Source organism: Nocardia sp. CC227C, from assembly GCF_030767025.1.
In the GTDB taxonomy this organism is placed as follows: Bacteria; Actinomycetota; Actinomycetes; order Mycobacteriales; family Mycobacteriaceae; genus Nocardia.
In genome coordinates, this window is record NZ_JASITE010000015.1 from 1 (window position 1) to 178,278 (window position 178,278).

Below are 178,278 nucleotides of genomic sequence, written 5' to 3' on the forward strand. Positions count from 1 at the left end.
CTAGGCCGCCAATAGGTCCGCGATGGTGACCGCTTCGGCCAGTGTCCACGTCGCGGCTTCCGCGGCGAGCAGCTGTTCCCATGATGGTGCTCCTGCCTGTGCACGGGCTGCGGCATCGGAGCGGACTCTCAGTGCGAGCATGCCGATTCGCATGAGGACAGGGATATTGAGATGTCGTGCGGCGACAGCGGTTTCACCGGCGATCGTTGCCGCGGCTGTCTTCGACAAGCTGATCGCTCCGGCCGCGGCGTGTGCGGCGAGCAGCATTTCTGTGTGGTTGGCCGCCACTGAGGTCGTCAGCCGCGCAGTGCCTGTCGAGCGGTAGGCGCGCAGCTGCGTGTGGGTTCGGATCACGACTTCGGTCGCGAGCATCCCCAGGCCAGGTGTCAACATCCCGGAGCGGAGATTGAGCCCGTCGCCGGAATTCGTGCCGGCGTAGGCGTCATTGGCGAACTTCCGCACCTCGTGGCTCGGCATCTCGCAGAGAAGTGTCCAGCCCGGCAGCGGAAGGTTCATCGGGGTGATGAAGTCGGCGGCCCAGTGTTTCAACAACAGCGCGATTGCGAGATGCTGCTCGGGCGCTTGCGCGAACGGCAGACCGGAACGCGTCGACGTGACGCGTTCGACCATCCGCTGTCCGTCGTCCCACCAGGTGCCTTCGAAGGTTCCGGTGCGGATTTGGTTGAGAGCGGTGAAGAATCGGCCGATGTCATGGCCGGCGGACCGGACGCGGTGTGCGGGACCGCCGAATTTCGGTCCGGTGTAATCGATGGGAAGTCGGGCGGTCTCCTTCTCCCACCGGCGCAGCAGATCGCTCTGCTTCAGCCACGACAGGCCACCGAGAACGGCAGCGTCCACATGGTTGTCGTAGAGGTTGCCGAGTGCGCCGATGAGCCCGGAGAGGCCGACGACCACCAGGTCGCCTCGATCCCACGGAATCCGTTGGGTTGCCCGCCATGCATCGAGCTGTTCCGACGCGATCGGGTCGAGGATGTCGGCCCATTCGGGCTCGCCCCATCCTTCGGCCACACGACGTTCCTGATTGCGGGCGGTGAGTTCGGAATAGGTGAGGTCGGTCGGAGCGCTCCGGATCCGCTCTCTCGTCGCAAGGTCGATCGGCGTGTCCGAAAGCGCTGACGCTGCGATCATTTCGATATCGTCGAGATCACGCGTGAGGGCGTCCAGATTACCGATGTAGTCGTCGTCGATCGGCGAGGTTCGGTCGCTGAAGTTGTCGTCGGCGGTGCTCACGCCGCATCCTCGAGGTCGTCTGCGAGGTTGGAGACCCCCTCCGCAAGGCTCTCGACGGTCTTCTTCTCACCTTCGAGATCCTCTAGTTCGGCGAGCAAGGTCCGGAGCTCATCGTTCTCGGGCCCGGTGACACGTTCCTTGAGCCGGTCGGCGACAGTTCGGAAGCGGGCGACGTGAGCTTCGGCCGCCATGCGTTGATCCCGCTCCGCATCCAACTCCGCCTGCTTGGTCTCGAGCTGCGCACGGAGGGTGTCGATTCGCTCGGCGAGAGTCGCGATGTTCTTTCCGAGGCTTGTGACTCGCTCGCGCAGGCTGACGATGACGGCCTTGGCCGCCTCTTCGTTGCCGTCGATATCGCGAAGTACGAGCTGGGTCACGACGTGAAGTCGGATGGCGTCGGCCGCGATACGAGCTGCCGTGAACCCGGAGGCCTTACCCGCGAGCGTGACGGCCCCGGCGCCTACTGCGCCGCTCACGCCGGAGATGATGGCGGCGCCACCCGCCATGCCGAGACCTCCGGCGGCGATGGAGCCGCCGCCGATGGCGGCCATACCCGCGGAAGTTGCCACCGCGCCCGAATAGCCGAGTACGAGCGTGCCGTACGCGCCCGCGATGGCGGGTGCGGCGAGACCGCCGGTCAGGACACCGAGTCCGAGGCCGGCCCCGGCGAGGAGCACGTATTTGCTCCAGTTGCTTGCCTTCGACAGTTTCTTGATCGCATCCTTGTACGCCGTTTCGACAGCGTGGAGGTCTTCGAGATGTAACTGATCCATCGATCGATGGGCGGCGCTGAGAGCCTCGGCGCGTACGTTTTTCTCCCACTTGCCTGCTACCCACGGTTCGAAGCCGTACAGGTCGATGAGCAGAAGCAGAGCCCGTGACCTTCTCGTTACGACCGATAAGAGCTGCGGCCCAGCAGATTCGAGCGCCTCGAGGTTCGGCGGTCCACCCTCCACCAGGATCTGGTTCACGGCTTGGGCCACGGCCGGAGACCAGTCGTGCTGGTTACGCGCCTTGAGGGCCTCAATCGCTTTGGTGCGGAAGGAATTACGGATCTCGCGCTTGGATGTCAGGTGCTTGCCCTTCGATGCGGCGATATCGCGCTGCATCATCCGGTACTGCCACGCCGTGAGGACGAAGTCCTCATCGGGGGAGAGTTCGAGCTTCTTCTGCACCTGCACCGTGTCCATGCGCTCGACAGTAGCGAGATGGCCCGACAGGAAGGAGCAGATCCGGGCGAAGCGGGGATGCGGTAGGGGGAGATGGCAACCTGTTTCATGCTGTTGTACGAAGCGACATTTTATGCCCCTTGAAGCAGACAAATACGGTCGAATTCATGGAATGGAATTGTCGTTCGGCCGAGGATCTTTCCGCCGCCCTGCACACCGGTGAGGTGTCCTCGGTGGAGCTCACCGAGGAGGCGATCGCCCGCATCGAGCGGGACGACGAGGTGATCAACGCGATCTGTGTGCCGGATTTCGATCGTGCGCGGGCCGCCGCACGGCGTGCCGACGAGGCGCGTGCACGCGGCGAGGACCGGCCGCTGCTCGGTATTCCGGTGACGGTCAAGGAGTCCTACGACATGGCCGGGCTGCCCACGATGTGGGGTATACCGATGTACTGGGACTATGTGCCGACCGAGGACGCGGTGCAGGTGTCGTGATGGCCGGACCGGATTCACTGACCCACGGCATCGCCTACGACCTCGCCCTGCCGCCCGCGCGCCACGAGCGGCTGTCGGACTTCCGTGTCCTGATCATCGAGGACCATCCGCTCATCCCGACCGGATCGGCTGTGCGGATGGGTGTGAACCGGGTCGCCGCGGCCCTCGCCGACGAGGGCGCTCGCGTCGAACACCACAGTGCGCTGCTGCCCGATCTGAGCGAAGCGGCGACGCTCTACATGCTGCTGATGCTGTCGAATGCCGCCGCGAGCCTTCCCGTCGACGTGTACGAACAGCTGCGAACCCACGCCGCCACCCTGAGTCCGGACGACCGCGGTCTCGATGCGGCGCGGCTCCGCGGCATGGTGCTCAGCCACCGCGACTGGGTCGAGGCGAACAACCGTCGCGAACGCCACCGCCACGCCTGGCGACAGCTCTTCACCGAGTTCGATGCGGTGGTGTGCCCCATCACGCCCACTCCCGCCTTCCCGCGCAACCACAAGGGAGGTCTGGAGGACCGCCACATCGACATCGACGGCGTCGAATACCCGTACTTCGATCAGTTGGTCTGGGCGGGCATGGCCACCATGCCCGGCCTGCCCGCCACCGCCATACCTGCCAGTCGGTCCGCCGAGGGATTGCCGATAGGTGTGCAGCTCATCGGTCCGATGTTCGAGGATCGCACTCCACTACGGTTGGCCGAACTGTTGGAGCGGAAGATCGGTGGCTTCCGGGCACCGGAGTAGCGCACCGTTCACTCCACCCGGCCTCCTATGACTGCATGGAGGCTTGCACAAGCCGCCTTCTGTCGATCTTGCCGACCGCCGTTGTCGGCAGGCTCTCCAGGGTCTCGACTCGGTCCAGCACCTTGAATTCGGCGAGGCCGCGTGCGCGAAGGAATCTGTTCAGGTCCGCAGCGGTGGGCGGATCGGTATCAGGATGTGTGGCGACGAATGCGCAGATGCGCTCGCCGAGGTACCGATCGGGGACACCGACGACTGCCACGTCACGGACAGCGGGGTGGGCGCGGACATGGCGTTCCATTTCGGCTGGGGCGATCTTCTCTCCCGCTCTGTTGATCATGTCCGTGGCGCGGCCTTCGACGACGACATCGCCGTCTGCGGTGATGCGGGCAAGGTCTCCGGTGCGGTAGAAGCCGTTGCGGGTGAACGCCATTCGGTTCCGCTCGCCGCCGTTCCAATATGCCCTGATCGTCGACGGCCCCCTGGCCAGCAGGTGACCGGTGGCGCCCGGCGGTACATCGCGGTCATGGTTGTCGACGATGCGTATTTCGTCGGCCGGTGACATCGGCTTGCCCTGTGTCGTCGTGATGACCTCGTCCGAATCGTCGAGTCGCGTATAGCAGACGAGTCCTTCGGACATCCCGTACGACTGCTGTAGTACGCAGCCGAACGCCGGGCCCAATCGACGTGCGACGTCAGGCGAGAGTTTGGCGCCGCCGACTTGCAGGATTCGCAGGCTGGCGACGTCTATCGCCATCGCGGCCGCGACCTCCAACCAGATCAGAGCCAGCGATGGCACGAGAGCGGTGATCGTCACCCGTTCGCGCTGGATGAGTCCGAATACGAGGTCCGGGTCCGGACGGTCGGCGAGGACGACTTTGCCCCCGGAGTGCAGTGTGCCGAGGACTCCCGGCGATGCGAGTGGAAAGTTGTGTGCCACCGGAAGTACGCACAGGTAGACGCTGTCGGAATCGAGGCCGCAGATCTGTGCGCCGGCGCGAACGCCGTACAGGTAGTCGTCGTGGGTGCGTGGGATCAATTTCGGTGTGCCGGTGCTGCCGCCCGACAACAGCAGCAGCGCGGTATCGCACGGCGCCGGCCCCCGCGGGAGCGCTCGGACGGTCGTGTAGAGATCGGACAGCGCCCGGTTCTCCCCGGGGTCGCCCACCACGATGACGAGAACCGGAGGGACGGCGCGGGCCGACATCCGCCCCTCGAAGCCGTCCGGGACGTTCGTCGTTATGTAGGCGACCGCCGCCGTCGCTTCGCAGAGGTTCTCGATCTCGGTTGCTCGATAGGCGGGTAGCGCGAGGACCGGTACGGCACCGAGACGGGTGAGGGCGAATATCGCATCGAAGAACTCCACGATATTCGGCAGTTGGACAACCACTCGGTCGCGGGGGCGGACTCCGCATTCGAGCAACCCTGCGGCCAGGCGGTCGGCTCGGTGGTCGAGTTCGGCGTAACTGATGCGCGCGGTGCCGCTGACGACGGCTGTGCGATCTCCGTGCCGCTCGGCCAGCCGAGCGAGAAGCTCACCAAATGTTTCTCCTTGCCAGTAACCTTCGGCTCGGTAAGACTGTGCGAACTCGGTCGGCCACATCGGGACTCCTCGGCTATTGAGAATGCGAACGGCGACTGTTGCTGCTCTCTGAGCGCAGCGACGCAATCGTGCGTTCGGCGTCGTCGGCGATCAATTCGATGTAGTAGCGGAAACGTTCGCAGAGACCGTCGACAAACGATCGGCTGAAAACGTTCGGATGATAGGACAATTCGAAGGTGAGGTGATCACCCGGGTAGCCGTATAGCACCAGCGCGTAGTGGGTCGATTCGATGATCCCATAGCCGTCGATGCGCAGGCCCGAATCTTGACGCACGTACACGTCGGGCCGCATGAGATTCTGGAAGACGACCAGCGTATCGAACAGTGGGACAAATCCTGCGGCACCCTGGATGCTGTCCGAGTCCAGGAACTCATACCGGATCATTTCGCAATGCTGATCCCGGATCTGTGCGAGCAAGCTTGCCGCCGTATCTGTTTCGGAGATCCGCATACGGATCGCAACATCGTTTATCAGCAATCCGACCGCCCGGTCGATCGCAGGAACGGAAGCCGGGCGACCACAGGTCGTATATCCGAAGGCGATGTCGTCGCTACCGACGATTTCCGCGATGGTCAGGCCCCAGGCGCATTGGACGGCCGTACTGAGCGTGGTTCCCAGGCTGCGCGCACGGATCTCGAGATCGGTACCGACGGATTCCGATAGCGCCAGCTCGATTGTGGCGGTCGAGCCGATGGATTCCGGAGGTGCTGCGCTTGCGAGAACTGTGGGTCGTTCGATTCCGGCCAGGACCTTCCGCCATGCATGGAGTGCGCTCCGGCGATCCTGTCGAGAGAGCCAGCGTAGGTAGTCGTCATACGGATCGGTGCCGGTATCGACAGCCGTCGTCGGCTGCTCGGGAGCGTCGTACAGCATTGCCAATTCCGCTGCGAGGATTCCGGTGGACCACCCGTCCCAGAGAATGTTGCTGTGCGTGACAACCAGGCGGAATCGAGCACGCCCACGTTTGATGAGCATGATCCGGAACAGTGGCGGCCGAGTCAGGTCGAAACGTGACGTCAGTTCGTCACGTAGTAAGGCAGCTTCATCGATTTCCTGTTCGCCGAGGTCGCAGTAGCGCCATGCCAGCGGCACCGCGGTGTCGACCTCGCGTACCCACCGGCCGTCCCCCGATGCGATGCGAAATCCGGAGTGGCAGTTCGGGTGCCGCTCGATAAGTTGTTTCGCGGCCGCCTGGAGTCGTGGCACGTCCAGGTCGCCCGAGATGTCGACGTAGAGCATCACGGCCTCCGTCTCCGCGCCGTACGTGCCCGCGACGTCGAGCATGTGCGGCTGCAGAGGTGACAGTGTCCGTGGCGGACCCGGGTCTGCCGCCGGCGGGGCCGTCCCGGCCATGGGTTCTGTGGAGGGCAACGAGGATCGGCGCGCCGCCAAGGCGGCGAGGCGTTCGGGGGTGCCGTCGGCTAGCAGGTCCTCTGTCCAGATCGGTAGGCCCGAAGCCCTGGCTCGTACCGTGAGCGCTATGGCTCGGACACTGTCTCCTCCGAGTTCGGTGAAGGTCACGAACGGACTGACACGCGGGATGTCGAGTATCTCGGAGAACAACTCGCACAGTGCGATTGCCGCCTCCCCGTGGACCGGATCCCGTCGGGAGTCGTCGCCATACTCCGTACTGTGAGCCATCGGCGGCACCTCTCTCACGGCGGCAGACATTGCCGCACACGGCATGGAGTCGACAGTCCCGGCGTCGGAACCGACCGGTTTCGACCAGCGGCGCGGGCGCGCGTCGACACCTTCTCACGGCGGTCATATGTCATATGGTGGAACACCGTGACTCCGATCGGATCCACGGCGCCCGTGTCGCCCTGTCTCGTCATCGATCTCGAACGGATACACCGAAACTACCGCGCACTCCGGTCTGCATTGCCGACGACACGGATTCGTTTCGCGGTCAAGGCTGCCCCGGTGTCGGAGGTGATAGGGCTACTCGCCGATGAGGGCGCGGAGTTCGATGTGGCCAGCGTGGGCGAGATCGAGCAGTGTCTGAGTCTGGGCGCCGACCCGGCCGTCATGTGCTACGGCAATCCAATGAAAAAGGCGACCCAGATCGCCACCGCTTACGCGGCAGGTGTGCGCCGGTTCGTCTTCGACACCGAGGACGAGCTGGATCGGATCGCCGCCCACGCCCCGGGCGCCGAGGTCGAGTGTCGGTTCCTGGCCGCAGCGCCGCGGTCGCGACTGTCGTTCGGTGCCAAATTCGGCTGCGCGCCCGGGGAAGCGGTGCGGCTGCTGGTGCGGGCGCGCGATCTCGGGCTCCGGGTACTCGGACCGTGCTTTCACGTGGGCTCGCAGCAACTGGATCCGGCCGCCTGGCGGATCGGGATCGAACAGGCCGGCGGTATCGCGGAAGCGCTGGCCACCAAGGATGTATCCGTCGAATCCGTGAATATCGGTGGCGGCATGCCGATTTCGTATGCCGAACCCGTGCCGGACCTGACCGAGCTGGGTTCGGTGATCACCGCCGCGGCGGCGCGGCACCTCCCGGAGCACGCCGATCTGGTGGTCGAACCCGGCCGTGCCCTGGTGAGCAGCGCCGGTGTGATTCATGCCGAGGTCGTGAACGTGCGCACAGCGCCGGACGGGCGGCGCTGGGTGTACCTGGATATCGGCCGCCACGGCGGACTGATCGACACCGATTACATTGCCTACCGAATCGAGACGAGCCGGGACGGCGATCCGACGGAGCAGGTGGTCGTCGCCGGGCCGACCTGTGCTGACGGCGATGTGCTCTATCAGCGCACCGGTGTTCTCCTGCCGTCCACGCTGCGAGCCGGTGATTCCGTGCGGATCCTCGATACCGGCGCCTATACGTCGAGCTTTGCGTCGGTGTTCTGCAACGGTCTTCCGCCCTTGGCGGTCTATGTTGTCGGGGTGAGGTGAGACAGCCTGTCACCCCGGCCGACGCCACGGTCGGCCTTAGGAGTCGCATGGGAAGCCCACAGATGTCGACGCAGCTCGAGCGAACCGATCGGGCACTGCTCGACGATGCGCTGTCGTTCGTGCGTAGTGCTTCGGTCGATGCAACTCTCGCTGTCGTGGTGCCCGGTCTGACCGGAACACAACGGGCCGAGGTCGCGGCACATACCGTCCTGGCGCACGTCGCCGCTCTGGTCTTCCCGGCATCGACCGAGGGATTGCTAGCCGAGTTGCGCGCCCTCGGCATGGTCGTCGGCGAGCCGTTGCCGAGCGTGGTCGTGCGCGGCCGACTCGCCCGCCGCTACGGTCTGGACGCCGACGCCCTGGATGTCGCGATAGTCCACGTGCGCGATGCCGCACACGACGCCGACTCTCCGATGGTCGAGCTGTTCGCCCTGCCCATGCCCACGGGTGGCGGACTGTCCCGGATCGCCACCCACGAGCGGTCGGAATGCAACGAGTCGCATATCGCACTGCAACTCGACACGACCGACGGCGTGATAGTCGCACGGTTGGGTGCACTGCTGATCGAGCGCGGCGGACTGCTGCCGGACGGCGGCGGATACAACTCGTTCGAGAATTGCACGGCACTGTATTTCCGTACTTCACACACCGATATCCCGAAGCCCTATCGGCGGATTGAATTGCGTGTCAGCGGCAAGGTGTGCCGACGATGGCGTCAGGACTCGGGGAACATTGTCAAGGTGCCGGTGAACGTTCCCGCGGCCACGCCCGGACACACGCCTTCGGAGAACGTCAGCGTCGTCTTGTCAACGAATTTGTAACCCGTGTAATTACCGGAATCGATGGTGACCGCGAACTCTCCCTCGCCGGAATCGCCCGACATGGTCGCATTGATCTGTTCTTCCCGGACGGTGCTTGTCGTGCCGTCCGACCACGTCAACACGCCGGTGCCCTGGTGGTCGGTAGTCGGTCCCTCGCATTGCACCGTCTCGGTTCCGTTCAGGACCATCTGCACCGGGTGCGGTTTGCCCGCTTCGATTGCGGAGCCGGAGCAGTCACTGTACAAAACAGTGGCGTTCCAGGCTGCGGGTGTCGCCGTGCCCAGGACTCCAGGTCCCAGCCACGTTACGCTCCCGGTCTCCTCGCAGGTCATTATCGGTGCGGCTGCATGGGCCGGAGCCGGATTCATCCCACCTTGCGCGAAAAGCGCACCTATTCCGATAACGACGAGGGCTACGGCACCATGTTGACGGCGTACAGCCAATTTTCCGACCTCTCTTGCGGTTCGGACATTTGTCACAACGGCGCCAGAGCTGTGCCGACTGGCAAATGATACATGGGTCGCCAGCTGATATTCGGTATTTGTGCCGTACCGTCCGGGTCCCAAGGGCTGCCATGACGGCAACGAACTACAACCGGGAAAGCCGACCTTGCCGTCGCTCGCGAGCGGGTTTCCGCCGATCCATCAGGCGCTGGCCGGTCCGTCCAGCAGGCGGCGGATTTCCTGGTCCGGGTACGGGGTGTTGCGGCTCTCTCGCTGGAACGCGCGTATGAAGTCGGACATCGTCGCGGCGACGGGAGCGTGCCGAGTGAGGACTGCGGTGGCGTCCTCATCGGTGTCGCTCTCCGGCGGTTTGCCCTCGGCGAGGGCGCGGACTGTCGCGGCGCGTGCGTCTCCTCGGAGCCGGTACACGGCGGTGACCAGCCAGTTGACCAGGTAGGTGGAGGTGTATCCGCGGTCGTAGCTCTGGTGCTGGTGGAAGAACGTGTCCTCCTGCGGCGAGAGGTCGAACCCGGAAGAGAGTGCGAGGCCGTAGTCGCCGAAGTAGAGGCGTCGACCGTCGGTCAGGATGTTTCCGAAGTGCGCGTCGAGGTGCAGCAGCCCGCGGCTGTTCATGAATCCGGTGCCGACGGCCAGCTCCCGCTCCACCATGGCGTAGGCCCGACCGGCATCCTGCTCGCCCGCGTCGATCTGGGTGCTGAGCCACTGGTGCAGGTTGTGCGGGATGTACTCCAGGAACAACGCGATGCTCGCGGTGGAGTCCCGGAGGGCCTCGATCCGGTGGCGTACCTGCGGTCGCCCCTCCCAGTACGCGACGGCGCGATCGATGTCGCCGAGTTCCTCCGGCAGTGGCGTCGTATCCGGCAGCACCCGCCAGTGGTGCATCAGCGGGAACCGCTCGTACTCGGCCGCGAGCACCCAGTTCGTCGTCATGGTGTGCACGGCGAGCTCACGCCAGGCCCCGAAACCCGGCCCGCCGATGAGGCCGACGCCGTACTGGCAGCAGAGCGGCAGATCGAACAGGTTGGCCGTGGACCGGACGTGCTCCGGCTGCCGTTCCAGGTCGGTGAGGGGAATCCGCTTCACGAAGACCTGGGTTCCGGCGATCTCCAATAGCGCCGACTTTCCGCCGATACCGGCACCGATCGGCGCGGCCCGCGTCGAGGAGTTCGAGTAACCCGTGATCGCTGTGCAGCGCCAGGGCCGTGGATACGGCGCTGTGGGCGAGCAGGCGCGCCGGGCGCGACATATCAGGGGTGGGAGCAGCGTGCGGCGGATCGGACGTCACCGCATCGAACGTAGTCCAACCCAGCCCTGGTCCACCGTCCGCGCCGCCTCGTGATCTTGTAGGTTCGGTTGATGTCCGACAGCGTGTGGGATATCAAAGCACTGTTCGATTCCCTGCTGGCATGCCCCGACGGATGGGGAGTCAGCGAATTCGCGCCGTGGTTCGAGCAGCGACCACAGCTGCGCGCCGCACTGCACGAGTGTGGCGCTCCGGACGCGCACCGCTCGCCGATTCCCCCGGAACGACGGTGGCAGCTGTACGGCGTGAGTCGACTCGTGGACGTCCTGCTCGTGCCGCATCAGCCGCACTACATGGAAAGCGCCTATCTGGGCGCGGCACCCGCCGCATGGTCGGAATTCACCGCGATGATCGGCGCAGTCCCCATCTCCGAGAACGAGTTCCATCCGTTCTTCCACGAGATCGTCGACGTTATCGTTGCCGACGACCCCCGAGAACCGGTCACGATCGCCGAGCAGCACTGGCCTGGAGCGTTCCTGGGCAATCTGCTACTGGTCCGGTCGGGAGTCACCGTCCGCGCCGGTTCGTCGATCCTCGACCCGCACGCGGCCGCACGATCCAGCATGTACTGGACATTCTGGCGCTGCTATCGAAAGGTGCAGGACCTGTCCAACGGCTGGGGTTCGAATTCGCAGTGGCGCACGAGCTTTCGCCGCGACTACTGCATCGACGGTGGATTGCACTACAACATCGATGCCCGGTGGGAGGACGATCCCGCGCCTGCCGACGACGATCTCACCCCCCGAGAACGGCTGGACCTGTTGCGCTTTCGGCACGGCGTCCTTCGAGACCTCGGAACCGAACGCTGGCCCTACGACGATCACCACGTCGAGCGCTGGCGACCGTGACGGCCATACGGGGAGAGTGCCCTGCGCGGGCTGACCGTGCGGAAAGAACCGGTCGGTCCCGTGGTCGAACGCATCATGATCTACATTGCCGCCAACGGGTCGCTTCCGACCGGCCGGGCAGGGCGGACAGAACGCACTGATTCGATGGTCACGACGGTTTTGGGTGACACCCAGGATTCCCCGCCCGCTTCGCCAGCGTCCACCCGTTCTTCTGCTCCGGGTCAGTGGCCAGACCCGATACATTCTCACGTGCCCTGGCGCGCGGGTCAGGCCGACAGAATCTGGTCGCGGCCCCGTGTCATCAACGAGTCCAGTTCGGCCACCAGCCGATCCAATATCACCGGACAGGTCTACCAGCACTGATTCCAGTGCGTGCCGTTGCAGGATCAGCCCAGATCAGGGCGACGAGTACAAGCGTTTCTCCATGTAGCCGAAACCGGTCACGGGATCCTCATCCATTTAGAGGCATCCAGCAGATCCAGCAGCTCATCGTGGCCCGACGGGGTGCCGGGGCTGTCGAGCGACAAACTGAAGTAGGTTCTAGGACAGGGCAACCGGCGCGAGATCTGCGGGCTCGCGCCGGTTTCTGCTCACGACATCCATCGGGGACTGCACTTGTTGGAAGGGGTGCGTGAACTGGTTTTCTCATTCTGCCGCAACCCTTTTCCCGATAGAATTGCGGCATGAATACGAGCCGGGCAGGTGAGGTATTCGCGGTCGTGGAGGAATTGACGACCGCGACCACCGCCCTGCTCGACGAAGACCTCACCCGCTACACCGACACCGACTTCGTGGAACTGATGCGACGCGTCGAAGCCGTGCGCGCCCGACTGGGCGCGGTGTCGCATCGCCTGGTCATCGAGACCAGCGACCGGCACCTGCCCGAACGCGCCGGGTGCAAGAGCCTCGCGAAGTATTTGAGCGAAACCCTGCGGATATCGATGGCCGAGGCCGGAACACGACGCCGCGCAGCGGAGAAACTCGGCGTATTCCATTTCGTGCACGGCGAAGACCGGGCACCGGAATTACCGACCACCGCCGCCCACCAAACCGCCGGGCTGCTGTCGATCGAACACGCGCGGCGCATCATGGCGGTGATGGACCGGATCCCAGCCGCGGTACCGATCGACGTACGGGACGAGGCCGAACGACTGCTGGCCGAACACGCCTGCACGATGACCCCCGAAGCAGTGGTCACGGTCGGGGAATCGATCCTGGCCCACCTCGACCCCGACGGCACCCTGACCGACGACCGCGACCGCGCCCGCGTCCGGGGGATCACGGTGGGACGTCAACGCATCGACGGCATGACCGAGATCAGCGGACTGCTCACCCCACACCTGCGGGCGCTGCTGGACGCGGTACTCGCCAAGGGCGCCCGGCCGGGCATGTGCAACCCCACCGACCCCGACAGCCCCACCCTCGGTGCCCGCGCGATCGACCCCAAGACCCTCGAAGCCGCCGCCGAACGCGACACCCGCACCATCGCCCAACGCAACCATGATGCTGTGGCGGCGTTCCTGACCGCCACCGGAGGATCGAAAACCCTCGGCAGCCACCGCGGCATGCCCGTCTCGGTCGTGCTCACCATGCGCCTCGAGGACCTCGAACGCGGCACCGGGCACGCGGTCACCGCCGCGGGCACGACCCTGTCGATCCCGGCCGCGTTGCGGCTGGCCGAAGGCCGCTACCCGTGGCTGTTGCTCTTCGGCCGCGACGGCGTCCCGCTCTACCTCGGGCGCGGGCAACGCCTCGCCTCCCGCTGGCAGCGGCTGGCGTGTGTCGCCCGTGACCGCGGCTGCACCTTCCCCGGCTGCGACGCGCCCGCGACGATGTGCGCGGTGCACCACCTCATCCCGTGGGCACACCACGGCGGCACCGATATCGACAACCTCACCCTGGTCTGCGACCGGCACCACGCCCAGGTCGCCGAGGACGCCGACGACCCCACCGGATGGGCCACCGAACGCCTCGACACGCACACCCGGTATCCGGGTCGTACCGGGTGGCGGCCCCCGACCCACCACGACCCGGCACGGGGGCGGCGGGTCAACCACCGCCACCACGGCGACGAACTCCTCGGCCCCGCCATCCATCGACTGCGCATCAAACAAGACGCTGGGCTACCACCGCCGCCCCTGCGGCAATAACCCCTGGCACGGCGACAAGCCCCACCATTACGGTCGTAAGCCCCAGTCGCCTGACCCCGACCCGGCCCGCCGCAGCCGGTATCACGACCAGAGCGAGGGGCACGGTCGACCTCACGGTTAGGGCGAGAGGACCGCCGATGTCGCGGGACCGGAGCAGACCGACAATGTGATAGGGGCCCGCGCGGAAACCCATTCCGTGCGGGGTATATCCACGCCTACAGATCAAAGCCCGCTGCGAGACGGAGACATCACGGCTGACGGTCGGCTTCGGTGTGTCGCCGCAATTGATCGAGGTTTGCGCTCGCAGCGGAATCCTGTGTCTGGGAGCGGGTTGCGAACCACGAATCGGAATGCGGCAGGTCGCGGATTCGTCCGCGCCGCCGTGGCCCTGCCCACTGGACGCACGGATATGCTGCTTGCAGGGTGGCCTGGGCACGACTTTTGCGTCGCGACGGGGGGGCGAATCGCGGACCGGGCGCAGTGGAATGCTGGACAGATGAGGTTGATCGGCAGCGACGGGTACGGGGTGGAACTGGGCGTGGTGGGTTACCAATTCCCGGATGCGGTCGAACCGCAACAGCGGAGGAGCTGGCTGGCCGTCACCGTGACTGCGTACTGCCCTCAGGGAACAGGGTCCTTTCCGGTGCCAGGCGTTGACCCCGGAGGACGGCGTCGCGTTGGCGCAGTGGCTTCACCATGCGGGGGAGTTGTCTGCTGACAACGAGCACTCGAGTGTGCGACTGAGTTTCACTGCACCGCACTTGACCTTCTCCTACGTCACGGCCGAGACGAGTTCGATCAATCCGAGTATCGGTCTGGATCTGGAGCTCTCGCCGCCGTGGCGACGGCATACCCGTGCGGGCGATCCATTTGTTATTTCGTGCCGGGTCGACGCGGTGTCCGTGTCGGCGGCGGCGGACGATTGGACTGCCGAGATCGATTCGTACCCACCCTGAGGGTGCGTGGTGGTTGACGGCGAAACACGTTCTGTTGCCTGACCCGCGCGGACCGCACCGGCAGCCGCGGCGGGGCCGAAGACCAACCGCCGAGCCGACTTGAAGCCGACAGAACCTCTGCAACTGCCGATCACACGACATACGTGCTCTGGGACCAGTGGTAAACCCGCACGTCTACCGTCTTCATTTCGCCGAGGGGCGAAGCAGCGCACGAGCTTTGGGGGCGAGGCGACTGACGGAAATGCGAGAATACTTCATGTGGTCTACACCTGACAGTGTTATCTCGGCCGACGGCACTCGTATCGTCTTCCAGGCTCTCGGTGACGGGCCGCCGCTGGTAGTCATGCACGGTGCGCCGGTCACGGTGGAGACCTACTATCCGATGGCCGAGCTGCTGGCCACCGACTATCGAGTCGTAGTCGTCTGTCGACGGGGCTACACACCGAGCGGAAGCGGTACACAACCACGCATCTTCGCCCGGCAGGTCGAGGATCTCGCCGCTGTGCTCGAACGCCAGGACGATGTGAGCTTCGTCTTCGGACATTCAGCCGGTGGCCTGGTTGTATTGGAGCCGCTGGTGGCTGCGGGCGTTTCGAGCATTCGGCGCTTCGCGCTGTACGAGGCGCCCCTGGCATTGGCGGGTGGTCCGCTCCGGCCGACACTGGAGCGAGCCCGCGAGTTCGTCGCCGACCATCCCGCCGACTCGGTGGTCGAATTCTTCCGGGCCGTACTCGATTCACCAGTTCCCGAGGGCATCCTGCGTTCGATGGGAGCGGCCATGGCCGACCGAGCGCCTGGACTGATCGCTGACCTGGAATGCCTCAGCGCGATGGATCCGGACCTGAACCGCTGGTCCGCGACGGGCATTCCCGCCCTGCTGTTGGCAGCGCCGCCAGCGATCGGTATGGGCCGGAAAGCATGGAGAAACTCGATGCGGCGGATTCACGATTCAGGTCGTTGGCCGGGCAGACCCACAATCCCGACGACTTCACGTCGGTTGCGGCTGTCCTGCGTGAATTCTTTCACTGAGCGCAGTCGCTCACCCGCTTCACGGCAGGTTGGCCGGAGGGGTACGGTGCGTATTGGTTTGGGAGAGAACAGCTGTGAGTAAGTCTCGAGAAGTCTCGGAAGTGATCGAGCAAGCCCGGCAGGGGCTTTCGCAGTGGAGTTCGGACTGTCTGGCCAATGCAGCGGAGATGAGTGACATCTTGGGTGCGGACGCTGATGATTATGTTCGTGATCCCGTGACGGCGTTTGGCGCGTGGCAAACGTACGTAGACGATTTGCCGTTCGAAGAGTTCGAGCGCAGTGATTGGGTCACACTGCGCACGGATCTGGTTTCCTATCTCGCCGACATCCTTGTCCGGAAGTTCGGTGCCGAATGGGACCTCATTGCGGATGACCTCGCGCCGCGCGGGCAGCGGCACCTGTCGGATCGATGACATTACGGTTGGGATCGATCACTGCCCGCGAACCGGTACATGCAGGCCGGGGGTGTTGCTGAGAATTTGCCGTGACATACTCGGTGCGTATGAGTGAACCCACGGACTGCTCCTCGGCCACTGTGCGCGGACGAGTGTTCTCCCTGCTGACCAGGGCCACTCGGCTGCGCGGCTTCACGCTGTATCTCCTGCTGGTCACCGTGGGCGGCGCGATTTCGCTGACCGTCGACCTGGTCTCCGGCCGGTACTCGTGGTCGATGCCGGGTGGTGTCGCATTTGTGGCGATCATGTGGTTTCTCGCCTGGCCCGGCGTGGTGCGGGCATGGCGGCGCACCGACATCGTGGCTCGGGAGCCGCGGTGATGGGAGTGAAGACGGTGCGAGGCGGCCGTGAGCGGCTGTGGGAACTGCGATTCGCCCCGCTGTGGGTGGTCGTTCCGGTGTGTGTGCGGTGCTGTTGGGATTCGCGGCACTGACCGGATTCAACGAGTTCGGCGCTGCTCTGGCGGTGGGTGGTCTACCGGGTGCCGTATTGGGCATCGTGTTGGAGCGCGGACGCTATGGTGGTCGCGCGCGGATGCGACAGTTCTACGGCGCCTTGCGCGCTCGGCAACTGCCCACTCTGGCCACCGCGGATGAGGCCGTCCACTGGCACCGTCTGATCGTCGGCGAACGTACCCGTCGGCGCGCCGGACTCGCGATGTCCTGGTTTCTTCCTGCCATCAGCGCTTTCTGCGTGATCTACGACATCATCGTTGTCCCCGAGGGGCCGTCCAGCAGTGGCCGCACTTTGCCCGTCCTGGCAGTGCTTCTGCTCGCCGTTTTCGCCTGGACCAGGTACGTCACTCCTCGAATCCTCGTCGCCCTCGATGTGTTGGCCCAGCAGGGGGCAGAACGCGGTTACGGCTACTGGCTCACCACCACCTGGCCCGCCGCGCATTGACCGGTGGCTGGAGTGCAGTGCGGGGTCGGTCAACGGTTGATGCGGGCTGCGGCTGCTCGCCGGTTGTCGTCGTTTTCGGTCGGGTCATGGCCGATATGGGCGAGACGGTCGCGGACTTCGGGCAGGAACAGGTCGGCGTGCGCGATGCCGATCGCTCGGGTCCGGGATTCGCAGTCGTAGAGGCACTCGGTGGCTCGGCTGACGGGGAATTCTCGTGTGAGATGGCTCAGTTCCGTGGCGCATCGGGTTCGGAGATAGGAGTAGACGGTGTTGTCGAAGAGCTCCTCGATGGTCGGCGCGGCGGGGGAGTGGTGCAGGCGGCCGAGGGCGGTGACGAGGTCGTGCTGGGTGTAGATGTGGGTGTCGGGGGAGGCGGCGGTTGTCAGGAGGTCGAGGAGGTGGGGTGCGTCGGCTGGTTCGGCGCGTTCGGCGAAGAGGCTCAGGGCGGCGCGCTGGACGGGGGTGTGGAGGCCCGCATGCGTGCGCGCCCAGGTCAAGGTGCGTGGGGAGCGCAGGGTGCGTAGGGATCTGCGCAGGGCGATGCGGTCGGCGACGGGGGTGTCCGTGCTGTCGAGTAGATCCGCTGAGAGGGTCAGAAGTGTGGTCTCCCAACGCTCCTCGGTGAGATCGCGGGCTGCGGTCGGGTCGATGAGTTTCCGGTCGACGGCGGCCGTGAGCAGGCGTTGCCGGTCGCGGGCTTCGCGGGCGGCGTGGTCGGGTGCGGGGGTTCGGTGTGCTGTCCGTGTGCGTTCGGCCAGCGCAATGACCTCCGCTACACGGGTATTCGCACGACACCAGTCCGGCCAGGGCGGTGCGGACAGGTCGTCGAATGGCCCGAACGGGGCGAGGGCGGCGGCGAGTTGCTCGTCGTCGGCGACCGCTAGGACGTCATCGAGCAGCCCGTCGGCCTCGGGGTGCTCGGCGAACGGGAGCAACGCCGCCAGCGCCTGATCGAGATCGCGGCCGGTGCGTAGGTAGTGGCGTAACTCGGTGACGGCTCCGTCGACGCCACGCCGGGCAAGCAGTGCCAGGACGTCGGTGGCGAGCCAGGCATCGGAGTCGCCGTGCGGGTCCGATGGACGGGTATAGGCCGCGCGGCATCGGGTGAGATCGATTCCGAGGTCCGCGATGAGGGCCGCATAGAGCCACGCACGCTCCTCCACCTGGCGATCCCAGCGAGGGTCGCGAACGATGCAGGCGATTACATACTCGCTGGCCCGGGCACGGTTCGCGAGTGCTTCGGGGCGGCACGCACCGCGGCCCCGTTGGATCATGCCGAGCAGGGTGTCGGGCTCGGCCCAAGGGAGTTCGGTGGACGGTGGTTTGCTCGGATCGTCGGGTGGCGGCACGGCGCGACTGTAGGGGCGCGCCGTCGTGGCGGCTACTCGATTTCGGCCGGTTGCGACGAATCCAATCCCAATGCGGTGCGCGCCGCGGCGCGGGCTTCGCCCGGGTCGCTGGTGGCGAGGACGGCTTCGGCGGCACGGCGGCAGGTTTCGAGGGGGACGGCGGCGAGGGTGGCGCCGACGGGGGCCACGGCGGACGCGGCGGCGGAGAGGGAGGTGATGCCGAGGCCGGTGAGGACGCAGGCGAGCAGGGGGTCGGCGGCTGCTTCGCCGCAGACGCCGATGGGTTTGGTGAGGGTGTGGCCGACGGCGGCGGTGCGGGCGACCAGGTGCAGGACGGCGGGTTGCCAGGGGTCGGTGAGGGTGGCGAGGTGGGGGGACATGCGGTCGGCGGCCATGGTGTACTGGGCCAGGTCGTTGGTGCCGATGGAGGCGAAATCGACGTGGGCCAAAAGAGTTTCGGCGAGCAGGGCGGCGGCGGGGACCTCGATCATGACGCCGGGGACGAGTGAGCGGGCGCGGGCCTTGGCTGCGAAGGATTCGGCTTCGGCGGCGGTGGCGACCATGGGGGCCATGACCCAGGGGGCGGTGTCGCGGTCGGCGGCGGCCAGGGCGATGGCGTCGAGTTGGCGGTCGAGCAGGCCGTCGTCCAGGAGAGCGGTGCGGATGCCGCGCACGCCGAGGGCGGGATTGGCCTCGTCCGGATGCGGGGCGAAGCGCAAGGGCTTGTCGGAACCGGCGTCGAGGGTGCGGATCACCACCTTCGCGCCCGGATAGGCGTCGAGGACTTCGCCGTAGGCGGCGGCCTGCTCCTCGATACTCGGCTCGGATTCGCGGTCCAGGAAACACAATTCGGTGCGGAAGAGGCCGACGCCCGCGGCGGGGGTGTGGCGGGCGGCGCGGGCGCTCGCACCGTCCTGCACATTGGCGAGGATGTCGACGCGGTGGCCGTCGGCGGTGGCGCCGGGGCCCGACCAGGCGGCGGCGCGGGCCGACGCGGCACGGTGGTCGGCGGCCGCGGTCGCGGCGGCGGCCGGGTCCGGGTTGACCGTGACCCGCCCGGTGGTGCCGTCGAGCAGCACCTGCGCCCCGACCGGAACGTCATCGAGTCCGGTGACCGCGACCAGGCACGGGATGCCGAGCTGGCGGGCGATGATCGCGGTGTGACTCGTCGGGCCACCAAGTGAAGTGGCAAGGCCAACAATGAGATTCGGGTCGAGTCCGGCGGTGTCTGCGGGTGCGAGATCGGTGGCGAGCAGAATCGACGGCCGATCGGGGAGTGTGATGCCGGGTTCGGGCGCGCCGGTCAGTTCGGCCACCACGCGATCGCGGAGGTCGTAGAGGTCGGTCACGCGTTCGGCCATGCGGCCGCCGAGCCGGGTGAACATCTCGGCGAACTGTTCGATGGCGGCCGTCGTCGCCGCGGGGGCCGGCATGCCCGTGGCGATGGATTGTTCGGCGACGCCGAGCCAGCCGCGATCGACGGCCATGGCCGCGTTCGCGGAGAGGACTTCCGCCGCCGCGCCGTCGGCGCGGGCGGCACGGTCGCGCAAACGCTGCGCGACGGTCGCCGCCGCACCGCGCAGCCGCTCCGCCTCCGGTGCCCGATCGGACTCGGCGATGCTGCCCGATGCGGTTTCTATACGTACCCGTTCCACGGGCCGGACCACCGGGGCCACGACCACTCCGGCCACCGCCGGTATGCCCGTGAGCACCACAGATCCGGCACGTTCCGGCAGTGATACAGACATGAGATCCTCCTCCACGCTGTGATCCAGACTACGGCATAGACTTGACAAAACAACACATACAGGCATAAAACAACAGAAAGCAACATCGAGTCTGGAGGTCGGATGTACGCCGAGGAGCGGCAGCAGGCCATTGCCACGCTGGTCGGGCAACGCGGGCGCGTCTCGGTCACGGAACTGGCCGAGCAGTACGGCGTCACCACCGAAACCGTGCGCCGCGACCTCGCGGTACTCGACCGCATGGGACTGCTGCGCCGGGTGCACGGCGGCGCGGTCCCGGCGGCGGCGCTCACCGCCATCGAACTGGGCACCGGCGAGCGCGAGCACAGCCGCGCCGCCGAGAAGGATCGAATCGCCAAGGCGGCCTTGGACTTCCTGCCCCGCTCCGGCGGCAGTGTGCTCTTCGACGCGGGCACCACCACCGCGCGCGTGGCCGCGCTGCTGCCCGCCGATCGCGACCTCGTCGCGGTGACCAATTCGGTGCCGATCGCCGCCCGCCTCTCCGGTTACACCGCGGTGCGCCTGCAACTGCTGGGCGGTCGGGTCCGCGGCCTCACTCAGGCGGCGGTCGGTCCGGAGACCCTGCGCATGCTCGGCGATCTGCGCGTGGATGTGGCGTACATCGGCACCAATGCGCTCACCGGCGGGCACGGCCTGTCCACCCCGGATCCGGACGAGGCCGCGATCAAACGCGCCATGGTCGCCGCCGCGCACCGCGTGGTGGTCGTCGCCGATTCCAGCAAGATCGGGCGGGAGGATTTCGTGCGCTTCGCGGCGATCGAGGAGATCGACGCCCTGGTGACCGATGACGAGCTGCTGCCCTCGGTGCGCAACGAGTTGTCCGAGTACGGCATCGAGGTGGTGACGGCATGATCGTGACCCTCACCGCCAATCCGAGCGTGGACCGCACCGTCACCCTGGCCGAACCGCTGCGGCGCGGGGGAGTGCAGCGGGCTCTGGCCGCGACCGTGCAGGCGGGCGGCAAGGGCGTCAACGTCTCCCGGGTGATCGCCATGGCGGGTGCGGCGACCGTCGCCGTGCTGCCCGGCAGTGAAGGCGATCCGGTATCGCGCGCCCTGGCGGCGGCGGATATCGACCATCGCGTGGTACCCGGCGGCGGACCGATCCGCACCAATGTCGCCATCACCGAAATCGACGGCACCACAACGAAGATCAACGAGCCGGGCGCGCCCCTGGACGAACAGCGCCGTCGCGCGCTGACCGATCTGCTGGTCGAACTCTCCGCCACCGCGAGCTGGATCGTCCTGTCGGGCTCCCTGCCGCCGGGCGCTCCCGCCGACTGGTACGTGGAGCTGGTGCGGCGGCTGCGCGGTCCGAAGATCGCGGTCGACACCTCGGACGGGCCGCTGGTCGCCCTGGCTCGCCGCTTCGATACCGCCGCACCGGCCTTGATCAAACCCAACAGCGAGGAGCTGGCGCAGCTCACCGGCGCCGATCCGGAGCAGCTGCACGACCCGGCCGAGGCCGTCCGCGCGGCCGCACGACTCGTCGACCGCGGCGTCGGCGCGGTGCTTGCCACGCTCGGGGCGGCCGGTGCCGTGCTGGTGACAGGCGACGGCGCCTGGCACGCCACCGCCCCGGACGTCACTCCGTGCAGCACCGTCGGCGCGGGCGATTCCGCCCTCGCCGGATATCTGCTGGCCGATCTGGACGGCGCTGCCCCCGGCGACCGGCTGCGCCGCGCGGTCGCCTACGGGACCGCCGCCGTCACCCTCCCCGGCACCGGTCTACCCGGTCCGGACCACGTCCACGTCGATGCCGTAGCCGTGACGGCCCTGGACTCCTTGCCCCATCCCTGAAGGACACCGCGATGGCCGAACAGATCATCACCGCCGAGCTGATCACCCTGGACGCCGACCTCGGCGCGACCAAGGAGGACGTGATCGCAGCCCTGGCGCAGCGCCTCGCCGCCGCGGGCCGCGCGCCCGACGCGACCGCCCTGCGGGATGCGGCGCTGGAGCGCGAAAACCAGTCCGCCACCGGACTTCCCGGCGGCATCGCGATCCCGCACTGCAAGTCCGCGGCCGTGCGGCGCGCCTCGCTCGGATTCGCCCGACTGCGGCCCGCCGTCGATTTCGGCGCCCCGGACGGACCCGCGGACCTGGTGTTCCTCATTGCCGCCCCGGCGGACGGGGGAGCCGAGCACATGAAGGTGCTCTCCACGCTCGCGCGGGCGCTGGTGCGGCCCGACTTCGTCGCCGAGTTGCGTACTGCCGCCACGGCCGACGACGTGCTCGGACTCGTCGCCGCTGTGCTCGCGCCGGCCGATACGCCAGCGAAAGCCGGTGCGCCTGCGGGTGCTGGTGCGCCTGCGGGTGCTGGTGCGTCAGCGGGTGCTGGTGCGTCATCGAAAGCCAGCGCGCCCGCTGCGTCCAGCGCGCCCGTGGGGTCCGATGCACCGGCGGAAGCCGGGGCCGGTGCCTCAGCGGAGGCCGGTGCGCCCACACAGGCCGGTGCTTCTGCTGAGCCCGGTGCCCGTACGGCTACCGGTGCCTCGGCACCGCACGACGCGCCGATGCCGGAGAACCCGGCAGCTCCGGAGCGCGCGACATCGATATCCGCCGGGAAAGCGCCCGAGCGCGAGCCTGATTCGCCAGCACCGGCAGCCGCCCGGAATGCGGACGTCGCCGCCGCACCCGCGGTACGCAGCATCGTGGCCGTCACCGCCTGCCCGACCGGCATCGCCCACACCTACATGGCCGCCGACTCGCTGGTCGCGGCCGGGGAACGCGCGGGAATCACCGTGCACGTGGAAACGCAGGGCTCCTCGGGCAGCACACCGCTGGACGCCGCGACCATCGCCGCCGCGGACGCGGTCATCTTCGCCACCGATGTCGGCGTGCGCGGGCGTGAACGTTTCGCGGGCAAGCCGCTCGTCGCCTCCGGCGTGAAACGGGCCATCAACGAACCCGACGCCATGGTGACCGAAGCCCAGCGGGCCGCGCTCGACCCCGCCGCGCCCCGGGTTTCCGGGTCGGACACCGAATCCGAGCCCGCCGCAGCGGATTCCGCTGGTCTCGGCTGGGGCACCCGGCTGCGGCAGATCCTGCTCACCGGGGTCAGCTACATGATCCCGTTCGTCGCGGCGGGCGGGCTGCTCATCGCGCTCGGCTTCCTGTTCGGCGGGTACGAGATCTCCGACAACGCCCAGACGATCGTGCTGGACAACTCGCTGACCGCGTTGCCCGAGGGCGGCCTGGCGACCTATATCGGCGCGGTGCTGTTCCAGTTGGGCGCGTTGGCCTTCGGCTTCCTGGTACCCGCCCTCGCGGGATACATCGCCTTCGCCATCGCCGACCGTCCCGGGCTCGCACCGGGTTTCACCGCGGGCGCGGTGGCGGTCTTCGTCGGGGCGGGTTTTCTCGGCGGTCTGGTCGGCGGTCTGATCGCCGGATTCGCGGCGCTGTGGATCTCGAAACTCGCGGTGCCGCAATGGGCGCGGGGCCTGATGCCGGTGGTGGTCATCCCGCTGTTCGCCTCACTCATCGTGGGCGCGCTCATGTTCGTGGTACTGGGCAAACCCCTCGCCGCGGTCACCAGCGGGCTCACCGACTGGCTCAACGGGCTGTCCGGCACCTCGGTCATCGTGCTCGGCGTGATCCTGGGTCTGATGATGTGCTTCGACCTCGGTGGGCCGGTGAACAAGGCGGCCTACGCCTTCGCCGTCGCGGGCCTGAGCGTCGATGACCCGGCGTCGCTGCGGATCATGGCCGCCGTGATGGCCGCCGGTATGGTGCCGCCGCTGGCCATGGCCCTGGCCACCGTGTTGCGGCCCCGGCTGTTCACCCCCGCCGAACGCGAGAACGGGCGGGCCGCCTGGCTGCTCGGCGCGTCGTTCATCTCCGAGGGCGCCATTCCGTTCGCCGCCGCCGACCCGTTGCGCGTGATCCCGTCCATGATGGTGGGCGGCGCGCTGACCGGTGCGCTCATCATGGCCGCGGGCGCCACCCTGAGCGCACCGCACGGCGGTGTCTTCGTCTTCTTCGCCATCGGCCATCTCGCGTGGTTCCTGATCGCGCTGGCCGCGGGCATGCTCGCCGCCGCGGTCTGCGTCATCGCGGCCAAGACCTTCGGCCGCACCCCCGCGACCGCCGGACCGTCCGTCCCCGCCACCGTGTAACCACTTCACCCCCAGGGAGATTCACCATGCCTCAGGTCACCGTCACCGTCGGTTCCGCCGAGGGTCTGCACGCCCGCCCGGCCGCGCTCATCGTGGAGGCCGTCCAGGCCGCGGGCGTTCCCGTCACCATCTCCGTTCCCGGCGGCGCGCCCGTCGACGCCGGATCGGCCCTCATGCTCATGACCCTCGGCGCCGCCGCGGGCACCGAGGTCATCGTCGCCTGTGAGGACGAGGCGACGCTCGACAAGATCGCCGGAATGGTCGCCGCCGATCTGGACGCCTGAGCGTTCGCCCTCGAACTCGTCCTCGATGTCGTCGAGGTATCGAGCCAGCGCCGGATCGCCGCGGTCTCGGTCCATGGCGTGGTAGCGGAACAGCCCCTTGCCACCATGGTTTTCGTTCCGCTCCGCCACACGTCGGGAAGTGAGACGCCGCTGCCGAAAGCCACAGCGCTCCGGAACCGCTTCCGGTGACATCGCGCACGTCCGGTCGGGACCTTGGGCCCTGTCTGTGCCCGTGGTCGAGCGAGATGCTCTGAGCACAACCACACTCAGGAGGCGTCATGGCCGACAACAGCGTATCCGCGACCGATCCGTCCACCGCGGCGATCATCGTCGCGGTGGACGGATCGGAGATCTCGTACCAGGCGGTGGAATGGGCCGCGGTGGAAGCCGACCTGCGCCGGACCGCGTTGCACATCATCACCTCGTACGCCGTCCCGACGGGGCGGGGGTCCCGCGCCGGCATCGGCGCGGCGGAGACCGCGTGGCTGCGCAGCGACGGCGCTCGCGTGCTCGGCGAGGCGAGCGCGGTGGCGCACGCGACCGTACCGGGCGAATCCATCGCCGTCACCACCGAATTCACTTTCGAACCGATCGTCCCGACCCTGATACGGCTGTCCGCCGACGCGCACATGATCGTGGTCGGCAACCGCGGCCGCGGCGCGGTGCGGCGAGCCCTGCTGGGTTCGGTCAGTACCGCCATCAGCCGTCGGGCGCACTGCCCGGTCGCGGTCGTGCACGGGGCGCCGGAGACCGACGCGGACGCCTCGCGGCTCCCGGTGGTGGTGGGCGTGGACGGCACCGAGAACAGTCAGCCCGCCATCGAGCTGGCCTGTGCGGAGGCATCGCGCCGCAAGGTGGGCCTGGTCGCCGTGCACGCCTGGGGTGATACCAACGGCTACGACCTGCCGGTGGTCGGTTGGACGGCCATTCACGAAACCGAGGCGGTGCTGCTGGGCCAGGGCATGGCCGGTTTCGCGGAGCGATACCCCGAGGTGCCCATGGAGCGTGTCGTCGTCTGCGACACCCCGGTGCGCGCGCTGCTGCACCACGCCGACACGGCGCAGCTGCTGGTGGTCGGCACCCATGGTCGCGGCGGCTTCCCGGGCATGCTCATCGGATCGACCAGCACGGCGCTGCTGCAGCACGCGCGATGCCCGGTGATCGTGGTGCGGCACGACGCCACGATGCCCGATGACCCGGCTCTTCGGTGACCTTCGGCCCGTGAGCGCAGCGGCGTGGCGCGGGATGACCCGTCCATCGGACGAGATCTGGAATAACACCCCGATTCGGATCGACACTGGAATCGGACGACCTGGCATACGGCGACCTGCCGCCGGACGACCCACATAGGAGAAGCTCATGACCGACAACTCCGGAACCCCGGGTGGGGAACTCAACCTGCCCGTCATCGCGGCCGTGGACGGTTCGGCGGTGTCGTATCACGCCGCCGCCTGGGCGGCGGTGGACGCCGCCCTGCACGGCTGCCCACTGCACCTGGTCACCTCCGTGTCGGTGCCGACCGCGTTCGGTCCGGGCGCGCAGCTGACCGAATCGGATACCCGCTGGCTGCACGAGGACGGCGAGCGGGTGGTGACCGAGGCCAAGCGCGTCGCGCGCAATGCCGCACCGGGGGAGGCGCTCGAGATCACCACCGAGGTGACCCTGCACCCCGTCATCCCCGATCTCATCGACCGCTCGCAGCGGGCGCGCACCCTGGTGGTGGGCACCCGCGGTCTGGGCGCGTTCCGGCGCGGTCTGCTCGGTTCGGTGAGCACCGCCGTGACCCGGCACGCGCACTGCCCCGTCGCGGTGATCCCCGGCCCCGCCGTGGACCCGATCTCGGCGGAGAAGCCCGTGCTGGTCGGCGTGGACGGGACGCCGGTCGGCGATCCCGCGCTGGCCTTCGCCTTCGAGGAGGCGTCGCGGCGCAAGGTCGGCCTCACCGCCCTGCACGCGTGGAGCGACTACACCGGTCCGTACCTGCCGGCCCCGGGCTGGGACATGGTGCGTGCTCAGGAGGAGGCACTGCTGGCCGAACGCCTGGCCGGATACGGTGAGCGCTATCCGGATGTGCCCGTGCGCCGAATTCTGGTCATGGACCGCCCGGTGCGCGCACTGCTGGAGGAATCGGAGAACGCGCAGCTGGTCGTGGTCGGCAGCCACGGGCGCGGCGGATTCACCGGAATGCTGCTGGGCTCCACCAGTTCCGCGCTGCTGCACAGCGTGGGTTGCCCCGCCGTGGTGGTGCGGTCGCGCTGATCGGCCGCGGGCCACGGTCGCGCCGATGTCTCGGCCGTGCCGGATCATCTCGGCCGTGCCGGATCGCTTCGGCCGTGCCGGATCGCTTCGGCCGTGCCGGATTGCCTCGGCCGTGCCGGATCGTCTCGGCCGTGCCCGATCGTCTCGCGCGCGTCGGATCTTTCCGCCGCGCCGGATCAGAGCGGCACCGACCAGCGCAGCCGCGTACCGCCGCCGTCCTCGCCCGTGCCGATCTCGAAGCCACCACCCGCCTGTTCGGCACGGTGTGCCATATTGCGCAGACCGCTCGGGGTGATGTGCTCGGGTATACCGCGGCCGTCGTCGGTGACGGTGATGGTGAGGTCGTCGTCGACCTCGATGGCGACGGTGAGCATATCGGCCTCGGCGTGGCGCACCACATTGCTGACCGCCTCGCGCACCACGGCCTCGGCGTGGTCGGCGAGCGCGGCGTCCACCACCGACAGCGGTCCGGATATCCGAACCGAGGTGCGGATATCCATATCGGTGGTGTGCTTGGCGACGACCTGTTCGATGCGCTGCCGCAGCCGATGCGCCGGACCCGTGCCGCCGCTGTGCAGATCGAAGATGGAGGTGCGGATCTCCTGGACGACGTCCTGGAGATCGTCGATGACGTCGGCGAGCCGTTTGCGCACCTCCGGCGCGCGGGCGCGGGCCACGGTGCCCTGCAAGCTCAATCCGGCCGCGAACAGGCGCTGGATGACATGGTCGTGCAGATCGCGGGCGATGCGGTCGCGATCGGTGAGCACGTCCAGGGCCCGCATCCGCTGCTGTGCCTCGGCCAGCTGAATGGCCAGTGCGGCCTGATCGGTGAACGCCGCCGCCAGCGACAGCTGTTCCTCCGTGAACGGGGCCGCGCCGCGCGCACGCACCACGACGAGGACGCCGAAGGCCGAATCGTGTGCGCGCAGCGGCAGAATCATCGCCGGACCGCGATTCGCGATCGATTTGCCGAACTCACTGTGCGCCTGCGAGTCCGGGGTGTCGTCGTCGGGAGCCTGGAAACGCTGCGGGGCGCGCTCGACGAACACCCGGCCGATGGTGGTGCCGCCGGTGCGGACATACGGGTCGGCGGGACTGTCACCGCTGCCGGACCAGTGCGCGATCCGCAGTTCGGTGATCTCCTCCGGTGGTGTCTCCGGATCCTCCGACAGGGCGAGGAACCCGCAGTCGGACAGGGTCAGGGCGCGCGCCTGATCGACCACCTGGGGGAGTACTTCGCTGGCGTCGGTGCCCGCCAGGAACTCGGTGGCGATATCGCGGGTCGCCTCGATCCACGCCTGCCGGGTCCGCGCGGATTCGTAGAGGCGGGCATTGTCGATGGCGGTGCCCGCCGCGGCGGCCAGGGCGCGCACGATCACCTCGTCGTCCTCGGTGAACAGCTGCCCGCCCGCCTTCTCGGTCAGGTAGAGGTTGCCGTAGATCTCGTCGCGAATGCGTACCGGTACACCGAGGAAGGTGCGCATGGGCGGGTGGTTGGGCGGGAAGCCGACCGATGACGGATGGTGGGCCAGATTCTCCAGCCGAATGGGTTTGGGCTGGCTGAACAGCATGCCGAGGACACCGCGACCCTCGGGCAGGTCACCGATGAGGGCGCGGGTCTCCTCGTCGATGCCCTCGTAGATGAACTGCTCCAGGTGCTGGTCGTGCCCGCGCACACCGAGCGCGCCGTAGCGCGCGTCGACGAGGCTGATGGCGGTGTGCACGATGGTGCGCAGGGTCTGGTCCAGGTCCAGCCCCGAGGTGACCACGAGCATGGCCTCGACCAGGCCGTCCATCCGGTCGCGGGCATCGAGTATCTGTTCGACGCGGTCCTTGACCTCGGTGAGCAGTTCTCGCAACCGCAGCTGCGACAGGGTCTCGCGAACCGAGTAGGAGCCGCTCTGCGGATCGACGGTCATATATCGGCTGTCCTGTGTCTCGGTTCGACCGCGCGCGGTGACGCGATTTCCAGGGCCACAGTCTAGTACCGGACCGCCGGACAACCGTGTGAAACACGGGTGGGCCAGAGCTGTCGGCCGATTCGACTCAATCGCGCGGGCGCGGGGCACCACCCGGTGCGGGCCGCCGACGATGTCCTCCGCACAGGACACCCGCATCGAGGAGGACGACTACCCGCGACCGGTGTCCATTCGCTGCTGCGTGGACTTCGTCACCGAGCGGTAGGCGCGGCGACCGGGGATCGGCCGCCGTCCTCCTCGGGCGACCGCGGTGCGCGGGGAGGTTGCGCCGGAACGAGATAGGGCGCGACGCTGCCCAGCTTCTCGCGCGTCTCCTCGTGCTCGCGCTCCGGTGTGGACGCCGCGACGATCCCCGCGCCCGCGCGCAACCATGCCCGCCCCGCGCGCTGGTAGACCGCGCGCAGGACGAGGGCGGCGTCGAGCGCGCCGGTGCTGTCGGCGAGCAGCACCGCACCGCTGTAGAGCCCGCGCGGCTCGGGCTCGAGCGCGTCGATGACCGCGCACGCCGCCGCCTTCGGGATACCCGAGGCGGTGATCGCCGGAAAGACCATGGTGAGCGCGTCCCAGGCCGTACGCGAGTGTGCGAGTGAGGTTTCCACCCGCGACCCCAGGTGCTGGACGCTGCCGCGACTCTTGACACTGAGGAACTCGCTCACCCGGGTCGCGCCGGGCCGCCCGACCCCGGCCATCTCCTCGAACGCCAGCTTCACCGAAATGGCGTGTTCGAACACCTCTTTCGGGTCGCTGAGCAGTTCCGTGCGCAGCGCCTCGTCGGACCGGTGCGCGCCGGTGCGGGCCCGGGTGCCCGCGAGCGGTTGGGTGGCCGCGCGGCCGGAGGCATCCGCCTCCAGCACGGTCTCGGGACTGAATCCGGCGGCCTGCCAGCCGCCGAGGTCCAGCAGGAAGGAGCGGGCTGGGGTATTGGCCCGCCGACCCGAGACATAGGTCGCGGGCATATCCAGCGGGAAGGGCACATCGACGGTGCGCGACAGGATCACCTTCTCCAGTTCGCCGCCGCGGATGCGCGCCACGGCCCGCTCGACCCGGTGCAGATAGTCCCGGTCGAGCGCATCGACGGCGATCGGCGTCGTCGGGCCGTCGGGCAGGTCCGCGAGCAGGTCCGTGAGCGCCGGTTCCGGTGACCCGTCATGGGTGTGGACGCGCACCGCGTCCGCGGTCACCTCGATCTCGATACCGGGCACCATCACATGCGCCAGCACCTCGGCGGTGTCGGCCGAATTCGGATGCGCCAGCTCGAAACTGGCCCAGCCGAGCGCCCGCCAGTTCGGGCGCGGACAGCGGCGCAGGGCGGCGTGGGCCCGTGGCCACGGCGAGCCGGTCCAACTCTCGGTGAACTCGCCGCCCACCGTCGAGTACAGCCAGCCGGGGCCGACCGTGACCGCGCCGGTCGGATTGCCGCCGATGAGCCAGCGTCCCGCGCGTTCGTAGACCACATAGTCGTGCAGCAGCCCGGATCCGGCGACGGCCGCCGCGACCGCCACCGGATCGAAGCGGCCCCGGATATGGGTGTGTGCACTGCCGGTGCGCGTCATCAGGCGAACGTCTCTCTGATCCGCTGCGGCGATTCGGTGCGTGACCAGTGCATTACCCGCATCGCCCGATCCCGGCTCATATCGAAGAATTTGATCTCGGGTTTGCCGTGCGGCATGTAGTCGGGCCAGAACCGTTCGGCATTGAGGTGGTCGATGAGTTTGCCCGCGGCGACGCCCGCGTCGAGTTCGCCGCGATCGACCGCCGCGCAGATCGTCCGCGCCGTCACCAGCAGCTCCCGCAGGCCCCGGGCGAGGGCGGAGTCGCCGCCTTCGCGACCGCGGAACAGGCTGTCGTCCCGGCTGATCACGTATTTGCCGAGGGTGTGCTCCAGGCTGGCGGCCGCGTAGAAGCTGTAGGTGTCCCACACTCGGATCATGGTGTTCCACAGCTCGTAGTCGCGGAAGGCCACGTACGAGGCGTAGACGAGATCGTCGTGGGCATCGAACAAACGCTGCTGCACGGCGTCGATGTCGGCGAATCGCGATGTCGACCAGTCGTCCTCGCGTGCCGCGTCGATGATCCGCCGGGCCAGTGCGTTCACGATCTCGAACGAGTTGGCGAGCCCGCGGGAGAACAGGGCGTCGACGGTGCCGGCGGCGGTCGCGGTGAGGCAGTAGCGGTCGCCCACGGTGCGTGACACCGAATTCTGCAAGCGCCCGGTGCTCACCCACGGCCGGACGGTCCGGGCGTCGCGGAACTGGCGCGCCACGGCGGGGAAGCGCCGCAGGAAGTCCTCGAACTCCCGCTCGGGCGCGGCGCGCAGTTCGGGGTCGGTGCGGTCGAGCAGCGTCAGTCCCACGCTGCACAGCGGATTCAGGGACCGCTCGTGGTTGTCGAACGGGATGACCCACAGCCAGCCGCCCTCGAAAACGTGGTGCAGGGTGCCGTTGTGCCACGGATCGGGCTGGCCGTAGCGGAGTTCGGAGACCTCGTCGAACGGGGCGACGCCGACCATATGGGTGAACAGGGTGCGGGAGTGGGTGCGCGCCCGCGTGGGCTGCTCGCGCAGTCCGAAGCGCTCGGCGACCAGGGAGTTGAATCCGCTGGCATCGACCAGGTATTTCGCCCGGAACCGCTGTCCGGTGGTGGATTCCAGGGTGACACCGTCGGCGGTGTCGATCTGGATGTCGGCCACCCGGGTGTTCAGCCGATGGGTGGCCCCGTACCGGACGGCGGCGGTGAACAGGTAGGCGTCGATATCCTGCCGGAACCAGTGGGATTCGTTGCGGAACCAGGTGGGCAGCAGGATCTGATTGGCCAGTTCCGGATCCGGTCGCCGGTCCTGCCGGTGGTAGATGAATCCGAAGTTCCGCTTCTGCCCGCACATGGGGCTGACCCGCTCGGTGGTGTCGCGGAAGTTCGACAGGGGCGCCAGTTCGGGCACGTCGTAGCGTTCGGCCAGCACCTTCATCATGACCGAGGCGTAGGGGATGACCGATTCGCCGAGGACGAAGCGGGGGTGCGTGCCCGCGTCGAGGATCAGTACCTCGAGGCCGTGGCGGGCCAGGATCGCGCCGAGCGTGCTGCCCGCGATCCCCGCGCCCACAATGGCGACGTCGTAGCGTGAATCGTCCTGTGATGACATGGTTTACGACTCCTGTTCCACCAGTGCGGCACCGGTGTCCGATGGGGTGGTGAGTGCCGGGGCCAGACGCCAGCCCTGCGCACGATCGCGGTCTCGCCAGAACCGCGCGTACCGGCCGCCCGCCGCGAGCAGCTCCCGGTGGGTGCCGGACTCGGTGACGGTGCCGCCGTACAGGAACAGCACCTGGTCGGCGCTGGCGAGGGTGGCGGGACGATGCGCGATGACCAGCACGGTGCGATTCCGGGCCAGGGCGAGCAGGCCGTCGCGGATCGCCACCTCGTTCTCCGGGTCGAGCGCGGAGGTCGGCTCGTCGGCGAGCACGATCGGCGCGTCCTTGAGCACCGCGCGGGCGATCGAAACCCGCTGCCGCTCACCGCCGGAGAGGATCGCGCCGCCCTCGCCGACGCGGGTGTCCCAGCCCTGCGGCAGCCGGTCGACGATCTCGTCCACCCGCGCCACCGCCGCCGCGCGGCGCACTTCGTCATCGGTGGCGTCGGGGCGGGCGAGTCGGATGTTGTCGGCGATGGTGCCGTCGAAGAGGTAGACGTCCTGGAACACCAGCGACAACATGGACATCAGGGTTTCGGTGGGGATGTCGCGCACATCGTGCCCGCCGATCCGCACCGTGCCCGCGTCGGTGTCGAAGAAGCGGGCGATGAGCCGGGTGACGGTGGTCTTGCCCGCGCCGGAAGGGCCGGCCAGCGCGGTCAGCTTTCCGGCCGGGATGGTGAACGAGACATCGTCGAGCACGGGTGGATTCGCGCCCGGCCCGCCGTATCCGAAGGTGACGCCGTCGAAGTCGACATCGGTGCGCTGCGGGCGCACCGATGTGGCCGGTTCGGGCAGCGGCGGCGTGTCGAGCACCTCGCGCAGCCGCAGCAGATGGTTGCGGGCCACCTTCAGCGCACCGCCCAGTTCGGCGGCCGCGATCATCGGTTCCACGAAGCGGACCGCGAGCACCAGCATGGCGAGCAGCGTCGGAGTGTCCAGGGTGCCGCCGACGGCCAGATAGGTTCCGTACCACAGGACCACCGTGAACACCGCCTGCACCACGAAGGTGAAGGTGACCAGGCCGGGGACGGCGGCGGTGATCAACCGGCGGCCCGCGTCGCGCTGTGCCGTGAGGGCGTCGTCGAGGGCCGAGAAACCGCGCACGGTCTGTCCGCACGCCCGCAGCACCCGTTGGGACTGCGCGTATTCCACCACGCGGGTGCCCGCGGCGGCGGTGGCGGCGTGCGCTCCGTTCTCGGCACGTTCCACCAGTCGGCCGGCGAGCCGGAACGCCAGCAGGATCAGCGGTGTCATGGCGACGACGGCGAGCGCGATACGCCAGTCGAAGACGAACATGAGCAGCACGACCGTGGCGGGGGTGACGACCGCGGCCACGATCGGCCGGACCAGATTGGCGGTGGCGTTGGCGACCTGGAGCACGTCCTCACTGGCGAGGCTGCCCAATTCGCCGATCCGCCGCGCCTCGAACCAGCCCAGCGGCAGCGTGGCGATATGGTCGCCGAGCCGGTGGTGCACGGTCCGCAGTACCGATCCGCCCAGGTCGTAGCCGGACCGGGCGGCCCGGAGAAACAGCACGCCGTATCCGGCGGCGGCGACCGCGAAGGCAGCCAGCCAGGGCCACGCGTCCGCGGGGTCCGGCCCGAGCAGCGCCCGCAGCACCGGCACCAGCAGGGCGAAGGCGATGCCCTGGGCCACGGCGGTCAGCACCGTGGTGATCAGGGTGGCGCGCAGTGACTTCAGGCTCACCGCGGACGCGCTGTCCGCGCCGCCTTCGGACATGGTCTGCACCAGCAAGCGGATCACGCGTCGGCTCCCTTCCACGTCGCCCACATGGCCGCGTACCGACCGTTTCGTCGCAGCAGTTCGGTATGGGTCCCGCGTTCGGCGATCCGGCCCCGGTCGAGCACGACGATCTGGTCCGCCTCGGTGACGGTGCCCAGCCGGTGCGCCACGACCAGCACGGTGCGCCCGGCGGCCAGCCGGGACAGTCCCTGCTGGATCGCCGTCTCCGATTCGGGGTCGACCGCCGCCGTGGCCTCGTCGAGCACCAGGACGGGCGCGTCGGCCAGCAGCGCGCGGGCGATCGAGACGCGCTGTGCCTCACCGCCGGAGAAGGCGGCGTCCTGGGTGTCGTAGCCGTCGGGCAGGGCGCGGATGCGCTCGTCGACGGCGGCGGCGCTCGCGGCCGCGCCGACCTCGGCCATCGTGGCGGTCGGCCGGGGCAGGGCGATATTGTCGCGCACGCTCATCCGCAGCAGGCGCACCTCCTGGAAGACGAAACCAACGGTGCGATAGAGCGTTTCCTCGGAGAGTTCGCGAATATCGATGCCGTCGAGGGTGATCCGGCCGGTGTCCGGGTCGTGGAAGCGCGGGATCAACGCGGCGAGGGTGCTCTTGCCCGACCCCGACGCACCCACGACCGCGGTCATGGTGCCGGGGCGGAGTTCGAGGTCGATACCGGACAGGGCGGGGGTCTCGCCGTCGTAGCTGAAGCCGACGTTCTCGAATCTGACCACGCGGCCGGTGCCGTCGCGGTGCCCGGTGGCCGGTTCCGGCGGTGTCGCGTTGCCGTAGCTCAGCGTGGGCGTCGCCAGCAGCGCTCGGATATCGGCGGCGGCCCGCATACCCGTCTGCACGGCCTGGCCGCTCTGTGTGAGGGTCTGCACCGGGGCCGACAGCGCCAGCCCGAGCAGTGCGAACGGCAGCAGGTCGACCGCGTCCAGTCGCCCGGTGGTCACCAGTGCCGCGCCGCCCAGCAGGATGACAGCGAGCATGCTCACCGGTGACAGCGCCAGTTGGGCCGCGGCCGATACCGTACTCACCCGCCCCATCCAGGCGGTGAAGAAGTCGCAGAAGTCGTCGGCGGCCTGCCGGTAGCGCCGATGCGCGCGTCCGGTCTGGCCGAATGCCTTGACCACCGCGATGCCCTGGACGAATTCGACCGCGCTCTTGCTGATGGCCGCCATGGCGTCGTTGTACTCGCGCATGCCCGCACCGAATCCGGCCATGGCGCGGCGATACAGCTCGATACCGATGACGAGCGGGATCAGCGTGATCAACGCCATGCGCCAGTCGACCCAGAACAGGTAGACCAGGCAGACGAGCGGGACCACCAGGGCGTTGACGATCTCGAGTCCGGTGTGTGCGACCAGATGGTGCAGGGCGGTCACGTCGTCGCCCACGGCCTTGCGCACATCGCCCGCCCCGCGACCGTCGAACCAGCCCAGCGGCACCCGGCCGAGATGCCGGGCGATCGCACGTCGGATCGAGAGCTGGATGTCATTGTCCGCGTAGTGCGTGAGAGAGGCCGCGAGCAGGGACAGGCCGAGCCGCGCGGCCAGGGCGACGGCGGCCGCGATCACCGGTGGCCAGGGCGATTCCGCGGCCAGCAGCCTGCGCCCCAGTTCCGCGACCGCCACGAAGGGCACCACGCCCGCGACCGCGGCCAGTATCTGGCAGCCGATCGCCACCGGCAGCCGGACCCGGCCGGGCCGTATCAGTTCACGCATCGTCTGTCTCCCACCCGCTGGGCCTCCTGGTCCGTCTCGCCGATTCGACGGTGGGCCGAGTGCGTTGGTTCGGCCCGCCGAACTCTGATACTACTGGTAATGAAAATCATTGCCGTTTAGGCTAGCCTGTGCGCGCACCACTTTCCAGTGAGGAGGGCCGCCGATGTCGTTATCGGCCTCCGATGTAATCGCTGCCGTTGCAACGGTTCTCGATGTACCACCGACCACGCTCGATCCCGACGAGGATCTGCTGCAGCGTGGCCTCGACTCGATCAGCGCCATGGCGTTGGCCGGCCGGTGGCGGCGCGCCGGATCGGGGGTGCGCTTCGTCGACCTGCTCGAACGGCCGCGCCTCTCGGCCTGGGTGGAGATGGTCGGCGAGCGCGGATCCGCCTCGGGTGACGAAGCTCTCGAGCCGTCCGGTGTCGAGGAACCGGACCGGGTGCGCGCGGGCGAGCGTGACGATCGCGCCGCGATCGCGTCGCCCGAGCCCGCGGCGAGCGAACCGTTCGATCTGGCGACCATGCAGCACGCCTACTGGGTCGGTCGGCAGCCCGGACAACGCCTCGGTGGGGTCGCGGCCCACTTCTACAACGAATTCGACGGCCGCACCGTGGATCCGGGTCGCTTGGAGACCGCGGTGACGGCGCTGCTGGCGCGCCACGACATGCTGCGCGCCGGATTCGATGCCGACGGCCGCCAGCGCGTACTGGCGCGCAGTCCGTGGAACGGCCTGCGGGTGAACGACTTCCGATCCGATCCGGCCGGACTGGAGAGGTTGCGCGCGGAGCTGTCACATCGGCAGCTGGATGTCGCGCGCGGCGAGGTATTCGACATTCAGCTCTCGCTGACCCCCGATGGGACGCGCGTGCACGTCAATCTGGATATGCTCGCCGCCGACGCGCAGAGCCTGCGCATCCTGTTCGCCGACCTGGCCGCGCTGTACCGCGACCCGCGGGCACCCCTGCCCGAACTGCGCTACAGCTATCGCCGCTACCTCGCCGAGCACCGCGAACGGGTGCGGAACCGGCCGGAATACCGTGCGGCGCGCGAGTACTGGCGTGGACGGCTGCCCGACCTGCCGGGCGCGCCCAACCTTCCGGCCGCTCTCGCCTCGGCACCGGTAGCTTCGGGACCGGTCGCTACAGGATCGGCAGAGGTGGCACCGGTCGATCCGGAATCCGCTGGTCCGGCAGCGGTTGCTACACCACTGGCGGGTCCGGCACCGGCCGCTACGGTGTCGGCCGCTTCGGCACCGGTCGATCCGGCGTCGGGGGCTTCGATGTCAGCTGGTTCGGCATCGGCGGGGTCGATGTCGGCGGGTTCGGCATCGGCGGGGTCGATGTCGGCGGGTTCGGCATCGGCGGGGTCGATGTCGGCGGGTTCGGTGTCGGCCTCCACGGCAGTGACCGCCGATCATGTGTTGGCGGTGTCGGGTCCGGCCGCTTCGGTTTCGGGCCGGGCGGGTGCTCGGGTGGTTCGCAAGCACCATCGGTTGTCTCCCGATGCGCGCGGGCGGCTCGAACAGGGCGCGCGGCGGCGGGGGCTCACCCCGGCCGTTGCTATTGCGGCCGTATTCGCCGAGGTGGTCGCGGCGTGGAGTGCGCAGCCGTCCTTCCTGCTCAATGTGCCGCTGTTCGACCGTGAGCCACTGCACCCGGATGTCGCCGCGCTGGTAGGCGATTTCACCTCGTCGGTGCTGGTGGCGGTGGACGCGGGGGTGCCGGGCACCTTCGCCGAGCGCGCCTCGGCGCTGCAACGGCGGTTCCGTGCCGACGCCGCCCACGCCGACTATCCCGGCGTCGACGTGCTCCGCGACCTGAGCCGCCACCACGGGGACGCGCAGCTCGCGCCGGTCGTCTACACCAGCGCCCTCGGATTGGGCGAACTGTTCGCGCCACAGGTGCGCGAATGCTTCGGCGAACCGGTCTGGATCATCTCGCAGGGCCCGCAGGTCACCCTGGACGCCCAGGTCACCGAATTCGACGGCGGCCTGCTCGTCAATTGGGACGCCCGCCGCGACGCCTTCGCCCCCGGCGTCCTGGACGCCATGTTCACCGCCTACACCGACCTGCTCGACCTGCTGGTCGCCGACGCCACCGCCTGGGACCGCCCGGTCCCGAGCCTGCTCCCCGCCGAACAGCGCGCCGTCCGCGACGCTGTGAACGCCACCGGCGTCTCCCGCCCCGCGCACGCGCCGGAGCAATGGAGGGAGTCGGTGCGCGGTTCCGGCATGCGGGTGGACCGGATCGCCGATGACAGGGCGGAACCGGGTAGCCAGCGCGCCGGGCTCCGTACGACGAATGCCCCCGCACCCACCGAGTCGCCCGAGGCCAGCGTCACGGAGGCCGCTGGGATTTCGGGCGTCGCGGGGACTGTCGGAGTTTCGGTCGGCACGGGAGCTGTCGGGGCTTCAGCTGTCACCGGAGCTGCCGAGAACTCGGCCGTCACGAAATCCGCCCCGTCCCCGGCGGCTGTCCCCGGCTCCGCCGACTCGACTGCGACGAGCCTCCCGGGATCGGGCCGCACCGCCGCTGCCAGAGCACATGTCGGTATGGCTGGCCGCTCCGAACCAGCGGTACCCCGGGAACGGCGCACGTCTGCCCCCACTGGCTCGGACAGGGTCGGCGGGCTGCCGGTTTCGGGTTCTGTCCCGAACGGCGTAGGCAGGCCTACGGTTCCGGATGCGGGCGTTGGCCTGAACGGTATTGTCGGACAATCGGTTTCGGGTGCGCTCGGATTGCACGAGCCCTTCTTCGCCTGGGCCGACGGTACGCCCGACGCGCCCGCCGTGCTGTGGGGCGAGGACGGCTGTCTCACCTACGGTGAGCTGGCCCGGCGCGCGCGGGCGATTGCCGCGGACCTCCCGGCGGGGCATCTGCTGCCGGTGCGGCTGCCGAAGGGGCCGGATCAGATCGCCACGGTGCTGGGCATTCTCGCGGCCGGTTCTGCCTACGTTCCGGTGGGCGTCGACCAGCCTCCGCACCGGCGCGAGCGGATCCTGCGCCACACCGGTCCGCTGCCCGCGGACGAGCCGGACGGGTTGGCCTACGTCATCTTCACCTCCGGGTCCACCGGAGATCCCAAGGGCGTTCGGATTCCGCACACCGCCGCCGTCAACACCATCGACGACCTCACCGGGCGGTTCGCGCTGACCAGCCGGGACCGCACGCTGGCGGTGTCGGCACTGGACTTCGACCTGTCGGTCTTCGACATCTTCGCCCCGCTGCGCACGGGCGGCGCGGTGGTGCTGGTGGGGGAGGAGCAGCGGCGCGATCCGGCGGCGTGGGCCGACCTCATCACCCGGCACGGCGTGACGGTCCTCAACTGCGTCCCGGCCGTTCTCGACATGCTGGTGTCGACCACCCGGGACCTGCCGCTGCGGACGGTGCTGGTCGGCGGTGACCGCGTGAGCGTCGACCTGCCCGCCCGGCTGCACGCGGCCGCGCCCGGCTGTGTCTTCGCCGCCCTCGGCGGCACCACCGAGACGGCCATCCACTCCACCATCCAGCTCGTGAAACCCGATGCGGTGCAGGAGTTCTCCGGTCCGGCCGCGGGCTGGAACTCGATTCCCTACGGCACGCCGCTGCGCGATGTGGCCTGCCGGGTGGTCGACGCGCTCGGGCGCGACCGGCCGGACTGGGTGCCCGGTGAGCTGCTGATCGGCGGAGCCGGGGTGGCGCGCGGCTACCTCGGCGACCCCGACCGCACCCGGGAGCGCTTCGTCGACGGCTGGTATCGCACCGGCGATCTGGCCCGCTACCGGCCCGACGGCACCCTGGAATTCCTCGGCCGCATGGATCATCAGGTCAAGGTGCGCGGCCACCGCATCGAGCCCGGTGAGATCGACGCCGCACTGCTCGCGCACCCCGCGGTGGGCCGCGCGGTCACGGTGGCCGCCGGTTCCCGGCTGGCCGCGGCCGTCACCCCGGTGCACGAACCGGTCGAGGTGACCGCCTTCGACCCACCCTGCGCGGCGGCCGTGGATCAGGTGCCGCTGGTGCACGCCACGCTCACGCGGCTGCTCGAGGAAACGACCCACATCGCCGAGCGCTTCGAACCGCTCGTGGCACGGTGGCGGGAGTGGCTGCTCGACAACGAGGCACAAGTCTCGACCGACACCACGCGCACCGGGCGGACGCGGCCGAACCGGGCTAACGGGCCGGTCGAACCGCTTCCGGTGGACCCGCTTCCGGTGGATCTGCTTCCGGTGGAACCGCTCCCGGTCGAACCGCTTCCAGCGGAACCACTTCCGGTCGAACCGCTTTCGGCGGATCTGCTTCCGGCGGACCCGCTTCCGGCGGACCCGCTTCCGGCGGACCCGCTTCCGGCGGAACCACTCCCGGCGGAACCACTCCCGGTGGAACCACTCCCGGTGGAACCACTGGCGCGCGTGCTGTCGGGAGAACGTGATCCGCTCACGCTGCTCGGCCACCCCGTGCTCGCGCCCGCGGCACTGCTGTGGGCGCTGCCGGAGACCGCGACGGCACTCGGCGCGATTCTCGATGCGGTGCGCGACCTGGCGGGCCGGACCGCCCGCCCGATCCGCATCGCCGAACTGGGCGACAATCTCGGCGACCGACTGCTGGCCGCGATCGACCGCGACCCCGCACTGTCGTCCGACGCCGTCGAGTACACGTGCGTCCCGCGCACCGGGCAGGTGCCCGAATCCCTGCACGGACAGTGCGATCTCGTGCTCGCCTTCGCCACCCTGCACACCTATCCGGATCCGGCCGCCGGGCTGTCGGTCGCGGCATACCTGCTGCGCCCCAAGGGTGTGCTGGTACTGGTCGAACAGCCCGAACTGCCGCCGCTGGGGCTGCTCTCGGCGGCGCTGCTGGAGGGCGGCTTCACCGGCGGCGATCCGATGTCCCCACCCCGGCGCTGGCAGGAACTGCTGGCGGTCGGTGGATTCGCCGTCGAGCGGGCCGCCGCCCACGGCACCCTGTTCAGCCTGACGGCCGCCTGGACCGGCACCCCGGTCGATACCGCCGACCTGGCGGCCTTCCTGTCCGAGCGGCTGCCCGAGCCGATGCGGCCCGACGTCATCCGGGTGCTGCCCCGGCTGCCGCTGTCGCCCAACGGGAAGATCGACCGGGCCGCGCTCACCGCGCTGCTCGCCGAATCCGAACCGGCCACCGCGGTGACGCCCCCGGCCACGGCGGCGGAACGCCGGGTCGCGGCGGTGTGGTCGGAAGTGCTGGGCGTCAACGGTATCGGCCGCGAGCACGACTTCTTCGCCCTCGGCGGCGACTCCCTGCTCGCCACCCGAATGGTGGGGCGCTTCGCCGGAACGAAGCTCGCCGACCTCTACGCCCACCGGACCGTCGCGAGCTTCGCCGCGCGGCTGCGTGCCGACGACGAGACCGGAATCCGCACCGTGACCGCCGATCCCGACGCCCGCCACGAGCCGTTCCCGGCTTCCGACATCCAGCGCGCGTACTGGATCGGCCGGGGCAGCGGTGCGGCCCTCGGCGGCGTCGGCACCCACTACTACAGCGAATTCGACTGCCCCGATCTGGATCCGGAACGCTTCGAACGGGCGTGGCGGACATTGATCGCCCGCCACGAGATGCTGCGGGCGGTCTTCGACGCCGACGGCAATCAGCGGATTCTGCGGGTCGCCGACCTGCCGCCGTGGCGGATGCAGCGGGTGGACGGCGATATTCGCGCACTGATGTCGCACCAGGTGCTCGATCCGCACACCTGGCCGCTGTTCGACGTGCGGCTGGGCTCCGACGGTCGTGTCGGCATCAGCCTGGACAATATCGTGCTGGACGGGCTGAGCATGATGATCCTGTTCTCCGAACTGGATCTGCTCTACCGGAATCCGGACGCCGAGCTCGCGCCGATCGACGTCTCCTTCCGCGACTACATGACCCAGGTCCGGCCCGCGGCGGAGGACGAGTCCCGGCGGTACTGGCTGGACCGGATTCCGCAGCTGCCGCCCGCGCCGAGCCCGCCGCTGCGGGTGGATCCGGCCACCGTGGGCGTGCCGCGTTTCGTCCGCCGCTCCGGGCGGCTGTCGGCCGCCTCGTGGGAGGGACTGCGGCGCACGGCCCGCGCCGAGGGCCTCACTCCGACGACGCTGCTGCTCGCCTGCTACGGGGAGGTCCTGGCCAGATGGTCCGGCCGCCCCGACATCACCGTCAATGTCACGCTGTTCGACCGCGTCGCGGCGCACCCGCACATCAATCGGGTGCTCGGCGACTTCACCTCCCTGCTGTTCACCGAATTCCGCAGCGCGGCGAGCATTCTCGACTCCGCTCGGCGGCTGCACGAGCGCATGTGGTCCGATCTCGACCACCGCGACGCCTCGCCCATGTGGGTGCTGCGTGAACTGGCCCGCCATCACGGTGAACAGGTCGGTTTCCCGATCGTGTTCACCAGTGCGCTCGGGGTCGCCGAGGACGGGCTGTCACTGGACCCCTCCGGCTTCGGTGAGAAGGTGTGGGCGATCTCGCAGACGCCGCAGGTGTGGATGGACCTCCAGGTGCACGAGGCGGACGGCGGCCTGGCGTACGCACTCGACACCGTGGACGAACTGTTCTGCGAGGGAACGGTTCCCGCGCTGTTCGAGGCATTCGAAGAGCTGGTGCGGGAGCTGGGGGACCGGCGCGCGACCACGGTCTCGACACCGCGCGCCGCACTCGGACGCGGCGTCGGGCCCGGAACGGCGCGGCACGGACTGCTGCACGAACGCTGCTTCGCGCAGCGGCCGGACGCGGTGGCGCTCATCCACGACGGCGGCGAGGTCACCTACGGCGAACTGACCGATCGCGCCCTGCGAATCGCGGCGTCGCTGCCGCCGAACCGGGTGATCGCGGTATCGCTGCCGAAGGGCCCCGATCAGATCGCCGCGGTACTCGGTGTGCTCGCGGCCGGTTCGGCCTATCTGCCGATCGGCGTCGACCAGCCCGAGGCGCGCCGGCAGCGGGTACTGGCCGCCGCCGGAGCGGAGATCGTGATCGACGACATCGAGCGGTTCGTCGCGGCAGCCCCCGCGGCGGCCCCGGTGCCGACCGCGCCCGATGCCCTGGCCTACGTCATCTACACCTCCGGTTCGACAGGCGATCCGAAGGGCGTCGAGATCACCCACGCCGCCGCGTACAACACCGTCACCGATATCAACGAACGCTACGACGTCGACTCCCGCGACCGCGTACTCGCCGTCTCCGCACTGGATTTCGACCTGTCGGTGTACGACATCTTCGGTCTGCTGTCGGTCGGCGGCACGGTGGTGCTGATCGAGGAGGACGCGCGACGCGACGCACGGGCCTGGTCGCGACTGGTGACCGAATATGGCGTCACCGTGTGGAACACCGTCCCGACCCTGCTGGACATGCTGTTGGCCGCCACCGACACGGCGACGCTGCCGCTGCGTCTGGTGCTGGTCTCCGGCGATTGGGTGAACCTGGACTCGCCCGCTCGGCTGCACGCCGTCGCACCCGACTGCCGCTTCGTCGCGCTCGGCGGTGCCACCGAGGCCGCCATCTGGTCGAATGCCTGTGAGGTGCGCGAGGTTCCGGAGCAGTGGACCTCGATTCCCTACGGCCACGCGCTGCGCGGACAGCGCTACCGCGTCGTGGACGATCTCGGCCGCGACTGCCCGGACTGGGTCGCGGGCGAACTGTGGATCGGCGGGGCGGGCGTGGCGCGCGGCTATCGGGGTGACCCGGAACTGACCGCCGCGAAGTTCGTCTCGCACGACGGCGTGCGCTGGTACCGGACGGGGGACCGAGGTCGCTTCTGGGCCGACGGCACCCTCGAATTCCTCGGCCGCACCGACCATCAGGTCAAGATCCGCGGGCACCGCATCGAACTCGGCGAGATCGAATCGGCCCTGGCGTCGTATCCGGGCGTCGCCGACGGTGTCGCCGTGGCGACGGGGGAACGGACGCGGCGACGGCTGGCCGGATTCGTGGTACCGCACCCCGACGGCCCGGTGCCGGAAACCGATGCCCTGCGCGAACACCTGCGCGGCCTGCTGCCGTCGTATGCGGTCCCGCATGCGCTGGTGGTGCTGGACGCACTGCCGCTGACCGCGAACGGCAAGGTCGACCGGCGGGCGCTCGCGGAATTCGATCACGAGATCACCGTGGACCCGCCGACCGGCCCTACCGAGACACTGCTGGCCGCACTGCTCGGCGAATTGCTGCGGGTGACACCGGGCCGCGACGACAACTTCTTCGCACTCGGCTGCGACAGCCTGATCGTCACCCGCCTCACCGAACGCCTGCGCCGAGAGCACGGCATTCGACTGACCCTGCGCGAAGTGTTCTCCGCGCCGACCATTGCCGACCTCGCGGGGTTCATCGACACCCGGCGAATCGAGGAAGGGGAGCTGTGAACAGCCCATCCGACACCCGTCCCGCCACTGTCCCGGCCGAAGCCGATCCGGCCGAACTGATCGCGCGCCTGCGCCGCCTCGGCATCGAGTTGTGGACCGAGGAGGGCGCACTGCGCTACCGCGCCCCGGCCGGAGTCTTCACCGACGAGCTCAAGCAGACGCTGAAGCGGCACCGCGACGACGTCATCGCCCTGCTGTCCGCGCAGCGCACCCTGACACCCGCGCCGGAGCAGCGCTTCGAACCGTTCCCGCTCACCGATGTGCAATCGGCCTACCTGCTCGGCCAGACGGACGCCTTCGACTACGGCGGCGTCTCCTGCCACGGCTATCTCGAGGTCTGGCTCGGCGAGGTGGACCCGGACGCGGTGCAGACGGCCTGGGCCGACCTCGTCCGCCGCCACGACATGCTGCGCGCGGTCGTCGATCCGGCCACCGGAACCCAGCGGATACTGCCCGACGTGCCGCCGGTGCGGGTGCGGCGCGACGACTCCGCGGAACGGGTGCGCGCCGAGCTGAGCCACGCCCGCTACGACGCCGCCCGCTGGCCGCTGCACTCGCTGTGCCTGACACCGGGCTGGCTGCTGCACCTCTCGGTCGATCTGCTCATCGCCGATTTCGCCAGTGTGCAACTGCTGGTGGGCGAACTGCTGGCCCTGCTGCGCGGTGAGACACTGCCGCCGATCGACATCTCCTTCCGCGACTACGTGCTCGCCCAGCGCGCCCTGCGGGACGGTCCCGACTACGCCGAGCACCGCGACTACTGGCAGGACCGGCTCGACGAACTCCCGCCCGGCCCGGACCTGCCGCTGGCGGCCGCCGGTGCGGCACCCGGCGAATCCGGTGCGGCGCGACCGTCGTCCACCGCGCGATCGGCGGCCGCGACCCCGGGGCCTGCCACGACGGAGACCGCGACCGACACCCCGACCGACAACGACAGCGGATCGACGTCGGCCGTCCGCTTCCACCGGCTCCAGCGGCGGATACCCACGGTCCGCGACAGCGCGGCCGCACACGGCGTCACCACTTCGGCGCTGGTGCTCGCCGCGTACGCCGAGGCGATCGGACGGTGGAGCCGCACCCCGCGGTTCACCGTCAATATGCCGTTGCAGAACCGGCTCGCCCTGCACGAGCAGGTCTGTGCCCTGGTCGGCGATTTCACCTCGGTCAACCTGCTGGAGGTCGATCTCACCGAGCCGGTGCCGCTGGTCGAACGGGCGCGCCGACTGGGTGCGCGGCTGCTGTCCGACATCGACCACCGGCTCTACTCCGGGGTCGAGGTGCTGCGCGAACTCGGCCGCCGGGCCGCGAACGACGCCACCGACAGCGGGCGGACGCTCATGCCGGTGGTCTTCACCGGGGTGCTGGGCGGCGGTACCGAGGTGCGCTACGGCATCAGCCAGACCCCGCAGGTGTGGATCGACTGCCAGGCCGTGGAGCAGGACGACACCATGCTCGTCAGCTGGGATGTGCGCGAGGGCGTGTTTCCGGAGGGGCTCGCCGAGGCTGCCTTCGACATGTTCGTGACGCTGCTGACCGGACCCGCCGACATCGGCCCGCCGCATCCGCTGCCCACGGATCAGCAGCGAATCCGCAAGGCGGTCAACGACACTCATACGGAACTGCCCACCGGCCTGCTGCACGAACCCTGGCTCGCGGCGGCGCACCGCCACGGCGACCGCCCGGCCCTCATCGCGGGCGGACGGGTGCTCAGCCACGCCGAACTGCTGGCGCGCGCACAGCGCGTCGCGGCGGCGCTGCGCGCCGAGGTGCGCCCGGGCGACCTGGTCGCCGTCACCATGGACAAGGGCCTCGATCAGATCGCCGCCGTGCTGGGCGTGCTGCTTGCCGGGGCCGCCTACGTTCCGGTCGACACCAACCAGCCCGCCCCGCGCCGCGCCGCCATGCTGGACGGAATCGACCACGTACTCACCGAGATCCCGGACACCGGCGCGGACGTCCCGGAGCTGCCGCCACCGGGAATCGACCCGGACGCGCTCGCGTACGTGATCTACACCTCCGGGTCCACCGGCACCCCGAAGGGCGTGATGATCTCGCACGCCGCCGCGCGCAACACCATCGAGGACATCAACTCCCGGTTCGAGATCACCGAGCACGACCGGGTGCTGGGGCTGGCCCAGCTCGGTTTCGACCTGTCCGTGTACGACATCTTCGGGGTACTGGGTGCGGGCGGCTGCCTCATCCTGCCCGACCCGGACCGGCGCGGCGATCCGTCGCACTGGGCCGAACTCATCATCGGCCACGGCGTGACGATCTGGAATTCCGTTCCGGCCCAGGCGCAGATGCTCGCCGACTATCTGCCCGGTGACGCGCCCTCGGTGCGAGTGGCACTGCTGTCCGGCGACTGGATCCCGGTGACGCTGCCCGCGCAGCTGCGGGAGCGGCTGCCGAAAGCGCGGCTGATCAGCCTCGGCGGAGCGACGGAGGCGTCGATCTGGTCCATCAGCCACGAGATCGAGGACCTGGCACCGGGGGCGACCAGTGTGCCCTACGGAAAACCCCTGGCCAATCAGCGATTCCGCATCGTCGACGCGCTCGGGCAGGACTGCCCGGACTGGGTGCCCGGTGAGCTGTGGATCGGCGGCGTGGGCGTGGCGCGCGGGTACCGCGGCGACGACGCGCTGACCGATCGGAAATTCGGCGACGGCTGGTACCGCACCGGTGATCTCGGACGCTACCTGCCCGACGGGAACATCGAGTTCCTCGGCCGCGCCGACAATCAGGTGAAGGTGCGCGGGCATCGCATCGAACTGGCCGAGATCGAGGCCGCCCTGGCGGCGCACCCCGAGGTCGCGGCGGCAGCGGTGGTGGTCCAGGGCGAGGGCACCGCGCGGCGGCTGGTGGCCTTCACCGAGTCCGCGCTGCACCAGGCCGGTGCGGAGGTCCTGCGGAAGCCCACCGCCGGTGCGGCGTCGGGCGAAGTCGAGGCCGAGCGGGTCGCCGAATTCGCGCACGCGCTGGACGCGGCCGTCCTGGCCGACGCCCGCGCCGCCGTCGACGCGGTGGCCGAGCACGAGGTCGCCCCGCGCCATCGCGACCTGCTGCGCCGCTGGCGGAACGTGTTGCGGGACAACCCGGCCCCCGAACCTCCCGACACCGACGCCCGCGCCGCCGAGTCCCCGGCCGCGGCCACCGACGGTGCCGAGCCGATGGCTGGCACTACCCGAGGTGTCGAGCCCCAGCCTGCCGGTGTGAGTGCTGTCGGGTCCGCGCCCGGCGGTGATGTGAGCGCTGTCGGGTCCGCGCCCGGCGGCGGTGCGGGCGCTGGCGGGTCCGAGCCTGCCCGTGCCCGTGCTGGCGGGTCCGCGCCTGTCGCTGCCCGCGCTGCGGACACGGCCGGGGTCGCCGCCGCAGCGGGCCGCACCGCCGCCGCGACCGCCGCGGCTGCCGAGGGCCGCACCGCCGCCACTGCCGCGACCGCCGATCCCGGCGCGAGCGATGCCTGGGGCCGGGTGCGGGAATTGGCCGTGCCGGACCTGTGCGATGAGCGGCTGATCGACTACCTGCACACCTGCGCGCAGTCCATGCCCGCGGTGCTGCGCGGCGAGCTGGACCCGATGGCGCTCATGTTCCCCAACGGGGGCATGGCCGTGGCCGAGGCCGCCTACCGGACCAACATCATGACCCGGTATCTCAATGCCGTCGTGGCCGAGGCGGTGCGGCGGCGCGCGCCGCGCCGGGTGCTCGAGGTCGGTGCGGGCGTGGGCGCGACGACGGCGGAGGTGCTCGCCGCCGGATACGTCCCGACCCGCGACTACGTCTACACCGATGTGTCGCCGTACCTGCTCGACCACGGGCGCTCCCGCTTCCCGGGACTGACCTTCGCGCGCTACGACATCGACGTCCCGCCCCGCGAACAGGGGTTCGCGCCGGAATCCTTCGATCTCATCCTGTGCGCGGGCGTACTCAACAATGCGCGGCACACCGGTCGCACCCTGGGCTGGCTGCGCGAACTCCTCGCTCCCGGCGGCACCCTGGTGGTCACCGAGCCCACCCGGGAGCACTACGAGGTGCTGGCCTCGCAGTCGTTCATGATGACCGCGCCGGAGGATCAGCGCGCCGACACCGGGCACACCTTCCTGACCCGGGAGGAATGGCTGGCCGAACTCGAACCGTTCGGCGAGGTCACCTGCCTGCCGGAACCGGGGCACCCCCTGGAACCGCTCGGACAGCACGTCTTCGTCGCCGGGCCCTCGATCGAGGACCAGCTGCGGGCGACCCTGCCCGACTACATGGTTCCCGCCGTGATCGAGACCCTGCCCGCGCTGCCGCTCACCGACAACGGCAAAGTGGACCGGCGCGCCCTGGCGGCACTGGCCGATTCACTCGCCACCGCCTCCGACCGGGCGAGCGGTGCCGACGACGAACCCCGCGACGACCTCGAACGCCAGCTCGCGGGCATCATCGCGGATGTGGTGCGCCGCCGCCACATTCCCCGCACGGCCAACCTGTTCGGCCTCGGCGCGGATTCGGTGATGCTGAGCCAGATCGCGGGCCGGGTGCAGCAGGAGGTGGCGCTCGCGCACCCGCTGTACTTCGACAGCATCCTGCGCCAACTTCTGCATCAGCCCGCGCTCGCCGATCTGGCCGATCACTTGCGCGCGGCCGGTGACCCCGAATCCGCGGCTCCCACAACGCCACTGGTGGATCTGGGCGGTCCGCCGAGTGATCCGAACCCGGTCATCGTTCTGGTGCACGAGGGGCTGGGGACCATGGCCCCGTATCAGCGGCTGGCGGCACGCCTGTCGGCGACCCGGCGGGTGATCGGGCTGGCGGTGCCGGATGCGCGGGCCTTCGCCGCGATCGCCCCGGAGGTCCTCGTCGACCGCCTCGCCGCGGACTACGCCGACGCGCTGCTCGCGGCCGGGCACACCACCATCCGGCTGGTCGGCTACTGCCTGGGCGGACTGCTCGCCACCGAGGTGGCGCGGACCTTCACCGAACGCGGCGGGCGCGTGGACCGGCTCACCGTGATCAGCAGCTATCCGCCGGAATTCGAGGTGGGGGAGCCCATGGTGCTCGAGGGCACCTTCGCGCAGGCGCTCGGAGCCGACCCGGCGACGCTGGGATATCCGGGCGACACCGAGGAATTGGGGCGCGCCCTCGCCGACATCCTCGCCGCCACCCCGGGCCGGATACCCGCCGGGTCACTCGACTTCGGCGCGCTCGCCGAGCTGTCACCGGAGGAACGTATCGCCCGGATCACCACCGATCCGGACCAGTTCGCGGTGTTCCGCAACAGCTTCCAGGCCGCCAGCAGGTACGCGCCACCGCTGTACGCCGGTGACATCACCCTGCTGCGACCGCGCGAGGGGATGCGGCTGGTCTCGGGCATGTCGGGTGATCTCGCCGACTACTGGTCGAAGGTGTGCCTGGGGCGGCTCGATGTCGTCGAGATTCCCGGCAACCACTTCACCTGCCTGGCGCACGATCTCACGGCGCGGCTGTGACCGAGGGCCCCGTCATCGGAGTGCTGGGCGCGACCGGAGCCGTCGGCTCGGCCGTGCTCGGCATGCTGTCCGGTCGCGCCGTGCGGCCGGGCACCCGCGCGGATTTCACCGACCTGCGGCACTGGGCCACCGGCTGCGCCGTGGTCGTGAACTGCACCGGCGTGCCGGTCGCGGACCGGATACACGGCGCCGGAGCCGATTACGTGGATCCGGCGGCGCGGCCCGAACAGCCGACGGCCGTGCCCGCCGGTGACCGGATCGCCGTCTACGACGCCGGTGCCATGCCCGGCGCGGCCGGACTGCTGCCCCGCTATCTGGCCGCCGACCGCGGCGTGCGACCGGCACGGCTGTCCGTGACCGCGGGCGGGCTGTACCGGTTCACCCCGGCGGCGGCCCGGGAATTCCTCGCGACCACGGACGGGTGGCGGGAACAGGCGGCCCGGGTCGACCGGGCGTTGGGACTCACCGGCTCGGACTGGACCACCCGTTTCGACGGCGACTGCGTGCGGCGGCTGCTGCGCGGCGGACCGCCCACGGTCGCACAACTCCTGGCCGCCGCGGCCGCGGATACCGCGGGCCGCGCCGAATATCTCGTCATCACGGCGGAACTGACCGATGCGGACGGCACGGTCCACCGCGCGCGACTGCGCGCCCGACCCGACCTCACCGCCACGGTCGCGGCCGCCGCCGCCCTCGCCGTCCTGCACGGCGAGATTCCGCCCGGCATCCACTCCGCCGACGATGTGCTCGACCCGCTCCGGGTGATTCCGCCATTGCTCGGCGAGGAAGGAACACTGTGAAAGTCCTCGTCTGCGGTACCGGCTTCGGCCGTGTCTACCTGCGCGCCCTGGAACGAGAACCGTTCCAGCTCATCGGCATTCTCGCCCGGGGCGGTGAACGGTCCCGGGCGTGCGCGCGGGACTACGGGGTGCCGTTCTACACCGCGCCCGACCAGGTGCCCGACGGTGTGGACCTGGCCTGCGTGGTGGTGCCCAGCGGCGTCGGGGGCGGCCCGGGAGCCGAACTGGCCCAGGCATTCCTGGCCCGCGACATCCCCGTGCTGCTCGAACATCCGGTGCGCGCCGACGAACTCGCCGACTGCCTGCGGGCAGCCGCACAGCGACGAGTCATGTTCGGCGTCAACACCTTCTACGTGCATCTGGAGCCGGTGCGCCGGTTCCTGGACGCGGCGCACCGCCTGCTGCGCACCCATCCGGCGACCTTCGTGGACGCCAGCTGCGCGGTCCAGGTCTCCTATGACCTGCTCGACATCATCGGGCAGACCCTGGGCGGACTGAGCCCGTGGGCGCTGGAACCGTCGGAGATCTCCGCACGACTCCACGACCTGGCCCGCTCGGCGTTCACCGACCGCTGCGTCAATGCGGTCATCGCCGGGGTGCCGGTCACCCTGCGGGTGAACAACCAGGTCGTACCCGATGATCTCGACCATCCCACCCATCTGCGGCACCAGGTCACCCTGGGCACCGAGGCGGGCACCCTGGTGCTGGCCAGCACCCACGGACCGGTGCTGTGGTGTCCCGCCGTCCACGTGCCCAAGAACGACGGCACCTTCTCCCTCGACGGAGTGGCCCTCGACGGAGTCGACGCCACCCCGACGGTGGCGTGCCTGGGGCCGTCGACCGCGCCCGGCGTGCGGGACGTCTTCGACCACGTCTGGCCCGATGGGGTGCGGCACTCGCTGCTGACCATGCGGCAGGCCATCGCCGACGGCGTCGACCCGCTCGCGGCGGGGCAGTACCACCTGACACTGTCGCGGCTGTGGTCGGAACTGACCCGCGGACTCGGCTACCCGCTGCCGGTGAGCCGGGCTCCCGCGCCCGCCGTGCGGATCGACGAGCTGCTGCCGGAAGGGAGCTGAGATGTCCACCGGCACAACCGACGCGTTCACCGGCGACACCGTCTTCAATCCGCTCGATTCCCGGCATATCCGCGATCCGTATCCACTGCTGCGCGACCACCCGCCGGTGGCGTGCCCGTTCGCCGGATTCCGGGTCGTCGTCTCGGACGCGGTGTCGCGCACCGTACTGCGGGACGCGACGAGCTTCTCCAGTCAGGCCAACAACACCGTGGCGGCGCATGCGACCGCGCCGGAGAAGGTGCCGGCGCTGTCACAGCTGGACGCCCCCGAACACACCCGGCTGCGCGCGCTGGTGCGCGGACAGTTCACCGCCAAGGCGCTGGCGGATCTGGAACCGGTCCTGGCGGCACACGCTCGCGCGCACGCCGCGACCGCCGAGGATCTGGTGGCCGACTTCGCCGAGCCGCTGCCCGCCCTCGCCCTCGCCGAATTCCTGGAACTGCCGGGCGATCTGGTGCGGCGCTGGGTCTCGGAGTTCACCACGCTGGTCGGCTACGAGAGCGCGCCCGGCTGGCCGGAGTTCCGCGACCGCGTCGACGGGCTGCGGCTGCGGCGTTTTCCCGGCCTCACGCCGCCGGAGCGGCGGATGCTGGTGCACTTCCTCGTCGTCGCCGGCGTCCGAAATGTCACGCACCTGATCGGCAATCTGCTGCACCGCCTGCTGATCTCGCGGATGTGGCCGCTGCCCGCCGAACACATCGGCGCGGCCGTCGAGGAGTCGCTGCGGCACGAGCCGCCCGCCCTGTGGAGTATGCGCACGGCGACGCGACCCTGCCCGGTCGGCGATACGCCGGTCGCGGCCGGGGAGCGGATCTTCGTCGTCACCGCCGGAGCCAACCGCGATCCCCGGCGCTGGCCCGATCCCGACGAGTTCCGGCTGCACCGGCCGGGCGCGGCCGGCCACCTCGGCTTCGGCACCGGACCGCATGCCTGCCTCGGCGCGACGTTCACCCGCCTGCAAGCCCAGATCTATCTGCGAGTACTCGCCGAGACCGCGCCGAGCCTACGGCTCGCGGACGGATTCACCTATCGATCGACCGGCGACCTGATGAGCCGCGGTCCCGCCACGCTACCGGTACGGAGGTTGCCTTGTCCCTGATGGACCAATCGGATCTGGTCACGCCCTGGGCGATTCGGGTCGCGGCGACCCTGCGCATCGCCGACCTGATCGCCGACGGTGTCGACACCGTGCCGGAGCTGGCCGGCAAGTCCGGCGCGGACACCGACGCGCTGCACCGCCTGCTGCGCTATCTCGCCTGCCGCGGGGTGTTCGCCGAAACCGGGCCCGGCCGCTTCGGACTCACCGATTCCGCGCGGCTGCTGTGTTCCGATCATCCTCTCGCCATGCGGGATTGGTTCGATCTGGACGGGGCCGGCGGTCGCATGGACCGCGCGTTCGGCGCACTGCTCGACGTGGTGCGCACCGGGCAGCCCGGCTATCCGATCGTGCACGGGCGGACGCTGTGGGACGACACCGACGCCTCCTACAACGAGCTCATGAGCAAGCACACCCGCTTCACCGTGCCCACGCTCACCGACGCGTACCCCTGGGACCGGGTGCGGTCGGTGGTCGACGTCGGCGGCGGCTCCGGGGCGGTGCTCAGCGCGCTCGCCACCGCGCATCCCGGGCTGACCGGCACCCTGGTGGATCTGCCCGATGCCGCCGACGCCGCCGCCCGCGCCTTCGAACAGGCCGGACTGGGGGCCCGGTGCACCGCCCGGGCGGGCGACTTCTTCCAACCGCTGCCCGCGGGCGCGGACGCCTACCTGCTGACCTGGGTGCTGCACGACTGGCCCGACGCCGACGCCGAACGCATTCTGCGGCGGTGCGCCGAGGCCGCGGGGGCGCACGGACGCGTCATCGTGGTGGAGAACCTGGACAGCGGGGTGCGACCGGAGGTCACCACCGCCATGGACCTGCGCCTGCTGGTCCTGTTCGGGGGGCGCGAACGCACCACCGAACAGCTCGACGAGCTGGCGTCGGCGGCCGGGCTGCGGCGGCTGTCCGCCCGGACCCTGCCGGGACCGACCCCGGTCTGGCTGCTGGAGTACGCGCGGTGATCGACCCCTACGCCGCCACCGCCGAGTTCTACGATCTGGTCGCGGCGCCGCTGTGGGCGCGGAAGGGGCCGGTGCTGGCGGACGCGCTGCGACAGGCCCGGCCCGACCGGGGCCCCATCCTGGATATCGGCGCGGGCACCGGGCTGTCCACCGAGGTGATCGCCGACGCGCTGCCGGACGCGAGAATCATTGCGGTGGAGCCCTCGTCGGCCATGCGGATCGCGTTGGCCACCAGGATCGCGGTGCGCGGGCTGACCGGCCGGATCACCATCGTGGCCGATCCGGTGGACGGTCTGAGCTTTCCGGACCGGCTGGGCGGGGCCGTCGCCTACGGCGTACTCGGCCACCTGCCCGCCGCCGATCGGACCCGGCTGCTGACCACGCTCGGGCAACGGCTGGCCCCCGGTGCTCCCGCCGTCGTCGAACTGCTGGACGAGACCGCGCCGCCCACCCCCGCCCTGTCGCGGATCGCGCGAGTTCCGGTGGGGGAGCACCACATCGAGGTCTGGAGCCGCGGCGGCGGGGACGACTCGCAGCGGCCGCCGGACGGGCCGGTGCGATGGACGCTGACCTACCGGCTGCTGCGCGGCAACACGGTGCTGCGGACGGTGGAGACCCCCATGCCGTGGACGGACTACGACCTGACGGCCCTGCGTACCGAGGCGCGGCGGGCGGGGTTGAGCTGCACGCGCGTCGCCCCCGATGTCGCGGTGCTCACCCGCGGCGACACCGCCGAATCCGAGTGAAGGACATTCCCGACATGCCCTCCCTCCTCGAGCTGTCCATGCACTTCTTCGTGCAGATGGCCGTCATCCTCGTGGCCTACCGGCTGGTGTGGCTGATGTTCCGACCGCTGGGGCAGGTGCAGGTGGTCGCCATCATGGCCGCCGGATTCCTGCTCGGCCCCTCGGTACTCGGCGCGATCTGGCCCGCCGCGCAGCGGTGGCTGTTTCCCACCACCATCGACATCGGCGGCGAGACCGTGACGCATCCGTCGCTCGGCGCGATCTACGTCGTCGGGCAGCTCGGGCTGGTGCTGTACATGTTCCTGGTCGGCTCCGCCTTCCAGACCGGCATCCTCACCGCGCACATCCGGGTGGCGGGGGCCACCGCCACCGCCGGGGTGGCGGTGCCCATGCTGCTGGGCGGGGCGACGGGACTCGTGCTGGCGGCCCAGGGCGGCTACTTCACCGACGAGATCGCCCCCTGGCAGGCGGCGCTGTTCCTGGCCGCCGCCGTCGCCATCACCGCCTTCCCGATGCTGGCGTGGATCATTCACGATTCCGGGCTGCACCGCACGCGCATCGGCACCATGGCGCTGGCCTGCGCCGCCTCCGACGACGCCTGCGCGTGGGTGCTGCTGGCCGCGGTCGTCGCCAGCACCCAGGGCAATGCGGCGGGTGCGCTGATCGCGGTGGGCGGCGGCATCGGGTTCGTGGTGTTCATGCTCACCGTCGGCACTCGCGCGCTGGCGCCGCTGAACGACTGGGCGGAACGTGATCCGCGCGGCGACGCCCTGCCGACCGCGCCGCTGATCGTCATGCTCACGGTGGTGCTGCTGTGCGCGTGGTTCACCGACCTGGTCGGCGTGTATTCGGTGTTCGGGGCCTTCGTCGCCGGTATCGCCATGCCGCGCGGCCGCCTGCTCGACCAGGTGCGCGCCCGCACCGAGCCGCTGGTGTCGTACCTGCTGCTGCCCGCGTTCTTCATCTTCTCCGGACTCAACACCGAACTGAGCCTCATCCTCGAGCCATCGGTCCTGCTGACGGCCCTCGCCGTACTCGCGGTCTCCTTCGGCGGCAAGTTCGGCGCGGTCACCCTGGCCGCCCGCTACCAGGGCATGAGCTGGCGCGAAGCCGGTTCGATGGGCGCTCTCGCCAACGCCCGCGGCCTGATGGAACTCATCCTGCTGAACATCGGCCTCACCGCCGGCCTGATCACCCCCGCCCTGTACACCATTCTCGCCATCATGGCCCTCGTCACCACCTTCGCCACCACCCCTCTCTTCCGCCTCTTCGAACGCAACGCCCACAAACACGGCCTCACCTTCGCCGCCGACGGCGAGGTCGCCCTACGAGCGGAGGGGATGCCGACAGCCCGCTGAAGTCACTCGCGGCGGTGCCGTTCGGCCCTGCTGTCGGCGGGTGGGGTGGCGCATCGTGAACGGTAGGCGGCCAACGGGATTCGCCGGATGCGACTACCTCCATCGAAAGGAGTGAGACAATGGACTGGCCCACCGCGGCGGTGCTCATCGCACTGCTCATCGCCATTACCGCGATCGTGACCACCATGATCGCGGCGCGCAATGGCAAGTCGTGATCTCGTGAAGTGACCATGGACCCACCGCTGGGGGCGGAAGGGCGGTACCGACCGCTCCCGGAGGCGACCAGACTCACCAGTATGAGCAGCAGCGATTCACCTACGATGGCAACCGTTCCCGATCAGTCGACGGTGACAGCGGCGCTGGAGCTCGCCGCTCGTGCTCCGTCCGTGCACAACACCCAGCCGTGGCGCTGGGTCTTCGACGGGCACAATCTGCACCTGTACGGCGATCTCGATCGCCGACTGCCCGCCACCGATCCGCACCACCGCCAGTGGGCGATCAGCTGCGGTGCCGAGTTGCATCACGCCCGGCTCGCCTTCGCCGCCCGCGGCTGGCACACCGATGTGGTCCGGCTCCCCGAGACCGAACGCAAGGAGCGGTTGGCCACCCTGCGCTTCCACGCCTGGCCGGATCCGCCCGCGGCGGTGCGGGCGCGGGCCGAGGCCATCGCCCGCCGCTACACCGACCGGCTACCCCTGGCCGTGCCACGGGGGTGGGCCGCCCTGGCACCCACCCTGCGCGGCCTGGCCTCCCCGCACGATCTCGCCCTCGACGTACTGGACGACAACGCCCGCTCGCGGCTGATCGAGCTGTCCCGACATGCCACCGCCGCCCGACGCTACGACATGCAGTACCGGTCGGAATTGGATTGGTGGGCGGGGCATTCCGGCATGTCGTCGGGTGTTCCGCCGGAGGCGCTGCCCTCCGTGGGCGAAGAGGCCCGGGTCGGCGTCGCGCGGTCGTTCCGGCATCCCGAGCACGGGCCCCGACGCACCGCCACCGATCACGCGCGCCTGGTGGTGCTGAGTTCCCACGACGACACCCTGCTGCGCTGGCTGCACACCGGGGAGGCGCTCTCGGCCGTACTGCTGGAGTGCACGGCGCACGAGCTGGCGACCTGTGCGCTCACCCACGTGACCGAATTGCCCGCAGCGCGCCGCGCCATCGCCGACCTGCTCCCGCATGCGGCCACGCCGCAGGTGGTGATGCGGGTGGGCAGCGTCGCCGAGGGTGAACGTCCGGCCATGACCGCGCGGCGACCGCTGACCGAAACCCTCACCTTCCGCTGACGGGCACGCTCCGCGCCGACGTTCCCGCCGCGCCGACGTTTCCGGCTCCGCTGACGTTTCCGGCTCCGCTGACGGGCACGGTCCCCGCTGGCGGACCTCGTGACGGTTGAAAGACCCTCCGCTGAGAGGTCTTTCGCTACCCGCCCCCGCTGCCAACCTCCAACTGCCTGGATCAATGTCCCGAATGCCGTCCCCGACCGGCTCGGATCCCGTTCGCACGGCCGTTCGTCGTCTACTTCGACCGCGGCTGCGTGGGCGACCACCGCTACGACGGCCATTGCGGCGTGATCGCGCCGTCACGGCGGACGCGGCGGGTGGCGGGCGCGGGCGTGCCCGCTACGCGGGGTAGGGGGTGCGGGCCGGGATTTCGGTCCCGCGCGGCAATCGTCCACCGAAACCGAGTGTGGAACTACTCTGTCGGATCCGCTGGATTTGTCGAATCCTGGATTACAGGAGTGTTTTTCGATATCAGGGGTGTGCCATGAACAGCGCCGCTACGAATCGACGGTATGCGCCCGCGGGGGAGGAGCGGCCCATGAGGGCCTATGTCGCCGACGTCTCGGTCGACGGCGGCCCGGCCACTCCCATGCTGTGTCTGCTGACGAGGTCGGGCGAGGTGGTCATTCCCACCATGCCCGACGATGCCCCGGTACCGGACGGCGCGACGCATGTGGTGCGGGTCGAGCCGCGCCGTCCGTGGGCGAATCTCACGCCGGGGCAGGCGGTCTCGGCTCCCGACGATTACCGGCTGTGGCATCTCGGGGTCGGCGACGCGGGCGCGAGCCCCGTGCATGACACGGCCCCGCCGCGCCTCACCGTCGGCACCACTGCGGTGCCCCCGTCGCTGACCCGGGTGCGGTCCGCGCCGAGCGCGCCGGGCGCTGACCGCGTCTGCCTCGCACTCGCGGCGGCCGTCGCGCTGTCCGGTGCCGTGTTCGTCCTGCTGATCGTCCGCGTGCTACGCGCGCGACGCGGCAAGGACCGCCTCTGGCCGCCGCCTGGGTACTGCGCATCGTCGTGCAGATCGCGGTCATCCGGACGTTCAGCATCCTGCAACCGGTCTGCGTTCTCTTCGGCATCGCCATCGTGATCCTGGGGCTGACCTGGCGTCCGAACCCGGAGGACGATCGTTGAAGGGTTGATGTGATCGACCGCACAGGATTTTCGGCTAATTTATAGCAACATTTCTCGAAAGGCTGCCGATACCCTCCTCGAGCACCTGGTGCTCGCTTCCGTTCCGGTGCGGGGACCGGTTGTGTGCCTTGTGGTCTCGCGACCGCACGAGGGAAAGGGTCGGCATCGATGCGATTGACTCGCACTGCGTCGAATTCGGTGAGATGGTTCGGTATCGGCTGTCGGAGTGTGGCATTGGCGCTGGTAGCGCTGCTGTCCGCGGGTATCGCCCTGGTGGGCTCGGCGGCCACGGCCACGGCGGCGTTCACGCCCGCGGCCTTCGACTTCTGGGTGGAATCACCGACCATGGGCCCGATCAAGACTCGGGTGCTGCGCGCGGCCGACGGCAATACCAACCGCGTCGTCTACGCCCTGGACGGGATGCGGGCGCGGGAGGATCTCAACGGCTGGGAGATCGAGACCAATGTCGCCGAGGTGCTGGCCAGCTGGAATATCAATGTGGTCATGCCGGTCGGCGGCCAGTCCAGCTTCTACGCCGACTGGAACGCCCCGAGCGAATTCTTCGGCATCCCGGCGGGCACCGGCTCCGGCAATACCGGCTCCGGCGTGACCGACACCCTCTCGGGTGGCCCGGGCAAGAGTTACCGCTACGAATGGGAAACCTTCATCAACCGCGACCTGCGCTGGGCGCTGCGCGACCGGCTGGGCTTCAATCCGTACCGCAACGGCGTGTTCGGTCTGTCCATGGGCGGCAGTGCCGCGCTCACCCTGGCGGCCTACCACCCCGACCAGTTCAGCTTCGCCGGAGCCTATTCCGGCTACCTCAATATCTCCGCGCCCGGTATGCGGGAAGCCATCCGCCTGGCCATGCTGGACGCGGGCGGCTACAACGTCGACTCCATGGCCCCGCCGTGGGGACCGCAGTGGCTGCGCATGGACCCGTTCGTCTTCGCGCCCAATCTGATCGCCAACAACACCCGCCTGTGGATCGCCGCGGCGAGCGGTCTCCCCACCGCCGGTGACCCGCCGAGCATCGCCACCGCCAACGGTATGGCGCTGGAGGCGCTGGCGCTGGCCAATACGCGCTCCTTCCAGGTGCGCATGGCGACCCTGGGTGGCGGCAATGTCGCCTATTCGTTCCCGGCGTACGGCATTCACGCGTGGAATACCTGGCAGGACGAGGCGTACCGGATGATTCCGGACCTCTCCGCCAATATCGGCTGACGGTACGAGCGGTGCTGGTTATCGGTGAGGTCTGCACGGGCAGAAGGCGGGATGACGATGCTGGTAGCGGAAATCGACGCGGTGCTTGCGGTGGATTGGCTGTTGCGGGACCTGCCCGCCGCCGCGCTGCGCGGAGTCGCGCGGACGGCGGAGGCCGAGCGCATCCACCGGCAGGGACCGATCACCGCGCGCCGCCTGGCCGGTCGTGACGGGTTCGTCCGCTACGAACGTCGCCTGCGGCGAGCCGTGGACGAACTGGCCGCGATCGTGGCGGTGGTGGAACCCGTGGGCCCGGCCGGGCGGCCCGCGTGGGAGCAGGAGGCGCGGGCCTATGCCGAAATCGGTTCGGCCTGTATGGATCTGGCCTATCAGATCGAGCGTCGGCTGCTCTACACCGGTGCGCGCGCGGGCGGGTGGGCGGTGCGACTCGTGCACACCGCCCACCAGCTCGACGCGTATCTGCGTCCCGGATCGGTGGCCCGGCTGGCACGGGACAGCTATCAGGCATTGTTCGATGAGGCGGTGCTGGCCGGGCGGGGGAGTTTGCTGCCCGGCACCGGCGTGCCCGGCTGATATCGGACGCGGTAAACGCATGGGTATGGCGAATTTTGGGCCACCTATGACCGGAAGTGCCACTAATCCATGACATTCGGTGCCAACGCTCGTGCGATGTCTTGTCTGCCGGGCCGACAACGCTACGCTTTCAGCGGGTTTCCGATCATGAACCGCGTTTCGCTAACTCTCAGCGTGTCGAGGGTTGGCAGGTTGCTCGCTGATCGGCAGACCCACGGGCCGCATGCCCTGGCGGCCCGCGGTCCCGTCCCGCAGCGGGACCGACGCTGTAACGGATACGGGCACCGACGGGAGAACCCAACCGCGAAGTCCACCTCCCGTCGGTGCTGTCCGGGCCCACGCCCTCGGTCTCGGCGCGTCGGTCTTCGACGCTGCTCACCGGTTCGGCGCGGATCGTTATCCGGCGTCGGCCGCCGCTCGCCGTTGCACCTGCGCCGCCGCGATCTGCCGTGCCCGATCCAGCCGGATGAGCGGTAGGGCGGCCGCGGCGAGCACCGCGCCGATCAGACAGACCGAGGTCAGCGTTGCGCCGCGGGCGAGGGTGAGTGCCGCCAGTACCGGGGTGCAGCTGATGCCCAGCTGAAACGCCGACACCGTGGTGGCCCCCGCCAGCGTCGGCGCGTCACCCGCGAGCGCGAAGACCCGGCCGTAGAGCGCGGGATTCAGCACGAAGGCGGCTATTCCGAGCAGGAAGACCACCGGCACCACCACCCACGCCGTCGACATGGTCACGGCCAGCAGCGCCGACAGCAGCGCGATCACCACCGCGCCGGTGCCCAGCGCGAGATGCGGCCGCCGATCGGAGATCCGGCCGCCGATGGACAGCCCCGCGAACGCGCCGATCCCGAAGAGCGCGAGCACGCCCGGAATCCAGACCTCGGCCATGCCGGTGATCTCGGCGAGCATGGCCGCCAGGTAGTTGAACGTGATCATGTATGCCGCGGTGGTCAGAATGGTCACCGCCCAGACCGTCCACAGCATGGGCTTGCGCAGCGTGGCCAGCTCCCGCGTCACCGCGGCTCCGGTGTGCGGCGCGGAAGCCTTTGCGCTGGCGGGTATTCCGATCAGGCACCCGACGATTCCGGCGAGGGTCAGGACCACCACGGCCCAGAATCCGCCGCGCCAGCCGGTGAAGTGGCTCAGCAGGGTGCCCGCGGGTCCGCCCGCCACCATGGCCACACTGAGTCCGCTCACCACCACCCCGGATGCCCGGGCGGTGCGATCCGGCGTGACCAGGCTGATCGCGGTCACCGACGCGATGGCGAAGAATCCGGCGTAGGCGATTCCGGCCACCACCCGCGACGCCAGCAGCACGGTGTAGTCGCCGAACAGACCCAGGGCGATGGATACGGCGAAGACGCCCTGGGTCGCCACCAGCGCGGTGCGGCGCGGCCAGCGCAGGCTGAGCACCGCGAACGGCGGTCCGCCGCAGACGACGCCCAGTGCGAACGCGGTGATGAGCATTCCGGCCGAGGAGAGGGGGACGTCGAGGTCGGTCGCGACCTCGGGTAGGACTCCGGCCAGCAGGAATTCCGCGCTGCCCATGGCGAACAGGCTGAAGCCCAACAGGTATACCCCGGCGGGCAGCCTGGTGGTCGTGGTTGTCCGAGCCGAGCATCGGGCCGTGCCCGCGATATCGGCAAAGGTTGTTGCCGATTCCGGGACGAATTGATTGACTGGGCATATGGATGGACAGCCCAGCGTCGGTGCCGTGATCGAGCAGATCCCTCCGCGCCTGCGCAGCGCGCGGGAGCAGAAGGGCTACAGCCTGTCCGAGCTCGCCCGGCTGACCGGGTTGTCCACCAGCACGCTGTCGCGGCTGGAATCGGGTCAGCGCAAGCCGAGTCTGGAACTGCTGCTGCCGATCACGGTGGCGCTCGGGGTGCCGCTCGACGAGATCGTGGCCGCCCCGCGCATCCTCGACCCGCGCATACCGCAGCAGCCCACCAAGAAGGACGGCCGCGTGCTGATCCCGCTGTCGCGACACCAGGGCGAGCCGCGCGCCTACAAGATGACCATCCCCGCCCACGACGACACCCCGTACCTGCGCACCCACGACGGCTACGAGTGGCTCTACGTACTGCGCGGCCAGTTGCGCGTCCGGCTCGGCGACCACGATTTCGTCATGGGTGTCGGCGAGGCGGCCGAATTCGACTGCCGCATCCCGCACTGGTTCGGCGCGGCCGGGCGCGGCAGCGTGGAAGTGCTCAGCCTGTTCGGCAAACACGGCGAACGCATCCACGTCCGCGCCCGCGCCGCGGGACGGCCGGCCACGTCCGCGTGATGACCGGCGATCCGAAACCCATTGCGGCCGCAGGGGCTCGGGTCTAGCGTCGCTCCATGTCCTCGCCTGTTCTCGTGCCCTTCCATCAAGACGAACCGCTCGCTCCCGACACCATCCCGATGCCGGGGCCGGGCTATCGGACCGTATTGCCCGGTCTGCCCGACGGCACCGTCTGGGAGCGACTGGTCGCCCTCTACCGGGAGGTGGCGGCCACGGTCGCCGAGGTCGAGGGCACGCCGGTGGTGCTGTCCGGGGATTGCACCGTCGCCCTGGGCACGCTGGCGGGTGTGCAGCGGCGCGGAATCGACCCCGCGATCGTCTGGTTCGACGCGCACGGCGACGTGCACACGCGCGAATCGTCGACATCGGGCTATATCGGCGGCATGTCGCTGCGGCTGGCGCTCGGGGCACACGCGGACCTGATGGCCGAACCGCTCGGCCTGCGTCCGGTCGCCGCGGACCGGATGGTGCTGGTCGGCGCGCGCGATCTGGATCCCGGTGAGCGGGCATACCTGTCGACCGCGCCGGTGCGGCAATGCGCGGTCGACGCCATCACCATGCCGGAGGGGCCGGTGCTGCTGCACATCGACGTCGACGTGATCACCGCCGAGGAGGTTCCGGGTCTGCTCTATCCGGTGACCGGCGGTCCGTCGCGCGACGCCGTGCTCGACTCGGTGCGGCGGGTGATCGCCACCGGTCGGGTCGTGGCCCTCGATATCGCGTGTCCCTGGAAGCCGGACGAGTACCCGGAGCGCGCGGATCTGATCGCCGCGCTGACGGGACTGCTCGACACCCGTGCGCCCGGCGCGGAGCGCGAGTGACAGCGGATTTCCGGATCCGCCAGATTGCTTGACTCGTTCCAGAAAGCGGACGAGACTCTGGGTGTGCCCACGGCCACGGAATTCCAGCAGATGCTGCGGGGGGTTTCGCTGCGCGTGACCGCTCCGCGGGTCGCGGTGCTCAGTGCCGTACACGACCATCCGCACGCCGATACCGATTCCATCATCCGCGCCGTCCGCGCCCGCCTGTCGGCGGTATCGCACCAGGCGGTGTACGACTCGCTGCACACGCTGACCGCCGCGGGCCTGATCCGGTGCATTCAGCCCTCCGGATCGGTGGCCCGATACGAGACGCGGGTCGGCGACAACCATCACCATGTCGTCTGCCGGAACTGCGGGGCCATCGCCGATGTCGACTGCGCCGTCGGTGCGGCCCCGTGTCTGACCGCGTCCGACGACAGCGGTTACACCATCGACGAGGCCGAGGTCATCTACTGGGGTCTGTGCCCCGACTGCGCCGCGGCCCGACGCCCCTGATCGCAGCCCACTCCTTCAGGAAGGAATGTCGTGACATCCGAAACTCACAGCACCAGCGAGAGTGAGAACCCGGCGATCCCGGCCCCGACCCCCAAGACCGACCACCGCCCGCGCACCAACAAGGACTGGTGGCCGGAGCAGATCGATGTCTCGGTGCTGCACGCGCACTCCTCGAAATCCAACCCGCTCGGCGCGGATTTCGACTACGCCGAAGAGTTCAAGAAGCTGGATGTCGAGGCGCTGAAGGCGGATGTGGCCGCGGTGCTGACCGATTCGAAGGACTGGTGGCCCGCCGACTACGGCAATTACGGCGGCCTGTTCATCCGCATGAGCTGGCACGCCGCGGGCACCTACCGCATCGCCGACGGGCGCGGTGGCGGCGGGCAGGGCGCGCAGCGCTTCGCGCCGCTGAACAGCTGGCCCGACAACGCCAATCTGGACAAGGCCCGCCGCCTGCTGTGGCCGGTCAAGCAGAAGTACGGCAACAAGATCTCCTGGGCCGACCTGCTGGTGTTCGCGGGCAATGTGGCCCTGGAGTCCATGGGGTTCAAGACCTTCGGCTTCGGCTTCGGCCGCCCCGACGTGTGGGAGCCGGAGGAGATCTTCTGGGGGCCGGAGGACACCTGGCTCGGCGATGAGCGCTACAGCGGCGACCGCGAACTCTCCGGTCCGCTCGGCGCGGTCCAGATGGGCCTGATCTACGTGAATCCGGAAGGGCCCAACGGTCAGCCGGATCCGGTGGCCGCCGCCCGCGATATCCGCGAGACGTTCGGCCGCATGGCCATGAACGACGAGGAGACCGCCGCGCTCATCGTCGGCGGGCACAGCTTCGGCAAGACCCACGGCGCGGGCAACGCCGACCTGGTCGGGCCGGAACCCGAGGCCGCCCCGATCGAACAGCAGGGGCTGGGCTGGAAGAGCGCGCACGGCACGGGCAAGGGCAAGGACGCCATCACCAGCGGGCTCGAGGTGGTGTGGACCTCCACCCCGACGCAGTGGAGCAACGGTTTCCTGCAGAACCTGTACGGCTACGAATGGGAGCTGACCAAGAGCCCCGCCGGGGCCTGGCAGTGGACCGCCAAGGACGGCGCGGGCGCGGGCACCATCCCGGACCCGTTCGGCGGTCCGGGCCGCGCCCCGACCATGCTGACCACCGATCTGTCGCTGCGCGAGGATCCGATCTACCGCGAGATCACCAGCCGCTGGCTGGAGCATCCCGAGGAGCTGGCCGAGGCGTTCGCCAAGGCGTGGTACAAGCTGCTGCACCGCGATATGGGTCCGATCAGCCGCTACCTGGGTCCCTGGGTGCCCGAGCCGCAGCTGTGGCAGGATCCGGTGCCCGCCGTCGATCACGAACTGGTGGACGATCAGGACGTGGCGGCGCTCAAGGCCACGGTGCTCGACTCCGGGCTGTCGGTGGCGCAGCTGGTCAAGACCGCGTGGGCGTCGGCGGCGAGCTTCCGCAGCACCGACAAGCGCGGCGGCGCGAACGGCGCCCGCATCCGGCTCGAACCCCAGAAGGACTGGGAGGTCAACGAACCCGCCGAACTGGCGCGGGTGCTGCCCGTGCTGGAGCGCATCCGGGAGGAGTTCAACGGCTCCGCCGCGGGCGGCAAGAAGATCTCGCTCGCCGATCTGATCGTGCTCGCGGGCTCGGCGGCCGTCGAGAAGGCCGCCAAGGACGCCGGGCACGAAGTCACGGTGCCGTTCTCGCCCGGCCGCACCGACGCCACCCAGGAGAACACGGATGTGGAGTCGTTCGCGGTGCTGGAGCCGCGCGCCGACGGCTTCCGCAACTATGTGCGCTCCGGTGAGAAGGCCCCGCTGGAACGGCTGCTGCTGGACCGGGCGTACATGCTCGACCTGACGGCTCCCCGGTTGACCGTGCTGATCGGCGGTATGCGCGCCCTCGGCGCGAATTACGGCGGCTCCGAACACGGTGTCTTCACCGACCGCCCGGGCTCGCTGACGAACGACTTCTTCGTCAACCTGCTCGACGACAACACCGAGTGGAAGCCGTCGGACGCGTCGGAGAACGTGTACGAGGGCGTCGATCGCGCCTCCGGCAAGAAACGCTGGACGGCGACCGCCAACGACCTGGTCTTCGGCTCGCATTCGGTGCTGCGCGCCATGGCCGAGGTGTACGCCCAGCAGGACGCGGGCCGAAAGTTCGTCGACGACTTCGTCGCCGCCTGGGTGGGTGTCATGGAGAACGACCGCTTCGACCTCGCCTGAGGCCTCCGCGCGTCGCGGCACGACGTCCGGTCCGGTCCCGCGGGACCGGACCGGACGTCGTATCCCTCAGGCCACGACGGAACCCACGACGGAACGCTGTGGTACGCCGACGTATTCGCTCAGCGGCCGGATCAGGGCATTGGATTCGCCCTGCTCGATGATGTGGGCGGTCCAGCCGGTGATGCGGCTCATGACGAAGATCGGGGTGAACACCTCGATATCGAAGCCGAGCAGGTAATAGGCCGGGCCGGTCGGGAAATCGAGGTTGGGTGCGATCCCGGTCTCCGCGGCCATGGTGCGTTCCAGCGCGTCGTACATCCGCACCCAGATGTCGCCGTCGGTGGCGGCGGCGATATCCAGCAACGCCCGCTTCATGGTCGGCACCCGGGAATCGCCGTTCTTGTAGACCCGGTGGCCGAAGCCCATGACCTTCTCCTTGTGCGCCAGTTTGGCGCGCAGCCACTGCTCGGCCCGGTCGGGATCGCCGATCTCGAGCATGTGGTGCATGACGGCCTCGTTCGCGCCGCCGTGCAGTGGGCCCTTGAGTGCGCCGATGGCGGCGGTGACCGCGCTGTAGATGTCCGACAGCGTGGAGGTGACCACGCGGGCGGCGAAGGTGGAGGCGTTGAAGCTGTGCTCGGCGTACAGGATCAGGGAGACCTCGAACGCCTTGACCAGCTCGGGCGCGGGCACCTTGCCGAAACACATGTTGAGGAAGTTCTCGGCGAAGCCCAGATGTGAATGCGGCGCGATGGGTTCCAGGCCGTGCCGCTTGCGGTGGTCGGCGGCCACGATGGTGGGCAGCACCGCCATCATGCGCAGCGCCTTGGCGCGATTGGCCCGCGGTGAGTTGTCGTCCTCCAGCGGGTCTTCGGCACCGAGATAGCTGATCGCGGTGCGCACCACATCCATCGGGTGGCAGTTGTCGGGCATCTTCGTGATGAGCGACAGCAGCGAGCGGTCGGCACGGCGGGAGGCGCGTTCCTGCTGGCAGAACAACGCGTACTGCGCGTCGTTCGGCAGTTCGCCGTGCCAGAGCAGGTACGCGACCTGTTCGAAGGTGCACGTGGCCGCCAGATCCTGTACCGCGTAGCCGCGGTAGGTCAGCGAATTGGTTTCGGGCACCACCTTGGAGATCGCGGTGGTGTCGACGACGACGCCCGCGAGACCCTTGTAGATGGTCGGGACGGCCGTCTCCGGCCCACCCGTCACGCGGCCACCGCTCCTCGCCGAATCGCCGTGTAATGCGGTGTTCATGGCTTCCCTTCCAGAGCGAAATTGAAGATATCGGAATCGAATTCGTTGTATCGCTCGTACCGCAGCAGTTCGTAGAGGCGGCTGCGATGCTGCATCCGGTCCAGCAGGCCGGACTGCGTACCCTGCTCGAAGATCTCCCGCAGCCCGACCTCGGCGGCGTACATCGCCAGACGCAGCGTGGACACCGGATAGATGACGGCGTTGTAGCCGATCGACTCCAGCACCTCGGCGGCCAGCAGTTCGGACTTGCCGAACTCGGTCATATTGGCCAGCAGCGGAATCGACACCGCCGCGCGGAACCGCTCGAATTCGGCGGCGGTGTGCAGCGCCTCGGTGAAGATCAGATCCGCACCTGCGTCCGCGTAGGCCCGCGCTCGTTCGATCGCGGCGTCGATCCCCTCGATCCCGGCGGCGTCGGTGCGGGCGCAGATCACGAAATTCGGGTCGCGCCGGGCCGATACGGCCGCCCGCAGCCGCCGCACCATCTCCTCGGCGGGCACCACCGCCTTGCCGTCGAGATGGCCGCAGCGCTTGGGGTTGACCTGATCCTCGAGATGCAGGCCCGCGATTCCGGCGTCCTCCATGACGGTGACGGTGCGGGCGGCGCTCATCGGCTCGCCGAAACCGGTATCGGCGTCGATGAGCACCGGCAGATCGGTCACCCGGGCGATCTGCTGACCGCGCCCGGCCACCTCGGTGAGGGTGGTCAGGCCGATATCGGGCAGCGCCAGATCGGCCGAGAGCACCGCGCCGGAGACATACACGCCCTCGAAGCCGATCTCCTGAATCAGCTTGGCCACCAATGGGTTGAAGGCTCCCGGGAACCGCTGGACACGGCCCGAGGCGAGTCCGGCCTTGAAGGCGGCGCGCTTGTCGGCGGCAGAGGTGGCGGCGGCGAGCAGGCCCGTCATCAGAACAGCCCCCGCGGCGACCGGGGCGCGCGGGCGAGCACATCCGCCGACACGGTGAAGGTGAGCTCGGGCAGCTCGGCGGCGGACAGCGCACCCGCGCGCTGCGCGACCTCGAGGAAGCGGTCCTGCTCGGCCGGTTCGATCACGCCCTCGGCGAGGGTGCGGAACTTGGCGATGTACTGTTCGCGGGCGAACGGGCGCGCGCCCAGCGGATGCGCGTCGGCGGCGGCCAGCTCGTCGGTGATGACCTCACCGCTCTTCAGGGTCACCTCGGCGCGTGCGCCGAACGCCTTCTCGTTCGGATCGGTGGAATGGTAGCGACGCGTCCACTCCGGATCCTCGGCGGTGGAGATCTTGCGCCACAGCTCGACGGTGTCGGGCCGCTGCGCGCGCTCGGGCGCGTAGGAGCGCTCGTGATGCCAGGTGCCGTCCTGCAATGCCACCGCGAAGATGTACATGATCGAGTGATCGAGGGTTTCGCGCGACGCCCGGGGATCGAACTTCTGCGGATCGCGAGAACCGGTGCCGATCACATAGTGGGTGTGGTGGCTGGTGTGCAGTACGACCGACGCGATCTGATCGAGGTCGCCGATCCGCTCGCGCAGCCGGAATGCCAGGTCGATCGGGGCCTGACTCTGGTACTCGGACGAATGCTCCTTGGTGTAGGTGTCGAGAATGCCGCGCTTGGGCTCACCCGGACCGGGCAGCGGCACCGAGTACTCCCGGTCGGGGCCGCCCAGCAGCCAGGCGATCACACCGTCCTCGCCCTCCCAGATCGGAGACGGCGCGCCCTCGCCACGCATGGCGCGGTCCACGGCCTCCACGGCCATCTTTCCGGCGAAGGCGGGGGCGTATGCCTTCCAGCTGGAGATTTCGCCCTTGCGGGACTGGCGGGTGGCGGTGGTGGTGTGCAGCGCCTGGCCGATGGCCTGGTAGATGGTCTCGGTGTCGAGGCCGAGCAGGGTGCCGATACCGGCGGCGGCCGACGGGCCGAGGTGGGCGACGTGGTCGATCTTGTGCTCGTGCAGGCAGATCGCGCGCACCAGATCGACCTGGATCTCGTAACCCGTCGCCAGACCGCGGATCAGATCGCGGCCGGAGCGTCCCGCATGCTGCGCCACCGCGAGGATGGACGGGATGTTGTCACCGGGATGCGAGTACTCCGCGGCCAGGAAGGTGTCGTGGAAGTCGAGTTCGCGCACCGCGACACCATTGGCCCAGGCGGCCCACTCCGGTGAGCAGCGGCCGTCGACGCCGAAGACGGTGGCACCGGGCTGGTAGGGGTGGGCCAGCGCCTGGGCGCGGGCATTGGCGACGGGGCGGCGGGTGATCGCGGCCGCGGCCACGGCGGCATTGTCGATGATCCGGTTGACGATCATCTCCTCCGTCTCCGGGGCAACCTCCACGGCATCGGCGGCCACCTCGGCGATCCGCCACGCGAGATGCTCCTCCCGGGGGAAGTTCTCCGCGGAGCGGTGGGTGCGGACGAGATGGTTCTTCACGGTCGGGGCCCTCCCAGGCTTCGATGGTCGGCGGTAATTTCGCACGCTATACAGCCCGGGACGCGATGGAAATCCCCCGCAAATGCCTATTTTTGTGTAAGCGCGGCTGTGAAATTGTGAAAGTTGCGGAAATCTGGGATTGCTAGATTGAGGGCATGCAGAAGATGTATGCGGGCGCGCGACTGCGCACGCTCCGGGAACAGCGGGGACTCTCCCAGTCGGCGCTGGCCAAGGCGCTGGAGCTATCCGTGAGCTACATCAACCAGCTCGAGCACGATCAGCGGCCGCTGACGGTGCCGGTGCTGCTGCGCCTGAATTCCCGCTTCGATCTGGATATGGGCTTCTTCGCCGCCGACACCGACGCCCGGCTCATCGCCGACCTCCAGGACGTCTTCGCCGAGGATCCCGACGGCGCCGCCATCACCACCGCGGAGATGGACGATCTGGTGGCCCGGGTGCCCGCGGCGGCGCGCCTGCTCGTCTCCCTGCATCGCCGACTGCGCGGGGCGACCGAGCAGCTGGAGCGCTTCTCCGCCGAAATCGACGGCGGCCGTGGCGAATCCGCCACGGCCATGCCCTACGAGGATGTGCGCGACTACTTCTACGACCGGCGCAACCACATCCCCGAACTCGACACCGCGGCCGAGGAGTTGTTCGCGCGCAACGGTTTCAACCTCGGTGGGCTCGACCTGCAGCTGACCCGGCTGCTGCGCGAGCGGTTCGACATCGCGGTGGTGATCCGCAGCGACGACCCGAACCACCCCGGACCCAAGCGCAGGTACGACCCGAACGACCGGGTGCTGACCCTGGCACGACGGCTCACGGCCGGGCAGCGGGCCTTCCAACTGGCCACGCAGCTGGCCTTTCTCACCCAGGGCGCGGTCATCGCCGACCTCATCGACGAGGCCGACGCCATGCCGGAGCATTCGCGGGGACTGCTGCGGATCGGCCTGGCCAACTACTTCGCCGGTGCGCTCATCCTGCCCTACACGCAGTTCTGGACGGCCGCCGAAGCGCTGCGCTACGACATCGAACTGCTCGCCGCCAAGTTCGAGGTCGGTTTCGAAACCGTCTGCCACCGCCTGTCCACCCTGCAGCGGCCCGGCAGTCGCGGGGTGCCGTTCTTCTTCGTCCGCACCGACCGCGCCGGCAATATCTCGAAACGTCAGTCCGCCACCGCATTCCACTTCTCCCGGGTGGGCGGCAGCTGTCCGCTGTGGGTGGTGCACGAGGCATTCGCCACCCCGGGCAGCATCCGCACCCAGATCGCGAAGATGCCCGACGGACGCAACTACCTGTGGCTGGCCCGCACCACCGACGAGAAGTCGCCCGGATACCTTTCCCCGAAACGGGATTTCGCCATCGGCCTGGGCTGCGACCTGGCCTACGCGGACAAACTCGTCTACTCTCACGCGCTGCCCGTCGACGATCCGAGTGCGGCCGTGCCGATCGGCGCGGGCTGCAAGGTCTGCGAGCGCACCGACTGCGCCCAGCGCGCCTTCCCGCAACTGGGCCGGCCGATCCGGGTGGACGACAACAGCTCACTGAATATTCCGTACGTGCCGTCCACCACGGCGTGATCAGCGGACGGCGACGACCATCGCGTCGGTGATGGATCGCCATGCCGTCCCGGCCTCGGCGAATCCGGCCTCGCGCAGCCCGGCGAGGTGCCAGTCCAGCGACTGCGGGACGCCCGGCCGCCGCCGGTCGAAGATCGCCCGGCTGGCGGCGTACTCGTCGGCCAGCGCGGGGTCGGCGGCCACCTCGGCCCACCACTGGTCCCAGTCGTGCGCGCCCTCGGCGCGGGCCCGCTCCTGATGGGCGTGCTGGATGGTCTCGTCGATGGCATTGAGCAGCGGCGTCTCAGGATCCGGCAGGTGATCGGCATTGACGAACACCCCGCCGGGCCGCAGCAGCGGACACAGGTCGGTGAACAGTCGGCGCAACGGATCCGGCTGCATCCAGTGCAGTGCCGTGGCGGTGAGCACCGCGTCGAAGGCACCGGCGGGCAGCGCTCGTGTCCACCCGGGCTCCTCCAGGTCGGCGACCACGAAGGAGATGCGGGCATCGCCCTCGAACGAGCCGCGCGCCATCGCCAGCAGGGTGGGATCACGGTCCACCGCGATGGACGTCGCCTCCGGCAGGCGGGCGAACAGCCGCCGGGAGATGGTGCCGGTCCCGCACGCCAGATCCAGCACCCGCGGCGACTTCCCGGCCACCGCCTCCACCACGTCGAGCATGACCCGGAACCGCTCCTCGCGATCGGGCAGGTACAGCTCCTGCTGCCGGTCCCAACTCCGCTGCCACGCTTCCCAGTTCACGAGACCTCCGCTGTCGTATCGGATACCGGCATGCAGGCTAGCCCACCCGGGCCCCGCCGACCGTCAGGCGCTCAGCGGGGCGGCGGTGACCTCGTAGCCCAGGTTCGTCAGCACCTCGGTGGTCGCCTTGGCGAAGTTGAGGGTGATGAAATGCAGGCAGGGCGCGCCCTCGTCGATGAGGCGCTGGGCCATGTCGGTCGCGATCTCGATGCCCGCCTCGCGCACCGCGGCGCGGTTCTCCTCGGGGCCGTCGCCCGCGGCCCGGCGCAGCCGGTCCAGGACGGCCGCGGGCAGTGCGCGGCCGCTGAGTTCCTCGGCGCGCGCGACGGTGCGCATCGACGTGATCGGCATCAGCTCCGGAATGATCGGCTTGGCGCCCTGCACCGGATCGGCCGCCAGCACCCGATCCCGCAGCCGTAGATAGTGTTCGACGTCGAAGAACATCTGGGTGATCGAGTAATCCGCTCCCGCACGCAGTTTCGCGGCCAGGAAGGCGGTGTCGGTATCCAGATCGGGGGAGCGGTGGTGCCCCTGCGGGAAGGACGCGACGCCGACGTGGAAGTCGCCGAGATCGCGCACGATGCGCACCAGCTCCTCGGCGTATTCGACGCCCTCGGGGTGCCGGTGCCACTCACCGAGCGGGTCACCGGGCGGATCGCCGCGCAGCACCAGGATATTGCGGATTCCGCAATCGGCGTAGGAGCCCACCAGCGCGCGCAGCTCGGCGACGCTGTGGCCGACGGCGGTCAGGTGCGCGACCGGCAGCAGGGTGGTCTGCTGCGCCAGCTGGCCGGTGATGCGGGCGGTGCGGTCCTTGGTGGAACCACCGGCCCCGTAGGTCATCGACACGAAAGCCGGGTGCATCCGCTCGAATTCGCGCACCGCCCGCCACAGCCGGGCCTCGCCGGCGGCGTCGCGCGGCGGATTGAACTCGACGGAGAAGGGCACCCGCGGCCCCGCGTGCCGCCGCAGACTCTGCACGACCGAGGGAACGCCGGATGTGATCGGCGATATCCGGGCGGGACGCCCCGCGCCTGAGAGCCCCGGTTCGGAGGGGGAATACATAGTCGCCTCGTGAGGTAGACAGCCGATGGCCGCCACCCGCACCGAACGCACGCCAGCGGAGCCCCTGCAGCATCATCCCGTGCCCGGGTCCCACTCGGCGTAGCGCCCGATCCACGAGGCGACGGCCGCCGGATACGGCGTACCCGGCACAACCGGCAGGTCTTCGGACTCGTGGGCGCCGACCCGACCCGGGTCGACCCCGGCGTCGGAGGCCGGGGGCTGGACCTACCGGCCGTCGCTTCCCGGGCTCGCGCCCAGTGTCTGTGACGGCCGTCGTTCCCACTCACCGCTGCGGGACAGTCCCGGATTCCCACCGGGTTCCCTCTTCACCTCGGTCCGCGCGGACGCGCGACCCGGGCTCGACGCCATCGGGTGGATAAGGGGCTCCTCGACTCCACCTCCGGCGAACCAGCTGCGACCGTGAATATAGCGGAATCGTTCGTATCCGCCACGCCGAGCGGTGCGCGCTGCGCCGCTACGACCCGTTCTCGACGTCGAGAACCCAGGTGACGCCGAAACGGTCCGTCAGCATCCCGTAGCCGGGTGACCAGGCCGCCGGGCCGAGCGGAACCACGATATGGGCCCCGTCCGACAGTCCCTCCCAATACCCCGCGATCTCCTCGACCGCGGTGCCGCGCACGGAGACGAAGAAGGCGTTCTCACCCCGGTCGTGGCCCAGGTGCGGCGTGTGTCGGCGAGGTGATCCTCACCGGCGCGATCGCCGATATCGCCCCGCACGTTCACGACGGCACCGTGACGCGTCTGACCGCCGACCGCTGCCACCTGACCCTGGGGTCCTGGTCGTGGATCGGCTTGGCGGCCGCCATCGCACGATTCGACGCCGACTTCGAGGTGATCGGACCGCCTGCGCTGGCCGCCGCCTGCACCCGCCTCGCCCGGCGCTACGCTGCCGCAGTTCACTGACGTGGCGTTGCCGCAGTTCACTGACATGGCGTTGCCGCAGCCCACCGACGCGGTGCGGGTGCAGTTCACCGGCGCGGCCCTGCCGCAGTTCACTGACGTGGCGCGGGTGCGAGCAAGGTGGCGCGGTGTGGTTCGGGTGGCGCGGAACAGCTGCGGTCAGTGCGCGCCCCAGTGCTGTTCCATGAGCACGCCCTTGGCGGCGAGCCAGGACACCGGGTCGATCTTGTTGCCGTGCTGGTCCCAGATCTCCAGGTGCAGGTGGGGGCCCGTGGACTGGCCGCGATTGCCCACGGTGGCGATGACATCGCCCGCGTTCACGCGCTGCCCCTCGGCGACGTAGATGTCGTTGACATGGCCGTAGACGGCGGTGGTGCCGTCGTCCTGGAGCACGCGGACCCAGAGCCCGAAGCCGTCGGCCGGTCCGGCCTCCACCACCGTGCCGCCCAGCGCCGAGTGGATGGGCGTCCCCAGCGCGTCGGCGATGTCGACGCCGTAGTGGAACGCACCCCAGCGGCTGCCGAAACCGGAGCTGATCTGACCGCCCACCGGCAGCACGGCGGGGGCAGCGATGAACGGCGCCGGTGCGGGTGCTGCGGGGGCGAACTGTTGCTGGAGCTGTTTGATGGTCTGCTCGGCCTGCGCCAGCGGTGCGGCGATCTCGGCCGGGAGACCGGCCAAACCGAAGGGTTCGGCCACCGGAGCGGGTTCCGCGGGTGGGACGACTTCGGTTGGGGCGGGCGGCATTTGATTCGTCACCGCGGCGACGGTGGCGTCGACCGCGGCCTGTAGCAGCTCGGGTGCGGACTCGATGTCCGGCGGAACCGGATCGGCGACCGGCTCGGCCTCATCGACCGGCGTCGGGGGAGCGGCGACCGCGGCGGCCGGAGCCAGCTGCGCGACCGTGGTCAGCAGCGCGCCCGCCGCCACCGCCACGCCCGCGACGGCCCTGACGTATCCGCCCGAAACCGAGTCGGCGCGGTGACTGGTGGATGTTCCGGCCTCGACCGCACCGAGCAGGTCCTGGACGGAAAGGGAACCGGAGGTCTCTCGATGCAGCGACACAGCACGTCCTCGGTAGATCAGCGACAGCGCCCGAACTCCGGAGTCACCGACGCTGGCGGTCCGGTGTGGGAACGTGTCGAAAACTGTACCCACGCGTGACCGTTCTGTCGCCATTTCTCCATGTTTTCGATAAACCACGAACATCATTCGCGACGGTCACGATTCGTCGCGGCACCGACGGCTTGCGCCGACTCTCGTCCGGCGCGGCGGCCGGACCCGCCGCCGCGACACCCGCGGTGCAGCCCGTCGTCGGTGATCAGGAGGTGTTGCGGTGCGGGTGAGCACCGGCCGACGCCGCTCGTCGGGACACGCGCACCTTGCGGTGACAGGCATTTCGCGCGCATCGGTGAGACCGTGCCCGGCATGACGTGCCATCCGACCGAGACGCAGACGATTTCGCTCACGATGGAGGTCGCCGACGCGATCTCGGCTGCGGTGAACGCGCGTGCGGTGGCCGAGACCGGCGTGGAACTCCCACCGCTGGTGTGGGTTTGGCACCAGGGCGTCTACTCGCTGCCCTGTGCCGACCAGCAGGAGGTGGAGTTCCGCGGCCGGGTCGCGCCGCGCGACCAGCCCGAAACCACCGAGCGCCAGCTGTGCCAGTGGGCCGCCGCGCTGCGCCTCACCGAATCCACCACCGCTGTCGAGCGCACCCACGGCCGCCGGACGTACACGGGTGTGCTGGCGGGCTCGCGCATCCGGATCACCGGCCGCGTCGAAGCCACCCGTTCGGCGGCCTGAGAATCCGCCTGAGAACATGGCGTCGGCGGCCGGTGGAACTCAGCCGAATTCCAACCGGGTTCGGCTGTCGATCGGCACCGGTCCCGAGCGCACCCGAGGCCATCGATTCACAAGAATCGGCGACTCTTCTCGAACCGGGTGCGGCATCGGCGCGAGATACCTGGAATAGTTGGGACAAGCACGCACAAGACCGAGGCGAAAGCGGGGATGTTGGTGACTTCGAGTGATGGTGTGAACGCGGTAGGTACGGTGAAGGAGTCGCCGTCGGCACCCAGCACCCTCGAGCGCGATGTCCAGACCCTGGAAAAGGCGATATACGAAGTCAAGCGGGTGATCGTCGGTCAGGATCGGCTGGTCGAACGCCTGCTCGTCGGTGTGCTCGCGCGCGGACACGTCCTGCTCGAGGGTGTACCCGGTATCGCCAAGACCCTCGCCGTGGAAACCTTCGCCCGGGTGGTCGGCGGCAGTTTCTCCCGCGTGCAGTTCACCCCCGACCTGGTGCCCACCGACCTCATCGGCACCCGCATCTACCGGCAGGGCAAGGAGGAGTTCGACACCGAGCTGGGTCCGGTCGTCGCCAACTTCGTCCTCGCCGACGAGATCAACCGCGCACCCGCCAAGGTGCAGTCGGCCCTGCTCGAGGTGATGGCCGAGCGGCACGTGTCCATCGGCGGCAAGACCTACCCGATGCCGAACCCGTTCCTGGTCATGGCCACGCAGAACCCCATCGAGAGCGAAGGCGTGTACCCGCTGCCCGAGGCGCAGCGCGACCGCTTCCTGTTCAAGGTGGTCGTGGACTATCCGTCGGTGGAGGAGGAGCGCGAGATCATCTACCGGATGGGTGTCACCCCGCCGGAGCCCAAGCGCATCCTCGAACCCACCGAGCTGGTGCGCCTGCAGCAGCTGGCCGCCAACACCTTCGTGCACCACGCCTTGGTCGACTACGTGGTCCGGGTGATCGCCGCGACCCGCAAGCCCGCCGACTTCGGCATGCACGACGTGGCCGGATGGATCGCCTACGGCGCCTCGCCGCGCGCCAGCCTCGGCATCATCGCCGCCGCCCGTGCCGTGGCCCTGATCCGCGGCCGCGACTACGTGGTGCCGCAGGACGTGGTCGAGGTGGTGCCGGATGTGCTGCGGCACCGGCTGGTGCTTTCCTACGACGCGCTCGCCGACGAGGTCAGCCCCGACGACGTGATCCGCCGCGTGCTGCAAACCGTGGGCCTGCCGCAGGTCGCCCCGCAGGCGGTCGCGCCGGGCAGCCCGCAGACCCCCATGCCCGCGCCGCAGCCCGGTATGGGGCCGCAGGGCGCGCCGCAGCAGAATCCCCCCGTGCCGCAGCCGCCCAACGGCCAGATGTCGGGCGCGGGCCAGCCGCAGTCGAAGTAGGCGACCACGGAACCGGTTGCGCCCGTGACGATGTCGAACCCCAGCGGCACCTCCCACGCTCCGCCCTCGTTTCGGTCGGGCAGTCTCGACGACCCGAAACTCACGGCGGCGCTGAAAACCCTCGAACTCACCGTGCGCCGCCGCCTCGACGGCGTGCTGCACGGTGACCACCTGGGCCTGATTCCCGGCCCGGGCTCCGAACCCGGCGACGCCCGCATGTATCAGCCGGGCGACGATGTGCGGCAGATGGATTGGTCGGTGACCGCCCGCACCACCCACCCGCACGTGCGCCAGATGGTGGCCGATCGCGAGTTGGAGACCTGGCTCGTGATCGACCTGTCGGCCAGCCTGGACTTCGGCACCGCGCTGTGCCAGAAGCGCGATCTCGCCGTCGCCGCCGCGGCGGCGGTCACCCACCTCACCAGCGGCGGCGGCAACCGGATCGGCGCGGTGGTCGCCAACGGCGAGCGGCTCATTCGAATTCCCGCCCGCACCGGGCGCATTCACGCGCGGTCCATGCTGCGCACCATCGCCACCACCCCGCACGCCCGCGACGGGGTGCGCGGTGATCTGCGCGGCGCCATCGAGTCGTTGCGCCGTCCGCAGCGCAAACGCGGCCTGGCCGTGGTGATCTCGGACTTCCTCGGCGAAATCGACTGGCAGCGCAGTCTGCGCGCCATCTCGGCCCGCCACGATATGCTCGGGGTCGAGATCCTCGATCCGCGCGATCTGGAACTGCCCGACGTCGGCGATGTGGTGTTGCACGATCCGGAGACCGGGCGCACCCGCGAATTCAGCGTGACCCCCACCCTGCGCGCCGACTACGCGCGCGCCGCGCAGCATCACCGCCAACAGGTCGAGGCCGCGCTGCGCGGATGCGGCGCGCCGGTGATGCCCCTGCGTACCGACCGGGACTGGATCGCCGACGTGGTCCGGTTCGTGTCCACCCGGCGCCACACCTTCGGCGCCCCGAACTCCGGGCGGGTGCCGCGCCAGTGACTTTCTCACTCTCGAATTTCGAACATGTCGGCTGGCTGTTCTTCCTGCTCGTGGTGGCGGCGTTCGCGCTGGGCTACGTGGTGGCGCAGCGGCGGCGGCAACGCCACCTCATGAACTTCTCCAATATGGAGATGCTGGAGAAGGTCGCGCCCAAACGGCCCGGGGTCGGGCGGCACGTGCCGATCGCGCTGCTGCTGGTCGGCCTCACGGCGCTGACGGTCGCGGCGGCCGGACCCACCGCGGCGCAGAAGGTGCCGCGCAACCGGGCCACCGTGGTGCTGGTCATGGACGTCTCGCTGTCCATGGAGGCCACCGACGTGCCACCGAGCCGTCTCCAGGTGGCGCAGGAGGCGGCCAAGGAATTCGCCGACGGGCTCACCCCCGGCATCAATCTGGGCCTGGTGACCTTCGCCGGTACCGCCTCGGTGCAGATGCAGCCGACCACCAAACGTGAGGCGGTGAAGGCGGCCATCGACAGCATCAAGCTGTCCGAGCGCACCGCCACCGGCGAGGGCATTCTCACCGCGCTGCAATCCATCGACACCCTGGCCGCGGTGCTGGGCGGCGCGGAGACGCCGCCGCCCGCGCGCATCGTGCTCATGTCCGACGGCAAGCAGACCGTGCCCGACGACAAGGACGTCGACAATCCCCGGCACGCCTTCACGGCGGCGCGGCTGGCGAAGGAGAAGGGCGTCCCGGTCTCGACCATCTCCTTCGGCACCACCTGGGGCACGGTCGAGATCCCGGATCAGGACGGTACCGGCGCACAGCGGGTGCGGGTGCCCGTGGACGACGATTCGCTGCACGAGATCGCCACGCTGTCGGGTGGCGAGTTCTACTCCGCCTCCAGCCTCGAGGAGCTGAACCAGGTGTACGACACCCTGGAGCAGCAGATCGGCTACGAGATGACCATGGGCGATGCCAGCCGACCGTGGCTGATCCTCGGCATGCTGGTGACCGCCGCCGGCGTCGTGACGGCTCTGGTCTATCGTCAGCGCCTGCCGTAATTCGCCTACCGCGCACCGAGCCATCACGACGAACAGATAGGTTGACTCATATGTCGAACTTCACTTCCCGGTCGGTACTGGTGACCGGCGGTAACCGCGGCATCGGACTCGCGGTCGCACAGCGTCTGCTCGCCGACGGACACAAGGTGGCCGTCACCCATCGTGGGTCGGGGGTGCCGGAGGGTCTCTTCGGCGTGAAATGCGATGTGACCGACAGTGAGTCGGTGGACGCCGCCTTCACCGAGGTGGAACAGCATCAGGGTCCGGTGGAGGTGCTGGTCGCGAATGCCGGCATCACCGACGACACGCTGCTTATGCGGATGAGCGAGGAGCAGTTCACCCGCGTCATCGACGCCAACCTCACCGGTGCGTTCCGCTGTGCCAAGCGCGCGAATCGCGCCATGCTGCGGGCCAAGTGGGGGCGGATGATCTTCCTGGGGTCCGTGGTCGGTCTCGGTGGTGGCCCCGGCCAGATCAACTACGCCTCCTCCAAGGCCGGTGTGATCGGGCTTGCTCGTTCCGTCACCCGCGAGCTGGGTTCGCGGAATATCACCGCGAATGTGGTGGCACCCGGTTTCATCGAGACCGATATGACCGCCGAGCTGCCCGATGATCTGCGCGATACCGCCAAGAAGTTCATCCCGCTCCAGCGCCTGGGCCAGCCCGAGGACGTCGCCGCCGTGATCAGCTTCCTGGCCTCCGAGGATTCGCGCTACGTCTCCGGCGCCGTCATCCCCGTCGACGGCGGCATGGGCATGGGCCACTGAGCCTGCCCTTCCCGATCCCACAGGCCAGCAATACTTGTCAACGAGGAGAACCGACCAACCCATGAGTGGACTGCTCGCCGGAAAGACCGTCCTCATCACCGGCATCATCACCGATTCGTCGATCGCCTTCCACGCGGCCCGGGTCGCGCAGGAGCAGGGGGCGAAGGTGATCATCACCGGTATTCCGGAGCGGCTGCGGCTGATCGACCGGATCGCCAAGCGCCTGCCGCAGGAGGTGCCCCCGGCCATCGGCCTCGATGTCACCGACGAGGTGAATCTCGCCGACCTGCCCGCGAAGCTGCGCGAACTGGCTCCCGAGGGCATCGACGGCGTGCTGCACTCCATCGCGTTCGCGCCCAAGACGCTCATGGGTCCGGAGGCCGTGCCGTTCCTGCAGGGCCCCGGCCCGGACGCGGCCAAGGCATTCGAGATCTCGGCCTGGAGCTACGCCTCCCTGGCCCGCGCCGTGCTGCCGGTCATGAACGAGGGCGGCTCCATCGTGGGCATGGACTTCGATCCGCGCACCGCCATGCCGTACTACAACTGGATGGGTGTGGCCAAGGCGGCGCTCGAGTCGGTGAACCGGTACGTGGCGCGGGAAGTGGGCGAGGCCAAGCGGATTCGCTCCAACCTCATTGCCGCGGGCCCGATCAAGACCCTGGCCGCCAAGGCCATCGCGGGCACCGCCACCGATGACGCCAAGCAGCTGAACATGCTCAACACCTACTGGGACGGCGCGTCGCCCATCGGCTGGGACGTGGACGATCCGACCGTGGTCGCCAAGTCCATCGCCGCGCTGCTCTCGGACTGGCTGCCCGGCACCACCGGCTCCATCATCTACGTGGACGGCGGCGCGTCGCACAACACCTGGTTCCCCGCGGACGGATTCGGCGACTAGGCCGCGTTTCGATAGGCGAGGAGGGTCCGTGGCTGTCGACGCACTGCTCTTGCTGTCCTTCGGTGGCCCGGAAAGCCCCGAGGACGTGATGCCGTTCCTGGAGAACGTCACTCGGGGCAGGGGAGTACCCCCCGAGCGCCTCGCCGAAGTGGCCGAGCACTACCTGCACTTCGGCGGGGTGTCGCCCATCAACGCGCTCAATCGCGACATCATCAAGGCGATCGAGGCCGAATTCGCCACGCGCGGCATCGAACTGCCGGTGTACTTCGGCAATCGGAATTGGTATCCGATGATCGAGGAGACCGTGGAGCGCATGCGCGCGGACGGCATCCGCTCGGCGCTGGTGTTTCCCACCTCGGCATGGGGCGGGTACTCCGGTTGCCGCCAGTATCACGAGGACATCGCGCGGGCGCGGGCCGCGGTCGCGGACGCGCCGGAGCTGGTGAAGCTGCGCCAGTTCTTCGACCATCCGCTGTTCATCGCGGCCGTCGCCGACGGCATCCGGGCGGCGATGGGCGAATTGCCGGAAGACCGGCGGGATCGGGCGCGGTTGGTGTTCACCGCGCATTCCATTCCGACCTCGGCCGACAATGCCTCCGGCCCGCCGGGGGCGAGCGGCCTCTACAGCGCGCAGGTCGCCGAGGCGGCCCGGCTGGCCGCGGCGGCGACCGGTGTCGACGATTTCGATGTGGTGTGGCAGTCGCGATCCGGGCCGCCGCAGGTGCCGTGGCTGGAGCCGGATATCGTCGACCACCTCGACGCGTTGCGCGAACTCGGGGTGGACGCGGTGGTGGTGTGCCCGGTGGGCTTCGTCTCCGATCACCTCGAGGTGATCTGGGATCTGGACAATGAGGCCGAAGCTCGCGCGGCCGAACACGGTATGGCGTTCGCACGCGCCGCCACGCCCGGTACCGATCCGCGCTTCGCGGAAATGGTCGCCGCATTGGTCGAGGAGTACCGGAGTGGGGCCGAGCCCGTGCGCCTGGGCGCGGTGACCGCCCTGGGCTGCAACAGGAACGGCGACCCGTGTGTTCCCGGTTGTTGTGAGCCGCCCGCTCGCCGCTGAGCCGCACGGTCGCGCACGTCGTGGACCGGGTGAACTAGTCCACGACGGGCACGACCGCACGGGATTCGGCGGTCACAGATAGCCGCCCGCCGACGGTGGCGTGGGAACCGCCTGGATGCGAGCCGTATCGTCGCGTGCGGCAATGAGTTCCGCGAGGGTCATGCCGTCCGCTCCGACCGTCGGCCGCGGGCGGTCGCCGAGTTCGCGCGCCAGCCATGCACTGGCCTCCGCGTGCCCGAGCGGCCCGACCTCCAGCTGGGCCAGGCACCGTCCCGGCCGCACCACGGCCGGATGCAGGCGGGACAGGCTCTCGTTGGTGGTGATCGCCACCAGCACATCGCGCCCCTGGCCGAGCATGCCGTCGGTCAGATTCAGCAGTCGCGACAATCCCTGTCCGGTGGACTCCTTCGCGGAGCCGCGAATCAGCTCGTCGCAGTCCTCCAGCACCAACAGCCGCCAGCGCCGCTTGCTCTCGTCGTAGGTGTCCACGCCGATGGCGACCTCCATCAGGTAGCCCGAATTCGAGAACAGCACCTCGGGGTCGAGGACGCAGTCGACCTGGCACCAGTCCGCCCACTCCCGCGCCAATGCCCGCAGCGCGGACGTCTTCCCGGTCCCCGGCGGCCCGTGCAGCAGCAACAGCCGTCCGCTGATCTCCTCGGACCGCATCGCCATCAAACGGCCCAGCGCGGCCGCGACGTCGGTGCTGTAGTTGCGGTCGACCTCGGCCCATCCGGCGGCTGTGATCGTCCGCTCCCGCCGCTGCGGTCCGTGCCCGCTGTTGTGCCAGAAGCCCATCGACACCCGGCTCTCATCCGGCTCGGGCTCCGCGGTGGCGTCGGCGCGGCACGCCTCGACGACCTCGCGCGCCAGTTCCGCACTGCTGGCGCACACGTCCAACGACGCGCTTCCGGTCTTGCGCCGCACCACCCGCAGCGTCCACCCGACCCCGACCGCCAGCACGGCCTCGGTGCCGTCCTCATCACTGGTCCGCAGCACCCGCGCATCGCTCGGCCGCAGCGGAGCGTCCGGCTTCACATGCTCCAACTGCACCGACACCGCATGCGGCTGCTCGCCACTGAGAAACGGCGCCAGCCCCAATGCGTCGATCACGTCGCGGGGCGAATCGGAATCATCGAGATTCATCACCCACGAGAGCGCATCGGCCGCCGAGTCGGCGGTCTCCACCCGGTCGATCAACCGAAGACGTTCCTGCGGATTCATAGTCACCCGACGATGATCCGCAGAGATCGCTTGCCGGTCCACCGAATTACGCAGATCCGTCCGGCGATTCAGCGCAGGGTCGGAGCCGGGATCGATCTGGATTCGGCGAAGGCGGCCAGATCGACCTGGCGGCGGGCGTTCGAGACGCCGGTGATGACCGAGGTGCCCAGCGGGCCGTGACGGTCGTACATGACGCCGGTGGCGACGACGACGCCGTTGGCCGAAACATGGTCGCGGGCTTGGAGTCCCACCTCGGGGCCGGCTGGGAGGCGGGCCAGGGTCACGGTGACATCGCTGTTGATGTAGCCGACGCCGTCGGTGCCCCAGTTGCATACGAGGTTGGTGGCGTCGCCGACGAAGGCGGCGCGCTGGAACGGGGAGATGGGTTCGCCCTCGATCAGGGCGGGAAGGTTGTACCAGACGCTCTTGCGTTCACTGTTGCGACCGGAGGCGAAATCGCCGGTCCAATCCGCGGTTCCGGATTTGAACAGTGGAGGATCGCCGTGCTCACCCGCGAGCCGTCGGGCCGGAACCGGCAGTTCCCGCGCCGGTTCCCACACCTGCCCGGGTGGTGGCTCGGCCTCCGCCAGATACATCACGCTCGCCCGCGCGTGCACGGTGCCGTGCTGCACGATCGACGTATCGACCACCCGCACCCGATTCCCGTCCCGCACCACCTCGGCGTGCACCTCGATCGGTTCGTTGAGCACCGGCCGGAACAGGTCCGCGGTGAATCGCGCAGGCAGAAACCCTGCCGGGGCACGGAACTCGGCCTCGCGCGCCAGCAACCCGCACACCGCCGTCCCCGCCAGTTGCCGGGGTGACCACGCGCTCTCCGCCATCTCGGTGGCACGATAACGCCCGTCGACCACGGTGAAGAACGCCGTCATCCCGCTCAACTCCTTCTCCCGGCAAACCTCATGTATTAGAACATGTTGTAGGACGGTGCTCGCGGGTGGTTCGCGATGCCCCGGCACCGGGTATGGTTCGGGTAGGCGCATATCGCCCACGCTCGGTCCGCCATCCTCGCGGCGTGCACATCACCTCTCCCGGTCGTTCTCCAACGCCGGACGCTTCCTCTCTCCCTCGATCGGCTGCCGTGTGGTCACGCCGTGCCATCGAGGGCCATTGTCCCCACCCTCTGGAACGGAGTTGAAAACCCATGACTACCAACCGAATCACCGCCGGTGTCGAACGTGCGCTGCTCGAGAACGCCCTCGACCGCAACCGCGAGGCGCTGATCGCGACCGCACGCGGCCTGTCCGATACGGATGCCCGCCGCCGCCTCGTCACCTCGCTGACCACACCGATCTCCCTGCTCAAACATGCCGCCGCCGCGGAACGAATCTGGTTCCAGCGTTTCTGGGCGGGACTCGGCGAATCCGACTGCGACGGCTACGCGCGCCGCGACGAGGGCACCTTCACCGTCACCGCCCGCGAGTCACTGGCCGACGTCATCGCCGAATTCGAGCGCGCCAGCCGACGATCACGCGAGATCGCCGCCCGCTTCGCCCTCGACGACACCAGGGACATCCCCGGCGAAGGCACGATCAGCATGCGATTCACCCTGCTCGCCATGATCGAGGAATTCGCCCGCCACGCAGGCCACGGCGACATCCTGCGCGAACAGATCGACGAGCCCACCCGCGGAGTGGCCCACCGGTGAAGGTCGGCCCGTAGCGTGCGGAGATGGCGGATGTACCCGCACTGGTATCGGCGGTCTCTCCCATCGCGGTGTTCGCCGTGGTCTTCGGACCGACGTTTCCGCCGACCCGAGCGACCATCAGTCCTCCTCGTGGGCCGTCCCGGGCCGTTCTCATCCCACCTCCGGGCGGAGCCGGGCGAGTGCCGCGAGGGTCTCGGCGGCTGACTGTTCGAACCCTGCCTCGTGTTCTCGGTCGGCCTGTGCGGTCATCGCGACAAGAAGGGACGGCAGATGATCCTGTCCCTCGGATTCGACCAGCGTGCGCCATGCGTCCGTCGCCTGGCGCGCGTGGTGGACGGCGGCGGATCTGTCACCGAGTTCGGCCATCCGATTGGACACTCGATCCCGAGCGCTGGCCACGACGGCGGGGTCATCCTGGGGCCATCTGCGGCGGATCCGGTCATACGTGTCTATGTACAGGTCCCACGCCCCACGAGCCTCCTCGTAATGCGTCAGCGAATAGGCCAGTTCGGCGTGACCCCAATCCCATTGCGCCAGTTGCACATAATCGCGCTTGTCGTCAAGCGCCGCCGCTTTGATGGCGTATATCTCGCGAAAGCGCTGTGAGAAGCCGATGGCCTCCGCGGGCAGTTCGGCTTCCACGAAGTTCTTGATCGCCGTTTCCAGGTAGACACACTTGCGATAGTGCAGATGTGAGGGATTGTCGCGGGTCAGCGCCTCGAGCCCGTCCAGCAGTTCTCGCAAACGGCCTTCGGCTTCGGAAGTTCGGTTGAGGTCGAGCAGCCGGTTGACGTGCTCGCACGACTCCACCGCGAAGGACAGGGCCTCATACTGATCCTTCTTCGAGCCATAGACCTGCTGGCGTAGAGCCACGGCGAGGGCGGAGAGCTCGATCCCGGCGGCGGTGCCCTGGTCTGCGCTGAGCAGGTCGGCGGCCCTGCGGGTCGCCCACGCGAACCGGACCAGGTACTGCGGCGCGTCCAATTCGAACAACCGTTCATAAATCGACTGAATCTCTACGGCCAGTGGTAGGAACCGCGCCTCGACCTGCGATGTGTCGATCTCGATACCATCGTCTTCGTACTCGTCTGCTTTGTCGACGATATTGTCCAGCGCCATTTCCAGGCACTGCAGGCATCGAGCGAGCGACGGAAGGAACTCGGCTTCCCGCGTGACGGCCAACGGACGGCAGATCTCGATCGCCTTGTCGAAGGTGCTTGCGGCCGATAGGTAGTCGCTGAACTCGAGCTGGAGACTGCCGAGCCCGATCTGGGCTTCCAGCTCGGCTTCCGCCTTCCCCGCCGCAGCGAAGTGGCTAACCGCCAGCCGGCCGATGATCGACGCCAGCTCGTACAACTGCCGCAGTTCTTCGGCGTCGAATTCGACGATCCCGGCGGCGGCCCGCGCCACCGCCTCGTTCCGCTCGCACCGGCGCAGCCCGGCCGTCACCGCCTGCGCCAGCGAGGTGTCGCCCTCGATCGCGGTCCGCACCGCTTCGGCGACCAGCGTATCCGGGTGTTCGGCCAGCAGCGTCGGCAGATCTGAATCGGTGGTGGGTTCGACGGCGGAGCGCAGCACAGAATGAAGTTCGTCAGGGGTCACGCCGAGTGACTCTAATGTTCCAGCGGGACTTCGTGATCAAGCTCCGACACCATCCCAATCATCGATCACCAAGTACGTCCATCGATCACCAAGTACGTCCGGAGGACCAGGGCAGACTACCGATGAGGCGCTGAGCCGGGGCGGGCGGCGGTAGCGTTCGGTTTCGTCCGGTGTTGTCGGTGAGTCGGTGCGGGGGCTTCGATTGGCGGGCCATTGGTCGGTCAGTAGTGGTCTGGACACGACCGGGGGCAGCGGGGAGATCGGTGGGCGGATCCGGTCGGGGTCGGTGACGGTGTTGAGGATGACGAATGCGCCGGCGAGCAGGGCCGCGGCGGCCACCGCTCCCAGCAGTTGTCTCGCCAACCGCAGCCATCGTAGCGGCCGGGGGCGCGGCATGTTCATCGCACAGTCCCGTCGTCGTCCTGTGGTTGCTGAATCGGGCTGGCGGTCAACGTGTTACGTGTAGCGGCAGCGGTGTGGGTTGCCGGTCGGTGGCGGCGGTTGCGATCGACCGGGTTGCTGCTCCGGCGGCGAGCCGCACGCGGCCGATGGTCGTGACACTCGAGGAGCAGGCAGTCGGCCGGTGGCTGGTGAGTGAGATGGATTCCCCAGCGCTGTGAATCCGCCGCACCCACCGATAGCATCTCGGGACGATCGGCGGCGCGCCGCCACGAGCCGGATTGTGGGTGAGAATCAATGCAGGGTCGGGCCTTCGGGACGCCGGACTTCTTCGTGTGGGCCCCGGTGCTGGGGCTGTTGGAAGCGGCTGCCCTCTGTCTGGTCATCTTGCAGGCGACGGTGGTGGCGCTGGCCCTGATCGCGGCCGCCGTCGTGCTGGTCGCCTTCGAATCCTGGGCGAACCGCCCGCCGGCCAGGCGCCCGCCGGCGCGGCCGCAGCCGCACAGCCGAAACCGTCCGACCCGCCGCGCCTGAGCGCCGACATCGAGCGACCCGTCGGCTCGGCCCGGAAAGGCATGCGCGGCAATGATGCAGCGCGTGCAAACATGCGGGGCGTGCGGAGATGCGCGGCGCGCCGGAACCATTGGGGTCCGGCGCGGTCGTCGCGCATCGAATCACCGTGTGCGGCAGGTCAGGCGGGTACCGGAGCGGGCGGCCGGAGCAGCAGTCCCGTGCGGACCCCGGCGAGGGTGCGCCCGGCGACCAGCACCCACGCGCCCACCAGCAGGGCGTACAGTCCCACGGCGGCGACGGCGAAGAGTTCGGCCCCGGTATGGGCATACAGTGCACTGCTGCCGGTGACGCAGGTACCGACCGGGAAGGTGAAGCCCCACCAGGTGAGATTGAAGGGCATGACCTTGCGGTGCCGCAGGGTGACCGCGAGCGCCAGGCCCAGCCACAGCATGGCGAAGCCCCAGACGGCGACACCGAACACGACGGAGAAGACGAGCAGGCCCCGGGTATACGGCTCGGGCAGCGCGGCCGGACCGGCATCGGCGATCATGGCGGCGGCGGTCACCGACTGGCCCAGCGGGCCGAGCACGATCCACACGGTGGCCACCGATTCCCGGGCGGGCGGACCGTGGTGCAGCAGCCGCGACCAGATCAGGGTGATGGTGATGAGCGCGGCCATGAGGCTCAGCCCGAACATGGCCAGGCAGGCGAACATCATGGTCAGCCTCGGTTGGCCCGCGGGCAGATGCGGGACCAGCAGTGTGCCGGTGGCGGCGGAGACCATGGGCGGCACGACCGGCATGAGCCAGCCGCCGAACGCGGCCTCCGGGCTGCTGGGCTGTCCGGTGATCATCCGATAGGGGATGGCCAGCGCCGTCGACAGCCCGAGTACGGTACCCGCCGACCACAGCGCCCAGTCGACGGCGAGCGCGGCCCGCATGCCGATCACGTCGGAACCCAGCAGCAGGGTGCCCGCGCCGACGGTGAGCAGCGCCATGGGCGGTGCGCCGTAGAAGTGCGCCATGATCGGATGGCGGCCGTGCGCCCGGGCCGCCTCGGGGTGGCGCAGCCAGTGCACGGCGAAAGCGCCCGCGACCACGACGAGCAGTACGGCGGCCGACGCCCAGACGGCGGTGGCGGCCCCGCGCAGCCCGTGTGGCTGCCAGGGCAGGGTCACCGCGGCGGTGGCGACGATGCCGGTGCCCATGACGGCGGCGAACCAGTTCGGGCCGATGTGCCGGAAGGCGTCGGACCGCTCCACCCGCGGCGGCGTCCGTCGCGCCGACCGGGTGAGGTGCCGGGGCCGAAACGCTGCGGGGCGGTGGAGTGTGCTGGTCATGGCACCAGCGTGCGCCCCTCGCGCCGCCCCGGGTAGCGGGCGTATGTCAATGGGTCCATAGAATCGTTCTATGCCCCTGTCGCCGCGAGTGCCCGATGTCGCCGCCCTCGACCTGCTGCTCTCGGTGATCGAACTCGGCAGTCTCGGGCGCGCGGCACACGAGCACGGCATCAGCCAGCCGTCGGCGAGTTCCCGCATCCGCTATCTCGAGCAGTTGGTCGGTGTGCCGGTGCTGGAGCGCACTTCCCTCGGCTCGCGCCCCACCGCGGCGGGCGCGCTCATCGCCGAATGGGCCCGCGAGGTGGTGGACGCGGCCGCGCGCCTGGACGCCGGGATCGACTCGCTGCGCGCCGAGCGGGACTCCCGGCTGCAGGTGGCGGCCAGCCAGACCGTCGCCGAGTACCTGTTCCCGAAGTGGTTGATGTCGCTGCGGGCGCGGCAGCCCGCGACCACCATCGCCCTGGAATCCGGGAATTCCGCCGAGGTGGTCCGCGCGGTGCTGGACGGCCGGGTCGATATCGGCTTCGTCGAGAGTCCGACGGTGCCGCGTGATCTGGAGGGGCATATCGTGTGCCGCGACCGCCTCGTGGTGGTGGTCCCGCCCGGGCACCGGTGGGCTCGGCGGACCGAACTGACCGTGGACGATCTCGCGGCGACCCCGCTGATCTATCGCGAATCCGGGTCCGGCACCCGGATCTCCTTCGAGCGCGCCATGCGACGCGTCATCCCCGACTGGCAGCCCAGCGTCCTGCTCGAACTGTCCTCGACCACCGCGATCAAGACGGCCGTGGCCAATGGGCTGGGCCCGGCCGTGCTCAGCTCGCTGGCCGTGGCGAGTGAGCTGGCCGAGGGAATCCTGTTGTCACCCGCCGTGTCCGGGCTCGACCTGGAACGGCCGCTGCGTGCGGTCTGGCCGCGCGGGCAGCGCCCGACCGGTCCGGCCCGCGATCTCTACGCCATCGCCCGCGGGTAACGCGCTCCGGTCGGATTCACCCGCCGCGAACCCGGGGGATCATCGATTCTCCGGTCACGTGACGCCGAGCTCTGGGCAAACGCGTAACTGATCGGTTACGCTTTCGGGGTGGATGAGGTAGCCGCCGCGATAGCCGATCCGGTACGCCGGGAGATCCTGCGTCTGCTGCGCGCCGAGCAGCTCACGGCGGGCGCGATCGCGTCGCGATTCCCGATCAGCCGCCCGGCCGTCAGCCGTCACCTGCGCGTACTGCGGGAAAGCGGCCTGGTGCACGACGAGCTCGTGGGCCGGGAGCGCTACTACAACCTCGATCCCGCACCGCTGCGCGAGATCGCGGACTGGATCGCGGAATTCGCCGCCGCCGAGAGCTGGGAACGGCGCCTCGACGCACTGGAGACCGAGGTCTTCCGCACCTGGCGCGACCGGCGCAGCCGCCCGGCCGAACCCGGCACCAACGCGCCCGACACCAAGGAGACCACCGCATGACACCGCAACCGAACGGCCGCCTGTTCCGCACCGCCGCGGGCCGCGACCTGGTCCTCACCCGGAACTTCCGCGCCCCGATCGAGGATGTGTGGGCCAGCGTCACCGAATCCGAGCGCACCGCGCGCTGGTACGGCTCCTGGGAGGGCGATGCCGGGCCGGGCCGAACCATCAAGGTGCGCATGCTGTTCGAGGAGAACCAGCCCACTTACGACATGCTCATCGACATCTGCGAGCCGCCCCGCCACCTGGTCGTGCGCACGACCGACGAGCTCGGCGAGTGGGTGCTCGAGGCGGTGCTCACCGAGCGATCCGACGGCACCGAACTCACCTTCACCCAGCACCTCGCGCCCGGCGTCGCCGCCGTGGACGTCGGCCCCGGCTGGGAGTACTACCTGGACGCGTGGGTGGCCGCCGAACACGGCGATGCGCAGCCGAGCTTCGACGACTATTACCCGTCCATGAAGCCGTACTACGAGCAGCAGGACGAACAGGTGTGATGTCCCGCCCCCGCGGGGAGTGGACGGTGGATCGGACGGCTCCGATCCACCGGTCCCCGGTCGAAGGCGTCGATGCTGACGATCCCGTCGACCGGCTCGTCGAATTCCTCCCACCTTGCACGCTGACCTCGGCGCGGCGACCGGAGCTCCGCTGTGTGAGCAGCGATTCGACGTGGTACCTCCGAGGTTCGTCGGCGGTATTCGGGGCAGGGGTATAGACACGTCCGGAGGCCGACGACCGCTCGCCGCGCGGGCCGCGAACCGACGAATCCCGCGCGCGTGAACGAGCCGCCTACGGCGTCGTCGGCTCGGGATGCGGCCAGGTGAAGCCGATGGCATCGCCGAAGGGCACTGCCCGCCAGCGCGGGACCAGCACCTCGAGCCGGTCGACGACCCGCTCGAGGGCGGCGCGATGCCGTTCGTCCAACTCGGCCTCGGCGGCCACCCAGGCGGGTCGCCGCGCCGACGGGTCCTGCCGCCGCGCCCAATACACCAGGCACAGCCCGGCCAGCCGCTCGGACAGATTCATCTCGTTGTCGCCGTCGTGATCGGTACCGCGCAGCCGGTCCTCGCGCTGACGCTGCTTGCGGGAGTTGCGACGGGCGGCGCGGGCATCCTGCGCACCCGCGCCCACCGGACGGAACGAGCCGCCACCGCGGGCGGCGCGCCCGAATACCCCGCCGGTCAGCCCGAGTTCGCATTCCACCAGGTAGTGCGCCAGATCGTGCGGGACGTCATCGTGATAGCCGGGGGCCGGATCGAGTTCTCGGGCACCGTGCACGGCATCGGTGACGACCGTCGCGTAGCGGCGCTGGCCGGTGCGTTTGAACATGACCTCCACCGGACCCAGGCTAGGACGGGTCCGCGGGCTCGCGCATCCAATTATTCGGCGCGGTCGCGCGCCAGCTCGTCGGCGATCTCCCAATCGTTCGGGTGACCCTGCACCGACGGGTCGTAGAGCACCACGAACCAGAACCGCTGCGGGGCCGAGAGCGGGAACGGGCCGACGCTCAGCTCCTCGGAGGTATAGCGGTCGTCGCTCATCATGCGGACCCAGGTGGGTCCGCCCTCCTGCCGGTCGATCCACTTCTGGAAGACCGAGCGGGACGGTTTGGCGGCCATGATGACCGAGAGCAGGGGGAGCGCGTCGAGCTCGTCGACGGTGGAAACGAACCGTAGGGCGTCGTTCATGGCTCGATCTTCTCGCACGGCGGGCACGCTCGGGTCAGGACCCGGCAGCATGGACCGCCGCCAGCCGGGCGGCGCGGATCGCGTGCCAGAGCGGGCGCAGCAGCGTCTCCTGCGCGGCCGCCGCACTGGCGGAGGTGGGCGCGGAGGCGGGCTCGCGCTCGGCCACGGTCAGAATGGCGGCCACCTGATCGGCGGTGTCGAGAATGCGCCGGGCTCGCAGCGGCATGGAATCCGGATAGCGGTGTTTGGAATGGCTTTCCAGTTCCGCCTCGACGAGTTCGCGCGGCCCCGCGGAGCCCGAGCCGAGCCGGGTGGTCTGTAGTCGTTGCAGTGCGTCGGCGGCATCGCGCACCGCCTGCCGCATGGTGAACTCGGCCTCACCCAGCGGCATATCGGGTTCGGACGTCGGCGGGACGGGTATGGCGTAGACGGTCCACCGCAGGGTGTCGTCGTCGGACCACACCGGCACCAGCCCGGTGCCGTCGCCGCCCGGTGCGCCGAGCAGCAGCCCTTCGCCGACTTCCATTGCCGCGGCTGCGAATTCGGTGCCACCGGGGAGGCCGCGCACATCGCCCGGGACCGGCAGCACCAGTCGTGCCCGAGCCTTCGGCGCGGCCACCGCTTCCCGAATCAGCTTGAGCAGCACCATGATTCCGGCACCCTGTGCGTCCAGCGCGTCGTCGGACGCCCACGGCAGCCCGGTGTGACCGCCCGTCACGGGATCCCCGGCGGCGACGGTCTGCCGGGGCGCCCAGGCGCGCAGCGCGTCCAGCACATCGTCGGGGGCGCTGTGCCCGGCCAGCCAGGAGCCTGCCCAGACCGTCAGCGTGGCGCTCGGGGTACTCATTCTTCGAGGATAACTGGAGGGCTGCGGACCGGTCGCGCGGAGCGGGAAGCCCGCTGCGCGGCCGATGGTCCGGGACCGGTGGGTGGTGCGGACCGCCGCCGCGGTGGAGTGCCGCCGGTGCGCTCGCTGCGACGGTCGCACCGCACACGACACGGTGGTGGCACGCGACCGCGTGCGACGGCCTCGCCGCACGGAGCCCGGTGCTACGCGGGCTCCGTGACGAAGTCGATGAGTCGTTCGACCGCGCCGATGAGCGGACTCTCCAGGTCGCGAAAACTGTTGACCGCGTTGTACACCCGCCGCCACCCGTCCTGCGGCGTGCCCCAACCGAGGCGGTCGCAGACGCCCGTCTTCCAGTCCTCGCCCCGCGGCACCCGGGGCCACTCGCGAATGCCAAGCACGGCGGGCCGTACCGCCTCCCACACATCCACGTACGGGTGCCCGGTGACGAGGACGTGCTCGCCGAGCCCGGTGGTGAGGCCGGTCTCCTTGGAGCCGGTCACCAGATGGTCGACCAGGACGCCGACCCGGCGACCCGGCCCCGGGCCGAACTCGCCCAGCCGCTGCGCGAGATTGTCCAATCCCTCGAGGTGTTCGACCACCACGCCCTCGACCCGCAGATCGTGCCCCCACACCCGCTCCACCAGGGCGGCGTCGTGCACTCCCTCCACCCAGATCCGGCTGGCCCGCGCCACCCGGGCGCGCAGTCCCGCCACCCGCGTCGATCCGGAGGCCGACCGTGTCGGCTGCCGGGGCGCGGTGGCGGCGGGCTTCACCAGGGTCACCGGCCGACCGTCGATGAGGAAGGCCGCCTCGCGCAGCGCGAACAGCCGCACCCGCCCGGCGCGGTCCTCCAGCTTCACGAACTCGCCGTCGTAGCTGCGGTCGAAACCCACTACGGCACCGCAGAATCCGGTGGCGGCGTCCTCGGCGACGAGATCGCGTTCGGCCACCACCTTCGGCACCTCGCGCTTGTGCTTCCGGGTATGGCCCGAGTAGATGTCACCGCCGTACATGTCACGCCCGCTCACCGGATAGAAGCTACCGGTGCGAGCGCGCCGCGCGGAGCAGCGACCCGCGCCCCGGGGGGTGAACCGCGACACCAACCGCGCCGAGACACCCACCCTGCCGCGATACCGCCGTGCCGCGACATCGGCTGCGCCGCGACACCCGCCGGGCCGTGCGGGCCCTCGACGCCGCTGGCGGATCACGCACCGGTATCAGGTCACGTTCGGATTCGATCTCCGCCGACGTAGCGGTCGAGGCACTAGGGTGGAGGCGTGGCCGCAATCATTTGGCTGGTCGCGGGACTGCTTCTCGCGGCGGCGGAGGTACTGGTCGGGGATTTGACCCTGCTCATGTTGGGTAGCGCCGCGCTGGTGACGGCGGGTGTGAGCGGGCTGGCGGACACCTCGGTGATCGTCGACGCGGTGGTGTTCGGTATCTCCGCTGTCGCGCTCATGCTGGTGGTCCGTCCGGTTCTGTTGCGCCGCTACGCGCTTCGCCCTGCCAAGCCGATGGGTATGGAGGCGCTGCCGGGTAAGACGGCGCGGGTGCTCGAGCCCGTCGACGAGCACGGCGGGCGGATCAAATTGGAGGGCGAGGTGTGGAGCGCCCGGCCGCTCGACCCGTCCGATCGCTATGAAGAAGGCGCGACCGTCTACGTCGCGGAAATCGACGGCGCGACCGCCGTCGTGTGGAAAGGGCCGTAAATATGGCTGTACTCATCGTTGCCGCCGTACTCGTCCTGCTGGTCGTGGTGGTGGTCTTCAAATCGGTGGCGCTGGTGCCGCAGGCGGAGGCGGCGGTCATCGAACGTCTCGGCCGCTATTCCCGCACCGTGTCCGGTCAGCTCACCTTCCTGGTGCCGTTCGCCGACCGCATTCGTGCCAAGGTGGACCTGCGCGAGCGGGTGGTGTCCTTCCCGCCGCAGCCGGTGATCACGCAGGACAACCTGACCGTGCAGATCGACTCGGTGGTGTACTTCCAGGTCACCACGCCGCAGGCCGCGGTCTACGAGATCTCCAATTACATTGCCGCCGTTGAGCAGTTGACCGTGACGACGCTGCGCAACGTGGTCGGCGGCATGACCCTGGAGGAGACCCTCACCTCCCGCGACTTCATCAACAGCCAGCTGCGCGGCGTGCTGGACGAGGCAACCGGCCGCTGGGGGCTGCGCGTCTCGCGCGTCGAGCTGAAGGCCATCGATCCGCCGCCGTCGATCCAGGAGTCGATGGAGAAGCAGATGAAGGCCGACCGCGAGAAGCGCGCCATGATCCTCACCGCGGAGGGTCAGCGGGAAGCGTCCATCAAGACCGCCGAAGGCCAGAAGCAGGCGCAGATCCTCTCCGCCGAGGGCTCCAAGCAGTCGGCGATTCTGTCCGCCGAAGGTGAACGCCAGGGCCGCATCCTGCGCGCCCAGGGTGAGCGCGCCGCCGCCTACCTGCAGGCGCAGGGCCAGGCCAAGGCCATCGAGAAGGTGTTCGCGGCCATCAAGTCCGGCAAGCCGACGCCGGAGCTGCTGGCCTACCAGTACATGCAGACCCTGCCCCTGGTCGCGCGCGGGGACGCCAACAAGGTGTGGATGGTGCCCAGCGACTTCGGCAAGGCCCTGGAGGGCTTCGCCCGCAACTTCGCCACCCAGGGCGAGGACGGCGTCTTCCGCTACGAACCGGCCCCCGACGGGGAAACCGGCGAGCGGCCCGAGGACGATTCCGACGAGGTCGCCGACTGGTTCGACATGGCCACCGACCCGGCCGCCGAGCGCGCGGTCCGCGCCGCCGAGGCCGATGCGCGCCAGCCGGTGGAGGATCCGACCGCCGCCGCATTGGGCCGCCAGCGCGACGCCGGCCAGCGTGACTCCGGTCAGCGCGGCCTACCCGATCCGTCGCGCCAGGTGTCCTACCCCCAGGCTCCGACCTACTACGACCCGCAACGACCGGGTCCGCAGCAGCCCGGCCCGCAGCAGCACTGACCACCGGCCCGGGGCCCGGTCGACCGGTGCCGCGCACAGCGGCCGCACCTACCTTTGACACTGCCCGGCGCGGGTGGTGACGATGGTGGGGTGGCCGATCGCATTCCGACCAGCCGGATCGCTCGCGCCCACCGGCTGGGCCGGGCGGTGGCGCGAGAGATGCTGCGCGACACCGGGGTTCGGCTGTCCATGGTGGGCCGGTCGGAGGAGTTGCGGGCGCGGCTGGCGGAGAAGCAGACACTGCGGGCCGCCGATCAGCTGTTCACGATTCTCGGGAGCATGAAGGGCGCGGCCATGAAGGTCGGGCAGACCATGTCGCTGCTCGACCTGGACATGTTCCCGGAATCGCACCGGGAACGCTTCCGGGAACGCCTCGCGAACCTGTGCGACCAAGCGCCGCGCATGCCCTTCCCGCGGCTGCGCTCGGTGCTGGAGGCCGACCTCGGGCCGATGGGCGAGGTGTTCACCGAATTCGACACCGACCCGCTCGCGGCCGCGTCCATCGGCCAGGTCTATCGCGCCACGTTGCGCGACGGCCGGGCGGTGGCGGTGAAGGTGCAGTACCCGGGCATCGAGGAGGCCGTGCGCGCCGACCTGGAGAATCTGCGGCTGTTCGCCGCCTTCTGGCGACCCATGCTGCCCGCACTCGCCGATTCCCGGGTGCTCGAAGAGGTTTCGCTCGCCATCACCGGCGAGTTGGACTACCTGGCCGAGGCGCGGGCACAGCGGCATATGGCCCACCGCTACCGTGATCACGCCCTGGTGCACGTGCCCGATGTCGTTCCCGACCTGTGCACCCGCCGGGTGCTGGTCAGCGAACTCGTCGACGGGCGGCCGTTCGCGGCGGGCGCGGAACTGCCCGCGTCGCACCGCAAACGCATCGCGGAGATCGTCTACCGCTTCTATGTCGGCTCCCTCTACCGCGACAACGAGTACTGCGGTGACCCGCACCCGGGCAATGTGCTGCTCGCCGCGGACGGGCGCGTGGCCTTCGTTGATTTCGGGCTGTTCCACCGTATGCGCCCCGAATACGTGCGCTTCGAGATCGACTGCGTGCGCGCCGCCGTCGAGGGACGGGTGGAGGACCTGCGCGCGCTGCTCGTACGCCGCGGCGTCATCGACCCGACCACGCCCGTTCCCGCCGCGGAATGCCTGGAGTACATCGCCGCGACCGCGTGGTGGAGCCTGGTCGACGAGGAGGTCACGGTGACCGGCGATATCGCCACCACCGCCTTCGCGCGCGCCGTCGACCCCCGTGCCGACGCCGTCGTGCAACGCGTCGACAACCTGCCCGCCGAACACCTCTTCTCCCGCCGCGCCGAACTCATGACCTTCGGCACCATCGGCACCCTGACCGCCACCAACAACTGGCACCGCATCGCCCGCGAATGGATCTACGGCGACCCGCCGGCCACCGCCATCGGCCGTGAGTTCGCCCGCCACCGGGCCGAATCCCCCGCGGATCCGCCGCAGCGCGGTGGTGCGTGAACGACGCTCGCCGCTCAGGGCTTACAGCGGGGCTGTCGGCACGGTGTGGCGGCGGATCTCACCACAGTGCCGCGTGGTGGCGCAGCGCGTCGATCACGAGGACGGCCCCGAAGATCAGGAAGAGCACCCGCACCGACGCCGGGCCGAACCGCCGCATGGCCCGGACGAGGCCGCGGTGGAATCGCCGGGCGCGGGCGGTGCGGCGGGTGGCGGTGAGCAGTACCAATGCCGGTGGCAGCAGTGCGATGGCGCAGTAGCCGACAATGATCAGCGGCCACAGCGCGGGCCTGGGTTCGCGGGCCGAGAGCATGGCCAGGGCCGCCAGATAGGGCACTGCCGTGGGCGCTTGCCCGAGGCCGATGGCGATCCCCGCCAGCCCGAGCAGCCACGGCCGCCGCCGCGCCTCCAGCGCCCAGGCGGGCACCGCCGCCGTCGTGCTCCCGGAGATCCGGACGGCACCGAGCACCAGCAGGACGATCCCCGCCACCAGCTCACCCCAGTACCGCAGCGTCGGTGTCAGCGTGAAGTCCACCAGTTCGGTGACGAAGCTCAATCCCAGCACCGTGCAGATACCGAAAGTCGTTGTGACGGCGAATACTCCGGCGAGGAAGCTGAGCACCCCGGGCACCGGTGAGCGACGACCGAGCCGACTGTCGTAGATCACCGCGGTGGTGACCCCGACCATCAGCACGTCGAGCGAGTCCAGGAACGCGAAGCCCGCGAGAACCAGTAGGAAGATCAACATGACCTCACCGACGATACGGACGATCCGCCACCATGCCGCGCGACGACGCCGGCGCATCGAGGTGCCGGAGACGTACCAATCGATATGTCTGGTGCGGGCTCCGTGCGCAACCCGCGCCGATACTGTGCCTGTGCCTGTGCCTGTGCCTGTGCCTGTGCCCGCCGGGTCGGGACCGGTCGTGCCGTCCTGACCGCTGTCGCTCCGCACCCGCCGTCGCGTACCGGCGGTATCGCATATCATGACGGCATGTCGGCCGCCGAGAAGAGGGGTACCCGCGGGACCAAGCGCACCGCGGCGGCCGGATCCCGTCCGGACGCGCGCACCGAGCGGTGGCGCGAACATCGCGAACAGGTGCGCGCCGACTTCGTGGACGCCGCGCTGCGGGCGCTGGCCGAGCACGGCCCGGACGTGAGCATGGACGACATCGCGCGCGCCGCGGGCTGCGCGAAACCCAAGCTGTACCGCCACTTCGAGGACAAGACCGATCTGTACCTGGCCATCCTGGACCGGGTGCAGAGCATGCTGTGGGATCGCTTCCTGGAGCGGGTGAACCTCATGGCCGACTCGGTGGCCGATCTGCTGCACATCGGGATCACCGAGTACGTGGCCGTGGTCGAGGAGCGCCCGGAGGTGTTCCGCTTTCTGGTGCACGGGCGCATGGCGCAGCAGGCCGAACAGCCCGAGCGAGCGCTTGAGGTGGCGCAGCGCTCGGCCCTGCGGGTGGCGCGGTTGGTGGAGGAACGGCTGTCGGGGCAGGAGGTGGACACCGGCAGCCTGGAGCTGACCACCTACGCCATCTTCGGGGCGGTGGGCTCGGCCACCGAGTGGTACCTGGGCATCAACCGCGCCCGCGACCGGGTCATGACCGCCGAGCAGTTCGCCGAGCACGTCAGCACCATCGCGACGGCGGTCCTGGACGCGGTCGCCCGGCTCAACGAGGTGGCGGTGGACGTGCGCAAGCCCCCGCATCTGGCCTTCGCCGGGAACTGAGCACGCGGCGCTACAGGTCGAAGCTGATGTGGATCTCCGCCGATTCCGGCAGCGTCTGGCAGGCCAGCGTCCACCCCCGGGCGAGTTCCTCGTCGATGAGCGCCTCGTTGTGCACCATGCGGGTGCGCCCGCGCGTCACCGCACAGACGCAGGTGCCGCACGCCGATTCCCGGCACACGTAGGGCGCGTCGATGCCGTTGTCCAGCAGCACATCCAGCAGCCGGGCGGCGCGCGGCCAGCCGAGGTGATGGGTGCGGCCGTCGATATCGACCGCCAGGGCGACGCTGCCGTCGCCCGTCGCCGTGGTGGGCGACGGGGCGACCGTGGATTGCGTTGGGGGAGTGGTCGTCTCGAACGGATTCGCGGTGAGCGACCGGTATTCCTCCAGATGGATCCGCGCCGCCGGTACCCGCAGCGCGGACGCGGCCGACCGCAGCACCGTGGTGAAGCCGAGCGGGCCGCAGATGTACCACTCCCGGTGGCGATGCCGCCGCAGCAGCTCGCCCACCCGTCGCGGGCTCGGCACTCCCCGTTCGGTTTCGATCCAGTGCAGCACCCGCAGTCGCCGCGGATACCGGTGCTCCAGCCGGTCCAGTTCGGCCGCGAAGATCACCGACCGCCGATCCCGGTTCGCGTACAGCAGCACAATGCTGCCGCGCCCCGCCGCCAGCACCGATTTCATGATCGACAGCAGCGGTGTGATCCCGCTGCCCCCGGCGGCCAGCAGCAGTTCCCCGTCCAGCCCGCGTGGACCGAAGCTGCCGCCCGGCTCCAGCATGGTGATGCGGTCGCCGGCCGTCGCCGTGTCGCAGAGCAGATTCGACGCGTAGCCGCCCGCCGTGCGCTTGACCGTCACGGCGAGCCGGTCGTCCACATGCGGACTGCTGCACAGCGAATAGCAGCGCGCCACCGATCCGGTGCGCTCGCTGGGAATCCGCAGCGTGAGGAACTGCCCCGGCCGATAGGCGAACCGGCCGGTCAGCTCCGGGGGTACGGCGAAGACCAGGGTGCGGGCATCGGCGGTCTCCCGCACCACCTCCGCGACCTCGAGCATGTGCGTCCGCCCGCTCACCGCCCCACCCCCGCGGGTGTCGGCGCTCTGTCGGCGGTGACCGCCTGCCGGTCGAACCGCTGTATCGCCCAGCCCGCCAGCCGCACCAGGCGCTCGGTCGAGAACGGTTGGGCCAGACGCCGATTGACACCGGGGGCGATCCGCATGAGGGTGTAGCCCAGCCACGCTTCCGGCCGCACCGGCACCACGGCCAGGTCGTAGCGCACCGCGCGCTCCACCGCCCGGGCCACCTGATCCGGGCTCAGCGGTGCGAACGGCAGCCGCTCGGCCACCTCCTGCGCGCGTCGGGCGAGCTCCCTGCCCCGTTCGATGACGGCCGGATCGACGCCCACCGTCACGGCGTGTTCGCCGATACCGGTATTGATGAATCCGGGGCAGATCGAACTCACGCCGATGCCCTTGGGCCCCAGCTCGAGTCGTAGACATTCGCTGAGCATGTTCACCCCGGCCTTGGAGACCGAGTAGGCGGACATGACCGGGGTGGGCGTGAAGGCGGCCGCCGAGGCGATATTGACGATATGCCCTCGATGTCCGCTGTCGACCCACTGCCGCCCGAACACCCGGCACCCGTGCACGACCCCCAGCAGATTGACCCCGAGCTGGGTATCCCAGTCGGCGGGCCCCATATCCAGGAAGGCCCCGCCGACCACCAGGCCCGCATTGTTGACCAGCACGTCGGCCAGCCCGTGGTCGGCCAGGACATCGCGGGCGAACTCCTCCCACGCCCACGGGTCGGTGACATCGAGACGCACGGCCGAGGCGAGCCCGCCGCGGGCGTGGATCATGGCTTCGGTGGCGCGGGCGCTGTCGAGGTCGATATCGGAGACCACCACATGGGCTCCGCGACGGGCGAAGCGCAGCGCCACCGCCCGGCCGATCCCGCTGCCCGCCCCCGTCACCACAACGAGTCCGGGGCGGATGCCATCGAGTTTCATGCCGACCCCTCCAGGATCCGGTCCGGCCGCGACGTGCTCGCCGGGGTGCTGTACCGGTAGTCGTCGAGGTTGTAATGACGGTTTTGCCAGTACATCTCGCCGTGTGTGGACGGGCGGAACGGCGAATCGCCGTGACTGTTGATGTAATACGTATTGGAGCCGTGGCAGACCGGGGTGAACAAGAAATTCTTCTCCTGCCGCCGCAGGCATTTGGCGAAATATTCATCGTGCGCGGATCGCCGTATTTCACAGACGGTTTCGCCGCGCCGTTCGGTCTCCGCGATGGCGCGACTCAGATGGGCGGCGGTGGCCTCGATCATCCAGATATACGAACCGAGCACGAATCCATACGGACCGGTTATGGTGAACATATTGGGGAAGCCGGGCACCGACACCCCGTGATACGCCTGGAATCGATGCGTTTCCCAGAAATCACCGAGGCTGGCCCGATCGCGACCGATCACCGGGAACGGCGGCACCGAATCCTTCTCCCACAGTTTGAATCCCGTGGCGCAGACGATGACGTCCACGTCGTGGCGGGTGCCGTCTGCCGTGACCACCCCGTGTTCGTCCACCCGCTCGATCGTGTCGGTCACCAGCCGCACGTCCGGGCGGTTGAAGGTGGCGAGGTAGTCGTTGGACATGGACGGCCGCTTGCAGCCGAGCCCGTAGCGGGGGATCAACTGCTCTCGCACCCGCGGATCGCGCACCTGGGACCGCATCCAGCGCCGTACCGGAATCTCGGCCAGCCGCCGTCCCGTCTCGGTGACCCAGGCGGGGCCGACCACCATGCCGCCCATTCCGATCTCCGTGGCCAGGGTGCCGACCGTCCGGATGCTCGAGCGCAGCAACCGATTGCCCAGTACGGCGCGCCCCCACGGCCCCACCGCCGCATCGGTTTTCGGGAACACCCAGATCGGGGTGCGCTGGAACACGGTGAGGTGGTCCACCTCGTCGGCGATGGCGGGCACCAGTTGCAGCGCGGTCGCGCCGGTGCCGATCACGGCCACCCGCTTGCCGGCCAGCGCCAGATCGTGATCCCACAGCGCCGTATGCACCAGCGCCCCACCGAAATCGTGCAGTCCGGGGATATCGGGCATCTTCGGCCGCTCCAGACCGCCCACCGCCATGACGACGAAGCGGGCGGTGAGGGTGCGGTCGCCGTCGGTGCGCAGCCGCCACAGCGCGGCGTCCTCGTCGAACTCGGCACCGGTGACGGTGGTGCCGAGCAGCAGCTTGCGGCGCAGCCCGTACTTGTCGACCATGCTGTCGGCGTAGTCCCGCAACTCGTCGCCGGGAGCGAAGACCCGTGACCAGTCGCCGCGCTGCTCATAGGAGAAGCTGTAGATGAAGGACGGAATGTCCACGGCGACACCGGGATAGGTGTTGGCATGCCAGGTGCCGCCCACGCGGTCCCATTTGTCCACGATGACGAAATCGTGAATGCCCTTGTGCTGTAGAGCGATACCGGCTCCGATACCGCCGAATCCGGCGCCGACCACCACGACCTGGTGGTCGGCGCGCGGAATCTCCGGATGTGCGTTCATGATGGATCCTCTCCGGCGTTCGGTGGGTCAGCGGACCCGGTCGAGCAGCACGCCGTCGTCGCCGAACAGCTCGCGCTGCCACTGCCGGACCAGGGGTTCGGTGTCGATGTCGTCGGGATGGAAGCCGGGCCTCAGGTACTCCCGGATCTCGGCCAGCAATCCCTTGACCAGGGGCCCGCGCAGTACGCCGACGGCTTGGCGGGTGACCGTGACCGGCCGCCGCCCCTGCGGGTCGGTGAGGATCGACAGGCCGACCGCCAGTGCCATGAAGGGGATGATCCCGAGGTAGGGGATGGTCATGACGCCGATGCGCACCGCCTCACCGCCGCCGGTGGCGCGGTAGACGTCGAAGGCGACCGACTTGTGCTCGAGTTCCTCCAGCGCATGCCAGTTCAGCAGATTGCGCACCTCCGGACTCGCGGTGGCGATCTGCTGGAGTTCCGGGCTGGTCAGCACGCGTCGCGCCAGCATGCTGGTGAAATGCTCGGCCGCCGCGGTGGCCGCCAGGTGGACGTGGGCGGGCAGCAGCCGCTCGGCGCGGATCAGGGCCTGCTCCCGTCGACTGCCCGGGGCGAAGTTCGGCACCTTGACCAGCACGTACCCCATCCGCACCAGCTGGTCGTTGAGCAGCCGGTGCTGCTGTCCGTGCATGGCCTCCTGGCCGATGAATCCGGCGGCGCGCTTCTTGAGCACCGGATCGTCGATCCGCCCGGACACCCGCCGCACCGAACGCACGAAGGAGTCCTCACCGGGCGGGAAGGCCGCCGACAGCAGCGCCGTGAGATGGCTGAGCACGATATCGCCGTCGGCGAAATGCTTGGTCATGGGTTCGGGCTCGCCGAACCGGAATCGCATGCGGCGCACCGGTGGCGCACCGGCGGTGCGGGTGGAAAGCGTGGATTCGGTCATGATGAATCTCCGTTGATTCGCGGCGGTGTCCGAGCGGCCCGCCGGGTCCGCTAACGCAGGTGATCGCTGAGCGCGCCGGTGTCGCCGAACAATTCGGCCCGCCAGCGGTCCAGCAGCGCGGTGGTGTCGATGTCGTCGGGATGGAAACCCGGGCGCAGGTACTGCGCGAGTTCGCGGCCCAGACCGCGGAACAGCGGCCCGGTGAACAGCGTGTACGCCTCGCGGGCCAGCCGGGCCGGATGCGCCCGCGCGTAGTCGTCGCGGCGCAGCGACAGGATCAGGCCGACCGTGGTGAGCGGCAGCGTGAGCGCCAGCACGGTGGCCATGGTGGCGATGCGCATCCGCTCGCTGCCGCCGACGGCCCGGTACACGTCGAAGGCGACCGATTTGTGCTCGATCTCTTCGACGGCGTGCCAGTTCAACAGGTTGCGCACCTCGGGGTCGCCCGCGAGCTCCTGGAGTTCGGGCCGGGTCAGCACCCGGGTGGCGAGCACGGTGGTGTAGTGCTCGGCCGCCGCGGTGCCCGCCAGATGCAGCAGTGCGGGCAGCCGCTGCTCGAGGCGGCGCAGGCGTTCGACGGCGGCGGGGGAGTCGTACCACTCGACGGGATAGCCCAGTTCGGCGAGCTTCTCGTTGAGCCGTCGATGCTCCCGCCCGTGCGTGGCCTCCTGGCCGATGAACCCGGCCACCCGCTTCGTGAGCGCCGGATCGGTGATGTGGTCGGCGAACTTGCGGACCGAGCGGATGAAGGACTCCTCGCCGGGTGGGAAGCCCGCCGAGAGGCCGGCGATGAAGTGGCTGAACACGATGTCGCCGCCCGCGTAGTACTTCGACATCGGCTCCGGATCGCCGAAGCGGAACCTGATCCGCCTGGCCCGAGGGTATGTGGTGGTCATGGCGCACCTCGTTGAGCGAATACCGCCGGTATGCGGTACTGACAGTACGATAGCGTCTGAGACGGTGCTTGTGAAGCCCTCGGCGGGGCGGCCTCGAGATCGTTATCACCACATTTCGGTGACCTCCGACACATTTTTGTTTAGTAACTACGGGAATGTAATTAAGTCCGACCCGCGCGATTATCTGCGTATATGGAGATCAGGTTCGAGCGTCACGCAAGTCAAATGCGAGTTATCGACCCGTGATCCATCGTGATTGTTCCGTTATGGTCGTCGACGGCTCGGGCGAAGGCCGAGTCGGACTCGAACCGCCGTACACCGGTAACCCCGTCCCGCGGTCGAGATTCACCAAGACATTCCCTGGGGACGGGGACCCGGTAGCGCGAATTCACCGGGCGGTCGGGCGCAGGCAGGAATATCACATGCTTCGGAACCGCAAGTTCACCCGTATCGCTGGTACCACCGCCGTGCTGGGCGCGCTCGCCGCTGTCCCGTTCGGTATTTCCACTGCGACCGCCTCCGCCTACAGCGGCAACTGGGACGCCGTCGCGGAGTGCGAGAGCGGCGGCAACTGGTCGATCAACACCGGCAACGGCTACTACGGCGGCCTGCAGTTCAGCCAGAGCACCTGGCTCGCCAACGGCGGCACCGGTTACGCCCACAACGCCAGCCGCGAGGAGCAGATCCGCGTGGCCGAGAACGTGCTCGCCACCCAGGGTGTCGGCGCCTGGCCGGTCTGCGGCGCCTACCTCTGACCGGTCGGGCCGCACCGCCGACCGGCCCCCGTGGTGCCGTTGAGCGCAGCACATCGATAGAGGTCCCGTTTCGCGCGATGTGGCGCGGCGGGACCTTCGTCGTAGGCGCACCGGGGCGCGGTGGCGCGACCCGGCGGCCACACGGGGGATGATGGGGAACCGTGGCCCATCAACAGAACACCCCGGACATCAAACCCCGCAGCCGCGACGTCACCGACGGGCTGGAGCGGACCGCCGCCCGCGGCATGCTGCGCGCGGTGGGCATGGGCGACGAAGACTGGGACAAACCCCAGATCGGCGTGGCGTCGTCCTGGAACGAGATCACGCCCTGCAACCTCTCCCTGGACCGCCTCGCCCGCGGCTGCAAGGACGGCGTCTTCTCCGGCGGCGGCTTCCCGATGCAGTTCGGCACCATCTCGGTGTCCGACGGCATCTCCATGGGACATGAGGGCATGCACTTCTCCCTCGTCTCGCGCGAGGTCATCGCCGACAGCGTGGAGACCGTCATGCAGGCCGAACGGCTCGACGGCTCGGTCCTGCTGGCGGGCTGCGACAAATCGCTGCCCGGCATGCTCATGGCCGCCGCGCGGCTGGATCTGGCGAGTGTCTTCCTCTACGCCGGGTCGATCCTGCCCGGCATCGCCAAACTCTCCGACGGCACCGAGCGCGAGGTGACCATCATCGACGCCTTCGAGGCGGTGGGCGCGTGCTCGCGCGGCCTCATGAGCCGAGCCGACGTGGACGCCATCGAACGCGCCATCTGCCCCGGAGAGGGGGCGTGCGGCGGCATGTACACCGCCAACACCATGGCCAGCGCCGCCGAGGCGCTCGGCATGTCGCTGCCCGGCAGCGCCGCCCCGCCCGCGACCGACCGCCGCCGCGACGGCTACGCGCGGCGCAGCGGCCAGGCGGTGGTGGAGCTGATCCGGCAGGGGATCACCGCACGCGACATCCTGACCCGGGAAGCCTTCGAGAACGCGATCGCCGTGGTGATGGCCTTCGGCGGGTCCACCAACGCGGTCCTGCATCTGCTCGCCATCGCGCACGAGGCGGACGTGGACCTCACCCTGGACGACTTCGCCCGGGTCGGGCGGCGGGTGCCGCACCTGGCGGACGTGAAACCGTTCGGTCGGCATGTGATGACGGATGTGGACCGCATCGGCGGCGTGCCGGTCATGATGAAGGCGCTGCTGGACGCGGGGCTGCTGCACGGCGACTGCCCGACCGTCACCGGGAAGACGGTGGCGGAGAATCTGGCGGCCATCGCGCCGCCGGACCCGGACGGCAAAGTGGTGCGGGCCATGGGATCGCCGATCCATCCCACCGGCGGCATCACGATTCTGCACGGATCGCTCGCCCCGGGCGGGGCGGTGGTCAAGTCGGCCGGGTTCGATTCCTCCGTATTCGAGGGCACCGCACGGGTTTTCGACCGGGAGCGGGCCGCCATGGACGCGCTCGAGAACGGCACCATCGCGGCGGGGGACGTGGTGGTGATCCGCTACGAGGGCCCCAAGGGCGGTCCGGGCATGCGGGAGATGCTCGCCATCACCGCGGCCATCAAGGGCGCGGGACTGGGCAAGGACGTCCTGCTGCTGACCGACGGTCGCTTCTCCGGCGGCACCACCGGGCTGTGCGTGGGCCACGTCGCTCCGGAGGCGGTGGACGGCGGGCCGATCGCCTTCGTGCGCGACGGCGACCGCATCCGGCTCGATGTGGCGGACGGCCGGCTCGACCTGCTCGTGGACGACGCCGAGCTGCGGCAGCGGGCACAGGGGTGGGAGCCGCTGCCGCCTCGGTACACGCGCGGGGTGCTCGCGAAGTACGCGAAGCTGGTGGGCTCGGCGTCCAACGGGGCGGTGTGCGACTGACAACCCGCGGCCGATGCGGCAGTGCCCTTCGCGGCGTCGACCGGGCACCCGATGTCCGCGAATGCGCTCGTCGGCCGTGACGAGTGCGACCGGCCCCGCCACCGGGGGCGGTCCATCGGCGGCGGTCGGTGTCGCCCGGGGTGGTCCTGCCGCTGTCTCGGTCATCGGTTGTCTCGGTCATCGGTCGTACCTGGTCATGGGGTGACCAGGATCGGGGGTCCTCGCCAGTTCGCGCCCTGCCGTCGGGATTCGGGGCGGCCACACCATGGGGTGGCCGCCGGAGCCGGCGGCGGGAACGAGCTGGAGGTTGATATGAGTGCGGATGAGCAGCGGGGGACAGGGGTCAGTCGGCGGTCCATGCTGTACGGATTGGCGGCGGCGGGTACCGGCGTGGCGGGGGTGGCGGGGGGCTGGGCCGCGGCCGATGCGACCGGGGAGCGGCCGGGACGCTTCGCCGGGAAAGTAGTGGCCATTACCGGGGCCACCTCGGGAATCGGGCGGGCGGCCGCCATCGCGTTCGCGCGCGAGGGTGCGCGCGTCGGTTTCTGCGGGCGGCGGACCGAGGAAGGGGCCAAGGTGGAGGCCGAGATTCGCGCGGCGGGCGGTGAGGCGCTGTATGTGCGCGCGGATGTGCGGGAGGCCGAGCAGGTCGAGAACTTCACCACCGCCGTGGTGGACCGGTACGGGGGGCTCGACATCGCGTTCGACAATGCCGGAATCAACTGGTTCCGGCCGCTGCACGAGACCGATCCCGCCGAATGGGACGATATGCAGAACACCAATGTGCGCGGCGTCTATCTGGCGATGCGATCGCAGATCCCGCATCTGCTGGCGCGCGGGGGCGGTGTCATCATCATTACCGGATCGCTGCACGAGGTTGCCACGCGACCGGGCGGGTCCGCCTACGCCGCCACCAAGCGCGCGGTGCTGGCACTGGCGCAGGCCGCGAGTATGGACTATGCGGCACAGGGGATTCGGATCAATGTGCTGGCACCGGGGGCGGTGGACACCCGGCTGTGGCGGGCGGTGCAACCGGCCGATCCGCAGCGGGACTGGACCGCGTACAAGCAGGACTGGGCGCAGCGGAACCTGCCCGCGATCAAGCGCATCGGCGAGCCGGAGGATCTCGCCCGGGCGGCCCTCGCGCTCGCCTCCGACGATCTCGCCTATATGACCGGCACGTCGGTGCTGGTCGACGGCGGACTGACCACCTCCCTGTGACCCGAGCCGAGGAAGGCCACCATGTACAGACATCTCATGGCGCTGGTCACCGGCCTGGCGCTCGCCGCGGCCGGAGCGCCGGCGGCGGCGCAGGACGCGCCCCCGGCCACCGTCGCCCATCGCGGCGCGTCCGCGTACGCACCCGAGAACACTGTGGCGGCAACGCGATTGGCCACCGAACAGGGCGCCACCATGGTCGAACTCGATGTGCGCCGCACCGCCGACGACCGGCTCGTGGTCATTCGCGACGACACCCTGGAGCGCACCACCGATGCCGCCGCACGCTTCCCGGACCGCGCGCCCTGGCGGGTGGCGGAGTTCACCCTGGCCGAGATCCGCACGCTGGACGCGGGCTCCTGGTTCGCGCCCGCCTATGCCGGTGAACCCGTTCCCGAACTCGGGGAGGTGCTGCGCACCCTCGGCGACGGCCCCGCCGGACTGCTGCTCGAGGTCAAACTCACCGACGCGAAAGACGGTGTTGCCGAACTCGTCTCGCGGGAGCTGCGGGCGGTGCCGGGCTGGACGGAGACGGCCCCGGACCGGCGTCGTCTCATGGTGCAGAGCCTGGACTGGGAATTCCTGCGCGAGTTCCGCGCACTGGAACCGGATATCCCGCTCGGCGGGCTGAGCCAGCGTCGGCCCACGGCGAACGAACTGGATGCCCTCGCCGAACACAGTGGCATGGTGCACATCTCCGCCGACGATGTGGACGCCGACTATCTTGCACTGGCCCGCGCCCGCGGGCTGGAAGTCTTCGCCTACGTGGTGAACGATACGCGGAATATGCGGCGGCTCATCGAAGCCGGAGTGGGCGGCATCATGACCGATGTGCCCGACGTCCTGGAGTGCGTCATCCGCGCGTGAGCGCGTGGCGGTGGCCGGTGCCGAGGTTCCGGCCACCGCCGCCATCCGGCGAGCCCCGGCGCCGGAGTCGGCCCGCGCTCGCCGGGCACGCGGGACATCGCCGAGTTCGTCCCTGCCGCCGGTGGTTTCGATGCACCGCGAGCAGGGGCGGGTCCATCCGTCAGTCCGCGCCCGGCAGGTCCAGGCTGGAGACCGTGAACGGCAGCGCCGTGGGCGGCAGGCCCGCGGCGAAGCGGTTGTATTGGCTGTTGACCACCAGCAGGCGGCCGCGGTCGGTCAGCGCCGCCTGGCTGGGGTGCAGGAAGCCACCCGGCGGCACCAGGCTGTCGACGATCCGACCGCCGGACAGGTCGGGACTCATCTCCAGCACCGCCACCCGCGGCTGGTCGGCGCTGTCGGCGTAGAGGTTTCCCTGCGTGACGTAGATCCGGCGGCCGTCGTCGGAGACCACCGCATCACCGCTGGGCAGGCTCTGTCCGCCGAGATCCACCTCGATGGTGTGTCCGGTGTGCCGGTCGATGCGCCACAGCTGCCCGGTGGAGCTCTGCACCGCGAGCAGATGATCGCCGATCGCGAGGATGCCGTTGAGATTGTGCCGCTCGGCGATCCAGTCGACGGGCGTGGTGGTGACATCCAGCCAGGACTCCATGCGCCAGGTCCCGCCGGTCTCGGTGATCCGGTACACCACCGGCAGCAGTGAGTCGGTGGCGTACGCCGTGCCGTCGGCGGCGATGGTGACCTCGTTGACGAAACCGCCGTCGAGCCCGCGCAATTCGGCCAGCAGCCGACCGTCGGCGGCATCGTAGACCCGGAGGGCTCCGGTGCCGCCGCCATTGACGAACAGGCGACCGGCCGGATCGAGGGCCATGCCCGCGGTGGCGCTGCGGCCGTCGGCGCCGTCGGGCGACCACACCTCGAGCTGCGGTTCGTGCACGTGGCCCCGGTAGATCACCCCGTCGGCGGCGCTGCCCACGAAGAAGTGCCCGGAGGCGCGATCGTAAGCCAGTCCCGACGGGAAGGCCCGGTCGCCCGGAACTATGTACCGGTCGAACACTTCTCGCTCCGCCGTCTGCGCGGAGCAGGAGATGGTCAGGGTCGCCGTCGCGGCGATCAGTAGATATCGCAGGGGAATACGCATGGGGTGCCGACCTTTCCGCCGTGTCTCGGTTCCCCGAATACTGACCCCCGTCGGCGTTCGGATCCCAGGGCGCTCGCCGCCGGGGACCGCCGATCCTGGGCGTGCCGCGCCTACGCGGGATGAGACGCGGGTTGTGTTGCCCGGCCTAGTTGTTCGCGCGGCGGACGGCGTTGCGGACCAGGCCGCGCAGGCCCGGTAGTTGGATGGCCCGCATCATCGCCTCGCTCAGCCAGACGTGGGCGCGGGTGGGCGGAAGGTAGCGGGCCATGCCGCGGCGGGCCAGTGCCTGCCGTTCGACGACCTCGGGCCGCAGCTCGGCTTCCCAGGCCGCCAGTGCCGCATCGATATCGGTGCCCGGCGCGGATACGGCCGCGCCCAGCCGGTCGGCCCCGTCCAGGGCCAGCGCCGCCCCGTACCCCACCGACGCCGTGCGTCAACTACTAGTTGGCGATACGGCGAGAGTCAACTGATAGTTGACGCACAGGTGGGGAGGGTGCTCCCGGCGTCGGGATATCGACGCGGCCGATGAAAGCCGCGGTCCGCCCGTCGCACAATGGCGAATTCGTGCGAGCCCGGATCTCGCGGCGCGTCGCCCGGCTCAGGGCGTCAAGACGTGCCGCCAGTCGGCGAGGGGGTACGCCGCGCCGATGAGGAGGGGGAGCGGGTCGAGACGGTCCGGGCCGGGGGGCGTCCAGACCGAGCGGTGCCACTCGAGGTGCAGATGTGGGGGCACATTGCCGTTGGTGCGGCGGTCGGGGTCGACGACGCCGATGCGCTGGCCCGCTTCGATGCGGCGGCCGACGCGGACCCCGGGGACGATGTGGCCGTACACGGTGGTGCCCGAGCCGTCGTCGGTCGGATGGTCGATCACCACCCAGCGGCCGAAGCCCGAGGCCGGTCCGGAACGGGTGACATACCCGCCCTGCACGGCGAAGACCGGGCGGTTGGCCGAGCCGCCGGGGAAGCCGAAGTCGACCCCCCAATGGAATTCACCGCCGCGGGGTCCGAAGGGTGAGGTGACGATGTGGCCGCGCTCGAGCGGCCAGACTCTGGGTGCCATGTGCATCTCCCTGCGTTATCTCCCTTGCTCGGATATCCTGCCGCGCAAAGGAAGTCGGCGCAGACGAAACAGGGGGAGTGTGCTCAGCCCGGCACCGGCGCCGGTCGCTCCTCCGGGGTGGCCAGCAGGGTGTCGACGGCGAGTCCGACGATGCCCACGGCGATGCAGACGCCCGACACGATGAGCTGGGCGGGGGAGGCGTGGTCGGTGAGCGCGTCGGCGAGCAGTACCGTGCCGACGGTTCCCGGAACGACGCCGACGAAGGTCGCCACGACATACGGCAGCATCCGTACCGACGACAGTGCGGCGCAATAGTTCACCACCGAGAACGGTGCGAAGGCGATGAGGCGCAGCGAGCCCACCGCCAGCCAGCCGCGGCGGGCCAGACGGGTGTCGACGGCGCGTACCGTCGGATGGGTGAGCCGGGCGCGCAGGCGCTCCTTGTCGAGGGCGCGCACCAGCAGCAGGGCCAGCACGGCGCTCACCGTCGTCGCCGAAAGGGCCAGGCCCAAGCCGATGATCGGCCCGAACAGCATGCCCGCGCTGACGGTGAACACCGTGCGCGGGAACGGGGCCACGCAGATCAGCGCGTGGGCGAGGAAGAACACCAGCGGCAACAGCGGCCCGCAGGAATCGGCCCAGGTCCGGATCTGTGCGGCGGTCGGCAGCGGGATGAGCGCGACGACCGCGAAGAGCGCGACGACGGCCACGAGAAACGTGACCGTTCGGTATCCACCGAGTCGGCTGAAGTGGGTCCGCGGGCTTGTTGGCACCGCGCCAGGTTACCGGCTGGTAGTGAAAGCCCGGCGACGGGAATCACAACCCTGCCGCTAGCATCAGAAGGCAAGACGAGGAATGCTCGTTAACCGAAACGCTGTCTGAGCAGGGCGAACGAGACGTTCGGCGCTGCTGGGGCGGTCCTTTTCGGGGCATGTGTGGGAGAAGGAACAGCAGCTATGCCGATTGCTTCAGACTCGGACGCCGGACCGGTGCCCGGGTATGCCGCCTGGCGCAAGGGTGTCGCCGGCGTGCTGGCCAAGGCCCGCAGGGTGGAGGTCTCGGAACTGCCGGACGAGCCGGAGAAGCTGCTCGCGGTCACCACGTACGACGGTCTGACCGTCAATCCCCTCTACACGCGCCGCGACGAACTGCCCGAGCAGCCGTTGCCGGGCGAATTCCCCTTCGTTCGCGGCGGTGACGGCACCCGCGATGTGCATCGCGGCTGGTACGTCGGCGCCCGTTTCGGCGGTACCGACGCGGCCGAGACCAATCGCGAGGTCCTCTTCGGACTGGAGAACGGCGTCAGCGCCGTCTGGCTCCGCGTGGGCGACGGCGGCGTGCCCGTGGCACAGCTGCCCGCCGCGCTGTCGGGCCTGCTGTTCGAACTGGCCCCGCTCACCCTGGACGCCGGTCCCGCGCTGGCCGAGGCCGCGCAGCAGGTCTACGCCGCGCTCGACGCCTACCGGGTCGACGAGCGTGCGGACATCCGGATCCAGCTGGGCGCGACGCCGCTGACGAGCCTGTTCGCCGGAACCCCCGCCATCGATCTGGACGGCGCGATCACACTCGCGCGGGCGGCGGTGGCGCGCCCCGAGAGCGTGCGTGCGATCACGGTGTGCGGCCTGGCCTTCCATGAAGCCGGAGCCTCCGACGCGGAGGAGATCGGTGCGGCGGTGGCGGCGGGCCTGGAGTATCTGCGCGCTCTCACCCACGCCGGTGCCGATATCGCGGATGCGCTGCGCCAGCTCGAATTCCGCTTCGCCGCGACCGACGACCAGTTCGCCACCATCGCCAAATTCCGTGCCGCCCGGCGGCTCTGGGCCCGGGTCGCCGAGGTGTGCGGCGCGCCCGCCTTCGGTAACGCCCCGCAGCAGGCGGTGACCTCACCGGCCATGATGACCCAGCGCGACCCGTGGGTGAATATGCTGCGCACCACCCTCGCCGCCTTCGGCGCGGGCGTCGGCGGCGCGGATATCGTCACCGTGCTGCCCTTCGACCACGCACTGCCCGCCGGGGAACTCGAGGTGTCCAAGGCCTTCTCGGAGCGCATGGCCCGCAACACGCAACTGCTGTTGCTGGAGGAATCGCATCTGGGCCACGTCCAGGACCCGGGTGCGGGCTCCTGGTACGTCGAAGCGCTCACCGCCGAACTGGCCGCCAAGGCATGGGATTTCATGCGGGAGTTGGAGGCGGCGGGCGGTTACCTGGCCGCCCTGGAATCCGGGTTGCTGGCCCGGCGCGTCGGCGAGACCAAGGCGCGCCGCGATACCGATGTGGCGCACCGCAAGTCGGCCGTCACCGGCGTGAACGAGTTCCCGAACCTGGCCGAGCAGCCGCTGTCCGAGGCGGCCCGCGCCATGACCTCGCGGACGAGCTACGGCGCGGCGTTCGAGGCGCTGCGCAACCGCTCCGACGCCTACCTGGCCGCGCACGGGGCGCGGCCGCGGGCCCTGCTGGTGCCGCTGGGGCCGGTGGCGGAGCACAATGTGCGGGTCACCTTCACCGCCAATCTGCTCGCCTCGGGCGGTATCGAAACGATCAATCCGGGTGCCCTCGCCGTCGACGGCATCGGGACCGCGGTCGCGGAATCCGGTGTCGCCCTCGCGGTGCTGTGCGGTTCGGACAACCGCTACGGCGCGGAGGCCGGGGCGGCGGTGGACGCGCTGCGCGCGGCCGGTGTGACCACGGTGCTGCTGGCCGGGCCGGAGAAAGCGGTGGCCGACACCTCCGGCGCACAGCGGCCGGATGGATTCCTGACGGCGCGGATGGACGCGGTGACGGCACTGTCCGGCCTGCTGGAGAAGCTGGGAGCCCCGGCATGAGCGGTCAGGCGCGGAGGAGGCAGCGCAGCGTAACCACGCAGCGCCCCGCTCAGGCCAGAAAGGACACGGCATGAGCGGTCAGGCGCGGAGGAGGCAGCGCAGCGTAACCACGCAGCGCCCCGCTCAGGCCAGAAAGGACACAGCATGAGCGACATCAAGCATCTGATCGGCAATTTCGCCGATGTTCCCCTCGATGCGCCTTCCGACGCGGCCGTGACCGGCGAGCAGGTGCGCGACTTCGTGCGGGCCGCGGCGACCGCCAATCGGTACGCGCCCGAACAGCTCATCTGGGCCACCCCCGAAGGGATCGACGTACCACCGGTTTTCACCCGGGCCGAACGGGACGCCGTGGTGGCGGCGGGTTATCCGCTCGACAGCGTGCCCGGCGTCGCGCCGTTCGTGCGCGGTCCCTACCCGACCATGTACGTGAATCAGCCGTGGACCATCCGCCAGTACGCGGGCTTCTCCACCGCCGCCGATTCCAATGCCTTCTACCGCCGCAACCTGGCCGCCGGCCAGAAGGGCCTCTCGGTGGCTTTCGACCTGGCCACCCACCGCGGTTACGACTCCGACCACCCGCGCGTGACCGGTGACGTGGGCATGGCGGGCGTCGCCATCGACTCCATTCTGGACATGCGGGAGCTGTTCGATCACATTCCGCTGGACCAGGTCTCGGTCTCCATGACCATGAACGGCGCGGTGCTGCCGATTCTGGCGCTGTACGTGGTGGCCGCCGAGGAGCAGGGCGTCAAGCCCGAACAGCTGGCCGGAACCATTCAGAACGACATTCTGAAGGAGTTCATGGTCCGCAACACCTACATCTATCCGCCCAAGCCCTCCATGCGGATCATCTCCGATATCTTCGCCTACACCTCGGCGAAGATGCCGAAGTTCAACTCCATCTCCATCTCCGGCTACCACATCCAGGAAGCCGGTGCGACGGCCGATCTGGAACTGGCCTACACCCTCGCCGACGGTGTGGAATACATCAAGGCGGGTATCGACGCGGGTATGGAGGTGGACAAGTTCGCCCCGCGCCTGTCGTTCTTCTGGGCCATCGGCATGAACTTCTTCATGGAGGTCGCCAAACTCCGGGCGGGCCGCCTGCTCTGGAGCGAGCTGGTCGCGAAGTTCGAGCCGAAGAATTCGAAATCCCTTGCGCTGCGCACCCACTCGCAGACCTCGGGCTGGTCGCTCACCGCGCAGGACGTGTTCAACAATGTGGCCCGCACCTGCGTGGAGGCCATGGCCGCCACCCAGGGCCACACCCAGTCGCTGCACACCAACGCCCTCGACGAGGCACTGGCGCTGCCCACCGACTTCTCCGCCCGCATCGCGCGCAACACCCAGCTGCTGATCCAGCAGGAATCGAATACGACGCGGCCCGCCGACCCGTGGGGCGGTTCGTACTACGTGGAGTGGCTCACCCATCAGCTGGCCGAGCGCGCCCGCGCCCACATCGCCGAGATCGAGGCGCACGGCGGTATGGCACAGGCGATTTCGGAGGGCATCCCGAAGCTGCGTATCGAAGAGGCCGCCGCCCGCACCCAGGCCCGCATCGATACCGGGCAGCAGCCGGTGATCGGCGTCAACAAGTACCAGGTCGAGGAGGACACCCCGATCGAGGTGCTCAAGGTCGAGAACTCGCGGGTGCGCGCCGAACAGAACGCCAAACTCCAGAAGCTGCGCGCCGAACGCGACTCCGGCGAGGTGGAGCGCGCGCTGGCCGAACTGACCCGGGCGGCGGCGTCCTCCGAGGGCGGTATGGAGAACAACCTGCTCGCCCTGGCCATCGACGCCGCGCGCGCCAAGGCCACCGTCGGTGAGATCTCCGACGCGCTGGAGAAAGTCTACGGCCGCCACCAGGCCGAGATCCGCACCCTGTCGGGCGTCTACCGGGAAGAGGCGGGCAAGGTGACCAATATCAGCAAGGCCATCGCACTGGTGGAGGAATTCGCCGAGGCCGAGGGCCGCCGTCCCCGCATCCTGGTCGCCAAGATGGGCCAGGACGGCCACGACCGCGGGCAGAAGGTGATCGCCACCGCCTTCGCCGACCTCGGCATGGACGTCGATGTGGGCCCGCTGTTCCAGACCCCGGAGGAGGTGGCCCGGCAGGCGGCGGACAACGACGTGCACATCGTCGGCGTCTCCTCGCTGGCCGCCGGTCACCTCACGCTGGTGCCCGCGCTGCGGCAGGCGCTGGCCGAGGTGGGCCGCCCCGACATCATGGTCATCGTGGGCGGCGTCATCCCGCCCGGCGACTTCGACGAACTCTACGAGGCCGGTGCCGCCGCGATCTTCCCGCCGGGCACCGTCATCGCCGAGGCCGCCATCGATCTGATCAAGAAGCTGGGCGCGTCGCTCGGCCACGAGATCGGCACCGGCGCGGCCGAATGAGCGACGCCGCACACACGAACGAGGGTGGGGCCGAGCGTCCTCGGCTCGGCACCACGGCGGGAGTGGGTCCGCGCGGTGCCGCGCCGGGGGTGGCCGGGGCGGCACGCCGGGTCATCGATGTCGACGAGCTGGCGGCCCGGGTGCGCGCCGGTGAGCGCGCGGCGCTGGCCCGGGCCATCACGCTGGTCGAGTCCACCCGGGCCGACCACCGGGAGCTGGCGCAGCGACTGCTGCTGCGGCTCACCCCCGACGGCGACGCGGTGGTGTCGAACCGGGTCGGCATCACCGGTGTGCCGGGGGTCGGCAAGTCCACCTTCATCGATGCGCTGGGCATCCACCTGATCGGTCAGGGGCATCGGGTGGCGGTGCTGGCGGTCGACCCGTCCTCCACCCGCACCGGCGGCTCCATCCTCGGTGACAAGACCCGGATGGGCCGACTGGCGGTGGAGCGCGACGCCTACATCCGCCCCTCACCCACCGCGGGCACGCTGGGCGGGGTGGCCAAGGCGACCCGCGAGACCATCGTGCTGCTGGAGGCGGCGGGCTACGACGTGATCCTGGTGGAGACCGTCGGCGTCGGCCAATCCGAGGTCACCGTCGCCAATATGGTCGACGTGTTCTGCTTCCTGACCCTGGCTCGTACCGGAGATCAGTTGCAGGGCATCAAGAAGGGCGTGCTCGAACTCGCCGATCTGGTCGCGGTGAACAAGGCCGACGGCAAACACGAGGTGGAGGCCAAGACCGCCGCGCGCGAACTGAGCGGCGCCATGCGGCTCATCCATCCGCGCGAATCCCTGTGGCATCCACCCGTCATCACCATGAGTGGCCTCGAGGGCAACGGGCTCGACACGTTCTGGAACACCGTGCTCGAGCACCGTCGCGTGCTCACCGAGGCGGGGGAGTTCGCCGAGAAACGGCGTCGCCAGCAGGTCGACTGGACCTGGAATATGGTGCACGACCAACTGCTGCGCCGCCTGACCGACAATCCGGCGGTGCGCGCCATCCGGGTGCAAGTGGAAAAGCAGGTCCGTGACGGGTCGCTCACCCCGGCCCTGGCCGCCGAGGAGATCCTGAACGCGTTCGACGGGCGGTCGGGCGGGTAGCCGGAATTCGCCGCCGAATTCACCGTTCCTCGATCGGCCGGACGTCCTGCGGAAGTAGTGCGGCGGGAACGTATTCGACGCCGGTGACGAAATCGGGCCGGATGCGGATGATGCGACGGCGGGGACCCGGCAGGGTGGTGGGCAGCAGGCGGCGGTAGCGGGCGAGGTCGCCGGAATCGGTGACCTCCTCGGCCGTGCCGGTGACGATCACGCACCAGCCGTACTGGGTGTCCTGGTCGATGGTGTCCGCCTCGTAGGCCACTACCTGCCGGTGTGCGCTGAGGGTGGTGCCCGGATTGGCGTGGATGACGATCATGCCGCCGTCCACGACGTGGTTGACCGGCCGGATGGTGGGCAGTGCGTACCGGGAGAAGACCACCCGGCCGAAGCGGATACCGCTCAACAGTCGCAGCGAATCCGATGTGGACAGTTCCCGCGGCTGGAGTTCCTCGTGCACGGCCATACCCCACAAACTCTGTCGGCCATCGAACTGCGAACGCATTCTTGCTGGGACACGAAGTATTCCATGTTTGCCGCCGACTGTGGCGTATCCGATTCGGAAATAGGGCAAGCGCATGATCGCATTGCGCGCGAAAGAAATTACGTTTCGAGATGCCGTCTGTCCGAGACGGTGACAGCGTACGATACTCGTGACGTTTCCCGAGTCCCGTGGCGCGGCTGGGGGATCCGCACACGACTCAGGAGCCGAGATGGCCGATGCCGCGCTCCCGATCCCGCCGCCACTGTCCGGGGAGTTCGATCCGGCGCTGCTGGCCGACGGGCAGGCCGCCTACGCGGACGCCAGCGACCGACTCGTCCGGCGGATGTTCGGTATCGGACTGCGCCTGCACGCGGTGCGCTCCGAGCTGGACGGTCCCGACGGCGTCGCCCCGGGGCTGGTCGCGGCCCGCCGGGTCGTGACCGAGGTGCTCGACGAACTCGATGTCGTGATCCGGGAGGCCGGTCTGGCCGTGGTCGACCTGTCCCGCGAGCACACCACCCCGGCCGATGAGCCGGGGCGGGATCGGCGCTGAGCCCGTCGAGTGGCGCGCAGGCGCGAGAACATGTCGCGCGCACGCGGCACGGGCGGGCGCGCCGCGCGGTACTGTCGGACCCTGATGATCAACGGTCCGGTGCGTTTCCTTCCGGGGCTCGAGCAGTTCCGCGGATACGAGCGCGCCTGGCTGCGCCCCGACGTGGTGGCCGGGGTGACCGTGGCCGCCTATTTGGTTCCGCAGGTCATGGCGTACGCGACGGTGGCCGGTCTGCCGCCGGTGACCGGACTGTGGGCGATACTCGGGCCGCTGGCCGTCTACGTCTTCCTCGGCACCTCCCGACAGCTGTCGGTGGGGCCGGAGTCCACCACCGCCCTGCTCACGGCCGTGGCGCTGGCCCCGCTGGCGGCGGGAGATCCGGGTCGGTACGCGGCGCTGGCGGCGATGCTGGCGCTGCTGGTGGGCGTGATCAGCGTCGCGGGTTCGCTGGCGCGGTTCGGGGTGCTCGCCGACCTGCTGTCCAAACCGGTGCTGGTGGGCTACCTCGCGGGCACGGCGGGCATCATGATCGCGAGCCAGCTGGGCACGGTGACGGGGGTGCGGGTCGACGGGGAGACGATTCCGAGCCAGCTGCGCTCCTTCCTCGCGAACCTCTCCGACGTGCATTGGCCGACAACGATTCTGGCCACCGTGGTGCTGTCGGCGCTGCTGCTGCTCGGCCGCTGGGCGCCGCGTGCGCCCGGACCGCTGCTGGCGGTGCTGACGGCATCGATGGTGGTGGCCGTGTTCTCCCTGGGCGAGCACGGCATCGGTGTGGTGGGCGCGATCCCGCCCGGCGTTCCGGTGCCCGGCGTGGCCGGGGTGGCGGCCGCCGACATCACCCAGCTGGTGCTGCCCGCCATCGGCATCGCCCTGGTGGGCTTCTCCGACAATGCCCTCACCGCACGGGCTTTCGCCAGCCGGCACGGTCAGCGTGTCGACGCCAACCGGGAACTCGGGGCGATGGGGGCGACCAATCTGGCCTCCGGGGTGATGCACGGCTTTCCGGTCAGCTGTAGCGCGTCGCGCACCACCATCGCCGATCTCGGGGGCGCGCGGACCCAGGCGTACTCGCTGGTGGCCCTGGTCGCGGTGCTGATCGTGCTGTTCGGCGCGCGCGGGATTCTGGCCGAGTTCCCGACCGCCGCGCTCGGCGCGCTCGTGGTGTTCGCCGCGCTGCGCCTGATCGACCTCCCGGAGTTCCGCCGGTTCGCCCGCTTCCGGCGCAGTGAGCTGGTACTGGCCCTGGGCACCGCCGCCGCGGTGCTGATCTTCGGCGTCCTCTACGGGGTCGGCATCGCCATCGCGCTGTCCATCCTGGATCTGCTGCGTCGCGTGGCCCGCGCCCACGACGCCATCCTCGGTTTCGTGCCCGGTCTCGCGGGCATGCACGACGTCGACGACTATCCGGCGGCGAAACCCGTTCCCGGACTGGTGATCTACCGCTACGACGCTCCGCTGTGCTTCGCCAATGCCGAGGACTTCCGGACCCGGGCGCTGGAGTCGGTGGAGCTGCTGAGCCGGGACATGCCGGTGCGATGGTTCGTGCTGAACGCCGAGGCCAATGTGGAGGTCGACCTCACCGCACTCGACGCGGTCGACCAGTTGCGCGCCGAATTGGATTCGCGCGGCATCGTTTTCGCCATGGCACGGGTGAAACAGGATCTGCGCGACGCCCTGGACGCCGCGGGCCTGGTGGATCGGATCGGCGCGGACCGGCTGTACCCGACCCTGCCGACCGCCGTGGACGCGTTCCGGGCGGCGACCGACGGCAGGGGGCCGGACGGCCCCGGACGCGCATGACCTTGTTCCCTGGGGCCGCCCGGTGCCGCCGGGGCATGCTGGGGGTAACCACCGACCACGGGAGGAATCATGGCCGACACCGCGCACGAGGCATCGCGGCCCGCGCCCATCCTGGCCGCTGTCGACGGTTCGTCGATCTCCTATCAGGCGGTCGGCTGGGCGGCGGCGGAGGCGGACCTGCGCGGCTGCCCGCTGCACATCATCACCTCGTACGCCATCCCGGTGGCCAAGGTGCCGGTCACCTCGCTGGGGGCGGCGGAACTGGCCTGGGTGCGCGAGGACGGGAATCGGGTGCTCACCGAGGCCGCAGCCGTCGCCCGGCACACCGCGCCCGGCGATCCGGTCGTCACCACCGAACTCATCTTCGAGCCCATCACCACCACGCTCATCGCCCGGTCGCGCACCGCCCGGCTGGTCGTGCTGGGCAATCGCGGGCGGGGCGCCCTGCGTCGCGCGGTGCTGGGGTCGGTGAGCACCTCGCTCACCCGGCATGCGCACTGCCCCGTCGTGGTCGTCCCCGCCATGCCGGAGACCGATCCGACCGCCGCGCATCGTCCCATCGTGGTCGGCGTGGACGGCAGTGAGAACAGCATGCCCGCGGTGGGCATGGCGTTCGAGATGGCCTCGCGCCGCAAGGTCGGCCTGGTGGCCGTGCACGCCTGGAGCGATGACACCGGCCACGACCTGCCCGTCATCCCGTGGGAGGGCATTCGGGAGACCGAGGACGCCGTGCTGGCCGAATGCCTGGCCGGTTTCGGGGAGCGGTTTCCGGATGTCGCGGTGCAGCGAGTGGTGGCTCGGGACACCCCGGTGCGCGCCCTGCTCGAGTACGCCGACGGTGCGCAACTCGTCGTGGTGGGCACGCGTGGGCGCGGCGGATTCGCGGGTATGAACCTGGGCTCGACCAGCACCGCGCTGCTGCATCTGGCGCCCTGCCCGGTGCTGGTGGTCCGCGAAAGCCGAATCGGGTGAGCGTGCGGGGGACCGGCGCGCTCCGGTCCAGCGAATCAACCGGACTCGGAGCGACGCTCCGGCAGCCGCGGCTACGAGAGCGCTTCGCGCACCGAGGAGCCCGTCTCGGAATCAGCCATCCCGCTGCGCGGCGGTGGATCCGGAGCGCAGTTTGGAGGCCAGCACCGCGGCCTGGGTGCGGCGCTCCATGCCGAGCTTGGCCAGCAGTCGCGAGACGTAGTTCTTCACGGTCTTCTCGGCCAGGTACATGCGCTCGGCGATCTGCCGGTTGGTGAGGCCGTCGCCGAGCAGGTCGAGCAGTCGACGCTCCTGTTCGGTGAGCCCGGCCAGCGGTCCGTCCGGCTGGGTGCTGCGGCGCAGCCGCTCCATCAGCGCGGCGGCGGCCCGGTTGTCCAGCAGCGACCGGCCCGACCCGACCTCCTTGATGGCCTTGGCCAATTCCATGCCCTTGATGTCCTTGACCACGTATCCGCTGGCTCCGGCCAGGATGGCGTCCATCATGGCCTGCTCGTCGGTGAACGAGGTGAGGATCAGGCAGCGCAGATCGTCGAGTCGCGAGAGCAGTTCGCGGCAGAGTTCGATGCCGTTGCCGTCGGGCAGGCGAACATCGAGCACGGCGACATCCGGTCGCAGCGCGGGAATCCGGGCCAGGGCCTGCGCGACGTCCCCGGCCTCGCCGACCACAGAGAGCTCCGGATCCCCCTCGAGGAGGTCGACGAGTCCCCGGCGGACGATCTCGTGGTCGTCGACGAGAAACACCTTGATCATGGCGGCATCCGATCTGTGGTGAGTAATGCGAACAAACATACGCGGGAGCGCCGGGGTCAACGATGGTCCAAAGTCCCTATTCCGACGTGGCAAACCGGCATTTCGGACGTCTCCGCGAACAGCTACCGTCACCGAGCCGGTCGTGGTGAGTGTGGACGGCGGCCCGGCGGAGGGCCGTGCCCGGGATTATCGGTGCCGAGCCGGGGCGACGTACTCGACGCCGGTGACGACCTCGGGGCGGATACGCACGATGCGGTGCGGGCCGCCGGTGAGGCGTGGGCGCAGCGCCGCGCGGTAGCGGGCGAGGTCGTTGCCTTCGGTCACCGGTTCGGCGGTTCCGGTGACGATGACGCACCAGCCGCGCTGGGTGTGCCGGTCGAGGGTATCGGCCTCGTAGGCGACGACCTGCCGGTACGGGGGGAACGTCACCGCGTCGGTGGCGGCGATGATCGCTCGGTCGTCGACGATGTGGTCGACCGGCCGGATGGCCGGTAAGCCGTAGCGGGTGTACACGATACGGCCGAAGCCCACCCCGGCGAGCAGTCGCAGGCATGCGGCCTCCGACAGCGGGCGCGCGGTGAGGGATCCGGCGTCCTCGGCGATGGGCGCGTCCTGTCGATTGTCCGGAGGACTGTTGTCGGACGCGGCCTCATGGCTGCTCATGGTCCGGCGATCCACCTTCCCGCACCGGATGCTTGGTCCGTTTCGCTGACGGCGGAGTTCCCTTCCGGGGCACCGACAAAACCGTTCGCCGCGACACCCGCCCGGCACACGACCGACCAGTCGGTGACGCGGTCTCAGTCGCGCACGGTGGTGAAGAAGCCCGATACCCACGTGCGTCTTCCGCTCCATGACCAGCCGATACGCGAAACGGCCGGGTGCCGAGGAGCCCTGCCGCGAGATCCGGTCGCGGCTCACCAATCGGGTGCCCGCGCCGTGGGTCGCCGCGGCGGCGGTGTCAGGGCAGCCCGAACAGGCGGGCGGCGTTGTCGTGGCAGACCGCGCGCAGCCAGTCGTCGCCGAGGCCGAGACGGTCGAGGGCGTGCAGCGCGTGCGAGTAGGGGTAGGGGATGTTCGGGAAGTCGCTGCCGAACAGGATGCGGTGCGAGAAGTCGCGCAGGCGGGGGAGGGCGTCGGTGGGGAAGGGGCTGTCGGCCTCGAAGAAGTCGGTGAAGTTCATGGTGGTGTCCAGATGGACGCGGTCGTATCGCTGTGCCAGGTCCAGGAATTCGACGTACTCGGGCGAGCCCATGTGCGCGATGATCAGCGTCAGGCGGGGAAAGCGGCGCAGGAGTTCGGCCATCGGCTCGGGGCCGGTGAAAGTGCCCGGCGCGGGACTGGATCCGCAGTGCACGAGCACCGGGACGGCGGCGTCCTGGAGCAGCCCCCAGACCGGGGTGAGCAGTGGATCGCAGGGGTGGAAGTCGCCGACCTGGAGGTGGAGCTTGAAGATCCGGGCTCCGGCGTCGACGGCGGCCTCGACATAGCCGTCCGCGCCGTGTTCGGGGTAGAAGGTGGCGGTGTGCAGGCAATCGGGTGTGCGGGCGGCGAAGTCGGCCGTCCACTCGTTGAGCCAGGCCGCCATATCCGGTCGGTGCGCGTAGACCAGCGAGGTGAAGGCGCGCACACCGAATCCGCGCAGGGTCTTCAACCGCACCTGTTCCTCGTCGCGGTAGACGATCGGCCATTCGCGGCGGGTGAGCGGCCCGGCCGAGTCGAAGTAGGCCCACACCTTGCGCATGACCCGGTCGGGCATGAAATGCGTGTGGATGTCGACGAGATGCGAACGGCCCAGGCGGGCACGCAGTTCGGCGGGGTAGTCGGGGTCGGTCACCGGATCTCCTGCCCGGTCGGCGGGTAGAGCGTGCGGGCGTGGTCGCCGACGCGGGTGACCAGTCGGTCGAAGAACAGTTCGGGATCGGTGCCGACGACGATGTCGGCATTGGGCTCCCGCCCCCACATCCCGGCCCAGTCGGCGACCGTGGTGGCGCGGGTGAGGGTGCCGGCCAGTTCGACATCCACGGTGGCGGGCCGTGTCACGGCCAGCCGCGGGTCCAGCGCCACCGCCGCCGCGAACGGATCGTGCATATGCGCCAGGTAGCCCTGGTCGTACATCCGATGGAAGTCGAAGTAGAACCGCACCGCGTCGGTGAGGTGCCGGATGACCGGGTTGCTCGCCGCCGAGCGGGCGTGCGGAGGGTCGCTCTCGGTCACCGCCTCCATCGGTGTGCTGCCCGCCCGCTCCGCCAGCAGCACCAGGTGTTTTGGCCGCATCTCGATGGTCTCGGTGATGTCGAGCGCGCACACCAGCGGCCGCCGATCCGGCGGGGCCGCGGCGAAGGCGTCGAACACCTCCTTGGCGGCCTCCGGGTCGACGTGCACGTTCCATTCGTTGGTGGGTGTGGTGTTGCCGGGATGGTTGAACGCGCCGCCCATGATCACCAGCCGCCGCAGCAGTCGAGGCAGCTCCGGTTCCAGCCGGAGGGCGAGCGCGAGATTGGTGAGCGGCCCCGTGCACAGCCCGACGATCTCACCGGGATGCTCGCGCACCAGCTCCACCCACATGCGCGCCGCCGAGCGCGGCGATAGCGCGCGCGCCGACACCGGCAGCTCGGCATATCCGACACCCTGCGGGCCGTGGGTGTCCTCGGTGGTGCGCAGCGGAATCGCCAGCGGCTGCGCCGCACCCAGCGCCACCTCGATCTCGGGCGCCCGGCACACGTCCAGCCAGGCCAGGTTGTTGGCCGCCACCTGCTCGACACCCACATTGCCCGCGGTGGCGGCGATCCCGACGATCTCCGCCTCGGGCGAGGCGAGCAGATAGAGCAGGGCCAGTGAGTCGTCGATTCCGGTATCGACGTCCATGATGATCTTCTGCCGCACCGGTCGAGCCTAACGCCGCTCGGTATCAGGGCGGCGCGTAGTCCTCGGTCCCGCTCGGCGTGCGCGTCATGACCGGCCGCATCATCCGGGAGGCGGGGAGGGGCGCACGCGGTCGCCCGCCTCTATTTCGTCCAGCTCCAGGGGCACGGCGCTAGCGCTTCAACCGGGCGGAATATGCCGCAGCCGGGAGAACGCCAGGGCGGAGAGCACCAGCGCCGCGCCCGCCGCGATGGCCGCGGTGACATGCATACCGGTCAGGAACGCGTGCCTGGCCGCATCGGCGACCGTGGTACCCAGACTGTCGGGCAGGGCATTGGCCAGATGGATGGCCGCGCCCAGGGTGTCGCGCGCGGTGGCGATATCGGGTTCACGCAGGCCGTAGGGCAGGGTGTCGGCCAGCTGGGTCCGGTAGATGGCGATGCTGACGCTGCCGAGTATCGAGATGCCCAGCGCTCCACCGAACTCCGCGCCCGTCTCGGCGAGCCCGGAGGCCGCGCCCGCCTGCTCCTGCGGTGCCGTGCCGACGATGAGTTCGGTGGTGATGCCGAATACCGGTGCCAGGCCGAAGGATACGAAAAGGGAGGCGACGATGGTCAGCACCACACCGCCGGTGGCACTGATCTGGGTCAGCAGGAGCAGACCCAGCGCCGCCATCGCCATGCCGCCGCCGATCATGTAGGCCGGGCGCACCACCCGCCCGATCCGCGGACCCAACTGCGACCCGATCATGAATCCGAGCCCGGCGGGAATGGTGGCCAATCCGGCCCGCAGCGGCGACATGCCCAGGACCAGTTGCAGATACTGCGCCACGAACAGGAAGTAGCCGAAGGCCACGAAGATGGCGAGCAGGTTGATGGTGAGCGCGGTGCGGAAGCTGCCCAGTCGGAACAAACGCAGATTCAACATGGGCTCGGAGGAGGAGAGTTGACGGCGCACGAAGATCAGGCCGACCCCCAACCCGGCCAGGAGCGGCATGACGGCCTCCGGGCCGGGACCATCCTGGGCGGCCTGTTTCATACCGAAGACGATCAGCAGCACCGCGCCAGTGCACAGCACGGCGCTGATCGGATCCAGTTTGCCCGCATCGGGATCGCGGAATTCCGGCAGTATGCGCGGCGCGAGCACGATCAGCAGCACCATGACGGGCACCGCCAGCAGGAACACCGCACCCCACCAGAAGTGTTCGAGCACGAGTCCGCCCGCGAGCGGGCCGATCGCGCCGCCCACCGAATAGGACCCCACCCAGACCCCGATGGCCACCGACCGCTGGGCGGGATCGCGAAACATGGTGAATATCAATGACAGTGTGGACGGTGCGAGGGTGGCCCCGGCGACGCCGAGCAGGGCGCGGCAGGCGATGAGCACCGGCGCGGTGGGGGCGAAGGCGGCGACGATCGACACCGCGGCGAAGGCCGCGGCGCCGACCATGAGTAGTCGGCGCCGCCCCACTCTGTCGCCGATGGTGCCCATGGTGAGCAGCAGTCCGGCCACGAAGAAGCCGTAGACGTCGATGATCCAGAGCAATTGCGTACTGGTGGGCCGCAATTCGGCGCTGATCTGGGGGACCGCCAGGTGCAGGACGGTGAGGTCCATGGAGTACACCAGACATGCGAGCGCCAGCACCGCCAGTCCGGCCCACTCACGCCTACCTCCCTTGCCTGTGCTGGTTTCCGCAGCGGTGAGCAAGGGCCCAGGCGTGTCCACGATGACGTTCCTCCATACGCGTGCCGGCGCAACTGTCGGTACTCACGATGTCGGTTTCAGCATCTCACTTATTAACGCCACAAATGCCTGGTGGGGAAAGGGAATTCAGATTTTCTGCGATGCATGAACAGGTGCACTTGCACGATCTTGATCGAGCAACTCTCGGGCAGGTGTGAAAACCCGCGCGGCAGAACAAGACCGGGCGACCGGTCTGCTGTCGTGGCGGCGCGTGGCGAGGTCCCCGGGACCGCCGCCGGGACCCGCGACGGCGGGATAGCGCGGCGTAAGCCGGGAATCAGACCCCGTCGTCGGGACGCGGCTGCCAGGCGGGAGCGTCCCCGCCGTACGGGCGGGCGGGCCAGGGGTAGTCCGGGTAGTCCGGCAGTGCCGGGACCGCCGTCGTCAGGGCGTCGTGGACGGCCGCGTACGCCACACTCGGGGGCTGCGCCGGGGCGTGGTCCGGGGTGCGGCCGGGTGCGGCGATCAGCCAGGACGCCGTGCGCGCCAGCGCGACCCGCACATCGCGGCCGATGCCGTCGCGGTCCCGGGCGGTGAGCGCGTCCACCACACCGGCGGCGAGCAGGTACCCGGTCGCGTGATCCAGCGCCTGTGCGGGCAGCGCGCCGAGCGGAGCGGCGCCGCGGGAGTCCGCCTGCGCGCGTTCGACGAGCGAGATACCCGAGGCGGCCTGCACGATGCTGTCGAAACCGCGCCGCGCACCCCACGGACCCGTCTCACCCCACGCGCTGACCCGCGCGTGCACGATGCCCGGCCGGGTCCGGGCCGCATCCACCCCGGCGGACTCGAGTGAGCCGGTCCGGTAGCCCGTGACGAGAACATCGGCGGTGGACAGCAATTCGTCGAATACGGCGCGGTCGGTACGCAGATCCAGCAGGGTGGACCGCTTGCCCTGGCAGAGGTCGAGATACTGCCAGCCGATCTCCGGCAGTCGCGGCGGATCCACGCGCAGCACATCCGCGCCCAGCAGTGCCAGCGACCGGGTGCTCACCGGTCCGGCGATCACCCGGGTCAGATCGAGGACCCGCACCCCGCGCAGCGGCAGCATCTGCGTGGCCGCGCTGACGGTGTCGAAGTCACCGCTGTCGGCGCGCATGTCGACGGCCACCAGCGGACCGTCCGCCGCGGCCTTGCCCTGCGGGCTGTCCGCCCATTCGCGTTCGGTGCGCACCCGCACCGCGATGGCGGCGAATTCGTCGGCCCGCGACTCGATCTCGGCGGCGGGCAGGGCGGCGATGCGCGCGGCCACGGTGGGCCGGTCGGCGTCGGCGGGCAGATCCAGCATGGTCAGCAGGCGCGCCCGGTGGTGCGGATAGTTGGCGTGCGTGCGCACCCACCCGCCGGCGGCCTCGAAGAAGCCGGACAGCTCCGCGAACTGGTCCACGCCCGCGCCGCCGATCCGGAGCAGTTTCTCACTCGAGAACGATGCGGTCACCCGGGCCGGTTCGAGCCGTTGCGGCAGGGCGGCGAACCCGGTGGCCTCGCGGCGTCTATCCGTCGCCGCCGCGAAGGCCGCCACCGCACCGCCCGCCAGGGACCAGACGGGCAGCGTGGCAGCCAGATTGGACCCCGGGTCGGGTGGTGCGGGCATACTCGACCCGGTGACGCCTATCCCGGCCTCGTAGTCGCGGACCAGCGCTGCACACGTATCCACCCGTTCGACAGTACTGCGCGAAGGAGAACCTCGTTGGTGGCGAATCTCACCGGTACCGCTTGGCTACGACAGCTCCGGCCCGATGCCGAGGCGACTACAGTGCTCGTCTGCTTTCCGCCCGGTGGGGGAGCGGTGACCGCCTACCGCGCCCTGTCCCAGGAATTCGGCAGTGGCACAGCCGTGTACGCGGTGCAGTATCCGGGCCGGCAGGACCGCCTGACCGAGCCCCTCGTCACCTCCCTGACCACCCTCGCGCAGCAGTCCGCCGCCGACTTGTTGCGCTGGCCCGCGCACCTCCGGGTGGCGCTTTTCGGCCACAGCATGGGCGCGACCGTCGCCTACGAGACCGCCCGAGCCCTGGAATCAGCGGGCCGCGAGCTGGTCCGGCTGTTCGTCTCCGGCCGCCCCGCACCCGCCCACGAGGAATCGGCCCGCCTGCACCTGGCCCCCGACGCCGACCTCATCGCCGACCTGGAACGCCTCGCCAACGACCCCGCCTCGGTCCAACTCCTCCGCGACGAGCCCTCCCTGGCCGACCTGGTCCTCCCCGCCGTCCGCGCCGACTACCAAGCCGTCGAAACCTACCGCCACCACCCGACCACCCCGTTGCGCACCCCGATCAGCGCCCTGGTCAGCACCGAGGACCCCACCACCACGGTGGCCCAAGCACGGGAGTGGGCGAGCTACACCACCGCCGAATTCGACGTGACAACCTTCCCCGGTCGCCACTTCTACCTCGACCTCCCCGAAAACCTCCGCCCTGTCGCCGAACTCATCACCCGCCACCTCACGTGACGCACGCTCCGCCGCTGCGGAATCGGATCGAACGGTTGCGGTGCCGGGCGGTGGCACCGCAACGGCTTGCGAATGGACACTTCGAGCACCCGACTCGTCAGGACCTGCGTTCGGCGGGGCGGAAGGTCTCGCTCAGTCTGTCGTAGGCGTGGCGCACATCGTCGGGGATGTCTTCCCGGATGATGTGGCCCTCACCGGGGTACTCGTCCAAACGTTTGATCTCACCCATGGTGATGGCGACGATCGACTTCGGGTGCGGGGCCGTCGAGGCATCGGGGCGGTTCCCGTATTTCATGTAGTTCTCGAGTGAGACATCGGCGGCGGGTATGGCGACCTGCTCGACACCCGGGCACTGTTTCATGAGTGTGCCCCACACACGCCGCGCGTGAAAGGGGGTGCACACTGCGATGACCGAACTGACGTCGCGGCCGTGCTGCTCGAGCATCCGGACCGAGTAGACCGCGTTCTGGCCGGTGTTCTGGGCGAGGGGTTCCTCGATGATCTGGTTCGGGTTGAGGTTCAGCTTCTCCGCCGCCAGCCGGAACTTGGCCGCCTCGCCCCGGTATCCGGAGAACACGACGGGCACATCGCCGAGGCCACGGTCACGGACCAAGTTCGCGATCACCGATGACCCGCCGATGTCACGGCTGCCGAAGAAGATGATGCCGCCGTAATCCCGTTCGGGATCGAAAGCCCACTTGGGATCGTGACGTAGGTAGTCCCATACGGTTCCCAGATCCGTCCGAGCCCGGTCGGTATCGATACCCCGAGCCCGCAATTCCCGCCACCACGCCGAGTGCTCGGCCTCGTCGCGTCCCCCGACGACCTGATCATCACGAATCAAGGCATGACCGGCCGAATCGACAGGTATGACGCCGCGTTCGTCGGCATGAACCAAACCCCGGCGGAGTCCCGGCTCCCATCCGCCAGCTCCTGCGAGCTTCTGCTGATGCCCGATGCGCCCGTGGTCAGCGCTCGCGCCGTCCGCTCGGCGACCTCGCGCGCGGCAGCGGCCGCCGCCCGGCCGCCTGGCCCGAACGGCTCGGTCATCCTCCTGTCAGCGCTCCCAGATCCCGCTGTCGAGGAACCTGTCCCACGCCTCCCCGTCTAAGTTCAGCACGGGGCCACCGGGATTCTTCGAGTCGCGCACCGCAACCCCGCCGTCCTCGAACTTGATCTCGACGCAAGCGCTGGCGTGCTCGGATCGGCTGGATTTGAACCACTGGCCAACAGGTGGGATGTTGCTCACGCCGCGTACTCCTCTGCCAGGTGCAGAAACATGTTCCTGGTGTCGTCTTCGTTCAACGCTACCGTCAGCAGGCTACTGACGGCTTCTCGATACTGCTCGACCACGTCGCTTCGTTCGTGGTAGAGAGCGCCGATGGCCCCTTCCAGGTAGACCACTGGCGGTTCGTCAAGTCCGCCTTCGATTTTCGGGAAGTCCAGCAGAGTGAACGACCCTATCGTCAAACCTCGGTGCGATGGGCCGAACGGCACGACACGGATGCTGACGTTCGGGCGCTCGGTCGCGAGCAACCGCAATTGATCCGCCATGACATGAGCGCCACCTATCGGGTGCCGCAACGTGGCTTCCGAGATCAACGCTTCGATCCGGAAGTCGTTGCTGTGCAACTTGGCTTGTCTGCGAACTGTCAGTTCCACCCGCCGTTCGACATCGACGTTGGATAGTCCCGGTCCGTCGATGCGCACGATCGCCCGTCGGTAGTCGGGAGTTTGCAGCAGTCCGGGTACGAGGACGAGCTGGTGCGTGATCACATGGTTCGCTGCCGACTCCAAGCGTAGATAGTGCGGGAAATGGGATGCGAACTGATCGGCATAGGCTTGCCAGAACCCCTTGGAATTGCCTTGCAGCTTTGCGGTTTTCGCCTGTTCCCGAACCTCTGCCCACAGGGCGAGTGCTTCAGCTCGAACCTCGGCTGGCACCTCATAGAAGTCCAGCAGCCGTTCGAGCTGTGGCGTTGCGATCTTCGTGGAGATCCCGTCCTCCATGCGCAACAGCGTCTGCTTCGAAGTCTCGATGTGCAGTCCTGCGGCCAGCGCACTCTTACCCGCGCCCAGCCGAATCTCGCGCAGGAACTTGCCGAACGCTCGCCTGGAGACCGCTGACATCTCGTAAGCCTCGCTACCTGGGTTGTTCCATTCTGAGCCGGTCCAATCTGGGCTTCCATCATATTTCGAGGCCGGGCCACTTTTTGGGCTTTCCGCCTCGAAATCTGCTGTCTACTTGGGGGAGTGCTGCCGCCCCGTAAGTCGGGGCGAAACCCATACCGAGGAAGGGGAGTGGGCCGAATGTCGTGGAACGTATGGACCGTGGGGTTGATGCTGGTGGGCATCGCCGTGTTCATCTGGGCGATGTGGGGCATTCGCGACGATTTACGGGAAGGTGGGGAGCGGCCCCCTTTCGTGCTGCCGTACGTCAGAGGGGAAGGGGCGGTGGAGGTTCCCCGCTTGGCGACTCGTGGAGTCCACCGTGCGGGGAAGGCCAGGCATTGTCTCCCGGCACCGATCGCGTTCGGCGACCGACGATTCGGGGTCAGGTGACGGCCGTGAGCGACCCCGATCGCGCACCCGGTCCCGCGTGGGGGCCGTACCATCTCGCCCGCCATGCTCTCCAGGCGCATCAGAGCTGCCAGTTCGCGGACTGCGACCACAAGACCCGTGCCTTCCACGCCGTGCTCGAGGCTTTCGGAACCGAAGTCGCCGAGTTCACGTCCCTGCTCGAGGACGCCCTGTCGACCGAGCCCGACCCGGTCGGCCGCCCCTTCGCGCCCGAGTCCGGTCCCGCTGAAGGAGGTCGAGGAGACATGGGTGCACCCCGGCGCACCCGGTGAGTGGGCGTCATCATGCTGTAGGCCATCTCCATGTCCACATGCGGATATGCGCCTTTACTTATTGAAAATGCCGTGTCATATCCCCGTGAACACAGGGGGGTGGTGCTGCCAGCTCCCAGCTCAGCCATGTCGCGTCGCATCGGTGATTCGCCATCCGGTTGGGGTGGCGGGGTAGGGGAGGCGCCCACCGATTCCGCGGTTGACGGGGAGCGGAGGGTAGGGAGCCCCGGTTCTCGCAGGTTCGGGTGTTCGGCCCACGGGGGCCTGACCCTGTCTAAGATACTAGTACGGCAATATGCGCATCTAACTATGTAAACCTTATCCGCTGCAAGCAGCACACAAACCACCAACCTGACCCCAAAAACAAGCCAGGAGGAGCTGAACGACTACCAGTTCGAGGGTTCGTAATCCTTGAGGAACACGCCGAAGAGATCGGTGCCCGCCTCGCCCTGCACGATCGGGTCGTAGACGCGTGCCGCGCCGTCGACCAGGTCGAGGGGGGCGTGGAACCCTTCCTCCGCGAGGCGGATCTTGGTGTAGTGCGGCCGCTCGTCGGTGATCCACCCGGTGTCCACGGCGGTCATGAGAATGCGGTCGGCCTCGAACATCTCGCGGGCGCTGGTGCGGGTGAGCATATTGAGCGCGGCCTTGGCCATATTGGTGTGCGGATGGCCCGGTCCCTTGTACCCGCGCTGGAAGACACCCTCCATGGCGGAGACGTTCACGACGTACTTGCGGCGCGCGGGGGAGGCGGCCAGGGCGGGACGCAGGCGGGAGATGAGGATGAATGGGGCCACCGAGTTGCACAGCTGCACCTCGAGCAGTTCGGTGGCGTCGACCTCCGCCACCGTCTGCACCCAGCTGTTGGTGTGCGCGAGATCGGGCACCAGCCCGCCGGCGTCGATGGCGACGCCGCGCGAAATGCGTTCGGGGGTGGCCGAACCGGCGACCAGCGCGAGTTCGGTGATGTCGGCGGCGGTGAGGTCCGGTGTCAGTGACGCCGTGAGCGCGGTGGGGTGCGCCTGCATGGTCTTGCCGAAGGTGATCTTCTCCGGCAGTTGTCCGGCGGGCAGCGGCCCGTTCTCGGCGTCGACGAGCGCGCTGTAGGCACCGGCGGACCGCCGCACGGTCTGCGCGGCGTTGTTGATGATGATGTCGAGCGGCCCCTGCGCCGCCACATCGTCGGCGAGGGCGACGACCTGTGCGGGGTCGCGCAGGTCGATGCCTACGATGCGCAGCCGGTGCAGCCAGTCGGCGCTGTCGGGCTGGGCGCTGAACCGCCGGATGGCGTCGTTGGGGAACCGGGTGGTGATGGTGGTGTGCGCACCGTCGCGCAGCAGCCGCAGCGCGATGTACATGCCGATCTTGGCGCGGCCGCCGGTGAGCAGCGCCCGCTTGCCGGTGAGGTCGGTGCGCGCGTCGCGTTTGGCGTGGCTCTTGACGGCGCAGTCGGGGCAGAGCTGGTGGTAGAAGGCGTCGACGCGGGTGTAGCGCTGCTTGCAGATGTAGCAGGGCCGTGGTTTGAGCAGGGTTCCGGCGGAGGCTCCGGGTGTGTTGGAGCTGATGGGGATTCCGGCGGTCTCGTCGTCGATGCGGCTGGGTGAGGCGGTGGCGGTGGCGGCCATGACCTCGCGGTCGGCACTGGCCACGGCTTCGCGGGCTTCGATACGCCGCCGCTGCTTGAGCTTCTTGAACATGTGCCCGACGGCCCGCTGCACGACGATGGAGTCGGGATGGTCCTTCTCGAGCTGCCCGGCCCGTTCGAGTACCCGCAGGCAGATCGCGAGTTCTTCGGGGTCGATGGCCATGTTGTCGGCGTTGTCCGGGGTGGTGTGCGCGGCCATCGGGAGGCTGGGTGTTCCTTCGTGCGGGGGTCGGTTGACGCTCCATTGTCGCAGAGCAGTACCGCGGCCCGGCCACGGTGGTGGCGGGGCGGTGATACCGCGTGACCGCCGCCACGGTGTGGTCGGCCGTGTCCGGGTGCGCGCGGTGTCGCTTTCTTACAAGAGGGTCGTGGGCGTCGCGTGTCAGGATTCGATCATGCGAGCTACCGGAACTTTCGAGGTCAAGTCCTTCACGCCCACCGATGCGGTTCCCGATCCGGCGATTCGGACGGCACTGGGGGTGGGTGTCGCGCGGATGGAGAAGGTGTTCGACGGTGAGATCAGCGGCCGGGCCGCGACGCTGTTCACGTCGGCGTTCGATCAGGAGTCCGGGGTCGGCACCTATGTCGCCATGGAGTCTTTCGACGGCAGTGTGAACGGGCGGGCCGGGACCTTCAATTTCCTTCATTCGGCGTCGACGACCGGTGCCGATCGCACCGGGGAGCACTTCGTCATCGTGCCGGGCAGCGGTACGGGTGAGCTGGCGGGTATCACCGGCGGTGGCGGGCTGGCCGTGGATGCGGATGGAACGCACCGGCTGTGGTTCGACTACGAGATCGGCTGACAGCGATGAGTCCGGCGGGTGGATGTCGTCGGTAGTGGGAGACCTCTGGAGTAAGGAGTGACCCATGGTTATCGTGGCGGGCCATATCACCGTCGAGGCGCGGGAGCGGGACGCGTATCTGGCGGCGTGTGTGGTGGTCGTCGAGCGGGCGCGGGCGGCGGCGGGCTGTCTGGATTTCGCGATCTGCGCCGATCTGACCGACCCCGGCCGGGTGAATGTGTTCGAGCGGTGGGACTCGCAGGAGGCGGTGGAGGCTTTCCGGCGTAGCGGTGCCGAGTTCGAGCCGGGGGCGGCGATGCTGTCGGCGTCGGTGGCGGAGTTCGACGTCGCCGATGTGCGTGTGCTGTCGGGGTAGCGGTTCAGTCGGTGGCGGGGACGACGGTGAGGGCGTCGGCGGTGTGGTCGTGGCCGAGTTCGCGGGCGCGTTCGGCGAGTAGCCGCAGCAGGCCGTTGGGTATTTCGTCGCGGACCTGAACGAGGGCTTCCCACACCACGTTCGGGGTGTCGGGGGTGAGGGCGGCGAGGAAGTCCTCGAGGTCGTCCATGCCGTCGATGATGTCGAGGACGCGGGCGCGGCCGTCCTGGTCTTGGGCGAGGGCGATGTCGACGAGGGTGTGGATGTTGTCGCTGCGGGCGGCGGCGAGCAGCCCGGCGAGCATCTGGTCGCGGGTGAGGTCGCCGATGCAGGAGGCGAGGGTGGGGGTGGCGTGGTCGGGGAGTGCGTCGACCAGCGGCAGCGCCTGTGCCCAGAGTTCGTGTTCGGCGGTGCTGGTGATGACGGCGCGCAGCAGGTCGGGTTCGTGCATGACGGGGAGGGCGGCCATGCGGCGGCGGTGTTCGTCGGTCATGGCGAGTGCGAGGGGGATCATGGCGTCCCAGAGTCCGGCGGCGTCGGCGTCGCGGATGAGTTCGGTGCGGCGGTCGTCGGTTTCGGCGGCGACGCGGGCGGCGATGAAGGTGAGTTGCGGTGCGGGCAGGTGGGGCGCGAGGGGGAGCAGGTTGCGCCAGTGTCCGTGGTCGAGTGCGGTGTCCATGATGGCGGTGAGCACGGCCTGGTCGTGGACGGTCTCGCGTTCGGCGAACAGGCGCAGGCTGTCGTGGCTCATGGCGCTGGTGATGGGCAGCAGGGTCGACCAGGCGTCGAGTCGGTGGACGGCGGTGATGAGGGCGTCGAGGACGTCGCCGCCGAGTCCGGCGGCGATATCGCCGATCCAGGCGCGGTGCTGGGGTGCGATGGAGTCGAGCAGGTCGATGCCTTCGGCCCACATGTCCTGTTCGGCGGCGGCGCGGATGACGCCGGGGACGCGGTCGGCGACGACGTGCAGCACATTGTCGATGGCGGTTTTGTCTTCGAGTAGGAAGGCGATGCGCAGCAGGTCGGTGTCGCTCATGATGGGCGCGGCTGCGCGCAGGGCGGGTTCGGGGACGACGTGGACGAAGCGGCCCATGGTGATGTGGTCGCCGCGGGCGAGGAGTTCGCGGGCGACGGTGGCGACCATGGCGGGTGGTACGGCGGCGATGATGTCGCCGGTGCGGCGGGGGTCGAGTTGTACGGCGCATTCGGCGAGGAAGTGCGGCGGCAGGGTTTTGGCGATGTCGATGGCGCGGCGCGGGTCGACGGTGGAGGCGGTGGCGGCGCAGAGGACGGGTCCGAAGGCGCGTTCGGCGATTTTGCCGCTGATGCCGACGGGGACGAGGGTGCTGGCGGCGGCGACGCGGTGCAGGCGTTTGGCGTCGCGGTCGAAGAGCAGGTCGGTGACGCGTTCGCGGAATTCGCGGAGGGCCTCGGGTGGCAGGTCGACGAGGAAGTCGAGTTCGGTGGGGTCGGTGATGCCGAGGACGCGGGCGAGTTTGGTGGTTTCCGCGACGGCGACGAGGTGTTGGCTCACAGTCCGAGTGCTTTCTTGACGGCGGGGCGCATGAGGCGCGGCACGTAGTCGAGGGAGGTGTCGATGGCGGCGTCGAGGTTGTCGGCGCGGCGGCGCAGGGCGTCGTGGAGGAGCCGGTCGAGTTCGGCGAGTTCGGTGTCGGTGAGCCGGTCGAAGGCGGCGGGCAGGGGTGCCCGCAGGGTGGTGCCGAGTTGGTGTGCTGTGTCTCGGCGTGCTGCGTCTGACATGAGGTTCTTCCCGGTGGTCGGCGCGGAAGCGGCCCGGCGGTGTGGCCGGATGCGACCCCTCGCGCCCCGGAGCGTACTGCCGGTACGCATTTCGATACTGGCAGTACGGGCGAGGTTAAATCAATCCCACATCGGTGACTGCGGCTGTGGCGTCGATCACTGGAATGCCCGGCGAGAAACCGGCGAAACGGGGGCGTCGGGCTGAATCTGGGCGCGTACCGCCGGTACATGTAGAGTTCTCACCGTGGCGCGCACCAGTTTCGGATCGGCCCCGCGCACGATCACCCGGGACGAGATCGTGGACGCGGCGATCCGGGTGATCGACCGTGACGGCCCCCGCCCCAGCATGGACGACATCGCCCGCGAGGCGCGGATCACCAAGCCTCGGCTGTACCGGCAGTTCGCCGACAAGGCCGATCTGTACGCCGAGATCGCCGACCGCACCACCCGGCTGGCCTTCGCCGCGGCGGGCACCGATATGACGCTGATGCTGCAACCGCCGCGGGCGGCGCTGCGCCGGGTGTTCACCGAGTACGCGAACGGAATCCTGGAGCACCCCAACGTATTCCGCTATCTAGGGCAGGCGCCCATGCTGCGACAGGCGGACGGGGCGGTGCTCCAGGTGGATCTGGGTCGCAATGCGGCCCGGAAACTCACCAAGATGGCGACCAATGTCGCGGAGGCGATTCCGTTGGACACCGCCGGTATCGACTATCTGTCGCGGGCGCTGATCGGCGTCGTCGTCTCGGTCAGCGATCTGTGGCTGTCGGACTCCGATACTCCGACGCCCGAGTGCACCGCCGAATTCATCGAGCGCACCACGGAGCTGGTGTGGGATCTGATCGACGGTTTCCTGCGCCGCCAGGGTGTTCGGGCCGATCCGGACGTGCCGATCTTCACCACGCTGGCGGAGGTGAACCAGGCGCGCGGTGGCGCGTCGTGAGGCCGCCGCGCGGAGGCGTCCCGGGGTTGTTGACACTGCGCCAATAACCCTGCACTCTTGTCTCGAAGCGCCGGACAGGCGGCGCGCGAGAGCAGAGGAACGCGACGATGGCACGGCCCGCATGGAGCGACGACGAAGTCGAGGCGGTACGAGGACTGGCGACCACCTTCTTCGAGAAGGAAGTGATCCCGCACGAGGAGAAATTCGTCGAGCAGGGGCATCCGGATCGTGAGTTGTACCGGCGTGCCGGGGAGTTGGGGCTGCTGTGTGCGGCCATCCCCGCCGAGTACGGCGGCGGTGGCGGCACCTTCGCGCACGAGGCCGCCATTATCGAGGCGCAGTGCCGTGCGGGCGACGGCGCCATGGGCATGCCGGTGCACTCCTCGATCATCGCGCCCTATGTGCACGAATTCGGCACCGAGGAGCTCAAGCGGCGGGTGCTGCCCAAGGCGGCGAGCGGTGAGATGGTGCTGTCCATCGGCATGACCGAACCGGGCACCGGATCGGATCTGCAGAACATCAAGACCCGCGCGGTGAAAGAGGGTGACGAGTACGTCATCACCGGGTCGAAGATCTTCATCTCCAACGGCTGGCTGTGCGACGGCATCATCATCGCCGCCAAGACCGACCCCACGCAGGGCGCGGCGGGCGTCTCGCTCATCTTCGCCGAGGTGAACGACGAGACCCCCGGATTCAAACGCGGCCGCATCCTGTCCAAGATCGGCGGCAAGGGCCAGGACACCGCGGAGCTGTTCTTCGACGGTCTGCGGGTGCCCGCCTCGAACCTGCTGGGCTCGGCCGAGGGTCAGGGCTTCTACCAGATGATGCAGATGCTGGCGCAGGAGCGGCTGGTCACCGCCATCATGGCGGTCGCCATGATGGAGCAGGCGGTCGCGCTCACCGTCGATTACACCAAGGGCCGCGAAGCGTTCGGCAAACCGCTGTTCGCCATGCAGAACACCAAGTTCGAACTCGCCGAATGCGCGACCATCGCCAAGGTGAGCCGAGTGTTCCTGGACGACTGCCTGGTCAAACACCTGGCGGGGGAACTCGATATTCCCACCGCTGCCATGTCGAAGTACTGGCTGACCGACCAACTGGGTATCGTGGTAGACCGCTGTCTGCAATTGTTCGGCGGCTACGGATACATGACCGAATACCCGATCTCCCAGCTCTACACCGGCGCCCGAGTGCTGCGGATTCTGGCGGGCGCCAATGAGGTGATGAAGGATCTCATTGCCCGCTCACTCTGATACCGAGTCGCGGCCGACGCCCGGCAGCGACATTGACACCGAGTCGCGGCCCACGCCCGGCAGCGACATTGACACCGAGTCGCGGCCCACGCCCGGCAGTGGCACTGACACCGAGTCGCGGCCCACGCTGGACACCGCGGTGGACGCGACGGCGCTCGACGCCACCACGGCCGAGGGCGCGGACGCGCCCTCGCGCCGCCGTCGCCTCGAACCCGACGAACGCCGCGCCCAGATCCTCGCGTGCGCCATCGACATGTTCGGGGAGCGGCCGTACGCGGCCGTCTCCACCGCCGAACTGGCGCAGCGCGCCGGAGTGGCGCGTGGCCTCATCAACCACTACTTCGGGAACAAACGCGACCTGTACCTGGCGGTGGTGCGCCGCATGGTCACGTTGCCACGCCCCGAAGCCATGACCGTGCCCACCGGCACCATGCGCGAACGCGTGGACGCCAGTGTGGCGTGGCTGCTCGACACCATCGGCGAGCACGGCCACACCTGGGTGAAGGTCACCGGCCACGAGGGCATCGGCGACGACCCGGAAGTGCAGCGCATCCTCGACGAGGCCGACACCGCCGCCGCCGACCGGGTGGTGCGGATGATGGGTCTCGAGGAGTCGCTGCACAGCGACGAATTGCGCGCTCTGGTGCGCTGTTACGGCGGCCTGGTGAAGGCGGCCGGTCGGGAATGGATCGTGCGCGGCAGTCTGACCCGGCAGCAGGTGCACAGCCTGCTCGCCGACATGCTGCGCACCCTCATCACCGAGACGTTCCCGAACGTGCACGGCGACAACTGAATCCGGGACAACTGAATCCGGGACAACCGGGTCCGGGCAAGCGCATCCGGACCGACTCGATCCGAACAACAGGATCCGGGTTCGCGTCCGGCCGCTCCGAACGGCCGGACGCGAACCGGTCTGCTGTCCACGGATTCGCCCCGATGCGCTACCGCCCCACCCGGATGCGCAGCATATGGTGTGCCCCGCGCTGGAACCGGTAGGCGACCTCCCGCAGTTCGGTGCGGTGCCCGCGGCCGTGCAAGTCGTCGCGCAGCCGGTCGAGGAAGCCGACCGGCTCCCCGGTCGCCTGCACCACCAGCGGATACACCCGCACCTCGCCGCGGCTGACCCGCAGCAGTTCCGTGAGCGCGCGCAGATGCCAGTCCGCGCCGAGCTGCTCCGCCCACGTGAACAGCAGATGCGAGCACAGCACCAGGTCGAAAGCGGCGGTGGCGAAAGGCAATTCGGGCAGCGCGCCCGCGACGTAGTGTGCCGGTCGCGCACGCAGATCCGCGAGGAAGCGCGCTCCCGCCACGTGACGCATTGTCCGGCGACTCTCGCGATGTCGCCGTACCACCCCCATTCGAAGCTCTCCGCGTGCGCATCGATCATCTCGTCCCCCCTCGCACAGCCCAGCTGACACACGCGCCTCGACCGCATCCGCCCCCGCCGCGTACACCGGATCGACCGCCACCACCCGCTGCCCGGTCTCGGCGGCGAAACTCGCCCCGCCCGCACAGCAATCCAGCACCCACCCGTCCAGATCCGTCGCGGACAGATCGAACATGGCGCGGTACTCGGCCGCGGAACGTGAGGTCACCAGCATGGGTGCAGAGACTGTCAGGCGGCACCCCGCCGAGTCCACCGGATTCGGGTCCGCCCACTGGCGCCGCGGGTAGTCGACAGCGGGCCGTGCCGCGCGTTGGCTGCCGAATTCTCAGCGCTGTCGCAGCATGCGGCCCGCCGCGTCGACGGCCGGGCCGGAGCTGTTGGCGTCGTGGACGAAGACGGCGAAAGCGAGGTCGCCGTCGATGCCGACGAACCAGCCGTGGGCGTGGGTGTCGTCGATGAATTCGGCGGTGCCGGTCTTGCCGAGCAGGCCGGGGATGTCGCGGAGTTGGGTGGCGGTGCCGTCGGTGATCGTCTCGCGCATCATGGTTCTCACCTGGTCGGCGATACCGGGGGGCAGTGCGGGCGGGGTGCGGTCGGGGGTGCCGGGCTGTCCCGCGACCAGGGTGGGTGCGGGGACGGAACCGTGGGCGAGGGAGGCGGCGACCAGGGCCATGCCGAAGGGGGAGGCGGTGACCTTGCCCTGGCCGATCCCCTCCTCGACGCGCAGGGCGGGGGTGTCGGCGGTGGGGACCGAGCCGGTGACGGTGGTCAGGCCGGGGGTGACGTAGTCGATGCCCAGGCCCAGTTGGGCGGCGGCGTCGGTGAGGGCGGCCGGGGGCAGGTCGACGGCCAGGCGGCCCATGGTGGTGTTGCAGGAGCGGGCGAAGGCGGTGTGCAGCGGGACCTCGCCGAGGTCGAAGTTGTTGTCGTTGGGGATGCGGCGGCCCTCGATATTCGCCGAACCCGGGCAGGCGACAATGCTGTCGGGGGTCACCGACCCGGCCTGCAACGCCGCGGACACCGTCACCGTCTTGAAGGTGGAGCCGGGCGGGTACAGGCCGGTCAGCGCGATCGGCCCTTCGGCGTCGGCGGCCGAATTCTGTGCCACGGCAACCACATTCCCGGTGGAGGGCTGCAAGGCGACGATGGTGGCCGGTTGGGCGATGGGCGTGAGCGCGGCCTCCGCCGCACGTTGCAGACCGAGATCGAGGGTGGTGCGGATATCGGTGGTGGGCTGGGGGTCGCGGCCCGCGACCCGCTCGGTGCCCTGCTCGGTGCGGGCGCGCACCGCCCAGCCCGCGGCGGCGGCGGCCTGCTGCTGCCACAGCTCCGACAGTCCGGACAGGGTGGGGGAGGCGAGTTCCCGGTCGGTGGTCAGCAGGCGGGTCTGCGGTGCCAGCGTGACATTCGGCAGGGCTGTGAGCGCATCCCGGATCGGGGCGATATCGGATTCCCGCAAGGTGATCGCCGTGACCGTCTTGCCTGGTGCCGCATCGAGTTCCGCTTGCAGTGACGCCGCGGTGATGCTGGGGGCGATGGGGGAGAGCAGATTCGCCACGGCGGCGGTGTCGACGCCGGGCGCGAGGTTCACCAGGGTCACCACCTGCTGTGTCATGAGTTCACCGCCGGTGCTGTCGAGCACCCGCGCGGGATCGGAGTAGACCGGGCTGTAGCTCAGCGGTCCGGTGTCCAGCCCCGGAGCGACGGCGGCCGGATCCCAGGTGACCTCGAATCCGTCGCCGGTATCGGCGGCCTTGCCGGTGGTGGTGTAACTCCACTCGTTCGCGCCGTCGGCGCCGAGCTTCCAGGTCGCGGCGAGCGTGAACGTCCCCGCGTCCTTGTCCACCCCGCGCACCTCGAACCGCACATCGGTGCCCAGCCCGTCGTAGAGCGCGCCGAGGGTGGCGACGGCCTGTGTCGGATCGGTGGTGACGGCGGCCGCCGCGCTCGGATCGTCATTGGTGAGCGCGTCGGCGAAGCTGGTGGCGACGGAGGTCATCCGTTCGGTGGTGTCGTCGTCGAAGAGTCCGCATCCGGTCAGCGTCATGGTGGGGACGGCGAACAGCGCGAGTAGTCGTGTCCTGGTACGCACCGAGCCGACCCTACCCGCCGCCACCGGCCGAACCGGGCAGGCCGCGTCCGGAATCGGCTACCGGTGAGTGTCGCCGGCTTGCGCCGCGCAATCGTCGTCGACGTTCAAGCGCGTCCCTTGGGCCAGCAGTTTCGTCGCGGTGAGTCCGAACATGGCGTGGAAGGCGTCGCTGAAAGATCTGATCTCCCGCCTGGTCGATGGCCCCGCACCCCGCTTTCCCAGCTGGCTGTTCTTCTGGATCGAAGCCATCGCTGCGGCAGCACTGCTCGCGAGCGTCTAGGGCGTGCGCGCCGGTATTCCCAATGGCGGGAGGTTATTACACTGCCTGGCATGATCGGAACACGCACATGTGTCGGTGGCCGCCGACCCGGGCTCGCGGCCCAGCGGTGACCGAGTCGCGGCGTTCACGCTTCGGGCGGGGTTCCGTGTGTTCATCAGCAGCGTCCTGATCGATCTGTGCAGGGGAATTCGCGATCGTGTGGTGAAACTCAGTGCAGCCGGAGACGCCGTGGCGGGCGCATCGCGACAGGTCGGTGGCGACGGGGCCCACGACGCGGTCGAAGGTTTCGTGCGCGAGGACGGCGAACTCGGGCGGATGGTCGGGGCGACCGGAAAAGAGGACAGCGAGGCGTCCGCGGCAGCGCCGGAAACACCGGACGGAAGCGAATCCGCATCCCACTATTCGGTACCCGGGAGCATTGTCCGGGGCCGTGACCTCATCGACGATCTCGACTATCGCGCCCTCGACGGCGCGGGGTACGGCATCAACAGCGCCGGGCGCGCGTTGGGTGAGATAAACCGGCTCCAAGGGTTCGACGGTCTGCCCACCGTGGTGTCCTACGAGGAGATCGACAGGATCGTCGCCGCGGGAGGCGTCCGGCTGTACCGCGGCGTGTCGGAAACACGTTATGCGGCGGAGTTCAAGTCGGGTCCGTACTTTCCCGGCACCGGACAATACGGGGAGGGGACCTATGCGACACCGGACGATGGACTGGCGCTGCATTATGCCGACTATGATTCGGAGAAATTGTTGCGAATGGTGCTGAAGCCTGATGCGAAGGTAGTGGACTATCTCGACCTGTACCACGAGCAGCAGGCGGAATTGAGCTCGATCAGTGAACGTTTGGCGGAGATTCGCCGTGGGGAGCCATCGCCCGAACGGTCGGAAAGGGAAGAGGAGCTCGAATCACGCTATTGGCAGGTCTACGATCGCGGCAAGTTCGCCGCTATCAAAGGCTACGATGCTTTTGCTGTCGGTGGCACCGAGGAGGCGGGTATGCCCCGGGAATGGATCATCCTGAATCGCACAGCACTGGCTGTGGCGCGATAGCCCGGATACGAGACACCAGTCTCTACTCGCTGTTCTTACGCGCCTTGCTCGGCTGCACGCGCGGTGGTTCGTTGGGCATCTTCGGGTAGACCGGGGGCCAGGGTGCGTCCATGAGACCGTCGGCCATATCGCGGTCGGACATCTCGAGCAGTGGGGTGAGGGATTGGGGGACGCGGTCGGCCCAGGGGTCGCCGAATCGGGCGACGCGGTCGGGGACGGTGGCGATGGTGAGGTCGTCGGGGACGATGGTGTCCAGGTCGGACCAGGCGATGGGGGTGGAGACCTGGGCGCCGACCTTGGGGCGTACGCACCAGGCACCGAAAACCGTTTTGTGCGGGGCGTTCTGGTTGAAATCGACGAAGACGCGGCTGCCGCGTTCTTCCTTCCACCACTGGGCGGTGATGCGGTCGGGGTGGCGGCGTTCCAGTTCGCGGGCCAGCGCGACGGCGGCGGCGCGCACCTGGTAGCCGTCCCAGCGCGGTTCGAGCAGGGCGTAGAGGTGCAGGCCGCGGGAGCCGGAGGTTTTGACGCGCACGTCGATGCCGATTTCCTCGCACAGTTCGCGGGTGAGCTGTGCGGCGGCGCGCAGATCGTCGAAACCGATGCCGGGGGAGGGATCGAGGTCGATGCGCAGTTCGTCGGTGACGCCGGTGGGCGGCAGTTCGTTGCCGTCGGCGTCGAAGACCGGGGGTGCGGTGCTCTCCGCCTCCGCGCCCGCGTGCGTGGGCCACACGTGGAAGCCCAGGCAGCCCAGATTGACCGCCCACAGGATATGGGCGAGGTCGGCGGCGACCAGGGCGTCGCTGGTGGTGCCGTTGGGGGTGGACACCACGGTCGTCCGCAGCCAGTCCGGCACCGAGGCGGGCACCCGCTTCTGGAACCAGGATTTGCCGCTCGCCCCGTCCGGGTACCGCTCCAGCAGCACCGGCCGGTCCTTGATGGTGTTCATGATCGGTTCGGCGACGGCCTGGTAGTAGCGCACCAGGTCGAGTTTGGTGTCGCCGCGCTTGCTGAAGTAGATCTTGTCCGGATTGGAGATGGTGACGGTGTGCCCGTTCGCCTCGATCTCGACGGAACCGCTCACGACCGTTCTCCCTTGCCGGCTTTCGCTTCGGTGAAGATATCTGCCAGTTCGGCGGGCGCGACCTCGTCGAGCTGGGCGTAGGTGCACGATTGCGGCGTGCGGTCGGTGCGGAAGCGCACCAGCCGCCCGCCGTGGCGCAGCCGCCCGGACATGACGTGCTCGTAGCGCACCTCGCCGACCAGTTCGGGGCGCAGCGGCTCCCAGGACAGGTCCTTGCCGCCGGTCCAGCGGCTGACCCCGCCCGGCATCTTGCCCTCGGCCTTGGCCTGCGCGGCGGCGTCGGCCCAATCCCGCCACGGATGGTTCTCCAGGGCGTTGGTGCGCAGCGGTTCCAGTTCGGTCACCAGTTCCTTGCGGCGTGCGGCGGTGAAACTGCTGGCCACGCCGACGTGATGGAGGCTGCCGTCGTCGTCGAACAGGCCGAGCAGCAGCGAGCCGACGCCTTCGCCGTCCTTGTGCCAGCGGAATCCGGCGATCACGCAGTCGGCGGTGCGTTCGTGCTTGACCTTCAGCATGACGCGCTTGTCCTGGAGGTACGGCAGATCCTTGGCCTTGACCATCACCCCGTCGAAGCCCGCGCCCTCGAATCGGGTGAACCAGTCCCGCGCCTGTGCCGGATCGTCGCTGATGGGGGTGAGGTGGGTGCGGGAGAACTCGCCGTCGAGCACGGTCTCCAGCAGTGCCCGCCGCTGTTCGAACGGTTCCTCGGTCAGATCCCGGTCCCCGAGCGCCAGCAGGTCGAAGCCGACGAAACTGGCCGGGGTCTCCGCCGCCAGCTTGTTCACCCGCGACGCCGCCGGATGCAGCCGCTGTTGCAGCGTGTCGAAGTCCAGGCCGTGTTCGGTGACCACCACGATCTCACCGTCGACCACGCACTTCTCCGGCAGTGCCGCGGCCAGCAGTTCCACCAGTTCGGGGAAGTAGCGGGTGAGCGGGCGGTCGTTGCGGGAGCCGAGTTCGATCTCGGGTCCGTCGCGGAAGACGATACAGCGGAAACCATCCCATTTGGGCTCGAACAGCAGTCCGGGCTCCTCCGGAATGGCGGACACCGATTTCGCCAGCATCGGTTTGACCGGCGGCATGACGGGCAGATCCACGCGACCTCCTCGGATTACCTACCCAGGTAGACGCCGCGCCCGATCGAAACTCATCGGTCGGATACGGCGACTCCCCAAGATCGTAAGGCCGTACCGGTCAGTTTTTCGAGACCGGCGTGCCCTCAGCCGTCGATCCACCCGTGCTGTTCGGCGAAGGCGGTCAGGCGCTCGCGGATGGTCAATATCTCCCCGGCGGTCAGGGCCGGGCTGGCGTCGAGCAGCAGTTCGGTGATGAGCCGCCGGTGCTCCTCGGCGCTGAGTGGCCCGGCCGTCCGCTCGCCGCGCTCCTTGTTCTTGTGCCGCACCGGCCCCGTCCCCCCGACCAGTGCCAGGTTGATCGCCTTCGGCCCCCGGTCACCTTCGGTCACGTCGAATTCGAATACCCGCCCCTGACGTAGCTCGTCCTCGTCCAGGCCGATGTCGTTGACATGGACGAAAACGTCCGGGCCACCGTCTTCGGGGCGTATGAATCCGAACCCCCGTGAACTGTCGAAAGACACCAATTTCCCGATGGACACCAACACCTGCTCCTCGTCGCCGCGTCCCTCTGCGGTCACTGTAACCCGCGAACTGTCCGATGTCGGATGAAAGGGATTAATTTCGGTTGCCGCACACCGCTGAACCCCGCTGCCGCCGCGGATCTCGGACTTGGGTCGGCGGCCACTCGTAGGATGCTCAGTCCGATTGGTGCGCAGCGGGTTTCATGCCATCGCGCACGGGGCGGAGTCCGGTTGCGGTGTGCGCGAGTGGATTGCGTGTCCGGGGGTCGTCGTCGGCCCGATCCCCCGGAATCCGCCTTCCCACCCGTGGTGATATCGCAGTCTCCGGCCCGACCGGGCCACAGAGAGGGCCGGGCACCGCCTCGCTGCGGACGGCCTCGAGATACCGCCGACACCCCGCTGCTGATCTGCGGAGGGGGCGGGAACCGGCCGGTCCCGAAATCATGGCCCACTCAGCTGGTCCAGGGTGCGCCAGCCGACGCTGGTCACATGAGGTTCCAGGCTCAGGCGGCTGACCGCGGACTCCATCTGCCGGTCGTCGCGGCGGTCGGAGACCAGTTCGGCGCGCACCTCCACCGTGCCCGAGCCGATGTCGGCGCTGGCGACCGACACCAGCTGGAAATCGGTGCGGGTCAGCGACTGCACCAGCAGCGCGCGGGTGTGCGCCTCGTGCGCGTCGTCGGTGCAGGCGACGAACGAGTACCGGGTGTGCTGTTCGTCGCCTGCCTCCGGGCGGCGGTCCACCCGGCGACCGGCGGCCCGCAGCGCGGTATTGACCACGACCACCACGACCGTGCCCGCCAGCGCCGTGGGCAGCATGCCCGCACCGGCCAGCGCGCCGATCGCGGCCGAACACCACAGCGTGGCGGCGGTATTGAGGCCGCGCACGTTGAACCCGTCGCGCAGGATGACGCCCGCGCCGAGGAATCCGATGCCCGAAACGATCTGTGCCGCGACGCGGGTCGGGTCGGCGGTACCGCCGCTGAAGCCGTGGGCCGACAGCAGCACGAACAGCGTCGCCCCGGCGGCGACCAGCGCGTTCGTCCGCAGTCCGGCCATGCGCGCCCGATACTGCCGCTCGAATCCGATCACCGCGCCCAAGCTCACCCCGGCCAGCAGCCGGATGAGCATTTCCACCATGGTCATGACGCACTCCCGAGAAAGGTCGGCGCACCGCGCGCTACCGGGAGGGCGGAATCCTCCGAACGAGAGCGGGTGGGACACCGAAAAACCGTGTGGCCAGCTGTCGACTCCGATATCGATCACGTCCACCAGGCACGTCCACCACCTCCTTCCTCGTCGGACCTTCGGCACTTCGCGGTGTGACCCGTCCGGGCACCTCGCCCCAGCGAGTAAACACCCGGCAACCCGGTTTCGCCACCGGATGTGCGCGGCGCGACATCCGGGTGCGGCGACGAACTCGGCTGCCCTCGTGATCGAGATCGGCTCGCGCGCGAAGATGTTGGCGGCGCCGCCGGCGGACGTCTGGGATTCGCTCGCGCGGCCCAGGCGGCCGCGGGCGCGACCGTGGCTGGTATTACTCGCGGATGAGGTCGAACCGCAGATCCTGACGGGAGAAGCCGCATCGCCTCGTCTGGTCCTCGTTGTGGCCCACTCGGCCCGACGACCGCATCGAGTTCGCACTGACCGCGGTCCGCGGGGAGACCCTGCTCGGGTTCACCCTGCGCACCCCGGCGTCGGCTCCCGACGAGAGCAAGGCCGGGCACCTGCGGCGGCGGCTCAACCGGTTGCTGTTCGCCGACCTGCGCTACTCCTACGGCCAGTAGCCTTCGGCGGCATCAGTTCTCGCAGGCGACACCGTCGCCGTCGCGGTCGAGGCCGGAACGGTATCCGGGATCGCCGCGGTGCAGTGGGGCCGCGCCGGCGGCTCGGGCGGCGGCGCAGCTGCGGTAGTAGGCCGAGGGGGCCTCGGGCGTGGGGACGGCCGGGGCGCGCACGGTGGGTATATCGGGCGCGGGGGCCGGTGGTGGCGGCGCGAGGGTTGTCGTCGAGGTCGGCGCGGCGGTGGTGGTCGCGATCGGCGGCGGCGGTGCGATGGCCGAAAGGGTCGTCGATGGAGTGGTGGTCGCCCTCGGCTGTGTTGTCGTCGAGTGCGCCACAGTGGGTTTCGGGTCCGGCGCGGTCTCGGAGCCGCAGCCCGACAGCAGGGCGGCAATGAGGGCGGCGGGCAGCACGAGATGCCGGATGGTCAACGTGGATATCCCTGAAAGTGTGGGAGAGAGGTTGGGCGCGACTAGGAGGCGGCGGAGTCTCGCCTCCTGGTCGCGTGATCCGAGACGCTTCCAGGAATCGGGGGTGGGCACAATGGGCGGGGGTGGGATTGGCGCGCGAGGTCATAGCGGGATTCGGCGTGGTGGCGGTGAAACACGCGCTACCAGCGGTATCGGACCGGGTCCGAAATGCCCGAATTCGCACAATTCGTCATGATCATTTCGGCGTCGAAGGGTCGTCGAATGATCTTGTCCGTCCGGCTGATCCGGGGCGAAGGGCCATTCCTCGAAGCGGCCACACCGACCGGTGTGGTCGAAGCGCAGCACCCACAGGTCGCGCCAGGAAGCCGGGGACTCGCCCAGGTACTCCACGCCGACGCGCGCCACGGCGGTGTCACCGTCCACGGCGATCACCTCGGCGGTCATGGTGAAGGGTTCGTCGGGGCCGTCGCGGCCCGCTTCCCAGAAGGCGGCGATCGCCGCGTGGCCGGTGATCGGCGTCGCCCACGGGGAGACGTAGTATTCGGCCGCGTCCGCGAACAGCTCGCTGACGGCCGCGGTTCCCGTTGTGCGCCAAGCCAGTTCGTAACCGTCGATCCACTTCTGCACTGCCGCGCGGTCCATGTCCGCGACGCTACGCCCTCGGCGCGCGGCGTGGGCCGGTTCTAGCCGCGGTACATGCGCCGGTAGGCCCCGATCGTCTCCACCAGATGGTCGACGATCTGCTCGCGGCTGGCGCGCAAGGTGCCGTTCAACCACGCCGAGAACATGCCCGCATTGCCGCTGGCCATGGTCACCGCGGCCAGTCGACGGCGCACCGGATCCTCGATATGGCTGAACAGATGGTCCTGGATGAGCCGGGTGAAGGCGGGCATGACCGAGATGGTGGTCGCGCCCAGCCCGGTGCTCGAGTACGGCTCGACGAGGAACAGCCGGGACTTGCGCGGATCCTGGAGCACCCTGTCCACCAGCACCTCCGACAGGGCCCGGTCGCGGGCCGGATCGTCGGCCACCGCGTAGGCGGTCATCGGCTCGAGGAATTCGTCGGCGATCTGGCGGTACAGCACGTCGAGCAATTCGTCTCGGCTGCTGAAGGATTCGTAGAAGTAGCGGTCGGTGAGATTGGCCTTCCGGCACACGGCGCGCATGGTGACCGCGCCCGCCCCGGATTCGCCGATCAGATCGAGAGCGGCGTCCAGGAGCGCGGCGCGGCGCGCCTCACGGCGTTCGGTGAGGGTCGTGCCACCCCAGAGTCGGGGCTCGGCGTCGGAGGGTTGCTGACCTGTCTGCACCGGGAACAGCGTAGTGCCCGAGGCGGACGGTCCGCGTCCGCCCGGTGCGCGGGAACCGTCGTGCCCGCTCGGCGGCACTACCCGAGCAGCTCGTCCACGTAGCACCAGCGCCAGCTCTCACCCGGTTCCACGCTGCGCATCACCGGATGCCGGGTGGTCTGGAAATGTTCGACGGCGTGATTGCCCGGCGAGGACTCGCAGCAGGCGATATGCCCGCAGGCCAGGCACATGCGCAGATGCACCCACACCAGTCCCGCGGCGACGCATTCGGCACAGCTGTCGGGGGTGTCGGGCCGGGCGGTCGCCGGGGCGTCGCGCAGGTGCTCGCAGTCGCCGCCGACCACCCCGGCCAGTGTGGTGTCCGCGATGTCGTCCTCGGCCTCGGTGACGCGGACCAGCGTGGACTCCTCCATGTCCAGCAGTGCCATCACGTGCTGGAGCACCTCGTGATCGAGGGTGCCGGTGTCGCGCACCCGCAGCACCACGTCGCGTTCGGCGGCCAGCATGACCAGCCGCAGCCGCCGATACTCCCCGCCGGGGGTCACGCGGTCGGATTCGGAACGGCCCAGCAGCTCCCACGCCGCCCGCGCCCGCTGGTCGGCCTGTCCGCGCAGCGCCGCCACGATCTGGACCGGTGTGGCGTCGGTGACGTGCTCGTCGAGCGCGGTGAGCCCGGCCGAGGTCGCCTGTTGCAGCAGCGCCGCCTCCTGGAGCCGGTCCTCGGCGCGGCTGGGGCCGCGCAGCCGCAGCGCGCGCACCACCCAGGGCAGCGAAACCCCTTGCAGCAGCAGCGTTCCGCCCACCACGACCAGCGCGAGCAGGCGCAGGGTCGCCAGTTCCGGGGTGTCGGCGGGCAACAGCATGGCGGCGGCCAGCGTCACCACGCCGCGCATTCCCGCCCACGACACCACGGCCGCGCCGGTCGGCTGCGGCTTGGGTGTGCCGCGCCGCCTGCCCTCCATCCACCAGGCGACGTAGGTGGCCGGGAAGACCCAGACCGGTCGGGCGAGGATCACCGTCGCCAGTACCCCCGCGCACGCGATGAGCAGGGTGTCGTGCGGAAGCCCGCTGTTCCAGGCGTCCTCCACGATATGACGCACCTGCAATCCGATGAGCAGGAACACCCCGCTCTCCAGAATGAACTGGATGGTGCGCCAGTTGGTGCGCTCGGCGATCCGGGAGGCCGCGCTCTGCCACACCGGTGCACCGTGCCCGAGGATGAGGCCGCAGGTGACCACCGCGATCACGCCGGAGGAGTGCACCGCCTCCGCGGGCAGGTACGCCGCGAACGGCGCCAGCAGCGACAGGCTGGTGTCGAGCACCGGGTCGGTGATGCGTCGGCGCAGGAAAGCCAGCACCGCCGCGGCGACCAGGCCGATCACCGCGCCCCCGCCCGCGGCCAGCAGGAAGTCGGCCCCCGCCTCCCACAGGCTCACCGCCCCGGCCATGGCCGCGATGGCGGTGCGCAGTGTCACCAGCGCGGTGGCGTCGTTGAACAGCGATTCACCCTCGAGCAGGGTCACGATGCGCCGCGGCATCCCCACCCGGCGCGCGATGGCGGTGGCCGCGACCGCGTCCGGCGGCGCCACCACCGCCCCGATGGCCACCGCCGCCGCGAACGGCACCGGCAGCAGTAGCATCACCACCCCGGCCACCGCGAACGTCGTGAACAGCACCAACCCCACCGACAGCAGCGTGATCGACACCTTCTTGGGCCGAAAGTCGATGAGCGAGGTGCTGATCGCGGTCGTGTACAGCAGCGGCGGCAGCAACCCGAGCAACACCAGCTCCGGATCCAGCCCCACCTCGGGAATGAACGGCAGATACGACGCCACCACCCCGGCCACCGTCAACATCAGCGGCTCGGCCACCCCGATCCGGCGCGCGCAGGCGGCCAGCGCCACCGCCACCGCGATCAACCCGACCAGTCCGAACGCCAACTCCACGCGAATATCCTGCCAGCCGCGCCGCCCGTGCCCGTGCAGCCCGCCACCCCGTCGGCCCGGCGCGTCAGCGCCGCCGGTGGCGTACACGGGGTCGCCCGACAGCGGGACCACGGAACGGTGAGCCGGTGCGGCGTCGTCAGGTATCCAGTCTCGGTGCCGACTCCATCGGTTTGCCGCTGTCCCGCCAGGCGGTGACACCGCCCGCCAGGCTGCTGGCGTCGTAGCCCGCGCGGCGGGCCAGGGCGGCGTAGTGGCGGGAGACCTCGCCGATGGGGCAGAGGAAGACCAGGGGGCGGGAGCGGGGGAAGGGGACGGTGTGGGTGAGCATGTCGTCGAGCTGGTCGTCGCGGATGTTGATGGCCCCGGGGACGTGGGCGATGCGGTAGGCCATGGCGCCGCGGGTGTCGACGAGGGTGGGGCGGGCGGTGCGGTCGAGCTCTTCCAGTGCGCCGGGGGTGAGGGTGGGGGTGGCGGTCAGTTCCTCCGGGGTGGGCGGGGTGCGGTGGCGGGCGGGTGCGCCGAACAGGTCGGGGCGGCGTTTGCGGATGTAGGACAGATACGGTTCGAGGCGGTCGCAGACGATGAAGACGGCCACGGTGCGGCGCGCGGTGTCGACCGGGTGGTCGCGCAATGCGTCCAGGGCCGCCGTGTAGGCCGCGCCGCTGGTGGGTCCGGCCAGGACGCCGTGTTCGGTGGCCAGGGCGAGGGTTCCGGTGATGGCGCCGGCGGAGTCGACGGGCACGATGCGGTCGTAGAACTCGGGCCGGAACAGGCCCACATCCCACATCTCGGTCTCGGAGCGGATTCCGGGGATGAAGTCACCGCGCTCGGAGACCACCGCGATGGTGCGCAGTTCCGGATTGTGCTCGAGCAGGTAGCTGGCCGCGCCCCGGGTGGAGCCGGTGGTGCCGAGCCCGCCGATCAGATAGTCCACCCGGGTGATGCCGTCGCGGGTGAGGTCGTCGTGTATCTCGCGCCCGGTGCCCCGGTAGTGCGCCTCGATATTCTTCTCGCTGGTGTACTGCGACGGATGATGGTACGCGCCGGGCGCTTTCGCCATGGTCGCCTCGATCACCGAGTACACGTCGTTGGGTGCGGTCGGGTCGGGGCACTCCGACAGGCCGGGCAGTTCCTCGATCTCGGTGCCGAACAGCCGCAGCAGCTCCCGCACCTCGTCGACCTTGATCCGGTTGGTGACCGCCCGCAGCCCGACCCCGTGCACCGCCCCGAGTATCCGCAGCGCCTTGGCGGTATTGCCGCTGGACGCCTCGATGAGGCTCTGCCCGCGCGCCACGATCTCGTCGAGTTCGTCGCGGATCATGCCCCACGCCACCCGGTCCTTCACGGACCCGAAGGGGTTGCAGGACTCCAGTTTCGCGTACAGCTCCACATGCTCGAGCCCGTGCACGGCGGGATCGAGCCGCAGCAGCGGCGTATTGCCGATGAGTTCGGTGATGTGGTCGTAGCGCATCACGCCTCCCGCGGTCCGGCGACCGGCACGGGTTCGTACTCCTCGTCCCGGCACACCCGGAACCCGTCACCCTGCTGCGCGACAGCGAGTTTCGGCGGTCTCGGATGCATGGAAGCGGTCGCCGCCGACAGATCCATGTGATAGGCCCCGGTATTCGGGAACACGATCACATCGCCCGGCCGCGGCCGCCGGGGCAGCCACACCTTGTGATTGGTGATGAGGTCGCGCTCCAGGCACAGCCGTCCGGCCAGGAACACCCCCACCGGTGCGTCGCCGGAATCCGGTCCGGGCGCGGGACTGCCGGGCAGCAGCACCGGATCCACCATCACCTCCTGATCGGCGGGTGTGACGGTGTCGCGGCTGACGTCGAGATTCACCAGGGTCGTATCCGCGGCCACATCCTTGACGAACTCCACTCGGGCCGCGGTGATTCCGGCATGATCGACCAGCGCCTTGCCCGGCTCCAACCAGATGTCGAGCAGATTCTCCGCCGCCAGCCGCGCCATCGCGCGGCCACCGTGCTGTTCGAGTTCCGCGCCGAGCAGATCGGTGAGCATCACGGTCGCGGGCACGGTATTGGCGTACTTGTGGAACACCGGCGTCCCGTGCACGGCGCCGCCGTCCAGATGGAAACCGAAGGTGTTGCCGCCCCAGGTCATCGCCTCACCGCGCCCGAGCAACCCCGACCGCAACGCCACCACGTACCGGTCGAAGGCGTCGGCGTCGGCGGTGAACACCTGTCGGAAGCCGCCGCCGATATTCAGGATCGTCGGCACGAGTCCGCATTCGTAGGCGCGTTCGGTGAGCGCCAGGCAGGCCTCCACCGCCCGCACCCGTTCGGCGGGCTCCCCGGAGTCGATGTGAAAGGCGAAGCCCTGGAAGGCGATCCGGTCCCGATGCGCCGCCAGCAGCGCGAGCGCCTCCTCGGCCTGCCACAGCGGCACCCCGAACCGGCTCACCGGCGTCGCCGGGAAGCCGGACATGCGCAGCAGCAGCGGCACCGGTTCGTCCGCCAGCTCCGCCAGCCGCCGCACCTCCCACAGGTTGTCGGCGTTGACGGTCACTCCGGTGCCCACCAGATTCCGCAGGAACGCTTCGCCCTTCGGACCGGTCACCTCGATGCGTTCCGGCGCGAACCCGGCACCAACCGCGCTCGCCAGTTCGGCCGCCGAGGCGACGTCGATGCCGATTCCGGCCCGTGCCGCGGTGCGAACGAAGGCCCGGGACTGATTCACCTTGTGCGCGTAGCAGATTCGGTAGCCGGACAAGTGCGCGTCGAGCACCTCCCGGAAGCGGCCGAGATTCTCGGCGAACACCTGCGGGAAGACCAGATGCGCGGGCGAGGAGAACCGCTCCAGCGCGGCGGTCACCGCCCCGGGCGCGTCGATGAACGCGCGGACCAGCGGGTGGATCTTGGGCGGCAGTGTGGGCGGTGTGGAAACCGTCATACGGCCGTTTCCGTGGTGGCCGGTGCCGGTGTCTCGACGGTGGGGTTGTATCCGCTGTCGCGCAGCGCCTCGAAGGCGCGGTGTCGATTGCGCGGGCTGCGGAAGTCGGCGAGCACCCGCTTGGACACCAGGTCGATGTCGTGCACGGCGATACTCATCGATTCCAGTGTGCCGGTGATGGTGCGCACGCAGTGCTGGCAGTTCATGTCCGGCACCCAGAACACCCGGTCCTCGGCGGACAGCTCCGCATCGCCGGCCTCGGCGTCCGCGGTCGTCTGCGCGATGGTGAGCCGGGAGACGATGGCGCAGAACAGTTCGGTGAACCGGTCCACCACCGTCGGCAGGATGCTGTAGTGCTCGCCGTCGATCTGATGCGGCATGGCGGCCAGGCAGGCCGGGCGCGTGCCGGGCGGCAGCAGCGCGTACTGGCGCGAGATGAGGTCGAGTTCGTCGTGGTACTTCTCGATGGCGGCCGCCACGCTCAAACCCTCGACGGTGGTGGCGCGCCGCATGATCCGGTGAGCGTCGGCGATGGTGGCGTCCTTCATGGCGCGCAGCGTGGCCACGGTGTCGGCCGAGTAGCGCACGGTGCCGTCGGGTTGCGCGGCCAGGGTCACCGCGATCATGCCGCGCCGGTAGGTCGACGCCTGCTGCTCCCAGTACCACCGGGTCGCGACCGCCCCGTAGATGCCGGAATCGCGCATGCCGACAGCGAATTCCACGGGCGTGCGGTAGGGCGTCCACCGCGCCAGCAGTGCGTGCTGCGCCAGTGCTCGCCCGGTGGCCTCGATGCCGACCCGGAAGATGTCGATGGGGTCGTGATCGGTGGTGGTGCCGACGAGGACCGCCCGGTCGCGCCCCGACAGCCGCGAGATCCGTTGTGCCAGTGCCTCATCGGCGGCAAGGGCGTGCCACAGCGTCAGTACCGTCTCCCGCATGGCGATGGGCACGATCGGCCCCAGCCCGCCGGAGTGGAAGTGACCGGTATTGGGGATCCCGTCGCTGTCGGTCCACGCGATGCGGTGTGTCGCCGAGGTGACTTGATCCGGACGGCACGGTTTCATGAACCGCCCCAGGTACAGCCGCTGTGACAGCGTCAGATGCGAGCCGGGCTCGGAACGCATCGGCGCGCAGGTGTATTCGATGCGCAGCCTCGGCGGCAACCCGGCGGTCTCGAACAGCCCCGGTCGGGCCAGCGCCGCGAGCACGCGGGAGGCCGCGCGGCGGTCGTAGCGGGGGTCGTGCCCGTTCATCGTCATCTGACCTCCGTGGCTATGGTGGCGACGCATTCGGTGAAGCGGTCGATTTCGTCGACGGTGGTGTAGACGTGCGCGCTGACGCGCACCGAATCCTCGTCCCGGCCGACGGTGTCGGCGGGTACACAGTGCGCGCCGGTGCGGACCAGGAAACCGTACTCGCTCAACACGAATCCCAGATCGGTGGCGGTGATCCCGGGCAGTGTGAACGACACTGTGCCGTAACCGGTTTCGCAGGGGGCGTGGGCGGGTCCGGGCAGGAATTCCAGATCGGGAATCGTGCGCAGGCCCACGATCAGGCGTTGGGTGAGCGCCCGGTTGTGGTCGGCGATGGCGTCGAGCCCGAATCCGTCGAGCACGTCCAGGGCCGCGCCGAGGGCGAGGATGCCCGGAATATTGTGGGTGCCGCCCTCGAGCAGCCGCGGCATCGCCCCCGACCGCAGCATCGCCTCGGTGTGCGGCTCGCCACCGTGTGGGAAGTCCAGCGCCACAGCGGAATTGCCGCCCGGCAGGAACGGCGTGAGTTCCTTGTGGCGGCGGCGTCGGCAGTACAGCACCCCGGTTCCCGGTGTGCCGAACATCTTGTGGGCCGAGAACACCGCGAAGTCGGCGTCCAACTCGGTGACGTCCACCGGTAGATGCCCGCCGCTCTGGCTGCAGTCGAAGCACAGCGCGATCTCCGGGTCGATGTGTCCGCGCAGCTCCTCCAGTGTGGTCAGAGCCCCGAAGACGTGATGCAGGTGCGCGACCGTGATGAGGCGCGTGCGCGGGGTGACGGCGGCGGCGAGCTGGTCGATATCGGCCTCCCCGAGCGCGGTCACCCGGTACGGCACCAGCCGGATCTCGCGCCCGAAGCCGCGCAGGAGTTGCCGAAGGTGGTGCCACGGGTACACATTCGAGCCGTGATCGCGCGGACTGTAGAGGATCTCGTCACCGTCGCGCAGGTTCGTCAGCGCCCAGGACAGCGCCACCGCGTTGAGCCCGGCCGTCGCCCCGCCGGTGAAGACCACCTCGTCGGGATGCGCGCCCAGGAATCCGGCCGTGCGTTCCCGCACCCGCTCCAGCTCCCGGGTGAGCATCGTGGCCCACGGATAGGTGCCGCGCCCGGCATTGGCGGTCTGCCGCGAGTGATACCGGTTGACGGCCTCGATGACCGGTCGCGGCTTCTGCGTGGTGGAAGCGCTGTCGAGGTAGACGACGGTATCGTCGAGGGCGGGGAACAGCTCCCGCGCACCCGGCAGCACGGTCTCCCGGGCAAGGTTCGGCCCGGCGGACGGAGACGCTGATGACCGCACCGTGCCGCTCCCTCCGAGGAGTACGCGCTTCGACGACACCCACGATACGCAACTTTCAGGTTGGACTCGAAGGTTCTCGCGGGCAAGCGCTTTCGCCGCGACCGTCTCGTTATGGCCGCGACGGAGCTGTTCAGCGCTCCGGACCGCCCGGATTGCACAGCGCGTTCACCGTCTCCTGGTAGCCGACGGCCGGTCGCCACGGCTCCAGGTTCCAGCTCGGCTTGTCGGGGTTCACCACCCGCGCCCACTCCCAGTGGCACCGGAATTGGTCCCACATACCGGGTGTGTCGGCGTCGGGGGACAGGGTGAGGATCTCCCGCCAGGCCCGATCGGCGGCCGTCGGGAACCGGTCGACGCGTCCCGCGTCGGTCGGGTAGACGAGCAGGCGGCGGCCGTCGACGGCGTCGGTCCACTCGGTGCGCTCGATGAGCGGCATCCCGGCGTACACATCGGGCGGCAGCGTGGTCGGGGCGGCGATATCGGCGGGGGAGGGTGCGGGCATCGCCTGCACCGGCGGGGCGGGCGGCTCGGAATGTGCTGCCGGTTCCAGCGAACCGATCACCACCGGCGCCGATTCCTGGGAAGCACCGCAACCCGAGAGGGCGAGCGCCGTCGCGCCCGCAAGCACTGCCCCCGAGAGTCTTGTGCGGTGCCGCATCGGCTCCTCCACCTCCTACGCTGTTCTGCTGCGGAAACCGACGCTACCAGCGATGAATCCGCCATCACTTTTGCGTCAACGCACCCCGCCTCGATTCGGTTCCACTGGTGCTGTGGCCCAGACGGACCATACGATGTCACGCGCAGGGCACCCTTCGCCACGAGCGCGGCGCCCGGCATCGAGATATCCGGATGATTGCTCGACGTGTGAAGGCAGGAGATGTCACCGACTGTGAAATGTCTTGTCTGGGAAGTGGACAAGACCCTGTGGGACGGGGTGGTGAGCGATTCCACCAGTGGAGCGCTGCGCCCCGACGCGGTGCGGGCCCTGCGCATACTGGGGGAGCGTGGCATCCTGCACGCGGTCGCCAGCCGCGGCGAGTGGTCGTGGACCGATGCGGAGCTGCGCCGCCACGGACTGCACGACCGCTTCGCGGTCGTCGAGGTGGGGTGGGGCCGCAAGTCCGCCGCCATCGGCCGCATCGCCCAGACCCTCGGACTGCACCTGGACAATATCGGCTATATCGACGCCGAACCGCTCGAACGCAGCGAGGTCGCCCACGCCCTGCCGCAGGTCCGCTGCTACGCGGCGCGACATGTGGACGTGCTGTCCGCCCTCCAGGAATTCCGCGCCCCGGCCGGTACCGCGCCGCCGCCCACCTCCCCGATGGGTTTCGCGCACGTGTTCGGCAGCTGAGCGGGCAGCCGCCGGACGGCTCGCGGAGCGAGGGCCGAGTGGCCGGTGGCGCGAGGGCCGAGTGGCTGGTCGCGCGAGCGCCGAACGGTCCGAGCGTCGAACGGCGGGCGCTGCGAGTGTGCACGGCGTGCACAACTCAGGCGGGCGTCGATTCGGTCTGCCCGCCGTCGCGGATCTCCACGATCGGCAGGACCAGCGCCGCCGGAGCCGACGCGGGGACCACGGGCTGCTTCGGTGCCACGGGTGCGATGCGCCGGTAACCCCGGCCCTGTTCCGGGCGGGTGTCTGCCTCGCCCTTGTTGGGCCACATGGCCGCCGCGCGTTCGGCCTGCGCGGTGATGGTCAGCGACGGATTCACGCCCAGGTTCGCCGACACCGCCGCGCCGTCCACCACGCTCAGCGTCGGATAGCCGTACACCCGGTGGTAAGGGTCGATGACACCGTGGTCGGGGTCCGCGCCGATGGCCGTCCCGCCCAGGAAATGCGCGGTGAGCGGAATATTGAACACCTCGCCCCAGGAGCCGCCGGCCACGCCGCCGATCTTGTCGGCCACCCGCCGCGTCACATCGTTGCCGACCGGGATCCAGGTCGGATTGGGCTCCCCGTGGCCCTGTCTGGAGGTGAGCTTGCGGCCGAACAGACCGCGCTTGGTGTAGGTGGTGATGGAGTTGTCGAGATGCTGCATCACCAGCGAGATGATGGTGCGCTCACTCCAGTTCTTCACGCTCAGGAACTGCACCAGCATGAGCGGATGCAACAGCACCGTCCACAGGAAGCGCAGCCAGCGCGGCACCCGGCCGCCGCCGTCCACCATGAGGGTTTGGAGCAGACCCATGGCATTGGAGCCCTTGCCGTAGCGCACCGGTTCGATATGGGTGTCGGGCGTGGGGTGGATGGATGAGGTGATCGCGACGCCGCGGGTGAAGTCGCGGTCGGGGTTCACCGTGCGGGTGGCCGCGCCGACGATGGATTCGGAGTTGGTGCGGGTGAGCACCCCCAGCCGGTCGGACAGACCGGGCAGCACGCCCTTGTCTCGCATGGCGAACAGCAGCTTCTGCGTCCCGCGCGTGCCCGCGGCCAGCACCACGTTGGCGGCGGTGTAGGTCTTGGGCTGTCTGCGCAGCAGCGCGCCCGTGCGGGTGGTGTCCACATCCCAGGTGCCGTCCGGCAGCGGGCGCAGCGCCTTGACCGTGGTCATCGGGACGATCCGCGCCCCAGCCTTTTCGGCGAGGTACAGGTAGTTCTTGACCAGGGTGTTCTTGGCGTTGTGGCGGCAGCCGGTCATGCACTCGCCGCATTCGATGCAGCCGGTGCGGTCCGGGCCGACGCCGCCGAAGAACGGGTCGGCGACGGTCGTGCCCGGCTCGCCGAAGAAGACGCCGACCGGGGTCTGGACGAAGGTGTCGCCCACGCCCATATCGTCGGCGACCTGCTTGAACACCTCGTCGGCGGGTGTCATGTGCGGGTTCTGCACCACGCCGAGCATCTTGCGCGCCTGCTCGTAGTAGGGCATGAGCTCGTCGCGCCAGTCGGTGATGTCGCGCCACTGCGCGTCCCGGAAGAACGGCTCCGGTGGCACGTACAGGGTGTTGGCGTAGTTGAGCGATCCGCCGCCCACACCCGCGCCCGCCAGAATCAGCACATTGCGCAGCGGGTGGATGCGCTGGATGCCGTAGCAGCCCAGGGCCGGTGCCCACAGGAACTTGCGGAGATCCCAACTGGTGTCGGGCAGTTCGTCGTCGGCGTAGCGTTGCCCGGCCTCCAGGATGCCGACCCGGTACCCCTTCTCGACCAAGCGCAGCGCGGTGACGCTGCCACCGAATCCGGATCCGACGATGAGCACGTCGAAATCGGTTTCGCGCTGGGACATGCGGAACTCCTCGGTGTCGGCGGTGACGCGCGTTACGCTAACGCGGACAGTTGCCACTGTCAATGAAGGCTGACCTGACTCTATGCTTGGCCCGTGCCTCGCTTCAGCCGTACCCAACTCGCCGATCTGAGCGGTATCCCGGCGCGCACCATCCGCTACTACCATTCGCTCGGCCTGCTGCCGAAACCCGGCCGGGCCGGGAAGGAAGTCGTCTACGGCGACGACCATCTGGAGCGGCTGCGCGATATCGCCGCCATGCGGGCACGCGGCCTACGTCTCGACGCCATTCGCGAGGTGCTGGCCACCGATACCGTGCCGGGGGATTGGCGGACCCTGTTCGACCCGCGCCACTCCGTCTCGGCCGACCAGGTCGTGGACCTCTCCGACGAGGCGCTGTCGGATCTGCTCGGCGACCGCCGCACCGAGATCCTCGACGACCTGATCGCCGCCAACTACCTCGAACGGCGCGACGACGGCTGGCGGGTGCCGGACCTGCCCATGCTCAAGGGCGCGCTGATCCTCTACGACATCGGCACCGACATCACCCTCAGCGGCGCACTGCGCAAACTGATCCGCGCCCACATCGCCGACCTGGCCGACGAGATGGCGCGCACCTTCCGCGACGCCGCCGCCACCAGCTACGGCGGCGAGGGCCTCGGCACCGACCTCATGCGCTTCCGCGATCGCTTCCGCGCGGCCGCCTGGGAGGTCGGCGGAGCCACGCTCGCCGACGAAATCGAGCGTGCCGTACGGGAACTCGACGCGGAGTCGGGGCGCTAGCCCTTCGCGGGGGGGTCGGCACCGCGAGGCATCCGGCAGGCGATGGCAGCGCCGTCAGCGAGCCTCGGCTGTCGGATCGGACCCGATCGTTCGGTCGCGATCGAGTGGGCTCCAAAACCGCACGGCGACATGCGAACCGCGACTTCCTGCCGCGGCGGCTCGAATGTCGCGACGCGAGCGCTGTGTGTATGTTCGGTGCGGCAAGTCCTCTGCACGGAAGCACGGTTCACGCATGACCACATCACGCCCCCTGACGCCCTTCGAGATGGCTCATTTCGACCGCGAGGCCCAGCTGGGCAGCGTGCCGAAAGCTGAAGTGGCCCTGCACATCGGGAGCACGGTGCGTGGTGACGTCGACACCGAGGTCCTGCGCCGGGTGCTGACCGAGCTCGCCGCGGGGCACGCCATGCTGCGCGCGGTTGTCGTCCGGACCGCCGATGGCGGGCTCGGTTTCGAGTTGCGGGAGAACTATCAGCCCCCGCTGGAGGTCCGGGCGGGCGGAGACGACGAGTATCAGGCGCTCATCAACAGCAAACATGATTGGAGCGAGGGGCTTTTCAAGGGGTACCTGCTGCGGGAAGGAGGGCTCAGTCGCATCGTGATGGTGGCGCATCACGGCATCTGCGACGGCCGCTCGATGTTCCCGCTGGTGCACGAGATGTGGGAGCGGTACGGCGCCCACCTCGCGGGGGAGCCGCTGCCGTTGTCGGATTCGGATCGCGAGCTGCCCGACGGAGTGGACGCCCAGCTGGCGCACACGGTCTCCGACGCCGAACTCGATGCCTTCATGACTCAGCTGGCCGCCATTGCCGCGGCCACCGACCCTGCCACGTCCGCACCGGCTCATCTGCCCGTCGACGGCGACGGGTTCGGTGACCCGTGCGGACGGTTCACGCTGCGGTCCTTGGACTTGACCGTGGAAGACTCCGAGGCGATCGTCGCCACCGCACGCGCACACGGAGTCTCGGTCAACAGCCTGCTCGCCGGCGCCGCATTGACGGCGATGCGGACCGAGCTCGATGCCGGCGGGGGTCCGGCGATGATGCTCGCCACGCATTGTGCGGATGTGCGGGACCAACTGGCGCCGCCGCTGTCGGGGTCGACCGTTCTGAACTGCGTGAGCGGGGTCCCCACCCCGGTCTTCGCGAGCGCTGACACCGATCCGATCGAGTTGGCGCGGATGGTCGAGGTCGGCGTGCGGGGCGCGGTCGAGGCCCGGTTTCCCGCCCTGATTCTGCGCGCGCTGTCCCGCGGCATCGATCCCGAAGCCGCGGGGATGCCCACCATCGTGCCGTCGCTGGGGCTGTCGAATATCGGCCGGATGCCGGCCTATCCGATCCCGTCGAACCTCGAACTCGTGCGCAACTTCGTCTACGGCATGGGTGAACAGATGCCGCCGACGATGACGATGTTCACGCTGGGCGACCGCCTGACCGTCCAGGTCGAATACGACACTGTCGAACACAGCCATGCGCAGATGGGGCGGGTAACGGAGGCGATGCATCGGCAGCTCCGGCACCTGTGCGGTCTTGCGTCAACATCGACCACCGCCGAGGTGCCCTTCTATCCCATGCCCCGAGCGCAGGGCTGTCCCTTCGTGCCGGCCCCGGGAGTTCGCGAGATCGCCGCCACGGGACCGATTTCCAAGGTCCGGACGTGGGAAGGCAAGACAGCGTGGCTGGTGACGGGCCATGCGGAGGCCCGAACGCTCTTCGCCGACCCGAATGTGCTGCTGGACAACAAACATCCGGATTTCCCGCATACCAACCCCTCGATGAAAGCGGTCGCGGAGTTGAGTCCGCGTACGATGTTGAACTCGGACGGCGCCGAGCACGCACGCTTCCGGCGGATGCTGGCCAAGCCGTTCACGCCCAAGCGGCTGGAGACATTGCGACCGCTCATCCGCAAGCATGTCGACGAGCGGATCGATGCCATGTTGGCCGCGGGGCGTTCGGCTGATCTGGTCACGTCACTGGCACTGCCGGTGTCGTCGGAGGTGATCTGTGAGCTGCTCGGTGTCCCGTACGAGGATCACGCGTTCTTCGAGACCCTGACCGCGACCGGGTTCGACTCCGCGACCTCTGTGGAGGAGTCCGCGCAGAACACATTGCGGATGCTCGACTATCTGAACAAGCTGATACTGGCCAAGGCCGAGAAGCCGGGCGAGGACACCCTGTCCGACATGGCAGAACTCGTAGGCGCCGGGGAACTGCAACCCTGGGAGGCCACCATGGAGGCGGTCGGCCTCTTGGCCGCCGGGCACGAGACCACCGCGAACATGATCGCGCTCGGTGTCGTCGCACTGCTGGAGAGTCCGGAGCAGTTGGCGTTGATCCGGGACACCGACGACCCGAGAGTCCTGACCAATGCGGTCGACGAGCTCGCTCGGTACCTGAGCATCCCGCACATCGGATTGCGGAGAGTCGCGGTCGCCGATATCGACGTCGCCGATGAGACTATTCGCGCTGGTGACGCGATCATCTTCGACATCGGAGTGGCCAACTGGAGCGAAAGCGTCTTCCCCGACCCGGATCGGATCGACCTGACCCGTTCGAACGCGGCCCAGCACCTCTCGTTCGGCGCGGGCCGCCACAACTGCATCGGCCTGCAGTTGGCGCGTATCGAATTGAGCATCACGTTGCAGACGCTCTTCCGGCGCATTCCGGATCTGCGGCTGACGGCGGCCATCGACGAGCTCGATTTCAAGGAGGATGCGATGGTGTACGGCCTCAAAGCACTACCGGTCGAGTGGTGAGATCCGTTGATCAGGCGACGACGAAAGGATACGAACTACCCGCCGTACGAGCGACAAGAGACACTCTCGGAGGCCCAGCAGCACCTCTACGCCGCACTCGACAAGACCCGTGCGGTGCTCGGGTACTCGAGAAGCCGAGTGGCAGCCGAGTTGAATCTCTCACTCAGCGCGACCGCCAAGAAGTTCCGTGCGGAACGCCGCTTCGAGAACGAAGAGATCATCGCCCTCGTCAAATTCTTCGAGTTCCCTGCGGTGCTGGGCTGGAAGGTCGCCGATCAGGTCCTGCATGGAATCGTGCCGTTCCGGGCCGGTCGCTGGCCGCCGCGATTCGCGGAGGGTGATCTCGAACTGCTGAGTTCCTTCTCCGGGCCCGGAATGTTCATGGAGAGTCCGGTTCTGAACATCATGGCGAAGAACGCTGCGGCAGACGAATACTTTCCCTGGTTGAAAGTCCCGACCGACGATTGCGGTCCGGTGAATCTCGTCATCGAGCTTTTCACGAATCCGGGTGCGCTGGAGAGCTTCGGGGACTCGTGGGACGACATGGCCCGCCATGCGGCGATGATGCTCAATATCCTGGCCCCTGGGATTGTCGAGACGGAGGTCATGGCGGAAATCTTCGAGCGGTGTCGGGTACATCCGAAATTCGACGAGTATCTGAACTTCTTGCCGACGGATCCGCAGATTTTCGCCAAGACCGAGGTGATGGTCAGATGTCCCGATGGTGTTCGCCGTCGTCATATCGTCAAATCTTTGCGGCAGGACTGGCCGGATCCCGAAGCGTGGGTGATGACGACTATGGTGCGGGTCGAATAGTCGTGTCCTGATCGCGGCGGGCGGCGGGCCGATCGCCGGATCTACCCGCTCACGGGCGGCACCGGCCAGCGGCCGGAGCCCAGTTCGCGGGAGATGGTGCGGGCCGTGGCGCGCACCGCGTCCACGACGGCCTCGGGGGCGGGCCAGTCGGCGGTGGGCAGGACCACGCCGACCGCGCCCACCACCGCTCCGGTGTGGTCGAAAATCGCTCCGGCGATACAGGATTCGCCGAGCACAGCCTCGTCGCGCTCGAAGGCGATTCCGGAGTGGGCCACCGGGCGCAGATGGTCGGCGAGGTCGTCGGCGGTGGTGATGGTGTCGCCGGTCATGCTGCGCAGGGGGCCGGTCTCGGTGCGCGGCAGGAAGGCCAGGACGGCTTTGCCGAGGGCGCTGGCGTGGGCGGGGATCTCGATGCCGAGTTCGGGCATCTGACGGCTGCCGTCGGGACTGGGTTCGTGGTGGATGATCACCACGTCGTCGCCGAAGAGCACCCCGACGCGGACCGCGCGGCCGGTGCGGTGGGCGAGATCGTGCGCCCAGGTGAGGGCGCGGGCACGCAGATCGAGGGTGTCCAGGTAGACATTGCCCAGTCGCAGTACGGCGGGCCCGAGTTGATAGCGGCCGCCGCCGTGCTCCTGCACGACCACGCCGTGCGCGGCCAGTGTGCGCACGATGCCGTGCACGGTGGTGGCGGCCAGCCCCAGCTCGGCGGCCAACTCGGACAGCGTCATCCGCCGCGCGCCCTGCAGGGCGAACAGGATGCGGACGGCGCGGTCTACGGACTGGATCATGCGCTCACCTTTCGCGGGCCCTTGTGACCCGAGCCACAACACCGTACTCTACGAATCCTATTCGACATTATCGAATGGTGTTCGACATATCTGGAGTACCTCATGGATGGACTGCGGACACCGCAGCGTCTCGCGGCGGAAGTGCTCGGCACGGCAATCCTCGTCTTCATCGGCGTCGGCTCGGTCCCGGCGACGCTCATCGTCAACGGCGACGCGCCGTTCACCATGGCCGACCTCGGCATGATCTCGTTGGCGTTCGGCACGGTCGTGGTCGCGACCGTCTACGCCTTCGGGCACGTGTCGGGTAATCACATCAACCCGGCGGTCACCCTCGCTCTCGCGCTGTCCGGGCAGTTCCCCTGGCGGCAGGTCCCCGCCTACCTTGCCGCGCAGCTGGTCGGCGCGGTGATCGGGTCGCTGGCCATCCTCGGCACCCTCGGTGACCGTGCCAGCGAGGTGGGACTCGGCATCGCCGCGTACGGCACGGATGTCGGTGCGGGACAGGCGTTCATCGCCGAATTCGTCGGCACCTTCATCCTGGTGCTGACCGTCCTGCTGGTCATCCACCGTGCCGCCGCACCGGGGTTCGCGGGTGTGGCGATCGGGCTGGTGGTCTTCGCCGCCATCATCCCGGTGGCGCCCGCCACGGGCGCGTCCATCAACCCCGCCCGCACCCTCGGGCCGATGCTGGTGCAGCAGCTGTGGGGCGGCGAGGTGCAGTGGGGTCAGGCCCCGGTCTACCTGGCCGCCGAATTCCTCGCCGGAGTGGCTGCGGCCGCCACCGCGTACGCCCTCACCCGTACCTCGCACCGCCTCGGCGCGACCGCCGAACCGGTCGAATCGACCGTCCGATAGGAGATCTCGTGAAGAAGCTCATCAACGATCCCGCCGATGTGGTCGACGATGCCCTGGCCGGAATGGCGGCCGCGCATCCGGAGCTGCGCATCGACGAGAAGAACCGCGTGATCCTGCGCGCCGACGCACCCACCCCCGGCAAGGTCGGGTTGGTGTCGGGCGGTGGGTCCGGTCACGAGCCGCTGCACGGCGGCTTCGTCGGCCGCGGCATGCTCGACGCTGCCTGTGCCGGTGAGGTTTTCACCTCCCCGGTGCCCGACCGCATTCTGGCCGCCACCACCGCCGTGGACGCGGGCGCGGGGGTGCTGCACATCGTGAAGAACTACACCGGCGACGTCATGAACTTCGAGATGGCCGCCGAGCTGGCGGCCGCCGAATCCGGCACCGACGTGGTGTCGGTGGTGGTGGACGACGACGTGGCCGTGCGCGACAGCCTCTACACCGCCGGGCGGCGCGGCGTCGGCGGCACCCTGGTGGTGGAGAAGCTGGCGGGCGCGGCGGCCGAAGCGGGCAGGACACTGACGGAGGTGGCCGACGTGGCCCGCCGCGCCAATGCCGAAACCCGCAGTATGGGAGTGGCATTGACCTCGTGCACGGTGCCCGCCGCCGGGCGGCCCACCTTCGAACTTGGCGAGACGGAGATGGAACTGGGCATCGGCATCCACGGCGAACCCGGACGGCGGCGGCTGCCACTCGCGTCCGCGCGGGAGATCGCCGGCCTGCTGGTGGAACCCCTGCTGTCGGATCTGCCGTACCGATCCGGCGATCGGGTCATCTGCTTCGTCAACGGTATGGGCGGCACTCCGCTGCTCGAGCTGTACGTGATGTACGCCGAGGTCGCGCGGGTGCTGCGGGCGCACGGCGTCGAGGTGGTCCGGTCACTGGTCGGCCCGTACGTCACCAGCCTGGACATGGCAGGCTGTTCGGTGACGGTGACCCGGGTCGACGACGAACTGTTGGAGCTATGGGACGCGCCGGTGCGGACACCGGCCCTGAACTGGGGAGTGTGACACCGTGACAACCATCGACGTACAGCGGTGGATGCGTGAATTCGCCCGGCTGATCGACGAGCACGCCGATGAGCTCACCGCCCTCGACGCCGCCATCGGCGACGCCGACCACGGCAGCAACATGCAACGCGGCGCACGCGCGATCGCGGCCGAATTCGATTCCGCCGCACCAGAGTCCACAGCCGCCGCGATCAAACAGGCGGGTATGGTGCTGGTCCGCTCGGTCGGCGGGGCCAGCGGTCCGCTCTACGGCACCTTCCTGCTGCGGATGGCCGCGAGCACCACCGGCGAGCTCGACGCCGACACCTTCGGCAAAGCCGTGCGGGCCGGTATCGACGGTGTGGTGGCGCGCGGCAAGGCCCAGGCCGGGGACAAGACCATGTTCGACGCCCTGGCCCCGGCCGCCGACGCCTTCGATGGCGCCCTGGCCGCCGGAGCGGATTTCGGGGCCGCGCTGGACGCCATGGTCGCGGCCGCGGCGGCGGGCCGCGACGCGACGGTGCCGATGCAGGCCCGCAAGGGCCGTGCCTCCTATCTGGGCGAACGCAGTGTCGGACATCAGGATCCCGGCGCCACCAGTGTGGTGCTGCTGCTGCGCGCGGCCCGGCGGGCGGTGCGATGACCGGCATTGTCGTCGTCTCCCACAGCCGCGCCCTCGCCCGCGCCGCGGTGGCGCTGGCCGCCGAGATGCTGCACGACAGTCCGGTCCGCATCGAGATCGCGGCCGGACTGGACGAGCACACCCTCGGCACCGACGCGACAGCGGTCGCGGCCGCCATCACGGCGGCCGACAGCGGCGACGGCGTGCTGATCCTCATGGATCTCGGCAGCGCCATCCTGTCCGCCGAACTCGCCCTGGACCTGCTCGACGGCCCGCACCTGGTCCGGCTGTGCGCGGCACCGCTGGTGGAGGGCCTGGTCGCCGCCGCCGTCTCCGCCGCCGGGGGAGCCGACCTCGACGAGGTGGCCGATGAGGCGGAACACGCGCTCGCGGCCAAGCGCTCGCAGCTCGCCGACAGCCAACCGGCGACACCCGACCCGACGACGGCGGAGAACGAGTCGCCGGGCGACACCCGACTCGGTGGCGACCACGCGGCCGCCCCCGAAGTGTCCGATGGTGATCCCGCGGATCTGCCGGTGGCAGGTGATCGGCAGCCTTCGGACGTGCCGCCGACGGGCGATCAGGAACGCGCGCACACGTCGCCGACAAGTGCTCGACGTAGCGCGTCCGAATCGACCATGGTCCCCGGGCACGCTGCCGGGAGTCAGGCGAACGCGGTTCCTGAACGAGCTGCCGGGGATCAGACGAACGCGGGTACCGGGGACCGGGCGAACGTGCACGCGGCGTCGGGAGGGGCGGGGGTCACTCCGGCCGCGGGGAGCCGCACGACAGCGGCGGATCCGGTCCGCGCGGTCTTCGTGGTGACCAACGAGCACGGCCTGCACGCCCGCCCCGCCGCACGGCTGGTGGCGGCCGTGCGTGGCCGCGACGCGCAGGTGCGGGTCCGCAATCTGAGCACCGGATCGCCGTCGGTGTCGGGCCGCAGCCTGAGCCGGATCGCGGCGCTCGGAGTGCGCGCCGGGCACGAGGTGGAGATCACGGCGAACGGTCCGGACGCACGGGCGGCGGTAGATGCCGTCGTGGACCTGGCCGCCCGCCACTTCGACGAGCGGCCAACAGACGTCGCCGACAGTCCTGCCGTCGACAGCACTGCGGCCGACAGCACTGCGACTGACAGCATTACGGCCGATAGCACTGCGGCCGACAGCATTACGGCCGACAGCATTGGCTCCGACAACACAGCGGCCGAAAGCTCAGTGTCCGAAGGCACCGCGGCCGGGCATTCGCTGCCTGGAAGCTCTGTGCCGGACGGCAGTTCCCCGTCGACCTGGCGGCGTTCCCACCCGGCCGGGCGGACCGGTCCACTGGCGGCGGCCTCGGGGATCGGTATCGGTCCGGCGTGGCGGCTCGATGTCGCCGAGTTCGACCTGGCCGACGACCGCGCGGAGGCTCCCGCCGTGGCAGCCGAACGTTTCGACGGCGCGCTCGCCACCGTGCGCGGTCGCATCGACGCCGATATCGCCCGCGCTCGGGCCGACACCACCGCCGGGGAGATCTTCGCGGCGCACCGACTGCTGTTGGACGACGACGACCTCATCGCGGAGGTCCGTGAGCGCATCGCCCAGGGCCGGTCGGCCGCCGCGGCCGTGGCCGCCGTCTTCGACAGCGCCGCCGATGAATTGGCGGCCCTGCCCGACGAGTATCAGCGGGCCCGGGCCGCCGATGTGCGCGCGGTGCGTGATCAACTGCTCTCGGCGCTGCTCGGGCATACCACCGAGATCGCCAGCCGCGCGGGCGTGCTGGTGGCCGCCGACCTCACGCCCGCGCAGGTGGCCGGGCTCGACCGCGACCTGGTCACCGGCATCGTGCTGGCGCAGGGCAGCCCCACCGCGCACAGCGCGATTCTGGCCCGCACCAGGGGAATTCCCGCCGTCGTCGCGGCCGGTCCGCAGGTGCTGACCGTGCCCGACCAGACGATGCTGGCACTCGACGGCGACACCGGCCGGCTCGTCATCGCCCCGGACAGTGAGACCCTCGCCGCGTTCACCGCGCGAGCCGACGCACAGCGGGCCCGGCGGCGCGCCGCCGAAGCGGCCGCACGGGAACCCGCGGTGACCCGCGACGGAGTCGAGATCCAGGTCGCCGCGAACGTCGGCAGCCTGGCGGACGCGGAGGACGCGGTGCGAGGCGGCGCGGACGGCGCGGGACTGGTCCGCACCGAATTCCTCTTCCTCGACCGGGCCGCCGCCCCGACCGCCGCGGAGCAGGAGCAGGTGTACCGCGATCTGGCGACCGTCTTCGACGGCCGCCCGATGGTGCTGCGCACCCTCGATGTGGGCGGTGACAAACCGCTGCCGTACCTCGCCCAGCCGGTGGAGGCGAATCCTTTTCTCGGACAGCGCGGTATCCGTCTCGCCCTGGCACATCCGCACCTGCTGCGCGAGCAGTTGAGCGCCATCGCACGGGTGGCCGCGGACCATCCCGTCGGGGTGATGTTCCCGATGGTGACCGACGTGCGGGAGATCGACGCGGGCCGCGGGATGCTGAAAGAAGTGGCCCCCGCCGACCTGTCGATCGAGCTCGGCATCATGGTGGAGGTGCCCGCCACGGCGGCGAAGACGGCGGAGCTGGCCGAGCACGTCGACTTCTTCAGCATCGGCACCAACGACCTCACCCAGTACGCGCTGGCGGTCGAGCGCGGCAACGAGGCCGTGGCCGCGCTCGCGGACGCCCTCGATCCCGGGGTGCTGCGGTTGATCGACATGGTCTGCCGGGGTGCGGGCGGGACGCGGGTGGCGGTCTGCGGCGAGTTGGCCTCCGACCCGGTGGCGGTGCCGATCCTACTGGGTCTCGGGGTGACCGAACTCAGCGTCGCGCCCGCCGCCGTTCCGTTGATCAAGGCCGCCGTGCGGACGCTCGACCGCGGGGCCTGCGCTGATCTGGCCGCGCGGGCGCTGCGCTGCGCCACCGCCGCGGCGGTGCGCGGGCTGTCGCTTCCGGCCTGATCGCCCGGGGGCCGGGCGGATTGCCGAGGTTTCGCCGTGGCCGGTATCACCAACCGGTTGGTCTGCGCATTCAGGCTGTTCACAGCATTGCGTCACACACTCGAAGGTGATGCCCGACGAACCTCGCAATCCGCCCGCCCGCTACGGACCGCGGCATGCCCGCGGGCCGCGGCATCGTGCGGCGCCGGTGCGGTCGGTGCGCGCCCGGCGGGCCCGCGGGTTGGTGCGGCTGCTCACCGCGACGGTGGCGGCCGTGGTGGTCGGGGCGACCGGCGTGGGTTGGTACGCGTCGGCCGGGCTTGACCAGGGCTTCACGCGGTCGGATGTGCTCACCGACGAGGACGCCGCCGCGCTCGACGGCGATCTCAATATCCTGCTCATCGGGTTGGATACGCGCAAGGACTTCGATGGCAAGGACCTGCCGCGCGAGGTCCTGGACGCATTGCACGCCGGGGACAGCGACGTCGGCGGCTACAACGCGAATTCGCTGATCCTGGTGCACATTCCGAAGGATCTGAGCAAGGTCGTGGCCTTCTCCATCCCGCGCGACAACTATGTCGAGGTCTCCGGTATCCCGGGCTACACCAAGGTCAAGATCAAGGAGGCGTACGGGCTGAAGAAGGCCGCGGTGGAACAGGATCTGATGGAGCAGGGCATGACCGATCCGGTCGAGCTCGAGCATCGCGGCCGGGAGGCGGGCCGTGCCTCCATCGTGCAGACCGTGCGCTCGCTCACCGGCGTCCCGATCAACCGCTTCGCCGAGATCTCCCTGGCCGGTTTCTACGATCTCGCCGATGCCGTGGGCGGCGTGGAAGTCTGCCTCAACGATGCCGTCGACGACAGCTACTACTCCGGCGCCGTCTTCCCCGCCGGTCGCCAGCATCTCGACGGCGCGCAGGCGCTGGCCTTCGTGCGCCAGCGTCACGGCCTGCCCAACGGCGATCTCGACCGCACCCACCGACAGCAGGCGTTCCTCATGTCGGTGGCGAAGTCGCTACAGGATTCCGGCACCTTCACCGATCTGGGCAGGCTCAAGCGACTCGTGGACGCCGCGCACGCGAACATGATGCTGTCCAAGGGCTGGAACCTGCTCGAGTTCGCTCACACGATGGGCCGGGCGGGTGCGATTCCGGTGGAGTTCCGCACGCTGCCGGTGCTGCGCTACGCCACGGTCAACGGCCAGGACGTGAACATCATCGATCCCGCCGCGATCAAGCGGGAGGTCCGCGTCGCCTTCGGGCTCGCCGCGCCCACACCGACCACCACGCCCAGCACCGATGCGGACGAGGCGGCCGAAACCTCCAGTACGACAACACCTTCGCCAACAACAACGACCGCCTCGACCCTCACCGCGGGCAAACCGGTGACGGGGTCGATCGGCGATGGTGTTCCGTGCGTGAACTGAACGGATTCAGGCGACCGCGAGGGCGGACAGACCCGGCGGCGGTGGTGTCCGGCCGTCCCGCGAACGGCGCTGATCGAGCACCGCGAACACCACGGTGAGCGCGGCCGCCGCCACATAGGCGAGGGCGGCGCATCCGGCGACGGTGCTGAACGTATCCGCCGCGGCCCGCGACACCTCCCCGTCGCCGGTGGTCAGGGCCGCCAACGGCACCGGATAGCGATCCGCGACATCGGTGAAGTCCGGCAGGGTGAGCGCGAATACGAGCAGGGACAGGTCGGCGGCCGCGAGCGCCAGCAGGCTGCGCGGGCGCAGGGTCGGCGCGAGCGCGAGGGCGACCGAGATCGCCACCAGCAGCGGGGACAGCACGATCAGGGCGGCCACGCCGAACGATATGAACAAGATGACCAGCCACCACCCCGGGGCGAGCACCCGCACCCCGAGCGCGAACAGCACCACGAGCACCTGACCGACGACCAACAGCGAGCGATTCATCATGACCTCCCGTGCGTGAACCACGATGCTGTCGATCCTGCTGCGTTCGACCCCACGCGTACCTGCGCGCGACTACCCGAACCGCTGCGTAGTTCCACTCAGCCCACGCGGCCCGCTATCCGATCCGGCGCTAGCATCGACCGCATGGAATCCGGTGACCTGGTGGGACGGTGGCGGTTGACGGCATGGACCGCGACCGACGAAACCGGCGCTGTCACCCGGCCCTTCGGCGACCACCCGGAGGGCTCCGTGGTCTACACCTCCGGCGGCTGGATGAGTGGTCACCTGTCCCGCTCCGACCGCCCCCACCTGTCGACCCCGAACGCGCTCGGCGGCCCCGAACCCGAACGCGCCGAAGCATATTCGACCTATGTCGCCTACTGCGGCGAGTACCGCCTCGAAGGTGACACCGTCGTCCACACCCTGCGCATGAGCCTGTTCCCGAACTGGGTGGGCAGCGAGCAGCGGCGCATCGTGGAGCTGTCCGGCGACCGACTGGTGCTCAGCACCCCGCCCACCCCGGTCGGCGACCGGACCCTCGTCAACCGCCTGCACTGGGTCCGCGTGGAGTAGCTGCCGTCGCGTCGGGCGGCGACGCTCCGGCAGGGCGGTTCATTCGAGGAAGGTCACGGTTTCGGACAGTGCGGCCCGGGGTGGGTAGGGGTGCGCGGTGGCGGGGTGCGCGAAGCCTATCGACATGCCGCAGAACAGCAACTGCCGCGGCGGCGGTGAGATCACCGCATCGACCGTTCGGTGATACTCCGCCCACTCCCTCAGCCGATCACCGCTCAGCACGTAGATATGCCACGGTTGCAGGTTGCCGCCCGACGGCGTGCGAGCAGCCGCCGTCAGCACCTTGTCCAACACCGCACGCGCCACCGGCCGGTCGGTGAACGCTCGAATGGACTGCCTACTCGCCACCGCCTCGTACACATCCACACCACGATCGTATTGAGCACAACTGTGTTCATCGAAACACCCACGGCCCAGCCCGATCATCAACCGCCCGAATCGGATCCGCGCGGCGTGCGGGCCGCGATGGTTGGCCGGGGTCGCAGCGGTCCGAATCGGTGCGCCGCCCTCTCGACTGCCCGGCGACGAGCTGGGCGTGGAGACGGCGAGCCGTGCGTCGCGCATCGAATTCCCCCGCGACATGGTGTCCAGCACGACCGTGCGGAGTACGAGCACGACGACGGCCACGACCGGGCGGCGTATTCGAACAGGCCGATAATCGTCGGCGTGGGTCAGGGGCGTGCGGTGAGCAGTGGTTCCAGTTCGGCGGCTACGTCGTCAAGCGGTTGCAGCGAGCGGGAGGTGCGGCTGAGGATGATCGCTCCTTCGATCGCCGAGAGGGTGAGGGTGGCGAGGCGTTTCGCGCGGTCGGCGGGGAATCCGGATACGGTCAGTGCGGTGGTGAGCGCGGTGTGCCAGCGGGTGAGGATGGCGGCGACGTCGGGATGCAGGGCGCGATCGTCCTCGGTGCCGCTGACGGCCACCGCGACGGCGGGGCAGACGGCGTTGAAGTCGGACTCGCGCAGCAGGTGACGCCAGAATGCGACGAAGCGGTGCATGGCCTCGGTGGGGCCGGTGGCGGCGGCGCGCTCGATCAGCTCCGCGATGGCGTCGGCGGCGAGTTCCAGACTCTCGCTGAGCAATTGGCGACGGCCGTCGGGGAAATGGTGGTAGACCGATCCGCGCGGGGTGCCGGTGCGGGTGAGGACCGCGTCGATGGTGACTCCCGCCGAACCACGCTCCCGGAGCAGCTCCACCGCACCCAGCAGCATCTTCTGTTTGGTCGTGCCCCGTGCCGCCATGACTAGTCCTCGCGCGGCGGCTCGAATGTAGCCTTGACGGCGGCGAGGTTGGCACGCATATTGCGCTCCCATTCGGCCAGCCGGTTGGCGATGATGCGGGATTCCTTGTCCGGCATGGCGGAGATGGCGTGGCTCAGCCCGGACGGCCCCGGGCCGAGGCGTCCCCACTGGCGCACGATCACTCCGGAGCGGGCGGGATCCACCTCGAACCCCCAGGTGGCGCTCACACCGGCGGGCCCGTGCACCTGCCAGACCCAGCGTCGCTCCGGCTCCACCTCGATGATCTCGCAGTCCGTGCACCAGTTACCCATGGCGCTGTGCCGATTGGTCCCCCGGAAGCGCGCCCCGACCGCGACCCGATCCGCGCCGTCGAGCCATTGTGCCGACTCCAGTTCCTCGGAGAATCGCGACGGCAGCGTGATGTCGGTGACCAGGGCCCACGCCTGTGCGGGGGTGCACGAAACGCGTTCGGATACTTCGATGGTCGGTTGATCGCGGTAGCGCACGCGGTCCTCTCGGGTTCCCGTCGACAGTTTATATGATCTATAACATAGTGCATGGTAGCGACGCAGCCCCCTCGGAAACCGCTACGCGTCGGCGTAGTCGTCGAACCCCGCCTGCCCGGAGCCGCGGAGTTCGCGGTGGAGGCCGAGCGACTCGGCGTCGATTCGCTGTGGGTGCCGGAGGTGTGGGGCTACGACGCCCTCACCGGCCTGGCCTATCTCGCCGCCCGGACGACCTCGATCGGCTTGGGCACCTTCGTCGTTCAACTCGGCTCCCGCTCCCCGGCGCTGCTCGCCACCTCGGCCCTGAGCCTGCAGGAACTCTCCGGCGGGCGCTTCCGCCTCGGCATCGGTGTATCCGGCCCCGCGGTGATGGAGGGCTGGCACGGCGTTCGCTTCCGCAAACCCGTCAGCACCACCCGCGAAACCATCGATATCGTGCGCATGATCAGCCGCGGCGAACCATTGCGGTACGACGGCGAGGTCTACACCCTGCCCCTGCCCGACAGCGCGGGCCGTGCCCTGCGGCCACTGGTCGCGCCCCGGGAGGTGCCCGTCTACGTCGCGTCCATGGGCCCCGCCAATCTCCGGCTGACCGGCGCGGCCGCGGACGGCTGGCTCGGCAACGCCTTCATTCCCGAAGCCGCCGAGGTCTTCTTCGACCCACTGCGCGAGGGCGCGGAATCGGCGGGCCGCACCCTGGCCGACCTCGACCTGGTCGCGCCGGTCGCCGTCGAGTTCGCCGACGACGAAGCCGATGCGGCGCAACGTATTCGACGCCACGCGGAAGGCTACGCCTTCACCATCGGGGCCATGGGCGCGGCGGGCCGCAACTTCTACAACGAGGCGTTCACCCGACTCGGCTTCGGCCCGGCGGTGCGCCGCGTCGCCGAACTCTGGCAATCCGGCGATCGTGACGCGGCCCGCCGCGCTGTCCCGCTCGAACTGGGCAGCCACACCAACCTCGTCGGCACCCCCGAAGCGCTGGCCGAGCGCGTCGAACGCTATCGGGCGGCAGGCGTTTCCACGATCCTGGCGAAGCTGGACACCCCATTCGAGGAGCAGTTGACGACGCTGCGGCGACTCGTGGACCTGGTAGACGACCGGACCGCCTGACGGGTGGTTTCGCGCGCCGCGCGCGATGGTGCCGCCGATGCGACGCGTGGCGAGACGTACATCACAGCGCTGACGGGTTACGAAACGACCGCCTCGAGGGCTTCGATAGTTGCTGAAGATTGTCTGAAGCATTGAGAAGTACTCGGATGGAAAGTGGGATCGATATGCGCACACTGCTCGCCACCACCACGATCGCCGGCGCCCTGGCCGGGGGCGCCCTGTTGACCGGCGTCGGCTCCGCGAGCGCCACGCCGCCTCCGCCCTCGCCGCAGTGCACTGCCGTTTCCTATCCGCTGGTCCTGCTGATCGAGGCGACCGGCGGCGCGCAGAGCCCGCTGCTGCCCGCCGCCCAGGCCATCGCCGACGCGGTGTGCCGCTGACGCGGCCGCCTGCGTGGATGCTGTGAAGTTGCGATCTTGCAGTGGCGGCGGTGCATCCGTGCGGGTCCCATAGGGATCGCATCGCCGCCCGCACCGTCGGCATGGTCTCGATGACACCCCGACCCGCGATGCGACGGTGCGGCGGGTCGGAGCGGGCGGTCCACCCCGGAAGACGGTCACTTATGGGGGCGAGATTCTCGACGATGGCTGGTCGGCGACCGGGCGGCTTGACTGGGGGCATGACTTCGAACAACGAAAAAGCAGCAACTCAGAGCATTCTCGTCACCGCCGGAACCGGGAAGGTGGGGCGGCGGGTGGCCGAGCGGTTGAGTGCCGCCGGGTACTCGGTGCGGATCGGGTCCCGGTCGGCGGAGGTGCCCTTCGACTGGTCGGACCGCGCTGGCTGGGATGCGGTGCTGGCCGGCGTGTCGGCCGCATTCCTGATGTACACCCCGGATATCGGGGATCCGCGAGCCGGAGAGACGCTTCGGGCATTCAGCGAACTGGCGGTCGCCAAGGGTGTGCGGCGGCTGGTGCTGTTGTCGGCCCGGGGTGAGGACCAGGCCGCCGCGGCCGAGCGTGCGGTGCGGGAGAGCGGTGTGGAATGGACTGTGCTGCAAGCGGCTTGGTTCAACCAGAACTTCGACGAGGGTGTGTTCACCGAGATGATCCTCGGGGGTGCGCTCGCCTTCCCGGCCGGTCAGGTCCTGGAGCCGTTCATCGATTCCGGTGATCTCGCCGATGTGGCGGTCGCCGCGCTCACCGAGGACGGGCATGCTGGCCGGGATTACGACCTGACCGGTCCGCGACTGCTCACCTTCGGTGACGCCGCGGCCGCCATCGCCGCGGCGACAGGTCGCGAGATCCAGTACATACCGGTCAGCGGTGCGGAGTTCGGTGCGGTGCTGGCCTCCGAGTTCGGCATGCCGGACGAGGAGGTGGCGGTAATGCTGAACATCTTCGCGACCCTGCTGGACGGCCGCAACGCCACGGTGACCGACACCGTGCGGCAACTGCTGGGGCGCGAGCCGAAGGACTTCGACGACTACGTGCGTGATGCGATCGCGGCAGGCGCGTGGAAACAGGGCTGAACGGTCGCCCACCGAGCCCGGCTCATACCGGCGCGACCGCGAGTCGGTGTCCGGCGAGACGGGTTCGGCGTGCGTACAGGTGATCGGCCAGAGCGGAGATCGCCTGTGCGGCAGCGGAGTCCGGGTGGGTGAGCACCATGGGGATGCCTTCGTCGCCCGCGGTGCACACATCGGGGTCGAGGGGTATGCGGGCGAGGACGGGGCAGTCGGTGCCCAGGATGTCGGTGAGTCCGGCACTGACCTGTTCGGCGCCACCGGCACCGAACAGCAGGTGCCGAGCACCGTCGGAACCTTCGTACCAGGACATGTTCTCGACGACCCCCGCGACCCGCTGTCCGGTCTGCACTGCCACCGCTCCGGCGCGTTCGGCGATGCGGGCGGCGGTGTGCTGGGGTGTGGTGACGATGAGCATCTCCGCCGTCGGTAGGAGTTGGGCGAGCGAGATGGCGATATCGCCGGTGCCGGGTGGCAGATCGATGAGCAGGATGTCCAGATCGGACCAGTAGACGTCGGCGAGGAACTGGTGCAGCACGCGATGCAGCATGGGGCCGCGCCAGACGACGGGCTCGTTGCCGGTGACGAACATGGCGATGGAGATGAGCCGGACGCCATGGGCGGTCGGAGGCATGAGCATGCGGTCGATCTGGGTGGGTGTGGCGCCGGTGCCCATCATCGACGGGATGGAGTGACCGTGGATGTCGGCGTCGAGGATGCCGACCCGCAGCCCGCGCCGGGCCAGGGTGGTGGCGAGATTGACGGTGACACTGGACTTTCCGACGCCGCCCTTGCCGGAGGCGAGCGCGTAGACGCGGGTGCGGTTGCCGGGCTGGGCGAAAGGGATGACGGGATCGTCGCCGCCCCGCAGGCGCTGTCGCAGAGTCGCGCGCTGCGTATCGGTCATGACTCCGAAATCGACAGTGACGGAATCGGTTCCAGGGACGGAGCGCACCGCGGTCTCGATATCGTTGGTGAGTCTGGAGCGCATCGGGCACCCGGCCACCGTCAGCAGCACCCGCACCGTGACCCGGTTGCCGGAGTCGATGTCGACTCCCTCGACCATGTCGAGGTCGGTGATGGGGCGGTTGATCTCCGGATCGTGCACCCCGGCGAGAGCACGCATGACCGCGGCCGCCTCGACCATCGGTGCGGCGGGAACGC

At 69.4% G+C, this 178,278-nt stretch carries 156 protein-coding genes, 4 pseudogenes and 1 riboswitch; of the genes and pseudogenes, 87 read left to right on the forward strand and 73 right to left on the reverse strand.

Annotated features, from left to right (window positions below):
* On the reverse strand, positions 1 to 1,251 hold the full coding sequence (locus QMO76_RS26860; RefSeq protein WP_306364122.1) for a hypothetical protein: 1,251 nt from the start codon (positions 1,249 to 1,251) through the stop codon (positions 1 to 3).
* On the reverse strand, positions 1,248 to 2,441 hold the full coding sequence (locus QMO76_RS26865) for a hypothetical protein (protein WP_306364123.1): 1,194 nt from the start codon (positions 2,439 to 2,441) through the stop codon (positions 1,248 to 1,250). The genes QMO76_RS26860 and QMO76_RS26865 overlap by 4 nt, the downstream gene beginning before the upstream one ends.
* 146 nt (positions 2,442 to 2,587) lie before the next feature.
* On the opposite strand from QMO76_RS26865, the gene QMO76_RS26870 reads away from it, so the two are divergent.
* Positions 2,588 to 2,914: an amidase family protein gene (locus tag QMO76_RS26870; protein WP_306364124.1), complete on the forward strand. Its 327-nt coding sequence runs from the start codon at positions 2,588 to 2,590 to the stop codon at positions 2,912 to 2,914.
* Entirely contained in the window at positions 2,914 to 3,660 is a 747-nt protein-coding gene (locus QMO76_RS26875) for an amidase family protein (protein ID WP_306364125.1), read from the forward strand. Before QMO76_RS26870 ends, QMO76_RS26875 begins: the two co-directional genes overlap by 1 nt.
* Before the next feature lie 25 nt (positions 3,661 to 3,685).
* Here QMO76_RS26875 and QMO76_RS26880 read toward each other — a convergent pair whose 3' ends face one another.
* Together QMO76_RS26880 and QMO76_RS26885 are read right to left on the reverse strand one after the other, a co-directional pair.
* Positions 3,686 to 5,260 (reverse strand): (2,3-dihydroxybenzoyl)adenylate synthase, encoded by a 1,575-nt coding sequence (locus QMO76_RS26880; RefSeq protein ID WP_306364126.1) that lies wholly within the window; start codon positions 5,258 to 5,260, stop codon positions 3,686 to 3,688.
* Positions 5,261 to 5,273: 13 nt separating this feature from the next.
* Positions 5,274 to 6,902: a condensation domain-containing protein gene (locus tag QMO76_RS26885; RefSeq protein WP_306364127.1), complete on the reverse strand. Its 1,629-nt coding sequence runs from the start codon at positions 6,900 to 6,902 to the stop codon at positions 5,274 to 5,276.
* A gap of 174 nt (positions 6,903 to 7,076) precedes the next feature.
* Between QMO76_RS26885 and QMO76_RS26890 the strand changes: the two genes are divergently transcribed.
* Together QMO76_RS26890 and QMO76_RS26895 are read left to right on the forward strand one after the other, a co-directional pair.
* Positions 7,077 to 8,159, forward strand: coding sequence for a type III PLP-dependent enzyme (locus QMO76_RS26890; protein WP_306364261.1), 1,083 nt, complete (start codon positions 7,077 to 7,079; stop codon positions 8,157 to 8,159).
* Complete coding sequence (locus QMO76_RS26895; protein ID WP_306364128.1) at positions 8,156 to 8,980, forward strand: hypothetical protein; 825 nt, start codon at positions 8,156 to 8,158, stop codon at positions 8,978 to 8,980. Before QMO76_RS26890 ends, QMO76_RS26895 begins: the two co-directional genes overlap by 4 nt.
* 644 nt (positions 8,981 to 9,624) lie before the next feature.
* Here QMO76_RS26895 and QMO76_RS26900 read toward each other — a convergent pair.
* Positions 9,625 to 10,554: a serine/threonine-protein kinase gene (locus QMO76_RS26900; RefSeq protein ID WP_306364129.1), complete on the reverse strand. Its 930-nt coding sequence runs from the start codon at positions 10,552 to 10,554 to the stop codon at positions 9,625 to 9,627.
* Positions 10,555 to 10,800: 246 nt separating this feature from the next.
* Here QMO76_RS26900 and QMO76_RS26905 point away from each other — a divergent pair, with 246 nt between their 5' ends.
* The 7 genes from QMO76_RS26905 (at position 10,801) to QMO76_RS26935 (ending at position 17,085) form a co-directional block, all read left to right on the forward strand.
* Entirely contained in the window at positions 10,801 to 11,595 is a 795-nt protein-coding gene (locus QMO76_RS26905) for a hypothetical protein (protein WP_306364130.1), read from the forward strand.
* 683 nt (positions 11,596 to 12,278) lie between these two features.
* A complete protein-coding gene (locus tag QMO76_RS26910) occupies positions 12,279 to 13,745 on the forward strand; it encodes an HNH endonuclease signature motif containing protein (RefSeq protein ID WP_306364131.1) in 1,467 nt (488 codons plus the stop codon).
* A gap of 653 nt (positions 13,746 to 14,398) precedes the next feature.
* Positions 14,399 to 14,701, forward strand: a complete 303-nt coding sequence (locus QMO76_RS26915) for a hypothetical protein (RefSeq protein WP_306364132.1) — start codon at positions 14,399 to 14,401, stop codon at positions 14,699 to 14,701.
* 241 nt (positions 14,702 to 14,942) lie between these two features.
* Positions 14,943 to 15,812 (forward strand): alpha/beta fold hydrolase, encoded by an 870-nt coding sequence (locus QMO76_RS26920; RefSeq protein ID WP_306364133.1) that lies wholly within the window; start codon positions 14,943 to 14,945, stop codon positions 15,810 to 15,812.
* 19 nt (positions 15,813 to 15,831) lie between these two features.
* On the forward strand, positions 15,832 to 16,143 hold the full coding sequence (locus QMO76_RS26925) for a hypothetical protein (protein ID WP_306364134.1): 312 nt from the start codon (positions 15,832 to 15,834) through the stop codon (positions 16,141 to 16,143).
* Between the two features lie 89 nt (positions 16,144 to 16,232).
* The gene (locus tag QMO76_RS26930) at positions 16,233 to 16,505 is read left to right on the forward strand and encodes a hypothetical protein (RefSeq protein WP_282781926.1); all 273 of its coding nucleotides are present in this window, start codon (positions 16,233 to 16,235) and stop codon (positions 16,503 to 16,505) included.
* A gap of 88 nt (positions 16,506 to 16,593) precedes the next feature.
* Positions 16,594 to 17,085, forward strand: a complete 492-nt coding sequence (locus QMO76_RS26935) for a hypothetical protein (protein ID WP_306364135.1) — start codon at positions 16,594 to 16,596, stop codon at positions 17,083 to 17,085.
* A gap of 29 nt (positions 17,086 to 17,114) precedes the next feature.
* Here the strand turns inward: QMO76_RS26935 and QMO76_RS26940 are convergent, their stop codons facing one another.
* Both QMO76_RS26940 and QMO76_RS26945 read right to left on the reverse strand, forming a co-directional pair.
* Positions 17,115 to 18,434 (reverse strand): hypothetical protein, encoded by a 1,320-nt coding sequence (locus QMO76_RS26940; RefSeq protein ID WP_306364136.1) that lies wholly within the window; start codon positions 18,432 to 18,434, stop codon positions 17,115 to 17,117.
* A 32-nt stretch (positions 18,435 to 18,466) separates the two neighbouring features.
* Entirely contained in the window at positions 18,467 to 20,182 is a 1,716-nt protein-coding gene (locus QMO76_RS26945) for a putative PEP-binding protein (RefSeq protein ID WP_306364137.1), read from the reverse strand.
* Positions 20,183 to 20,284: 102 nt separating this feature from the next.
* Between QMO76_RS26945 and QMO76_RS26950 the strand changes: the two genes are divergently transcribed.
* The 6 genes from QMO76_RS26950 to QMO76_RS26975 all read left to right on the forward strand — a co-directional run bounded on the left by QMO76_RS26950 (position 20,285) and on the right by QMO76_RS26975 (position 26,863).
* Positions 20,285 to 21,052: a DeoR/GlpR family DNA-binding transcription regulator gene (locus QMO76_RS26950; protein ID WP_306364138.1), complete on the forward strand. Its 768-nt coding sequence runs from the start codon at positions 20,285 to 20,287 to the stop codon at positions 21,050 to 21,052.
* Complete coding sequence (locus tag QMO76_RS26955; protein WP_306364139.1) at positions 21,049 to 21,999, forward strand: 1-phosphofructokinase family hexose kinase; 951 nt, start codon at positions 21,049 to 21,051, stop codon at positions 21,997 to 21,999. The genes QMO76_RS26950 and QMO76_RS26955 overlap by 4 nt, the downstream gene beginning before the upstream one ends.
* Positions 22,000 to 22,010: 11 nt before the next feature.
* Positions 22,011 to 24,320 (forward strand): fructose-specific PTS transporter subunit EIIC, encoded by a 2,310-nt coding sequence (locus QMO76_RS26960; RefSeq protein ID WP_306364140.1) that lies wholly within the window; start codon positions 22,011 to 22,013, stop codon positions 24,318 to 24,320.
* A 26-nt stretch (positions 24,321 to 24,346) separates the two neighbouring features.
* On the forward strand, positions 24,347 to 24,604 hold the full coding sequence (locus tag QMO76_RS26965; RefSeq protein WP_029928818.1) for an HPr family phosphocarrier protein: 258 nt from the start codon (positions 24,347 to 24,349) through the stop codon (positions 24,602 to 24,604).
* A 278-nt stretch (positions 24,605 to 24,882) separates the two neighbouring features.
* Positions 24,883 to 25,815, forward strand: coding sequence for a universal stress protein (locus QMO76_RS26970; protein ID WP_306364141.1), 933 nt, complete (start codon positions 24,883 to 24,885; stop codon positions 25,813 to 25,815).
* 148 nt (positions 25,816 to 25,963) lie between these two features.
* Positions 25,964 to 26,863 carry a universal stress protein gene (locus QMO76_RS26975; protein ID WP_306364142.1) on the forward strand — a complete coding sequence of 300 codons (900 nt, stop codon included), beginning with the start codon at positions 25,964 to 25,966 and terminating at the stop codon, positions 26,861 to 26,863.
* Positions 26,864 to 27,039: 176 nt separating this feature from the next.
* On the opposite strand, the gene QMO76_RS26980 is transcribed toward QMO76_RS26975, so the two are convergent.
* The 5 genes from QMO76_RS26980 to QMO76_RS27000 form a co-directional block, all read right to left on the reverse strand.
* On the reverse strand, positions 27,040 to 28,782 hold the full coding sequence (locus tag QMO76_RS26980) for a GAF domain-containing sensor histidine kinase (protein WP_306364143.1): 1,743 nt from the start codon (positions 28,780 to 28,782) through the stop codon (positions 27,040 to 27,042).
* A 251-nt stretch (positions 28,783 to 29,033) separates the two neighbouring features.
* Positions 29,034 to 30,395, reverse strand: a complete 1,362-nt coding sequence (locus tag QMO76_RS26985; RefSeq protein ID WP_306364144.1) for a salicylate synthase — start codon at positions 30,393 to 30,395, stop codon at positions 29,034 to 29,036.
* On the reverse strand, positions 30,395 to 31,981 hold the full coding sequence (locus QMO76_RS26990; protein ID WP_306364145.1) for an NAD(P)/FAD-dependent oxidoreductase: 1,587 nt from the start codon (positions 31,979 to 31,981) through the stop codon (positions 30,395 to 30,397). The genes QMO76_RS26985 and QMO76_RS26990 overlap by 1 nt, the downstream gene beginning before the upstream one ends.
* A 3-nt stretch (positions 31,982 to 31,984) precedes the next feature.
* Complete coding sequence (locus QMO76_RS26995; protein ID WP_306364146.1) at positions 31,985 to 33,796, reverse strand: ABC transporter ATP-binding protein; 1,812 nt, start codon at positions 33,794 to 33,796, stop codon at positions 31,985 to 31,987.
* Complete coding sequence (locus QMO76_RS27000; RefSeq protein ID WP_306364147.1) at positions 33,793 to 35,502, reverse strand: ABC transporter ATP-binding protein; 1,710 nt, start codon at positions 35,500 to 35,502, stop codon at positions 33,793 to 33,795. The genes QMO76_RS26995 and QMO76_RS27000 overlap by 4 nt, the downstream gene beginning before the upstream one ends.
* 163 nt (positions 35,503 to 35,665) lie before the next feature.
* Here QMO76_RS27000 and QMO76_RS27005 point away from each other — a divergent pair.
* The 14 genes and pseudogenes from QMO76_RS27005 to QMO76_RS27070 form a co-directional block, all read left to right on the forward strand.
* Positions 35,666 to 36,598: pseudogene (locus QMO76_RS27005) on the forward strand (condensation domain-containing protein); the annotation flags it as partial.
* Between the two features lie 342 nt (positions 36,599 to 36,940).
* Positions 36,941 to 37,669, forward strand: a pseudogene (locus QMO76_RS27010) (non-ribosomal peptide synthetase); the annotation flags it as partial.
* Positions 37,670 to 37,735: 66 nt separating this feature from the next.
* Positions 37,736 to 43,852 (forward strand): amino acid adenylation domain-containing protein, encoded by a 6,117-nt coding sequence (locus QMO76_RS27015; RefSeq protein ID WP_372342099.1) that lies wholly within the window; start codon positions 37,736 to 37,738, stop codon positions 43,850 to 43,852.
* Entirely contained in the window at positions 43,849 to 49,320 is a 5,472-nt protein-coding gene (locus QMO76_RS27020; protein ID WP_306364148.1) for an amino acid adenylation domain-containing protein, read from the forward strand. Before QMO76_RS27015 ends, QMO76_RS27020 begins: the two co-directional genes overlap by 4 nt.
* Complete coding sequence (locus QMO76_RS27025) at positions 49,317 to 50,120, forward strand: hypothetical protein (RefSeq protein WP_306364149.1); 804 nt, start codon at positions 49,317 to 49,319, stop codon at positions 50,118 to 50,120. The genes QMO76_RS27020 and QMO76_RS27025 overlap by 4 nt, the downstream gene beginning before the upstream one ends.
* A complete protein-coding gene (locus QMO76_RS27030) occupies positions 50,117 to 51,199 on the forward strand; it encodes a Gfo/Idh/MocA family oxidoreductase (RefSeq protein ID WP_306364150.1) in 1,083 nt (360 codons plus the stop codon). Before QMO76_RS27025 ends, QMO76_RS27030 begins: the two co-directional genes overlap by 4 nt.
* A 1-nt stretch (position 51,200) precedes the next feature.
* Positions 51,201 to 52,298 carry a cytochrome P450 gene (locus QMO76_RS27035; protein WP_306364151.1) on the forward strand — a complete coding sequence of 366 codons (1,098 nt, stop codon included), beginning with the start codon at positions 51,201 to 51,203 and terminating at the stop codon, positions 52,296 to 52,298.
* Positions 52,298 to 53,260 carry a methyltransferase gene (locus QMO76_RS27040; protein WP_306364152.1) on the forward strand — a complete coding sequence of 321 codons (963 nt, stop codon included), beginning with the start codon at positions 52,298 to 52,300 and terminating at the stop codon, positions 53,258 to 53,260. The genes QMO76_RS27035 and QMO76_RS27040 overlap by 1 nt, the downstream gene beginning before the upstream one ends.
* Positions 53,257 to 54,006 (forward strand): trans-aconitate 2-methyltransferase, encoded by a 750-nt coding sequence (locus QMO76_RS27045; RefSeq protein WP_306364153.1) that lies wholly within the window; start codon positions 53,257 to 53,259, stop codon positions 54,004 to 54,006. The genes QMO76_RS27040 and QMO76_RS27045 overlap by 4 nt, the downstream gene beginning before the upstream one ends.
* A gap of 14 nt (positions 54,007 to 54,020) precedes the next feature.
* Positions 54,021 to 55,364 (forward strand): cation:proton antiporter, encoded by a 1,344-nt coding sequence (locus QMO76_RS27050; protein WP_306364154.1) that lies wholly within the window; start codon positions 54,021 to 54,023, stop codon positions 55,362 to 55,364.
* Positions 55,365 to 55,684: 320 nt separating this feature from the next.
* Positions 55,685 to 56,653, forward strand: coding sequence for a hypothetical protein (locus tag QMO76_RS27055; RefSeq protein ID WP_306364155.1), 969 nt, complete (start codon positions 55,685 to 55,687; stop codon positions 56,651 to 56,653).
* Between the two features lie 535 nt (positions 56,654 to 57,188).
* Positions 57,189 to 57,743 (forward strand): hypothetical protein, encoded by a 555-nt coding sequence (locus tag QMO76_RS27060; protein WP_306364156.1) that lies wholly within the window; start codon positions 57,189 to 57,191, stop codon positions 57,741 to 57,743.
* Positions 57,744 to 57,955: 212 nt separating this feature from the next.
* On the forward strand, positions 57,956 to 59,011 hold the full coding sequence (locus QMO76_RS27065; protein ID WP_306364157.1) for an alpha/beta hydrolase family protein: 1,056 nt from the start codon (positions 57,956 to 57,958) through the stop codon (positions 59,009 to 59,011).
* A gap of 51 nt (positions 59,012 to 59,062) precedes the next feature.
* The gene (locus QMO76_RS27070; RefSeq protein ID WP_306364158.1) at positions 59,063 to 59,584 is read left to right on the forward strand and encodes a hypothetical protein; all 522 of its coding nucleotides are present in this window, start codon (positions 59,063 to 59,065) and stop codon (positions 59,582 to 59,584) included.
* A 396-nt stretch (positions 59,585 to 59,980) separates the two neighbouring features.
* On the opposite strand, the gene QMO76_RS27075 is transcribed toward QMO76_RS27070, so the two are convergent.
* Complete coding sequence (locus QMO76_RS27075) at positions 59,981 to 61,150, reverse strand: MFS transporter (RefSeq protein ID WP_306364159.1); 1,170 nt, start codon at positions 61,148 to 61,150, stop codon at positions 59,981 to 59,983.
* A gap of 118 nt (positions 61,151 to 61,268) precedes the next feature.
* Here QMO76_RS27075 and QMO76_RS27080 point away from each other — a divergent pair, with 118 nt between their 5' ends.
* The 4 genes from QMO76_RS27080 (at position 61,269) to katG (ending at position 65,419) form a co-directional block, all read left to right on the forward strand.
* Positions 61,269 to 61,868, forward strand: coding sequence for a helix-turn-helix domain-containing protein (locus tag QMO76_RS27080; RefSeq protein WP_306364160.1), 600 nt, complete (start codon positions 61,269 to 61,271; stop codon positions 61,866 to 61,868).
* A 56-nt stretch (positions 61,869 to 61,924) separates the two neighbouring features.
* Positions 61,925 to 62,689 (forward strand): arginase family protein, encoded by a 765-nt coding sequence (locus tag QMO76_RS27085; protein ID WP_306364161.1) that lies wholly within the window; start codon positions 61,925 to 61,927, stop codon positions 62,687 to 62,689.
* Between the two features lie 90 nt (positions 62,690 to 62,779).
* Positions 62,780 to 63,184, forward strand: coding sequence for a Fur family transcriptional regulator (locus tag QMO76_RS27090; RefSeq protein ID WP_372342100.1), 405 nt, complete (start codon positions 62,780 to 62,782; stop codon positions 63,182 to 63,184).
* A 30-nt stretch (positions 63,185 to 63,214) separates the two neighbouring features.
* Entirely contained in the window at positions 63,215 to 65,419 is a 2,205-nt protein-coding gene (gene katG, locus QMO76_RS27095) for a catalase/peroxidase HPI (RefSeq protein ID WP_306364163.1), read from the forward strand.
* A gap of 66 nt (positions 65,420 to 65,485) precedes the next feature.
* Here the strand turns inward: katG and QMO76_RS27100 are convergent, their stop codons facing one another.
* The 3 genes from QMO76_RS27100 to prpD are packed head-to-tail and all read right to left on the reverse strand — an operon-like array spanning position 65,486 to position 69,089.
* Complete coding sequence (locus QMO76_RS27100) at positions 65,486 to 66,676, reverse strand: bifunctional 2-methylcitrate synthase/citrate synthase (protein ID WP_372342093.1); 1,191 nt, start codon at positions 66,674 to 66,676, stop codon at positions 65,486 to 65,488.
* On the reverse strand, positions 66,673 to 67,587 hold the full coding sequence (gene prpB / locus QMO76_RS27105) for a methylisocitrate lyase (RefSeq protein WP_306364165.1): 915 nt from the start codon (positions 67,585 to 67,587) through the stop codon (positions 66,673 to 66,675). Before prpB ends, QMO76_RS27100 begins: the two co-directional genes overlap by 4 nt.
* Positions 67,587 to 69,089 carry a 2-methylcitrate dehydratase PrpD gene (gene prpD, locus QMO76_RS27110; protein WP_306364166.1) on the reverse strand — a complete coding sequence of 501 codons (1,503 nt, stop codon included), beginning with the start codon at positions 69,087 to 69,089 and terminating at the stop codon, positions 67,587 to 67,589. Before prpD ends, prpB begins: the two co-directional genes overlap by 1 nt.
* Positions 69,090 to 69,244: 155 nt before the next feature.
* Between prpD and QMO76_RS27115 the strand changes: the two genes are divergently transcribed.
* Complete coding sequence (locus tag QMO76_RS27115; RefSeq protein ID WP_306364167.1) at positions 69,245 to 70,669, forward strand: short-chain fatty acyl-CoA regulator family protein; 1,425 nt, start codon at positions 69,245 to 69,247, stop codon at positions 70,667 to 70,669.
* Here the strand turns inward: QMO76_RS27115 and QMO76_RS27120 are convergent, their stop codons facing one another.
* From QMO76_RS27120 to QMO76_RS27130, 3 genes are all read right to left on the reverse strand, one after another.
* A complete protein-coding gene (locus tag QMO76_RS27120) occupies positions 70,670 to 71,410 on the reverse strand; it encodes a trans-aconitate 2-methyltransferase (RefSeq protein ID WP_306364168.1) in 741 nt (246 codons plus the stop codon).
* 63 nt (positions 71,411 to 71,473) lie between these two features.
* Positions 71,474 to 72,475 (reverse strand): methylenetetrahydrofolate reductase, encoded by a 1,002-nt coding sequence (locus QMO76_RS27125; protein ID WP_306364169.1) that lies wholly within the window; start codon positions 72,473 to 72,475, stop codon positions 71,474 to 71,476.
* 157 nt (positions 72,476 to 72,632) lie between these two features.
* A riboswitch (cobalamin riboswitch) is annotated at positions 72,633 to 72,804 on the reverse strand.
* A 146-nt stretch (positions 72,805 to 72,950) separates the two neighbouring features.
* Entirely contained in the window at positions 72,951 to 73,154 is a 204-nt protein-coding gene (locus QMO76_RS27130) for a VOC family protein (RefSeq protein ID WP_372342101.1), read from the reverse strand.
* A gap of 20 nt (positions 73,155 to 73,174) precedes the next feature.
* Here QMO76_RS27130 and QMO76_RS27135 point away from each other — a divergent pair, with 20 nt between their 5' ends.
* Complete coding sequence (locus QMO76_RS27135) at positions 73,175 to 73,399, forward strand: hypothetical protein (RefSeq protein ID WP_306364171.1); 225 nt, start codon at positions 73,175 to 73,177, stop codon at positions 73,397 to 73,399.
* Positions 73,400 to 73,555: 156 nt separating this feature from the next.
* Here the strand turns inward: QMO76_RS27135 and QMO76_RS27140 are convergent, their stop codons facing one another.
* On the reverse strand, positions 73,556 to 74,461 hold the full coding sequence (locus tag QMO76_RS27140) for a M23 family metallopeptidase (protein ID WP_306364172.1): 906 nt from the start codon (positions 74,459 to 74,461) through the stop codon (positions 73,556 to 73,558).
* Positions 74,462 to 74,824: 363 nt separating this feature from the next.
* On the opposite strand from QMO76_RS27140, the gene QMO76_RS27145 reads away from it, so the two are divergent.
* From QMO76_RS27145 to QMO76_RS27175, 7 genes are all read left to right on the forward strand, one after another.
* The gene (locus tag QMO76_RS27145) at positions 74,825 to 75,202 is read left to right on the forward strand and encodes a hypothetical protein (RefSeq protein WP_306364173.1); all 378 of its coding nucleotides are present in this window, start codon (positions 74,825 to 74,827) and stop codon (positions 75,200 to 75,202) included.
* Positions 75,203 to 75,409: 207 nt separating this feature from the next.
* Positions 75,410 to 76,591: a MoxR family ATPase gene (locus QMO76_RS27150; protein WP_306364174.1), complete on the forward strand. Its 1,182-nt coding sequence runs from the start codon at positions 75,410 to 75,412 to the stop codon at positions 76,589 to 76,591.
* Positions 76,592 to 76,621: 30 nt separating this feature from the next.
* Positions 76,622 to 77,590 (forward strand): DUF58 domain-containing protein, encoded by a 969-nt coding sequence (locus QMO76_RS27155; RefSeq protein WP_306364263.1) that lies wholly within the window; start codon positions 76,622 to 76,624, stop codon positions 77,588 to 77,590.
* Positions 77,587 to 78,597, forward strand: coding sequence for a VWA domain-containing protein (locus QMO76_RS27160; RefSeq protein ID WP_306364175.1), 1,011 nt, complete (start codon positions 77,587 to 77,589; stop codon positions 78,595 to 78,597). Before QMO76_RS27155 ends, QMO76_RS27160 begins: the two co-directional genes overlap by 4 nt.
* Positions 78,598 to 78,647: 50 nt before the next feature.
* Positions 78,648 to 79,364 (forward strand): 3-oxoacyl-ACP reductase FabG1, encoded by a 717-nt coding sequence (gene fabG1 / locus QMO76_RS27165; protein WP_143981143.1) that lies wholly within the window; start codon positions 78,648 to 78,650, stop codon positions 79,362 to 79,364.
* A gap of 61 nt (positions 79,365 to 79,425) precedes the next feature.
* Positions 79,426 to 80,262: an NADH-dependent enoyl-ACP reductase InhA gene (inhA, locus tag QMO76_RS27170; RefSeq protein WP_306364176.1), complete on the forward strand. Its 837-nt coding sequence runs from the start codon at positions 79,426 to 79,428 to the stop codon at positions 80,260 to 80,262.
* Between the two features lie 28 nt (positions 80,263 to 80,290).
* Entirely contained in the window at positions 80,291 to 81,328 is a 1,038-nt protein-coding gene (locus QMO76_RS27175) for a ferrochelatase (RefSeq protein ID WP_306364177.1), read from the forward strand.
* 72 nt (positions 81,329 to 81,400) lie between these two features.
* Here the strand turns inward: QMO76_RS27175 and QMO76_RS27180 are convergent, their stop codons facing one another.
* Positions 81,401 to 82,552, reverse strand: coding sequence for a DUF5925 domain-containing protein (locus QMO76_RS27180; protein WP_306364264.1), 1,152 nt, complete (start codon positions 82,550 to 82,552; stop codon positions 81,401 to 81,403).
* Positions 82,553 to 82,620: 68 nt separating this feature from the next.
* On the reverse strand, positions 82,621 to 83,442 hold the full coding sequence (locus tag QMO76_RS27185; RefSeq protein ID WP_306364178.1) for a thioesterase family protein: 822 nt from the start codon (positions 83,440 to 83,442) through the stop codon (positions 82,621 to 82,623).
* A gap of 272 nt (positions 83,443 to 83,714) precedes the next feature.
* On the opposite strand from QMO76_RS27185, the gene QMO76_RS27190 reads away from it, so the two are divergent.
* The gene (locus tag QMO76_RS27190) at positions 83,715 to 84,218 is read left to right on the forward strand and encodes a DinB family protein (protein WP_306364179.1); all 504 of its coding nucleotides are present in this window, start codon (positions 83,715 to 83,717) and stop codon (positions 84,216 to 84,218) included.
* A gap of 150 nt (positions 84,219 to 84,368) precedes the next feature.
* Here the strand turns inward: QMO76_RS27190 and QMO76_RS27195 are convergent, their stop codons facing one another.
* A complete protein-coding gene (locus QMO76_RS27195; RefSeq protein WP_306364180.1) occupies positions 84,369 to 85,820 on the reverse strand; it encodes a hypothetical protein in 1,452 nt (483 codons plus the stop codon).
* 696 nt (positions 85,821 to 86,516) lie between these two features.
* Between QMO76_RS27195 and QMO76_RS27200 the strand changes: the two genes are divergently transcribed.
* Positions 86,517 to 86,753, forward strand: a complete 237-nt coding sequence (locus QMO76_RS27200) for a hypothetical protein (RefSeq protein ID WP_306364181.1) — start codon at positions 86,517 to 86,519, stop codon at positions 86,751 to 86,753.
* Between the two features lie 157 nt (positions 86,754 to 86,910).
* Here the strand turns inward: QMO76_RS27200 and QMO76_RS27205 are convergent, their stop codons facing one another.
* A complete protein-coding gene (locus QMO76_RS27205; RefSeq protein ID WP_306364182.1) occupies positions 86,911 to 88,071 on the reverse strand; it encodes a TDT family transporter in 1,161 nt (386 codons plus the stop codon).
* A gap of 70 nt (positions 88,072 to 88,141) precedes the next feature.
* Between QMO76_RS27205 and QMO76_RS27210 the strand changes: the two genes are divergently transcribed.
* The 3 genes from QMO76_RS27210 (at position 88,142) to QMO76_RS27220 (ending at position 90,027) form a co-directional block, all read left to right on the forward strand.
* Entirely contained in the window at positions 88,142 to 89,044 is a 903-nt protein-coding gene (locus tag QMO76_RS27210) for a LysR family transcriptional regulator (RefSeq protein ID WP_306364183.1), read from the forward strand.
* 108 nt (positions 89,045 to 89,152) lie between these two features.
* Positions 89,153 to 89,530 carry a metalloregulator ArsR/SmtB family transcription factor gene (locus QMO76_RS27215; RefSeq protein WP_306364184.1) on the forward strand — a complete coding sequence of 126 codons (378 nt, stop codon included), beginning with the start codon at positions 89,153 to 89,155 and terminating at the stop codon, positions 89,528 to 89,530.
* Entirely contained in the window at positions 89,527 to 90,027 is a 501-nt protein-coding gene (locus QMO76_RS27220) for an SRPBCC family protein (RefSeq protein ID WP_306364185.1), read from the forward strand. The genes QMO76_RS27215 and QMO76_RS27220 overlap by 4 nt, the downstream gene beginning before the upstream one ends.
* A 292-nt stretch (positions 90,028 to 90,319) precedes the next feature.
* Here the strand turns inward: QMO76_RS27220 and QMO76_RS27225 are convergent, their stop codons facing one another.
* The 4 genes from QMO76_RS27225 to QMO76_RS27240 all read right to left on the reverse strand — a co-directional run bounded on the left by QMO76_RS27225 (position 90,320) and on the right by QMO76_RS27240 (position 93,081).
* A complete protein-coding gene (locus QMO76_RS27225) occupies positions 90,320 to 90,868 on the reverse strand; it encodes a hypothetical protein (RefSeq protein WP_372342095.1) in 549 nt (182 codons plus the stop codon).
* A gap of 41 nt (positions 90,869 to 90,909) precedes the next feature.
* Complete coding sequence (locus QMO76_RS27230; protein WP_029928655.1) at positions 90,910 to 91,218, reverse strand: hypothetical protein; 309 nt, start codon at positions 91,216 to 91,218, stop codon at positions 90,910 to 90,912.
* 34 nt (positions 91,219 to 91,252) lie between these two features.
* Positions 91,253 to 92,065 (reverse strand): hypothetical protein, encoded by an 813-nt coding sequence (locus QMO76_RS27235; protein ID WP_306364186.1) that lies wholly within the window; start codon positions 92,063 to 92,065, stop codon positions 91,253 to 91,255.
* A 203-nt stretch (positions 92,066 to 92,268) separates the two neighbouring features.
* Entirely contained in the window at positions 92,269 to 93,081 is an 813-nt protein-coding gene (locus QMO76_RS27240) for a DUF3097 domain-containing protein (RefSeq protein WP_306364266.1), read from the reverse strand.
* A gap of 264 nt (positions 93,082 to 93,345) precedes the next feature.
* Here QMO76_RS27240 and QMO76_RS27245 point away from each other — a divergent pair, with 264 nt between their 5' ends.
* From QMO76_RS27245 to QMO76_RS27255, 3 genes are all read left to right on the forward strand, one after another.
* On the forward strand, positions 93,346 to 93,777 hold the full coding sequence (locus QMO76_RS27245) for an NfeD family protein (RefSeq protein WP_306364187.1): 432 nt from the start codon (positions 93,346 to 93,348) through the stop codon (positions 93,775 to 93,777).
* Positions 93,778 to 93,779: 2 nt separating this feature from the next.
* Entirely contained in the window at positions 93,780 to 95,039 is a 1,260-nt protein-coding gene (locus tag QMO76_RS27250) for an SPFH domain-containing protein (RefSeq protein ID WP_306364188.1), read from the forward strand.
* 90 nt (positions 95,040 to 95,129) lie between these two features.
* Positions 95,130 to 96,527, forward strand: a complete 1,398-nt coding sequence (locus tag QMO76_RS27255) for an AarF/ABC1/UbiB kinase family protein (RefSeq protein WP_306364189.1) — start codon at positions 95,130 to 95,132, stop codon at positions 96,525 to 96,527.
* Between the two features lie 58 nt (positions 96,528 to 96,585).
* Here QMO76_RS27255 and QMO76_RS27260 read toward each other — a convergent pair whose 3' ends face one another.
* On the reverse strand, positions 96,586 to 97,272 hold the full coding sequence (locus QMO76_RS27260; protein ID WP_306364190.1) for a GAP family protein: 687 nt from the start codon (positions 97,270 to 97,272) through the stop codon (positions 96,586 to 96,588).
* 246 nt (positions 97,273 to 97,518) lie between these two features.
* Between QMO76_RS27260 and QMO76_RS27265 the strand changes: the two genes are divergently transcribed.
* The gene (locus tag QMO76_RS27265; RefSeq protein WP_306364191.1) at positions 97,519 to 98,262 is read left to right on the forward strand and encodes a TetR/AcrR family transcriptional regulator; all 744 of its coding nucleotides are present in this window, start codon (positions 97,519 to 97,521) and stop codon (positions 98,260 to 98,262) included.
* Positions 98,263 to 98,272: 10 nt separating this feature from the next.
* Here the strand turns inward: QMO76_RS27265 and QMO76_RS27270 are convergent, their stop codons facing one another.
* Genes QMO76_RS27270 through QMO76_RS27290 form a run of 5 tightly spaced genes read right to left on the reverse strand, consistent with a single transcriptional unit; the run spans position 98,273 to position 103,621 of the window.
* Positions 98,273 to 99,316, reverse strand: a complete 1,044-nt coding sequence (locus QMO76_RS27270) for a ferredoxin--NADP reductase (RefSeq protein WP_306364267.1) — start codon at positions 99,314 to 99,316, stop codon at positions 98,273 to 98,275.
* Between the two features lie 14 nt (positions 99,317 to 99,330).
* On the reverse strand, positions 99,331 to 100,269 hold the full coding sequence (locus tag QMO76_RS27275; protein WP_306364192.1) for an SDR family NAD(P)-dependent oxidoreductase: 939 nt from the start codon (positions 100,267 to 100,269) through the stop codon (positions 99,331 to 99,333).
* Entirely contained in the window at positions 100,266 to 101,816 is a 1,551-nt protein-coding gene (locus QMO76_RS27280; RefSeq protein WP_306364193.1) for an NAD(P)/FAD-dependent oxidoreductase, read from the reverse strand. The genes QMO76_RS27275 and QMO76_RS27280 overlap by 4 nt, the downstream gene beginning before the upstream one ends.
* 27 nt (positions 101,817 to 101,843) lie before the next feature.
* The gene (locus QMO76_RS27285; protein ID WP_306364194.1) at positions 101,844 to 102,725 is read right to left on the reverse strand and encodes a metal-dependent hydrolase; all 882 of its coding nucleotides are present in this window, start codon (positions 102,723 to 102,725) and stop codon (positions 101,844 to 101,846) included.
* Positions 102,726 to 102,775: 50 nt separating this feature from the next.
* The gene (locus QMO76_RS27290; RefSeq protein WP_306364195.1) at positions 102,776 to 103,621 is read right to left on the reverse strand and encodes a metal-dependent hydrolase; all 846 of its coding nucleotides are present in this window, start codon (positions 103,619 to 103,621) and stop codon (positions 102,776 to 102,778) included.
* Positions 103,622 to 104,043: 422 nt separating this feature from the next.
* Here QMO76_RS27290 and QMO76_RS27295 point away from each other — a divergent pair, with 422 nt between their 5' ends.
* From QMO76_RS27295 to QMO76_RS27310, 4 genes are all read left to right on the forward strand, one after another.
* Positions 104,044 to 104,376, forward strand: coding sequence for a transglycosylase family protein (locus QMO76_RS27295; RefSeq protein WP_372342096.1), 333 nt, complete (start codon positions 104,044 to 104,046; stop codon positions 104,374 to 104,376).
* A gap of 161 nt (positions 104,377 to 104,537) precedes the next feature.
* Entirely contained in the window at positions 104,538 to 106,244 is a 1,707-nt protein-coding gene (gene ilvD / locus QMO76_RS27300) for a dihydroxy-acid dehydratase (RefSeq protein ID WP_306364196.1), read from the forward strand.
* A gap of 312 nt (positions 106,245 to 106,556) precedes the next feature.
* The gene (locus QMO76_RS27305; RefSeq protein WP_306364197.1) at positions 106,557 to 107,465 is read left to right on the forward strand and encodes an SDR family NAD(P)-dependent oxidoreductase; all 909 of its coding nucleotides are present in this window, start codon (positions 106,557 to 106,559) and stop codon (positions 107,463 to 107,465) included.
* A gap of 21 nt (positions 107,466 to 107,486) precedes the next feature.
* A complete protein-coding gene (locus QMO76_RS27310; RefSeq protein WP_306364198.1) occupies positions 107,487 to 108,329 on the forward strand; it encodes a glycerophosphodiester phosphodiesterase family protein in 843 nt (280 codons plus the stop codon).
* Between the two features lie 160 nt (positions 108,330 to 108,489).
* Here the strand turns inward: QMO76_RS27310 and QMO76_RS27315 are convergent, their stop codons facing one another.
* The 4 genes from QMO76_RS27315 to QMO76_RS27330 all read right to left on the reverse strand — a co-directional run bounded on the left by QMO76_RS27315 (position 108,490) and on the right by QMO76_RS27330 (position 111,237).
* Entirely contained in the window at positions 108,490 to 109,467 is a 978-nt protein-coding gene (locus tag QMO76_RS27315; RefSeq protein WP_306364199.1) for an SMP-30/gluconolactonase/LRE family protein, read from the reverse strand.
* 145 nt (positions 109,468 to 109,612) lie between these two features.
* Positions 109,613 to 109,888: a hypothetical protein gene (locus tag QMO76_RS27320; RefSeq protein WP_306364200.1), complete on the reverse strand. Its 276-nt coding sequence runs from the start codon at positions 109,886 to 109,888 to the stop codon at positions 109,613 to 109,615.
* A gap of 177 nt (positions 109,889 to 110,065) precedes the next feature.
* Positions 110,066 to 110,527: a M23 family metallopeptidase gene (locus QMO76_RS27325; RefSeq protein WP_306364201.1), complete on the reverse strand. Its 462-nt coding sequence runs from the start codon at positions 110,525 to 110,527 to the stop codon at positions 110,066 to 110,068.
* Between the two features lie 83 nt (positions 110,528 to 110,610).
* The gene (locus tag QMO76_RS27330; RefSeq protein ID WP_306364202.1) at positions 110,611 to 111,237 is read right to left on the reverse strand and encodes a TVP38/TMEM64 family protein; all 627 of its coding nucleotides are present in this window, start codon (positions 111,235 to 111,237) and stop codon (positions 110,611 to 110,613) included.
* 246 nt (positions 111,238 to 111,483) lie between these two features.
* Between QMO76_RS27330 and QMO76_RS27335 the strand changes: the two genes are divergently transcribed.
* The 3 genes from QMO76_RS27335 (at position 111,484) to meaB (ending at position 116,849) form a co-directional block, all read left to right on the forward strand.
* A complete protein-coding gene (locus QMO76_RS27335; protein WP_306364203.1) occupies positions 111,484 to 113,349 on the forward strand; it encodes a methylmalonyl-CoA mutase family protein in 1,866 nt (621 codons plus the stop codon).
* A 144-nt stretch (positions 113,350 to 113,493) separates the two neighbouring features.
* On the forward strand, positions 113,494 to 115,746 hold the full coding sequence (gene scpA, locus QMO76_RS27340) for a methylmalonyl-CoA mutase (RefSeq protein ID WP_306364204.1): 2,253 nt from the start codon (positions 113,494 to 113,496) through the stop codon (positions 115,744 to 115,746).
* A complete protein-coding gene (gene meaB, locus QMO76_RS27345) occupies positions 115,743 to 116,849 on the forward strand; it encodes a methylmalonyl Co-A mutase-associated GTPase MeaB (RefSeq protein WP_306364205.1) in 1,107 nt (368 codons plus the stop codon). The genes scpA and meaB overlap by 4 nt, the downstream gene beginning before the upstream one ends.
* Positions 116,850 to 116,868: 19 nt before the next feature.
* On the opposite strand, the gene QMO76_RS27350 is transcribed toward meaB, so the two are convergent.
* Positions 116,869 to 117,312: a pyridoxamine 5'-phosphate oxidase family protein gene (locus QMO76_RS27350; protein WP_306364206.1), complete on the reverse strand. Its 444-nt coding sequence runs from the start codon at positions 117,310 to 117,312 to the stop codon at positions 116,869 to 116,871.
* A gap of 247 nt (positions 117,313 to 117,559) precedes the next feature.
* On the opposite strand from QMO76_RS27350, the gene QMO76_RS27355 reads away from it, so the two are divergent.
* The 3 genes from QMO76_RS27355 (at position 117,560) to QMO76_RS27365 (ending at position 120,658) form a co-directional block, all read left to right on the forward strand.
* Complete coding sequence (locus QMO76_RS27355) at positions 117,560 to 117,883, forward strand: hypothetical protein (protein WP_306364207.1); 324 nt, start codon at positions 117,560 to 117,562, stop codon at positions 117,881 to 117,883.
* Positions 117,884 to 117,967: 84 nt separating this feature from the next.
* Positions 117,968 to 119,686, forward strand: a complete 1,719-nt coding sequence (locus QMO76_RS27360; protein WP_306364208.1) for a SulP family inorganic anion transporter — start codon at positions 117,968 to 117,970, stop codon at positions 119,684 to 119,686.
* A gap of 69 nt (positions 119,687 to 119,755) precedes the next feature.
* A complete protein-coding gene (locus QMO76_RS27365) occupies positions 119,756 to 120,658 on the forward strand; it encodes a universal stress protein (protein ID WP_306364209.1) in 903 nt (300 codons plus the stop codon).
* Positions 120,659 to 120,769: 111 nt separating this feature from the next.
* Here the strand turns inward: QMO76_RS27365 and QMO76_RS27370 are convergent, their stop codons facing one another.
* From QMO76_RS27370 to QMO76_RS27395, 6 genes are all read right to left on the reverse strand, one after another.
* Positions 120,770 to 121,426: a response regulator transcription factor gene (locus tag QMO76_RS27370; protein ID WP_306364210.1), complete on the reverse strand. Its 657-nt coding sequence runs from the start codon at positions 121,424 to 121,426 to the stop codon at positions 120,770 to 120,772.
* A 186-nt stretch (positions 121,427 to 121,612) separates the two neighbouring features.
* Positions 121,613 to 122,089 (reverse strand): pyridoxamine 5'-phosphate oxidase family protein, encoded by a 477-nt coding sequence (locus QMO76_RS27375; RefSeq protein WP_306364211.1) that lies wholly within the window; start codon positions 122,087 to 122,089, stop codon positions 121,613 to 121,615.
* A gap of 295 nt (positions 122,090 to 122,384) precedes the next feature.
* The gene (locus tag QMO76_RS27380; protein ID WP_306364212.1) at positions 122,385 to 123,260 is read right to left on the reverse strand and encodes an amidohydrolase family protein; all 876 of its coding nucleotides are present in this window, start codon (positions 123,258 to 123,260) and stop codon (positions 122,385 to 122,387) included.
* The gene (locus tag QMO76_RS27385; RefSeq protein WP_372342102.1) at positions 123,257 to 124,291 is read right to left on the reverse strand and encodes a nucleoside hydrolase; all 1,035 of its coding nucleotides are present in this window, start codon (positions 124,289 to 124,291) and stop codon (positions 123,257 to 123,259) included. The genes QMO76_RS27380 and QMO76_RS27385 overlap by 4 nt, the downstream gene beginning before the upstream one ends.
* Positions 124,292 to 124,468: 177 nt before the next feature.
* Positions 124,469 to 125,995 (reverse strand): MFS transporter, encoded by a 1,527-nt coding sequence (locus QMO76_RS27390; protein WP_372342103.1) that lies wholly within the window; start codon positions 125,993 to 125,995, stop codon positions 124,469 to 124,471.
* A gap of 313 nt (positions 125,996 to 126,308) precedes the next feature.
* The gene (locus QMO76_RS27395) at positions 126,309 to 127,685 is read right to left on the reverse strand and encodes a CoA transferase (RefSeq protein WP_372342097.1); all 1,377 of its coding nucleotides are present in this window, start codon (positions 127,683 to 127,685) and stop codon (positions 126,309 to 126,311) included.
* A gap of 36 nt (positions 127,686 to 127,721) precedes the next feature.
* Between QMO76_RS27395 and QMO76_RS27400 the strand changes: the two genes are divergently transcribed.
* Positions 127,722 to 128,480, forward strand: coding sequence for a thioesterase II family protein (locus QMO76_RS27400; RefSeq protein ID WP_306364215.1), 759 nt, complete (start codon positions 127,722 to 127,724; stop codon positions 128,478 to 128,480).
* 97 nt (positions 128,481 to 128,577) lie between these two features.
* Here the strand turns inward: QMO76_RS27400 and QMO76_RS27405 are convergent, their stop codons facing one another.
* The 3 genes from QMO76_RS27405 to QMO76_RS27415 all read right to left on the reverse strand — a co-directional run bounded on the left by QMO76_RS27405 (position 128,578) and on the right by QMO76_RS27415 (position 130,610).
* Positions 128,578 to 129,324, reverse strand: a complete 747-nt coding sequence (locus tag QMO76_RS27405) for a YdcF family protein (RefSeq protein WP_306364216.1) — start codon at positions 129,322 to 129,324, stop codon at positions 128,578 to 128,580.
* Positions 129,325 to 129,537: 213 nt separating this feature from the next.
* On the reverse strand, positions 129,538 to 129,729 hold the full coding sequence (locus QMO76_RS27410) for a DUF397 domain-containing protein (RefSeq protein ID WP_306364217.1): 192 nt from the start codon (positions 129,727 to 129,729) through the stop codon (positions 129,538 to 129,540).
* Entirely contained in the window at positions 129,726 to 130,610 is an 885-nt protein-coding gene (locus QMO76_RS27415; RefSeq protein WP_306364218.1) for a helix-turn-helix transcriptional regulator, read from the reverse strand. Before QMO76_RS27415 ends, QMO76_RS27410 begins: the two co-directional genes overlap by 4 nt.
* Before the next feature lie 437 nt (positions 130,611 to 131,047).
* On the opposite strand from QMO76_RS27415, the gene QMO76_RS27420 reads away from it, so the two are divergent.
* Positions 131,048 to 131,332, forward strand: a complete 285-nt coding sequence (locus QMO76_RS27420; RefSeq protein WP_306364219.1) for a hypothetical protein — start codon at positions 131,048 to 131,050, stop codon at positions 131,330 to 131,332.
* 386 nt (positions 131,333 to 131,718) lie between these two features.
* Here QMO76_RS27420 and QMO76_RS27425 read toward each other — a convergent pair whose 3' ends face one another.
* Positions 131,719 to 133,176: an SDR family NAD(P)-dependent oxidoreductase gene (locus tag QMO76_RS27425; protein WP_306364220.1), complete on the reverse strand. Its 1,458-nt coding sequence runs from the start codon at positions 133,174 to 133,176 to the stop codon at positions 131,719 to 131,721.
* Between the two features lie 196 nt (positions 133,177 to 133,372).
* On the opposite strand from QMO76_RS27425, the gene QMO76_RS27430 reads away from it, so the two are divergent.
* Both QMO76_RS27430 and QMO76_RS27435 read left to right on the forward strand, forming a co-directional pair.
* Positions 133,373 to 133,780 carry a DUF3224 domain-containing protein gene (locus QMO76_RS27430; protein ID WP_306364221.1) on the forward strand — a complete coding sequence of 136 codons (408 nt, stop codon included), beginning with the start codon at positions 133,373 to 133,375 and terminating at the stop codon, positions 133,778 to 133,780.
* Between the two features lie 64 nt (positions 133,781 to 133,844).
* The gene (locus QMO76_RS27435; protein WP_306364222.1) at positions 133,845 to 134,135 is read left to right on the forward strand and encodes a putative quinol monooxygenase; all 291 of its coding nucleotides are present in this window, start codon (positions 133,845 to 133,847) and stop codon (positions 134,133 to 134,135) included.
* A 4-nt stretch (positions 134,136 to 134,139) separates the two neighbouring features.
* Here the strand turns inward: QMO76_RS27435 and QMO76_RS27440 are convergent, their stop codons facing one another.
* Both QMO76_RS27440 and QMO76_RS27445 read right to left on the reverse strand, forming a co-directional pair.
* Positions 134,140 to 135,669 carry a hypothetical protein gene (locus QMO76_RS27440; protein ID WP_306364223.1) on the reverse strand — a complete coding sequence of 510 codons (1,530 nt, stop codon included), beginning with the start codon at positions 135,667 to 135,669 and terminating at the stop codon, positions 134,140 to 134,142.
* Entirely contained in the window at positions 135,666 to 135,896 is a 231-nt protein-coding gene (locus QMO76_RS27445; protein WP_306364224.1) for a hypothetical protein, read from the reverse strand. Before QMO76_RS27445 ends, QMO76_RS27440 begins: the two co-directional genes overlap by 4 nt.
* Before the next feature lie 244 nt (positions 135,897 to 136,140).
* Here QMO76_RS27445 and QMO76_RS27450 point away from each other — a divergent pair, with 244 nt between their 5' ends.
* The 3 genes from QMO76_RS27450 (at position 136,141) to QMO76_RS27460 (ending at position 138,885) form a co-directional block, all read left to right on the forward strand.
* Positions 136,141 to 136,839: a TetR/AcrR family transcriptional regulator gene (locus tag QMO76_RS27450; protein WP_306364225.1), complete on the forward strand. Its 699-nt coding sequence runs from the start codon at positions 136,141 to 136,143 to the stop codon at positions 136,837 to 136,839.
* A 107-nt stretch (positions 136,840 to 136,946) separates the two neighbouring features.
* Entirely contained in the window at positions 136,947 to 138,092 is a 1,146-nt protein-coding gene (locus tag QMO76_RS27455) for an acyl-CoA dehydrogenase family protein (protein WP_306364226.1), read from the forward strand.
* Positions 138,093 to 138,231: 139 nt separating this feature from the next.
* Positions 138,232 to 138,885 (forward strand): TetR/AcrR family transcriptional regulator, encoded by a 654-nt coding sequence (locus tag QMO76_RS27460; RefSeq protein WP_306364227.1) that lies wholly within the window; start codon positions 138,232 to 138,234, stop codon positions 138,883 to 138,885.
* Positions 138,886 to 139,033: 148 nt separating this feature from the next.
* Here QMO76_RS27460 and QMO76_RS27465 read toward each other — a convergent pair whose 3' ends face one another.
* A complete protein-coding gene (locus QMO76_RS27465) occupies positions 139,034 to 139,693 on the reverse strand; it encodes a methyltransferase domain-containing protein (protein ID WP_306364228.1) in 660 nt (219 codons plus the stop codon).
* A 111-nt stretch (positions 139,694 to 139,804) separates the two neighbouring features.
* Complete coding sequence (locus QMO76_RS27470) at positions 139,805 to 141,526, reverse strand: penicillin-binding transpeptidase domain-containing protein (RefSeq protein ID WP_306364269.1); 1,722 nt, start codon at positions 141,524 to 141,526, stop codon at positions 139,805 to 139,807.
* Positions 141,527 to 141,710: 184 nt separating this feature from the next.
* Between QMO76_RS27470 and QMO76_RS27475 the strand changes: the two genes are divergently transcribed.
* Positions 141,711 to 141,851 carry a hypothetical protein gene (locus QMO76_RS27475; RefSeq protein ID WP_306364229.1) on the forward strand — a complete coding sequence of 47 codons (141 nt, stop codon included), beginning with the start codon at positions 141,711 to 141,713 and terminating at the stop codon, positions 141,849 to 141,851.
* A 147-nt stretch (positions 141,852 to 141,998) separates the two neighbouring features.
* Complete coding sequence (locus QMO76_RS27480; RefSeq protein WP_306364230.1) at positions 141,999 to 142,901, forward strand: hypothetical protein; 903 nt, start codon at positions 141,999 to 142,001, stop codon at positions 142,899 to 142,901.
* A gap of 22 nt (positions 142,902 to 142,923) precedes the next feature.
* Here the strand turns inward: QMO76_RS27480 and QMO76_RS27485 are convergent, their stop codons facing one another.
* The 4 genes from QMO76_RS27485 to QMO76_RS27500 all read right to left on the reverse strand — a co-directional run bounded on the left by QMO76_RS27485 (position 142,924) and on the right by QMO76_RS27500 (position 146,728).
* The gene (locus QMO76_RS27485) at positions 142,924 to 143,985 is read right to left on the reverse strand and encodes a DNA polymerase domain-containing protein (protein WP_306364231.1); all 1,062 of its coding nucleotides are present in this window, start codon (positions 143,983 to 143,985) and stop codon (positions 142,924 to 142,926) included.
* The gene (locus QMO76_RS27490) at positions 143,982 to 145,082 is read right to left on the reverse strand and encodes an ATP-dependent DNA ligase (protein WP_306364232.1); all 1,101 of its coding nucleotides are present in this window, start codon (positions 145,080 to 145,082) and stop codon (positions 143,982 to 143,984) included. The genes QMO76_RS27485 and QMO76_RS27490 overlap by 4 nt, the downstream gene beginning before the upstream one ends.
* Positions 145,083 to 145,204: 122 nt before the next feature.
* Positions 145,205 to 145,606 (reverse strand): cold-shock protein, encoded by a 402-nt coding sequence (locus QMO76_RS27495; protein ID WP_306364270.1) that lies wholly within the window; start codon positions 145,604 to 145,606, stop codon positions 145,205 to 145,207.
* Positions 145,607 to 146,023: 417 nt separating this feature from the next.
* Positions 146,024 to 146,728, reverse strand: a complete 705-nt coding sequence (locus tag QMO76_RS27500) for an MgtC/SapB family protein (RefSeq protein WP_306364233.1) — start codon at positions 146,726 to 146,728, stop codon at positions 146,024 to 146,026.
* A gap of 458 nt (positions 146,729 to 147,186) precedes the next feature.
* On the opposite strand from QMO76_RS27500, the gene QMO76_RS27505 reads away from it, so the two are divergent.
* Complete coding sequence (locus QMO76_RS27505; protein WP_306364234.1) at positions 147,187 to 147,369, forward strand: hypothetical protein; 183 nt, start codon at positions 147,187 to 147,189, stop codon at positions 147,367 to 147,369.
* 12 nt (positions 147,370 to 147,381) lie between these two features.
* Here the strand turns inward: QMO76_RS27505 and QMO76_RS27510 are convergent, their stop codons facing one another.
* From QMO76_RS27510 to QMO76_RS27550, 9 genes are all read right to left on the reverse strand, one after another.
* On the reverse strand, positions 147,382 to 147,795 hold the full coding sequence (locus tag QMO76_RS27510) for an excalibur calcium-binding domain-containing protein (protein WP_306364235.1): 414 nt from the start codon (positions 147,793 to 147,795) through the stop codon (positions 147,382 to 147,384).
* Positions 147,796 to 147,936: 141 nt separating this feature from the next.
* Entirely contained in the window at positions 147,937 to 148,437 is a 501-nt protein-coding gene (locus QMO76_RS27515; protein WP_306364236.1) for a nuclear transport factor 2 family protein, read from the reverse strand.
* Between the two features lie 41 nt (positions 148,438 to 148,478).
* A complete protein-coding gene (locus QMO76_RS27520) occupies positions 148,479 to 149,105 on the reverse strand; it encodes a TetR/AcrR family transcriptional regulator (RefSeq protein ID WP_306364237.1) in 627 nt (208 codons plus the stop codon).
* Between the two features lie 77 nt (positions 149,106 to 149,182).
* Entirely contained in the window at positions 149,183 to 151,051 is a 1,869-nt protein-coding gene (locus QMO76_RS27525) for a Na+/H+ antiporter (protein WP_306364238.1), read from the reverse strand.
* Positions 151,052 to 151,187: 136 nt separating this feature from the next.
* On the reverse strand, positions 151,188 to 152,522 hold the full coding sequence (locus QMO76_RS27530) for a pyridoxal-phosphate dependent enzyme (protein WP_306364239.1): 1,335 nt from the start codon (positions 152,520 to 152,522) through the stop codon (positions 151,188 to 151,190).
* Positions 152,522 to 153,970, reverse strand: a complete 1,449-nt coding sequence (locus QMO76_RS27535) for a decarboxylase (protein WP_306364240.1) — start codon at positions 153,968 to 153,970, stop codon at positions 152,522 to 152,524. Before QMO76_RS27535 ends, QMO76_RS27530 begins: the two co-directional genes overlap by 1 nt.
* Positions 153,967 to 155,229, reverse strand: coding sequence for a heavy-metal-associated domain-containing protein (locus tag QMO76_RS27540; RefSeq protein ID WP_306364241.1), 1,263 nt, complete (start codon positions 155,227 to 155,229; stop codon positions 153,967 to 153,969). Before QMO76_RS27540 ends, QMO76_RS27535 begins: the two co-directional genes overlap by 4 nt.
* Positions 155,226 to 156,521, reverse strand: a complete 1,296-nt coding sequence (locus QMO76_RS27545) for an aminotransferase class V-fold PLP-dependent enzyme (protein ID WP_306364242.1) — start codon at positions 156,519 to 156,521, stop codon at positions 155,226 to 155,228. The genes QMO76_RS27540 and QMO76_RS27545 overlap by 4 nt, the downstream gene beginning before the upstream one ends.
* A 130-nt stretch (positions 156,522 to 156,651) precedes the next feature.
* Positions 156,652 to 157,086 carry a DUF2599 domain-containing protein gene (locus QMO76_RS27550; RefSeq protein WP_306364243.1) on the reverse strand — a complete coding sequence of 145 codons (435 nt, stop codon included), beginning with the start codon at positions 157,084 to 157,086 and terminating at the stop codon, positions 156,652 to 156,654.
* Between the two features lie 345 nt (positions 157,087 to 157,431).
* Here QMO76_RS27550 and QMO76_RS27555 point away from each other — a divergent pair, with 345 nt between their 5' ends.
* Positions 157,432 to 157,875 carry a hypothetical protein gene (locus QMO76_RS27555; RefSeq protein WP_306364244.1) on the forward strand — a complete coding sequence of 148 codons (444 nt, stop codon included), beginning with the start codon at positions 157,432 to 157,434 and terminating at the stop codon, positions 157,873 to 157,875.
* 136 nt (positions 157,876 to 158,011) lie between these two features.
* Here the strand turns inward: QMO76_RS27555 and QMO76_RS27560 are convergent, their stop codons facing one another.
* Positions 158,012 to 159,745 carry a GMC oxidoreductase gene (locus QMO76_RS27560; RefSeq protein WP_306364245.1) on the reverse strand — a complete coding sequence of 578 codons (1,734 nt, stop codon included), beginning with the start codon at positions 159,743 to 159,745 and terminating at the stop codon, positions 158,012 to 158,014.
* A gap of 93 nt (positions 159,746 to 159,838) precedes the next feature.
* Here QMO76_RS27560 and QMO76_RS27565 point away from each other — a divergent pair, with 93 nt between their 5' ends.
* The 4 genes and pseudogenes from QMO76_RS27565 (at position 159,839) to QMO76_RS27580 (ending at position 164,096) form a co-directional block, all read left to right on the forward strand.
* Positions 159,839 to 160,525, forward strand: coding sequence for a MerR family transcriptional regulator (locus QMO76_RS27565; protein ID WP_306364246.1), 687 nt, complete (start codon positions 159,839 to 159,841; stop codon positions 160,523 to 160,525).
* Between the two features lie 787 nt (positions 160,526 to 161,312).
* Positions 161,313 to 161,957: pseudogene (locus QMO76_RS35435) on the forward strand (hypothetical protein); the annotation flags it as partial.
* A 66-nt stretch (positions 161,958 to 162,023) separates the two neighbouring features.
* The gene (locus QMO76_RS27575; RefSeq protein ID WP_306364271.1) at positions 162,024 to 163,280 is read left to right on the forward strand and encodes a cytochrome P450; all 1,257 of its coding nucleotides are present in this window, start codon (positions 162,024 to 162,026) and stop codon (positions 163,278 to 163,280) included.
* A 138-nt stretch (positions 163,281 to 163,418) separates the two neighbouring features.
* Entirely contained in the window at positions 163,419 to 164,096 is a 678-nt protein-coding gene (locus QMO76_RS27580; RefSeq protein WP_306364247.1) for a hypothetical protein, read from the forward strand.
* Between the two features lie 41 nt (positions 164,097 to 164,137).
* On the opposite strand, the gene QMO76_RS27585 is transcribed toward QMO76_RS27580, so the two are convergent.
* The gene (locus tag QMO76_RS27585; RefSeq protein WP_306364248.1) at positions 164,138 to 164,887 is read right to left on the reverse strand and encodes an IclR family transcriptional regulator; all 750 of its coding nucleotides are present in this window, start codon (positions 164,885 to 164,887) and stop codon (positions 164,138 to 164,140) included.
* Between the two features lie 102 nt (positions 164,888 to 164,989).
* Here QMO76_RS27585 and QMO76_RS27590 point away from each other — a divergent pair, with 102 nt between their 5' ends.
* From QMO76_RS27590 to QMO76_RS27610, 5 genes and pseudogenes are all read left to right on the forward strand, one after another.
* On the forward strand, positions 164,990 to 165,742 hold the full coding sequence (locus tag QMO76_RS27590; RefSeq protein ID WP_306364249.1) for an MIP/aquaporin family protein: 753 nt from the start codon (positions 164,990 to 164,992) through the stop codon (positions 165,740 to 165,742).
* Positions 165,743 to 165,750: 8 nt separating this feature from the next.
* On the forward strand, positions 165,751 to 166,752 hold the full coding sequence (gene dhaK, locus QMO76_RS27595) for a dihydroxyacetone kinase subunit DhaK (protein WP_306364250.1): 1,002 nt from the start codon (positions 165,751 to 165,753) through the stop codon (positions 166,750 to 166,752).
* Positions 166,753 to 166,783: 31 nt separating this feature from the next.
* Positions 166,784 to 167,374, forward strand: a complete 591-nt coding sequence (dhaL, locus tag QMO76_RS27600; RefSeq protein WP_306364272.1) for a dihydroxyacetone kinase subunit DhaL — start codon at positions 166,784 to 166,786, stop codon at positions 167,372 to 167,374.
* Entirely contained in the window at positions 167,371 to 170,319 is a 2,949-nt protein-coding gene (gene ptsP / locus QMO76_RS27605; RefSeq protein ID WP_306364251.1) for a phosphoenolpyruvate--protein phosphotransferase, read from the forward strand. Before dhaL ends, ptsP begins: the two co-directional genes overlap by 4 nt.
* Before the next feature lie 109 nt (positions 170,320 to 170,428).
* Positions 170,429 to 171,649: pseudogene (locus QMO76_RS27610) on the forward strand (LCP family protein); the annotation flags it as partial.
* Between the two features lie 81 nt (positions 171,650 to 171,730).
* Here the strand turns inward: QMO76_RS27610 and QMO76_RS27615 are convergent.
* Positions 171,731 to 172,240 (reverse strand): hypothetical protein, encoded by a 510-nt coding sequence (locus QMO76_RS27615; RefSeq protein WP_306364253.1) that lies wholly within the window; start codon positions 172,238 to 172,240, stop codon positions 171,731 to 171,733.
* A gap of 120 nt (positions 172,241 to 172,360) precedes the next feature.
* Here QMO76_RS27615 and QMO76_RS27620 point away from each other — a divergent pair, with 120 nt between their 5' ends.
* Positions 172,361 to 172,789, forward strand: a complete 429-nt coding sequence (locus QMO76_RS27620; protein WP_306364254.1) for a lipocalin-like domain-containing protein — start codon at positions 172,361 to 172,363, stop codon at positions 172,787 to 172,789.
* Between the two features lie 39 nt (positions 172,790 to 172,828).
* On the opposite strand, the gene QMO76_RS27625 is transcribed toward QMO76_RS27620, so the two are convergent.
* From QMO76_RS27625 to QMO76_RS27635, 3 genes are all read right to left on the reverse strand, one after another.
* Positions 172,829 to 173,155, reverse strand: coding sequence for a nitroreductase family protein (locus QMO76_RS27625; RefSeq protein WP_306364255.1), 327 nt, complete (start codon positions 173,153 to 173,155; stop codon positions 172,829 to 172,831).
* A gap of 305 nt (positions 173,156 to 173,460) precedes the next feature.
* Positions 173,461 to 174,030 (reverse strand): TetR/AcrR family transcriptional regulator, encoded by a 570-nt coding sequence (locus QMO76_RS27630; protein ID WP_306364256.1) that lies wholly within the window; start codon positions 174,028 to 174,030, stop codon positions 173,461 to 173,463.
* 2 nt (positions 174,031 to 174,032) lie between these two features.
* The gene (locus QMO76_RS27635; protein WP_306364257.1) at positions 174,033 to 174,536 is read right to left on the reverse strand and encodes an SRPBCC family protein; all 504 of its coding nucleotides are present in this window, start codon (positions 174,534 to 174,536) and stop codon (positions 174,033 to 174,035) included.
* 51 nt (positions 174,537 to 174,587) lie between these two features.
* Between QMO76_RS27635 and QMO76_RS27640 the strand changes: the two genes are divergently transcribed.
* From QMO76_RS27640 to QMO76_RS27650, 3 genes are all read left to right on the forward strand, one after another.
* Positions 174,588 to 175,649 (forward strand): LLM class flavin-dependent oxidoreductase, encoded by a 1,062-nt coding sequence (locus QMO76_RS27640; RefSeq protein ID WP_306364258.1) that lies wholly within the window; start codon positions 174,588 to 174,590, stop codon positions 175,647 to 175,649.
* A 146-nt stretch (positions 175,650 to 175,795) separates the two neighbouring features.
* Positions 175,796 to 176,029: a hypothetical protein gene (locus tag QMO76_RS27645; RefSeq protein ID WP_306364259.1), complete on the forward strand. Its 234-nt coding sequence runs from the start codon at positions 175,796 to 175,798 to the stop codon at positions 176,027 to 176,029.
* A gap of 239 nt (positions 176,030 to 176,268) precedes the next feature.
* Positions 176,269 to 177,120: an NAD(P)H-binding protein gene (locus tag QMO76_RS27650; RefSeq protein ID WP_306364260.1), complete on the forward strand. Its 852-nt coding sequence runs from the start codon at positions 176,269 to 176,271 to the stop codon at positions 177,118 to 177,120.
* A gap of 22 nt (positions 177,121 to 177,142) precedes the next feature.
* Here the strand turns inward: QMO76_RS27650 and QMO76_RS27655 are convergent, their stop codons facing one another.
* Positions 177,143 to 178,261 carry an Mrp/NBP35 family ATP-binding protein gene (locus QMO76_RS27655; RefSeq protein WP_306364273.1) on the reverse strand — a complete coding sequence of 373 codons (1,119 nt, stop codon included), beginning with the start codon at positions 178,259 to 178,261 and terminating at the stop codon, positions 177,143 to 177,145.
* Positions 178,262 to 178,278 lie beyond the last annotated feature (17 nt).

Bases quoted from the DNA above. Each gene is read 5' to 3' on its own strand.
- QMO76_RS26865 (WP_306364123.1), bottom strand. From the start codon at position 2,441: ATGGACACGGTGCAGGTGCAGAAGAAGCTCGAACTCTCCCCCGATGAG.
- QMO76_RS26870 (WP_306364124.1), top strand. From the start codon at position 2,588: ATGGAATGGAATTGTCGTTCGGCCGAGGATCTTTCCGCCGCCCTGCAC.
- QMO76_RS26875 (WP_306364125.1), top strand. From the start codon at position 2,914: ATGGCCGGACCGGATTCACTGACCCACGGCATCGCCTACGACCTCGCC.
- QMO76_RS26880 (WP_306364126.1), bottom strand. From the start codon at position 5,260: ATGTGGCCGACCGAGTTCGCACAGTCTTACCGAGCCGAAGGTTACTGG.
- QMO76_RS26885 (WP_306364127.1), bottom strand. From the start codon at position 6,902: ATGGCTCACAGTACGGAGTATGGCGACGACTCCCGACGGGATCCGGTC.
- QMO76_RS26905 (WP_306364130.1), top strand. From the start codon at position 10,801: ATGTCCGACAGCGTGTGGGATATCAAAGCACTGTTCGATTCCCTGCTG.
- QMO76_RS26910 (WP_306364131.1), top strand. From the start codon at position 12,279: ATGAATACGAGCCGGGCAGGTGAGGTATTCGCGGTCGTGGAGGAATTG.
- QMO76_RS26920 (WP_306364133.1), top strand. From the start codon at position 14,943: ATGCGAGAATACTTCATGTGGTCTACACCTGACAGTGTTATCTCGGCC.
- QMO76_RS26930 (WP_282781926.1), top strand. From the start codon at position 16,233: ATGAGTGAACCCACGGACTGCTCCTCGGCCACTGTGCGCGGACGAGTG.
- QMO76_RS26945 (WP_306364137.1), bottom strand. From the start codon at position 20,182: ATGTCTGTATCACTGCCGGAACGTGCCGGATCTGTGGTGCTCACGGGC.
- QMO76_RS26950 (WP_306364138.1), top strand. From the start codon at position 20,285: ATGTACGCCGAGGAGCGGCAGCAGGCCATTGCCACGCTGGTCGGGCAA.
- QMO76_RS26955 (WP_306364139.1), top strand. From the start codon at position 21,049: ATGATCGTGACCCTCACCGCCAATCCGAGCGTGGACCGCACCGTCACC.
- QMO76_RS26960 (WP_306364140.1), top strand. From the start codon at position 22,011: ATGGCCGAACAGATCATCACCGCCGAGCTGATCACCCTGGACGCCGAC.
- QMO76_RS26965 (WP_029928818.1), top strand. From the start codon at position 24,347: ATGCCTCAGGTCACCGTCACCGTCGGTTCCGCCGAGGGTCTGCACGCC.
- QMO76_RS26970 (WP_306364141.1), top strand. From the start codon at position 24,883: ATGGCCGACAACAGCGTATCCGCGACCGATCCGTCCACCGCGGCGATC.
- QMO76_RS26975 (WP_306364142.1), top strand. From the start codon at position 25,964: ATGACCGACAACTCCGGAACCCCGGGTGGGGAACTCAACCTGCCCGTC.
- QMO76_RS26980 (WP_306364143.1), bottom strand. From the start codon at position 28,782: ATGACCGTCGATCCGCAGAGCGGCTCCTACTCGGTTCGCGAGACCCTG.
- QMO76_RS26985 (WP_306364144.1), bottom strand. From the start codon at position 30,395: ATGACGCGCACCGGCAGTGCACACACCCATATCCGGGGCCGCTTCGAT.
- QMO76_RS26990 (WP_306364145.1), bottom strand. From the start codon at position 31,981: ATGTCATCACAGGACGATTCACGCTACGACGTCGCCATTGTGGGCGCG.
- QMO76_RS27000 (WP_306364147.1), bottom strand. From the start codon at position 35,502: ATGCGTGAACTGATACGGCCCGGCCGGGTCCGGCTGCCGGTGGCGATC.
- QMO76_RS27015 (WP_372342099.1), top strand. From the start codon at position 37,736: ATGCGGGTGGACCGGATCGCCGATGACAGGGCGGAACCGGGTAGCCAG.
- QMO76_RS27035 (WP_306364151.1), top strand. From the start codon at position 51,201: ATGTCCACCGGCACAACCGACGCGTTCACCGGCGACACCGTCTTCAAT.
- QMO76_RS27040 (WP_306364152.1), top strand. From the start codon at position 52,298: ATGGACCAATCGGATCTGGTCACGCCCTGGGCGATTCGGGTCGCGGCG.
- QMO76_RS27050 (WP_306364154.1), top strand. From the start codon at position 54,021: ATGCCCTCCCTCCTCGAGCTGTCCATGCACTTCTTCGTGCAGATGGCC.
- QMO76_RS27055 (WP_306364155.1), top strand. From the start codon at position 55,685: ATGGCAACCGTTCCCGATCAGTCGACGGTGACAGCGGCGCTGGAGCTC.
- QMO76_RS27060 (WP_306364156.1), top strand. From the start codon at position 57,189: ATGAGGGCCTATGTCGCCGACGTCTCGGTCGACGGCGGCCCGGCCACT.
- QMO76_RS27065 (WP_306364157.1), top strand. From the start codon at position 57,956: ATGCGATTGACTCGCACTGCGTCGAATTCGGTGAGATGGTTCGGTATC.
- QMO76_RS27070 (WP_306364158.1), top strand. From the start codon at position 59,063: ATGACGATGCTGGTAGCGGAAATCGACGCGGTGCTTGCGGTGGATTGG.
- QMO76_RS27080 (WP_306364160.1), top strand. From the start codon at position 61,269: ATGGATGGACAGCCCAGCGTCGGTGCCGTGATCGAGCAGATCCCTCCG.
- QMO76_RS27085 (WP_306364161.1), top strand. From the start codon at position 61,925: ATGTCCTCGCCTGTTCTCGTGCCCTTCCATCAAGACGAACCGCTCGCT.
- QMO76_RS27090 (WP_372342100.1), top strand. From the start codon at position 62,780: ATGCTGCGGGGGGTTTCGCTGCGCGTGACCGCTCCGCGGGTCGCGGTG.
- QMO76_RS27100 (WP_372342093.1), bottom strand. From the start codon at position 66,676: ATGAACACCGCATTACACGGCGATTCGGCGAGGAGCGGTGGCCGCGTG.
- prpB (WP_306364165.1), bottom strand. From the start codon at position 67,587: ATGACGGGCCTGCTCGCCGCCGCCACCTCTGCCGCCGACAAGCGCGCC.
- QMO76_RS27115 (WP_306364167.1), top strand. From the start codon at position 69,245: ATGCAGAAGATGTATGCGGGCGCGCGACTGCGCACGCTCCGGGAACAG.
- QMO76_RS27125 (WP_306364169.1), bottom strand. From the start codon at position 72,475: ATGTATTCCCCCTCCGAACCGGGGCTCTCAGGCGCGGGGCGTCCCGCC.
- QMO76_RS27145 (WP_306364173.1), top strand. From the start codon at position 74,825: ATGACGTGCCATCCGACCGAGACGCAGACGATTTCGCTCACGATGGAG.
- QMO76_RS27150 (WP_306364174.1), top strand. From the start codon at position 75,410: ATGTTGGTGACTTCGAGTGATGGTGTGAACGCGGTAGGTACGGTGAAG.
- QMO76_RS27155 (WP_306364263.1), top strand. From the start codon at position 76,622: ATGTCGAACCCCAGCGGCACCTCCCACGCTCCGCCCTCGTTTCGGTCG.
- fabG1 (WP_143981143.1), top strand. From the start codon at position 78,648: ATGTCGAACTTCACTTCCCGGTCGGTACTGGTGACCGGCGGTAACCGC.
- inhA (WP_306364176.1), top strand. From the start codon at position 79,426: ATGAGTGGACTGCTCGCCGGAAAGACCGTCCTCATCACCGGCATCATC.
- QMO76_RS27180 (WP_306364264.1), bottom strand. From the start codon at position 82,552: ATGAATCCGCAGGAACGTCTTCGGTTGATCGACCGGGTGGAGACCGCC.
- QMO76_RS27185 (WP_306364178.1), bottom strand. From the start codon at position 83,442: ATGACGGCGTTCTTCACCGTGGTCGACGGGCGTTATCGTGCCACCGAG.
- QMO76_RS27190 (WP_306364179.1), top strand. From the start codon at position 83,715: ATGACTACCAACCGAATCACCGCCGGTGTCGAACGTGCGCTGCTCGAG.
- QMO76_RS27200 (WP_306364181.1), top strand. From the start codon at position 86,517: ATGCAGGGTCGGGCCTTCGGGACGCCGGACTTCTTCGTGTGGGCCCCG.
- QMO76_RS27205 (WP_306364182.1), bottom strand. From the start codon at position 88,071: ATGACCAGCACACTCCACCGCCCCGCAGCGTTTCGGCCCCGGCACCTC.
- QMO76_RS27210 (WP_306364183.1), top strand. From the start codon at position 88,142: ATGCCCCTGTCGCCGCGAGTGCCCGATGTCGCCGCCCTCGACCTGCTG.
- QMO76_RS27220 (WP_306364185.1), top strand. From the start codon at position 89,527: ATGACACCGCAACCGAACGGCCGCCTGTTCCGCACCGCCGCGGGCCGC.
- QMO76_RS27230 (WP_029928655.1), bottom strand. From the start codon at position 91,218: ATGAACGACGCCCTACGGTTCGTTTCCACCGTCGACGAGCTCGACGCG.
- QMO76_RS27235 (WP_306364186.1), bottom strand. From the start codon at position 92,065: ATGAGTACCCCGAGCGCCACGCTGACGGTCTGGGCAGGCTCCTGGCTG.
- QMO76_RS27240 (WP_306364266.1), bottom strand. From the start codon at position 93,081: ATGTACGGCGGTGACATCTACTCGGGCCATACCCGGAAGCACAAGCGC.
- QMO76_RS27250 (WP_306364188.1), top strand. From the start codon at position 93,780: ATGGCTGTACTCATCGTTGCCGCCGTACTCGTCCTGCTGGTCGTGGTG.
- QMO76_RS27260 (WP_306364190.1), bottom strand. From the start codon at position 97,272: ATGTTGATCTTCCTACTGGTTCTCGCGGGCTTCGCGTTCCTGGACTCG.
- QMO76_RS27265 (WP_306364191.1), top strand. From the start codon at position 97,519: ATGTCGGCCGCCGAGAAGAGGGGTACCCGCGGGACCAAGCGCACCGCG.
- QMO76_RS27270 (WP_306364267.1), bottom strand. From the start codon at position 99,316: ATGCTCGAGGTCGCGGAGGTGGTGCGGGAGACCGCCGATGCCCGCACC.
- QMO76_RS27275 (WP_306364192.1), bottom strand. From the start codon at position 100,269: ATGAAACTCGATGGCATCCGCCCCGGACTCGTTGTGGTGACGGGGGCG.
- QMO76_RS27280 (WP_306364193.1), bottom strand. From the start codon at position 101,816: ATGAACGCACATCCGGAGATTCCGCGCGCCGACCACCAGGTCGTGGTG.
- QMO76_RS27285 (WP_306364194.1), bottom strand. From the start codon at position 102,725: ATGACCGAATCCACGCTTTCCACCCGCACCGCCGGTGCGCCACCGGTG.
- QMO76_RS27290 (WP_306364195.1), bottom strand. From the start codon at position 103,621: ATGACCACCACATACCCTCGGGCCAGGCGGATCAGGTTCCGCTTCGGC.
- QMO76_RS27295 (WP_372342096.1), top strand. From the start codon at position 104,044: ATGCTTCGGAACCGCAAGTTCACCCGTATCGCTGGTACCACCGCCGTG.
- QMO76_RS27305 (WP_306364197.1), top strand. From the start codon at position 106,557: ATGAGTGCGGATGAGCAGCGGGGGACAGGGGTCAGTCGGCGGTCCATG.
- QMO76_RS27310 (WP_306364198.1), top strand. From the start codon at position 107,487: ATGTACAGACATCTCATGGCGCTGGTCACCGGCCTGGCGCTCGCCGCG.
- QMO76_RS27315 (WP_306364199.1), bottom strand. From the start codon at position 109,467: ATGCGTATTCCCCTGCGATATCTACTGATCGCCGCGACGGCGACCCTG.
- QMO76_RS27325 (WP_306364201.1), bottom strand. From the start codon at position 110,527: ATGGCACCCAGAGTCTGGCCGCTCGAGCGCGGCCACATCGTCACCTCA.
- QMO76_RS27335 (WP_306364203.1), top strand. From the start codon at position 111,484: ATGCCGATTGCTTCAGACTCGGACGCCGGACCGGTGCCCGGGTATGCC.
- scpA (WP_306364204.1), top strand. From the start codon at position 113,494: ATGAGCGACATCAAGCATCTGATCGGCAATTTCGCCGATGTTCCCCTC.
- meaB (WP_306364205.1), top strand. From the start codon at position 115,743: ATGAGCGACGCCGCACACACGAACGAGGGTGGGGCCGAGCGTCCTCGG.
- QMO76_RS27350 (WP_306364206.1), bottom strand. From the start codon at position 117,312: ATGGCCGTGCACGAGGAACTCCAGCCGCGGGAACTGTCCACATCGGAT.
- QMO76_RS27355 (WP_306364207.1), top strand. From the start codon at position 117,560: ATGGCCGATGCCGCGCTCCCGATCCCGCCGCCACTGTCCGGGGAGTTC.
- QMO76_RS27360 (WP_306364208.1), top strand. From the start codon at position 117,968: ATGATCAACGGTCCGGTGCGTTTCCTTCCGGGGCTCGAGCAGTTCCGC.
- QMO76_RS27365 (WP_306364209.1), top strand. From the start codon at position 119,756: ATGGCCGACACCGCGCACGAGGCATCGCGGCCCGCGCCCATCCTGGCC.
- QMO76_RS27370 (WP_306364210.1), bottom strand. From the start codon at position 121,426: ATGATCAAGGTGTTTCTCGTCGACGACCACGAGATCGTCCGCCGGGGA.
- QMO76_RS27375 (WP_306364211.1), bottom strand. From the start codon at position 122,089: ATGAGCAGCCATGAGGCCGCGTCCGACAACAGTCCTCCGGACAATCGA.
- QMO76_RS27385 (WP_372342102.1), bottom strand. From the start codon at position 124,291: ATGGACGTCGATACCGGAATCGACGACTCACTGGCCCTGCTCTATCTG.
- QMO76_RS27415 (WP_306364218.1), bottom strand. From the start codon at position 130,610: ATGTCAGCGGTCTCCAGGCGAGCGTTCGGCAAGTTCCTGCGCGAGATT.
- QMO76_RS27425 (WP_306364220.1), bottom strand. From the start codon at position 133,176: ATGGCCGCGCACACCACCCCGGACAACGCCGACAACATGGCCATCGAC.
- QMO76_RS27430 (WP_306364221.1), top strand. From the start codon at position 133,373: ATGCGAGCTACCGGAACTTTCGAGGTCAAGTCCTTCACGCCCACCGAT.
- QMO76_RS27435 (WP_306364222.1), top strand. From the start codon at position 133,845: ATGGTTATCGTGGCGGGCCATATCACCGTCGAGGCGCGGGAGCGGGAC.
- QMO76_RS27445 (WP_306364224.1), bottom strand. From the start codon at position 135,896: ATGTCAGACGCAGCACGCCGAGACACAGCACACCAACTCGGCACCACC.
- QMO76_RS27455 (WP_306364226.1), top strand. From the start codon at position 136,947: ATGGCACGGCCCGCATGGAGCGACGACGAAGTCGAGGCGGTACGAGGA.
- QMO76_RS27465 (WP_306364228.1), bottom strand. From the start codon at position 139,693: ATGCTGGTGACCTCACGTTCCGCGGCCGAGTACCGCGCCATGTTCGAT.
- QMO76_RS27470 (WP_306364269.1), bottom strand. From the start codon at position 141,526: ATGACGCTGACCGGATGCGGACTCTTCGACGACGACACCACCGAACGG.
- QMO76_RS27500 (WP_306364233.1), bottom strand. From the start codon at position 146,728: ATGACCATGGTGGAAATGCTCATCCGGCTGCTGGCCGGGGTGAGCTTG.
- QMO76_RS27515 (WP_306364236.1), bottom strand. From the start codon at position 148,437: ATGGACCGCGCGGCAGTGCAGAAGTGGATCGACGGTTACGAACTGGCT.
- QMO76_RS27530 (WP_306364239.1), bottom strand. From the start codon at position 152,522: ATGCGCTACGACCACATCACCGAACTCATCGGCAATACGCCGCTGCTG.
- QMO76_RS27535 (WP_306364240.1), bottom strand. From the start codon at position 153,970: ATGACGGTTTCCACACCGCCCACACTGCCGCCCAAGATCCACCCGCTG.
- QMO76_RS27540 (WP_306364241.1), bottom strand. From the start codon at position 155,229: ATGACGATGAACGGGCACGACCCCCGCTACGACCGCCGCGCGGCCTCC.
- QMO76_RS27560 (WP_306364245.1), bottom strand. From the start codon at position 159,745: ATGTCCCAGCGCGAAACCGATTTCGACGTGCTCATCGTCGGATCCGGA.
- QMO76_RS27575 (WP_306364271.1), top strand. From the start codon at position 162,024: ATGCATCGGCAGCTCCGGCACCTGTGCGGTCTTGCGTCAACATCGACC.
- QMO76_RS27585 (WP_306364248.1), bottom strand. From the start codon at position 164,887: ATGATCCAGTCCGTAGACCGCGCCGTCCGCATCCTGTTCGCCCTGCAG.
- QMO76_RS27590 (WP_306364249.1), top strand. From the start codon at position 164,990: ATGGATGGACTGCGGACACCGCAGCGTCTCGCGGCGGAAGTGCTCGGC.
- dhaL (WP_306364272.1), top strand. From the start codon at position 166,784: ATGCGTGAATTCGCCCGGCTGATCGACGAGCACGCCGATGAGCTCACC.
- ptsP (WP_306364251.1), top strand. From the start codon at position 167,371: ATGACCGGCATTGTCGTCGTCTCCCACAGCCGCGCCCTCGCCCGCGCC.
- QMO76_RS27620 (WP_306364254.1), top strand. From the start codon at position 172,361: ATGGAATCCGGTGACCTGGTGGGACGGTGGCGGTTGACGGCATGGACC.
- QMO76_RS27630 (WP_306364256.1), bottom strand. From the start codon at position 174,030: ATGGCGGCACGGGGCACGACCAAACAGAAGATGCTGCTGGGTGCGGTG.
- QMO76_RS27640 (WP_306364258.1), top strand. From the start codon at position 174,588: ATGGTAGCGACGCAGCCCCCTCGGAAACCGCTACGCGTCGGCGTAGTC.
- QMO76_RS27645 (WP_306364259.1), top strand. From the start codon at position 175,796: ATGGAAAGTGGGATCGATATGCGCACACTGCTCGCCACCACCACGATC.
- QMO76_RS27650 (WP_306364260.1), top strand. From the start codon at position 176,269: ATGACTTCGAACAACGAAAAAGCAGCAACTCAGAGCATTCTCGTCACC.
- QMO76_RS27655 (WP_306364273.1), bottom strand. From the start codon at position 178,261: ATGGTCGAGGCGGCCGCGGTCATGCGTGCTCTCGCCGGGGTGCACGAT.